The sequence below is a fragment of the Halomicrobium urmianum genome, assembly GCF_020217425.1.
Lineage (GTDB): Archaea > Halobacteriota > Halobacteria > Halobacteriales > Haloarculaceae > Halomicrobium > Halomicrobium urmianum.
Map to the genome: position 1 here is coordinate 888,789 of NZ_CP084090.1, position 230,686 is coordinate 1,119,474.

The window sequence follows — 230,686 nt, forward strand, 5'->3', positions numbered from 1 at the left end:
GGCCTGATCGAGGATGTCCATGAATTCCATGATGAGCCCGTCGCGCTTCTTCTCCAGCGTGTCGTGGCCCTGCTCGGAGAGCTCGATGCGGTCCTCGATCCGCATCAGTTCCTTGCGAGTGGGCTTGACGTCCTTGGCCATTACCGGGGGCTAGCGGAGCGAGACAGTTAATCGTTGTTAGTTTCCGTCGAACCGCGCCGGACGCACTGCTCCGAATTCGATCGACGGCGAGAAAAACGGGCGCGTCGGGCGAGTGAGTCGTCAGTCGGCGGCGACTTCCTCGGCCTCGGCGTCCTCGCGGTAGTGCTCCTCGATCGCTTCCTCGTCGATGCGGTTGAGCTCCTCCTTCGGGAGCATCGAGAGGAGGTCCCAGCCGATCTCCAGCGTCTCGTCGATCGACCGGTTCGTGTCGAAGCCCTGGTCGACGAACTCGTCCTCGAAGCGGTCCGCGAAGTCGAGGTACTTGTTGTCGAGGTCGGACAGCGCCTCGCGACCGACGATGTTCACGAGGTCGCGCAGGTCCTCACCTTCCGCGTACGCGGCGAAGATCTGGTCTTTCACGTCGGCGTGGTCGGCGCGGGTCAGCCCCTCGCCGATACCGTCGTCCATCAGGCGCGACAGGCTCGGCAGGACGTCGATCGGCGGCTGGACGCCCTGGCTGTTGAGGTCCCGATCGACGTAGATCTGGCCCTCGGTGATGTACCCGGTCAGGTCCGGGATCGGGTGCGTGTCGTCGTCGCCCGGCATCGTGAGGATCGGAATCTGGGTGACCGACCCGTCACGTCCCTTGATCCGACCGGCGCGCTCGTAGAGCTGGGCCAGGTCGGTGTACATGTACCCGGGGTAGCCACGGCGACCGGGGACCTCCTCGCGGGCGGCCCCGATCTCGCGCAGCGCCTCGCAGTAGTTGGTCATGTCCGTCAGGATGACCAGGACGTGGTAGTCTTTCTCGAAGGCGAGGTACTCCGCCGTGGTCAGCGCCAGCCGCGGCGTGAGCGTCCGCTCGACGGCCGGGTCGTCGGCGAGGTTCATGAAGACGACGGAGCGCTCCAGCGCGCCGGTGCGCTCGAAGTCGTCCATGAACTCGTTGGCCTCCTCCTGGGTGATCCCCATCGCACCGAAGATCACCGCGAACTCCGATCCCTCGTCGTCGTCGCCCTCTTCTTCCTCCGGGACGGAGGCCTGTCGGGCGATCTGCAGGGCGAGGTCGTTGTGGGGCAGCCCCGACGCCGAGAAGATCGGCAGCTTCTGGCCGCGGACCAGCGTGTTCATGCCGTCGATGGCGGAGACGCCGGTCTGGATGAACTCCTCGGGGTACTCCCGGGAGTAGGGGTTGATCGCGGCGCCGACGATGTCCTGGCGCTCGTCCGGGACGATGTCCGGGCCGCCGTCGATGGGGCGGCCGGTCCCGTCAAGCACGCGACCGAGGAGGTCCTCGGTCACGGGCATCTTCATGGTCTCGCCGAGGAAGCGCACCGAGGACTGGCGGTCGATGCCCTCGGTCCCCTCGAACACCTGAATGGCGACGTGGTCGCTGGCCGATTCCAGCACCTGGCCGCGCCGCGTCTGGCCGTCGCCGGTCTCGATCTCGACGATCTCGTCGTAACCGACGGGCTCGTCCGTCTCGACGAAGACCAGCGGTCCGCTGATTTCCGTGATCGTCTGGTACTCTTTCATTGTCAGTAGAGCTCCCGCAGCTGGGATTCGATGTCGTCCTCGAGGTCGTCGACGTACTCGTTGTAGTCCTCCTGCACGCCGATGCGGTTGAGCCGGGGCGCGGCGTCGACGTCCGTGATCTCCTCAACCGGGACGCCGGCCTCGAGCGCCTCGAAGGCCGCGTCGTTGTACGTCTTGATGGCCCCGAGGATCCGGTAGGTCTTCTCCGGTTCGCAGAAGGTGTCGACGTCGTGGAACGCGTTCTGCTGGAGCCACGCCTCGCGGAGGTAGCGGGCGATCTCCAGGGTCAGCTGCTGGTCCTCCGGCAGTGCGTCCTTGCCGACGAGCTGGACGATCTCCTGCAGTTCGGCCTCCTCGTCGAGCACGTCGATGGCCCACTGTCGCTGCTCGGGCCAGTCCTCGCGGACGTTCTCCCGGAACCACGGGTCGAGCTGGTCCCGATAGAGCGAGTAGGACTCGTTCCAGTTGATCGACGGGAAGTGCCGACGCTCCGCGAGGTCGGCGTCCAGCGCCCAGAACGTCTTCACGATGCGCAGCGTGTTCTGGGTGACCGGCTCGGAGAAGTCACCGCCCGGCGGCGAGACGGCCCCGATGACGCTCACGGAGCCCTCCGACCCGTTGATGTTCTCGAAGTAGCCGGCCCGCTCGTAGAACTGCGAGAGGCGGGCGGCCAGGTACGCGGGGTACCCCTCCTCGCCGGGCATCTCCTCGAGGCGCGAGGAGATCTCGCGCATGGCCTCGGCCCACCGCGAGGTGGAGTCGGCCATCAGCGCGACGTCGTAGCCCATGTCGCGGAAGTACTCCGCGATGGTGATCCCGGTGTAGACGCAGGATTCACGGGCCGCGACGGGCATGTTCGAGGTGTTCGCGATGAGGCACGTCCGGTCCATCAGCGCGTTGCCGGTGGTCGGGTCCTCCAGTTCGGGGAAGTCCTCGATCACCTCGGTCATCTCGTTGCCGCGCTCGCCGCAGCCGACGTAGACGACGATGTCCGCGTCGGCCCACTTGGCGAGCTGGTGCTGGGTGACGGTCTTCCCGGAGCCGAAGGGTCCCGGGATGGCGGCCGTCCCGCCCTTCGCGATGGGGAACAGGCCGTCCAGCACGCGCTGGCCCGACACGAGCGGCGTGGTCGGGGTCTGCTTCTCGACGGAGGGCCGCTGCTCGCGCACCGGCCACTCCTGGCGCATCTGGATCTCCTCGCCGTTGTCGAGTTCGACGACCGTCTCCTCGACGGTGTACTCGCCGGACTCGACGGCGACGACCTCGCCGCCCTCGTAGTCGGGCGGGACCATCACCTTGTGGTCGATACTGGGCGTCTCGGGGACGATCCCGACGACGTCGCCGGGTTCGACCTCGTCACCGGCGGAGACCTCGGGGTTGAACTCCCAGGTCTCCTCCAGGTCGATGCCCGGCGCGTCGACCCCGCGGTCGAGGTACGCCGAGCCCATCTTCTCCTCCAGGACGTCGAGCGGGCGCTGGACGCCGTCGTAGATGGCGTCCAGCATGCCGGGCCCGAGGTCCACGGAGAGCGGCGCGCCCGTACTCTCGACGGGTTCGCCGGGGGAGACGCCGGACGTCTCCTCGTACACCTGGATCGTGGTGATGTTGCCTTCGATCTCGATCACTTCGCCCATCAGCCCTTCGTGACCGACGTACACCACGTCGTTCATCCGGGCGTCGAGGTCGGTCGCGGTGACGACCGGCCCCGAGACGCTCTCGATGACGCCGTCCTCTCTGACGTCAGATTCTGTTGCTTGACTCATGGTTTAGTCTTCTTCCATCAGGTCGATGCCGATCGCTCGCTTGATCTGGTCGCGCAGTCCGCCGCTGCCGGTCCCGCCACCGAGCGTCACCAGCACCGGTTCGACGCTCGTCTCGACGTCCTCGCGGACGCCGCGGGAGAGGTGGTCGAGGTCGTCGTCGTGCATCACGACGATGCCGACGTCGTCGTCCTCGAGCATCTCCGAGACGGCCTCGTCCAGGCGTTCGTCCTTCTCGGCGTCGGGAACGTCTGCGAACTTCCGGACGCCTGCCAGCCGAAAGCCCGTCGTGAAGTCCGGACTGCCGATGACGCCGATTTCCTGGCTCATAGTATCACCAGCTCCTGTTCTATCTCGTCCGGGTCCAGCCCGGCCTCGCGGCCGCGGGCGATTGCCCTGACGTTGTCGACCTCGCGCTCCTTGGCGAGGACGTACGAGAACACCGGACAGACCGACAGCGGGTAGCGGTTCGACAGCTGGTCCGCGTATTCCACCAGCGCGGCGTCCAGCGCGCTCTCGAACTCGATGAGGCTGTCGGCCGCCTCGAGGACGTCCAGCGCCGCGTCGAGGTCGTCGGCGTAGCGGCTCTCGCGGACGCGCGCCGCGAGTTGATCGGTGTCGGCAGCCAGACCGGTCAGGTCGCTCTCACTGAAAAGGCGACCGCCCTCGATGTAGTAGTCGGCCGGATCGAGGCTGTCGGCGCCGCTCCGGGCGATCCGGACGGCGTTCCGGAGGTTCCGGAAGTCGACCTCGGCCTCGAGGAACGAGACGTACAGCCCGACCGGGCTGTCGATCTCGGGGTTGTCCGGCAGGCCCGCGAGCAGGTTCTCGTAGTAGGCGCGGTCGACCGCGTTCTCCAGGGGAATCAGGACGCCGGTCTCCTCGTAGTCGTCGTAGGCGTCGTCGAGCACGCCGTCGAAGACGGTCCCGTCGAGGACCTCGACGACCTCCTCGATGGAGTCGGCCGCCAGCAGGCGGTCGAGGACGTTCTCGTCGAACTCGCCGGCGCGGACGAGGTCGTCCTCGATCTCCTGGCTGTCGGCCCCCGAGTAGATCCCCCGGACGACGGTCTTGACGTTCCAGACGTCGAACTTCCGGAGGTACCGGGCGACGTAATCGTACAGCTGACCCTCCGACCAGTCCAGCAGGTCCTCGAAGTTCCGCGCGAGGTTCCGGTTGAGCGCGTACTCGACGAGGTCGACCCCGCTGTAGCGCGATCCCAGCGCGTTCATCTCCCGGCCGTAGGTCGACTCCTCCATGAAGCGGGCGATCTCGCCCGGCCCCATGCGGACCAGCTTCCGGTAGTCGTCGTCGTCGAACAGCGCCGCCCGCCGGGAGCGAACGCGGGCGTTCACGTACTCGTAGTTGCTGGCGCCCGCGGCCTTGCGGTCGGCTCGCGCGGTCATTGGTCCTCGAAGAGCCTGTCGCTGATGTCTCGCAGGTTGTCCTCCCAGACGTCCTCGAGGATCGAGTCGAAGGTGTTGTTTACCCGGACGCGCGAGGCGTCGCTCTCGGCGACGACGCCGCCGAGACAGTCGACCTCGCCGGCGTACTCGTAGCCGTCGTACTCGGCGAGGATCGACGTCAGCAGCTCCTGGTCGTCGGGGCGACCGTACACTTCGATCGCCGCGCCGTCGTCGAACTCCGCGGCGGCGGCGTCCAGCAGGGCGCGCGTCAGCTCCTCGCGCTGATCACCTTCGAGTCCGGCGATCTCGGCCTCGACCTGCTCGCGGACGTCCTCGAGGACGTCGCGGCGGGCCGCGAGGCGCTCCTGCTTGGCCTCCAGCTTGGCGCTGGAGAGCCGCTGCTCGCGCTCCTGCTCGATCTCGCGCTCGACCTCGGCCTCGCGGTCCTCGCGGATCTCCTCGGCGTCGGCCTCGGCCTCCGCGACGATCTCCTCTGCGCGCTCGTCTGCGTCGGAGCGAATCTCCTCCGCACGCGCGCGGGCCTCTTCTCGCACGTCCTCTACGACTGTATCAAGACTCATAAATGATGTACGGGAAGGGGCCGCGTCTATCCGAGCGTGAGGAACACGACGACCAGCGCCAGGATGACGATGGTCTCCGGCAGGACCGTGAGGATCAGCCCACGGCCGAACATGGATTCGTCCTCGGCGATAGCTCCGACCGCGGCTGCCCCGATGCCACGCTCGGCGTACCCGGCGCCGATCGCTGCCAGCCCGACGGCCAGCGCAGCGAACGCCAGCGGCGCATTCGGGATCGCAGGCGCAGCGGCTCCTCCTTCTTGCAGTACAGTGCCCGCCACAGTTGTAATTGCACTCATGGTTTAGTAGTCCTCGGGTTGCTCGTGTCCGAACAGGCGTATGTGATCCGACCGTGATCATAAAGGTTCTCAAAACAGTTCGTCACGGCCCGATCCGGCGGTTTAGGGCCGCACGACTGGGTGGGTGTCACAGCGTATCGCGGCAGGTGTCGTCACGCCGTGGGCGCCGTGCCGACGAGAGGCGGGCAGTGAACGGCTACTCCTCGGCGGTGTGAGTCCGCTCGTGGCCGAACGGCTCGTAGCGTTCGCCGCCGCCCTCGTAGAACTTGCCGAAGAACTCGACGTACTCCAGGCGGACGGCCTGCAGGCCGGCCGAAGTGATGCCGAGGACGAGCACCAGCAGGTGCCCGATCACCAGCACCAGGAGCCCGACCAGGCCGCCGAGCACGAGCCCGACCGCACCGTCGGCGTTCAGGAGGCCGCTGAAGATGACAGCGGCCTCTTCGGTGTGGGGCATTCCGTTGAAGAAGATGAGGTGGAACTCACCACCCTCCGAGTACGCGCCGAACACCAGCAGGTTCACCGCCAGCGCCATCCCGGCCTTCGCCAGCGTGACGGCCGCGATCCGGGTGTAGGAGACGACGTGGCCGAAGCCCTGGGTGATCGACTCGATGAGCCCGATCCCGCCCTCGGCGTAGACGACGAGCGCGAGACCGACCAGCGTCACCAGCAGCTGGAGCGAGATCGGCCCGACCGCGATGGGGTCGAAGCCGTTGAAGCCCAGCGGGATTGCGACGTGCTCGATGGCCTCGTTGGTCGCGGGATTGGTCATCCCCTCGCGAGCGAAGCTCGAGAACAGGAACGGCGGCTTCGCCGACATGGCGGTGGTCGTCAGGACCCACCACCAGATGCCGAGCGTCAGGATGATCCACGAGCCGCTCTCGAGGAACGCCTCGCCAGCCCCGTGTTCGAGGTTGTTCACGAAGTCGATGACCCGACCGATCACGAGGTGCGCGACGCCGGCGAAGACGCTCAGCAGCAGCCACGCCTTCGCGTAGTAGATGTAGTGCGGCTGCAGGCCCTTGTGGATCGGCGGCCCGTGCATGCCGAACAGCTGGCCGACGACGCCGGCGCTCTCCTCGGTGCCCCAGACGACGTATCCGAGCTGGTGGAGACCGAAGAGCTCGCCGTAGAGGACGCCGAACAGCGCCGTGAAGCCGCCGGCCCACAGGCCGACGCCGCCGAGGCTCTTGACGACGTCGCTGTCGAAGGACTTCATCAGCCAGTAGCCGATCCCCATGTACAGCAGCCCGTAACCGAGATCGCCGATCATGAACCCGAAGAACAGCGGGAAGGTCAGGAAGACCAGGAACGTCGGATCGATCTCGGTGTACTGCGGGCGGTTGATGACCTCGACCAGCGCCTCGAAGGGCCTGACGCCGCCGGGGTTGTCCTGAACCGTGGGCGGCTCGTCGTCGCCCATCGTGATCAGGCCGCCGGCGCTGGTGACCCGGCCGCCGTCGGGGGCCGCCTCGCGGGGCTCGGCCTCCTCGTCCTCGTCGGCGGTCGGGCCGGCCGCCTCGGCCGCCTCGGGCTCGCCGTAGTCGGTCGTGACCTCGGAACCGGCCTCGGGGATCGGCTCGGTCTCCTCGTGGTGGCCCTCGTCGTAGTCGGCCCGCTCGAGCTCCTCGACCTCGACGCTGTCGCCGGCCGCTGCGGCCAGTTCGGACTGGAACCGGTCGTAGCGCTCAGTGGGGATCCATCCCTCGGCGACGAAGGCGTTGTCGGTGGTCGCGAAGGTCAGCGGCGCCTCGCGCTTCTGGACCTCGATGGTCAGCGTCTCCTCGGCGGCCAGCAGGAACCCGGACACGTCCGTCCGGAGGTCCTCCAGTTCGCCCTCGACGTCGTCGAGGTCGGACTGGAGCTGTTGACGCCGGTGTTCGAGCTCCTCGCGGTACTCCTCGGGATCGACGTCGCCCTCGGGGACCTCGAGTTCGGTGAAGGTCGTGCCGACGAGCGCGTCCTGGAGGTCGTCCTCGTCGGCCCGCGCGAAGGCGGCGAGGACGCCGTCCTCGGCGAAGACCTCGTAGTCGTCGACGTCGCTGGCGGCGAGTTGCTCGCGGACCCCGTCGGCGTCGCCCTCGCCGACGGCCACGGACAGGGTGTCGTAGCCCTTCAGGAGGTCCAGATCGATGCCCAGCCGGACGTACGGGTCGAGCGTGTCGATCTCGTCCTCGACCTCGCGCAGTTCGTCTCGCAGCTCCTCGCGGCGGTCGTCGAGGTCGTTCACTTCACGGCGGATCTGGTCGAGTTCCTCGTCGAGGGCCTCCTCGGTGACCAGCTGCGTCGGGCCGGCGTCCTCCTCGTCGACGTCGAGGATCGACTGGAGCGACCGGACGGTCACCAGTTTCTCGGAAGCGGACTCGGCGCCCTCTATCGGGTCGCCGGGCTCGAACCCCTCCCAGGAGCCGTCGTACTCGGTGACGTGCAACAGTCGGAGGTCGTGGACGGCCTCGATGACCTCGTCTATGACCCGCTTGGATCCCGTCACCGAGACCCGGCTCATCTGCTCAGGTCTGAGCATGTACCGCCTCCTCGAACAGGTCCGTGACGTGGTCGATCACGTCGTCGATGCTCTCCTGGGCCTGGGCCTCGAGCTCCTCGCGGGCCTGCTGGCCCTCGGCGAGGATCTCCTCGCGCTCGGCCTCGATCTCCTCGCGTGCCTGATCGAGACGCTGTTCGGCCTCCTGCGCTGCCTCTTCGCGTGCCTGCTCGCGGATCTCGTCGGCCTCCTCGCGGGCCTCCTCGATGCGCCCGTCGGCCTCCTGCTCGGCCTCGGCGACGATCTCGTCGGCCTCCTGTTCGGCCTCCTTGATCCGGTCGAGAACTTCTGGCCGTGGCATTCTCTAATCGTGGGAACGTTGCTAGAGTGGCTATTTGGTAGTTGCGAAGTTGGGGCGTCGCGACCGACGGGAGCGACGCCGAAATGCGAGCGGGAGCGAACGGAGTGAGACGTGAGTCGGGGCCGCGCAGGACGCGGTCGGGACGAGACCGGGGCCATTATGTCCGCATGGCCGCAACGTCGGGCCAATGGGAGTCCTCGAGGACAAGGACCGCGCGCGGACGTTCTACAAGTACCTCTCGAAGGTGTACGACAGGATCAACCCGTTCATCTGGAACGAGGAGATGCGCGACGAGGCGATCGGCATGCTGGACCTCGGGCCCGACGACCACGTGCTGGACGTGGGCTGTGGCACCGGGTTCGCCACGGAGGGACTCCTCGAGGAGACGGAACACGTCCACGGGCTCGACCAGAGCGCCCACCAGCTGGACCGGGCGGTCCGGAAGTTCGGTCGGCGCGGGCCGGTCCGGTTCTACCGGGGCGACGCCGAGCGGCTCCCGTTCCAGGACGATTCCTTCGACGTGGTGTGGTCGTCGGGCTCGATCGAGTACTGGCCGAACCCGGTCGACGCCCTCGAGGAGTGTCGCCGGGTCGTGCGCCCGGGCGGGCAGGTGCTGATCGTCGGCCCGGACTACCCCAAGCAGACGATCTTCCAGAAGCTCGCGGACGCGATCATGCTCTTTTACGACGAGGAGGAGGCCGACCGGATGTTTCGCGAGGCCGGCTTCCGGGAGTTCGAACACAGGATCCTCCAGCGACGCCCGGGCAGTCCGCGCGCCATCACCACCGTCGCTCGCGTGCCCGAGGAGTAGAGCCTACCGGGCTCGGGCGGTCGCGACGGCGACCGTGGTTCCGTCGCGAGCGAGCCGCACGGTCACCTCGTCACCGGAATCGATCAGGGGCTCGTTCGTGGACGCCAGCCGCAGCGTCGCCCGCTCGCCGGCCGCCCACCGATCCGGCGCGGCGCGGTTGAACGGACCGGTGGGACCGCTCCGGAAGCCGCGCGCCGCGAAGAAGGGTACCGGCGGCTGGCGAGCGAGCGGATCGCCGCCGACCATGACGGTCACGGAGAGTCGAGAGGCGTTCAGAACGGCGCCGCCGCGATGGACGAGCGCGATACGATCGGGACCCTCGTCCGCCGACAGCGACACGGACGCCGACGCCGGCTCGGCCGGGGGCTGGAACGCCAGCGCGGCCGTCGCAATCCCGACCGCGAGGAGAGTGGTCACGGCCACGAGCGTGCAGGCGGCGACGACCGGTGCGACGGCGCGGCTCCGGGCCATGGCGGGCCTGGCGCGCCATCACTGAAAACCCTAGGGCGGCAGGCGATCAGTCACCCGGCGGCCGTCGTCGGTGACGACGATCACGGGGACGCCCGCCCGGGGATCGACCGTCCAGAGCTCGCCGTCGGGACCGGTGTGACCGACCGGGTCGCCGTTGAGCGCGACGGTGCTCCCGACGGGCTCGCCCGTCGCCGCGTCGGTCACGTTGACGCGCATCGGCCCGGTCTGGTAGGTGCGCTCGACCTCGACGCTGACCGACTGGTTCTCGAACCGGAGCGTGTCCGAGACCGGCACGTCGTCGACGCGCTGGCGCTGGTGCTCGCGGAACACGTCCGTCGTCCCGCCGTCGAGGTACGCCCGGAGCTGGCCGCCGTCGTAGTCCCCGCGGAACAGGTAGATGCTCGTCCCGCCCAGGCCCCGTCCGAAGGGGTTGGTCTCGTTCCGCACCCACGGATACAGTTCGCGGCCGCGCTCGTTGGCGGCGTCGACGACGTACTGGTCGCTCTCGCGGAACTGGTCCGGGGCGCTGGTGTTGCGCTCGCTCCCGAGGTACGTCTCCCGGTGGTACGTGGTGCCGTCGACGACGGCCATCGTGTAGCCGGTCAGTGAGGACTCGACGTACACCGACGGAATCCCCGACGTGCCCGTCGCGGCGTGGGTGAGCCGCTGGCCGACCGGGCCGCTCATCACTACGAGCTCCTCGCTGAGCGTCCGCATTCGGTCGTTCAGTCCGTCGGGCAGCGAGAGTCCGGACCGGGCGACCCGGTCGTCGACGGCCGAGACAGTCGTGCGGAGTTCGCGCGAGCTCGTGTCGATACGCGCCATCGTCCGGACGAACTGATCGGTCGTGATCGTGCCGTTGGAGTGGGCGCCCATCGCCTCGGTGCGCCGCTGCTGGAGGGCGTCGTGACGGCGCTCGGCCGCCCCGATCACCTCGCGGACGGCTCGAACGCGTTCCTCCTCGGACTCGGCCTCGCTGAACGCCCGCCGGAACGCCAGGCGGTCGTAGCGAGCGTCGAAGAGCGCGCCGTCGGCCGCAGCAGCGGTGCTCAGGTCGATTCCGGTCTCGGCCGTCGTCGACGCCCGAACCTCGCCGCTGGGGATCGTCAGGTAGTTCGAGAAGCCCTCCACGGCGGCCACTGCGTGCGGGTGGCCGGGACCGAGTCGCTGATCGCTGGTCGTCGCAGCGCCGACGGGAGCGGTGACGGCGACCGCGACCAGAAGGAGGGCAGTCGCGTAGACCAGGGAGGGGCGCATCACGCGGGCATTTATCGCCGACCTACAAAAGCTTCTCTCTTCCCAAACAGACGATCCGCTGATCGAGACGCGCCGAGACGTTTCAAAACGTGTTGTGACGTTTTATTCGCGGATGGAAAGTGTTTTCCTCTCGGGCGGTTCACGGTGGACTGGAAGATGTCCCTCCGGGCTCGTGCCGCCCTCCCCGCCTTGCTCGCCCTCGCGGTGATCCTGACGTTCGCAGCCAGCGGTGCCCTGGCCGAAGCTGCCGTGGACGAGTCCCCCGCTGTACAGGGCGCCCCGAGCGTCGACCGGACGGTTTTCTTCGTCCAGCTGGAGCCCGACGGCGACGCGACCTGGGAGATCACTCATTACAGCGCCGTGTACGGGACCGACGACCGTGAGGCCTTCGCGGACCTCGCCGAGCGGTACGAGAGCGGCGAACTCGAACTCGCGACGCTCGACGTCGTGCGTCGGGCCGCCGAGGGAGCCGACGAGGCGACCGCCCGGAACATGACGATAACGGACGTCGAGCGGACCAGCGACGCGGACAACGGGACGTTAACGCTCTCGCTGACCTGGCAGAACTTCGCGCGCCAGGACGGCGACGCCTATCAGGTCGGCGACGCGTTCAACACCAGCAACGGGCTGTGGCTGTCCGGTCTCACGGAGGACCAGACGCTGATCATGGCGGTCCCCGACGGGTACGGGATCAGGAGCGCGCCCAAGCGACACCAGGACGGCCGCGTCCGCTGGGAGGGACCGCAGGAGTTCACTGCCGCCGACCTCTCGCTGACCTACATCGGCAACGGCCCGGGCGTGACCACCCCCGGGTCGCCCGGTACGACCAGCCCCCCGGGCGGCACCGACGACCGCAACGCGATCGTGTGGGGCGGGTTCTTCGTGCTCGGCGTCGTCGTCGTCGGCGCGTACGTCCTCTCCCGGCGCGACGGCGGCGTCCCGACGACCGGGCCGCTCGGCGACGCGCCGGAAGGGGAGGCGACGCCGGCCGACGAGGAGGCCGTCGCCGCCGACCCGGACCCGATCGACGACGTCGACGAGGAACTGCTCAGCGACGAGGAGCGCGTCGAGCGCCTGCTGGAGCGCAACGGCGGTCGGATGAAGCAGGCCGACATCGTCAAGGAGACAGACTGGTCCAACGCCAAGGTCTCCCAGCTGCTGTCGTCGATGGAGGAGGAGGACCGGATCGACAAGCTCCGCATCGGCCGCGAGAACCTCATCTCCTTCCCCGACGAGGACCTCACTGACCTCGAGGAGTGACGCGGACCGGATCGTGCCGGGCCCGACGTCGGAAACGTTTATTCGCTGACGGGACTGACCTAACGACATGCGAATTCTCGTCACGGTCGCGGAGGTGGCCGTCGTCGGCGGCGCGTTCGAGATCGACGGGCTGGCCATCCCCGACCGCTTTCTCACCCACGAGTGCAACGAGTGGGACGAGTACGCCCTCGCGGAGGCGGTACGGATCGCCGACGAGGTCGGAGACGTCGAGGTCGTGACGGTGACGATCGGACCGGAGCGGACCGAGGCGGCGATCGATCGGGCGCTGGCCACGGGAGCCGATCGATCGATCCGGATCTGGGACGACGACGTCGCCGCCAAGGATCTGCTCGATCCAGCCACGAAGGCCGACCTGATAGCGCGCGTCGTGCGCGCGGAGGAGCCGGATCTGGTGCTGGCCGGCGCCCAGTCGGCCGACGACGGGTTCGGGGCCACGGGCGTGACGCTGGCCGAGCGCCTCGGCTTCGAGTGGGCCGCCGGCGTCGACGACCTGGAGCTGGACCCGGACGCGGGCGTCGCCCACGTCCGCCGAGAACTGGAGAACGGCGTTCGGGAGCTGACGGACGTGCGACTCCCGGCGGTCCTGACCGTCCAGACCGGGATCACGGAACGTCCCGACGGACGCGACGGTCGAGGGCACCGAGACGGCGACCTGACAGTGCTCGACCTGGACGACCTGGGGCTGGGGCTGGCGGTCGACGGAAACTTCGAGCAGCGGACGCTGAGCGTTCCGGACGAGGAGCGCGAGACGACGCTGTTCGAGGGCGATCCCGGCGAGACGGCGGGCCGGCTCGCCGCCGCGCTCCGCGGGGAAGGGGTCGAGCGATGACAGTGCTGGCGGTGGCGGAGCACCGCCGCGGTGAGCTGCGCGACGTGAGCTTCGAGCTGATCGCGGCCGGGCGAGAACTCGCGATTGAGACCGGGGGCAAGCTTCACGTCGCCGTGATCAACGGGCCGGTCCAGAACTACGCCCGGACGCTGAGCCGCGAGGGCGTCGACGTCGTCCACACCGTCGACCACGGCGCGGAGTTCAACCACGACGTGTACGTCCAGGCGGTCGCCGGGCTGACCGAGGCCGTGGATCCGACCGTGCTCCTGCTGCCGCACACGGCCAACGGCATGGACTACGCGCCGGCCGTCGCCAGCCGTCTGGAGCGGCCGCTGATGACCGACGTCGTCGGCCTCGCCTTCGACGACCTCCTCACGGTCACGCGGGAACTGTACGGCGCCAAAGCGGAGGCGACGGTCCGGATACACGCAGCACGGGCGGCCGTCACGCTCCGCCCAACCGAGTGGCCCCCCGCCGAGTACCGCGGCGACGCGCGGATCGAGCCCTTCGATATCGACGTCGACGAGACCGACGTCCGGTCGAACGTCAACGGCTACGAGGAGATCGGGGGCGACGCGGGCCTCGACGACGCCGACGTCGTCGTCGGGGTCGGTCGCGGCGTCGGGGCCGAGGAGAACCTGGACGAGATCTTCGAGCTGGCCGACGCGATGGACGCCGCGGTCGGCGCCTCCCGCCCCGTGATCGACGCGGGGTGGCTCGGACCGGAGCACCTGATCGGCACCGCCGGCGAGACCATCAGCCCGGAGGTGTACCTGGCCGTCGGCGTCTCCGGGGCCCCGCGGCACGTCGCCGGCGTAAAGGGGGCGGAGACGATCGCCGCCGTCAACGAGGACCCCGCCGCGCCCATCTTCGACGTCGCGGACTACGGCGTCGTCGACGACCTGTTCGAGGTCGTTCCCGCGCTGCTCGCGCAGTTCCGGTAGGGTCCGCCGCCGGGATGGACCGACGGGTGAACGCGCTCGCCGAGCCAGTCCGTCACCTACTTGCCGGCAAACTCCTAACACGCGGCCGATGGAGTACCTGGAACGGCGTCGGAACCTCGTCGAGGACCGCCTCGAGGAGGTGCTCGACGGCGTCGAGCCCGAGACGCTGGCCGAGGAGGTGGGACACGTCGCGCTGGCGGGCGGCAAGCGTGTGCGCCCGACGGTGACGGTCCTGATCTGCGAGGCGCTCGGCGGCGACCCGGAGGACGCCGTCGACTTCGCCGTCGGGATCGAGCTGGTCCACAACGCCTCGCTGGTGATCGACGACATCATCGACGAGTCCGACGTGCGCCGCGGGACGCCCTCGGCGTGGGCGGCCTTCGGCCACGGGCCGGCGATCATCGCCTCGGACGGCCTGCTCGGGGAGGCCTTCGCCCTCTTCTCGACCGACGAGCGGGCGATGCAGGCGGTGGCCGAGTCGATGGTCGAACTGGGCGAGGGCGAGGCGACGGAGCTGGTCGCCGAGCCGACCGACGAGGACGAGTACATGGAGCTGGCTCGCCGGAAGACGGGTGCGCTCTTTCGCGCCGCGGCGGAGCTGGGCGCCATCGCCGCCGACGCCGACCCCCACACGGTCGAGACAGTCGGCGAGTACGCCGAGCGGGTCGGCGTCGCCTTCCAGATGCGCGACGACGTGCTCGACGCGACCGCCGACGCCGAGAAACTGGGCAAGCCCGCCGGCCAGGACGCCGAGATGGACCGGCCCTCGTTCGTCGAGGTGACCGACCTCACCCCGGACGAGGCCAACGACCGGGCCCGCGCCGAGTCCGACGCCGCCCTCGAAGCGCTGGCGACGGTCGACGCCGCCGACTCCCAGGCCACGGAGTACCTCCGGGACCTCGCGGAGTTCGTCGTCGTCCGCGAGCGGTAGCGATTAGCCGTGGAACCGGTAGAGCGACGTCACGTACGGCAACCTGTTGAACATCCAGACGGCGATCGGAAGGGCGACGATCGTGACCGCGAGGCCGACCGCAGGGAGGGCTCGAACTGCGCGCGCGGGAGCCGAACGGAGTGAGGCGACACGCGAGCCGCGAGGCCGGCGGCGACGTTGGCCCACAGCCACGAGAGCCACCAGCCCACGAGCACGAACCACAGCGCGCGGACGAGCAGCGGTCGTCGCGACATGGGCGCGCTCGGCGACGGGGGCGTATACGCTCGCCGTCCCGCGGCGGGCGCGTTCGGCCACCAGCCCGGGCCAAACGCAGTTCTTATGCGGCGGTGTGGACAACCGCGAGGTAATGAGAGTCATCGCGACGGTCGGCCTGCCGGGCAGCGGCAAGGGCGAGGCGGCCAGCGTCGCCGAGGAGCTCGACGTCCCCGTCGTGACGATGGGCGACGTGATCCGCGCGGAGTGTCGCGACCGGGGGCTGGACCCGTCGACCCACCACGGCCAGGTGGCCCAGGCCCTCCGCGAGGAGAACGGTCCCGGGGCCGTCGCCGAGCGCTCGCTGCCGATGATCGAGGAGGCGCTCGACGGAGCGGGCGACGCCGTCCTCGTCGACGGCGTCCGCTCCGACGTCGAGGTCGATCGGTTCGAGGCGGCCTTCGACGACGAGTTCTCGCTGGTGAGCATCGAGGCCCCCTTCGAGGTCCGCCGGGAGCGCCTGAAAGAACGGGGCCGCGACGCCCTCGACGGCGACGGCGAGAGCCTGGAAGAGCGCGACGAGCGGGAACTCGGCTTCGGCATGGGCGAGGCCATGGAGCGGGCGGACGTGACCATCGACAACACCGACTCCCTCGACGCGTTCCGGGCGAAGGTCCGGACGCTGCTGACCGAGGGGATCGAGGCCTTCGGGGAGCAACACCGATGATCTACAGCGTCGACGTCCAGATCACGGCACCGGTCAACGACACGGAGGTCACCGACCGCGTGGCGGACGCGATCCGGAACCTCTTCCCGAACGCCGACCCGGAGTTCGAGCACGGCGAACTCCGTGCGGAGGTCCACGACGTCGAGCACTTCTCGGAGCTGCTCCACCGCTTCGAGATCCTCGACACCGCCCGCGGCGTCTTCTTCGACAACCGACGGGGCGACACCTTCTCGTTCGACCTGAAGAAGCAGGCGGCCTTCCAGGAGCGGGTGAACTTCGCCGTCGGCGACCCCTCCGAGCTCGGCGACATCCACGTCCGCGTGCGCGTGGATGAACCCGACGTGGAGTCCTTCGTCGACTACGTGGCCCCGCCCACCGAAGAGGGCGAGCCGATCGATCGCGCGTAGCGAGTGTCGTCAGGCATGTACCGGCCAACGGCGACGGAACTGGCATGACGACCGCGGTCTGTTTCGACCTCGACGGGACGCTCGTTCAGTACGAGCGACCGTTCCCGGAGTTCGCGCGCGCTGCCCTCTCGGAGCACCTGGAGACGGTGTCCGACGACGCTGCCGACGCGTACAGCGAGGCCTTCTTCGACGCGTTCGAGGCGCTGGAGTCCGATCCCTTCGAGGCCGGGATGCGGGCCGTCCTCGAAGCCGGCGGAACGGGCGGGGACGACGCAGACGTCGCGGCCATGGTCGAGGCGCTCCGCGAACGGGAGTTCGAGAGCGCGAGCGTCTCCGCGGCGGCGCGCGACTGCCTCGACGAGCTGGCGGCCGACGACGACATCCGGCTGGCCCTGGTCACCGACGGCGTCGGCGACTGGCAGCGGGCGAAACTGGAGCGGGTCGGCCTCGCGGACGCGTTCGACGAGGTAATCGTCTCCTACGACGTCGGCGGCCACAAGGCCGACGGGGCGCCCTACGACGCCGTCCGCGAGCGGATCGACGCCGACGAGTACGTCATGGTCGGCGACGACTACGAGGGGGACGTCGAGGCCGCCCGCGAGGCTGGGTTCGTCCCGATCCACTACGAGGACGACGAGAACGACCTGTTCGCGGTCCTGCGGGCGATGCTCTGAGAGGACGGCGAGGGCGGTTCCCTACTCCTCGAAGCCGCTCACGAAGATGGCGACCCACTCGCCGACCTCGCGGCGCCTCGTCACCCGGACCTCGGTGACCCACTTGACCCACTGGAAGCCGCGCCTGTCGGGGGCCACCAGTCGCAGCGGGTAGCCGTGCGCGTGCGAGAGGCGCTCGCCGTCGACGTGCGTCGCGAGCAGGGCGTCGCGGACCTCCTCGACCGGGAGCGACCAGCGATAGCCCGTGACGGAGCGGAACTGCACCCACTGCGCGGCGTCGTCGGGCCCGGCACGGTCGAGCAGGTCGCCCACCCGGAGGCCGCGCCAGTCGTGCTCGGAGTACCAGCCGCTCGTGCAGTCGAGGACGGCGCGCTCGGTGGCAGTCGCGGGGTCGTCGTCCGAGTCGTCGGTCTCCAGATCGTCGACGCCGAACGTCCCCGGGTCGGCCACGCGGCCGCGCACCCGGAGCGCCCACGCGTCGCCGTCAATCGGGTCGGGGTCGTCGGCGACCCAGCTGGTGACCGGGAAGTCGTTGCCCGCGTCGCTGCCGCGCTCGCGCGAGCCGGTGAACCGCCGCGCTGCGCCGGGCGTCGCGAAGAGGTCGTCGACGGCTTCCTGCCCACGCCACGCCAGCCCGGCCGCTCCCACGATGACCGCGTAGGACAGCGCCGAGCGGCGGTCTGGGTCCACTGCCCCCGGCGAGTGGAAGCGATGGCGCAGGTGCCAGACCAGAACCAGCGGCACGAGCGACCCCAGGATCATGTGGACCATCAGCAGTCCCCAGGGACCCCACGGACCGACGGCGAGCGACCCGCCCAGCGCCCACCAGATCCCCGTGCCGAGTGCGCCCAGCGCGAGGGCGGCGAGCAGGACCGAGAGGACTCGCGGCCCCGTCAGGCGGTCCGGCCGGACGCGTCCCGCGACGCGCCGGAGTTTGAGCGCGACGAGGACGAGGAGAGCGAGCCCGCCGACCGCGTGCAAATCGAACACCCACGCGCCGGCGGGGTCGCCGACTGCCAGGCTGTAGAGCCCCGTTCCTGCCACGAGCGCCACGGCCGCCGCCAGGCTCCAGTCGACGAGTCGCGGCGGCGGAATTAGCCTGGCGAGGTGGCTCACGGGCGGTCGTTGGGGCTCGACGCGCTTTGCTCCTCGGGGTTGATTTTCGATCTGTCGTAACTGCGGCTACAGCCACTACGAACAGCCAGAAAGCCCCCGAGCGTTCAATGGTCCGCGGCTCGCTGTGCTCCTCGTCGCTCACTGCGTTCGCTCCTGCGGTGCTTACTTCGCCGGGGACCAGTCGAGCGCTCGGCCCCTTTCAGTCCCGCCTGACGCTGACTGTCCAACCGGCTACGGGCGGGACTGAAAGGGGCGGCGGGCTACGCGAAGGCGGCTGACGCAAGCACCGCAGGGAACGAAGTGACCGAGGAGCGCAGGGAAGCCCCCGAGCGTAGCCCGCCGGGGCTTTCTGGCTGTTCACGTCCACGGTAGCAGAAACGCGACAGCGAGGAGCTAGTACGAGTGCTCCAGAACGAGATCCCCGTCCGCGTCACGGACGAAGGCGGTGTCGCCGTCGTTGTTCCAGACGGCGCCCTCGTCCCAGTAGAACTCGGTTGACGTGTCCTCGCCCGAACCGGAGTAGAGCCGTACGCTGCCGTTCGCGGGCACGGTGGTTCCCTCGGGGAACGTGAACTCGCGGCCGGCCTCGTCGGAGACGGTCCAGCCGCCGACGTCGACGGCGTCGTCGCCCGCGACGAGTGCGACGTACTCGCCGTTAGGGTTCTCGCGGTCGTCGCCGGGCGCGTCGACGCGGACGCGGAGCTGCAGGCCAGCGTGGCCGGTCGGCTCGTCGGCGCAACTCCAGAGTCCGCGCCGCTCGTCCTGGGCGGCGCGTTCGCTCTCGTAGAAGCGATCGGCGAGGGCGAACTCGGTGTCGTAGACGCGGGCGCGGCCGGTCTCGACGAGGCGGTGGTTGGCGTTGCTCCCGTCGACGACGACGTGGGCCAGCAGGCGGTCGTAGCGGTCGCGGCGGTCGGTCAGGGGGTCGACGGCGAGGGTCACGTCGCGGTCGGCGACCAGGTCGGCGAGCGCGGCGGTTGCGTTGTCGGCCGCACGAGCGAGGCACGCGCGGCCGGCGGCCGTGTCGGGGACGCCCTCGAACTCCGCAGAGTACGTCTCGCCCCGCGTCTCCGGCGCGTCGACGCCGACCAGACGGACGGTGTCGGTCTCGCCGCCGGCGCGGACCTCGACCGTGTCGCCGTCGACGACGCGGGTGACCGTGGCTGGCAGGGTGTCCGCGCCGTCGGGGATCGCTCCGTCGGCCGAGTCGCCGCCGTCGACGGCGGGCGTCGGCGTGACCGGTCCGACGGCGCTGCACCCGGCGAGGATCAGGGCGGCGGAGACGAGGGCGACCGCGGACGCCGACTGATGCATGGCCGGCGGTTAGGACCGGGGGGACACAAGCGTGGGGGCCGCGGCGGTCGACCCGGTCCGACCGCAGGCCGGCGGTCGACTCGGCGGGGACAGGTCTAACGTGCCCGCCTCCGTCGTGGCTGACATGATAGTCACCGTTACGGTCGACGACGTCATGCAGAGCCCGGTCGAGTCCGTCGCACCGGAGGCGACGCTTGGGGAGGCCGCGGCGCACATGGACGACCGTCCGATCGGTTCCGTCGTGGTGGTCGAGGACGGCGAGCCCGTGGGGATCCTCACCGAGGCGGACGTCGTCGACGCCTTCGTGTTGGACGCCGACCGCGGCGGCGCGGTCACCGGCCCGATGAGTTCGCCCGTGACCACCATTGAACTGGACACGACCGTCGACGACGCCGCGGCCCTGATGCGGGAGACGGGCGTGTCGAAGCTCCCGGTCGTCGACGACGGTGAACTGGTCGGCATCGTCACCGCAGTCGACCTGTCGTACTACATTCCAGCGCTGATCCACGCGACCGGTGCCGTCGAGCGGTCCGAGCGTCGGCGCGACGTCCGGCCCGACACCGCCTACGAGGACGACGACTGGGCGTTCGAGAGCTACGGGCCCGACGACGAGGTCGTCGAGGTCGGCGACAGCGTCGAGTTCTCGAAGACCATCGACGCCGCCGACGTGGAGGCGTTCGCCGAGGCCAGCGGCGACACGAACCGCCTGCACCTCGACGCCGACTACGCCGCAGAGACGCGGTTCGGCGAGCGCATCGCCCACGGGACGCTCGTGGCGGGGACCATCAGCGCCGCGCTGGCGCGCCTGCCCGGGCTGACCATCTACCTCTCGCAGGAGACGGCCTACCAGGGCCCGGTACCCATCGACGACCGGGTGACCGCCGACTGCGAGGTCGTCGAGGACCTCGGGAAGGACCGCTACCGGCTGACCACGCGGGTCGAGGACGGCGACGGCGAGACGGTCATCGACGGCGACGCGGTCGTGCTGAGCGACCCGGTCCCGGACGTGTAGCGGCCGCCGGTGCGCGGCGTATTTATCCGGTCGGGCCCGTAGCGTGAGACATGACACCGACGGACGAGACCGAGCGGGCGGCCGGGCGGGTGGTGCTGTCCCACCCCTCGAATCTGGGCGAGCACGGCCGGGAGCGCGTCCGACAGGACTACTACCGGCAGTGGCTCCGGACGTCGCGCGAGACGGCCGCGCCGGGCGACGAGTGGGACGAGTTCACCGACGTCGGCTGCTGTGGGAGCCAGATGCGCATCCCGTTCCGGGTGGAGGAAGTCGAGGGCGGCGACCGGATCACCGAGGCGACCGAGATCGAGTTCACCCAGCGGGAGGCCTGCGACCTCGGCCACGGCTGGGCGGTCCAGTACGACGAGTAGCGGGCGGTCTCGCTGGGTGGTAGCAGCGGCGCCCTCACGGCACCAGCAGGATCGCCACGGCCAGCGCGATGAAGACGACCTTCAGCGCCGTGTTGACGGCGATCACCTTCGAGCCGAACTCGGCGCCCCAGATCCCGTACTGGAAGGGGATCGACCGCTTGAACGTGGAGAAGGCGAAGGAGACGATGCCGCCGAGCAGCATCGTGGCGACGGCCTGACGTGGGGTGAACACGCCGTCCTCGATCAGCGGCGCGACGAAGAGCGCGCCGCTGGTGGTGTCGACGGCGAAGACGGCGACGACGGACGGGGCCGCGCCGGGCAGCCCCAGCGGGGCCGTCAGGGGGTCGGCGACGGCCGTCAGCTGCTGGACGTCGTACCGGGCGACGACCAGGGCGACCGCGGTGTAGACGACCGCCAGGCGCGGCAGGATCGAGCGGAGCTTCTCGGCCGTCGACTCGGCGGCCTCGCGGACCTTCTCCCGGGCCGTCGTCTCGCCCCCGTCGGGCGCGTGCGCGTCCACCTCGGCCGCGCGCCCGCGGTCGACGTTCCGGTCCGAGAGGAAGACGGCCCCGGCGAGGAGGCCCACCAGTGTGATCGAAAGCGAGATCGCGGCCCTGGCCCCGACGTACAGCAGCCCCACGCGCAGGCCGAGGATCGGGATCAGGACGGGCGCGTAGAAAGTGAAGATGTGCTGGGCGAAGCCGAAGAACGTGTTGATGGTCACCGCCACGAGCGTGGCGCGGTCGTCCAGCACGCCCGACTTCCGGAACTCGGCGAGCATCCCGTAGCCCGCAGTCGGCGAGGCCGTCGTCGCGAGGATTGCGGTGCCGACCTCCCGTGGCAGGTTGGCGGGGTCGGTCAGGTACCGCGAGAGGGCGGCGATCCGCTCGACGAGGCCGAACGCGACGGCCAGGTTCGCCAGGAACACCCCGGCCGCGACGAAGGCGGCGATGGAGGCGACGCGGGGGACGACGCTGTCGACGAGTACGTCGGTGATCGGTGCCGCGGCGGCCAGCGACTGCACGCGCCTCTCTCGGTCCGAACGGAACTTGGACCCGTCGGTTCGAGCGACGCTACACGAGCAGGCGGAAGGCGGCGAACAGGACGAGCACGCCGAGGACGTCGCAGACGTTGGTGACCACGGGAATGACGACGTCGTCCGGGTCGAGGCGGAACCGGTAGGCGGCGTACGTCGTCGCCACGGTCACCAGCACCGCCAGCACGGCCAGCACGAGGCCGCTGACCGAGGCGACGACGACGATGGTACCGAGGTCCAGCGTCGCCCCGCCGACGACGGACTGCAGCGCCCACGCGGCTGCTCCGACGAGCGGGAACACCGTCAGCGACAGGCCGACGGTGGCCACGGCGTTGCCGGCCATGCGGTCGTCGGTCGGTTCGAAGGAGAGCAGCCCCAGGTGGACCGCGGTGGACAGGCGGGCGGCGAGGACGCTCCCGAGGTTGCCGGCCATGCCGATGGTGACCGGCACGAGCACCAGCAGCGTGGGATAGGTCAGCAGCGTCTCCTCGAAGGTCTCCAGCACGAGGCCGCTGACCAGTTCGATGGCGGTCAGGACGACCAGGATCGGCAGCATGGTCCGCATGATCCCGCGGACCGACCAGGTCGAGAGGTCGCCGGCCACGCTAGCCACCTCCCAGGGCGAGCACGACGCGCGTGGCGGCCAGCAGCGTCGCGATGCCCACGACGTCCCCGGTAGTCGTGACCACCGGTCCGGCGAGCGTGTCCGGGTTCAGGCCGCGGCGGTAACCGACGAAGACGACGGAGACGACGGCGACGGTCAACAGGAGGCCGGAGACGAAGCCCGCCAGCAGCGCGATGCCGAGCAGCGTCCAGAAGCCCGCTGCCGGCCGGCCCAGCAGCCAGAGGACCGGAATCGCCAGCACGGCGGCGAAGCCGCTGATCAGGACGCCGTTGGCCAGCGCGGCCGCGACGGCGGCGTTCAGCCGGTCGTTTCCGGCGGTGAACGTCGGTTCGACCAGCCCCTGGTGGAGCGCCGATCCCAGCCGTGCGCCCAGCGATCCGTACACGTTGCCGCGGGTGGCCAAAAGCGCCGGGACGATCACCAGCAGGCCGGCGACGCGCTCCAGTTCCGCCTCCATCCCGCCCAGCATCAGGCCCGCGAAGAGGCCGCCGACCGCGCTGACCGCCAGCACGGGCAGCGTCTCGCGGTAGGCCTCGGCGGCGACCTCGCGGACCGTCATTGACGGGCGAAGGGTCGGCCGCCTCAAAAAAGGACCGTGCCGCGCTCCGACCGCGGCGCGCCGCTCGCAGTCCGGGCGCTCGCCCCTAGAGGACGTCGCCAGCGCTGCAGACGAACACCGGCCGGTCCGTCCCGAGGATTACGCTCTGGGTCACGCTGCCGAACAGGACCTTGCCCGCGGGCGTGCGCTTGCGCCCGGCCACGACGATCATGTCCGCGTCGACGTCGTCGGCTCGCTCCATGATCGCGTCGGCCGGGTCACCGGTCGCGCCCGCGCAGGTCGCCTCGATGCCCGCCTCGTCGAGGGCGTTCCGGGCCCGCTGCACGGAGGGCACTTCCTCGACGGGCACCTCCTCGCCGTCGTCGTCGAAAGCGTGGAGCAGCGTGACGCGGACCGAGTCGTCTTCCAGCGGCAGGTCGGTGATCGCGTCCGCGGCCGCCGCGGCCCGCTCTTCGCTCGTGTCTATCCCCGCGACGATCTGGTACATGTCCCCGGGTACGGCGACCGGGGCCTTAACTGTGGTTCGGCCGGGGCCGGCACTCGGCGTAGTCCAGCCGAACGCGCTGCCCTTCGCGGCAATTCCGGCCGCTTCCGGCAGCTTTCGCGGCTGTCGAAGTGTGAACATGCCCCGAACAAGCATCTTTCTACTACGTTATTGTGAAAACAAGAGGTAGTGTTTTGCCATTTCATGCCAAACCAAGCCGCCGTAGCATCATGAACGATAGTGATAGAGTCGAGGCAGAGAGCGAACCGCGTGAGTACCGCACTGACGGCGGGACAGCGACGGCCCGGGAACGATCGGTCAACTATCTCGACGCCGAGGTGAACATCTTCAAGCCGTCGACCCCGTTCATGCGGGACCACCTGCGGATCATCTGGACCGGATTCGTGGCGTGGGCGTTGATCGTCTTCGGTCCGGTGACGCTGACGGCCGTCGCGCCGGACGCGATGTCGACCCAGCTGCCCGTACTCGGGTTCCCGCTGCACTACTTCCTGATCGCGATCGGAGCGCCGGGGGGGTCGCTCGTACTCGCGTTCTGGTACGCCCGCCAGCGCGACCAGCTCGACGAGGAGTACGGTATCGATCACACCGTGACCGGGAGCACCGCCGACGAGGAGGCCGTAGCGGCCGACGGAGGGGCTGACGCATGATCGACACGCTACTCCAGGGAGGGCTCCTCCCCGAGGGGCTTGACGTCTCGTTCAAGCTCCTGCCGGCGATCCTGGTGCTGTCGATGCTGGCGCTGTTCCTGGTGATCGGGTACGTGTTCCGCGTGGCCGACACCGAGGGCATGTGGGTCGCCGGTCGCTCGATCGGCAACGTCGAGAACGGCATGGCGATCGGCGCCAACTGGATGTCGGCCGCCTCCTATCTGGGAATGGCAGCGCTGATCGCCCTCTCGGGGATCTACGGGCTGGCGTTTGTCGTCGGCTGGTCGACGGGCTACTTCATCCTGCTGATCTTCATGGCCGCGCAGATGCGGCGGTTCGGCAAGTACACGGCGCCCGACTTCGTCGGCGACCGGTTCAACTCGGACACCGCCCGCGCCATCGCCGCGGTCACCACGTTCCTGATCGGCTTCGTGTACGCCATCGGGCAGGCCCGCGGCATGGGCCTGGTGGGGCTGTACATCTTCGGCGACATCGGCATCCCCGGCCTGAGCGGCTACCAGTCGATGGTCGTCTTCATGATGGCGATCACCGTCGGCTACCTGACGCTCTCCGGGATGATGGGGGCGACGAAGAACATGGCCGTCCAGTACGTGATCCTCATCGTCGCGTTCCTCGTCGGCCTGTACGCGGTCGGCTGGACGCAGGGGTACTCGACGGTGCTCCCGCAGATCGAGTACGGACAACTGATCAGCGAACTCAGCCGCGAGTTCAGCGCGCCGTTCGTCAACCAGAGCTACTACCTGTGGATCGCGACGGCGTTCTCGCTCGTCGTCGGTACCTGCGGCCTCCCGCACGTGCTGGTCCGGTTCTACACGGTCGAGAACGAGCGGACCGCCCGCTGGTCGACCGTCTGGGGGCTCGGGTTCATCCTCCTGCTGTACCTCAGCGCTCCGGCGTTCGCCGCGTTCGGGACCGACCTCTTCGCCAACAACGTCGGTCCCGTCTACGGCGAGGGCGGGATGTCGAGCGCGGCCGGTGACGTGATCGTCGTGCTGGCGGCCCAGCTGTCCAATCTGCCCCAGTGGTTCGTCGGGTTCGTGGCCGCCGGCGGCATCGCCGCTGCGATCGCCACCACGGCGGGCCTGTTCATCACCGGTTCGTCGGCCATCGCCCACGACATCTACACGAACATCATCAACCCCGAGGCGACCCAGCGCGAGCAGGTGCTCGTCGGTCGCCTGAGCATCATCGCGCTCGGTGTCATCACGACGCTGGCAGCGCTGGACCCGGCGGCACCCATCGCCGCGCTGGTGTCCTACGCGTTCTCGCTCGCCGGCGCCGTCCTGTTCCCCATGTTCTTCCTCGGCCTGTGGTGGGAGAACACGAACCGCCAGGGCGCGCTGGCCGGCATGACCACCGGCCTCGTCATCTGGTTCATCCCGATGCTCAACGAGGTGGCCCCGAACTACGGGCTGTTCACCGGGATGGCCGGCGAAGCCGGCGTCATCTCGCCCGCGCTCGCCCAGTGGCTCCCGGCAGTCGGCTCGGCGCTGGTGGCCACTCCCATCGTCTTCCTCGTCACCATCGCCGTCTCGCTGATGACTGCCGAACCGGACCTGAAGACCAAGCGGATGGTCCGCCAGTGTCACAGCCCGGAGCCGATGGGTCAACAGCAGACCGCCGAAGACGTCGTGACCACCGACGGGGGCGAGACCCCCGCGGACGACTGAACCATGTACGACAACATTCTCGTTCCGACGGACGGCAGCGACACGGCCCGCGCGGCGGTCGACCACGCGGTCGACCTCGCGGGCAAGTACGACGCGACGGTCCACGCACTGTACGTCGTGGACGTCAACGCGACCAACTACTCGCTGGGCACGGAACAGGTCGACCGGATCCGGCAGGGCCGGCTCAACGAGATGACGGAGGTCCGCGAGGACGCCGACGAGGCGACCGGCTACGTCGCCGACGCCGCCGCCGACCACGGCGTCGACGTCGTCGAGCACGTCACCGCCGGCGAACCCGCCCGGGCGATCCGGAACTTCGTCAGGGACAACGACATCGACCTCGTCGTGATGGGGAGCCACGGCCGCTCGGGCCTCTCGCGGGTCGTCCTCGGCAGCGTCGCCGAGACGGTCCTCCGGCGGACCCACGTGCCCGTCCTCGTGGTCGACGTCCACGGCGAGACCGAATCGCCCGTCGTCGAGGACGAGGAGGGCGCGCAGTCGTGATCCCCGGCCGACGCTCCGCGGCGTCGGGGAGGGACCGACCGTGAGCGTCGCCGATACCGTCCTCGACCACGTCGAGGAACACCGCGGCGGCATCGTCGCCGACATGGTGTTCGCGGTCGCCTGGGTCGGCGCGGTGTCGCTCGTGTTCGGCCTGCTGGGCGCCCCGCAGTGGGCCCACTACCTGGCCATGGCGCTGGGCGTCGCGGCCTACTACGGGTTCTTCTGGTCACTGGCGATCGCCAGGGAACAGCAGTCCGCCGCCGAGTGACGGCGGCCAGCCCGTAGCCGTTCGAAGCCGATTCTCGCCGACGCCGCCGTCGCTGTTTCTGTCGCTCGCAGCTCTGTCGACTTCGTCGTCGCAGGAATCGAGAGCGGTCTCCGAGAGAACGCGCGATACCCGAACGCGTCGACGGTCAGTCGATCAGTCCCCGAAGGGACCGCCGCCACCGCCGCCGAGCCCGCCCATGCCGCCGCCACCGGGGCCGCCGCCACCGCCCTGCATCTGCTGCATCATCCGCTCCATGTCGCCGTCGCCCATGCCCTGGAACTGCTTGAGCATCTGCTCCATCTGGCGGTGCTGCTGGAGCAGTTCGCGGACGCGCTCCTCGGGCTTGCCCGACCCCTTCGCGATGCGCTCGGTGCGGCTCTGGCCGACGACGCGGGGGTTCTCCAGCTCCTCCTCGGTCATCGAGTCCATGACGACCTCGAAGTCGCGCATCCGCTCCTGGGTGACGTCCATGGCGTCGTCGGGCAGCTGGTCCATCAGCCCGCCGCCGAGTCCGGGGATCATGTCCAGCACCTGATCGAGCGGGCCCATGTTGTTCATCGCCTCCATCTGCTTGCGCATGTCGTTGAGGGTGAACTGCCCCTCCAGCATGTCCTCGGGGTCCCAGTCCTCCTCGACGTCCTCCTGGGTCTCCTGCATCGCCCGCTCGACCCGCTCGGTGAGCTGCTTGAGGTCGCCCATGCCGAGCAGGCGGGAGATGAACCCCGAGGGCTCGAAGCGCTCGATGTCCTTGACCGTCTCCCCGGTGCCCAGGAAGGCGATGGTAGAGTCGGTCTGGTCGACCGCCGCCAGCGCGCCGCCACCCTTCGCCGTCCCGTCGAGCTTGGTGATGGCGACGCCGTCGATGCCGATGGCCTCCTCGAACTCCTGGGCCTGGTCCTTCGCGGACTGGCCCATCGCCGCGTCGATCACTAGCAGGTTCCGGTCCGGGTTCACTGCCGCGCCGATGCGTTCGATCTGCTCGATCAGCTCCTCGTTGAGACCGTCCCGGCCCGCCGTGTCGACGATGCGGACGTCGGCGTCGCTCGTCTCCTCCAGGCCGCGCTCGGCGATGGCCACCGGGTCGTCCTCGTCGGGGTCGCCGTAGAAGTCCACCTCGGCGTTCTCGGCCATCTGCTTGGACTGGTCGTAGGCGCCCGGCCGGTCCGTGTCGGTCTGGATGATCGCCGGCCGCAGGCCTTTCGTGGAGAACCACCAGGCCATCTTCGCGGCCGTCGTCGTCTTCCCCGACCCGTACAGGCCGGCCAGCATGATCGTCTGGTCCTGGAGGGGGATCTCGGTGGACTCGCCCACCAGATCCACCAGCTCCTCGTAGACGATGCGCAGCACCCAGTCGCGGGGCGTCGTCCCCGCGGGCGGCTCCTCCTCGAGGGCGCGCGTCTCGATGTTGTCCGACAGCTCCTGGACGAGGCCGACGTCGACGTCGGCCTGGAGCAGCGACCGCTGGATCTCCCGGACGACGTCCTCGACGTCCTCCTCGGAGATGCGGGACTTCCCCCTGAGGTCGTCGAGCGTCCCCCGGAGAGAGCTCCCGAGATCGTCGAGTACCATTGTTACTGCCGGCTACGCGACCGGATCGGTAAAGCCTTGTCGTCGGTGGGCGCGCCTCGTACGCTCGTCTGGCTCCAATTAGCCGACTAATTTAATTGCGATCACCTCGTAGACACAGTCATGTCCAACAGCGTCGAAGACGAGACGACCGTCAACGACAGCTACTCGGTGACAGTCCCCGCGAGCGTGCGAAGCGAGGCTGACCTGGAGGCCGGCGACAGGCTCCGGTGGCGCGTCGACGAGGGCGGTGACCTCCACGTCGAGGTCGTGAAGCGGCGCCGCGGTGCGTTCTCGGAGCTCGATCCGGTCGAACTGGACGAGGAGACGAACGCGGCCGAGGACCACGACACCGTCGCCGGCGAGTACTGATGGCGACGGCACTGATCGACTCGAACGTCCTGATCGGCGCGCGGATCGCTACGGATCAGCACCACGAGACCGGCCACGCGATAGCGACCGGTATCGACGGGGGATCGCTCCCGACCGGCCGGATACCCGACGACGTCCTGTCGGAGGTTCTCAACTACCTCCACACGAGAGCCGGTAACGAGGTCGCCGTCGAAACGTTGGACGCGATCCAGGCGAGCGTGGACTTCGAGGTCGACGGGACGACCAAGACCGACTTCGACGCCGGACGATCGCTGTTCCGCCAGTACGACGGGCTATCGTTCACCGACGCCGTCATCGCGGCCTACATGCGCCGGACCGGAATCGACTACCTCTACAGCTTCGACGACGATTTCGACGCCGTGGACGGCATCACCCGGCTCGATACGGTGACGAATCCCTTCGTCTGAGTCACGACTGTGCTATCCCGTTCTGGGTGTGTTACCGCACCGCTACCACCCAGTACCGACAAGTGGGGCGTAGAACACGGACCTGACATGGGTTCGTTCGATTCGATCGACGCCGAAACGATGCTCGCGGGCCGGAGCGACTGAATCGACGCCGACCTCGCGGCGCGGCTCGCCGAACACCCGCCGGAGGGCGTCGAGACGGAGTTCCCACACTGGGTCGGCGGCGTCGAGTCGCCCGAGGCGTTCGACCGGCCGAGCGAGCAGCATCCTGTGTTCTACGGGTGTTACGACTGGCACTCCGCCGTGCACAGTCACTGGTGTCTGGTCAGGCTGTTCCGGCTATTTGACGACCACCCCGACGAGGCACGGATCCGAGACAGTATCGGCGAACGGCTGACGGCCGCCAACGTCGAGCGGGAACGCGAGCGCTTCGAGGAGAACTCGACCTTCGAGAAGCCGTACGGCTGGGCCTGGCTCCTGCGGCTGGCGGCGGAGCTACGCCTCTGGGACGACCCCGTGGCCGACGAGTGGCGGACGACGCTCCGACCGCTCGAGTCCCGGATCGTCGACCTCGTCGAGTCGGAGTTCCTCACCGACGAGCGGCCCTTCCGGGTCGGCACCCACGAGAACACCGCGTTCGCGCTCGCGGGCGTCCTCGACTACGCGCGGGTGGTGGGAGACGGCGACCTCACGGCCGCCGTCGGCGAGCGGGCGCGGGCGTTCTACCTGGACGACAGCGACTACCCCGTCGAGTACGAGCCGCTGGGCTGGGACTTCCTGTCGTCGGCGCTGTCGGAGGCCGACCTGCTGCGCCGGGTCCTCGACCGCGGAGAGTTCGCGGACTGACTCGACGGCTTCCTGCCCGACGTCCGCACCGCGCCGCATGACGCCGTCCTCGAGCCGGTGGCCGTCGAGCCCGATTCCGACGAGGGGGTCGCCCACCACCTGGTCGGACTGAACCTCTCGCGGGCGTGATGCCTGGCCGGCGTCGCGGACGCGCTGGGCGACCACCGGTACGCCGAAGCGCTGGAGCGCGGCGCCGAGCGCCACGCCCGCCGCGTCGTCCAACAGGCCTTCACCGACGACTACGCGGGCGCGCACTGGCTGTCCTCGTTCGCCGTCTACCTGCTGACCAGAAACGAGGGCGGCGTCGCGCCCGCAGAGAGTCGCGCGTAGCGGCGGTCGCGGCCCCGCCGCTCAGATCGCCTCGAACAGCGTCACGAGGTCGTCGTAGTCGATCTCGCCGTTGCCGTTGTAATCGTAGTACTGGGCGTTGCGCCCCATTCCGTCGCTGGCTAGCTCGTTGAAGTACCGGACGACGTCCTGGTAGTCGGCCTCGCCGTTGCCGTTGAGGTCCTCGTACAGGCCGTCGCCGTCGGGGTCCGTCGCGCCCTCCGGCCAGTCGGGCCCGGGCGAGACGACCGTCAGGGTCGCGCTCTGCGTCGAGACGGGGACCTCGTCGCCGGCGTTGCCGTCCAGGTTCGAGACGTCGACGCCGACGTCCGTCTCGCCGTCGGACTGTCCCGCCAGCGTCACCGTCGCCAGTTCGACCTCGGTCGCGCCCTCGGAGACGCTCTCGCCGAGGTCGGCACCGCTGATGACGGCCGTCGAACCGTCGTCGCTGGGCGCGGGCTCGCTGCCGATGGAACTCATGTCACCGCCCACGGCCGCGCTCTCGATGGTCGCCACCGACGTGTCCGACACGCCGACCGTCAGGTCGAACCCGGAGACGCCCCCGGGGGCCTCCGACAACAGCACCGACGCGGTCCTCTCGTGGCCCGGGACGAGATTCGCCGGCGGCATCACGACCGAGACGGTCGCCCCGGGTGCCGTCGTCCGTCGTCGCCGCGACGGTGGCCGGGCCGGACTCGTTGCCCGCGCCGTCGACCGCTACCACCGACACCTCGTACTCCGTGCCCGAATCGAGCCCGTCGACCGTCGCCTCGGTCGTGCCGGCGGCGACGGTCGTCTCGCTGCCGCCGGCGGAGGCGACGTACTCGGCCAGCCCCGAGCCACCGGCGTCGCTGGCGGCGTCCCACGAGACCGTCACCGACGACTCCGAGGTGGTCACCGACAGGTTCGACGGCGGAGAGGGCGCCGTCGCGTCCCCGGTGCTCCCGCCGCCGAGCTTCTCGTAGACGACGTCGAAGTAGTCGCTCTCGGTGTAGGACGAAGCACCGCAGTCGTCGCCCCAGTACGGGTCGGCCATGTTCATGGGGTCGTCGGAGCCGTCGCCGTTCCACGCCCAGCCGATCACCGGCCAGCCCAGTTCCTTAGCGTGGTCGACGATGGCCGACCAGTCGGCCTGCCCGTCCATGTTGCTGCCGAACTCCCCGACGATGCAGGGGTAGTCGGTCTCGTCCATGACGTCGAGGTGCTCGGGCTGGAGCCACTCGTTGGCCGCCTGGTTCCAGCCGCCGGAGTAGACGTGCGCCGAGAGGATCAGGTCGTCGTCGATCACGCCGGCGGCCTCGGCGAGCCGGTGGGTCTCCTGCCCCCAGCCCGGCGCGTCGCAGACGATCGGTCCGTCGTAGCTCGTGCCCTCACGGACCGCGCTGATCGCCTCGTCGTACGCCGAGGCGTACTCGTCGGCCGTGACGTCGTGGTTGCCCCACTCGTTCATCATGTTGACGACGATGTCGGTGTCCCGCGAGAGGGTCTCGTAGTGCTCGACCCAGAACTCCGCGGCGTTCTGCAGCGCCGACGCATCGGCCGAGCCGTTGTCCGGGTAGTGGTGGTACGTCGCGACGACGTTCTTGCCGTTCGCGCCGGCCTCGTCGATCCAGTGCTTGGCGTCCTTGACGGTCGTCGCCACCTCGCCGAAGGAGAACGGCTCGATCTCGATCCGGACCGTGTCGATGGCCGGGTACTGGTTCATCAGCTCCCAGCCAAGTTCCTGGTCGCCGCTGCAGAAGTACGACGGCTGCAGGTTCACGCCGTCGCCGAACGATGCGCCCGCCGCCGCCGCGGTCGCGCTGCTCGCGGCCACGCCGGCGCCGACGGTCGCCCCCACTGCGGTCGTCCGTAACAGGTCGCGTCGCGTGTACGTGTGTTCCATAGTACTCCCCCGGCGATAACATTACGATGTCTGTGTAATAAAATCTACTGTTTATTGTCGGCATCATTCGAAGGTGATCGGGTCTGCTCGAATCGTTCCGAACCCGGCGATCAGGCCCGTTCAGAACGGTTTTCGGCGGGGCGAGCGATGTCCGACCATGGGCTACCACCGCGTCGATCCGGACTCGCTCGCCCGCACCGACGACTACCCGTGCGACCGCCGCAGCGTCTCGGACGCCACCGACTGCTCGGTCCTGCACCTGGCGCGCTACGAGATGGCCCCCGGCGAGCAACTGCCGCGGACCTACCACTACCACGCCCAGCGGGAGGAGGCCTTCTACGTCCTGCGCGGGCGACTCCACGTCGAGACGCCGGACGGCGAGTACGAGGTGCCCGCGGGCGAGGTCTTCGTCGCCGAGCCGGAGAGCCCCCATCGCGCGTACAATCCCGAAGACGCCGACGAACCGGTCGCCGTGGTCGGCACCGGCGCCCCGCGGACGGACCCGGCCCTCGAGTACGACCTCGACGGGGACGAACAGGGCCAGCGCGGGGACTGAACCGCCGACGCGATCACAATCAGATACGGCCGACGCGGCGTGTTTCCGAACGGATCCGACGCAACGACGACGGAGCCTCGCCCATACATCACTCGTCGGTCGCCCGTTCGGCGTCGATGTCCGGAAGGCCCGCGTCCCAGTCGTCGTTCCGATCGTAGTGATCGCCCTCGAACTGTTCCGCGACAGTCTGTAGACCGATCTCGCTTGCGGTGTGGACGTCGTACGCTTCGATATTGATGGCCCAGTACTCGCCCTTGTAGCGGACGAATCCCCGCTGTTCGAGTCGACGGAGCGTTGTTCCGACACTCCCGCGAGGAACCTCCAGTTCCGTTGCGAGCTCACTCGGTCGGAACCCCAGTTCGGGGTTCTCGGCGAGGAATCGAGGATCCGACGGCCGTTCGTGTCCTCCTCCGGGAGATCAGTTGGATGGTAACTCCCGAAATCGACGGGCATCGTAACTCTATGTAATTCTACGTCACCAGACGTATTGACATCCCCCTCCGCCTGAAGGCGGAGGAATCCCGAGCGGTGGGAGTGTCAGGTCTGCAACCACGGACGCCACCACTTCACGGGAGTCCGCCGCTAACCCAGCCATCGTGATCGGTGGCTGTCTAGCCGTGCCAAGCGGCTGTTACTCCTATCCTCGGTGTCGTTGACTCTCACCTGTTGTGTTTTTGCCAGCAGAGAGCCTCCGACACGTCGCCAGACTCGGAGTTATCGTCGGACTTGCTCAGGCCGACGGGCACAAGGACGAACCCTTCGAGGATTCGCGTTCACCGCGTCGGCGTTTCGGATACTGCCTCGTTATGTGGGCGGGCTGGCCGCCTCCGAGGGTCGTTCGGAATCCGCTCCGTTCCGACCTGACCTTACTGCTGTATAGCAGTTCTTGACACTTGACAGTATAGAATGGAAACTCAGCAATGCAATTGGCGGTGGAATGTATCACTAGGTCACCGCGCGTATCCACGGCGTGAACGCCGTGGTATTGCGCCTGTTCAGCGTATAATGTATCTCTGTTCAAATATTTAGACAGCTGTGACGGCGGTGAGACGGAGCTAGACGAGTCGCCACCTGATGTTTCGGGCAACGTGTACTCCGCGTGGAGTTTCCTCCATAGTTCAAACGTTCGTATTCGTCGTTGTCCTGGTTCAGCGAGAGAACCGCGCCGTTCACGGCGCGGAAGATATCACAGGACATACGCAACGGAGGGATGGGATCAAGGGGTGTTCCCCGGTTGCCACAACAAGTGAAGCGGTGGTGTCTCTGATTGGAGCATTCAGGTCTGGCGGAATTCTTTTGTGACGATACGCCATCTATCCACACATGGACGAGGATGACGGGCATTCGCAGGAGCTCGCCGCTCTCGCGGATTCGATCTGTCATGACCCGGACGTCGAGTTCGTGGTGGCGTTTGGATCACGGATTAGTGGTGAGTCGACTCGTTCGTCCGACCTCGATTTCGCCGTCAAATTCGCGGACGATCTTTCTGCTCGCGGCCGCTTTCAGAAGCGGTGCTTCTTCTCGGGGAACCTCCAACAGGATAATGTTCAGTTTATTGACGCCTCCGGCATCGAATCCCTCCCGCTAGACGTTGCGCACGACGCCGTCAACGGCGAATTTGTGTGTGGTAATGAACGAGCGTTCGAGCAGTTCAAAGCTGATATTGAAGAACAGTTTGCCGAGCAACGCGACGTACTCCGCCGCCAGCAACGCGAGGTAATCGATCGAATCGCGGAGGAGGGATTGCGTGGCTGACGAACGAGTCGTCTCGGTCAAGCTTGAACAGATCGAGCAGTATCATGGCGAGTTAAAAGAGAAACAGGAAGCGCTGGCGCGAGACGAGTTTCTCGCGAACACGACCGAAACGCGCAGTCGAGCGGATGTTCGAGAACGTGATCCAGGCGTGTTCTGACCTCGCTCAGCACATCGCCACGGACGATTTCGGCTTTGACGGCAGTCCCTCGAAAGAAGCGATCCGAGTCCTGCATCGGGAGGGCGTCATCGACGATGACACGGCTGACACACTCGTTGCTGCGGTTGGGTTCAGAAACGTTCTCGCCCACGAATACGGCCATGTCGACTACGACGAAGTGTACGAAACGCTCCAGACTGGGTTAGCCGTCTACGACACGTACAGTCGACAGGTTGCCCAGTGGGTCAGAGAAAACGACTGATGGTATCCTTCGATCGGGGAACCAATGGGGGAAACCGCAGACCGAGAACGGCGATACTGATCCTTAGCTCCCGACGGCCGTCCCGTTCCTGATAGCGCCGGCGGGAACTTCGATTTGCTCGGTCCCGTTGCCCGTCGCGACGGTGTACGTGCCGGGGTTGGCGACGCGGACGGCGTAGGATCCCGAGGCGTCGGCGGTCGCCTGTCGCTCGTAGGTGAACTCGGCTCCAGGGGTCGCGACGTTCGTCCGCAACGTGACCGTGGCATTGGGTGCCGCCGAGCCCGTCACGTTCGCGCCGGGGACCACCGCGAACACGCGGCGCTCGCCGTCGGGCGAGGCCCACAGCGCTCGATAGTGCGCCGTCCCCGGTTGCTCGGCCGTCCGACTGCCGTAGTCTCGGGCGAGGAGGTCGTAGGCCGGCGTCTCGGCGTCGACGCCCAGCGAGTCCGGGACGACGACGTATCCGACCCGCCCCGAGAAGCGATCATAGAGATCGTCGGGGTGGTCGGCCGTCAGGAGCCTCGGGTAGTTGTTGCGAGCGTAGCCGTAGCTCCGTGACTCGCCGCTGACGAAGTAGTTGTACATCCGGTTCTCACCCCACCCGCTGAGGACGTAGTTCTCGGGGTACTGCTGGTCGAGCCGGTCGGCGCGCTCGTCGGCGGCCATCGCGGCGCCGTACTCGGCGTCGGTGACCAGCAGCTGGCTCGTCTTGACGGGCACCTGGATCGCGCCGAGGCTGGCCACCAGCAGGAAGAGGACGCCGACCGTGACCAGCGTCCTGCGGTCCGGGAATTCGAGCGCGGGTCCGGGCGCGTCGGGGTCGAACGGCCGGACGGCGTCGATCCAGTCAGCCGTCCAGACGAAGACGACGCCGGCGAAGACCGCGACGAAGGGCGCGAACTCGCCGACGAAGCGGACCGACAGGGCCGCCAGCCCCAGGAAGTACCAGGCGTAGGCCGTGGCAACCGTCCAGCGCCGGTCCGCGAGGCTCCGGCGGATCCCCCAGATTATCGCCGGCGCGGCGACGACGAGCGTGAGGCCCAGCAGGAGGAGGATGCCCAGCGAGTCGGGATCGAACAGGCCCGTCGTCTCGGCGATGTTGCGCTGGCTGGTGAGGCGCTCGACGCCCTGAGCGAGGTGCGCCCAGTCGTCTGGTCGGCCGAAGCGGAGGGCCGCGAGGCCGGCCGGTGTGAGGACGGCGTAGATCGCGGCGAGGTGTCTGGCGTCGCCGGTGGTGTGCCTGACAGCCTCTGCGGCCAGAAGGACGGCGACGACGCCGATGAGGACGAGGGCCGGCGAGAACGCGACCTGTGCAGTGTGCCAGCCGACGACGAGGTGGCCGACGGCCGTGAGTGCAGCTGCGAGTGCGAGTCCGGTGACGATGGGAAGTCCGGGGCCGGCAGCGAACGGCTCGTCTCGCGCCACGGCGGCCAGCGCGAGGCCGGCGACTGCGAGGCCGATAGCCGTGATCAGGAGCGGGCTCGCGTTCCAGGCCAGGACCTGGCCCGCGACGGCGATGCCGAGACCCAGACTGGCGAGCCAGGTCGTCGGTGCTCGTAAGGACTCGCGGTCGACGCCGGCGAGGTAGGTCAGCGCTAGCGCCGTCGCCGCGAGCCACGGGTAGTCGAAGGCGTGGTGGTCGGCGAAGCCCAGGCTCGTCCGCAGCGCGTGGCCGGGGACCAGCGCGAACAGGAGGACCGCCGCGAGGCCGACCCGGCGGTCGCGGGTGAGGGTCGTCGCGAGCAGGTAGACGACGGCCCCCATGAGGACCGCCGAGACGACGGGGTACCACGCGAGCACGTGGCCGACGACCTCCGGCCCCTCGCCAAGTAGTTCACTTGTCCACCATAATGCTGTGACCATCAGGGGCTCTCCGTGGACGATGTTCCCCGGTAGCTCCGAGAGCGCTCCGAGGTTGAACGGGGACGCGCTGCTCGAGAGGACCTGCTCGACCCAATACCGGTAGAAATACGGGTCGTTGCCCGACAGGACCACGTTCCCGTCGCGGTAGATCGAATTGATCGGATGGATGCGGACGAGAGCGACGAACGCCAGCGCTGCGGCGACGAAGCCCGTCACGGTCCAGTCGACGGTGCGGAGACGCTCGCTGATCGACGGGGCGGAGAAGTCCGCGCTGGGTCGGCTGGTCCCCGTACCGGCCCCGTTCGTGGCCGCCGCGGCGTCGCCCTCGAGGGCCGCCCTGACGGCGTCAGGGTCGGCCAGTCGGTACTCGTCGCTGGCGCTCTCGACGATGTTTCGGGAGACGAGTTCGCCGAACGCGCCCGAGTCAATCGGGACGTCGTCGAACGTCCAGGACTCGTCGGCCTCGTCGACGTCGAGGACGTCAGCGAGCGGGTCCGCGAGGTCGGGCCGGTCGTCGAGCAGGTCCCGGACCTCGCTTGCCTCAGTCATGAGCGGGTACTTGCCGCTCGTCGGAATAAAGTCACCGTCTGCGGTCGGTGTCCTCGTCTGGTGGTTCCGGCGGCTCCAGTGCTGCACGGACTAACTGTCCGACGCGGCTCTCAGCAAGTTCGGTCAACGTCCAGTCGACCGTGAGGCCGAGCAGTGCGAGGACCGCCAGGCCGGCGTAGACGCCCAGGACGATTCGGCTCTCGATCGGCCAGGCCAGTGCGAGTCGTGCGGCGAGGAGACCGAGAACGAGTGCGCTCGCGACGCGGACCGGTGCGTCGGCAATGGTTCGCGTCGTCTTCTTCGTCGCGCGACCGGTCGCGGAGTTACGCCACGCCCGTTCGACGTGGGGAACAGTCCAGTCTATGGCGCGGATGATCGGTCCGACCGTGTAGGTTTCACGGAGATCGATAACGATTACCTCCGGGTCGGGCTCGGCGGTCAGCCACTGGAACAGCCAGGAGTTTCTGATGGCCGTCTCGGTCGTGCCTCCGGCACTTCGGAGTCGCGAGGTCTGCATTGCGGTCTTGACCCGCTGGATCCCGCGCCGAAGGATCGACTCCCGGTAGGCGCTGCCCATCGTACGCCGAATGTCCCTGACGTTTTCCGCCAACCGCGAGCCGTCTGCAAGCCCGCTACTCATCTGGGTCGTATCGGAGCGATCCAGCACTACAACCGTTGCGGTGTCGGTCGATTCCTGTCGTCTCAGTCATCTCTCTCCCCGCCGTCGGCGCGCTGCGCCGTTCGGTCGTCTGCATTGGACGCTTCGGCCTCGGGATCGACATGCTCTACGCCGAGGAGCATGCCCGCGGCATCGATTACGACCTGGTAGACCTGCCGGGTGACGATCTTCAGGTCGTACCAGAACGACTGCTTGCGGATGTACTCGATGTCGTACCGGAGCTTCTGCCGGGGTTCGTGACCGGTTACGTCGTTGATCTGGGCCAGTCCGGTCAGGCCGGGCTTGACGAACCAGCGGCTGCGCCACTGGTCGACGGAACTCTCGATGTCGACGTCCAGCTCCGGCCGCTCCGGGCGCGGGCCGACGACGCTCATATCGCCGATGAGGACCGCCCACAGCTGGGGAATTTCGTCGAGGTGGGTCTTCCGGAGGACCTTACCAACGCGCGTGACGCGGGGGTCGACGCCGCCTGTATCTTCTTCACTGAGTTTCGCGCCCGTCTCTGCCTCTGCCTCAGGGATCATGCTGCGGAACTTGTAGACGGTGAACGTGTCGCCGAACTCCGCGGTGCGTTGCTGGGCGTAGAGGATCGGTCCCGGCGAGTCAAGTTTGATTCCGACGGCGATGACGCCGATGAGCGGCGACAGCGCGAGCAGGCCGGTCGCAGCAAACGCAACGTCGAAGACACGCTTGAGTACGTAGTCCTGGAAGTCCCACGGCTCGAGGTCAGTGTCGACGAGATCCCCACCTGCGCTCCGGGAGACAAGGACGCTGTCGGCCTGTTTTCGGTGGACCATCGCGCGCACACCGTGTTCGTAGCAGGTCGCCAAAGCGCCGAAGAACTCTTCACGATCGGGTTCACCGAAGCCCAGAAGGACCGTGTCGGCATCGTATCGGATCAGAGTTTCACCGAGTGTCGAGAGACCACCGAGGCGCGGGAGGTCGGCCAGCCGCTTCTCATTGCCGTCGGGTTCTGTAATCGGCTGCCCACCGTCAGGCTGTCTTACCGTTTGTCTGATGCCGGTGGTGCTGGCTCTGATTCCCGGTGTCTCCGATGGGATAACGTTCGACGGCGCAACGTACCCGAGTACGTCGACGTCGGCTGCGTCTTGGAGACGCTCCATCACGCCCAAGTCATCTCCGACGATGACTGCGCGTGTGGGTGACTGCGGCCGGCTGCGGATATACAGGAACCACGCGGGCACGAACATCGCCAGGAAGACAGTCACGGCAACGAGCGTGGTCCGGGGAAGTCGGGTGGACCAGTCGAAGTAGCCGATCGTGGCCAGCGTCGCCGACGCCGTGAAAACGCGCCTGTGCGACAGCGAGACGATATCGAGGATCCGCCTCGGACGGGGCTTGTACAGTGGCCAGAATGCGGCCAGGACGATGACCATTGTCGTCAGCGTCTCGTCGACGAGGTCACCGTTTGTGGCGGTGTGTGACTCGAGTCCGGTCAGGGGTGGTACTGCGGTCACGAGGGACTGCATAAGCGGATGGTTGGCGACGACGACCGCCAGCACAATTATGGCGGCCGTACCGCCGATGGCCAGTAGGCGGTACCGCCAGTTAGTCGCCATTGCCACCTAGGAGAGCGAAGGTAGGTAATAAGGACTGTGGAACGTGAACATCTGTACTGTCTGATTGTGAGTTATCCTTCAATGTATTGGAAACATTAGCATTGTTTGAGTATCTCTCTTCAAGTTCTTAAACAGTTTATCATGTTCGTCTTGATTAAATTTTGAATGAAAAACTAAAAACACCTGGGAGGATGCTTGGCTTCTATCGCTACCACTACAAGAACATCGATGACATTCGTCCAGCTGAAGATGCTATCAGAACAGGGTGGTCTGGTTTGACTGTAGGATTTAATGAACTATCGTCGAGAGAAGCGGTTGATTGCTTTCTCACTAACCTGCCTTGTTGAATCCGATATAGCGGTCACTGTGTGAGTGAGCGGTCGAGGTTGTAGACGGCGGCGGCGGTGAGCACCAGCTCACGGAATTCTCGGTACCAGACGCGTGGCCTGACAGCGGATCCGTATCGACGTTTGATGGCGAGAAGGCGGTCTCGGCCCTCCAGCGCTGCCTGTAGAGCCCGCTGTCCAACCGTGGTTGTGTGTGATCGTAGTGGGCGAACAACCGGTGTCTGATGACCGGCCGGACGCCTGCGGCATGGAGTACGTCCCGCAGCGATTGGTCATCGTAGCCTTTGTCGCCGACGAGACTCTCGATATCCGTCGTATTTTGCAGCGCACCCCGACGGCCCACCTGGGTATCGTGGGGCCAGTGTGCCGAGCAGTGGATGTTGAGGACGGCACACGACTCCGCATCGATCAGGGCCGTCGCTTTCAGCATCCGTATGTGGCGATCCGATCGCGCGATGTAGTGGCTGGATGCCGCCTGACGGTCGAAAAACGTGGCATCCAGCACGCCATGACCGCCGTGATCGCAGCGGGCTGTACTTCGTCGGGGCAGTTGGTGCCAGACTCGCATCGGCGGCCGCTCGAACGACCGCCACAGCGTCGAGAGCGCCGGAAACACGGATCGCGCTAGTTGCAACAAGCCACGGACGCGATCCATTTCACCTGCCAGTCGACGATCTCGCGGTAGATCCCATCCATGTGAATCCACAAGAAGTGCAGCATCACGTGCTTCCAAGCGGGAAATCCGTTACCAGTCGGGTTACTCACTGCCGACGTGGGGCTGGCGGTACAGTGCTTTTGAGTCAGCGACATTGCCTGTTTAACGAAGCGGAAAACGGGTGTGTCTGAACCCTTTTCCGCTTCGCTTCTCCCTTCACAGCGACGCTATCCGCTCGCTGTCTCTGGATCTAACAGAGCAGTATGGGGAGGATTCCTACCGGGGCTGGATCGACTGCAAGCCTGCTGGAGACGTGCATGTGGACGCTACACTCATCAACCCTGGCCGGAAGGCTTCAGGGAACATTGACGCCGGATTCGCTATCAGTGCCAGCTCAACGGGGAACTACTACGGAGAAGTTGAGGTATGACACCCCAACCATCACGCCGCCAATATCTCCGCCGGAGACAACGACCTTGACATTCAGGTGGTTGAGGAGATCGGAGCTCAGTCAGAATCGATGTCTGTTCAGATTGATGGAAGCACAACCGGCGAATATCATGTCGTGTCTGAGGGGGGTGGTCTGCCTAGGCACTGTCTAGTTCTGGACCGCCTCGATCGGTGGCTTTCCATCGAGGGCTTGGTGGGGTCTGTGGCGGTTGTAGTAATGCATAAATCGTTAAAGCCACTCGCGGACGCTCGCCCGTCTGACCACCCACGAGGTGTGAAAGCGGTCGATCCGCATTTTGAGGGTGTGAAACCATCTTTCGACGAGGTTTCGCTTGGTATAGTTGACTTGGCCGCTTAATCCTAATCGAGCAAGGGCAGTCCGGTAGCCGAATTGATCGACGAGAAACTCAGCCACTGAGAGATCGTGTTTCTCACGGAGTCCAGCGAGGAACGCCGCCGCCGGATATCAGTGCCGTGTCGACCAAATAACGCGACGTCGAGGAGCAGCTTTGTCTCAGTATCTATTGCAGCGTATAACCAAGGCCACTCGCCGTTTATCTTGACAGCGGTTTCGTCGACGACGACCCGCGACAACTGCGCCGTCGACAGGTCGCAATCGCTGTCAGCCAGCCGATGCACCCAGTTCCACACCGCTCCATGCAACCGTTCAATGCCTAATTCCGCGAGAATCGTTGTTGTATCTCTAAGTGAACAACCGGTTTCGTGGAGGCGGACAGCGTACGCCCTGACGGGCGTCGCCGTCCACTCGTTCTCCCAAGATTCTTCTAAATCCGCCTCACAGCTCTCGCTGAGCAGGTCTGCGAGCATCTAACCAATTCACTCAACGACCTGCTCGTTCCTCAAACTGACTCAACTAGACAGTGCCTCCAAGACATTTTCTCCAAACAACCAAAATACAAAACCCTCTTCTTATACATGTGTCTGTCAGTACTCTCAAGCATGGAATCAATCCCGACAATTAGCCATCTACTCCAGCAGGCTCGTAATCAACTATATAGAGGCTGGGTTCAGCGGGCGGTTCGATGGCTAGGACTCAATGAGTATTTATCTGACTCATACTGGTGGCTGGTATTCTTTCTTGCAGACGATGCCCAAACACACTCCATAGCAGAGGAGACTGTGACATTTCGCACGGAGACGTTTCCCGAGTTCATGAGGTTTCGAGATCTGGCAGGTGAGGAGACGGTTCTTGAAGACCTATTAAATAAGCTGGAACCTATGGATGTGTTTTACGATATCGGTGCTAATGTTGGAACGTACATGTGCTTCGTATCGTCTAAATTGAAGACGGGCAACGTGGTCGGTTTTGAGCCTGAACCCGAAAACGCAGTACGGCTTCGGGAAAATCTCGCTCAAAATGAGCTTGAGGCCCAGGTCTTCGAAGTCGCACTCTCGGATACAGACGGCACAATTGAGTTAGCGCTGACTGGCGAGAATGCAGGTGAAGGTGAACACGCCATAGCAACAGAGGAGCACCAAGAAACGAGAGAAGTGCAAACGGCAAAAGGAGATACATTTGTCCAAAGCCACGAGATACCAGTACCGAGTGTTGTCAAGATTGACGTTGAAGGTGCTGAACTTTCGGTTCTTGAAGGAATGCAGCAGACACTGCAGAATCACTGTCGCCTCGTGTATCTAGAAATACACCCAGACAAGATTGAGGATTACGGTGGGACACCGGCGGATGCATGTACACTACTTGAAGACATCGGATTCGAGATAGAAAAGTTAGAACAACGGGGTAGACAGTATTTTATACTGGCAGAGAATAACATAGATAGGCAGCATCCTATATAGAGAATGAAATCTCTAGTGAACCAAAGGAATTACAGTACTCATGTCTAGTATACTCCGGGGATTTCTATCTATTCTTGGCGCCAAAATCACCTCTCTTCTACTAAGTTTGTTAATAACTCCGATACTCGTTAGAATACTTGGTAGTAGTCGCTATGGAGACTATGCCTTCATCCTTTCAGTTCTCGGGATAACAATGATTCTTGTCAATACGGGTATCTTTGATGGGGTGCGGAAGTACATGGCAGAAGATCGGGGTGAAAAAGACTGGAAAGAACGCGTATTCGGCTTTTACTCCCGGATAGCAGTCATTTTAGCAGCCATAGCTTCAATTGGATACGGTCTACTTTCTCAGTCACCTTTGATCTCAACTATCTTCGGAGATGAGTTCAGAGTCTACCTGTACCTGCTTGCGGGATTAATTATCGCACGTCAGATGTACTCATTGGCGCGCGGAGGGTTGATGGGAATAGGACTAGAAAGCCGAAGCGAACCACTTGCAATTTTGAAAAAAGTATTATTTGGAGTATTTGGAATATCTTTAGCGTATCTCGGTTACGGCGTTACTGCCGTTCTTCTGGGACATATCATTGCGAGTTCCATAGTTGCATTTGTAGCTCTATTAATTCTATCAAAAAGATTAGATCTTAGTAAAGCATTCACCCACATTCCCTCAACATTTCCTCGAAGAGAGCTATTCGAATACAACGGGATGAGCGTCGTTTTGATTCTTCTAACTGCATCATTGTACCATACAGATATTCTCTTACTCCGGTCATTATCCGGCAGTCAACAGACCGGATACTACAAAGCGGCGCTTGTTGTTGCTGAATTTCTATGGTTCGCACCGAACGCACTTCAAACTGTGCTTCTCCACTCCTCTTCTGAACTGTGGTCTGCTGGCAGGACCGATCGGATATCAAAACTCGTATCCAGAACGGTGAGGTACAACTTTTCACTCTCACTGTTGCTCGGACTCGGACTTGCAGCACTTGCCCACGATTTTATTCCGATCTATTTCGGTTCAGAGTTTGAATCTGCAATCAAACCACTTCTAATCCTATTACCTGGGGCTTTTGGATTCGCCCTCTCTCGACCTATCTTTGCTGTTGGCCAAGGAAAAGGTGACCTTGGCCGCTTGATTGCCGCAACTGGGACAGCGGCGGTACTGAATTTGATATTGAATCTATTTTTGATCCCCCGCTATGGGATGATTGGAGCCGCAGCTGCTACCAGTACGAGTTATGGTTCGATGTTATTTTTACACATATTTGTAGCACGAAGAATAGGATTCAATCCAGTAAAAGATATTAGAATAATAAAGAGTATTGCTGTTGGCATTCTTGCTATGCCAGTCATCTTTGGAGCGGCCACAGTAATCGATTCAGCATTACTTTCGCTGTTGATCGTTCCGCCAATGGGATTTGCAATCTACGCTATGTTTACAGTTAAACTCGGCGTGGTTCCACCAGACGAGCTAATTCCTATAGTTAATCAATTACCGGATCCTATTTCATCGCGCGTGCATAAGATAATAGTGTATCTAGAATGATTTTGCGACCTACTCTGCTGTATTCCGTATAAATGAAGAATAATATGACTAAAATATTGCTAATGAATTTGGAAATCCATTCAATATTGGTTTTGGGTCAATTATCGGAGCTTGAGCGGCTACAAGAGATTATGATATAATTCATCAAACTGTCTAAGTATACTATCTGATGAGTAAACCTGTACTTGGTCACCGGTATTCTTACTAAGCTTGGGGAGTATATTTTTAGAAACAGCCGAATGCACCGCACTTGCGATCTCATTAGAATCTGGTTCTACTATAATGCCAGCTCCACCTACAATTTCTTTCGTTGCACCTACGTCTGTTGTAACTATGGGCGTCCCCGTCCCGAGTGCTTCCAGAAAAACCCTACCGAAAGGCTCGTCCCAAATGCCTGGGTAAATGAATAGATCATGGTTTGCATAGATTTCAGGAAGACATTCATTTAACACATCGCCCTCAAATGTTACATATGAGCTTAAGTTCTGTTTATTTAGATTCTTCTTAAGTGTTCCTTTGTAATCTCCGCTACCAATGATTGTGAGTTCAAAATCATACTCTCCCCATTCCTGAAGGCGTGAAATAATCCCTGGGAATTGATGAACGCCCTTATGTCTATCCAAATTCCCAACATAAATAAATTTATATGGTTCTGAGAAGTCACTTTCGTGGTCTATGCAAAATCTTTCATCAAGTATATTAGGTATTACTTGGACTCTTTCTTGAGGGAATCCAAAATCTGTATATTTCTCTTTGACGTGACTAGTTAGGGCATGGTATTTACCGATTTTATCAATGTAATCCTGCCCATTATTGATAATATTTAGTGAGAATAGCTGGCTGATTGTCTTATAAAGATATCTATGTTTGCTATTTGAGGTACCAGTGCGTGAGATGCAGTGTAAACATTTTGGATTAGATCTCTTCTTGCATTCGTTTTCCCCCATATAGAGTAAATCATTCTTTGGACATATACCACCGTATGCGTTTAGAGTTACAACTGTATTGACACCTAGTTTCTCACCAATCCGGCCAATCGATGGAATAAATGACATCGGATAGCTATGGACAATATCATATTCACGGAAATCATCAATTCGTGCGATCAATTCCCTATTTAGTTGCGTTTCTGTATGAGGATGGGAACTATATCCAGATAAATACTCTAATTTGACACCTTCTTGACTATAGCTTTCCTGTGGTTTCTCTTGACAATAGACATCAATATCGTACCCCATGCTGGCGAGACCCTGAACAATCTGTGTCGCAGAATACGCTGCCCCAGTTCCTTCACCTGACGGATACTGTGGGTGAATGAAAGCAAGTCGCATTGAGTACCCTCAATTGGGTACCTTTCTGTATGAGGCTTTCTGTCTGCTGTGCCCCTCTATAGTTGAGAATGTTATGCCCTAACCAACCCACGTCTTAGGTTTTGATATAACTCTCTACTAATCATAGATAATTCGCTTCTGTCCTTATCACGATATTCATATTACTGAAGCCTCGAATACCAATCCATGACCGATACGAATGTATTGCTTATAGTACTGGATGCTGTCCGCGCGGACCACCTATCTTGTTACGGCTATGAACATGAGACAACCCCGGCGATAGACCGCCTCGCGGCTAATGGCGTACGATTTGAGCATGCATTTTCAACGTCCAACTGGACTGGAGCTGCACATGGTTCATTATTCACTGGTTATCTACCATCCAAATCTGGAATCTATGGAGATTCTCAAAAATTACCAGAGGATATACCAACGCTCGCTGAATTACTTTCCGAGGCAGGATATCGTACCTTCGCAACGAGTGCAGGCGCCCACATTCGGAGCGACCGCGGCTATGACAGAGGATTCGATAAATTCCATGAAACATTCCGAATTCGCCCAAATCACCACTATCTCCGGCAGTTCATCAAGAATTCAGCGCTTCGTAAACAGACCTGGCAGACTCTCGTTCATGGACATGACAACTACACAACATTTAAGTTTGAAAATCTGAAAGAATGGATAAAGAGTAGTGAAGATCCATTTTTTGCTTTCATCAACTGCAAAACAGCACACCATCGGTATAATCCGCCCCGGCCATACAAATCAATGTTCGGCCCTGATGTTAATCGTCCCCGCTGGGAGTTTGCAGAGTTACTTCAAAGGCGGTTAGGGAAGGAACCGCAGTCGGTTGACGGATTCGACATGGATCGGCTTACAGCAATGTCACGCCAGTATCCAGTTATAGCTGATGAATTCAATCCAAGTGACAATGAATGGGAAATCATCAAGACTTGGTATGACGGTGCGATTCGGTACATGGACGATCAACTTGCCGACCTATTGTCGTTCTTACGTTCGGCAGGTAAAATGGACGATACACTCGTCATTGTCACGGCGGACCATGGCGACTTATTCGGTGAACACGATTTAGAAAAACACCAGTATTCCTTACTTGATAAACTCCTCCACATTCCCCTAGTCATGAGCCCCCCTAGTGATAGAAGGGAAACTATCTCAAATATGGTTTCATTCGTCGATCTCTTTCCGACAATTCTTGACATAACAAATGCGGAAGTACCCGACCGTCCCAATGCAACGACACTCACGCCGCTTACTGATCGGGTCTTTCATGACTATCTCTTCGCTGAAGTTGGTCGGAAGTCGCCAGAGCCGGTTCAGCGAGCTTATCCAAGCTTTACTGAGTCTGAGTATAACGGGCCAGTTCAATCTATTCGGGATAAACGGTATAAACTCGTTCGTAGCCCTAATAGTATTAGACGTCTCTGTGACTGGAGGCAGGATCCAAAAGAGACGTCTGATCTTTCTGACGAACTATCAACAGTCCGCGAGCGGCTCGAGCAAGAACTTGAAGAGTCGGTTAAATCTATGGATGATTCTATCCTTAATGATGACATAGATGATGATAGGCTCAAACAACATCTGAAAGATCTTGGGTACCGTTAAGAAACTGAATCATTTTTGTGGGTCCATAATACTCCCTGTCCTTAAAGTGACATTACAGCATAACTTCTTATTCGGTGACAAGTATGGAGATTATAACGCTGCTGAAGGGGAAACCATTGGATTCTACAAGGCTATAGTTATTTGCTCTTGTTTACACCTTATGTCATGATAGTAGAAATAAATCGCCCTATTTCTCATCTGGATAGAGCTGAGCGTACCCGAGTATTATCGCAGGAACAACGGAAGTAATGGCCAAACCAAAAATGCTAATGCCACTAAATGTGTGGATAACCATCCCTGCTATAACTAGGGCGTATTCAGTTGCATCTGAATTGTCTTTTATATTCGGAACTATACACGATATGGACCTAAGATGAATGTATAAATAAAGGACACCTCCAATGATTCCAGTAGCAGCGAACATTCGGATATAGCTGGTATGTGGCCCCATTCCTTTCAAAAATGAGGGGGCAAGATAAGGTCTCATGGCATCGGGTACGTTTCCGATTCCCCATCCGATAAGGGGTCGATCCAGAAACGCGTGATATGCTGCAGTCCAAAGTTCAACACGATTGTTGAAGTCAATACTCTGGATCAATTCTGGGCCAGGGATAATGCCGAATTTGATAAGGACAATAGTTGGCGCAGACACTAGGCCAAGGTAGGTTGTGATGTGCAAGGTCTCTTGACCCGCTATACAATAAATCCCTACGACTGTAACACCGGCTATTAGAGCAAGTATGGCTGCGCGACTCTGAGAAAAATAGACTCCTGAAGAATTTATAATAAAAAGCAACAAGGATAAGATGGATCTGTCGAAAAAGTACTCCCACATTGCTGCTAGTGCACCGAAGACAGCTATAGCTCCCATGGCATTCGGGTTGTCAAAAATTGACATGAGTCCGTAAAGCGGGATGGGAAAACCTGGGGGTTTTGAGTGGTGATATGCGTGAATTGGGCCAAACGGTCCGAGGACTATTGCTGGAAGTCCAATGAGAGTGGAAACTGCAGTTAGACGTGACAGAACCCCATAATAATTATACTTAGGTACTACTACAGGTATTAAAAATAAATTAATTACTGATATTGGTATAAAGACAAGAAGTCGAAGGATAGATGCAGTTGATGGTAACAAGAGAACTCCAAGTATAAAAATAAAACACAACGTAATTAGTGTAATCACGGCCAACCGATCGCCCTTGATTTCCGGTCTATTAAACAGAATGAAAGAAAGAGTGAGTACGACATATCCGATTATTGCCAGAATATAACTTGTCCATCGTCCAATACCTGATTCTGTGAGTAGTAGAAGTAAGACAAATGTCCAGAGCGCGAATTGATCAAAAGACCAGTGACCTAAAATATTGATCCGATTGAGATTGGGTTGACTATTTGTACTCAAGTCAGTCTGAATCGGGTATTATAGGGGCATAGTCTTTTCGGGTTCTGTACCTGTGGCAGATTCCCTTTAAGATGGTTTTATATACCCGGTAGCAAGCGCTACCGAAGTCGTTATATCATGTGTTTTGGTTATGACCAGTCGTGACTCGTGCAGCGATATTAGTGAATGAAATCACGTCTACTTCAATTCCAGTTGAGATAGCAACTAAAGTCCACTTAGACACCAGTATAGATGTTGTGCTAGTTTCATACTATGATAATTCAATTGATGACTTAGATCCCGATGTTAGGCAATTGGATGTGCCTATGGTGAAACTGGGCGCCAAATCACGTCTTGATTTTAAATCCTATTGGGATCTTCGCCAGCTCTGTTCAAAGAATGTGGATATATTACATACTCACCACAACTCAACTGGATCTCTTGGAAGGATGGCAATACTTGGCACTGGTACCAAAATAATCAACACCGAGCATAATGATCATAGATTCTTCTCCCATTTACAAAAGGCAACTAATTCAATTAGCTATCCCATTGTAGACACTATGGTTTATAACTCGCAAAATACAAAGACATCAACAGGACTATACGAAAAGATATTATCGGTGCAATCAAAGAGTGAAGTCATATACAACGGCATTGATATTGGTCGAATAGATGATGCTAGAAAATCGCCAGTTGAGGTCCCCGATGGTCCAGTAATAACTACCGTTGGAAGACTAGTTGAGCAAAAAAATCACAAAACGCTACTACAGGCTTTTAAACTGATTGTAAATCAATATCCTGAAACTACACTCCTCATTGTTGGAGATGGTCCCTTATATGACGAACTCCGATCGTTGTCAAACGAACTTGGAATACAGGACTCAGTAGTTTTCACGGGTTATCTCCCACGCCGTGAAGATGTCTATAATGTATTAAAGAATTCTACTATCGGAGTTTTTCCGTCTTGGTATGAAGGATTTTGTGTTGCAGCAGTTGAAGCGATGGCAACTGGTCTTCCCGTGGTAGTCAGCGATCTCGATGTACTCCATGAAGTCGTCGGAGATCCAGCTATATTTGCCGATCCAAGCGATCCAGTCTCTTTTGAAATAGCGATCAAAGATCTACTACAGAGTCCCGAAAGAAGAGAAAGATTAGGTAGAAAAGCTAAGGACAGAGCTCGCTCTACTTTCTCACTCGAGGACACCGTCCGTGAATATTATAGTGTCTATAGAGAGATGGCTGAAACGTCGAACCAATGACTAGCACTATTATCCTCGGACTCGACGGTGCTACATGGTCTATTCTTACTCCTCTTCTAAATAGTGGGGATTTACCAGAACTCCAATCACTCATCGATGACGGACAGGCGGATAGTCTCAAAAGTACGTTCCCACCGATAACAGCCCCAGCCTGGCTGTCAATGGCGACCGGACAGAATCCCGGGAAGACGGGGGTCTTCTATTTCCTCAACCGTGACGATCCGGATTCATTCGACTTCGAGTCGCTCGGTTCGGACTCGTTTCACGGACAGAGCTTCTGGGATGTCCTCACCGCCCGCAATCATAGCGTTGGTGTGTTCAACTTTCCGATGCTGTATCCGCCATACGACCTCGGTGAGGAAGGATTCATGGTGAGCGGGCTCGGATCACCCGGCGATGACACGATTTCCGATCCGGACGGTCTCAAACGCGAACTCGATGAGGTGACCGGCGGATACGAAGTAAAGGTGCCGTACGCCGACCCGAAGTACCAGAATAGGCCCGGCCAGCTGGCGTCCGACCTCCACGAGATGCTCGAAAAGCGAGAAGCAGCCATGACGTACCTTCTGGAAGAGAAACGTCCCGATGTGTTCTTCGGCGTCGTGAGCGTCACCGACTGGGCCCAGCACTACTTCTGGCGATACCATGACTCCGACCACGAGCTGCACGACCCCAGCGCCGACGAGGAACACAAAAAAGCACTCACACGCCTGTGGGAGCGCGTTGACGATACCGTTGGAGCAATCGCAGACTTCGCCGAACGAGAGGACGCTAACTTGCTGATCGTCTCCGATCACGGATTCGGTCCGGTCAATCAGACATTCTACTCCAATAGCTGGCTTGAACAGAAGGGCTTCCGGACACCCGCTGAAACGTCGTCCGTCCAAGCGCTTCGAACACGCTACTTCCCGTACCTCCGTCGGATCGCAGAGCCGATCGTCTCCGCAGTACCGCAACTCAACAACCTAGCAAAGTCAGTCGGGAAGTCTATTAGGGGGTCTCCGGGCGACGACATCGACTGGGATCGCAGTACCGTCTTCGCTCCGCGCCAGAATCTCACCTGCGGGATGCTCTACATGCTCTCGGAGGATCCGGACGATAGGGAAGCCGTAATCGACGCCCTCGAAGGCCTTACTGACGACGATGGACAGCCCCTCGAAGTAGATGTCTTCCGGCCTGAAGATCGCTATCACGGGCCGAAGACTGATCTAGCACCGGATATCCTGTTCACAGTCGAGGACTTCGAGTGTGCCGTCGATCCGCGTCACACCACCGACGACGGACATCTCGTTAGTGGCCCCCCATCGGCGGCCCGGAGCGGTGGCCACCGAATGGAAGGAATCTACGTCGCTGCCGGTCCCGATATCGAGTCAGGTGACGGTATACCGGCCAGCATATTCGACATCGCCCCGACGCTGCTATACGCTGCCGACGAGCCGATTCCCAATGTGATGGACGGTGAACCGCTGACCGACCTGTTCACCTCGAACTTCCGGGACGAGCGGTCGATCAGAAGGCAATCCCTCTCTCGCTTAGTGGGAAGCGGAGAGACGAGCGCTGAACGGGATACCGATGCAGTACAGGATCGGTTGGAAGACCTCGGATACATATGAACGTCGTCCTCGTCGTCATGGACACCGCACGAGCGGACGTCCTGGAATCCGTACTGTCGTCTCCTGCTACCTTCACCGGGACACAGACGAAGGGTGGCACTTACTTCAACCAGTCCTTCGCGTCTGCGCCGTGGACGCTCCCATCTCACGCTTCTCTGTTCACCGGAACGACACCTTCGAAACACGGTGCCCACGCAGGCCACAAACACCTCAGTAACCACCACGCAACGCTGGCGGAAATCCTCGCAAACGAGGGGTACGAGACCGTCGCCGTCTCGAACAACACCTGGATCAGCGAGGAGTTCGGCTTCGACCAGGGATTCAAGACGTTCTACAAGACGTGGCAGTACGTCCAGTCCGAGACTGACCTCGGGCGGGTCGCCCGCCAAGAAGAGGGGATCGACAAACTCAGGAAAGGGCTCAGAGCGCTGTTCGACGGCAATCCGGTTACGAACTTCGCGAACGCGGTTTACGGACAGTTCTTCAGGAAAACAGAAGACGACGGTGCCGCCCGTACGAACGAGTGGATCGAAGACTGGCTGGCGAGCAGGGACGATATGCGTCCGTTCTTCCTGTTCGTCAACTATCTCGAACCACACCTCGAGTACCGGCCCCCGAGGGACCGCGCGATCGAACACCTCCCCGACGATGTCACTTACGAGGAAGCGATGGACGTTCCACAGGACGCATGGGACTACATCGCCGGGACAGTCGAGATGACGGGGAAAGATTTCGAGATCCTCCGTTCACTCTACCGGGCAGAGATTTCGTACGTCCATGAGCGGGTTGAGGGCGTCGTCGAGATGCTCAAAGGCGCTGACGAATGGGAGGACACCCTGCTCGTCGTCACTGGAGATCATGGAGAGAACATCGGCGAGCACGGTCTAATGGATCACCAGTACGCTCTCTATGACACCCTCCTTCACGTTCCGTTGTTCGTCCACGGCGGCCCCTTCGGAGGCGGGGAAATCGACGACATCGTGCAACTCATCGACATCCCACCGACGATCCTCGACGTCCTCGACGTCGACGCGCCGGACGCTCGCGAGCAGTTTCAGGGGATTTCTTTCCACCCCGATGCCGGAGAGACACGTGAACACGCAATATCGGAGTATCTGGCCCCACAGCCGTCGATGGACGCGATCGAAGAACGGGTCGGGGAACTCCCAAACGACGTTCGCGAGTACGACCGTTCGCTCAGAGCGATCCGCACGGGGGAGTACAAGTACATCCGCGGGTCCGACGGTTCGGAGGAACTCTACGACGTCCGGAACGATCCGGACGAAACGGACGACGTCGCGGATACGCATGACGACATCGTCGACGAACTAGCCGCTCAACTAGATGAGTGGCTCACCTCATTCAATCACGCGGATACTGCCGACAATGTATCGATGAACGAGGATACGAAGGCTCGGCTCGAGGACCTCGGCTATCTACAGTAATTCCCGTAGGATTTCCGTCGTCTCTTCCGCTGTCTCTCGCCATTGGAATCGCTCCACGACCGTCCTACATCCGTTCTCCCCGAGGGTATCGGCCTCGTCGAGGACTCGCCGCAGTGCAGCCGCATATCTGTTGATGTCGCCGACCGGTACCGTCTCCCCGCCTTTCTGCACAATCGGCGCCGTATGTTTTAAGTAACTCGACACCACTGGAACCCCGGACGCGAACGCCTCCAGCACGGTCCGCGGTAACCCTTCAGCCCGACTGGGCAACACCAACGCATTGCCGGAACGATACACTGCGGGCATTTCGTCGTAGGGGACCTGTCCCAGAAACGTCACAGTGCTCTCGTCGGCCATCGATTCAAGTTCGCCTCGCAATGGACCGTCCCCGACGACGTAGAGGTGGACATCCATCTCCTCGGACAACTGCGACACTGCCTGTATCGCGTCCTGTGGTCGCTTTCCGTCCACCAACCGTCCTACGAACAGCACCACCGGCCCATCGTGCTTAATCAAGTCACTTTCCTCACCGTCGGGTGTGAACCGCTCCGTATCGACCCCATTCGGGACGACTTCGATGCGCGAGTTCACACCGAACTCCTGGACGCGTTCCCGGTCCTCGTCGGTATAACAGAACATTACGTCTGCTTGATTAAACGTCCACCGCCCTAGACTCCGAAGGTACAGATCAAACAACCATTCGGGGGCGTTTTGCGAGTACAACCCGTGGTTCGTAATTGCCAGTGGAACGTCGCCTAGCCGCCGCTTCAGTGCAGCCAGGTTCGTCGAGAAGTATAGGTGCGAGTGGGCGTGGATCATGTCGAACCCGGAGGCATCCCGGAGATGCCGCGCCACGCCGGCCGATATCTCGTTCCCAAGCAACTTGACTGTCGGCGACCGACGCACCACGGTGTATCCGTCCCGCTCCTCACGTCGGGGTAAGCTCTCGTCATCGGATACGGTCAGTACGGTCACGTCGTGGCCCATCGCAGCCTGGTCCCGGCTCATCGCGTGGACGTGATAGGTCCCGCCGCCGGGAACTTCGGGATAGAGGTTCTGTGCGACACGGAGAATGCGCATTCTTAGCGCTCCAGAGTCGAGGATATCGTCCGACTACGCTCGTGTCTCGACAATGCCCGGCCCTCGTTGGCGAGTACTCGCATCACGGAGTCCGAGTTTAGCGTCCGTAAAAAGTCTCCCGCGTTCGATCGGCTTTCAGACTTCCAGTTCGGCCAAACAACTTCTTCCTGGCGGACTGGAAAGGCGAGGTCAGTTTCAGTCCTGCGGCTCGCTGTGCACTTCCCCCGCTCTGCTCGGTCCAGTGCTTGTATCACTGGGGTTCCCGGAACTGGCTGATGCCTTTCATCACCTAAGTTCCCGTCAGTACCCCCTCTTAGACGGAGTCTTGATGTCGGAACATCTCACCCACACCACCGCCGCGTATGTAATAGAGTAAGAGAAAGCCGGTTGGTTGTAATCTTACCACCCCCGATTACATACGCGATGTAGGATTATCTATCGATAGAGGGAGTAACGGCGGTATCTGCATTCTAACTCTTGATACTGACCTATTTACATACGGGGCAATGGCCCGGATATTTTATTGCGTAGTAGAATGAGTTCGATATAATGCCAAGTGACGACAATCGCGATCCTCTCTTTCGGTACGACGATCCGATCTTCGTCGACGAGGACATGCTGAAGATATCACATATCCCGCAACCGGATCGCATCGTCGGTCGTGACGAGCAGATGCAAAAAGTAGTGCGTGCCCTCAACCCGGCGATTATGGGCAGCGAGCCGACGAATCTACTCATCTTCGGAAAGACTGGAACGGGGAAGTCACTCATCTCCAGAGCCGTCACCGAACGGATGCAAGCGGAGGCCGAGCGCAACGATACCACGGTCGAATCAGTCTTCATCGACTGCGGAGAGCACACAACCGAGGTGTCCGTCGTCAAGCAAATCGCAAGCGCCCTCAACAAACCTATCTCGGGCGTCTCCGTTCCCAAATCCGGCATCTCCCAATCGGACTACTACGAGCGGCTCTGGCGCATCCTCAACACGTGCTGTGACGTCGCGGTGATCATCCTCGACGAGATCGACATGCTGGCCGACGACGAGGTCCTCAGAAAGCTCTCGCGGGCCGGCGAAAACAAGCACGTCTCGACGCCGATCGGCATCATCGGCGTCTCAAACAAGATCGACTACCCCGACGAGCTCTCTGAGCGGGTGCAGTCGAGTTTCAACCGCGACGAACTCGTCTTTCCAGCCTACGACGCCGACCAGCTCATCGAGATTCTCGAACACCGCCGCGACGCCTTCAAGGAGGGCGTCCTCGACGACGGTGCGATACCACTCACCGCTGCGCTCGCCGCGCAAGATCACGGCGACGCCAGGAAGGCGATCGACATTCTCCGGAACGCCGGTCGAATCGCTCGCGACGAGGAGTCCACAACAGTCACGGAGGAACACGTCCGTGCGGCCCAGTCGAAGACGGAGGCGGATCGCTTCGACGAACTGGTGAATGGCGCCCCGCTCCAGGCGAAGTTGATCATCCTCACGCTCGCCCGGTTGCACCGCGAGAGCGAACAGAACGAGTTCGTTACGGAAACAATCTACAAGACGTATCGACAACTGGCCGAACAGATCGACGTGGAACCCCGATCCGAACGCCGGGTTCAGGAGATTCTTCAGGAACAGGACTTCCTGAACGTGATTCAATCCGATCGTCGCGGTAGAGGACGCGGCAAGGGCGTCGCCTCCTATCACCGCCTCCTCGAGGACGTGAATATCGTCGAGCACGTGCTAAATCGCGATGGTCGGCTTCGGGAGCTCGTCGATACGGAGTGACCGCCTTTTTGAAGAGGTGAGGAAAAAGCTCTATGCTGTACTGTAGCCTAAAAGAGAATCTATGGCAGTCACTTTGTGACCCCGCTTTAGCCCCCCGTTACATCCGCGACGGTGGTGTGTGGTCCGGATTTTCCAGTAACGAATACACGCTAGTGATCGCGGGTACACCTCTACTACAGAGTACATACGGGTTCACCAGTTTCTCTGTGTTCTCACAACGATGAAACTGATCTCGTTCAATTACATTCGCGACGGCAGTGTGTCTATCCCGAACCGTCCTAGAAGCATGCTGACAATACCATACCGCCGTCGCGAATGAAACTGACCGTTCCGAAGTTCGTCTGTGACTGCGGCGTTCCACGGTCATAGATTTCAGATCCCGAAGCTACTGACACGGGATTTCGCCTCGCTAGTTAGATACGCGACAGTGGTATGTACCTGCGCAACTCTTGATTCTAGTTTCTGGACAATCAATGGAGAGGCGCGCCAGAGCCAGGTAAATCGTGAACCGTTGCTCACAGACCGATTTCAGCTGCTGCGGGGACGTGGGGGTATTTCCCATTTAGTTGTACCGTCACTCTCTGGTCAATCTAGCCAAGTTAGGTAACGGGCCGATGGTTTTTTCGTCGGAGTTCGACAGCTACTAGGCAGCCATCGACGCGACTGGTGGTGGCACGGTCATTATCGACCACACCAAAGTGGAGAGTCTGATAACAATCGGCCAGAATGCCGATAATGCCGGCCTGACGGTCTGGCAGCCTGATTCAAGCAACTACATCGACCAGGACGGCGACAACGACATGTTCCGCGTGGTCAAGGACGGGAGCGAACCAGCAGAAATCCCCGGCGTGGCTTTCATCAACATCCACATCACGAACACCGACTACGCCGAGGCCGACATTCTCGACAACTCGGCCATCGGATTCGGGCCGGGACGAACGTCGCCAGCGAACGCCTGGCGCCTAAATCGCGACGGAGGCACGGCTTGGCTTCGAGGTTGGCGGTTCATCAACTGTGAAGCGTGGAACCTCCAGGGTGGCGGCATCCAGTTCCGAGGCCGTGAGAGCGGTACCATCGTCCGAGGCTTCTCCTCGATGAAGGGTCGACTGGCGTTCGACGGCATCAATATCAGCGACGGCCTCGGGGCTGCAGACGAGGATAACGCTGGCAAGGAATCACTGGTTGCCGACTGCACGCTCGGATGGAACGGACGACACAACTACTGTGTTGCTGGAGATGGGTACCAGGATGTTCGTTTCCAGAACGTCTACGGCGAGGGCGCATACCGCGGTGGCATCGACATCGAACCTGGCGGAGATGTGTATGTCGATGCGACCCTCGTGAACCCTGGCCGAGCAGCGAGCGGGAACATCGACGCGGGCCTCTCGGTCAGTTCCCGCTCGCAGGGCAACGTCAGCGGGCGGGTCGAGGTACGCAATCCCTGCTCTATTGAATCCGGAGACGGCGAGCGGATAGCGTCGCTGTGAAGGTCGAAGCGAAGCGGAGAGAGGAAATGTGCCTAAACTCCTCTTCCGCTTCGTTAAGCAAGCGGCGTCGCTAGCTCAAAAGCGCTGTGCTGCCAGCCCCACGGCGGTGGTGAGCGACCCGGCTGGCAACGGATTTGCTGGCTGGAAGCATCTCACGCTGCATTTTCTGCGGGTTCATATGAGCGCGAGCTACGCGGAAATCGTCGATTGGGCCAGTGAGATGGATCGGGTGCGCGCAGTCTTGCAGTTGGCCCGCTTCGAGTTCCCGGCACCCTCGACGCTGTGGCGGTCATTCGAGCGGGTGCCGACACGCATTTGGCGCCAACTGCTCGGCCGGTCGGCAACCCGCTGCGATCCAGGCGATCACGGCGCGCTGGATGCCACGTTTATCGACCGCCAGGCGGCATCCAGCCACTACGTTGCACGGTCGGATCGCGACATACAGACGCTGAAAACGACGGCGCTGGTCGATACAGAATCGTGTGCCGTCCTCGACGTCCACTGCTCGGCACACTGGCCCCACGATACCCAGGTGGGCCGTCAGGTAGCGCTACGCAACACTGAGAAAATCGAGAGTCTCGCCGGTGACAAAGGCTACGACGATCAGTCGCTGCGGGACGCACTCCGTTCAGATGGCGTCCGGCCAGTGATCAAACACCGGTTGTTCGCCCACTACGACCACGCACATAACGCACGGTTGGACAGCGACCTCTACGGGCAGCGTTGGATGGCCGAGAGTGCATTCTCGGCCATCAAGCGTCGATACGGCTCCGCTGTCAGGCCGGGCATCTGGTACAGAGAGTTTCGTGAACTCGTGCTCACCGCCGCAGTCTATAATCTCGAACAAGCAATCAAGGAGTGATCCCTACGCCGTCTGTGGATTCAATAGAGCACAATCCCAGTTACCACGCCGTGAATATCTCTACCGGGCACAACGATCTGACAGTGGTTTACTCTGCGCCCGTAGGAACTCAATCGGCCGCACACCCTGTGAACCTCAACGGGTCCGCATCCAATCATATCACATAGTGTCGGACGGTGGCGGTGCTACCAGCGGCGTTATCGATCTGGACTCTGTGGACGGGGTACAACTCACTGGAACCATCAAGGAGCCGGGACCCGGTGTGCGGGTGTTCTGCGGCGGGAACCACACTGTCGACGTGACAGTGGTTGACCCCGTCCAAGGTGGCACAGGCCTCTCGGACGAATTCCGTTCTTACATCTATATGAACGCTCAGACTGGTCCTGATTCGCTTGATGATATGCACATTAAGTTAACGGGAGCGACAGTCTGGGAACATCTACGACGGCGTGCAGTCCGTCTCCGGCGGGTACAGCAACATCCGAGTTGAGGGTAATTACTACTGGTCGAATAGCGCCTATTACGTTGCTCAAAGTGGCGAGCCGGTCGTGGCCGATGTGGCTGGGACCAGTCGAGTCATGAATGGATACACATAAGTAACCAACTTAGAAAACGCTCTCTGCCAGATGAAATTCAAACGGATCGTGACTATTCTCGGGCCTTCTTTTGCACTATTACCTTTGTTGGCTGCGCCAATGCCGACGATGAACAGCCATCCCGCCGTAGAGATTGCCGGATACTACCAATCACTCAGCTTGGTTCGTGACGGATTTGTTTCGTACACTTACCTGACGCCACTTGAAAGCTATAGTGCGCTCCACCTCCACAGCATTTTGAGTTCTCCACTTCTTGCCCTGGGATATACAGCAGCGGGCCGAGTGGTTAGCTTGGTTGCAGCTGTCATTGCTGCATTTCTGGTCTACCAGCTGGCTACTCGATTCATTGGAGAACAAATGGCTCTCCTCGCACCCGCATTCCTCTGGCTCAACCCGGTATATGTCCGGCTTTCAGGGCGTTGGTGGCCCGAAACTCTAGGAATTGCACTCACAGTGGGCGTTCTCTATACTGGATTACGATACCTCGAAACAAATGATAAGCAATGGTATGTGTGTTCTCTCATCCTACTTGTACTCGGTGTCACAAACCACATGTGGGAAGCATCGATTGCTCTCCCACTGTTTATCGCATTCCTCTGGAGCAACGAGTATATGGAAGCAACTGGAGTAGGGATAACGACACTTGTTGCTGTGGGTTTGACCTGGTGGATCACCCACTTACAACCCTCCGGGGCCAGTACACTGACGCATTTTGGTGTTCATAACGATCCCAGCATACTCCTGTCACTGGACTGGTGGAACTATATTACTAAATTCCCGATCCACCCGCTACCCATCGCCCGCACTTTCTTACTTCCGATAGCAATTTTACTACTGATCTACTGTGTCTGGCGTCTCACAACGGACCGTAATCTAGAGATGGCAATTCTTGTGGCATGGCTTTTCAGTGGTATTCTAATTCCAATTGGCCTTCCTCTTGGGGCTGATAACCATCTATACTATCTTTGGGCTATTCTCGCACCGTTCTCTATTGGGATCAGTCTCATCATCTCAGAGATCATGCCTGCGGACCACCCTGATCTCATCCCTACCTTTTCAATAACATTGGCCTCTATTTGTACTATCGCTGCCATGTATATCCTCGTTTTTGAGGCTGCAATGCTCGGCGGCACATCAGTTCCAATCGCTGGTTCCGTAGACAGTCCCCTAACTGGTTCAATCGACGGCATTGAGCAGGGAGAAGCAAAAACTGCTGGCATCGAACTGCGAGAATACGATATCGAACATGCTCAAGATATCGTCTTCGTGGGTGATTGGGGGCAGGAACAGGCTACGCAGTATCACCATACTCCTGCGGTGAGCCGGGTCTTGATATATAGTAACGTCCTCATCAGAGACCGAGGGTTGACAGAGAATCAAGGGCCACAGTTTGCAGAAAACGAGAATGGTCTTGTTGGATGTGAAGTGATGGTAATTCGGGACGGTACCAGAATTACTACCAAAGCCTGCTGAAATCTTCTGAACAGATAGCGTTCGCCCTACACGCCGTGTTCGTGGAAGCGGTGCAGGTCGAGTTCGACAGGCAGGTCGTCGAAGTCGTCGTCAGCTCCGGCGACGAGCGTCGCATCGCGTTCGCTGGCGAGCGCAACGGCGTACGCGTCCGCGAGCGAGATGGTCCCATCAGCCTTCACTTCGGCTGCCAGTCGCCAGTCGGCCGGCTCGATGCGCAGTCCTCGCCGTTCGAGCGCGCGGGTGTCCCGGTCAGCGACCCGCAGAGAGGATTCGGTCGGAGTGTCGTCGACGCCTTCGAACCGGGCGACGAGGTAGAACACTTCGCTGGCGTTCGTCTCAGCGAGGAATCCAGCAGACTCGCCCGCAAAGACCTCGTCGAGAAGCGTCGCGACGGTCTCGTGACCGGGTTCGTTGTAGAGGAAGGCGATGATGGCCTCAGTGTCGAAGACGTACCCGCTGCTCATTCGTCTTCTGACGGACGGAACCGTTCAGCTCGCTCCGCTTCCCGACGCCTCTCTTCGTCTTTCAGCTCACGAACCCGCTCCAACACCTCGCCGCGTTCGTGTTCTCCGGCGTGGATCCCGTGAAGGTCGTCCGGCGACGGAACCGGCTCGATGACGATGCGGCCCTGCTCTTCGTAGACGAACACCTCGCCCGGCGTCTCGATCCCGAACTTCTCCCGGAGCCCCTTCGGAATCGTGGCCTGCCCCCTCTGGGACACGCGTACCACTTTTGGTTCGTCTGTACTACTTGTCACTACTAGTAGTACCTGTTGATCTCTGTATTACTAAAGCTATTGCAGTCAACCGATTTGCGACATATACTGATCCACGATGGCACCATGTATTGGTGAATCGAAATCAAGTACACATCGAGGAGTACCCCGGCGTTCCTCGAACGCCGTTTCATTCGCGACGGCGGTGTGTCTCTGGGCGGCTCGAGACTCCGACCAGTGTATCGTGACGACACCGGCTCGACAAGTCTTATTGCATATCGCATACAACTCGCTACTAGAGATGGCGACGAAAGAAGCGAACTGGGCGACCCCGCTCGACACCGGCGGCGAGGCGTTCGAGCTGCTGGGGAACGCCCGCAAAGCGTGGATCTATACCTATCTTCGGCATCATCCGGGGGCGACGATTCAGGAGATCGTCGAGACGCTCGATCAGCCCGAACGAACGGTCTACGACTACGTCGAGGACCTCGAAGACGCGAGGTTCGTCGAGCAGTCGAACGACGGACGACCTGCGGAGTACGTCGCTCACGAGATCGAACTGCAACTAGTCGAAGGCGACGCCGAGCGACGGATCACGCCGGAGTTGATCGAGGCGATTGCGCGTCGGATCCGGGACGACGACGTGGACGCGTACATCGACCGTCACGGGCTTGACGGGCTCGCCGTCGCACTCGACTACGCTCGCGAATACGTCGACGGATCGGTGACGCATCAGATCATGGCGCGTGAGCGAGATATCTCGTCCGTGGAAGCGGGCGTCATTCTCGATGCGCTTCGGCCCGTCGTCGAGGGCTGATCCGGTATGGGGGGTGACAGAGACGTCATCTTCGTCGATTCTTCGGTACTCATCAGTTGTGGACGACGTGAGAGCACGCGATTTCAGGCGTTAGCCCGGGAAGCCCGACAGCGCGATGTCGTCTTCCGCCTCTCACCACAGGTGTACGCCGAGGTGAGTGGCGATCCTCTACCCGCGGAGTATTCGTCCGGCAGTTCCGCCGTCGACGAGGCTCTCCAGGAGGGCTGGATGAAGGTCACTGAAAGTCCATCGTATTCGCAGTCGGAGGTCTCGAGGGTGATGGACCAGGCACGCAGTTTCATTGCGACGACCAGCGATCGGTCGGAGGACGTCGTCGAGAAAACGGACACGGAGATCGTTGGTCTGGCTCTCGAAACGCTCGCCAATGGCACCGCTGACCGAGTCACAGTTGTGACAAACGACATCCCCCTCGGGAAAGCAGCGGCGTCATTAATTCCGCAGTACGGATTCGACGACGAGCAAATCACCTGGCTTACCGGTGGTGAACTCGCCGACGAACTCGCTTCGGATTTCGTTCCCGAATTCGATTGATACGGGAACACACCGGTAGAATATAGCTCCAGACCGGGACTATAGTAGACATTGAAACTATTTACACATCGAGAGGCACCCCGGGTGCCCCTCGAGTGTGTCAGTGCCTTCAATGTCTACTATAGGACGAATCGTTCCGGTCCACTCGAAATAGGATCTGCTCCTTCAGTCGGATTCATCCAGCGTTCACGGGCCACTGAAACGCCCGTCGACTCTCTGGAGAGAGCGCTCTCTGATCAACGATACGTTTCCAGGGAGAGACTGTCAGTGTTCTCGAAGTGTCGGACGCTACTTGCCCGTTTAGCCGCCAAGATTCAGACGGCTACCCAGCCGACCCCTGGCGGATGAAAGGGCGAGTGCAGTTGCGGGAACCCGGACCCCGCAAGCACCCACTGGAGCGCAGCGCGGGTCCCGGGACCGCAACTGCACGAGGGCTTTCAGTGCAACCGATCCTGATCGTGCAGTCGCTTTGCTGACCACTACCAGCCGATCCCCACGACAAGATATTTACCGCAGCCCGTTTACTCAGAAAGTGAGTAACCAATGACGATCCTCATCACGGGAGCAGACGGCTACATCGGCTGGCCGACCACGCTCCGCATCGCGAACCGCACGGACGACCGAGTGATCGCAGTCGACAACTTCGCCCGACGGGACTGGGTCGAGGAGGTCGGCTCCACGAGTGCCACGCCCATAGCAGACCCACAAGAACGCCTCGAAGCCGCCAAAGAGGTCCACGACGTCCACAACGTCTCCTTCGTCGAGGGCGACCTCGTCGAGAAGGACGTCGTCGAGGAGCTCCTCGACGTCCACGAACCGGACGCCGTCGTCCACGCCGCCGCCCAACCCTCCGCACCGTACTCCCAGATCAACGGCGAGCGCGCTAACTACACCCAGCACAACAACCTTCAGGCCACGCGGAACCTCCTGTGGGGCCTCGAAGAGAACGACCTCACGGACACGCACTTCATAGAAACCACGACGACGGGCGTCTACGGCGCGCCGGAGTTCCCCATTCCGGAAGGTGGCGCGACGATGGAGAACCAGGGTGAACAGGATAGTGTGCCATTCCCTGCCATGGCAGGGTCATGGTATCATCTGACGAAATCGCACGACGCGGCCAACATGCGCCTGGCCCATCAGCAGTTCGACGTCCCGGTCTCGGACGTCCGAACGGCGATCACCTACGGGACTGAAACCGAAGAAACCAGAGCGGACGACCGCCTCAAGACCCGCTTCGACTTCGACTACTACTTCGGTACGGTCGCGCACCGCTTCTGCGCGCAGGCCGTCGCGGGCTACCCGGTCACGGTCTACGGCAAGGGCGAACAGCGCAAGCCCTTCATCTCCCTCGAGGACGCCGTCGAGGGTCTCGCACAGCTCGCACTCACTGACCCCGACGAGCGCCCGGACGACCTGACCGTCTACAACCAGGTCACGCGGGCCATCTCCATCGTCGAGGCCGCGGAGACCATCGCCGACGTGGGCTCGGAGTTCGACCTCGACGTCGCGGTCGAGCACTTCGAGAACCCCCGCGACGAGGACGAGACCCACAAGATGGAGATCGAGAACGACCGCTACGACGACCTCATCGGCGGCCAGGACCAGTCCTTCGAGGCGGGCGTCCGGGACGTCTTCGAGACGCTGACGCGCTACGACGACACCATCGCGGCCCACGAGGACCGCTTCCTGCCGGGCGTGCTCGACGACTGGGAGGCCGAGGAGTAGCACCCGATGACCAAGGACGTCCTGGTCACGGGCGCCTGCGGGTACATCGGGAGCGCGCTGCTCCCCCGGCTGCGCGACGACGACCGCGTCGACCGCGTGGTCGTCCTCGACAGCCTCGACTCCGGGTCCCCGCGAGCCCTCCTCGGGACGCTCGGCGACGCCCTGGCGTTCCGGAACGGCGACGTCCGCGAGTACGGCGACGTCGAGAGCGCCGCGCGGGACGTCGACGCGGTGATCCACCTCGCGGCTATCACGGGCGCGGCCAGCACGCACGACCGCCGCGAGGAGACCTTCGCGGTCAACCTGGACGGCACGGAGAATGTCCTGAAGGCCGCGGGCAAGTTCGGCGTCGACGACGTCGTGCTGGCCTCCTCGTGCAACGTCTACGGCCGCGCCACGAGCCGGGACATCGACGAGACCGTCGAGCCGGACCCGATCAACCCCTACGCGGAGACCAAGCTACGGGCCGAGTCCCTGCTGGCGGAGTACTGCGAGGACCACGACATGCGCGGGACGGCCCTGCGGATGAGCACCAACTACGGCTTCTCGCCGGGCGTCCGGTTCAACCTCGTGGTGAACTACTTCGTCTTCCGCGCACTCACCGGCCGCGCGCTGACCGTCTATGGCGACGGCTCGAACTGGCGGCCGTTCGTCCACGTCGAGGACGCCGCCCGCGCCTACCAGCAGGCCGCCCTCGCGCCCGAGGACTGGCCGCAGCTGGTCTACAACGTCGGCAGCAACGACGCCAACTACCGCATCGAGGAGATCGCAAATATCGTCCGCGAGGAGGTCGGCCCCGTCGACCTCACCTACCTGGAGGACGAACACCCCGGCCCCTCCTACCACGTCAACTTCGACCGCCTGGACGACACCGGCTTCGAGACCGAGTGGACGCTCGAGGAGGGCGTCCGCGACCTCGCGGAGCAGTTCACCGACCCGCAGCGACACCGGAGACAGCGGGAGGTTCACGAATGACAGCAACGACAGACACCACGAACGCGCGCGTCGCCGTCACCGGCGCAGCAGGCTACATCGGGAGTCGCGTCGTGCGCGAACTGCAGGAGGCCCATCCCGACTGGGAGATCACGGCTCTGGACAACTTCTACCGGGGCAAGGTCCGGTCGATCGGGGACCTCGACATCGACCACGTCGACATCCGCAACCGCGACCGGCTCGAAGAGGCCCTCGACGGCGCGGATGTCGTCATGCACCTGGCCGCGATCAGCGGCGTCGACGACTGCGAGGAGAACTCGGACCTCGCCTACGAGGTCAACGTCGAGGGGACGAACAACGTCGCCTGGTTCTGTCGGAAGACCGGTGCCGCCCTCGTCTTCCCCTTCTCGATGGCCGTCCTCGGCGACCCGCAGGAGTTCCCCATCACGGTCGACCAGCCGCGCGACCCCATGAACTGGTACGGCCGGACGAAGCTCCTCTCCGAGCGAGCCATCGAGGACTTCGCCGACGGGGCCTTCCCCGCGCACCTCTACATGATCTCCAACCTCTACGGCTCCCACGCGGTCGACGGCACCGCGGTCTCGAAGGGGACGGTCATCAACTTCTTCGTCGACCGGGCCCGCGCCGGCGAGGACCTGACCGTCTACGAGCCCGGCACGCAGTCGCGCAACTTCGTCCACGTGATCGACGTGGCCCGGGCCTACGTCCGTAGCGCCGAACGGCTCGTCGAGCAACTCGAGGCCGGCGAGACCGGCGTCGAGAAGTACGAGGTCGCCAGCGACGAAGACCCGAGCGTCCACACGGTCGCCGAACTCGTGCGCGACGTCGCGGCCGAACAGACTGGCGTCGACGTGGACGTCACCCTGGTCGAGAACCCCCGCGGCGACGACGAGACGCTCGTCGAGTCCTTCACGGTGGACACGACCGAGGCGCGGGAGAAACTGGGCTGGCAACCGGAGCGGAGCGTCGAGGAAACCGTGCGACGGCTACTGTCAGAGTGACATCCTCCGCGCCGTAAACGGCGCGGCTTCCCTTCACAGAGGGAACCCGGCCTGCAACCGGTCGGTTTCAGGACTGACTCTCCTGAGGTCGGCGGGGCGGGTTTCGACCCTCGCTCGGGAGCGTCCTGTGGCCCTGTCACGGGGGCACCCATCCGCCACCGAGTCATTGCCCCGCGGTTTCTCGACAGGGCTCTCTCCGTGGCGGTCGTGCCTTGCGGCACATCCACCGGCCCTGGTCACACCTTCTCGGGGGCAACCCATCACCCGGGCTTGCAGGGCACCGCAGACATGGGTGGAATGCGACCCGGTTCCCGCCGCGTGCCGACGGCGGGAACCGGCGGAACCCGTGTGTGAACTGACGTCGGGGGAAATACTAAACGGTGGGGTTCCAGCCGGCCATAGTCCGGTGGTTTGCGGCATCGAGTGTACGCGATGCACGCCCGCCGTGAACGGCGGGATTCTCTCGCTGTGTCAAGATAGACCGACTGCGCCGGGACGCCTTTCCAATCCGGAACCGTTAAAACTCACCCTCCCATTCGACTATTTGCTACCGCCGCGGGCCGGTGGGGTAGCTTGGTATCCTTCGGCCTTCGGGTGGCCGTAACCGCAGTTCGAATCTGCGCCGGCCCACTTTTCCACACCTTCTGACGACGAGCCGTTGCTGTGCGTCGTAGCACAGCGACGGTCTGAACCGATCTACATAAAAAGCAGGCCGAGGCGGTTCACAGCCGGGGTCAGCGGTTGCAGGGATCGTAATTACAGAATCGAGCAGGAGCACTCCCTGAAGAACTGACCACCGGCCACGATTTCCCCAGTCAATCTAGCGGCGGATCAGCAGTAGAAACCCTAATTCAGTTTCGTACTCTACTCGCAAGCACGGCCACTGCCGTCAAGATGGACGAGGAGACGAAGTCCCACCTCGAAGAGCTACAAGCGGAAATCCGGCTTCGGACCGGTACGAACGTCACTCAGCAGGAGATACTCGAACGACTGGTCGAGGACGCCTACGAGTCCAAATCGGGGTTCGTCGATTCGTTCCGTTCGTCGACCGTTCCGCTGACCGAGGAGGAGAAGGCGGCCATGCGGGACGGCCAGTTCAAGTCAGGCGTCGAGACGGAAGAAGACGACGTGGACGGCGTCCTGTACGGATGACCGTTCTCGTGGACACCGGCGTGCTGTACGCGTATCACGACGAAGATGCGAACCGCCACGAGACGGCCGACGCGGCGCTCGACATCGTATTTGATCGCGAACTCGGACAGCCGTTTATCAGCGACTACGTCTACGACGAGACGGTGACACGAACGCTCAAGCGGACGGGATCGACGACGAACGCTCTCGACGTCGGTCGACGGTTACGGGGTGCCGGATCGTTGCCGGACGTGTACGAGACGCTGTTCGTGACTCCGTCCGTCTTCGATGACACAGTGGATGCCTTCGAGACGTACGACGACCAGCAAATTAGCTTCACTGACGCGACGACAGTCGTCCTCGCTGAGCGTCACGACGTCGATACCGTCCTGAGCTTCGACGACGATTTCGATGGCGTCGTCGATAGGACGGACCCGAAATCGCTCTAGACTGTCGTCCGTACGTCACGGTTTCCTCTCCGATCACGGCTGCTCGACGAACGCCTCGACGACGTCGCCGGGCACGTGGGTCGCGTAGCTCGCGTCGGCGAAGGAGGTCCGGATGTCGGCGGGGCCGACCGACGGGGCCTCGCCGCGGTCGTGGGACTGCTCGCGCGGGGCCTCGCCCGTCGTCAGGCCGACGGCGGTCCCGTCCAGCGTCACCAGCGGGGAGCCGCTGTTCCCCGAGAGGGTCGGGACGGTCGAACGCAGGCCGTAGAAGTCGTGGGTGTCGACGAAGCGCCCGAGCGAGGGGATCCAGTTGCCGACGAAGTTGGGGTGTCCGACCTGCAACAGCGGCTGGTCGCGGGACAGCGACGAGGCGGATCCGGTCGGGAGCGGCCGGCCGTCGGCGTCGGCCGCGAGGACGCTCAGGTCGACGTGCGGGTGTCCGTGGAACTCGCCGTGGATCGAGTCGACGGGGCGGGCCTCGAAGGAGGTGCCGTCGGGACGCCAGCAGGTGAGCCGGTCGGCCTCGCTTGCGCCGTGACCGGTGCTCACTAGCGTCCGGTCGTCGACGAACCACGCCGTCCCGGTCGAGCGGCCGCGGTCGCGGTCGACGACGCTCACCACGACGCTCTTCCTGACCCGGTCGACCAGTCCCTCGGCCCGCTCCAGCGTCGACGCGTCGAATCCAGCGGCGCCGGCGTCGCCTCCCCCTCCGTCCGCTTCTTCCCCCTCCCCGTCCTCCAGTCGCGACTCCAGTTCGTCGATCCTGGTCGCGCGCTCGTCGAGGCGCGCCTCGAGGGCCGCGATGCGCTCGCGCTGCTGCTGAATCTTCTCTCGGAGTTCCTCCCGCGACGCCTCGGCGTCCGGCGTCGCGTCAGTCTCGGCGTCCGACATCGCCTCTCCAGCGTCGTCCAGCGCGGTACACCCGGCGACGCTGACGAGGAGCCCCCGACGAACCGACCGAGAGCACGTCCCGTCTGGTGGGTCTGTCCATGGGAGCGGCAAAACGCGTCCCCCGATAAATAGCTGCGGGCGCGACTATCAGGAACTGAAGCGGGAGAACGGATCGCCACCGCGGGAACGGGAGAGCGACGGTGTGCGTCGATCGGGACGGCAGCGTCGTCCCCGGGTGGCCTACGTCCGGTCGTCGGTGTGGGCCTCGTCGAGTTCCTCGTGGCCCTTCAGCCGGATCCGGTCGTCGTCGACGTCCTCGACCTGGCTGGCGTAGATGGCGTAGTCCTCGTCGTCCTGGCTGCCCCAGTTGAGCGCGGACTTGATGCGGTCGCCGATGCCGTGGTGGGCGTCGACGAACATCTCGTTGCCGTCGGCGGTGACCCGCGTCACCTCGCCGACGGTCGCGCCGGTGGCGTCCACGACTTCCTTTCCGACGTCGCCCTCCGAGAGGGTCATGGCGCCGGCCGTCCGGCCGGTCGACTCCGTGCCCATCGACTCGACGTCGCTGTCGGCCGTGTCGTCCATCTCGACGTCGTCCGGGTCGGAGCCGACCTCGTCGACGGATTCCGTCTCCGTCTCCGTCTCGGTCGTCATGGCAGTGTCCTCCGTGGTGTCGGTCACGCGCTCCTCCTCGAAGGCGACGTCCATGGCCTGAAGGTCGGCGGCCGTCGCGTCGGCGTAGACGCGCATCTCGTCGGCGACCTCGTCCTCGACGAGCCGCGTGCGCTCGAACTGCGTGTGGACCGTGTCGCCCTCGCGGTACTCCGACCGGATCTGGCACTGCGAGAGGATCTCGTCGGGGTCGCGCTCCTCGGCCTGGCCGATGAGGCCCTGCTCGACGATGGAGCGCTGGAGCCCCTCGATGTCGATGTCGTGGTCCTCGATGGTGTCGGCCTCGGAGACGTGCGTGTCCGCGATGCGGCTCTCGACGGTGTAGCGCTCGGTGATCTCCCGCTGGACCGCCCAGGACTCCTGCACGTCCAGCTCGACGTCGTAGGGGAACTCGCGCTCGACCCGGGACTCCTCCAGGTCGGTCGCGGTGGTCCCGGTCGTGGTGGTCTCGTCGGTCTCCACCACGTCGTCGTCCGTCGTTTCGTCGGTCGCCATCGCCTCGTCGTCCATTGTATCGGACGTCCGCATCGTGTCGTCGTCCATCGTACCGGACGTCCCCATCGCCTCGTCGTCCGTCGTACCGGACGTCCGCATCGTGTCGTCGTCCACGAGAGTCCGGGACTCGTAGTCGCGCGAGTCGCGGAGCGACGTGAGGAACCGGTCTCGATCGAACCAGTCCTCGTTCTCCATCCGGCCGGATTCGACCACGTCACAGCCGGTGCAGGTACGTTCGAGCAGTTCGACGTCGGCGATCTGGTCGTCGACGATCTCCGTGTCGATCAGTTCGCTCTCGAGGCTGGCCTCCTCGACGACGACCGTCTCGACGACGGTGGTCTCCTCGATCTGCGTCGTCACGACCTCGCCCTCGAGAAGCCGATTCTGGAGCTCCTCGCGCTCGATCCCGACCTGGTCGGCCGCCGTGGTGTGGTCCGTCACTTCGAGCGGCTCGTCGGCCGCCTCGTCGTGGGTGACGACGCGCTCCTCCTCGTCGAGGTGACTGTGGAAGTCGTCCCAGTCGAGGCGCTCGTGGTCCTCCTCCATCCTGTCTTCGGAGACGAGTGTGACGTCGTCCCGGTCTCGGTGTCGCACCGGTACGTAACCGTGTTGGTCGGACCAGTCCCTGATCGTGTTCCTGTCCCGCGAGATACGCCGCTCTTCCGCGTAATCGTCGTCAGCCATAGGCGTTGACATTTACGGCCGTCTATCGCATAAACACGGCCATCGTTTTGCCGGTAATCTGGCGTTTCGAGGCCTGAGACTTCGTTAGCCGGGGGCTGTGTTCGCGTAAGGTCACCGAACTGCGCCGGAGGACCTCGCTCGGGGACGCTCCAGCGCGTTCCCGGCGTCCGGGGGGATGTCCCTCGGCGGGAAGGTGTGACACCGGGGCCGGCGTCGGGAGCGACGAAGCGCCGGCAGAGGGCGCGCGTCACGCGGGACGAGTCGCTCGGTGGAGACGACATTCGCTTAAGTGCCCCCGCCCGTAGTCGGTGGCATGCGACAGTTCGTCGTCGTCGGGCACGACGTCCCGACGACCCCGGAGTTCTCGCTGGGCGACCTGACCGGTGCCGGTCGACTGGACCTGCTCGCCCGCTGCGTCACCGCGGGGTTCGTCCTCTCGCACGGCATCCGGGAGGACGTCCGCGTCCACCTCGTGCTCGACGGCGAGTACGCGGTCCACTTCGAGGGGAGCGAGCTCCAGGGGCTGAACCCGGACGAGCGCTCGACGGCGGCGCTGGTCCGGACCGCCCTGGAGGACCGCGAGGAGGCCATCGGACACGTCGCGGCGGAGACGACGCCGGGCGTGTCTATCTCCCGGCGCGACCTCGCGGCCGTCCTCGACGACGCCGGCGGGACCGTCTTGCGTCTCCACGAGAACGGCGACGGCGTCGCCGGGATCGACCCGCCCGACGACCCCGTCTTCGTGCTCTCTGACGAACGCGACCTGACCGACGAGGAGGCCGCCCTCGTCGACGAGCGCGCCGATCGGTGCGTCTCGCTGGGGCCGCGGGCCATCCACGCCGACCACGCGATCACGGTCGCGCACAACTACCTCGACACGGACGGGTTCTCCGAGTACTGACAGCACAGCCGCTCGCCCCGCTCGGCTCGCGCTCCGCACCGGGACACCACCTAATTCAGCGAGGGAGTCCCGCGGTTCACGGCGGGCGGGAATCGCGTAAGACTGTCTCCGCAAGCAATCAATTTCATTCGACTAACCTCTGAATATTTATATAGATAGCTCCACACGTGGCATATAGATGGAGTTGCGACGTACCGCCGTCGTGAAACTTGCCGTTCCCGAAGACCGTAGTGACGACCTAAAACGGACCATGAACACGTTTCGGGACGCCGCACAGCGGTTCGTGGACCGAGGGTGGGACGGTGACGACGACGACTACGTGATTACGTCGCGCTCCCATCTTCAACCCCTCGTCTACGACGAGATACGCGCTGACACCGACTTACATTCGGACCTGTGCGTGGGTGCGGTCAACCACGCCGCAGATGCCCTCTCGACGTGCGTCGAGAAGATGAAAGACGGCGAGCGAACGTCCAAACCCGTCTTCACATCGAACACCACCGTTTACAACACCAACGCCATCAGTTACTTCGACGGGTACTGTTCGCTGGCCGCCTATGGGGGGCGCGTCCACGCTGAGTACGTCTACCCTGAGGACTCGATTCAGGCGGAGTACATGGACGGCGACGAGTGGGAGAAGAAAGGCGCGAAACTCCGCTACGACCACCCCGAGGATACCTACTACCTCCACGTCACCGTCGTTCAAGAGCGTGATGACCCGCAGGGAGAGGCCGAGAACCGAACAGTTCTCGGCGTCGATACGAACGTGGATGGGTATCTTGCAGTCACGAGTACCGGTGCATTCATCGGCAACACCGACTGGCTCAACCACGAGCGCCGTGAGTACGAGCGCCGCCGCGCCCACCTCCAACAGCGGGGCACGCGAAGCGCCCATCTCACCATCCAGTCCATTGGAGATAGGTTCGCCCGGTGGTCTGAAGACTTCTTACACCGGGCGTCAAAGCGACTGGTTCGAGAGGCCGTCGCACACGGTTGTACGACCATCGTGTTTGAGGACTTAGCTGGCATCCGCGACCGGATTTCGGACGCTTCAAAGTTCCAGCAATGGGCGTTCCGCGAGTTGCGACGCCAGACTAACTACAAAGCCCGAGCCGAGGGAATCACCGTCGAAACGGTGAATCCAGCGTACACGAGTCAGCGGTGTAGTCACTCGGCGTGCGGGTTCACTCACGGGGACAACCGCAACGGCGATGCGTTTTGCTGTCAGAAGTGCGGCAAAGAACTCCACGCAGACTACAACGCGGCACGCAACATCGCATACAAGTATCTCCAGAACCGGCGTAAGTCTGGTTCTGGAGGGGCGACCCATCACCTCGCCCTGAAGTCGGGAACGCTGAGCGGGAACGGCGACTACTCGCCTTCCACGGTATAGTGGATAGACCGGGAGTTCACTGACAAACCCCGGCGTGAACGCCGGGGTAGGTGATTGAAGTGCCGCCGGGGCGTGCGGCCCGCATGGACCAGACGCGACGCGGGTTTCTGGGGGCCATGGGCGTGGCCGCGACACCCTCGCTGACCGGCTGCGTCGGCGACCTCCGGACGCTCGGTGGAGCGCCGGACGACCCGCCGGCGGAGACGGCCGACTGGCAGTTCCGGGGGAGCCCGAAGCGGCGGGGCGTGTACGTCGACCGGAGCGCGCCGGACGCCGTGGCGGTCGACTGGCGGCTCGCGGACGTCAACACGGGCGAGCACACGGCGGCGAAGGCCAGTCCCGTCCCGACGCCCGACGGTGACGTGATCGTTCCCGGCGACGACGGCGCAGTGACTCGCGTGACGCCTGCGGGCGAGGAGGTCTGGACGGCGTCGACGGAGGCCAGGGACGGCCGCGGGATCCACGGCACGCCAGCGATCGCCAACGGCGCGGTGTACGTCGGCGCCTACGACGGCGCGACGTACGCCTTCGACCTGGCGAGCGGCGACCGCTACTGGCGCACGCAGGTCGGCGACGCCATCGGCTCCAGCCCGGGCTACCTCGACGGGACGGTGTACGTCGCGGTCGAGTACTACGACCCCAGCGGCGCGATGTTCGCGCTGGACGCGGTCACCGGCGAGGTCGAGTGGGACGACCAGCGGGTCACCGACCATCCCCACTCGACGGCCGCTATCGATCCCGAGGCCGACCGGATCGTCGTGGGGGCCAACGACGGCGACCTCTACGCGTGGTCGCGCTCCGACCGCGCGTTCCAGTGGCGCTTCGAGACCGCTGACCCGATCAAGGGGCCCGTGGCGACGTACGACGGCGGCGCCTTCTTCGGCTCGTGGGACGACCGGATCTACCGGGTCGCCCTCGACGACGGCAGCGAGGAGTGGTCGTTCGAGGCCGACCGCTCGGTGATGTCCGGTCCGAGCGTCGACCCGGACTCGGGGACCGTCTACGTCGGCGCCCACGACTCGCGCCTGTACGCGCTGGACGCCGACAGCGGCGAGGAGCAGTGGTCGTTCGGCACCGGCGGGTCGATCATCGGGTGTCCCACGGTCACTGCGGACCACGTCCTCGTCGGGTCCTACGACGAGCACCTCTACGCGATCGACCGCGAGAGGGGCGCAGAGGCGTGGTCCGTCGCGGCCGACGGCATCGTCACGAGCACGCCCCTCGTCACCGACGACGCCGTCTACTTCGCCACGCGGGCGACGGAGGACTACCTCGAGGACGGTTCCGGCCCCAGCGGCGGGCTCTACCGCGTCGTCGCCGACGAGTGAGCCGCGCCGCGGCGGCCCGGCTCCGGTGCCGGGGCGTCGGCGCGTGCCAGAAGAGATATCCCCCGTGATCGGTTGGAGCGGGACGTGACCGACGACGGACCCGACCGACGGTCGACCCCAGCAGACGCGCCGGTACGCCGGCGGCCGCGCAGAGGTGTCTGCGCGTGAGCGGATCGGATCCCGCTACGCTCGGACGGCGCGCGCTCCTGAGCGCTGTCGCCGGCGCGGGCGCCGGGCTGGCCGGCTGTTCGGTCCCCGGCGGCGACGCCGCGGCCGGCGACGCGACGACCGGCGACCTCGACGACGAGTGGGCGCGGGACCTGGCGGAGCGATTCGCGCCCGTGCTGTACTTCGACGCGGACGAGCGGTGGTTTCCGACTGATCCCCGCCCCTTCGAGCACGACCGGGACGGGGAGACGGTCGTCGACGGGTTCGCTGCCCTGAACGACTACGCCGCGGCGTTCGACCCCGAGTCGCCGCCGGAGCCCACGGCGTTCTACAACGCCGTCCGCTACGAGGACTCGCCGCTCGCCGTCGTCCAGTACTGGTTCTACTCCGCGTTCGACCAGTTCACGGCCAACTTCCACTGGCACGACTGGGAGGTGCTGCACGTCTTCGTCGACCTCGAGAGCGACGCGCCCCGGCTGTTCGTCGCCAGCTCGCACTCGCGGTCGGTACCGAACAACGAGTACCTCGACCCGGAGCGGTCGGTCCCGCGGGTCCTCCCGGAACTGGGCTCGCACTCCAGTGCGCTGTCGCTGAACGAGCAGCCGGACCGCTTCCGGCGACTTCCCGGCGAGGACGTGCTGGCGGACATCACCAACAGCGCCCTCGAGGGCGTCCCCTCCGTCGAGGACTTCCCGGCCGCCTACGGGCTCCCCCGAGACGAAGGGGCGCACCTCCCCTACGTCGTGCCCGAGCTCGACGGCGCGCCGCTGTACGAGCACGACCGGCTCCCCGACGTCGACCGCAGCGACCTGGTCCCCTCGGCGCTGACCGTCCGGTCGTTCGACGCGCTCTCTCGACCGCCGACCGACCTCCCCCGGCGTTCCACGGGGCTGGTCTTCGGCCGCGCCGACCGCGACGACGGCGCCGACGTCGCCTACGACCTCGTCCCGACGGCCGAACTGGAGCACCTCTCGGCCTTCACCGGGCCGCAGCTGAGCTTCGAGTTCGCCGTGCCGGAGTTCGTCGAGGACGCGGTCGCCGGCCACATCACGACCGCCGGGGAGCCCTGGAACCAGGCCCGCTACGAGAACCCCGCCGCCGATATCACCGACCCGCTCCACCGCCGGGAGCTCGCCGACCGCTACGACGCGATCGCGGACGTCGGCGGCGGCAGCGCCGTCGTCGCGTCGATCAGGCAGGCCGTCGAGAGCGACGACGCCCCGGACGGCGAGGGGCTGACGACGCAGTCGACGCCCGTCGAGACCGTCGCGCTCCTGGAGAGCGACCCGGAGGCGATCCCGACGTTCCGCGGCGTGGCCCTCGCGCAGGGCGTCTCCGAGGGCGAGCACCGACTGACGATCAACGGTGCGGGCCTGGCACCCCACAGCGAGTCGGTGACCGTCGCCGACGGCGCCACCGCGGCCGGCGTCGACGGCGAAGTCCCGCTGGTCGCCCGCGAGGCGGCCATGAAACTGGAGGTCGACGCCGACGGCGCCGAGGCCGACCTCGACCGCCTGGCCGTCGAGGACGACTTCGCCGGGCGGCTGTACGACGCGCCGATCGACGGCCCCGACGCGGTGTACGTCCACCGCGGCGGCGCCTACACCGCCGAGGTGCGCGACGCCGACGACGAGGTGGGCGCGTTCCGGGTCACACCCGACGCGTCCGGCCCCGGCGACGGCGGCGACGGCGAGGACGACGACGCGGGAGAGAGCGACGGCGGCGACCAGCGCGGGGTCGAGCGAGCGGAGACCGTTCGGATCGACCGCCCCGAGACGGGGACGGCCTCGCTGTCCTCGTACGTCGCGGCCGTCAGCGCAGAGACCCGCGACGAAATCGAGGCGCTGCTGGACGACGCCGACGTCGAGGGCCGCGGGAACGCGGTGCGTGGACTGGTCCGCGCGCTCGACGCCGTCGGGCAGCGGGCCGACCGGGCCACACAGCGCGCACGGGACGGCGACCGCGCCGGTGCCGAAGCGTCCCTGGAGCGGGCCCGCGAAGGGCTCGACCGGGTCGCGGAGAACCTGGAGCGGGCCGCCACGGCCCTCCCGGACCCCATTGCGGCTGCGGTCGACCGGCGGTTGCAGCAGGTCGACCGGCGGACCGAGCAGGCGACCGCCGCCGAGAAGCTGTCGTAATCGCTCGCTTTTTTCCGCTACCGCGACTCCTCTCGCGCATGACCGACGACTTGGCCTGGGAGACGCTGGCGGCGCGGACGGCCTACACCTGCGAGGGATTCGACATCGTCAACCAGGACGTCCGGCTGCCCGACGGCACCGAGGCGGCGTTCGACTACCTCGCCGAGGGCGAGAGCGTCGTAATCTTGCCGCTGACGCCCGACGACGACGTGGTGGTCATCGAGGAGTGGCGGCAAGCCGTCGAGCGGGTCAACCGCGCCCTGCCCGCCGGGAGCATCGAGGGCGAGGAGGACCCCGAGGCGGCGGCTCACCGCGAGCTCGCCGAGGAGACGGGCTACGAGGCCGACGCGGTCGAGCACCTCACCACGATCGAGCCGGCCAACGGGTTCGCCGACGCCGTCTTCCACTACTACGTCGCCCGCGGCTGCGCGCCCACGGCCGAGCAGGACCTCGACGACGACGAGTCGATCCGGACCGACGAGACGACGCTGGACGAGCTACTGGCCGCCGCCCGCGACGGCGACCTCCGCGACGGCCGGACGATGATCGGGGTGCTGTACTACGAGCTGTTCGGACGCCGGGAGTAGCGGGAACCGGCCGCCAGTCCGCCGGAAAGCACTTGCCGTGCGGCCCGGGTGCGCTTCGGAGCTGCCTGACCGGCACGGAGCGGAACGGGAGACCTCGGTCCGCTGACCCGAAACCAGCTTAACGGATCGCTTCGTCGTGAGGGGCGTGACCTACGATCTGTTCGACACGGAGTCCGGTAACGCCGTCGTCGTGGCGCTGGACCACGGCCTCGGGATGGGCGCGGTCGAGGGGTTCGAGGACCCCGACGAGACGCTCGACGCGGTGCTCGCGGGCGAGCCCGACGGGGTGCTCGTGGGACCCCACTTCGCGCGCCACTACGAGGAGCGCCTGAGCGACGTGGACGTGCTGGTGACGGGCGACGTCGTGTCCTTCTCGACGCGGCCGGGCCACGACGAGGGGATGGACGTCTGGACCCAGTCGTTCGATGTCGACGAACTGCTGGCGGTGGACCCGGTCGGCGTGAAGGTCGTGCTCGTGTTCGGCCGGGAGGACGAGCGCCTGTTCGAGCGCAACCTCGAGGCGGTCGCCCGGCTGTCACGCGAACTGCGCGGCACGGGCGTCCCGCTGATCGTCGAGCCCGTCCAGTGGGGCAGTCGGGTCCCGGACGAGCTGGCGACCGACCACGACTACGCCGCGAACGCGTGCCGGATCGCCTGGGAGTCCGGCGCCGACGTGCTGAAAGCGCCCTACACGGGCGAGCCGGACGCGTTCGCCGACCTCGTCGACAATTCGCCGGTGCCGGTGACCGTCCTCGGCGGCCCGGCCTCGGGATCGACGCGGGCGATGCTCGAGGACGTGAGCGAGGCCGTCGCCGCCGGCGCCCGCGGACCGATCATCGGCCGCTCCGTCTGGCAGTCCGACGACCCCGCTGCGACGACCGCCGCGCTCCGGGAGGTCGTCCACGAGGGCGCCAACGTCGACGCGGCCTGGGACTGACGGCGCTTTCGTCCCGGCGGAAATCCCTGGTTATAACGAAAAATGATAAGGTAATCGGCGTGGGAGCATCTCACGTGGAGGGCTGCCGCTCACCGTGGGCCTCGGCGAACTGGCCGCCCTCCGCCCGCCGTTTTCCGGTGCGACGCGACCCGGGGAGCGACAGCGCCGTCAGTCGCCGGACTCCGGCTCCTCGGCGGCGCGGCCGTCCACGCCGAGGACCGACTCGACGAGGTCGAGGCCGGGGCGACCGTCCCGCAGCCACAGGGCGGCCGCGAGGGCGACCAGCACCAGCTCGAGCGCGAAGTGCCAGTTGAACTCCAGCAGCACGACGTGGGCGAGGAAGCTCTTTTCGACCTCGGAGACGGGCGCCGGCAGGACCGGCCACGCGAGGTAGGAGAGGTCGGCGTACTGGCCGGTGACGGTAGCGTAGAGCCCGTCCGCAAAGGTGTGCGAGACGGCGCCGACGCCGAAGGCGACGCCGAGTTCGGGCCGCCCGTACCGGCGAGCGAGCCCGACGGCGACGGCGCTGACTGCGAGGAGGGCGAACAGCGAGTGCGCGAGCGATCGGCCCGCGGGGAGGAGGCCGAACGTCCAGCCCAGCGGTTTGTCGATCAGGTCCGGGAACTGCGTGCCCAGCGCGAGCGCGACGACCGACGCAGACGACGGAACGCGCCCGCTAGACCGGGCCAGCAGCGAGTACAGCAGGTACCCGACGGCGGCGTGTCCCCACGGCCACATACCCGTTGCGGGGCGGGGCACGGCCTTGACCCTTTCGCGTCGGTGATACTACCTCGACGGTCGGCTCGGCGTCACTCGGCGAGGTGCAGCCCGTCGACGGCCGGGAGTTCGGGGTGGCCGCGGTAGACGGCGGTTCCCTCGTCCGGGTCGTAGTCGATCAGGCCGGCGTCGTCGAGCTTCGGGAGGTGGACGTGGTGGAGCTGCAGGGCCAGGTCGTCCTGGTCGCGCGCGGCGAGCACCTCGGCGAGGCGGTCGCGGGAGAGCTCCTCCTCGGACGCCAGGACGACGAGGGCGTCGCGGCGGCGCTGGTCCGCGAGGCCGGCGACGACGTCGTCCCAGCCGTCGACGTCCGTCTCGACGATGCTGCGGAACTGCGGATCCGACAGCAGCGGGTGATCGGTGGCCGCGACGGTGCCGTCGTCCGCGTCCCAGTCGACCAGCCCGGCGTCGTCGAGCTTCGGGAGGTGGACGTGGCGCAGGCTCGTGCGGACGGTCGTGATGGCATCGTCGTCGACGGACTGGGGCGTCGTGTCCCGCTCGGCGGCGGCCAGGCGGCGCGCCAGCGCCCGCTCGCTGGTGACGCCGACCTCGTCGAGGAGGACGGTGAGCGCTCCACGGCGGCGACCGTCGGTAAGGCAGTCGAAATATCCGGTATCGAACTCTTTCTCGCGGCTGGGTCGGAGTGTGCTCATCTAATTCTTCCTTAGATACCCCGGGGGAAGTGCCCATCTCCAAAAATGTTAGATCGGCTCTGAAACGTAGACAAACTGTCCGAGCCTGGTAAACAGGTGGCCACCACGACGCAACTATTCGCCGGGGGCCGCGCCGACCGGGCGCCCGTGATCACCCGGGCTAACGCGGTCCGCGGCGCGCGTAACGTTCTGCTACGCGGGGCGTGCGGCGGCGACGAGCCGATCGAGCGACGCCGCGCGCGCCCGGGGCACGACGCGGTCGCCGCGGGGGAGCGCGTCGCCGTGAGGGCCGTAGTGTCGGATTTCACGGGCGCTATAGTCGGCCTACGGACCGTATCCGAGGGTTAGACCGGGTTCGGTTCGTCGTCCTCGCTGTCCTCGAAGACGGCGTCGAAGAACTTCTGTTCGGCCGCCCGGAGGTGCTGGGTGAACGTCGGCGCCGTGACCCCGAGGCGGTCGGCGACCTCCTGACCGGTGGACTTGCGCGGCCAGTCGAACAGGCCGGCGAAGTAGGCGGCCTCCAGAGCGGTGCGCTGCTTCTCGGTGAGCCGCTCCTCGAGGACGGCGTTGGACCCGACCACGTCGCGGTCGGGCTGTTCGACGGTCTGCTGGGCGGTGTTCGTCGCCGCGGGGCAGTGCTCCTCGACGAGCTCGATCAGCTGGCGCTTGTCCCGGCCCGGCGGGAACTGGACGATGAAGCTGAGCTCGCCGTCGTCGATGGACGCGGTCGTGAGCCGGCCGCCGTGCGTACTGACCGCCTGTACCAGCGACCCGGCGACGTCAGTGAGTATCTCGATCTCGTAGGCCTCCCCTTCGGGGGTGAGGATCCGGAGGTCGTCGACCATGTCGGCCCGCTCGGCGGCGTCCTGTAGCGCCTCTCTGTCGACGTCCTCGACCCGGCCGTAGGCGATGAGCGCGTCGTCGCTGCGGATCAGGTTGTCGAACGCGATCGACCCGGTGCCGTCCGCGGTGAGCGAGACCAGTTCCCGGCCCAGCCCCTCGGCCTGGAACGTCAGTTCGAGGACGGTGTCGCTCACCAGGGCGTCCTTGCGCTCGATGGCGGTGATGGCGTGGCCGATGACGTCGCCGAGCCGCGAGAGGGTCTCCGTCTCCGGTTCGGTGAACGCGGCGGGCGACTCCGCGTAGATGTTCAACACGCCGTAGCGGATGTCCTCGTAGACGATCGGGACCGCAGCGGACGACCGGTAGCCCCGCTCGATCGCCTGCTCGCGCCAGGGCTCGTACTCGGGGTCGGCCTGGACGTTCTGCATGACCTGCACCTCGTCGGTCTGGATCGCCCTGGCCGTCGGCCCCGTGGCGATCCCGCCGTCGAGAGAGATCGTGACGTCCTCGAGGTACCCTGCGTCGACGCCGGCGGCGACGCGGGGCTCGACGCGGTCGCTCGTCCGGTCGACCTCGCCGATCCAGGCGAAGCGGTAGGCGTCGGACTCGACGAGGCGATCGCAGACGGCCTGCTCTAACTCCTCCCGGGTGGAGGTCGTGATGACTGCGTGGGCGACGTCCTGCGCGATCCGGTTGAGGCGGTTCAGCGCCTCGAGCTGCTCGCGGCGGCGGGCCCGCTCGCGCTCCTGTCGGTTCCGGACGATGGCGTGGTACACCGACCGGACCAGCAGGTCGCTGGTGACCTCGTCCTTCACGAGATAGTCCTGCGCGCCGCGCTGGACCGCCTCGACGCCGACCTGCTCGTCGCGCAGGCCCGTCAGCACGACGGTCGGCATCCACTCTGTCGCCTCGACCACGGACGCCAGCGTCTCGAGACCGGCGCTGTCTGGCAGGTTCAGGTCGAGCAGGATCACGTCGATGCCGGTCTCGTCCAGCCGATCCAGGCCGTCCGAGAGTCGGTCCTCGTGGTGGATCCGCGCGCCGTCGGCGGTCGAGGCCCCGACGTCGACCCCCTCGAGGAACGCCTCGGCCTCACGGAACATCTCTTCGATCAACCGCGCGTCGCCGGGGTTGTCCTCGATCAGGAGGACGTCGAGTTCCTCACTCGTCATCGCGATCCTCGCAGGGCGGCAGTCGGACGACCGAGAGCCAGAACGCCTGGAACGACTGGACGACGTCGATGAACTCGTCGGGGTCGACCGGCTTCGTGAGGAAGGCGTTGGCCTGCAGTTCGTAGGACTGGACCACGTCCTCCTCGGCCCGCGAACTCGTCAGGACGATCACGGGGATACAGGCCAGGTCCGGGTCGTCGTTGATCTCCTCGAGGACCTCCTCGCCGTTCTTCCGGGGGAGGTTCAGGTCCAGCAGGATGATGTCGGGTCGCGGGGCGTCCGCGTGGTCGCCCCGCCGGTAGAGGAAGTCGAGCGCCTCGACCCCGTCGGTGGCGACGTGCAGGGTGTTGGAGATGCCTCCCTCCTCGAAGGCCTCCTGTGTCAGTCGGACGTCGCCGGGGTTGTCCTCGACCAGGAGGATGTCGGCCGTGGCCGTATCGTCGTTACGCACGGACATCACCTGCGGTGGGCAGCGTCAAAGTTATCGTGGTCCCTCCGCCGAGTTCGGAGCCGATACTGCTCTCGCCGCCGCGGCGCTCGCCCCGCGTCTCGACGCGGGCACGCTCGGGCGGGCCCTCGATCCCCTCGCGCATCCGGCCGGAGCCGTCGACCGCGAATTCGATGCACTCCCTGCCGCTCTCTTCCAGTTCGTCGGTGTATCGCTGTTCGATGAGGCGTAGATAGCTCGATACCATTCGTAACGGTTCCTGCAGGTCGTGGGAGCCGGCGTACGCGAACTGCGCCAGTCGCTCGTCGGACCACTCGAGTCGCCGCCAGTGCTCCGTGCGTTCGGTGACGTCCTGAATCATTATCATGCCTGCGAATATGTTCCCCTCGTCGTCCTCGACCGGGAGCACGTACGCGAGCGGCGGCCGTGAAGGTAGACGTCGGAGCGATGCTCCCTGCCGTCGAGGGCCGCACGAAACGTCTCGGCCGTCGTCTCCGCGAGGGTCCCGGTGCGGCCGCGGGGCCGCGACGCCGTCGACGTCCCCCGCCGAGCGCCCGGTTCCGAAGCGATCTGTCACCGGCGGAGCGCCGACCGGCGTCCGCTCGCGAGGACGAACCCGTCCTCTGTCCGGAAGACGCCGAGTGGGGTAAGCGTTCTGAATGGTGTTGGTGAGTGACGAGTCCGCCCGGCGCTCGCCGCACCCGAGAGCGACAGTCGACACGAACGTCGCGTCGCTCGCCCACCGAACGGCCCGCTTCACTCGCCGTTCGAGCCCGCGCTCGCTGACGCTCCCGAGGACGCCGGAAGACTCGCCTCACTCGTCTTCCGAGCCTCTGCTCACTGCGTTCGCAGAGACGCCGGTGAACTCGAAGCGCGCGCCGCCCGCGTCGCTCTCGGTGACGGTCACGTCCCACCCGTGGGCCTCGGCGACGTCGCACACGATGGCCAGCCCTAAGCCCGTCCCGCCCTCGTTGGTGGTGTATCCGGGTTCGAAGATCCGTTCGCGCTCGTCCGGGTCGATTCCGGGCCCGTCGTCCGCGACGAAGAAGCCGTCCTCGAGGGCGCCGACGCGGATGGACGCGGACTCGCCGGCGTGTTCAGATGCGTTCCGGAAGAGGTTCTCGAGCAACTGGCGCAGCCGACTCTCGTTGGCCTCGATCTCCCCGTCGTCGGTGACGTCGACGGTCGCGTCGGGAGCCTCGACGGAGTCCTGGGCGTCCGCGACGGCGTCGGATAGCCGCACCGACCGCGTCTGGTCGATGCTCTGGCCCTGCCGCGCGAGGGCGAGCAGGTCCTCGATCAGTGTCTCCATCCGCTCGAGCGCCTCGCCGGTCCTGTCCAGGCGCTCGTCGTCGTGCTCGGCGCGGTAGTGGTCGAGCTGGCCGAGCGCGACCGTCAGCGGGTTCCGGAGGTCGTGGCTGATGACGCTCGCGAACTCCTCGAGTCGCTCGTTCTTCCGCTTGAGCTCTCGCTCGTACTCCTTCTTTTCCGTGATGAGCCGGGAGACGCCGATCAGCCCCTTGATCTCGCCGTCCTCGCCGTAGTAGGGGACCTTCGAGGTGAGCGTCCACTCGCCGTTCTCCGGGTTGTACTCCTCCCTGTTGTGGATCCGCTCGCCCTCCTCGATGACCCGCATGTCGTCGGCGTAGGCCTCCTGCGCGAACTCGGTGTCGCCGTAGATCTCGGGGTCGGTCTTGCCGATCGCGTCCGTCGGATCGGTGTCGTAATCGCTCATCCGGACGTGCCGGCCCTCGGTGTCCTTGACGTACAGCGCCGTCGGGATCTGGCCGAAGATGTGATCCAGCAGGTTCGCCCGCTCCCGGAGCGCCGCCTCCAGTTCCCTGCGCTCGGTGACGTCCGTGTACCAGACGTAGGCGCCGTCCCCGTCCCCGTTCGAGACCGGACAGGCCGTCAGCAGGAAGTCCCGCACGTCGTCGGCCGTCCGGCGCCTGACTTCCCGGACCACGCTCTCGCCGTCGGTCAGCGCCGCGACGACCGCCTCGTGTCCCTCGCGCTCCCCCTCCGGGACCACGTGGTCGACGACCGCGTCCGCCTCGATGTCGTCCGCGCCGAACCCGAACGTCTCCACGAAGGCGGCGTTGACGTCCGTGATGGCGACGCCGTCCTCGCGGTAGTGCGCCTCCGCGACGGGGACCGGCGCGTTCTCGAAGAGCGCGGCCCGCCGGTCCCGCTCCGCGCGGAGCGCCTGCCGCGTCTCGACGGCGCCGAGCGCGTGGGTCACGTCGTCGGCCAGTTCGGCGAGGAGGTCCCGCTCGGCGGCGGTGACGGTCTGCTGACCCGAGTAGACCGTCAGCAGGCCACGGCACTCGTCGCCGGTCGAGAGCGGTACCGTCGCGACGGAGCGCACGTCGCCGTCGGAGCGGCGCTCCGACGTGGATCGGCTCGCTTCGCTCGCCGCACCACCGTCAGAACTCCGTTCTGACGAGGCTCGGCTCACTTCGTTCGCCTCACCGCCCTCGAACGGGGCCTCGCGGACCGCGACGCGCCCGTCGCCCAGCGCGGCCCCGGCCGTCCCGTCGCCGGTGCGGTCCGCGATCCACTCTCCGGCCGCGACGAACCGATCGGGGCCGGCGTCGACCCCCGCGGAGCACCGGGGCTCGACCGCGCCCGACTCCGGATCGACCGTCCCGATCCAGGCGCCCAGATAGACGGTCGAGTCGGCGAGGACGTCGCAGACCGCCCGCTCGATCTCCGGCCCGGTCGAGGCGCGCAGGAGCGCCCGGTTGACCTCACGCGCGACGGCGCGGGCCCGCTCGAGCGTTCGCGCCCGGCGGCGAGCCCGGTAGCTCTCGACGGCGTTCTCGATGCGGTTGGCCAGCAGTTCGTACTGCTTCGTCTCCGGCCGCTTCCGGAGGTAGTCGGTGGCCCCGGCCGCGATGGCGTCGCTGGCTACCGCCTCGCTTCCCTCGCCGGTGTAGAGGATACAGGGGAGGTCCGGGTACTCCTCGCGGACGGCCTCGATGAACTCGATGCCGTCCATTCGGGGCATCTGGTAGTCGGTGACGACGCAGTCGACGTCGGTCGACTCCAGCCGCGAGAGCGCGTCCGGCGCGGTCGACTCGCTGATCGTCGTGATCCGGCCGTTGATACGCTCGAGGAACTCCGCGACCGTCGACGCCAGCGCCTCGTCGTCGTCCACCTGCAGTACCCGTATTGTCGTCGGTCGCGCCGAGCGATCGCACTCCGCCTCGGCCGTGTCTGCCATGTCGTTGTCGGTAGGATGGGGTGTCAGACTGAAATGGCTGTCTGTCAGACCGCCGCCACGAAGGGACGCCGGGTGGTCAGCGTCGGCCCGCAGCGGTTATCGAGGGACTGTCGGCGGACGTCGTTGTCGATCCGATCGGTCGAGGCGACGGGCCGCCGTCGACGGGCCGATCCACCCGCGTCCGGGCGGACACGCAGCCGATAGTGTCACACCTAGCGAAAGTACTAATCCATTGGCGAACCGACAGGGTGATGAACGCAGATGTCACAGGCCGTCCGCTCCTATGAGCTCCCGTCGCCGCTGCTGGAGGCCCCCCACGTCCTCGTCGAGTCGCCTCCCATCGGTCCCTACCGATACGACGTCTGTGCGGATCTGTGTCGGGCACACGGCCCGCCCTCCGACGCCCTGATCGTCACCTACCGGGGACTGCGGCCGGAGCGACTCGTCCCCGCGCGCGACGCGTGCGGCGGGGCCCCGTCCGTAGACGTGATCGCCGTCCGGCCCGACGACCCCTCGGACGCCGTCCGCGAACGGCTCGCTGACCTCCCTGTCGACGTCTCGGTCGACGCCGTCGATCCGTCGGCGTCGCTCACGAAACTCGGCGTGGTCGTCGACGAGCACCTCCAGCGGTACGGCGACGACGCCGACCCGGTGGTCTGTTTCGACTCGATCACGCCGCTGATCCTCTACAGCGACGTCGACCGTGCCCATCGCTTCCTGGACTCGCTGCGGGACCTCGTCGACGAGGCCGGCGGTCACGCCCACTACCACTTCGACCCCGGCGCTCACGACGAGACCGTCCGGCAGCGGCTCCGGACGCTCTTCGACGCCGCCGTCACCGTCGACGGCGACGGCGACATCACGTCGGTCGACCGGCGGCCGGACTGGCCTGTCTGATCCGGCGCGTCGCTCGACGACCGGCGCGGACTCGTCTACTCGGCGACCAGCAGCAGCTTCCCGAGGACGCCGCCCTCCTCGCCCCGGCGGTGGGCCGCGGCCGCCTCGTCGAACCCAAACCGTTCGTCGATTCGCGGTTCGACGGCTCCCTCGTCGACGAGCCGCGCGATCTCGGTGAGTTCCTCGCCGATCCGCTCCTCGCCCTCGCCGAGCAGCACCGGCAGGATGACCAGGACCACGCCCAGCGACAGCGAGCTGGCGTGCATCGGCGAGAGGTCCTGGGTCGAACTGGACTCCGTGGTCACCACGGACCCGTACGGCCGGACCGCCTCGAACGCCGTCTCGAGGTGGTCGTCGCCGACCGGGTCGAAGACGACGTCGAACCCGTCGCCGCCGGCGTGCTCGTCGATGTACGTCGCCACGTCCGTCTCGGTGTAGTCGACGGTCGCGTTGGCCCCCAGTTCGGCCGCGAGTGACCGCTTTGCCTCGGTCGACCCCGTCGCGGTCACGTCCGCGCCGAAGTGGTCCGCCATCTGCACGCCGACGTGACCGACGCCACCGGCGGCCCCGTAGACGATCACGTCGTCGCCCTCGTCGACGGTGGTCTTGTCCGCGAGCATCTCCCAGGCGGTCAGCGCGACGACCGGCAGCGCCGCGGCCTCCTCGAGGGACAGCGACTCCGGCGCCTGCGCGAAGGTCCCGGCGTTGCCCACGACGTACTCCGCCAGCGCGCCCTGTCGCCCCGCGCCGCCGGGCATCCCGTACACCTCGTCGCCCTCATCGAATCGGTCGACCTCCTCGCCGACGGCGTCGACGACCCCCGACACGTCGCAGTGGAGAACGGCGGGGAACTCCGGCGCGAAGTCCGGTATGTCGCCCCGGCGAATCTTGTAGTCGACGGGGTTGAGGCTCGTCGCCGCGACGTCGACCCGGACCTCCTCGGGCCCCGGATCCGGTACCTCGACGGTCTGGCGCTGGAAAACGTCGGGGTCGCCGTACTCCTCGATGACGTAGGCAGCCATCTCTTCGGCCATAATCGTGTCCGGCTACGGTCGCGCGCCGGGAATACCCGGCGGTGGTCGACGGCGTTGCCGTCAGGGACCGTATCGGCCGGTTAGCCGGCACCTTCTGTAGAGAAAAGACCGCGTGCTCGGCCACGAGCCTCGCTGGCCTAATCGTCCGCCTCTGCGAGACGGACGATCACGGCTCGGACGCGCGCTGCGCGCAGTCCTGGCTGTTAATCGTCCGCCTCTGTGAACCGGCTGACTACGTGTGCGGCCATGAGCGGCCGCACTGGTCTAGTCATCCGCTTCAGCCTCCGGCTCGCTCTCCTGCTCCGCCACGAAGTCCCCGAGCCCGTCGATGGGGCGGTCGGGATTGATATCGTCGAGTTCCCCGGGCGCGCCGAGCTGGACCTCGCTCTCGTCGACGTCGCGCAGTTCCGTCCGGCCGCGGTGGACGGCGACGTTGTCGTTGAGGTGGAGGTCGATGGCCTCCAGCAGGGCCTCGGCTTCGAGCGGCTGGCCGATCTGCTGGAGCTCCTCCTCGGTGGCGTCGTCGGGGACGTTGAACGCCCGCTGGGTGATGATCGGACCCTGGTCGAGGTCCGTCGTCACGTAGTGAGCGGTGACGCCGGCGATGCGGACGCCCTCCTCGATGGCCTGCATGTACGCGGAGGCGCCGGGGAAGGAGGGCAACAGCGATGGGTGGACGTTGATGATCCTGTTCTCGTAGCGGAAGACGACGTCCGGCGAGAGGATCCGCATGTACCGCGCGAGGACGACCAGGTCGGTGTCGTACTCGGCCAGCACGTCCAGTAGCTCGTCCTCGTCGGGGGTGCCCTTCTCGTCGCCGATGTCGTGGAAGGGGACGTCGTAGGCCTCCGCCAGCGGCTGGAGGTCCGAGTGGTTGCCGATGACCACCTCGACGTCCGCGCCCAGGTCGCCGCTGGCCCAGGCCTCGAAGATGGCCTCCAGGCAGTGGCTCTCCTTGGTCACGAGGACCGCGATGGACTGGGTCTCCCGGTCGGCCGGGAAGCGCACCTGCACGTCGACGCCCAGTTCCTCGCCCAGTTCCTTGAGGTCCTCCCGGAGCTTCGCCTGCGTGCAGACCATGTCGTCGGTGTCGACGTGCATGGTCATCCGGAAGACCCCTTCCCGGACGGCCTGATCGAGGTCCTCGATGTTGATACTACGCTCGAACAGCAGCGAGGTGACCTCGGCGATGAGGCCGGTGTCGTCCTCGCCGACGACTGTTATCTCGGTCAGGTGTCTGGTCACGGACACCACCACCGTTCGATCGACGTCGTCATTGTAAGGTAGGAGCTACGCCGGTAGCAAAAGCCTTCGTGTCTCCGACCGGGTCGCCGCCGGGTCGGCCCGTCGTCGGGTGACTGGGTCCGCAGTCCGGCGTCGCCTCCGCCCGGCGACGGCCGCTTCCTGGCAGGCAGAACACAAGCGTTTTCTCCGGCCGTGACCGTCGCTTCACCAATGACCGCGTACACCGCGACCGTGACGGTCCGGCTGAAGCGGGGCGTGCTGGACCCCGAGGCCGAGACGACCAAGCGCGCGCTCGAACGGCTCGGCTTCGAGCTGGAGGCGCTGCGTTCGGCGGACCGCTTCGAGATCGACCTCGAAGCGGCGGACGCCGACGAGGCCGCCGAGCGGGCCGACGAGATGGCCGAGCGGCTCCTTGCCAACCCCACCATCCACGACTACGACGTGGAGGTCGCCGAAGCCGAGCGATGACCGTCGCCGTAATCCGCTTCGGCGGTTCCAACTGCGACCGCGACGCCGTCCGCGCCCTGGAGCACCTGGGATTCGACGCCGAACTCGTCTGGCACGAGGACGGCCTGTCGGACGACGTCGACGGCATCGTGCTCCCCGGCGGGTTCTCCTACGGCGACTACCTCCGGGCCGGCGCGATGGCCGCTCGGTCGCCCATCATGGCCGAAGTCCGTGAGGCCGCCGAGGACGGGACGCCCGTGCTGGGCGTCTGCAACGGGGCACAGATCGGCTGCGAGGCGTCGCTCACGCCCGGCGCGTTCACCACCAACGAGAGCGCCCGCTTCCAGTGCGAGCACGTCCACCTTCGCGTCGAGAACGCGGACACCCCCTGGACCAGCGCCTACGACGAGGGCGACGTGATCGAGGTGCCCATCGCCCACGGCGAGGGCCGCTTCGAGGTCGACGAGGACCGCCTGGCCGAACTCGAAGACGAGGACCGGATCCTCTTCAGGTACTGCGACGAGGACGGCGAGGTCACCCCGGAGGCCAACCCCAACGGGTCGAAGCACGCCGTCGCCGGCGTCACCGGCGAGCGCGACACCGTGGCCGTCATGATGCCCCACCCCGAGCGCGCGACGCTCCCCGACGTCGGCCCGACCGACGGGCAGGGCGTGCTCGAGGGCTTCGCCGAGTAGGGCACTCAGGTTTTCGTCACTGGAGTCGGATCCGCGAGCGAATCGACGGACGGCGAGCCGGCGGCTCGCGATGTACGGGTACGAGGATGGGAACGAGGGGCCATGGAGCGTGTGACGGAACCCTGACCCCTATCGTCGCCAACGTACCCGATGAACAAAAACCCACTGCTACCGTGGTGAAAGTGAAATCAGCGCCGAAATTCGGGAATAATATCAAGTTAGTATTCGGTTAATTTACTGTAGACATGTTGTGTAACAGTCCGCGGCTCGGCGGCTGGCCGCCGGTGCAGCGGGCCCCGGCCGCCGTGTTACCGTGCCAGCGGCAGGGAGTAGCTCTGCTCGCGCTCCATCACGGCCTCCCACGTGGCCTCGCACTCGCAGGAGACCTGGTCGAAGACGGCGGGATCCTGCCGGAGGTCGAAGTCCTTGATCGCCCGCTGGGCGCGGTCGTCGCAGTCGCCGCAGTTGTGCGGCCCGCGGTCGCTCCCGTGGCCCACGGGGTCAGAGACGACGATGACGTCCTCGTCTGCTGTGTCCTCCAGCACCTCGCAGACCGACCAGAGCCACGGCGGCCGGTAGCCGCCGCCGTGGTACAGCTCCTCGACCATGGTGTAGTTCTGGACGTTCGTCGGGTTCATCGAGACGGTGTGACAGCCCTCGACGGCGGCGCACTTCCGGACGGACCGCTTCATGTCTTCGACGGCCTCGGACTCGCTGAGGAAGGGCGGCTTCATCAGGAGGTAGGCCTTGACGCCGGCCTCGGCGTCGTCGGTCGCGGCGGCCATCGCTTCTCTGCAGGCGTCCTCGAAGTCGGCGAAGTCGAAGTACTTGTTCACGCAGTCGTGGCGCACGCGGTCCGTCGCCGTCTCCAGTCCCACGGCGACGTCCGTCGCCAGCCCCTGCTCGGTGAAGTCCGCCACCTTCTCGCGGTCGACGAAGTCCGGCAGCGACTCGACGACGATGCGGTCGCGGTCCGCGAACGTCTCGGCGATGGCCTCGCGGGTCTCGGCCCCCACTTCGCGCTCGTCGAGGAAGCTCCCGGACGTGTAGATCTTGATCAGCCCCGATTTCTCGTCCGCGTTCTCCGCCTCGTGGTCCAGGCAGTGCTGGATCTGGGCCATCAGGTCCTCGTGGGCGACGCTGCCGCCCTCGACGGACTCGGCGACGTAACCGCACATCGTGCACCCGCCGGCGCGGGCCCACCGACACCCGCCGGTGTTGAGGATGATCGTCAGCGACTGGTAGACGCCGTCCGGCGTGTTGTCCTCGTCCAGCCACACCCGCGTGGGTTCGCGCGGGTCGTGGGAGGCGTCGTTGCGCGACCGCACCTCCCGCATCACCTTGTTGTGGGCGTCCATGCCCTTGCCCTGCTCGTAGACCTCGGGACTGGGCTTGCTCATTACCGTCTGCTGGGCACCGCACGCGTAAAACCGGCGCGGTCGCCGGGCCGTTTCAGGCGGTGAGTCACTCCGTGACGGCGGTGCTGACGGGTCCGAACGCCGGACGGCGAACCGGCCGCCTCAGCGGCCGTAACGGCCGGGTCATTTATCATCGGATACCGGATGGTATCGGGGTAGCTATGGACCGGTGCCCGACTCCCGACGTGGACGAGTACGCTGGCGTGCTGGATCGGCGGCTGGAAGCGCTGTTTCTCGACGGCTTCGTCGTCGGCCTCGCGGTGCTGGCGCTGGGGTACGTCGCGGGGATGCTGTTCGCGGACAGCGGTCTCGGCGGAGCGATCCTGGCCTCGTGGTTCGGCGTGCCCCTCGGCCTGTTCGCCTACCAGGTCGGCATGGAGGGCTACTACGGACAGACGCTCGGGAAGTACCTCCGCGGCATCGTCGTCGTCTCCAGTGACGGCTCGGACCTGACGTGGGGGAAGGCTCTCATCAGGAACCTACTCCGCGTCGTCGACGCCTTCCCGGCCTTCTACCTCGTGGGCATCGTCTCGGCGTACCTGACCGACGACCACCAGCGCGTCGGCGACCTCGCCGGCCAGACCGTGGTCGTCTACACCGCCGATTGACGGGACGACGCGTTCTCGCTCCCGGTTACCAGGTGAGACCTTCGTAGGTGATCCCGTCGCGGCGCTCGATCACGTTCCGGCCGTCGACGACGACGGGATCGGCCATCTCGTCGAACGCCTCGTCAAGCGCGGCGAACTCGTCCCAGCCGGTGACTGCGACGGCCGCGTGGGCGTCTTTGAGCGCCGCGGCCGCCGAGCCGGCCGCCTCGAAGTCCAGTTCCGGGGCGTACTCGCGGAACGCCTCGACCGCGACGGGGTCGTAGGCGACGACGTCGGCACCCCGGTCGATCAGCCCCTCGACGACCGGCTTCGCGCGCGTGTTGCGGCAGTCGTCGGTCCCGGGCTTGAACGCCAGCCCCAGCACCGCGACGCGCTTCCCGTCGACGTCGACGCGGTCGTCCAGCAGCGAGAGCAGGCGCTCGGGCTGACGGTCGTTGATATCCAGGGCCGCCTGGAGGACCGCCGGCTCGTAGCCCTCCTCGCGGGCGGCGGCGACGATGGCCGAGACGTCTTTCGGTAGACAACTACCCCCGAAACCCACCCCGGAGCGGAGGAAGCGCTCGGAGATGCGGTGGTCGAGCCCGACGGCGTCGGCCACCTCGTAGGCGTCGACGCCGAACTCCTTGCAGACGTTGCCGAGGTCGTTGATCGCCGATATCTTCGACGCGAGGAAGGCGTTGTTGGCGTACTTGATCATCTCCGCCTCGGCGATCCCGGTCTCGACGACGGGGACGTCGCCGTCGGCGGCCTCACGGAGCGGTTCGTAGAGCGCGTGGAGCAACTCCAGTGCCCGCTCGTCGTCGGTCCCGAACACGAGCTTGTCCGGGTTCAGGAAGTCCTCGACGGCCGTCCCCTCGCGCTGGAACTCGGGGTTCGAGGCGACCAGAAAGTCCTCGCCGCGCTCCGGGCCCGCCTCGGCGATGCGCTCGGCCAGGACGTCCTCGGTGGTGGTCGGGACGACCGTCGACTTGGTCACGACGAGGTGGGGCTCGTCGGCGTCTGCGCCGGCCAGCGCCTCGCCGACGGAACTCGCGCCGGCCTCCATGTACTGGAGGTCGATGCTCCCGTCGTCCCGGGAGGGCGTCGGCAGGGCCAGCATCGTCAGGTCCGTCTCGCGGACGGCGTCGTAGTCGGTCGTCGCCCGCAGGCGGTCCCCGCCGTGCTCGGCGACCAGTTCGTCCAGTCCCGGCTCGTGGATCGGTGCCTCGCCGGCGTTGACCGCGTCGACGACGTCCTGATCGACGTCGATGGTCGTCACCTCGTGCCCCAGGTCCGCGAGACAGGCCGCTACCGTCGTGCCCACGTACCCGCTCCCCACGATGCTGACGTTCATGAGGAGCCGTAGCCCCGCATGGAATTTCAGCGTTCTGGTAGGACGCCGGCGAGACGGTCGGAACCGCCGCTCCCGCCCGCGGTCCCGAAAGGTTTTGTCGGGGGACGCAAAACGTGTCGCTTATGCAAGCTGTCGTCCTCGCCGCCGGCGAAGGCACGCGGCTCCGCCCCCTGACGGAGGACAAGCCCAAGGGGATGGTGGAAGTCGACGGGAAGCCGATCCTGACGCACTGCTTCGAGCAACTGGTCGAGCTCGGCGCCGACGAACTGCTCGTCGTCGTGGGCTACAAGAAGCAGGTGATCATCAACCACTACGAGGACGAGTTCGAGGGCGTCCCGATCACCTACGCCCATCAGCGCGAGCAGAAGGGCCTGGCCGACGCCCTGCTGACCGTCGAGGAACACATCGACGACGACTTCATGCTGATGCTGGGGGACAACGTCTTCGACGCCAACCTGCAGGACGTCGTCAACCGCCAGCGGGAGCAGCGCGCCGACGCCGCCTTCCTCGTCGAGGAGGTCCCCTGGGAGGAGGCCTCCCGCTACGGCGTCTGTGACACCAACAAGTACGGCGAGATCGTCGACGTCGTCGAGAAGCCCGACGATCCGCCGTCGAACCTCGTGATGACCGGCTTCTACACGTTCACGCCGGCGATCCTCCACGCCTGTCACCTCACCCAGCCCTCCGATCGCGGCGAGTACGAGATCTCCGACGCCGTCGACCTGCTGATCAAGAGCGGCCGCACCATCGACGCCATCCGGATGGACGGCTGGCGCGTCGACGTCGGCTACCCCGAGGACCGGGACAAGGCCGAGCGCCTGCTCTCGGAGGGCGTCGAGGTCGAGGTCGAGGACGAGGAGAACGGCGACGCCGAGGCAGAGACCGCCGAGACGTCCGAGTGACGTCGTCGCCGGCGTGCGGTCCACGACTCACCGCCTCCGGTGCGCTTTTATTCCGTGCCGACGCCGTGCCGATAATGACGGTACTTGTCACCGGCGGTGCCGGGTTCATCGGCGGCCACCTCGCCGAGCGGTTCGTCGCCGACGGCCACGACGTGATCGTCCTGGACAACCTCGATCCCTTCTACCACCTCGACATCAAGCGCCACACGATCGATGTCCACCGCGAGACGGCCGCGGACGGCGGCGGCTCCTACGAGTTCGTCGAGGGCGACGTCCGCGACGCCGACCTCGTCGACGACCTCGTCGGGCGAGCGGACTACATCTACCACCAGGCCGCGCAGGCGGGCGTCCGCCCCAGCGTCGAGGACCCGCGCAAGTACGACGAGGTCAACGTCGACGGCACGCTGAACCTGCTGGACGCCGCCCGCGACACCGGCGTCGAACGGTTCGTGATGGCCTCCTCCTCGTCGGTCTACGGCAAGCCCCGGTACCTCCCCTACGACGAGGAGCATCCGACGACCCCCGTCTCGCCCTACGGCGCTTCCAAGCTGGCCGCCGAGCGCTACGCCTGCGCCTACAGCGAGGTGTACGACCTCCCCGCCGTCGCGCTGCGGTACTTTACCGTCTACGGCCCGCGGATGCGCCCGAACATGGCCATCTCCAACTTCGTCTCGCGGTGCATGAACGACGAGCCCCCGGTCATCTACGGCGACGGCACCCAGACCCGGGACTTCACCTTCATCGACGACGTCGTCGAGGCCAACGTGGAGCTGCTGACCAACGACGCGGCCGACGGCGAGGCCATGAACGTCGGCTCCACGGACAACATCGAGATCAAGACCCTCGCCGAGGAGATCCGCGACCAGCTGGCCCCCGACCTCGAGCTGGTCTACGAGGAGCGCCACGACGCCGACGCCGAGCACACCCACGCCGGCACGGACAAGGCCGAGGAGCTGATCGGCTACGAACCCACCCACACCATCCGGGAGGGCGTCTCCGAGTTCATCGACTGGTATCGCGACAACCGCGAGTGGTACGAGCCGCTCGTCCGCGAGTCGTAGGACGCACCGTCTTTTCTACCGCGGCCTGAACGACTGTCGCAGGTGTGAACAGCCAGAAAGCCCCGGTCGTCTGAACTCCCGCGGCTCGCTGCGCGCGCTCGCTTCGCTCGCGTGCTTACGTCGCCGGGGTTCGTTCAGACGACCGCCCCTTTCAGTCCCGCCCAGCGCTGATTGGTCAACCGGCATTGGGCGGGACTGAAAGGAGCGGCGAGCTACGGGAACCCCGGCGTTCGCGGCGCTTCGCGCCGCGTGCTCGGGAGACCTTCGGTCTCCCGGTGAAGGAAGCACCGCAGTCGAACGCAGTGAGACGCGGAGCGCAACGAGCCGCGGGAGTCTCGTGAGCGGAGCGAACGAGACCTCGGAAGACGAGCGAAGCGAATCTTCCGGTGGCGTAGCTAGCCGGGGCTTTCTGGCTGTTCTCAACTGAGGCAGCACACGTCGTACCTATTCAGTCGTCGTCTGCTAGGACCCATTCTTAAGCGCCCACGCAGTCACGTCACAACGACATGAGAGCCGTACGACTCCAGGAACACGGCGGAACGGAGGTACTGCAGGTCGAGGAGGTCGACCGGCCCGAACCCGGCGCGGACGAACTGCTCGTCGAGGTCGCCGCGGCGGGCGTGAACCCGGTGGACACGTACTTCCGGGACGGATCCTACGAGCCCGTCGACGTGCCGTTCACGCCGGGCGTGGACGTCGCGGGCACCGTCGCCGCCGTCGGTGACGCGGTCGAGGGCTTCGACGAGGGCGACCGCGTGTTCGGCACCGGCATCGGCAACGGCGGCCACCAGGGCGCCTACGCCGAGTACGCGACGATCCCGGACGACCGCGTGGTCCACCTGTCCGACGAGGCCGACCTGACCGAGGCGGGCGCGGCGGGCGTCGTCGCGGGCACGGCCTGGCGGTCGCTGATCGACCACGCCGACCTCGACCCGGCGGAGTACTGCCTCGTCCACGGCGGCTCCGGCGGCGTCGGCCACGCGGCCGTCCAGATCGCGGACGCCGTCAGCGCGCGGACGGTCACGACGGCGAGCGAGCAGTACCGGGACGAGGTGGCCGATCTCGGCGCCAAGACGGTGCTAGACTACGCTCGCGACGACCTCGCCGACGCCGTCGTCGAGGCCTCCGAAGGCGGCGTCGACGCGATCCTGGACCACCGGCTGGACGACTACCTCCAGTTCGACGCCGACGTCGCCGCGCAGGGGGCGACCGTCGTGGGGATCGGCGAGAACAGCCCCGACCCCGGGTTCACGAACGACGGCGCGGCGCGCTCGAAGGACGTGGAGTACCAGTTCATGAGCATGTTCAACACGCCCGACCTGCGCGTCCCGCTGCGGGGCGTGGCCTACCTCATGGAGCGCGGCGACCTCTCGATCGAGATCGCCCGGAGCTACGACCTCGCGGAGGCCGGCGAAGCCCAGCGCGCGGTGATGGAGGACAGCTTCCTCGGGAAGCTCGTCGTCGAGCCCTGAGGGACGGGATCGGATCGGGCCGATCCGGAGTGGTCTGATGGCTTGCGGGCTTCACGGCGGGGTCAAGGGACCCGATCGCCCACCTGGAAGGTTCGATGTTCGGCCAGCGAGTCGTAGCCCCCGCCGAGGACGAAGCCGTACACGAGGTACGCGACCATCGTCGCGATCAGCAGCGGGAGGCGATCGGCGAAGGCGCCGCCCTCGAGGCCGGCGCTCCCGAGCGCGACGACGAGGTGGCCGGACCACAGCACGAGCGCGAACACCATCCCGTGGACCGTGCCCGAGTCGCCCGGCAGTGCCCAGGTGACCGCGCCGAACACGAGCGGCCACGCCACGGCGAACAGGAGGCCGAACCAGACGTACGTCAGCAGCGTCGCCGTGGTCGACTCCAGTTCGCAGTACGGCGGTCCACCGACTGCACAGAGGCTCCTGAAGGTCGCGAACAGGAGGAGGTCGGTCCCGGCCAGCAAGACGTCGGCGACGAGCAGGAAGAGCAACAGGACGACCGTGGCCGCGATACCCCCGCCGAGACTGCTCCTGACTGGATCCATGAGGCCCCGTGCGCACGGATCGAGAAAAATGTCATGATCCATACAATGGCGAACTAGCACCGGAATCCTGCCGGATGATCGGTGACTACTTGCCACTCGGCGCGACGCCGGAGCGCCCCGACAACGTGGGCCGCGCCTACCTCTCCGCGACGTGGCGCACCTTGCAGGCGACGCCCCGCGTCGACTCGGCCATCTCCGGGCCGGACATCTGCGCGCGGCCGACGCCGAACGCGGCGGGGCCCTCGATCACGACCTCGTCGCCGACCCGAATGTCGTCGCTGGCGTCGACGACGCCGGGGGCGAGGACGGAGCCGTGGGGAACGAAGGGGTCGATTTCCACGGTCCGCGTGGGCACGTCCGCGTCGACCCAGCGGCGAGCACCGTCCAGGGTGAGGCCGAGCAGGCCGTACTCCTGGGTGAGCGCGGCCAGTTGCTCGCCGTCCGCATCGTGGGCCCGCAGCTGGGGGTAGAGGCCCTCCGCGGTCAGGTCGCCCTCGGGGAACAGCGCGTCGCCGGCGCCGTCGCCGAACTGGTAATCCGCGACCGCCCGGAGCGTGTTGTGCTGGCGCTCGCGCTTGCGGTACTTCGGATAGCCCTCAAGCGCGCCGGCGAGGTTCGCCAGCGAGTCGCCCGTCGTCGGGTGGTCCTCGACGGTGAACGTGAACTCGAGGTCGAGGGCCTCGGCGGCGCGCTCGCAGATGTCGCGGTAGCCCTCGTCCGGGACGTGGGCGATCACCTCGGGGTAGTCGGTCCGTTCGAGGTACCGCCGGAGGACGTCGCTGACGAACTCGACCTCGTTGGCCGTCCAGCGGCCGGTCACGACCGAGTCGTAGTGCTGGGCGGGGTACGTGAGTTCGAGTTCCTGCGGGACGACGCCGATGGGCGAGGTCATCGACAGCATGTGCCCGCGGAACTGGACGGCGCTGTGGTACTGCTCGTGGCTCTGGGAGTCGCTGTAGGGCTTGCGGGCGGAGCAGGGGACGATCACCAGCGGCTGGTCGTCGAAGCGCTTGCGATACCGTTCCGTCACGCGCTGGGCGAACCGCTGGATCTCGACGCGGCGCATGGTGTCCTCCGTCGCGGCGGTGATCTCCGCGCGGCGGTGGACCGGCGTGCGCTGTTCCAGATACGCGTACTGCTGGTCCAGGCGGCGCATCGTCGCCGTGAGCCACTGGTCCTGGCGGGCCTGACCCTCGACGTAGTCCCGGAGGCGGCCGTCGCGGATGCGCCGGCGGACGCGACGGAGTTCCGCTTCCAGCGCGTTGACGTTGTGTTCGACGCAGTCCTCGCGGTCGAACTCCTCGCGCGGGACCTGGCAGGCCGGACACGAGCAGGGCAGTTCGTCGAGGTCCTCGAGGAAGTACGCCTCGTCGGTGGTGAGATAGCGGCCCTCGGTCCCGCGGACGACGGCCTTGTCCGCGTCCACGAGGTCGACGCCGGCGTAGACCAGCGTGGCGACGTTGCGCGGCGTGGCGACGCCCGGGAGATAGAGGGCGGCGTCGGCCGGGATCGCCTCGCGCGTCCGGAGCACGGCGTCGACGAACGCCTCGGCGTGGCCGGCGATGCCGGGGCCGCCTGCGAGGACGTAGGCGTCGGCGCCGTGGTCCTCGGCGGTGTCGGGCGAGACGACCGCCGCGCTGGGGTAGTCGACGTCGGGGTAGTCGACGGCGAAGGCCTCCTCGACCTCGTCGGGCGTCCCGCCGGGGAACCCGCGGTGGGGGAGGACGGTGAGCGCGCTCTCGTCGCCCTCGGGGACCTCGCGGTCCTCGGGCCAGAGGCTGCCGGCGTCCTCCAGAACGTCGTCCACGAGCGCGGGCGTGGTGACGGGGTCGGCCAGCCGGAGCTCGGCCAGCCTGGCCGCGCCGTCGCGCTCGTGGACCTCGAAGTAGTCGGTCATGACGACGATTCGGCGGCGGGCGACCAACTATCTTACTAAAGCAAGAGAATCCCGCCGTTGACGGCAGGCGTGAATCGTGTCACCTCTCTACACAACAGATGTGGTGGGTGCTACTTGGATATTCGATATCGAATCGCGGCCATTAAGTCATCGCACTGTCATAGGCTATGTATAGTGAACCTGGTCACAACACGCACCATCACGGCATCACTCACCAACGACCGTGAGGGTGTCGTGCGTGACCTCAATTCACTCGCTCGTTCTGGTAGCAAAATCTGGAACGTTGCTCGGTGGACCATCAGCCGCATCTGGGACCACACTGGTGAAATTCCCGACGAAGGGCCGCTCAAGTCCTACATGAAAACCCAAGAATGCTGGAAAGATTTGAACTCGCAGTCAAGTCAGGCAATCGTCGAAGAATTGTCTGGCGCTTTCCAGTCGTGGTTCGAACAAGACAACCCAGACGCAAACCCACCGGGCTACCGCAAAGATGGAGATGAACGGCCACGCAGTACAATCACGTTCAAAGAAGACGGCTTCAAACTGGATACGAAACACCAGCAGGTCCGTCTGTCCAAAGGTGCAAACCTGAAAGACAGGTGGGCCGACTTCATCCTCTGTGAATACGAAACCGGGCCGGACGTGGACCTCACCGACGTAGAAGATGTGCAACAGGTCCGTACCGTCTGGACCGGTGAGCAGTGGGAACTGCACTTCGTCTGTAAGGTTGCCGTTGATGCGGACGACTCATCCGGTGAGAAGACGGCAGGTGTTGACCTTGGTATCTGCAATACGGCGGCTGTCTCTGTCGGTGACGAGACGCTGCTGTATCCGGGTAATGCCCTGAAAGAAGACGCCCACTACTTCCGGCAGGTAGAATACGACACGGAGGGTGAAGATGGCCCCAGCAATCACGCTGCGTGGGCACGACAGAAGAAATCACGCCGACAAACGCACTTCCTGCACGCCGTGTCGAAAGATATTGTCGAGCAGTGTGCCGAACGAGGTGTTGGCACGATAGCGGTCGGCTACCCGAATACCATTCGTGACGAGACAGACTGGGGTCGGCATGGCAACAAACGCCTCCACAACTGGGCGTTTGAAACACTCATTCAGCATATCGAGTACAAGGCTGAAGAACGTGGGATTGACGTCGAGCGGGTCGACGAGTATTCGCTGGCGACATCGATCACCTGCTGTGAGTGCGGGATGCAAGCCGACTCGAACCGTATCGAACGTGGCCTGTACGTCTGCGAACACTGTGAGTTGGTCGCGAACAGCGACCTGAACGCGGCTGAGAACATGCGTGCGACGGTAACTCCGAATCCTGCACAGGATAGGAGTAACGGCTGTCTGGCCCAGCCTTCGGTCCGCCTGTTCGACAAGCAAACGGGGCGAGTAGCCCCACAAGGACAGGTCCGGCCGTAAACCAGTAAATATCCCAACGCTGTGGTGCGGTTTGGGACGCCCCGTCATTTACGACGGGGAGGTGGTCACCTTGCGTGTTCAGGCCGGCTCGGCGGCTGCCGACAGTTCTTGCGGCGGTCACAGCGAGACGTCCATCTCGACGGGCGACATGTCCAGGAACGCCGTCTCGTAGCCCTCGTGGCGGGAGACGCCCGGCGGCGAGTCGGCGGTGATCGTCAGCCGGTCGCCGTCCTCGACGCCGTCGACGGCGGCCCCGTAGTGGTACTTCAGGTCCGGATCGAGTGTCGACGTGAGGTTGCCCTCGAAGGCAGTACCGCCGTCGTGCTCCAGCGTCGCCGACAGCGCCATCATGGGAATCGGGAAGCGGTTGTACGGCGTCCGCGGCGAGACGGCGAGGTACGGGCCGTCGCCGTCGATCCCTTCGGGGCGCTCGTCGAGCAGCGTCGCGACGAACTTCGCGTCGCCGCTCGTGCCCTCGCCCAGGACGGTCCCGGGCAGCTCCGCTGCGGGCGGCAGCTGCGGCGTCGGCACCCGATCCATCGACATCGGCTCGACGGCGTCGCGCTCGCCCTGGCGATCCGGGAGGCGCTCGAAGGAGACCTGTCCCTCCAGGGTGTCCTGACGGAACTCGAAGCGGAACATGGGGGACAGCTGCTCCTGGAACGCGCCGGCGAACTCGCCCGTCGTTCGCACGCTGACCGGCCCGAAGTTGACGGTGGTCTCGTAGACGCCGTCGCCGGAGAGGGGCACGTTGTCCCCGTAGTGAAAGCCCATGTTCTGCGAGAGCATCGGCCACATGCGACGGTCGGCGACCACGTCGCCGCTGTCGTTGTCCGCGACGACCATCCGGGCGTTGGAACTGGGGATCGTCGTCTCCGTCTCCGCGTCCCAGACGCTGGCCATCAGGTGCAGCGAGTCGTCGGACTGGATCTCGACCTTGTTCGTCCGGTCGCCGTCCATCGTCCAGAAGCGGTGGGGGAAGCTGTAGAACAGCGCCAGGCTGTACCGCCCGCTCGACTCGACGCCGACCATCTCCATCCCCTCGACGTGGGTGGGAACGTACACCGCGCCGGGGCGGTCCTCGACCAGCGGCGGCGCCCGCGTCGACTGCCGCTGGAGGAGGTCCGTGCACCCAGCGAGCGTCCCGAGCGTCCCCGCGGCTGTACCGGCGAGAAACTGCCGTCTCTTCATCGGCCGAGGGTCGGTGCCTCACCGGAAAAGGGGTTCTGGTGCGATTCTCGAACGAGGTACGGTCGGATGTCGGACGGCGGCCGATCTATAGTAGACCGAACCCCTCCCGCCAGTCAGCCGTCGATTCGTCGACCAGCCGATCGAGGAGTTCGGCAAAGCTCTCGTCGTCCCGTTTGCGGGCCTTGAGCTTCTCGTACACCTCTTCGGTGATGCCGATCGTCTTCGTTCCCATCTACTTTGTGTTTATGGACACAAGCACAAGAAATGTCGAGTGCAGGTCTCAGGAGACCCTTATCGAGGGCGCGACGCCTATGAAATCTCACGCGGGCAGTTCGACCGTGAACGTCGACCCCTCGCCGGGCTCGGAGTCGACCAGAATCTCGCCGCCATGTCCGTCGACGATGCGCTCGCACAGCGCCAGCCCGATCCCCGACCCGTCCGGGTTCTCGGTCCCGTCCAGCCGCTCGAAGACGCCGAAGACGCGCTCGGCGTCGTCGGGGCCGATGCCGACGCCTTCGTCGCTGACCGAGATCGACCATCGGTCCGCGTCGCGGTCCACTGACACGTGGATCCGCGGCGGGGCGTCGCCGCTGTACTCGACGGCGTTGGCCAGGAGGTTCTGGAACACCTGCCGGAGCTGGCGCTCGTCGCCCTCGACGGCCGGCAGCGGCTCCCGCGTGATCTCGGCGTCGCTCTCCTCGATCCGCATCTGGAGGTCCGTGAGCACGTCGTCGAGGACGCCGTCGAGGTCCACTCGGTCGGACTGATCGCTCTCCGCGTCGACGCGCGCGTACTCCAGCAGGCCGCCCATCGTCTCGTCCATCCGCTCGGCGCCGTCGAGGGCGAATGCGAGGAACTCCCGGCCGTCCTCGTCCAAGTCGTCGGCGTACCGCCCCTCGACGAGTTCGAGGTACTTCCGCACCATCCGAAGGGGCTCCTGGAGGTCGTGGGAGGCCGCGTAGGCGAACTGCTCTAGCTGTTCGTTCGACGCCTCTAGCTCCGTCACCGCCTCCTCGAGCTTCCGCTCGGTCCGCTTGAGCTCGTCGTTCTGCTCCTCGAGGCGTCTCGCCTGGTCGAGCGCCCGGGCCTCGTGGACGCCGATGCCGAGACCGGAGAGCGAGCCGATGGCCAGGAACACCGCCTGCGTCCCGAACGCGAACTGGACAGTGACTCCCGGATGGAGGACCCGCAGCGCGAGGACGACCGCCATCACGGTGACGCCGCCGGCGACCCACAGCACGATCCGCGGGTAGTACGCTGGTCGGACCTCGGTGGTCGGGAGCCGGAGGCCGATGTACAGCATCACGGCCCCCAGCGTCCCGACCAGCAGCAGGTCGAGCACCGCCTCGAGCAGGATCCCGCTGTCGGCCAGCGTGACCGCCGACCTGGCGACCGCCGTGATCAGGACCAGCACCCCGAGCGCGGGAACGACCTGGCGCCAGTGGCTCGCAAGCTGCGTATCGCCGCCGGGGGGACCGTCGGTTCCGAGAAGACGACTGCTCATACCCGACCCTATCGCCGGTCCCCCGGTTCAGGTCGGCTTTTGGCTATCCAACTCGTTTAAGTACCCTCCTCTGCCGCCACCGGTAGCTCGGAGACAGTGCTCCCCAGGACCCGATCGATGCCGCGCCGGAGCCGCGACGCGACGGCCTGCTGGGAGATGCCGAGCTCCTCGCCCAGCTCCGTCATCGTCACGTCCCGCGGCGAGTTGAAGTACCCCTGGTCGTAGGCGAGCACCAGCGCCTCTCGCTGGGCGTCGGTCAGCGCCGTCTCGGCCGCCGTCTCGATGGGCGTGAGCGCGTGGAGCTTCGTGAGCGTGACCGGGATGTCCAGTTCACGGCAGCGCTGCTGGAAGGCCGCGATGTCGCTCCGGTCGTCCCCGCGGACGTCGAAGGTCCACTGCTTGCTCGTCCCGACGGCCTTGACCAGCGGGACCTGTGTCTCGGTCAGCGCGCTCAGCACGCCGGCGTACTCGAGCGTCCACTCTACGCGCAGCAGGTACTCGTCCGAGACGGAGTCGACGAGGCGGATGTCCACCACGCCAGGGTGGTCGGCGAAGGCCCCCTCGATGTCGTCGACGACCGCTCCGCGGACCCAGAAGTACGGCACCACCACGTCCTGCGCCGGGATGATGCGCTCCAGTTCGACCGTCACGTCCGGCAGTCGGTCGAAGACGGTCCCTAGCGGGAACTCGTCCGACGGAATCGTGAACGTCGCCTCGGTAGCCATTGGACAAGCCTGGGTCTCGAGCCGTAAAGGCTCGTCACACGAGGCGGTGACGACGGCGCCTCACGCCGGCCGCGCCGGCGGCAGCGCCCGCAGCGAGCGCGGCGGCAGGAGGTAGTTGCCGCGGCGCTCGACCGTCATGTACTGGAGGATGCCGTTGTTCGTCCGCTGGCCGACGCCGCTCTCGCCGGCGACGTCGGTGCCGTTCATCGCCTCGCGCGTCTCGGCGAAGTCGCCGATGGTCTCCTGCAGCGAGACGAAGTGCAGCGACGCGCGGCCGTCGTCGGTGGCGTCGAAGTCCCGGCGGATCATCAGGGGGGACCCGTCCTCGCGTGCGCGGGCGGACTTCTGGGAGTGGCCGACCTTGCCGTACTCTCGGGCGTGCTCCTCCGTGTGGGCGGGGCAACTGTGCTCCTCCATCCCCGTCGAGTCGCCCATGTTCTCGCCGGTGCCCTCCACGAGGCCCTCCTCGGCGTGGACGGGGCAGAACATCGTCGCCTCGCGGTGGTAGCGGCTGTCCTGCTCGTACCACTGGTCGAGGTGCAGGCGGATCTTCGAGACGTGCTGGGTGGTGCCGCCGGCGAAGGGGCCCTCGCCGATAGTGACGAAGTCCTCGCTGGCCTGGCTCTTCGAGAAGTCCGACTTGAAGCCCATGTACAGCGGTGCGTCCTCGGACACCTCGCCCTCGGGGACGCCGGCCGCGTCGTCGTTCTCGGCGGGGAGGCCCTCGCCGACGAAGCCGGTCCGCCGGTCGGCCACGGAGAAGACGCCGGAAAGCGAGGCCGGCATCTCGACGCCGTTGAGCGTCGACACCTCGCCTTTCAGCGCCTCCTCGGCGGCCACGACGACCTGCCCGTGGTCGCTGGCCAGGTGGACGGCGGCGTCGGGCGTGTCGAACTCGGGCTCCTCGAAGGGAGCCATCGCTTCGGGTTCGGGCAGGTCGACGCTCCCGGGCAGGTCGGCCTCGAATCGGTCGAAGTAGGACGGCGTGTACCCGACGGTGAAGAGGAGGCCGTCGTTCGAGCGGCGGTAGGCCCGTTCCAGTCCGCGGAAGGACTGCTCGACCTGCTCGCGGTCGGCCTCGGTCGGCGCGCCGTCGCCCTCGTAGTCGAGCAGCAGGAGGGCGTGGTGGCGGGCCGCGGTCACGTTGCCGTGGTCGTCGGTCGAGAGAGACCCGTCCCAGGCGTGCTGGCGGTCCGGCAGCGTCGAGAGGTCTTCGGGCCCCTGCTCGACGTCCGGCTCGCCGAACCGGTCCACGCACGCCGAGAGGGCGGCGGTCCCCCCGATGGCGACCGCGGACTTCAGGAAGCTACGGCGCGGAATGCCACGCTGATCGCTCATCGGGCGTGGTTAGGACCTGACTCGAAAAGCCGTTCTGGTACGGGCGTCGAAAGGGAGGCGCGCCCGGAGGGCGGGCCTCCGAGCGAGCGGGAGTGAGTGGAGCGAACGACACGCGAGCCGCGTGGATTGAGCGGAGCGAGCCGGTTCGAACCCGGTCGGTGCCACCGGTCACCGACGCGTTCAGGTGGCCCGAACCCGTTCGGTCGATGTATGCACGGTGGACAGGCGCCCGCGGTGTACGAGCCGGGGTCGCTCGCGATGGTGGGCGTGATCACGCTCGCGGGACTCGGGGCGGCGGTTCTCCTGGGGCTGGCGCTGGCCGCGTTCGTCCGTCGGCGTTCCCAGCCGTACGTGCTGATCGTCGGCGCCATCGCCGCGCTCCTCGGGCGGTCGGCCGTCGCCGGCCTGTCGCTGGCCGGCCTCCTGCGGCCGGGCCCGCACCACTTCCTCGAACACGGGCTGGACGTCGTCATGGTCGCGCTCATCGTGGCGGCGGTGTACTACGCGCGGACGGTCGACGGCCACAGGGGGGCGAAGACGTGAGCGAGCAGCGCGACCGCATCCGCGAACACCTCGCCGAGTACCCCGGAGAGCACTTCAGCGGGCTGGCGCGGGCACTCGACCTCGCCCCCGGGCAGGTCCAGTACCACCTCAAGCGACTGACCCGAGCCGATCGCGTGGTCGCAGAGCAGCGCTACGGCCGGACCCACTACTACCCGCCCGAGTACGACGAGTGGGAGCGGGCGGCGCTGGCGCTCGTCCGGCGGGAGACGACCCGAGACGTCCTCATCTACCTCCTCGAACGCGGTCCCTCCGCGCCCGCGACGGTGGCCGACGATCTGGAGATCGCCCGGAGCACGCTGGAGTGGCACCTCGACCGCCTCGTCGCCGAGGATGTCGTCGAGAAGGCGCGGGACGATCGGAACCGCGTGACGCTGGTGCTCTCGCGCCCGACGGAGACGGCCCGGCTCCTGCGAGAGGTCGAGCCCGCGCTGCCGGAGCGGCTGGTCGACCGGTTCGCCAGGCTCGTCGACAACCTGCTCTCGGAGTGACCGCGGCGACGCGCGGGACCGGGGCAGTCACTCGTCGGCGCCGACGTCACGCAGCGTCACGGAGTCCGGCACGATCGCGAGCGCGCTCGCCGGCCACTCGTAGTGCGCGAGCGTGAACCCCGCGTCGGGGTTGGCCTCGACCAGGCGCGCGACGCCGCGGGCCGCTGCCTCGTAGGCCTGGGGTGCCAGCCGCTCCGGCGTCTCGGCGTTGAGCGGGTAGGTCTCGGCGAGTGCCCGCGGATAGGGGCCGAAGGGCGCTGCGACCGACCAGCACTCGTCGTAGTCGTCGTCGCGATCGCCCTCGGTGAGCAACACGTCGCCCGACAGGTCGAACCGGTCGAGGCGCTGTCGATGGCGCAGGACCTCCGGTCGGCGGGCGCTCTCGGCCGAGAGGTGGAAGAACGTGTCCTTCGAGACGTGGTCGGTCTCCTCCAGTTGCGCGGCGTGGTCCAGCAGGGCGCGGTAGCCGTCCAGCATGGCCGGGTGAGCGCGTGCGCGCCGATCCACGAGTTCCAGCAGGTCGCCGTCCCGTATGGCCTGCCGGATCGTCCGGATCTCGCCGTAGGTGACGTGGAGGTTATGCCGGGCCAGCAGCTCCTCGCGGCGTTCCTCGGGCGCCTCGCGGAGGTCGTCTGGCGTGTGCTCGACGCAGACGGGACAGTTGCAGGGGAACTGGTGGAGGTCCTCGAAGTGCTCGGTCCCGCCGACGGTGAGGTAGCGGCCGTCGCGGGCGTACAGCGCGTACGCGGCCGAGTCGAACAGGTCACACCCCAGCGCGACCGCCAGCGCGAACATCATGGGATGGCCCGCGCCGAACAGGTGAACTGGCGCGTCCTCGCCCAGTCCGCGTTTACTCGCTGCCACGACGTCTACGAGGTCGTCGTAGCGGTACTCGTTCATCAGCGGGACGACCGCGCCGATCGGGAACACGTCGAGGCCGGTGTCGTGGGCGTGCGCGGCGGCCTCCTCGCGCAGGTCGGGGTAGGTCGATCCCTGGATCGGCGCCGTGACGAGCATGTCGCCCGCGTCGGCGTCTTCGGCGAGCGCGAGGCGCTCCTGCGTGGTGGCGAGCTCCGCCGCTGCCTGCTCGCGGTCGACGTCCGGCGGCGTCGGCACGTCCACCGGCGTCCCGATGTCGCTCCCAATCGCCCGCTGGAACTGGAGGATCTCCTCCGTCGTCACGTCTATCTCGCCGTACTCGGCCAGCTGGAACGAGCCGGAGTCGGTCATGATCGCGCCGTCGAAGTCGAGCAGGTCGTGCAGCCCCCGCTCCAGGGCCGGTTCCCGGAGCTCGTCGCTCCCGTGGAGGATGTAGCTGTTCGTGATCAGGATCTCCGCGCCGAACTCCGCCTCGAGGGTCGCCGGGGAGATCGTCTGGACGTGCGGGTTGACGACCGGCATCAGCGCGGGCGTTCGCACCGTGACGTCCGCCCGCGGGACCTCGAGTTCGCCCAGCCGCCCCGCCGCGTCGTACCGGCGGACCTCGAACGTGTCTCGCATTGGCGGTACTCGGCCCAGCGCCCGCCTAAGGGTTGCGCTTGACCGTTCGCGGGCGGCCGGCTCGCTCTCGCCGCCGATCAGGCGCTTGACTCTCGGTCCGCCGCCCCGTCTGAGGACTGCGCCCCGGCGAACAGTCCAGTCGGATCGTACTCGTCCCGCAGCGCCGCGAGTCGCTCGTAGGACGGCCCGAACGCCCCAGACGCGCCCTCCTCGAAGAAGCCGGGGAAGTTCAGGTACACCGTCCCGTCGGAGAACCGGCACATGTCGGCGACGCAGTCGCGGACCCACTGCACGTTGGCGTCGTCGGTCGCGGGGGCCTCCCAGTTGGCCTCGACGCCCAGGAGGAACGGGGCGCCCCGGCCGGCGAAGGCGCCGGCAGCGGGGTCGGTGCGGTCGATCGCTCCGCCGAGGTGCCAGACGTCGACCGTCGACAGCGGCGAGGGCGCGGCTTCGGCCCAGTCGACGATTCGATCGATCGCTCCGTCGCTCAGGTCCGCCAGGAACAGTGACTTCCAGTAGTAGCGCAGGCCGTCCGGGTAGTCACCGTCGAGGACCTGCTGGAACTCGACGTAGGGCACCGTCCCGCTGACGTCGGCCATGGGCTCAGCGAGCTCTCGGAGGGGCGCCAACGCCCGCTTGCCCTCGTCGACGGGACCGGCGTAACAGGCCATGACGGCAAACTTCTGTCGGTGGAGATCAGTCCCCCGGAACAGGTCTTCCTCCGGCAGTTCGCCGGCGAAGACCAGCGTGCTGACCTCGTCGGGCGCGTCGACGGCGAACGACCGGAGCTTCCGGAGCGCCGACCGGAGCTCGGTCGCCGAGTAGAAGACCAGGCAGGTGGCGACGTCGGGGCCGACGGGGTGGCACTCGAACTCGAAGGCGGTCGCCACGCCGAGGCCCCCACCGCCGCCGCGCAGGCCCCAGAACAGGTCCGGGTGCTCGTCGGCGCTCGCCGTGACGACGTCGCCGCCGGCTGTCACGAGGTCGACCGACAGGAGGTTGTCACAGCTGAGGCCGTGCGTCCGGCGCAGGTGGCCGATGCCCCCGCCGAGCGTGAGGCCGCCGACGCCGGTGTCGGAGACGACGCCGCCGGGAACCGCGAGGCCGAACGCCTGTGTCTCGCGGTCCACGTCGGCCCAGGTGGCGCCGCCCTCGACCCGCGCCGTCGGCCCGCCGGGGTCCACGGTCACGGCGTCCATCCGCGACAGGTCGACCACCAGGCCGCCGTCGCAGACCGCTGTGCCGGCGACGTTGTGCCCGCCGCCGCGGACCGTAGCGGTGAGGTCGTGCGCCCATGCGAACGCCAGCGCCGCGCGGACGTCGGCGACGCCACGACACCGGGCGATCACCGCGGGCCGCCTGTCGATCAGGCCGTTCCAGACGGCGCGCGCGTCGTCGTAGGCCGCGTCGTCCGGTCCGATCACGTCGCCGCGCAGGTCGGTCGCGAACTGTGCGAGTCGCTCGTCGTCGATCGTTCGGGTCGTCATATCCTACCAGACGTCGGCGCGGGTGATGGCCTCACTCACGGCTCGATCATCCGGCGTGTGAACGAGCGTTCGCGGCGCGAGACGGTGGTCACGGTCCGGACGCTAGAGTTACGACCACCGGCCACTTCTACTATGATAGTGATAACCATGCAAGGTCCGGACGACAGATGGCGGAGCGACGATGGCCGTGAGCCGGGAGAACCGGAGCCGGACGGGCGCGAGGCGGACGCAGAGCGAGCGCGAGACGACGACCGCCCGCCGCCGAGTTCGCCGGTCCTCGAGGCGCTCCTCGAGAACGCGCGGAGCCGCCGGCACCTCGGGCGGCGCCTAGAAGCGGCGGGCGCGCGCGTCGACGCGGACCTGCTGGGCGACGTGGTCCGCCACGGGCCAGCACTGGAGGCCCTCCGTGCGGGCCCGCTGGACCGCAGGGAGATCGAGGACCGCCTCGACGTCTCTCGGGCGACGAGCCACCGCCTCACCCGCTGGCTCTGCGAACGCGGGTACGCGGAGAAGGCCGACGGCCGGTTCCGGCTGACCGGGACCGGGGAAGCAGTGGCCGACGAGGTGCTCCGCTTCGAGGCGAACGTCGGGACGGTCGAGCGCCTCGGCCCCCTCCTCGACGCGGTCTGCGAGGACCACCAGGAGTTCGTCGTGGAACCGTTCGTCGACGCGACGGTCACGCTGGCCGGGCCCGACGACCCCTACCGTCCGGTCGACCGGTTCCTCGCGCTCGCCGCGGAGTCCGAGACGGTCCGCGGGTTCAACACCGCCCCCATGGCACCCACGGGCGCGGGCGAGTTCCACGAGCGGGTGTTCGACGGGGGCGACGTCGAGGTGATCTACCACCCGGCAGCGGCCGAGCGCCTCGTCGAGGCCTACCCGGAGCGAGCGGCGGCGGCCGCCGAGCGGGGCGTCCTCGCCTTGCGGGCCCGAGCGGACCTACCCTACGGGCTTGCGATCTTCGACGACCGCGTCGGGATCGGGGGATACGACGAGGCGACGGGACTGCCTCACGTGTTCGTCGATACGGACTCGCCCATCGCCCGCGAGTGGGCCGAGCGGGTCTACGCCTCGGTCAGGGACGACTCGGTGCTTCTGGGTGTAGACCGCCCGGTCGACCGGGAGTGACCGGACCCCCGACAGGGGACGAGTCGAACCTCGCGGCGGGACTCTCGCGTGCGGCGTCCCGACACCTTATTGCGCCCGTGCCTCCCTCTGTCACGCGTGATCCACGACGAGTTCCCGTCCGTCGCGCTGCACAACGTCGCCGAGACGGAGGCGCCGGAGTGGACGAGCGGCGGTCGCGCGCTCCGACGCGTCCCGAGGTCGGTCGGCGAGGAGCTAAACGTCGCGGCGCGGGACCGGATGCGACACCCCGCGGGCAGCGAGATCAGGTTCGTCCCGCGGGAGCCGATCGAAGTGACGCTCTCGGCGGCGGACCCCGTCGACGTCTGGCCCTTCTGGGGCCCGTTCCAGGGTCAGGAGGTCGTCGAGATCGGACCGGAGCCGCGGACGATCGAACTGCCGGTTCCGGAGCGCGTGGCGAACCTGCGCGACGACGTCGACGCCGGCAGACTCGCTTCGCTCGACTCCCGGGCCCGGCCTCATTCAATTCGGCCGGACGCCGGCCCGTTCGATCCGCGGGTCTGTCGCCTGCGGTTCGAGATGGGGACGCCGGTGGCGATCCACGGCGTCAGCGGCGACTGCCGACCGCCGCGGGACGAGGAGCTACCGGACCGGCGCTACCTCGCGCACGGCACGTCGATCACGGAGGGCGCGGACGCGTCGGGCCCGCACCTGACCTACGTCTCGCAGGCGGCGCGGGCGGCGAGCGTCGACCCGATCAACCTCGGGGCGTCGGGGTCGGCCTTCTGCGAACCGGCGATGGCCGAACACGTCGCGGAACGGGACGACTGGGACGTCGCGACGCTGTCGCTGTCGGTGAACATGGCCAACCGCGGGTTCACGCTGGCACAGTTCGAAGAGCACGTCGAGCGGTTCGTCGCGACGGTCGCCGAAGCGAACCCGGAGAAGCCGGTCGTTTGCGTGACGCTGTTCCCCTACCACGCGGACGCCGTCGCGGGGGACGACGCCGACCGGGCGCGGGCGTTCCGGCGGGCGCTGCGCGAGGCGGCCGACGGGCACGCGAACGCGAGCGTCGTCGAGGGGCCGGACCTGACGGACGCGACTGGGCTGACGACGGACCTCCTGCACCCCGGCGACGCGGGCATGACGGCCATCGCTGACGGCCTCGCCAGCGAGATCGAGGCGGCGCTGGCGTGATCGACCGCTCGGCGGCGGCGCGCTCGTCTGGTAACCGTTATAGTCCGGGCGGTGTGGGCTTGACGTACCGAAACACGTCGCCATGAACGACAATGACAGGTCAATCGTCGCCTTCGCGAGCCTCTCGCACGCCATCGTCCACACCTACGAGCTCTCGATTCCCATCTTCGTGGTCGTCTGGCTCACGGAGTTCCCGGTGACCAGGGCGGTGCTGGGGACGGTCGTGGCCGTCGGCTACGCGCTGTTCGGCATCGGCGCGCTCCCCGGCGGAGTCCTGGCCGACCGCTACGGCTCCCGACGGGTGGTGACCGCGTGTCTGGTCGGGATGGGCGGCTCCTTCCTCCTGTTGAGCCTCACCCAAGGCGTCGCGTCCGTCGCGCTCGCGCTGAGCGCGTGGGGGCTGGCGGCCAGCGTCTACCACCCGGCCGGCCTCGCGCTGCTGTCGACCGGCGTCGAGGAGCGCGGCACCGGCTTCGCCTATCACGGGATGGCCGGCAACGCCGGCATCGCGCTGGGCCCGCTCCTCACGGCGCTGCTCCTGCTCGCTTTCGACTGGCGCCTCGTCGCCGGCCTGCTGGCCGCGCCGGCGCTGCTGGCCGTCGGTTACGCGGCGGTCGCCGAGTTCGACGAGACGGCGGCCGTCGAGGCCACTGCGGAGGCCGACGGCGGATCGCCCGACGGCGACTCCGGAGACGGGACGGGCGAGAGCGGCGCGCCGGCCTCGATCGGGGGGTTCGTCGCGGACACCCGGGCGCTGTTCACCGTCGGGTTCACGCTCGCCCTGGCGGTCGTGCTGTTCAACGGGCTGTTCTACCGCGGGACGCTGACCTTCCTCCCGGACGTGCTGGGGGACTACCTCCCGAACGTGGCCGACTCGCTCGGCCTCTTCGAGCCCGGTAGCCCGATGGCCGAGGAGTTCGACCTCGCGTCGTACGTGTACGCCGGGCTGCTGACGGTCGGCATCGGCGGCCAGTACGTCGGCGGACGGCTGACAGACCGGATCCCCGTGACGACGGGCATCGCCGTGGTCTTCGGGACCCTCGCCGTCCTCGCCGTCCTGTTCGTCCCCGCCGCGGAGGCCGGCCTGCTCCCGCTGCTGGTCGTCAGCGCGCTGCTGGGGTTCGTCCTGTTCGCGATCCAGCCGCTCTACCAGGCCGCCATCGCCGAGTACAGCCCGCCGGGCGACCGCGGGCTCTCCTACGGGTTCACGTACCTGGCCAACTTCGGCGTCGGGGCCGCGGGCGCGGCCCTCGCCGGCGTCCTGCTGTCGGCGCTCGACGTCGGCGGCACCTTCCTCGCGCTCGCGGCCATCCCCGCGCTCGGCGTGGTCGCCGCGCTGGCGCTGTCGCGGGCGGGCGGGCGGCGATAGTGGCGGCCCGAGACGTTTTGTCCCCGTGACGTGCCCATAGGGGCATGGACGAGCAGCCGAACCTCGACCGGTTCACGTCGCGACGCGCCACCGCGTACGGCAGCCGCGGGACGGTGGCGACGAGCCAGCCCCTCGCCGCCGAAGCCGGGCTGGAGACGCTCAGAGACGGCGGCAACGCCTTCGACGCGGCCGTGGCGACCGCGGCCGTGCTGAACGTCGTCGAGCCGATGAGCACCGGGCTCGGCGGGGACGCCTTCGCGCTCTACCGGACCGCCGACGGCGACGTCGGGGCGATGCGGGCATGCGGCGGCGCGCCGGCGGACGCGACCCTGGAACGGACCCGCGAGGCCGTCGCCGAACAGACGGGCGTCGACCCGGCCGACGCGACGATGCCGGATCGCGGTCCGCTGGCGGTCACCGTCCCGGGGGCCCCGAGGGGGTGGGAGGCGACCGTGGCGGAGTTCGGTCGCCGCTCGCTCGCCGACGTCCTCGCGCCCGCCGTCCGCTACGCGCGCGAGGGGTTCCCCGTGACCGAGGTCATCGCGTCTCACTGGGCCGACCTGGAGCCGGAACTGCGCAACGACGCCGCGCGCGAGACGTACCTCGTCGACGGCGAGCGAGCCCCGCAGGTCGGCGAGGTGGTGACGAACGAGCCGATGGCGCGCACCCTGGAGACGCTGGCGGCGGAGGGCGCCGACCCCTTCTACGAGGGGGCCATCGCCGAGGCGATCGCGGACGCGGTGCGGTCCCGCGGCGGGCTCCTGCGGCAGTCCGACCTCGCGGGATTCAGCCCCGAGTTCCCCGAGCCCGTCTCGACCACGTACCGGGGCGCGGAGGTGTTCGAGCTCCCGCCGAACAACCAGGGGCTGATCGCGCTGGAGGCGCTCAACGTCGCCGAGGAGTTGGGCGTCCCCGACGCGACGGACCCGGTCGAGCGGACGCACCTGCTGGTCGAGGCGACGAAGCTGGCGTTCCACGACGGCCACCACTACGTCACGGACCCGGAGTACGAGGAGGTCCCGCCGCTGGGATCGGAGTCGTGGGCCGCCGAGCGCGCGACGGCGGTCGGCGACGAGGCCCTGTCGCCGGACGAGGTCGGCGTGATGAACTCGCCGGCCGAGGACGCCGACACGGTCCTCCTGACCGTCGCCGACGACGATGGGAACGTCGTCTCGTTCATCAACTCCGTCTTCCAGGGGTTCGGGAGCGGCATCGTGGCCGGCGACACGGGGATCACGCTCCAGAACCGCGGGGCGTCGTTCTCGCTGGACCCGGACCACCCCAACGTCGTCGAACCGGGCAAGCGGCCGTTCCACACGCTGCTGCCCGCGCTGGCCCGCTTCGACGACGAGGACTGGGCTGCCTTCGGCGTCATGGGCGGGTACATGCAGCCACAGGGCCACGTCCAGGTGCTCTCGAACCTGCTCGACCGCGACATGCCGCTGCAGGCCGCGCTCGACGAACCGCGGTGGCGCTACGGGGCGGACGGCTCGCTGGCGGTCGAGGCGCGGTTCGACGACGATCTGGCGTCGAAACTGGCCCGGCGCGGCCACGACGTCACGGTCGAACTGCCGATCCAGTTCGGCGGAGCGCAGGTCGCGCGGAACCGCGACGGCGTCCTCTCGGGCGCGACCGAACCCCGGAAGGACGGAACCGTGAGTACGTTCTGACGACCGGCCGCGCCGGGTTCCGGACGCCGTGGACCACGCTGCCCTCCACCGGTTCCTCCTGACTACCAGTTAGCCACGTGAGGTTTATCCATGACTGTGACTGCCTTTCACACGGTATGTCAGAACAGGTAGAACGCGAACTTGAGGTCGACCAGTACACGCTCGGTCTCGTCGGGCCGGACCAGGAGTGGGCGGGCACGGTCGCGGACGGCGGGACGGTCAGGACGCACACGCCGGCGGGCTGCTGGGGGCCGATGATCACGCCGGAGTTCCGCGGCGGCCACGAGGTCACGCGGCCCATCGCCGTCGAGGGCGCGGAGGTCGGCGACGCCGTCGCCATCAAGATCAGAGATATCCAGGTGACGAGCATCGCGACCAGCACGGGGTCGATGAAGGAGCGCGACCGGGCCTTCGGCGACGACCCGTTCGTCGACCACAGGTGCCCCGACTGTGGCACGGAGTGGCCGGAGACGGTCGTCGAGGGCACCGGCGAGGACGCGGTCAAGTGCGCCGACTGCGGCGCGAACGCCTCCTCGTTCGGCTTCGAGTACGGCATCACGGCGGTGTTCGACGACGACTACGAGGTCGGCCTGACGGTCGACGCGGCGGCGGCCGACGACCTCGCCGAGCGGGCCGACGAGGCGATGGCGCTGCCGGAGAACTCCCGCCAGCACGCACCCCTGCTGTACGCGCCCTCGGAGATGCCCGGCACGATGGGCCACCTCCGGCCGTTCCTCGGGAACGTCGGGACGACGCCGCCGACGGAGCTACCCGACTCGCACAACGCGGGCGACTTCGGCCAGTTCCTGATCGGCGCCGAGCACGACCAGGGCATGGAAGACGAGGACGAGCTCGAGGTCCGCACCGACGTCACATGGACGTCAACGAGGTCCGCGCGGGTGCGACGCTGCTCTGCCCCGTCAACCGCCTCGGGGTCAAGCCCGAGGCTTGTCAGTGGACTCCCGTTCTAACCGAGTAACTCGGCAGGCGTGTACTCGCCGTTTACGTTCAACGCCCCTGACTTGAGGGCCAGTTGACTAGTGGCCCATCCACCGCGAGACTTCTGCCCGCGATGGATATACCCACAGTATCGGTTGGCGACGTTCTTTGCCGCGTTGTAATCCGCGTTCACCTCATACCCACACGACTGGCACGCGAACTGCTTGTCGTCCCGGTTATCCTCGTGGGTAAACCCACAGTGTGAACACCGCTGGCTCGTGTATGCAGGATTCACGGAGTCCACGAACAACTCCGTTGATTCGACCTTGTACTCGACGAGTTCCACGAACTTGGCGTAGGCCCACTGTTGGAACTTCGACCCATTAGCGATGTTCTCACGGATGTGGTCAAGGTTCTCAAAAATGATGCCGTCCACATCTGCATCGTGCGCTTCGGCGATAAGGTCGTTGGCGTGGTTGTGCAACCAGTCCAGCGACCAATCACTGAACGTACTACCGATGGACTGAATCGTGAGGTGAGCCGACCGTGTACCTGTCTGTTGCAGACGGGCACGGCGTTGCTCGTACTGGTTACGCTTGTGAGTGAGATAGTCCGCACTGCCGATGAATGCGCCAGTGGAGGTGACGGCGAACGCGCCAGTCACGTTCAAGTCCACGCCGAGAACCACTCCGTTCTCGCGGGCGTCATCACGTGACTCGGCTTCTTGTCGTCCACTTGCGTCACCTTCGTAATCGGGGTTCTTCAAGGTGACGTGCAGGTAGAACGTGTCATCCTGCTCGTCGTATTGGAGCGTGGCGCTCGACGCGTCCCAGTCATCGCTCTCGTAGTATCTACCGAACGGCGTCTCCTCTCGCTCACATTTAGGCGGGAAGACGTATTCGGCGGTGACTCTGCCGTTCGGCGTGGAGAGCGTGGCGTGATCGTCGTTGAACGTTGCGGAGCGTTTGTCGTACACGACGCTCCACGAGTCAAACTCAGGTTGACTCGTCTTCTTGCCCTGCTTCAACTTCTCGACGCCTGCATCGACGGCGTCGATGGCGCGGTGGATGCCTTTCTGGACGAGGTTGGCGGTGAGGTCGGTTTCCTCCCGCAACCCGCTGTAGAGGGCGTCTTCGGCCTTGCTCTTGCTGGTGATGCAGAGGTCGTCGTAGCGCCACGCCCACTCGCTCGTGTGGTTGGCGCAGTGCAGAAATTGTTGTTTGGTTTGATGGAGGTCGCTACGACGCTCCTCGGGTACGTCGAGTTTGATGGGTACGGTGCGCCGCGGCGCGTCGTCCATCTGATATTCACATTTATCGCCAGTGCCTAATAAAGATTTAGGTGTGTGGGGAGTCGGCCTTGCTATCGAGCCTGGTTTGTCGATGGAGTGTCGGCTTCCTTCACGGGGGCAAGTCCCGTGGCATCCGCCTCGTACCACCTGTGAAGGTCGAGGGCGGCGGCATCTACGTCGGCGACATGCACGCCAACCAGGGCGACGGCGAACTCGCGCTGCACACGACCGACGTCAGCGGCCACACCGAGTTCGACGTGGAGGTCGTGAAGGACCTCGACCTGGACGGGCCGCTGCTCCTGCCCAACGAGGCGGACCTGCCCGACATCAGCGCGCCGTTCGACGACGAGGACGTCGAGAAAGCGGAGGCGCTCGGCGAGGAGTACGGCGTCGACGTCGAGACCGACGTGGGTCCGATCCAGGTGATCGGCTCCGGCGCGACGATCAACGACGCGACGCAGAACGCCTTCGACCGCGCCGGCGAGTTGCTGGACATGAGCGAGGGCGAGGTCCGGACGCGCAGCACCTTCACCGGCGGCGTCGAGGTCGGCCGCCTGCCGGGGGTCGTCCAGCTCAACATGCTCGTGCCGATGGACAAACTGGAGGAGCTAGGGATGGCCCACCTCGTTCGCGAGCAGTACGACCTCTGAGGCGAGGCCGGGATCTGGCCTTCTGAGAGGCGAGTCCCGGCTCAGACCCGGACGGAGACGAACAGGCCCTCGCCGACGGGGACGGTCGTCGTCTCGAAGTCGGGGTCGTCGTGGACGCGGCGGTAGTAGTCGATGATCGACGCCAGCGAGGACTCGTCGTCCTCCGGCGGCCCGTCCTCCAGCGCCCGCTCGAGGTCCTCGGGCTCGAAGCCCGGGTCCCCCGAGGAGTGGAGGACGTTGTCCGCGACGACGACGCCGCCCGGCGCGACCTTCTCGCGGACCGCCTCGAACCCCTCGACGTAGCGCTCGTTCTGGTGGTCCACGAGCACCAGGTCGAAGGGACCGTCGTACTCGGCCACGACGTCCAGCGCGTCGCCGTGCTCGAAGACGGCGCGGTCGGCGTAGCCGCCGCGCTCGAAGTACGCCCGCGCCTGGTCGAGTTCGTCCTCGTCGACCTCCGTGAGGACGATCTCACCGTCCGGGCCGACCGCGGGCGCCATCCAGTACGCGGAGTAGCCGAAGCCCGATCCGAGCTCGAACACCGAATCCGCGTCGGTGAGGCGGGCGCACAGCCGGAGGGCGGCTCCGACCTCGTGACCGATCGTCGGGAACCCCTCGCGGTCCGCCTGTGCTTCCATCTCGTCGAGGACCTCGTCCGTCTCGGGACTGGTCGTCGAGAGCAGGCGATCGACGGCGTCGGTGTGCAGGAGAGACACGCGTGATCACTGTGGCCGAATCACAATGACGGTAGCGGAAGCGGCGGCGTTGTCCCCTGTCAGACAGCGGACGGCGTCCTCCCGGTCCGGACGGCCGCTCACCCGCGCGCGTCGTGGCTGATCTGGTCCGTCTGCGGGTTGACGGTGCCGGTCTTGGCGTAGACGCCGCCCAGCAGGAGGACGCCGGCCAGCAGCGGGATCAGCGCGCAGGCGGCGTACACCGGCTCGAACCCGACTGTCTCGATCAGCGGGAGCGAGACCATCGGCCCGAGGCCGCCGCCGACGTCGCCGAGGACGTTGTTGGTCGCCGTCGCCCGACCCATCCGGTCCTCGGGCGTCAGGTCGGCCAGCAGGGCCATGAGCGGGCCGCTGGTGCCGCCCTGTCCGGCGCCGATGAGGACGCAGGCACCGATCAGGACCGGGAGCGAGTCGGCCAGGGCGAGCCCGACGAAGCCGCCGAAGGAGACCACTAGGAACGTCAGCAGGATCGGCACGCGGCCGCCCCGGAGGTCGCTGATCTTCCCGCCGCCGAGCATGAACACCGACGCCGAGAGGACGGTGACCGCCATCAGCAGGCCGGAGGTGCCCTGCGGTCCGTAGCCGAACGCGGTGAGCGATCGGGCCTCCAGGAAGAGCACGAGCGTCGAGAACAGGGCACCCAGGTAGGCGAAGAAGAGGCCGAAGTTGACCAGCCCGACGGTCACCGCGGGGAGGCTCCGGTCGACGTGCCAGGGCTTGATCGACGACTGGACCTCGCTGACGTGGGTCTCCGGGATGGTGGCGTACGCGACGACGCCCGCCAGCATCGCGAAGCCGGCGGCGACGACGAACGCCGCGGTCACGCCGTAGACGTCGCTGACGACGCCGCCGAGCACGAGCCCGGCCGGGAAGCCCAGCGTGATGCCGCCGCGGACGACGCCCATGTTCGTGCCGCGGGAGCCGCCGTCGCTGACGTCGGCGGCGATGGTGTAGGCCGTCGCGAAGACGAACGCGCTGCCGAGGCCCCAGAGGACCCGGGCGGCGAGGAACCACGCCTCCGGGGCGGGCGCGCGGACGGCGACGACGTACCCCAGCGTCGCGAACCCCTCGACGAACAGGCCGGCGACGAACGGCGTCCGCGTCCCGAAGCGGTCGACCAGCGCGCCGGCCGGCGCGTTCGCCACGATGCGGGTGAAGCGGTTGGCGCTGAGGATCAGGCCGACCACGAACGGGGTGATCCCCAGGATGGCCCCGAGGTTCGGGAGGATGGGGAAGATCACCCCGCCGCCGAATCCGACGAAGAACGTGCTGGCGATGACGGCCAGCACGACCGTCCGCGGGCGGTGCATCCGGTCGATCACCTCCGGGGAGACGCCAGTGTCTGCATATCCGATAGAGGACAGTCAACCGGAAAAAAAGTGTACGAAGCGGCAGAAGTGACAGTATAAGTTAATATACTCGGCGTCGTAGCAGCGGGCAAAAGAGCGGGGGACCGCTGCCGATCGGGTGGCCGTCCTGTAGTAGAACTGAAACTATTCACACGCCGAACGGCATCCGAGTTCCCCTCGAGTGTGTCGGTGCGTTCAATTCCCACTAGAGACGTATTCAGCTCCAGCGTTGTACGCGAGGGGGTATGCGACGTCCATCGAGAGCCGGCGGAACTCCTCGGACAGGATCTCGAGTCCCCACGGCCCCTCGAACCCGGCCTCGCGGACGGCGTTGACCCAGTCCGAGATGGGGAACTCGCCCTCGCCGGGGACCTTCCGGAGGTTGATCGTCTCCTCGAGGAAGGACATCTCCGTCTCGATGTACCCGTCCTGGAACTCGACGGCGGTGATGTCGTCGGCTGACAGGGCCCGGATGTTGTCGAAGTCGACCCCGAGCTTCACGAGGTGCCAGAGGTCCAGATAGAGGCCGCCGGTGCCCTCCTCGCGGGCGATCCGGGTGGCCTCCATCGCCTGCGAGATGTCCCGTACGTTGGGGTCGACGGGGAAGAACTCCATCCCGACCTGCGTGTCGACCTCCGAGAACTGCCGGCTGATGTCGGCGAAGCGCTGCTGGAGCTGCTCCATCGATACCGGGTAGCCGTTGATGTTCCCGACCTTGACGTGGTTCGCGCCGAGGACGTCGGCGGCTTCTAGCAGGAGCTGTCGGTTCTCCTCGTTGTTCTGATACCGGTAGTCGTCCTCCCCCAGGGGCCACTCCGTGAGGAACTCGACCTCGACGAAGTCGATCCCGTTCTGCTGGAGAACGTTGTTCATCTGCTGGAGGCGCGCCCGCAGGTTGCCGTCCGTGAACTCGTGTTCGACCCGGTACCGGATGTCTTCGTGGTAGAGGCCGATGGCGTTGAACCCGACCTCGCCGAGGCCCTCGGCCCGCCGCTCGAGGCTCCAGGGACTCCACTCGCGGTGACCGTGCGCGCCCTTGAACGGCGTGGTGCCGCCCGAGTGCATCCAGCAGTTGGCCAGCAAGTCCGCCGACTGGTCGCCGCCGCCCTCCGTTTCAGTTCCCTGCTGGGAGTCGCTGCCGTCTTCCTGAGCCGCCGCCTGTCCGATAGCGCCGGTCCCAATCGCGAATGCGCCGCCCGCCTTGAGTACGTCGCGTCGGTTGTGTTCCATAGGATGTGTTTCGGTGTCGATGTCGTTGGAACCGCTCTGTACACAGTCGTGTGCCGGCCCGATCTCGCCCGGCGCGTCCCGTCCCGTCGTCGCTGGGCACGTAGGAACCGACTAACCCCATGATTTAATATGTACTTTTTAGTTGCTATCCAGATCGGACCGATGCTAACGAGAGGAATATCGCTGAGTGCGAACGGTTATATGCGGAGCAGGCGCAATACCACGCCGTTGACGGCGTGGATACGCGCCGTCACTCCTCGAAAGAGACCACCGTTCGAACGCCTCCCCGAGTTCCCCACAGTGATGTTTAAGTGACAGACCGCCTTCCAGTGCTGTAGGAATCGGTCGGAACGGAGCGGATTCTGAACCGTCCTTCGGAGGCGGCCTGTCCGCCCACGTAACGAGGTAGTATCCGAAAGAACAGTCGGTGAACGCCACATCCTCGACGGGTGTGCCAACGTGCCGACTGCTCAAAGCGAGCAAGACGATACCCCCAACTCTGCTGACGCTTGCTGGCATCCCCGTGGCAAAAACAACACTGGAACGCCGTACACGGTCGAGGAGAGGGGTAACGGCCAGTTGGCATGGCCAGCAGTCCGCCAGTCCGACGCTGTGGGACGACCCGCGCCCGAAAGGGCTGGTAGTCCGATGATTGGACTGCACACCTGAAACTCCCACCGCTCGGGATTCCTCCGCGTGAACGCGGAGGAGGATGTCAACAGCGTAAATACTCTCGTACAGCGAGCGACGCGTCCAGAACAGTGCTCTCGCGGCACCACTCCCGTCGCCGGAACGAACCCGTTACTTGGGCGTGATCTTCGCGGCCAGCGTCTGGGCGACGATCTCCCCGTCGCGGATCACGAAGGTGTCGGTGGCGTACTCGTACTCGTTCTCGGGCGTCTCCGCGTGCCAGACGATGTACGCCACGTCGTCGACCGTCTTCTGCTCGTCCAGCGAGAACGTCACGACGTCGTCGTCGAACTCCGGGAGCAGCTGCTCGTACATCGCCCTGATCTCGTCGCGGCCCTCGAAGGTGTCCGTCTCCGTCATCAGGACGGCGTCCGCCGCGTAGTCCTCCATGATCCCGTCGAGGTCCCCCTCTCCGAACATCGCGAGGTGGTGATCCAGAACGGATTCCGTCGCGCTCATGCAATATAGTTAACTATATTACATTATAGTTCTACCGGTGGTGATCGCTGTACCCGGAACGCCCGCTGACGTTCACGACTGGAACGTAACCGGCCGGACCTGGCACTCAGGATTAATAGGCGACGATTCGGGCACTCAAAGGTGATGGGTGCTAGCACGAATCAGCTACAGGAGATGTACGACGACATGGTAACGGCCAGGTACTACGAGGAGCGGTTGCAGGAGGAGTACCTGGAGGGGAAACAGCCCGCCTTCGACATCTCGGCGGGCCCGATTCCCGGCGAGCTCCACCTCGCTGCCGGGCAGGAGGCGGCCGCCGCGGGGGTCTGTCAGCACCTGCGCGACGACGACGTCGTGACGGCGCCCCACCGCCCGCACCACATCGCCATCGCGAAGGGCGTCGACCTGAAGCGCATGACGGCGGAGATATTCGGTCGCGAGACGGGCCTCAGCGGGGGCAAGGGCGGTCACATGCACCTGTTCGATCCGGACGTCCACTTCGCCTGCAGCGGGATCATCGCGGAGGGCGTCCCGCCGGCCGTCGGCGCGGGCCTGGCCGCGAAGAAGCGAAACGAGGACAGCGTCGCGGTCGCCTTCCTCGGCGAGGGCGCCGTCGACCAGGGCGCCTTCCTCGAGTCGCTGAACCTCGCCGCCGTCCGCGACCTCCCGGTCGCGTTCGTCGTTGAGGACAACGACTGGGCGATCAGCATGCCCAAGGACCGCGTGACCGACGTCGAGGACGCCTCCCAGCGGGCCGACGGGTTCGACCTGCCCGGCAGGCGCGTCGACCACGACGACGCCCTGGCCGTCTACGACGCGGCGGACGAGGCGATCGGCCGCGCCCGCCACAGGAACGGGCCGACGCTCCTGGAGGTACAGACCCATCGCCGGATGGGCCACTTCATGGGCGACCCGGAGGGCTACCGCCCGGAGGAGGATCAGGAGGCGGCGGCCCAGCGGGACTCGATCGAGAGCCTCTCCGAGGACCTGCGGGACCGCGACATAGACCGGGAGACGCTCGGTGAGATCGAGTCCGAGGCCCAGGAGCGCGTCGACGAGGCCATCGAGTGGGCCAAGGAGCAGCCCGAACCGGAGCCCGAGGACGCATACGACGACGTGTTCGTCAACCCGCCCTCGGGCGTGACCGACAGCGAACCCGACCACACGCTCGCGGGAGGTGACGACTGATGGCACAACAGGAACGCGACCAGGCGGTCGACCGGGAACTGACAATGAGCAGGGCGATGGTCGAGGCCATCGCCCACGAGATGCGCGAGGACGAGGAGGTCTTCTACATGGGCGAGGACGTCGCCGACTACGGCGGCATCTTCGACTCCACGGAGGGCCTGCTCGACGAGTTCGGCCACGACCGGATCATGGACGTCCCGATCAGCGAGACGGCCTACGTCGGGGCCGCCGTCGGCGCCGCTCAGGAGGGGATGCGTCCGATTGCCGAGCTGATGTTCGTCGACTTCTTCGGCGTCGGCATGGACCAGATCTACAACCAGATGGCGAAGAACACGTACATGAGCGGCGGCAACGTGTCGGTTCCGATGGTGTTGACCGCCGCCGTGGGCGGCACCTACAACGACGCCGCCCAGCACTCCCAGACCCTGTACGGCACCTTCGCCCACCTGCCCGGCATGAAGGTCGTCGTCCCCTCGACGGCCTACGAAGCCAAGGGCCTGATGCACAACGCGATCCGCGACGACGACCCCGTCGTCTACCTGTTCCACAAGCGCCTGATGGGCATCGGCTGGCTGCCCGCCCCGGACGGCCCGAAGACGCCCGTCCCCGAGGAGGACTACACCATCCCCTTCGGCAGCGCCGACGTCAAGCGCGAAGGGTCGGACGTGACCATCGTCACGCTCGGCCTCCACGTCCACCGGGCGCTGGACGCCGCCGAGGACCTGGACGACGACGGCGTCGACGCGGAGGTCATCGACCTCCGGACGCTCGTGCCCCTCGACACGGAGACGGTCGTCGAGTCGGTCCGGAAGACCGGCCGCCTCGTGGTCGTCGACGAGGACTACCGCTCGTTCGGCGTCACCGGCGAGGTCGTCTCCCGCGTGGCCGACGAGGCGCTCGACGACCTCGAGGCCGTCGAGCGGGTCGCCGTCCCCGACGTGCCCATCCCGTACTCCCGGCCCATGGAGAACGAGGTCATCCCGGACGGCGAGGACATCAAAGCGGCCGTCGAAGCCACCGAATAGATGAGCGGAGACGACGACCGCGTCGCGGTGACCGCCGACGGCGCGTGGACCGACGACGTCGACAGCGAGGAGGGCGTCGTCGTCAACTGGTTCGCCGGCGAGGGCGGCGCCGTCGACGAGGGCGAGAGCCTCTGCGAGGTCCAGGTCGAGAAGGTCAGCGTCGACGTCGAGGCGCCCGTCGCCGGGACGCTGGACGAGATCGTCCTCGGCGAGGACGACGAGTTCACGATCGGCGACACGGTCGCCTGGATCGACCCGGAGTGAGACCATGAGCGACGACAACCAGGACGACGACACCAGCTCCGACGGGCCCGCGCCCCGCACCGTCGCCGAGGAGCGGACGCTGAGCCCGATGCGGCGGACCATCGCGGACCGCCTCCAGGAGAGTTCGCGCAACGCCGTCCAGTTCACGCTCAGTCGCGAGGTCGACGCCGAGGCGCTCGCCGCGGCTGCCGACGCCGCAGGCGGGGTCGTCACCGTCACGGACGTCCTCCTCTGTGCGCTCTCCGACGCGCTCGACGAGCACCCCGCGTTCAACGCGACGTTCGAGGACGGAACCCACCTGATCTACGAGGAGCACAACGTCAGCGTCGCCGTCGCCGTCGAGGCCGGCCTCGTGACGCCCGTGCTCGCCGACGCCGCCTCGCTGTCGCTCGCCGAGGTGGCCGACGAGCGTCGGCGCCTCACCGAGGCCGTCCGGTCGGGCGACTACGCCATGAGCGACCTGAAGGGCGGCACGTTCACGCTGTCGAACCTCGGCCCGCTGGGCGTGGACTCATTCTCCCCCGTGATCAACCCGCCGCAGATCGCTATCCTCGGCGTCAACCGGATCCGCGAGCGGGCCGTCCCCCGCGACGGCGAGGTCGAGGGACGCCGGCGACTGAACCTCGACCTGACGCTCGACCACCGCGTCGTCGACGGCGCCGACGGCGCCCGGTTCCTGCGGACGCTCGACGAGCGCCTGCAGGACGCCGAGTCGTACGTCGAGGGGTGAGACGAGCGGGCAACGCGCGCTCAGGAGAGCGTCACGAGCACGGTACCGAGGACCACGACCACCGCGGCGGCGACGAGCCGCGGCGTGACCCGTTCGAGACGCCGCGGCAGGAACGCGGCTGAGAGCCCGAGGACGAGCAGCGGTCCGGTCTGGAGGATCGGCATCACGATCGATACCGGCGCCGCTTCGAGCGCGGCGAAGTAGAGCCCGATACCGGCCGTATTGGCCAGTCCCGCTCCCAGGTAGTACCGGAGCCCCGGGCGTCCGAAGACGTCCGCCATCGGGTCAGCCCGGGTGGCCCACCGGTACCCGGCGAACCCGACGAGGCCCGCGACGACCTTGATCGCGATCCCGGACGCGACGGAGGTCCCCTCGGCGTAGCCCACGGCCACGACGATCGGTTCCAGTGCGATGAAGAGCGCCGCCGACAGCGGGACGACCAGTGCGAGTCCCGCCTCGCGAAACGATCGAGTCGCGGCGTCGGCGGCGGCCATCTCCCAGGAGAGCGCCGCGACGCCGGCGACGACCAGAACGATTCCGGCGAGGTGGAGCGACGAGATGGACTCGTCGAGGAACACCACCGCGAACACCGTCGCGAACAGGACGTTCGCCGCCAGGACCGGCGACGTCCGGCTCGCTCCGAGTTCCTCGACGCTCTTGAACTCCAGGACCCGCGCCAGCAGCGAGCCGACGACCCCGGCGGCGACGAACGACAGGAGCGACACGGACGTGATCCGGCCGAACCCGAGATAGACGGCCGCCGGGACGACGATCGCGACGTTACAGACCAGCGAAACGAGCATCACGTCCGAGACGCTGCCGTCGGTCGTGCCGACCCGGACGAACAGGTACTGGATCGCGAACGCCAGCGCGGCTCCCGTAGCCAGGCTGACACCCACTAGCGGCACCGTACCGATCATCACTGGGCTATCAGCCGGCGGCCGCATAAAAGGTCGCGGGCACGACCAGACCGGTCGGTACCGTGGCCGAGGTGGGGCAATCGAGCGCGAGAGCCGAGGGCGGACGTCCGAACCTGCTAGTCGTCGCTCCGCTCCCGACCGTGGTCCTCGCAGAGGATCTCGCCGGCGTCGGTGTCGAAGCAGAACCCCTCTCCGGGCGCGATGCGGTGGCCGTCGACGCCGCAGCCGTCGGCGTGCTGCAGGAAGTACTTACCCTCCTCGCGGCCGGTCTCTAACCGGCCCGCCTGCGCGGCGAAGCGGACGATGCCCTCTCCGATCTGGGTGCGCTCCGTCGAGTCGGCCGACTCGAAGTGGATGAGCGGCATGGGAATCACTCGCACGGACCTTCGGCCGTCGATCCGATAAACCCTCCTCCGGCTACCGACCGGGGTCCATCAGCACCCGGCGACCGCCGCGACGACGTCGGCGGCCGACGACACCTCGTCCGCGTCCTCGACGAACGCGAGCGTCCGGGGCGGCCGCACCGCCTTCGGCCGGACGCGGAGGCCGGCGTCCGTCGCGGCCTCGGCGACGACGTCGGGAACGGCTGTGAACTCCAGACGGACCCGGTCAGGCTGGACATAGCCCTCGGCGACGAGTGCGTCTCCGTCCTCTCCCGGTCGCACCACGGTGAGTGCGAGGGTCCCATCGGCGGTGGGGTCCGGATCCCCGTCGATCCGCTCCACGGTGAGGCCGCCGCGCTCGTCGAGCCTCGCCGCCAGGCCCCGGGCGATTTCTGGTCCCCGTCGATTCGGCGAAGTCACGTCCGCTGCTTCGACCGGCACCGACAAGGAGTCGACGGTCGCGTCCGTCGGCCGACCACCCGCCGAGGACCGTCCCTCGCCCCTCTATCGCTGACCGACAACTATTGTGGCCGCGCGCCCTACGGCGTGGCATGCGAGACGTCACCTCGCTCTACGAGGAGTTCGGCGAGGAGCGCCTGCCGCCGGGCCAGCGGAAGACCGAGCGCTTCCCCGTCCTCTCGAAGAGCGGCGTCCCCCGGCCGGACGTGGACGAGTGGGAGTTCACCGTCACCGGCGCGGTCGAGGAGGAACTGTCCCTCTCGTGGGAGGAGTTCAGAGAGCTGCCCAGCGAGACCCAGCGCCAGGACTTCCACTGCGTGACGGGTTGGAGCCGGTTCGACAACGAGTTCGCGGGCGTCACGTTCCCCGAGATCGCCGAACGCGCAGGCGTGCGAGACGACGCCGAGCACGTCATGTTCGGCGCGTTAGACGACTACACGACGAACCTGCCGCTCGACGAGTGCGACCGGCCGGAGGTCCTGTTCGCCTACGAGCTGGACGGCGAGCCGCTGCCATCGGATCACGGCGGCCCGCTGCGCGTGGTGACGCCCCACAAGTACGCATACAAGGGGGCGAAGTGGGTCGACAGCGTCGCGTTCCTCACTGAACCCGAGCGCGGGTATTGGGAGAAGCGCGGGTACTCGAACGCGGCGAACCCCTGGAACGAGGAGCGATACAGCTCGATGTGACCGCCCGGTGTCCTACCGCGCCCGCGGAGCGGTTCACGAACACCGGGCCGCGCAGGGCTCGCCCTCGGGACAGGAAAGCGGCGTTCGAACGCGGTCCTCGGCGACGAAGGCCCACTCGTCGCGGCCGACCGCGTCGTCGCCCGTGGAGTACGATAGCTGCTCGTAGAGGCCGTTGTAGTTCATGACGCTGTCGTACTCCGCGGCCGTGTAGCGCTCCTCGTCGATTCCCTTCTGGCCGGCGTCCAGTCCGAGCGCGTGGCCGAACTCGTGCATGAACAGCGAGGCGTCGGTCATCCCGCGGTGGAACGTCTCCATCGCGGCGACGCCGGGTCGCCCGGCGCCGACGTAGCGGGCCTCGCCGTCGTAGGCGACCTCCTCGGTCAGGAGCAGGTAGTAGTAGCCGTCACCGCGGTGGTCGAAGAAGCGGTCGCGGTAGTCGTAGACGTCCGCCGCGTCGCTGCGGTTGGCCGAGTAGACGGTCTCGGCGTCCGGCAGGTCGGCGTCGTCGAAGCGGAGGTGGAGGTCGATTCCCCGGTCCCCGTCGGGGTTCTCGACGGGCGCGTCGGCGTAGGTCGCCCGGATCGCGTCGACGGTGTCCTCGCTGACGTTCGTCCCGGCCGTCCCGTCGACCTCGACGTAGATGTCCTGGTGGAGCGGGTCGGCGCCGGGGAAGGTCCCGTCGCACTCGACCTCGACGCCGTCGGGGATGCCGTCGCCGTCCGTGTCGGGATCGGTCGGATCGGTCCCGTGGAGCCGCTCCTCGCGGTCCGTGAGGCCGTCGCCGTCCCGGTCCGGATCGTTCGCCGCCGCGTCGGTCAGCGTCGCCGGCGCGGGCGCTCCCGCCGACCCGTTCGCGACGGTCTCGGCCCCGACGGGCGCGCGCTGGATCGAGGTCGCGCCGGCGGCGGCCGTGACGACGGTGACGACCGCCAGTGCGGCGGCCGCGACGGCGAGCACACTGGCCACGCGGGGCGTGGTCGGGGGCCGTCCGATCGTCCGCCCGCCGGTCCGGTCTCCCGGATTGCTATCAGAATCAGTATCTAAAATGGTAGCCGAAATGACAGCGGAGGCGGACCACAGACGGGGCGGTTCGACGCGCATCAATCGCCATATCGTCTCAAATTGTGACGCATATAGCTACCCATCCAAATCTCATTCTCGAAAATAAGACTCAGGATACGATAGACCGCGATCGAACGTCGCTCCGCGCGCGGCGGCGGCGAGAATCGACGGCGGGCGCGCCCGCCGCGGAGCGCGGTAACCCCGGGCACGTCGACGTCGCGTCGCTGTCGGAGCGGCGAGCGGTGACGCCCGGACCAGTCGGTGACGACGGTCGGGGTCACTCGCAGTGGCGTCGCGACGGCCGACCTACCGGCAGCTCCCGGACGCGTTCCGTGGAATCGTCAGCGCCAGCGGGTCGCGACCGGAGGCGGCGTAGACGAGGTGTCGCTCCGCTTGCCAGCGGTCGTAGGCGTTCTGGGAGATCGTCGCCGGCGCGGCCGGGAACAGGTGGGCGCCGGTCGTCGTCCACGAGCGCTCGGAGAGGACGGGACAGTCGGGCGTGGGACCGCCGTCGCCGCGGAGCCACGTCACCGTCGACCGGTACGTGGCGTTCCCGCCGAAGTAGAACCCGCCGACGCGGTGCAGCGTGTGCGAGCTCGTCCACGGCCCGTCGACGTGGGTCGCGGCGAATCCAGAGCCGGCGAACTCTGCCGCCGTCGTCGTGCTCGGGTGCGCGCCCGTGTCGAGGTCGACGTAGGCGACGGGGAGCGTGGCGGCCACGCTGACGACCAGCGCGACGGCCAGCGCGGGGCCCGCGTAGCGGGCGAGAGCGATCCGGGGCCGCCCGGCGCCGGCGACGCGGCCGGCGACGACGCCCGCGGCCAGCACCAGCACGGGGACGTGGAGGTGCGTCTGCGCCCGCATCGCCGTCGCCCAGAACTCCGGCGTCAGCGACGCCGTCAGCGAGAACAGCACCTGCGCGATCGGCGCGGCGAGCAGCGCCAGCAGGACCGTCGCGGCCGAGCGCCGGCCGGCCAGCAGCGGACTCCCCCAGGCCCCCAGGAGGGCGGCCACCGAAAGCGGCGCCACCAGCAGGAGCAGGAGCCGCGGCGTCCGGGCCGTCCCCGGGAAGACGGTGACCCGCGCGTTCGCCGCGACGACGGCGAAGAACAGGGCCAGCGGCGCGAGGACCGCCAGCCGCTGGGCGGGCGTCGACCAGCGACGGAACCACAGCGCCAGCGCGACCACGAGGACGACCCACGCGACGAACAGCCCCGGATGACTCGCGACCCGGCCGACGTAGGGCACCGTCAGGCCGAGCCGCTCGGCCCACTCGTAATAGGCCGCGGCGTACCCCCAGAACCCGACCACCAGCGCGCCGGCCGGCAGCGTCCCGCCGCGCTCGCCCGGTTCGAGCAGGCGAACGGCCAGCAGCGCCGCCAGCGCCAGCGCGAGCACGAGCGTGCTGAACGTGTGGGTCAGCGGGACGACGAAAAGCAGCGCGGCCAGCGGGACGGCCCACCGGAGCCGCCCGGTCCGGGTGAGCCGGTGGGCGACCAGCACCGTCAGCGGAATCAGCAGTAGCGTGAGCGCGTCGTCGTCGGGCACGCCCGTCCGGCGGACGTAGAGTCCCTCGACGGCGACGGCGAGGGCGGCGAGGACGCCCGCGGTGTGGATCCGCGACGGCGTCCAGCCCCAGGCCCGGCCCAGCCGCCGGGCGAAGACGAACCTGAGCAGGACCGTCGCGCCCCCGGCCAGCGCGTACAGCGGCTGGACCAGCCGGACGGGCGCCGTGGCCGTGACCTCCGCGGCCGTCGAGACCAGCAGTGTGGATGCGATCGAGTCGGCCCGTAACTGGCCGAGCGGGAGGCGACCCAGCGCGAGCGCGCTCCCGGCCCGGCGCGCGTACTCGAACCCGTCCAGCGTCGCCGGGTACGGGCTCCACCCGAGCGGGGCCAGCCGCGTCAGTAGGCCCAGCGCCAGCGTCGCGACGACCGCGACGGGCCGACCGCCGCGAGTCACGGCTCCCCTCCCCCCGGGCGCTCGTCGCTGACGTCGGGCCCGGTCGCGAACAGCCGGTAGGGATCGACCCGGAGCAGCGCCGCGGTCGCCAGCCCGCCCCCCAGCGCGGTCACGACGAGCGCGCCGAGGACGACGCCCGCCAGCAGGGCCGGCGAGGGCGTCGTCGACAGGCGCACGCCGAAGACGGTGAGGTAGTCGGCGCGCGCGAGTCCCCGCAGCGCGAGCAGTCCGGCCGGGACGGCGAGAGCGGTCCCCAGAGCGCCGACGACGAGCGCGTCGCGGAACACGATCGCCGCCACCCGGACCGGCGAGGCCCCGGTCGCCCGGTAGACGCCGATCGTCCGCCGCCGGGCGTGGACCGCGCGGGCGAACGACGCCGTCGTCCCGCCGACAGTCATCAGCGTCGCCAGGCCGAGCACGACGGCAACCACCAGCCGGAGGTTGCCGAAGGCCGCCTCGACGGCCTGTCCGATGCCCGACTGGCCGCTCGCGCCGCCGCTGGCCAGCGCCGACGCGAGGCGGTCGTCGCCGGTCACTGTGTAAGATAGCTCCCGCGTCGTCCCCGCCGACGATCGGACGGTCACGTCGTAGCTCCCCGGCGGCTGGCGGGCCAGCGGGACCTCGACCGTCCGGTTCGTCCCGGGCGCGACGCGTACGGTCCGCTCCGACGAGTCGCCCGGTCCGGAGACCTCGTAGCGCCGTTCGACCGTCCGGTTCCAGGGGTTCGTCGCGCGCAGGCGGACGGTCGGGCGGGTCAGCGCGTCCGGGCGGTCCGGTCGGACCTCGGCCGTCAGGGGGAGCCGACGCGTCGCATCAGGCGCGACGGCAATCGGCCGCGACGCCGCCCGGTCGCCCGCCCGGACTTCGATCCGGCGCTCGCCCGGTCCGCCCGGTTCGATCCACGCGGCTCCGTCGGCACCCGTCCGGACTGACCGGTCCCCGACGGCGACCGTGGCGTTCCGGACGGGATCACCGTACGGCGTCCGGGCGCGGACCCGCAGCGTCGCGTTCGGCGGGGTGCGCTCCGGGAGCGGTCCCAGGCGAACGGCGTCGCGCGGCGCGACGGTCACAGTCCGGCTCAAATCGCCGACTCGGACCGCGTGCCGGCCCGGCGGCGGCGCTGAGAACTCGACGGTAACCGTCCGCTCGTCGCCGGCGGGCACGGTCACCGACTCCTCGGCAGACTGGTTTCCGAGCGTGACGGCGACCGGAATCGATCGCTCCGCGTCCTCGGCGTTGCGCACGGTCACCTCGACGGGGACGCTCCCGTTCGGCGGGACCGGCGACGGGGCCGAAAGTGTGACGACCGCACCCTGCCGGTCGAACGGGTCGCCCTCGGGGAGCCGGTCGGCCCGGACGAAGTGGACCTGTCCGGAAGCGCGGTTCGCGAGGTGGCGCGCGACGGGCAGGGGGACGAGCACCTAGTCGTCGTACGGCCCCGGCGCGGCGAAGACGCCGACGATCCGCACGCGGTGGAGGCCGGCGTCGGTGCTCCCGCCCATCGTGACCGAGTCGCCCGGGCCGACGTCGAGCGTCGCCGCGAGGTCACGCCCGACGACGGCCTCGCCGGTCCCGTTCGGCGGTCGGCCGGCGACCAGCTCGGCGTCGGTGACCGACGCGAACGCCGAGTAGTTGGCCCCCCGCGCGGCGTACGGCTGGCCGTCGCTGGCCTCGAACAGCAGAACCTCCGGGCTGGCGTCGATCCCGCGGTCCCGCAGTGCGGCCGCGTAGGTCGCAGGCACCGAACTGGCGATGGGGTGGACCGCCCCGGGCTCTGAGACGGTCGCGCCGCCGGCCGTCAGCGGGCCGACCACGCCGGCGACGCCCGCCACGAGCACGACGAAGGCCACGAAGACCGTCAGCGTCGCCGCCGTCGGGACCAGCGCGCGGGCGTCGAGAATCGAGAGGCGAGCGGCGAGGCGGCCGTCCCGTCGGCGCTCGGTTCCGACGTCGGCCGGGTCGCAGCGGGCGGCCGGCCACGCCGCGAGCCCGCCGCTGACCGCGCCGATCAGGGCCGCAGCGCCCCCGCCGGCCGCGACGACGGCGGCCACGGTCGGCGTGACCCGCGGCGCGAGGCTCGTCGGCAGGCCCGCGAACACCGCGACGTTCACCGCGGCGTTGACGGCGACGACGCCGACGGCGTAGCCCAGCGCGACCCCGGCGACTACCAGCAGGCCGGCCCGGGCGGCGAACAGCCCTAACACTACCTGCGGCGGCGCGCCCGTCGACCGGACGATCCGGATCGCCGCCCGCCGGTCCCGCACGGTCATCCGTGTGACGCTGTAGACCACGACCGCGACCAGCAGCGCGCTCCCCCCGGCGACGACGGCCAGCGCCCCGAGCGCCTCCTCGGTCCCGAACGCGAAGAAGGCCAGCGCCGCCCGCAGCGGGACGCCGTCCCGCGGGACCGTCCCCTCGGGCGCGTCTCTGACGACGAACGCCCCCGTCGTCCCCAGTTGCTCGACGGTGTCGGACGGCGCGACGTACCACTCCGGCGGCACCGGACCGCGGCCGCCCCTGGGGGCCACCGTCGCCTCGACGGCCCCGTCCGACCCGCGAAGTTCGACCGTCGCGCGCTCGTCCGCCGCTCCGAGCGTGACGACCGCCTCGCTGCCCCCGTCGCCGCCGTCGCTGCCGCCGCCGTCAGCGGGCAGCAGTCCGGCCGCGCGGGCGTCCCCTCCGTCGAGGGCGTACCGTCGCTCCCCGTCGGCTCCGTCGACGACGGCGAAGGGCACGACGGCCGCGCCGTCGCCGGTCGCCGCCGCCGCGGCGACAGAGCCGTGAGTCGCGACCGTCGACCCGGCGTCGTAGCCGGCGGCGACGGCGGTGGTCCGGTCGCCGGCCGTGACCACCAGCAGGACCGTCCCGGTGAGGAAGGCGATGGCCAGGGCGACGACGACCACCGCGCCAGGAGCGCGCGTCGGTAGCTCATCGATCGAAGTGGTCGGTCGGGTTCATCGAGGCCACGCGGTAGCCGGCCACGGTCGCGCCGAGCAGGCCGATGACGAGTCCGACGGCCACGCCGGCCGCGTACACGTCGGGCGGTAGCTTCACCAGGTCCGGGAACCCGACGAGGTCCTCGACGACGCCGTTGATGGCGTCCGCGGCGACGGGCGTGAGCGCGATCCCGACGGCGACGCCGCCGAGCGCCAGCGAGAGCCCCTGGAGGCCGACCAGCGACAGCAGCGTCCGCGCCCGGAGGCCGATGGCGCGCAGGGCCGCAAGCTCCCGGCGCTGCTGGTAGACGACGAGCCCGAGCGTGTTGGCCACCAGCCCGGTCCCGACGACGACCGCCAGCGTCACGAGCGTCACCGCGCTGGCCAAGACGGCGCCCTGGTTCTCGAAGACCGACCGGAACTGCTGGCGCTGGGTCCTGATCGAGAGGTCGGGATGCTCGGCCGACAGCGACTCGGCCGTCGCGTCGTGGTCGGCGTCCCGCTCGACCCGGATGCCGATCATCGACGCCCGGTCGGAGCCCGCCGTCCCCGTCACCGTCTGGAGCTCGGAGAGGTGGACGACCGCCGTGGGCGCGCCGAGGAACGTCGAGAACCGCCCGGTCGTGCCGACCACGGTGAACTCGTTCGCCCGGGCGTCCGCGAGCGTCCCGCCCACGTACACCGAATCCCCGCGCGAGACGTTCAGCTGCTCCGCGAGGTCCCGGTCGAGGACCACCTCGTGGGTCATCGGCCCGCCGTAGCTGCCGCTGTCGTAGTGGACGTCCGATCTGTTGAAGCGCTCGCCCTCCCCGAGGCCGACGCCGCTGCCGTTGCCGGTGACGCCGACGCCGACGACGGTGTCGAACTCCGTGGTGGTGGGGCTGAGGTAGACAGACTGGAAGGTGAGCGCGTCGGCCCCCTGCACGTCCGGGTGGGTGGCGATGTCGTCGGAGCGCTCGTGGGCGTCGAGCAGCGAGTTCTCGATGCCGCCGACCCGGCCGGGCGCCAGCTGGAGCGGGCCGGCCGTCGCCCACAGGTCCTGGTCGATGTAGGTCAGCGCCTCCGTCCCGGCCTCGGTCATGCCGTGGCCGAGGCCGGCCATCAGCGTGATCAGCAGGACGGCCGTCGCGACGCCGGCGACCGCGAGAACGATCCGCCCGCGCGCGGCGGCCAGCTGGCGCACCGCGACGCCGACCGCGCCCGCGGACCGCGCCAGTACGCGTCTCGGTTTGCTCGCTCCCGTCATCTCGGTAGTGCCTCCACGAGCGACGATCTCCGGGCGAACAGCAGCAGGAACGGCAGCGACAGCAGTCCCACGAGGACGGCCAGGACGAGCCCGTAGGCCGCCAGTTCCGGCCGTGCGACCGCAGTCGGGACGGCGGCGCCGCTTTCACCGGCCGCGGCGACGACGCCGACGACCGCCAGCCACCCGGCGATGCCGACGAGGCCGCCCAGCGCGGCCGTCGCGACCGTCTCCGTGACGATCAGTCCGAGCCTCGTCGATCGGGAGACGCCCATCGCCGCCAGCACGGCCCGGGACTCGCCGTCGTCGGCCACCTCGAACCCGGTCGTCGTGACGATGGTGAGCACGCCGGCGACGACGGCGATCAGCCCGGCGGCGACGCTCATCGCCAGCGGGAGGTCCGACGTCTGGAGGTTGTGTGCCATCAGCCCGCGCTGGGAGACGACCTCGGACTCGGGGTAGAGCCCGGTCAGCGCCTCGCGGACCGCGGGGTCCGTCGAGTCGACGAGGAACCGGTCGGCGTTGTCGCTGCCGGCGGCCCCGGTCAGCCGCTGGGCCTCCGAGAGGTGGACGACGGCGACGGGGAACTGCGCGAGCCCCGGCGCCTGCGCGGGGTGGCTCTCCTCGACCCGCAGCTGGTAGGTCCGCTCGTCGCTCCCCACGGCCCGCAGGCGGTCGCCGTCGCTGACGTTCAGCGTCGTCGCCGCGCTCTTCGAGAGGACCGCCTGCCCCGTCCAGCGGCCGTCGTAGCTCCCGTTCGCGTAGTAGGGGTCGCCCGGCGAGAGGGCGTCGGTCGGCAGGCCGACGACGCTGCCGCCCTCCGCCGCCGGGACGACCCCGACGACGAACACCTGCGTCGGCTCGCCGCCGTCGCCGGCCCGGACGCGCGCGATGTCCGAGAGCACCGGCGTCGCGTGGGCCACGTCGTCGCGGGCGTTCAGCCGCTCGGCGACCGGGTGGACCCGCCCGAAGCGCGTCCCCTCGACGCCGACGATGGCGCTGCCCTGGTTCTCCGCGGGGACGACCCAGAAGTCGGCCGCCTCGGTCCGCACCTCGCCCTGCGAGGCCAGCCCGAGGCTCACGCTGGTCACGGACAGCACCAGCGTGACGGCCAGCGCGACGCCGAGTACGGACAGCAGCGTCTGCCGGGTCCCGCCGGCCAGCAGGCGGTAGCGGACGCGCGCGACTCCGAGCCGGACGAGGCCCGCGGTCCGGGCGCGTCGCGTCCCGTCGGCGCTCATCCGGAATCACTGACGACGGAGCCGTCCCGTAGTTCGATCACCCTGTCGGCCGCCGCGATGACCCGCTCGTCGTGGCTGGCGACGACTACCGAGCGGTACTCGGCGACCTCGCCCAGCAGTTCGATGATGCGGGCCCCGGTGGTCGTGTCGAGTTCGCCCGTGGGCTCGTCGGCGATCAGCACGTCCGGGTCGGTGACCAGCGCGCGGGCCACGGCGACCCGCTGCTGCTCGCCGCCGCTCAGTTCCCCGGGCCGGTGGGAGACGCGGTCGCCCATCCCGACCGCTTCAAGCCGCCCCTCGGCGCGGGAGCGGCGCTCGCTCCGCGGCACGCCCTGCTCCAGTAGCGGCAGGGCGACGTTTGACCGCGCCGTCAGCGCGGGCAGCAGGTGGAACCGCTGGAAGACGATGCCGACCCGACGGAGCCGCAGCGCCGCCCGCTCGCTCTCCGAGAGGTCGGCCGTGTCGACACGCCGTCGACGAGCACGCGTCCCTCGCTGGGGACGTCCAGCGCCCCGAGCAGGTGCAACAGCGTGGACTTGCCGCTGCCGCTGGCGCCGGCGACGACCGTCAGCTCGCCCGGATAGACGCCGAGGCTCACGTCGTCCAGCGCCCGGACGTCCAGCCGGTCGGCGTCGCCGCCGAAGAGCCCGCCGCCGCGGCGATAGACGCGGCTGACGCCCTCACAGACGACCGTCCGGTCGGCGGCGGCAGCCGCCGCGTCCCCCTCGACAGTAGTCACGTTGCCGGAGTCGACGACGGCATCGGTATAATATCTTGCCACTTGTCGCGCAAACAACCAGTCGTCGCGGTGTGGCGTCCGAGAGCGGCTCGCACCGCCGCCGTCAGGCCCGGTCGATCCGCCCGTCGGCCAGTTCGTAGACGTCCGCGAACCGCCCGGTCAGGCCCCGGTCGTGGCTGATGACGGCCAGAGCCGCGTCCGCCTCGGCCTGCACGGACAGCAGCAGGTCGAGCACCTGCTCGGCCGTGTCCGGGTCCAGTTGCCCAGTCGGCTCGTCGGCCAGGACGACCGACGGCCGGTTGGCCAGCGCGCGGGCGATGGCGACCCGCTGGCGCTCGCCGCCGGAGAGCGCGCCCGGGTACTGCTCCCGCCGGTCGTCGATGTCGAGCGCCGCGAAGAGGTCGGCCAGCCAGTCCTCGTCGACGTCGCCGGCGTGCTCCTGTGGCAGGCGGGCGTTCTCCCACGCGGTCAGGTCCTCGACGAGCTGGAAGTCCTGGAAGACGAGGCCGACGCGGTTCCGTCGCAGCGCGGCCCGACGCCGCTCGGAGAGGTCGCCCGCGGCCCGCCCGTCGACGTACAGGTCGCCGCCGTCGGGCGTCGCCAGCAGGCCCAGCACCTGAAACAGCGTCGTCTTTCCCGCGCCGCTCGGGCCGCGAACGAGGGTGCGGTCCCCCGCGCTGATCGACAGCGAGAGGCCGTCGAGGATGCGCTCGCCGCCGCGCTCGACGACCAGATCGGCCGCGCGGAGGACCGGCTCGTCGGTCATCGCCGGGTGCCGGGAGTCGCGTTCATCCGCGCCGGCGGAGGCGCAGCGCGGCCAGCGCGGTGGCCAGCGCGCTCAGCATCCCCGGGAGGCCGACCGGACCGTCGCCGGACGTTGTCTCCGTGTCTGCGGGCTCGTCCGGCTCGGTCGTGTCCGCGGGCGTAACGACGCCGCCGTCGTCGGTCTCCGTGTCGTCGGGCTCGGCCCCGCCGCCCTCGCCCCCGGTGGTCGTCTCGGTGGCCGTGGCGTCGCCGTCGGCCGCTTCGGTGGCGGTGGCGTTGCCGTCCACCGCCTCGGTGGCCGTGGCGGTGGCGTTGTCGTCGCTCTCGTCGCCGTCGCCGGCGGAGGCACCGGAGTCTCCGCCGCCGGAGTCCCCGTCGTCGGAGTCGTCCTCGGCGGCGTCGACGCTCACCCCGTGGCGCTCGCTGAGCGCGAGCAGTTCGTTCTCGCCGTCGATGGTCTGCTCGCCGCGGACGGCCGCGTGCGCGGCGAAGTCACCGGGTTCGTCGACGGTCACCGTGGCGTTGTACCGGCCCTCGCCGTCCCCGTCGAGCGTGACGGTCTGGTTGTAGCCGTCGTCCCACAGCACGACCTCGACGGACTCGACGTCTTTCTCGGTGTCCTCGCGGCGTTCGACGTCGACCGTCGCGTTCACGGGCTCGCCCTCGGTCGCGTTCTCCGGCATCGACAGGGAGACGTCGTATCCCTCGACGACGACGGGCTGGAGGCGCTCGCGCTCGCCGTCGACGTTCAGCACGAGGTAGTACGTTCCCGGCGCGTAGCTCACGTCGTAGTCGACGGTCGCGTCGCCGGAGATGGACGTCGAATTGACGATCTGCTCGTCGCTGTTGTAGAGGTAGAGGTCGTACCCGTCGCTCGGGCCGGAGCTGTGCGCCTGCAGGGTTCCGCCGGGATCGACCACGCCGTCGGTCGAGATCTCGAAGGTGCCGTTCCCGAGTTCGACGGTCTGGGTCGGGACCTCGACCGCGTCCGCGACCGTCAGGGAGTAGTCCGCTTGCGCCACCACCGGGCTCGCGGTCGCGGCCGCGCCGACCGCGAGCAGACAGAGCGTCACACCCACCAGAAGGCGTTTAATACGGACCGGCACCCCTCGAATCCTAATAAATGACTGGGATCCAGCATGTATCGTGTGAGTATCCGAGGGCCCTGCCGGCGTGCGATTCGGTGGGGCAAGCACAACGCTTGTGTACCCGGCGGGAGCAGCGTAAATTACCATGGCGACGCGACGCCGACAGCAGTTCATCGCGGGGCAGGTAGCGTGGATGCTCGCCGCAGTCGTGGGCCTCGCGGCCCTGGGCGCGCTCTCGCTGGAGCTGTTTTTCGTCGTGTCGCTGATCGGCTTCCTGATTGTGGTCGAACTGACCGCGCCGTTCGCGGTGACGCCGCGGTGGCGCCGTCGACTGGTCTGGCTCGTCGCGCTCGGGCTAGTGGGCTTCGGGTACGTCGTGATCCGGCGCATCCTCGAGATCCTCCCGCCGGGGGTGATCTGAGTGGCGCTGTCCGACCGGGCCAGCCCGCGGCTGGCGCTGTACGCCTTCGCCGCGGTGGTGGCCGTCGCGCTGTTCGTCGCCGGCACCACGTCGGGCGCCGCCTTCGGCACGTTCAACCCGGGCTGGGACGGCGCCTCGTCGCTCCAGTCGCTGGCCGAGGATACGGCGGCCGACGGCGAGGTCCTCCGGAACGCCTCGCGCTACGACGGGTTCGACGCCGAGGGGACGGTCGCGTTCGCCCTCTCGCCCGACGAGCCCTACGGCGATCGAGAGGCGGCGTCGGTCCGCCGGTTCGTCGAGGGCGGCGGGACGCTGCTGGTCGCGGCCGACTTCGGGGCCGGGGGTAACCGCCTGCTCGACGCGGTGGGCGCCGACGCGCGCGTCGACGGCCGGCTCGTCCGCGACGAGCGCCACTACGCGGACGGTCCGGCGCTGCCGGTCGCGACTAACGTCAGCGACCACCGCTACACCGACGGAGTCGACCGGCTGACGCTGAACCACGGGAGCGTCGTCCGGGCCGGGGGCAACGCGACGCCGCTGGTCACTACCTCCTCGTTCGCCTACCTCGACGAGGACCGGGACGGCGAACTCGACGACGACGAGGTGCTCGCGAGCCGGCCGGTGGCGACCGTCGAACCGGTCGGCGAGGGCCGCGTGGTCGTCGTCAGCGACCCCAGCCTCTTCATCAACGCGATGCTGGAGAAACCGGACAACGAGCGGTTCGCCCGGGCGCTGCTTTCGGACCACGAGCGCGCCGTCTTCGACGTCTCGCACGCCGGCGGCGTCCCGCCGCTGACCGGCGCGGTGCTCGCGATCCGGGGCTCGGCGGCCGTACAGGCCCTGGTCGGGCTCTCCGGCCTGCTGCTGATCGCCGGCTGGCCGCGGCTCCGGGCGGGCGTCGCCGCGGTCCGGTCGCGCCGCCGGTCCGCTCCGGCCGCCGACCCGGAGGTCCGTCCCGACGCCGTCGTCGACCGGCTTCGCGAGCGCCACCCCGAGTGGGACGAGGGACGACTCGAACGCGTAACGCAAGGCATTATGACAACGGAGGAGAAAACGAATGGCGATGACTGATCCAGCCGGCCTCCACGAGGCGATCGACGAGGAGGTCTCGACCGTCCTCGTCGGTACCGATGACCTGGTCGAGCACCTCTCGATCGCCCTGCTGACCCACGGACACGTCCTCCTCGAGGGCGTCCCGGGCGTCGCCAAGACGACTCTGGCCAACGTCTTCGCCCGCGCGACGGGCCTGGAGTACACCCGCATCCAGATGACGCCGGACATCCTCCCGGCGGACATCACCGGCAGCGCCGTCTACCGCGAGGGGACCGGCGAGTTCGAGCTGCGGAAGGGCCCGGTGTTCGCGAACGTCGTCGTCGCCGACGAGATCAACCGCGCGACGCCGAAGGCCCAGTCGGCCCTGCTGGAGGCCATGGCCGAGTCCCAGGTCTCCATCGAGGGGGAGACGCTCGCCCTGCCCGTGCCGTTCATGGTCGTCGCCACGCAGAACCCCATCGAGATGGAGGGCACCTTCGAGCTCCCGGAGGCCCAGCGCGACCGCTTCCAGCAGAAGCTGACCGTCGACCTGCCCGACCGGGCGGCCGAGCGGGAGATCGTCGACCGCTTCGACGACGCACCGTCGCTGGGCGCGGACGACGTCGAGCAGGTCGTCACCCCGGCGGAGATCCGCGAGGCGCGCGAGGCCGTCGCGGACGTCCACGTCGACGACGCCGTCCGGGAGTACCTCCTCGACGTGGTGGCCGCGACGCGGGACCACCCGGACGTGGTCCACGGGGCGTCCCCGCGCGCGTCGATCGCCTTCCTCAACACGGCCAAGGCCCGGGCCGCCATCGACGGCCGCGACTACGTCATTCCGGACGACGTCAAGGCGCTGGCCGAACCGGTCCTGATCCACCGGCTGGTGCTGGGCACCGACGCCGACCTCAGCGACGTGACGCCCGCGGCGGTCGTCCGATCGGTCCTCGAGTCCGTGACGCCGCCCGGCGGCGACCCCGACCGCTCGACCACCTCGGCCGACCGGGCGGCGAGCGACGGCGGCGTGACCGACGACGGCGCGTAGAGCGGGACGGCGCGTCGGGCGGCGAGTCCTTCGTAGCTGTGATGCGTTCTACACCCGCCGTCACTCTGTTCTCCGCCTCGATTCGCGGATCCGTCGATGCTGCTCCCCGTATCTGACGCCACGTATCAAGCCTGATAATTAAATCAGTGATACCGTATGACTGTTTTCGCGTGATGAAAACGCTCGAATGACGTTTATTATCTGGGGTTGAGGTGCTAGGTATGGAAGATGGAACGAAGTCGGTCTCTATTCTTGTTATCGATGATGACTCCGACGTCGCGGAACTGACGGCACGGTCCCTCGAGCGTCGTCGGGACCGGTTCTCAGCCGATGTAACTACCGACGCACGCGACGGGCTAGATCTGCTGGACGACGGGGACTTTGACTGCGTCGTCTCCGACTACAAGATGCCGGACATGGACGGCCTCGCTCTGCTTGCGTCTGTGCGAAAGGAGTACGGTGACCTCCCGTTCGTCCTCTTTACCGGCCACGGTGGAACAGACATAGCGAGCGAGGCAATCGCACGCGGCGCCACCGACTACCTCCGGAAGGAGCCCGGGCCGGAGCGCCTTGAACTGCTCGCCGAACGCGTCGAAGACGCCGTCCGGAAACACCGAGCTACTGAGCGGATCGACGGGCTCGAGCGTGCCCTGTCCGTCAGTCAGGCAGTCCATCGGACGCTGATGGAGTCGGGGACACGAAGTGAGATCGAACGGGAGATCTGTGAGGCTCTCGTCGACGCCGGACCGTATGCCAGTGCGTGGATCGACGACCGCGATCCAGAATCCAGCGACGACGAACCACGGGCGAAGTCCGGTATCGACCGCGGAGGGCCCGGCCTGAGGGGACCATCGACCGACGGGCCTGACGTCGGTGGCACCGGCGCTCGAGCGGCAATTCAGACCCGAGATACAGACGTCGGGGAGGGCGTCCAGGACGCTGACGAACCGGCGCAGACGGTAGCCCCCGATCTGGACGGTGGTTCAGTCGTGGCCGTTCCCCTCGACCACGACGGGACGCGGTACGGTGACCTGTACGTGTACGCGGACGGGCCTGCTGCCTTCGATCTGTCTGAACGTGATCTGCTGACGGAACTCGGCAGTGACATCGCTCGCGCGCTCGACCGCGCCGAAACGAAGACGGAGCGAGCGCAGTACGAGCGGGTCGTGGAGGCCCTCCCGATCGGGGTATTTCGAACGGTGTCCGAGCCCGACGGCGAGATTGTCGATGCAGACCAGACCCTCGCTGAAACCTTCGGCCGCGATTCGGCCGAGGCTCTGCTCGGATGCGAGCTCGGGGACCTCTTTCGCCAGGACGGGGACGGGGACTCATTCGGGGAGCGATTCGACGGCGAAGGTGTCGTCGGCGAAGTAGAGCGCTGCCACGAGACGGCGGACGGCGACGAGGTCCAGTTGTCAGTCACCGCAGTGCGTACCGAGGTCGACGGCCAGGCGTACTTCGACGGGGCTGTCCGCGACGTCACCCACCACAGAGAGCGGCAGTCGAAACTCCGTCAGTTCCGGAGTGCAGTCGAGCACGCCGGGCACGTCGTCTTGATCACGGACGCCGACGGGCAGATCGAATACGTCAACGACGCGTTCGAGGACGTGACGGGATACGACGCCGCCGAAGCGGTCGGCGAGACGCCGCGGCTGCTCAACTCCGGAGAGCACGACGAGGGGTTCTACGAGGATCTGTGGTCGACGATCAGCGACGGCGACGTCTGGCAGGGTGAGATCGTCAACGAGCGCAAGGACGGCAGCCAGTACGTGATCGACCAGACCATTGCACCGATCAAGCACGGCGACGAGGTCGACGGATACGTCGCTATCAACCGCGACGTGACGACGCTCAAGGAGTACGAGCGCGAACTCGAGGCGCAAAACGAGCGGCTCAAGCGGTACGGCCACAACGTCGCGCACGATCTCAGGAACCCGCTGACGCGGTTGAACGGAGAGATCGACAGGATCCAGGCGGCGCTGGGCGGCGAAGTCGATCCCGACGCCGCGCGAGCGGGCAGTCGGCGGATCTCCGACATCGTCGGCGAGATGGAGACGCTGATCGACGACCTGCTGGCGATGGCCGAGCTGGGGCAACTGGTGATCGACCCCGAGCGGATCTCCCTCGAGGGCGTCGCGCGAGAGGCGTGGCGGCAAGTCGATACCGAGGCCGCCGAGCTGACGGTTCAGGACGCTGCCGTTCGGGCGGACCACGACCGGCTTCGGGAACTCCTCTCGAACCTGTTCCGGAACGCCGTCGAACACGCCGGTCCCGACGTCCGAGTCCGGGTGGCTCCGCTCGACCGCGACGAGGGATTCCTCGTCGAAGACGACGGGCCGGGCATCTCTCCGGACGAGCGTGACCGAGTGTTCGATCGCGGGTTCACGACCAGCGACGACGGGACCGGGTTCGGACTGGCGATCGTCGAGCAGATCGCGGAGGCCCACGGCTGGACGACGGTCGTGGTCGACGGCTCCGACGGCGGGGCGCGCTTCGAGTTCCGCGACGTCGATCAGCCCTGATCCCGCGGACCGGGACTCGCTCTACCCGCTCGGCCGCGAGGCCACCGGACTCGGCAGGCGCCTGCGGCCGGCATGGCCCGGTGCGGGCCAGTACGCCTGTCACCGTCGCTCAAAGCCGGTTTTGATCGAAGCGAGTCTTGACTATCGCTCCCGCGGAACCGGTCTCGTATGCAACGACGCGAACTGCTCGCTGCGACGGCCGGTGCCGCTGCGGCTGCGGTGTCCGGCTGCCTCGGAATGGACGGCGGAAGCGCCGCCGCACAGACGGGAACGCCGACGGTCGAACGCCATACCTCGCGATCGATCGTCGTCAGCAACACCGGCGAGGCGCGGGGCGACCCCGACCTCGCGGTCCTGAACGTGGCCGTGGAGGCCAGCGGCGACGCCGCGAGCGACGTGCGCGACGAACTGGCCACCCGGGCGGACGAGCTGCGCCAGGCGCTGCTCGACTTCGGCCTCGAGGAGGACGCCGTGACGACTGAGGACTTCTACATCCGCGAGCGGCACGACCGCCGGGCGATGGAGGAGGAGGGCGTCCGCCCGGGTTCCGAGGAGGCCGAGGAGTACGTCACCTACCAGGGAACCCACGCCTTCAGGGCCGAGGTTTCGACGATCGACGACGTCGGAGCGGTGATCGACGCGGCCGTCGACGGCGGGGCCGACCGGGTCGGCCGGGTGACGTTCACGCTCTCGGACGAGAAGCGGGCGACCCTCAGGGAGGAGGCGATCCGGGCGGCGATCCAGGGGGCGCGCGCCGAGGCCGAGACGGTCGCGGACGAGATCGGCGCGTCGATCGACGAGGCGACCGTCGTCGACACCGCCGGCGGCGGGGTCACGCCCGTCCAGCGCGAGGTGTCCTACGCCGCTGACGCGGCCGCGACGGCGACGGAGGCCGCGTCGACCGGCGTGGAACCCGGCGAGGTGACCGTCACCGCCAGCGTCGAGGTCCGGTACGCCATCGAGTGAGGCCGGGTTGTTAATTCAGGAATCTACCGCAGTTGAGTCACGCCGGATCCGGAATCTCGGCCAGATCGACGAACATGAGTCTCGGATACCCCTCCGTACTTTCACTCGCCACGAATCCATGTCGCTCGTAGAAATCGACCACGTCCTCCTGGGCGTGCAGCAGGAGAACGCGAAACGGGATGTCGGCCTGTTTGCTCCGCGCGATAGCGCGAAAGAGTAGAAATCGTCCCAGTCCCCGATCCTGATACTCTTCTGCGACGGCCAGATGTCCGAGAAGATACGCCGGCACGTCGTACGGATAGCTGGACAGTTCGTCGACGCTGTCCATCTCGCTTCCCTGATAGTCGGCATCGCGAAGTGCGTTAGCGGAGAGCGAGAAGAATGCCGCCAGCTCACCCTCAAAGTACACTAGTCTCGTTACGCCAAACTGCTCCTCGTGGTACTCGTCGACCTCATCAGTGTTGATGAACTCGTGAAACCAGTCTTTCCCACAGTCGAATTCGGGTAGCTCCCCGTCTATGTCCGGATACGGAACTATCTCCGTACGCGATGCGATGTCCTCTGTCTCGTCAGCCACAGCGCAGTATTGCCCCGCATACGAACAAAAATACTAGTCTTCTTCTTCGATTAGCTCCATGTGCCTGAGGACGCCGTTCTCAACGTCCTCGGGGAGCTCGAATTCGTCTAGCTCCTCGCGGAACCGGGCGAATTCCTCCTCGTCGAGCGAGGGGACTGGTTTCGGGAACGCCATTCGTATCGCATTCTTTCGTCTGATACCACTTAACTATTCGCGACACGAGGCCTCACGACGGCAGAGCCCGAAGCATTCGTTCTGCTGAGCGTTGCGCAGTTTTCTCGACCGGCGTCGTTCCGTCAGTTTCGGCCGTAAAACCCCCCAGGAGTGGCTCTCTCCCGGCGTATCACTCGACTCCGGCCGTCTCGAGTGCCCGGTCCAGCGACATAGACCGAGCGCTTAAGGCCCCCGCGAAACGACGCTCTCCGGACTCCCGTGCCAGCAATTCACATCGAGGGACTACAGAAGGCGTACGGCGACGTCAGGGCGGTCGACGGGCTCTCGCTGGAGATCGGCGAGGGCGAGCTGTTCGGCCTGCTCGGGCCCAACGGGGCCGGGAAGACCACGACGATGGAGGTCCTGACCGGCCAGCTCGTGCCGGACGGCGGCACCGTTTCGGTGCTGGGCGTCGACCCGGCCGAGCGGCCGACGGCGGTCCGCGAGCGGGTCGGGATCCTGCCCGAGAAGGAGTCGCCGCCGAGCTTCGTGACGCCGCGCGAGTACTTCGCCTTCGTCGGCGCGATTCGCGGGCTCGACGAGGAGCGGGTCGACGAGCGGACGGCGACGTGGGCCGATCGGCTCGGCTTCGCCGAGCAGCTGGACACGCTCTCCTCGGACCTCTCGCGTGGCCAGCAGCAGAAGGTCATGATCGTCGGCGCGTTCCTCCACGAGCCGGACCTGGTGTTCATCGACGAGCCGCTGGCCAACCTCGACCCGATCGTCCAGGAGCGGGTCAAGCGGTTCCTCCGCGAGTACCGGGCCGCCGGCAACACGCTCGTCCTCACGACGCACGACGTGGACGTGGCGGCCGAGCTGTGCTCGCGCGTGGGCGTCGTCTACGGCGGCGAGCTCGTGGCCGACGTCCGGCCGTCGGAGCTGGCCGACGGCGAGCGCCTGCTGGACGTCTTCCTCGACCGCGTGGACGCGAGCGTCGAGGCGGACGGTCCCGCGCGCCGGGTGAGCCATGACTGACGGGCGGACGCGTCGCCTCTTCGTCGAGATGCTCCGGGAGGAGTGGCGGCTCCACGACCGCCTGTTCCGCGGGCGGCGGTTCGAGCTGTTCCCGCTGGTCGTCGCCGCCCTCGTCGCCGGCGCGGGGGCGCTGCTGGTCGCCACCGGCACGACGCCCGACGCCGTCGTCGCCGGCCTCCACGCGCTGGCGTTCGTCTTCGGGCTCCACACCGGCTCCATCGGCTTCGTCGGGCGGGACGCGCTCCGGAACCTGCTGGGCGACGTGACGCTGCTGGTCTTCTCCGCCCGGACGCTGCCGCTCTCGCGGCCGCGGGTCCTGGCCGTCTTCGTCGTCAAGGACGTCGTCTACTACGCCGTGCTCTTCCTGCTCCCGATCGCAGCCGGCGCCACGCCGACGCTCGTCGGCGGCGGCGGTGCCGTCGAGGGCATCGGAGCGGCGGTCGGGACCGCCCTCCTGCTGTGGGCGACCCTGACGCTGACGTTCGTCCTCGGTCTGGGCACGACGATCGCGGCCATCGGGCTCGCCCGGCGAGGGGTTCACGGGCTGGCGCTGGCGGCCGCCGTCACCGCGGGGGTCGGCGCCGCGTGGGCCGGCGGCGTCAACCTGGCCGCCTACACCCCGTACGGCGCGTTCCGCTCGCCGACGTTGCTCCGCGCCGGGACGTCGCTGGCCGTTCTCGGAGCGGTGTTCGCCCTCGCGGCGGCGACGTTCGACGCGACCGGCCGCGAACGCGCCCGCACCGCGGGGCCCGCCTTCCGCCGCTGGCTCGACCGGGTCGGCGAGCCGCTGGCGACCCGGACGCTGCTGGACGTCCACCGCAGCTCCGGCGGCTTCGGGAAGGTGCTGTTCTCGGCGGCGGTCCTCTTCGGCGTCACCGCCGGCCTGGTCGACCTGGCCGGCCGGATCACGGGCGTCGCGCCGTCGGTCGGCGTCTCGTTCGGGGCCGTCCTCGGGCTCTCGGGGTTCACCACGTACAACTGGCTCACGCAGGCGGACGGCGTCGACGCCTCCCTGGTCCACCCGGTGACGACCGCCGACGTCCTCGACGCGAAGTTCAGGGCCTTCCTGCTGCTGGGCCCGCTCGTCGGACTGGGGTTCTACGCGGCCGCGCTCGCCTGGCGCGGCGGTCCGCTCGCCGAGGCGGTCGTCGGCGCCGCGCTGCTCGTCGGCGTCGCCTGCTACGTCTTCGGGACGACCGTCTACCTCGCCGGGCTCTCGCCGGACGAGCTCCTCTTCGACGGCGCGCTGTTCGCCGTCTTCGGCGCCGCCACGGCCGTCCCGCTGGTCCCGGTCCTCGTCGCCGGGTTCGCGCTCGCGCCGCTCTCCGCGGGGCTGCTCGCCGCGCTCGGCGCCGGCGGCGTCTGCCTCGGCCTCGCCGGCGTCGGGCTCTACCGGCGCGCGCGGCCGAAGTGGACGGCCCGCTATCGGAACGGTGCCTGATCGGGCCGGAGGGGTGCTCGTCGCGGTGCCGCCCGGGTCCGTCAGCGCCCGTCCAGCGTCAGTTCCCCGCGCGCGGACAGCGTTCCCTCCGAATCGACGTCGACGGTGAGCGCGAAGACCGCGCCCTGCCACTCGTCTAGTCGCACCCCGCCCACGTCCTCGAAGCGGTAGGATCCCTCCGGGAGACAGGGGCGTTCGGTCCCGCGCGTGTACACGTCGTACGCCACGCCCCGGCTCTCTCCGGGGGAGAGCGTCCGTTTCTGCAGTACGTTCTAGACGGGCGTCCGGCCGTCGGCCGGGAACCGCCAGCACCCGTCGCCGCTCAGGACCGGTTCGTCCCACGGGCCGACGTGCGTCACGGGGTCGAGCACCAGCGCCTCGGGCCAGGCGGGGGCCCGTGATCCTCGTGGTTCCCGCGGTCGTCGTGGTCCGAGTGGTCCGTGAACAGCAGCGTCGCCCCGTACCGGAGTTCGACGCTCTCGGAGCGGGGGTTCCGTACGGTGGCCCGCACCCGCGCGGGCTCGTCGCGCGCGGCCTGCCGGACGACGCTGGCGGCCATCGACGGCGACCGGTTCGGCGTCGGCGACGCCCCCGCGACCGGCGAGCGACCCCCCGCTCCCGGACCGGTCGTGTCGGGCGACGCCTCGTCGTCATGCGCCGGCCCGGAACACCCCGGGAGACCGACCGCGAACGCGCCTCCCGCCGTCCGGAGGAGGTCCCGGCGAGTGACCATCGCGTTGCCCTGTCCGCTCCGCGGATAAATACTTTCTCAAGAATAGTGGAAATGTCAACTCGCTCGAAGTTGAAACAGAAGCGCCACCGCTCGGTCGGTGAGAGCGGATTTTGAGCGACCAGCGCCGTTATACCCGTACCGCCGGAACGACGGGGTATGAACGGACGACACGTCGCCGCGGTCCTGGCCGCTGTCGCGCTCGTCGCGACCGCCGGCGTCGGGAGCGCGCTCGCCGGCGTCGGTCCGGCAGCGAGCGTGTTCGGCGGGGAGGAACACCCGCCGGCGCTGCTGGGCTTCGAATCGACCGGAGCGCACTGCACCGACGACGTCACGACGAACAGCTCGACCGCGGTCGCCGGGGACGGCGCGAACACGGAGATCACTCACTCGCAGAACATCTCGCTACCGGACCCCTCCTACGCCGTCGGCGGACCGACCTTCGAGCGGCTGAACGAGACGACCTACGTCCTCTCGGTGCCGACGGAGGCGACCGACACGGAGGCGCGGGACTGCCCCGCGTACGCCCGATACGAGGCGCGGATGCGGATCCCGGCCGGCGACGATCCGTGGCAGGTGATCGTCGAGCACGACGACGAAACCGCGATGACGCTGTTCGGCGATTCGGACAGCTCGGGGGCCTCGGGGTCGGCCAGCGGCGGCGCCCGGGTCTCCGAGTGAGTCGATCGGAACGGCTAACTGCCGCGTTTTCCCACCGGAGTACGTGCATCCGAGGGCCGAGGAGTTCTGCGAGCGGGCGAGCGACGAGTTCGGGTTCGAGCCGACCGTCCGGGAGTTCGGCGAGGGCACCAGAACGGCCCGGCGGCTGCCGCCGACTGCGACGTCGCCCGAATCGTCGAGAGCGTCGTGCTGCGGGTCGGCGACCGGACCGTCCTCGCGCTCACGAGCGGCGACCACCGCGTCGACGAGGAGGCGCTGGCCGCGGCGTTCGACGTCGACCCCGGCGCGGTCCGGACCGCGAACCCAGACGAGGTGACGGAAGCGACCGGGTGGAGCATCGGCGGGGTGCCGCCGTTCTGCCACGAGGAGGACCTCCCCGTCCTGGTCCATCCGGCGTTCCGCTCGTTCGACGAGCTGTGGGCCGCCGCCGGGACGCCGGAGGCGGTGTTCCCGCTGACGCCGGCGCGGCTCGAGGCGGTCGCCGACCCCGAGTATGTCGACGGCTACGAGTAGGGCGGCGAGACGCGATGGTATCTGATGGCATCTAATGGCACTCATAACCACCTTGTCACGCTTAATACCACTAAATACCATTCCCCGGCGAGGCCAAAGCGTCGCCGACGGCGAGTCGGTCCCGATCCCGGTCCGCCGTGATCAGCGTCGCGTCGCCGACCCGCTCTCGACGTGGCCGTCCGCACCCGCCCTCGCGTCCCCGCCGCCGGTCGCGCCGTCGCCGTCGAGGTCCTCCTCGTCCTCGGTGCCCTCCCCGTCCTCGGTGTCCCAGCGGAACGCGGCCACCGGATCGCCGCCGGTCCGGGGCGTCGCGACCCGTATCGGCCGGTCGAGCCCGCGCGCGAGGCCGACGGCGACGAAGGAGACGACGGGGTGGTCGAACCGGTCGAGCGGGCCGTAGGCGTTGTCCGGCGCGGCCAGTTCGAGCCGGCCGGCCTCGGCGTCGAAGTCGACCGCCAGGCGGTCGGCGACCTCGAACTGCTCGACGAGGCTCTCCCGGAGCGCCGCCACGAGCGGGCCGGCCTCGTCCGGCAGCGGCCCCTGACTGGCGTCCGCGAACGCCTCGAAGAGGGACTCGCCGCTGGGCTCCAGCGCGACGCCGCGCTCGCGCTCGTCGTCGGTGACGACGAACGTGTCTGCAAGGGCGTCCGGACCGGGGACGGCGAAGTCGGCCCGCTGGGGGACGAACAGGCGCACGCCGGTGGCGGTCCGGCCGGTCGGGACGTAGCACCGCTCTTCGCGCAGGCCGAGCTCGGCGACCAGCGCCTCGTAGTTGGCGGCCAGCGCGTCGTACACGCCCCGGCCGACCGTGGCCGCGACGAACCGCTCGGGCGTGACGAACCACGCCAGGAGCCCGGCGAACGCGCCCGTCCCGCCGAGCGCGAGCAGGACGGTCCGGACCTCGGGGAAGAGGACGGCGCCGGCGGTCGCCACGGCGCCCAGGAGGACGAACCCGCGCGCAGTCCGGCGGTACCGGGCGGTCCTGGCCCGCGCGTACGAGCGCCGCAGCCGGGCGTTCTCCGCCCGGAGGCGCTCGACCTCGACGGCGAGCTCGTCGGGGTCGCTGTCCGCGAGCGGTTCGTCCTCCGCGAGTGGTGACTGATCAGTACTCATGGGTGAGCTCGAAGCGAACGACGGTGTAGCGGTGCGCGGCGTAGCCCGCGAGCGCCAGGAGGGCGGCCACGACCAGGGTCGCGAGCCACAGGGCGTCGAGCAGGCCAGTCGCGGCGAGCGCGACGGCGGCGGCGCCCCCGACGCCCCCCAGGGCGAGTGCGACCGACGGCGCGTCGCGACGGTGATCGACCAGATCGCCGACCAGCACGGCCAGCAGGAGTCCCTCGAGGGCGAGCAGCCATCCGGGACCGGGATTCGGTCCCGCCACCGCCGCGACGACGACCTGGCCGGCTGCGACGGCGTAGACGGGCCCGGCGACGAGTCGAACCGCGAGGACGACCAGGCCGACCAGCGCGCCGGGGAGGCCGGCGACGGCCGCGCCGCCGGCCAGCAGCGCGAGGGCGGCCGCCGCGGTGGCCGGCGACGAGCGCAGCGGGGCGGCGATTCCGTTCACGCCGCATCCCTCCGTCTGGCGCGACCGGCCTCGAGGACCGCCGTCAGGCGGTCGCCCGGACCGACCTCGTAGGCCTCGACGCCGTCCATGGCGGCCAGCTCGCGGCGGAACTCCTCGAAGGAGACGTAGCGGTCGTAGGTGGCCTCGACGTCGGCCAGGTCGCCGTCGAACAGGGCCGTCGGCGTCAGGAAGACGGCGACCCGGCCCTCGCCGCGGCTCGCCACCCGGACCGCCTCGCGGAGCTCGGCCCGGTGGGCGTCGTCGGTGACGACGACCGTCCGGACGGCCGACCCGGCCGCGGCGTGCGTCCGGACCGCCCGGAACAGCGGCCGCTCGTCGAACCGCCTGACGTAGGACCGGCGGGCGCCCAGGAAGGGGGTGAGCGTCTCGGCGAAGGCCGAGTCCTCGTCCGCGAGGGCGTCGGCGCGGCGCTGCGCCGTCGCCACCTCCATGCCCCGGCCGGTGACGGTCCGGTCGGCGCTCGTCGCCGCGGCGCCGACCCCGTCGCCGCCCGCCGTGGGCGTCGCCCCGGTCACCGTCGTCCGGACCGCCCCCAGCGTGGCGTCGCTGGCCCCGGGTTCGCTGGTCGTCAGGATGCCCCCGTCGCCGACCGCACAGATCCCGAGCGGGTCGCGTAGCTCCTGGGCGCTGCGGACGAACGCGAGCGCGACCGCGCGGGCGTAGTCGAGCTTTCGCTCGCCGTCCGGCCCGTCGGCCATGCCGGCCCGCTGGTCGAGGAAGAGCATCGTCTCCCGGTCCGTTGCGGCCTCGAACTCCCGGACGTGGGGCTCGCCGAGGCGGGCCGTCGCCTTCCAGTCGATCTGCCGAACGGAGTCCCCGGGGACGTACTGCCGGACCTCGACGGGCTCGACGCCCGACCCGAACCGGCCGGCGTCGTGCTCGCCGAACCCGGGCGCCATGGGCTCGCCGCCCTCGCCGACGTGGACGTTCCGGGGCGCGCGCGGCTCGACGCGAACGGTCGGCCCGACACCCCGATCGATCGACTGCTCGAACAGCTCCGCGTCGTCGGCGACGGTCACCGTCACGTCCCCGAGGGCGTACTCGCCCGCGACGGGCCAGGAGGGCCTCGCCACGTCGGAGGCCCACGTCTCCCCCGGCGCCAGTTCGACGGTGACCGGGTCGTTGGTCGGTCGGCCGTCGACCGTCACCGCGAGCGCCACCGGCGAGGGGCGCTCCACCTCGGCGGCGACCGTCACCGAGACCGACTCGCCGTCGGCGACGCGCCGACGCACCGGCCGCAGCGTCAGCGTCAGTTCGTCGTCGACCGCTGCGGCCGCGCGCGCGAACCGGACCTGGCGGGCGACGAGCCAGCCGCCGATTCCCGCGCCCCCGACGAGGTACAGCGGCTCCGCGGCGACGACTCCCAGCAGCGCGAGGAAGCCGCCGACCGCCGTCACCGCCCGACTTCGCCGGGTCAGCTGCATGCTTCGAGTCTCCCCCCGCCGCCAATTTAAAGTACTGGTTCTGACAGTCGAGCGATAGCTCTGGGGCGTCGACGAGCGCGACTGAGACCCCCGTCGGTCGGAACGGAGTACCCCGTGGCCGCTTTCGCTCTCGTTCTCCGGGGTCGTCGAACGCAAACCGTCGATGCGGGCCTGCCGTCCTCCCACGGCTAAAGCCGTGCTTTACAGGCTGTCGAGGCGAATGCCCCGGGGCTTTACCCCGCCGTGAGACGCCTGGAGCGGCCACTGCCCCGCGGTCTTACATCATCTATAATAATGTTCATAATTCACCGGTAATTATTTGTACCGGACAACACAAAGACTCGATGGCGGAATTCCCGCCATCCCAAGTACCTGTCGGAGGGTGCCATGGTCCACATGGCGGAGGGGCTCGCTAGATGCCAACTCTCCCCCCGACGTGCCCCTCTTATCGCGCCTCTGATCCGTCCACCGTCGAGCAGCTGCGGCCGTCGCGGAACCGGCGAGTCGCTCGCGGGACGGCCACCGACGACCGAACGATCTGTAGATCGTCGCGTGACTGCGATCGCATCCGGCGGACGGCACCCGGTCCGGTCGTCTCGATCACCTCCGGTCACGGGACTTATCCCCTCTGGTGGCTATCGTGGACGTGTATGAGCGACGGACTGGCCGCCCCTGGGTTCTGGGGGGACGCCGACGGTGCCGAAGCGCTCCAGCGCTATCAGGCCCTCGTGACGGCGGTGGACGACGGGATCTATCAGCTCGACGCCGGCGGCAGATTCGTCGCTGTCAACGAGGCGATCGTCGAGGCGACCGGATACAGTCGCGACGAACTCCTGGGCGAGCACGTCTCGCGACTCCTCGCCCCGGAGGACGTCGAGCGCATCGAACGTGCGATCGGCGACCGGCTGTCCGCAGACGGGACCGACGTCGGCACGTTCGAGGTGACTATCGAGGCGGCCGACGGCGAGCGCGTCCCGTTCGAGGTCCGGGTGACCCTCCTCGTCGAGGACGGGACGTTCAGCGGGACGGTCGGCGTCGCGCGCGAACTCCCCGACGGAACGGGACGCCGGGAGGCGCCGGTGTTCAACGACACGATCACCACGCTGCTCGACGAGGCCGACGTCGGGGTCTTCGTCCTCGACGAGGCGTTCGACGTCGTCTGGGCCGACGCGACCGTCGCGCGCTACTTCGGATTCGATCGAGCGGACGCCGTCGGACGCGACAAGCGCGAACTGATCGAGGAGTCCATCGCGGACCGCGTGGCGGACGGCGAGGCGTTCGCCGACATCGTCCTGGGGACCTACGAGGACAACAGCTCCGTCGAGCGCTTCCAGTGCCGGGTCACGCACGGCGACGGGGAGCGCTGGCTCGAACACCGGAGCAGACCGATCGAGTCGGGACGCTACGCGGGCGGCCGGATCGAACTGTACTACGACGTCACCGATCGCCATCGGCACGTCTCCCAGCTCAAGCGGCTGAACGAGGCCGTCAACGACTGGCTCGAGGAGTCCTCGCACGACGCCGTCGCCCGGCAGGCGTCGGGCCACCTCCGCACCATCCTCGACATGGAGATCAACGGGATCTACCGCTACGACCCCGAGACGGACGCGCTCCGGCCGGCGAGCTGGACCGAGCGGGCCGAGGCCCTGTTCGGTGACCTCCCGGTCTTCGAGCGGGGCGAGGGCATCGCCTGGCGCGTCTTCGAGTCCGGACAGCCCGAGGTGTACGACGACGTCAGCGAGGTGCCGGGCGCGTACGACCCCGACACGCCGGCTCGGAGCGAGATCGTTCTACCGATCGGCGACCACGGCGTCGCCATCATCGGGTCCGAGCAGCCGGGCGAGTTCGACGACGGCGACCTGACGCTGGCGAAGGTCGTCGCGTCGAGCCTCGAGGCGACGTTCGATCGCCTCGACCGCGAGCGGGACCTCAGGCGCGAGCGGGACCTGATCGACGAGATCATCGAGGCGACGCCCGTCGGGACGCTGGTCCGGGACGCGGACGGCAAGCTCACCCGGATGAACGAGCGCGCCGCGGCGCTGTTCGACGTCGACGATCCGGCCGAGTACTCCCCGCCGGACAGACCGATGTACGACGAGTCCGACGAGCGGATCCCGACCGAGGAGTACCCGTTCGCGCGGGCGCTCGCGACGGGCGAACCGGTCTCCGACCGGGTGGTACAGGTGGAGCGGTCGGACGGCGACCGCCGGTGGCTGTCGATCGACGCCGTCCCGCTCACTGACGAGTCGGGCGACGTCGACCGCATCGTCACGACCGGCGAGGACGTCACGGACCTCAAGGAGCGCGAGCGGACGCTCGAGAGCGAACTGAGCGAGGTGTTCGGCCGGGTGTCCGACGCGTTCTACGCGGTCGACGAGGAGTACCGCTTCACGCACCTCAACGAGCGCGCGGCGTCGTTCCTCGGGTACGACGGGGACGAGGTTCTGGGACGACGCCTCGAGGACGTGTTCTCCGAGATGGAGGAGGTCGAACGGATCCGGGCGGCCGTCGACGAGGCGATGGACACCCAGGAGCCGGTGACCCTGGATCACTACTCGCCGCCGGTCGAGTCGTGGTTCGAGGCGCGGATCTACCCGTCCGAGAGCGGCGTGTCGGTGTACTTCCGCGACGTCACGGAGCGCAAGGAGCGCGAGCGGGAGCTCGAGCAGTACGAGCGCATCCTGGAGACCATCGACGACGGCGTCTACGTGCTCGACGCCGACAGCCGGTTCCTCACGGTGAACGGCGCCTTCGCGGACATGCTGGGCCGCGACCGGGACGACCTGCTCGGCGAACCCGCGTCGACCGCCTTTGCCGACGAGAAGGTCGACCGGGCCGAGCGGCTCCAGCGGGAGCTGATCGAGGGCGAGACCGACATCGCCGAGCTGGAGGAACACGTCGAGGCCGCGGACGGGCCAGTCCCGGTCGTCACCCGGTTCGCCCTCTTCGAGATCGACGGCGAGTTCGGCCGCGTCGGGGTGGTGCGCGACGTGACCGAGCGGCGCGAGCGGGAGCGCGAACTCGAGCAGTCCGAGCGGCGCTACCGGACGCTGGCGGAGCACTTCCCCGGCGTCGTCACGCTGTTCGACCGCGACCTCAGGTACGAACTGGCCGCCGGGCGGGGCTTCGAGGACGTCTCGGTCGACCCCGACGACGTCGAGGGGCACCACGTCCGGGACGCCTGGAACGAGGCGACTGCGGACGCGCTCGAACCGCGGCTCGAGGCCGCGCTGTCTGGCGAAGACTGCACGTTCGACCTCGAACACGAGGGGCGCGAGTGGATCCTCCGCGTAGTGCCGGTCACCGACGAACGCGGGGACGTCTTCGCCGGCATGACGGTCGCGCAGGACATCAGCGAACGTAAGGAGTACGAGCGCCAGCTCGAGGCGTCCAACGAGCGACTCGAACAGTTCGCCTACGCGGCCTCCCACGACCTCCAGGAGCCCCTTCGGATGGTATCCAGCTACCTCCGGTTGATCGAGTCGCGCTACGCCGACGAACTGGACCAGGACGGTCGGGAGTTCCTCGAATTCGCCGTCGACGGCGCTGACCGCATGCGCGACATGATCGAGGGACTGCTCGAGTACTCCCGCGTCGAGACGCGGGGCGAGCCGTTCGAGCCCGTCGACCTCGACGACGTCCTCGCCGACGCTCGCCGTGACCTCCAGATGAAGGTCGCCGAGAGCGACGCCGAGATCAGCGCCGAGTCGCTGCCGACGGTCGAGGGCGACGGGGATCAGCTCCGACAGGTGTTCCAGAACCTGCTGGACAACGCCATCGAGTACAGTGGCGACGCGCCGCCGCGCGTCCGCGTCGACGCGGAGCGGGCGGGCGATCAGTGGGTGATCTCCGTCAGCGACGAGGGGATCGGCATCGACGCCGACGACGCCGACCGCGTCTTCGAGGTGTTCCAGCGGTTGCACACTCGCGACGAACACGAGGGCACGGGCATCGGGCTGGCGCTGTGTCGACGCATCGTCGAGCGCCACGGCGGCGCCATCCGCGTCGAGTCCGACGCCAGCGACGGGACCACGTTCTCGTTCACGCTGCCGGCTACCGAGGGCCAGTAGCGGCGAATCCACCGCCACCCCGTCAGACGACGGTTCTCACCGCCGCGTCAGTCCCCGACCACGTTTCCGACGGTCGCCGACAGATCGGCCGGCCGGACGGCCTCGTACACCTCGATCGAACCGTCGCCGTGGATGTGGACGTTCCACTCGTCGATCCCGAAGGTGAGGGTCATCGGCCCGGCGATGTCGTCGTCCCGCTGGAACAGTCGCTCCACCGCGTCGAAGTCGATGACGTCGTAGAGCGGTTCGATCTCCCACGGGTCGGTCCCCTCCACCGTCGCGAGCGCCTCCGAGATAGTCACCGCGAGGGACTGCTCGGTGCCGGCCTCGTACTCCGTCTCGTACGCCGGCGCACACCCGGTTGGTTGTCGGCTTGCGGTCATCATGTACCCAAAAGATGTTGATGTACTTAAAATAATGTCAGACAAACATCTAAATGCGTATGAATTTAGGGCGGTATCGGTGGCATGGTTACTCCCCACCTGGAAGACCGCTGCTATTCCCGCTTCTCAGGGTATCAGACGCTCATTGCGGTCGGTGCGACGGCACGTAGGTTCCGGCACGTCGTCGCGATCCGCCGTCGGGTCCCCGACGGACCGGTACGCCGAACGTCGTGTTCCGGCAGCTCGGCCGGGCCGGCGGAACCATATAACAGAATACAATTATAATAAGATATATTATTCATCCGGCCGAGAAACTCGTTTCGGCCGCTGTGAGTGACGACAGTGTTCGCGCTGCCGGTCGTCGCCGTGGTCCGACGACTCCGCCCGCAAGAAGCGCCGATATCCGGCCGGAGGACCGTGTACTCCCGCTTCCAGGACGTTCTCGCCTGACGACGACGGTCGCCGCCGGGCTATTTCGGAATGATCGGTTCCGATAGTCCGGTCACCGAACGGTTCGACGCAAATCGGCCACGAGGCCGCGTATCACGACGTTACGCGGGCTTTTCCTGGCTATCGGGCCGCCGTCTCGAACGACAAGTCGTTCACCCCTTCGATCCCGGTCCCGGACTGGCCGCTCGCCGTAGCCGGAGCGCCAGATATCCACAATATTTCTTATACTTATATCGTCTAGTAAGACTTCTTACCTATACGGCCTGGGCGGATGGTCCGAGAGAGTCCGTGTCGGACCGCCGACTCGCGGCGCCCGGGCGAGGACCGCGGCGGCCGCCACCACCGCCGAGGCCGCTACCGACCGCCGGCGACGCCTCTCTCGGTCCGGCGCGACGGGCGTCGCGGACCAGCGTGTGCGTCGAGGGATTCGTCCTCCGGTCAGTCGAGCGTGACGACGCCCTTGACGACGTCCGGCTCCATCGCGCGCTGGAAGGCGTCCTCGACGTCCGCCAGCGGGGCCTCGAAGTCGACGATGCCTTCCACGTCGACGCCCTCGGCGAGGAGGTCGACGGCGGCGTCGTAGGTGTTCGCGTAGCGGAACGAGCCGTGGACGTCGAGTTCGTTGTCGATGACCTCGAGGACGTCGAACGGGACCTCGGCCTCGTCGGCGAGTCCGACGAGGACGACGGTGCCGCCCCGGCGGACGACGTCGATGGTCGATCGGATCGACGGCTCGGCGCCCGACGCCTCGATGACGACGTCGACCCCCTCGCCGTCGGTGTACTCGTCGACCGCGGCTTCGAGGTCGCGCTCGGCGGCGTCGACCGCAAGGTCGGCCCCGCGCTCCGCGGCGAACTCGATCTTCTCGTCGACCACGTCGGAGACGACGACGTCCGTCGCCCCCGCGGCCCTGGCGGCCTCCATCGCCAGCAGCCCGATCGGTCCCGCCCCGGTGATCAGCACCGAGTCGCCCGTCCCGACGTCGCCCCGGCGGCAGGCGTGGATGCCGACGGAGAGCGGTTCGCACAGAGCGCCCTCGACCGTCGAGACGTCGTCGGGGAGCTCGTAGGCGAAGTCTGCCGGCCAGGCGACGTACTCGGCGAAGGCGCCGTCGTGGGGCGGCGTCGCCATGAAGCGGACGTCCTCGCAGAGGTGGTAGTCGCCCCGCTTGCAGTGCGCGCAGCGCCGGCAGGGGACGCCCGGTTCGAGCGCGACGCGGTCGCCCGGTTCGAGCCCGGTGACCCGCTCCCCGACCTCGACGACCTCGCCCGCGCTCTCGTGGCCCAGTATCAGCGGGTCCTCGACGACGTAGTCGCCGATGCGGCCGTGCTCGTAGTAGTGGACGTCGGAGCCGCAGATCCCCACGTCGCTGATCGCCACGAGGACGTCGTCCGGACCGGGAGCCGGTCGGTCGCGCTCCTCGAGTTCGAACTGCCCGGGTTCAGCTAACACAGCGGATCGCATGGGAGAGACCACGGCAGGGGACCACAAAAGCGTACGGGACGGGCCGGCGTCGCGAGCGAGCGCCGGGCCGTCACCACTCGGCGACGCTGCCGTCCTCGTGGTGCCAGACCGGGTTGTGCCAGTTGACCTGCGCCCGGGCCTTCTCGCGGACGGTGTCCTCGTCGATCTCGACGCCGAGCCCCGGCCCGGTCGGCCGCTCGACGTACCCGTCCGCGAAGGTGAACTGGTCGGGGTCCTCCAGCAGGGCGAGGCGCGGGCTGGCGTCGGGGTCGTGTAGTTCGAGGTCCTGCTCCTGCATGACGACGTTCTGCGAGCAGAAGCCCACCTGGAGGCTGGCCGCGAACGCGACCGGGCCCAGCGGGCAGTGGGGCACGACGGCGACGTCGAACGCCTCCGCCATCGCGGCCAGCTTGTGCATCTCGCTGATGCCGCCGACGTGGGTGACGTCGGGCTGGACGACGGAGACGACGTCGTCGACGAACAGCCGCTTGAAGTCGTACCGGGAGTAGAGCCGCTCGCCCGTGGCGATCGGGATGGTCGTGTCGTCGGCGATCCGCGCGAAGCCGTCGGCCTGCTCCGGCAGCAGCGGCTGGTCGACGAACATCAGGCCGTACGGTTCGAGCCGCCGGGCGATCTCCGCGGCCATCGCCTTCGAGACGCGCCCGTGGAAGTCCACGCCGATGAAGGCGTCGTCGCCGACGGCGTCCCGGATCGCGGCGACGCGCTCGACGGCCCGGTCGACGGCGCCGGTGGTCTCGATCGGGCGGAACTCCTGGGTGAAGTTGAGCTTGAACGCCTGGTAGTCGCGGTCGGCGTACTGCTGGGCCGTATCGGCGACGTCCGCCGGGTCGTCGCCGCCGATCCACTGGTAGACGAGCATCCGGTCGCGGACGTGCCCGCCGAGCAGCTCGTGGACCGGCGCGTCGTGGTGCCGCCCCTTGATGTCCCACAGCGCGTGGTCGATGCCCGCCAGCGCGCTCATCAGGACCGGGCCGCCGCGGAAGTAGCCGCTCTGGTAGAGCTTCCGCCAGTGGTACTCCGTCCGGAGCGGGTCCGCCCCCAGCAGGTACCCCTCGATGAGCTCGGTGACGGCCGCACGGACTGTCTCCAGGCGCCCCTGGATGATCGGCTCCCCCCAGCCGACGATCCCCTCGCTGGTCTCCAGCCTGAGCAGCAGCCACCGGGGCGGAACGGCGAACAGTTCGTAGTCCGTGATTTTCATAGATACGGTATCCAGTCACGCACACTTGAATGACCGGCCTCGTGCGCGGCTGGCACGACGGGGGACGCCCGCGACGTGGGAGCCGCGTGTGCTGTCGCCGCGATTCCGGAGAGAGGGCGGATTCGGTTACTCCGCGGCGCCGTTGACCGTCTCGACCCGGTCGTCGAGGGCCACTCTGGCCTCCTCGTCGAGCTGGCGCTGGTGGACGGTCTCGCCGGTCCCGACGTCGAAGAGGTGGACGTCCCGGCCGGGGATCTCGACGTAGACGTGCTCGCCCTCGGTGATGGGGCGCTGGCCGTCCGTCTCGACCACGAACGTCCGGTCGCTCTCCTGGGACCGTGCCCGCAGGTAGACGTAGGAGACGCTCCCCATCGGCTCGACGACGTCGACGACGGCCTCGAACTCGTGGCCGGAGTTGGCCCTGTCATGGAGCCTGACGTCCTCGGGGCGGACGCCCAGCGTGAGTTCGTTGCGCCCGTCCGCGGAGACCTGCATCTCCTCGGACAGGTCGTAGTCGAACCCGTCGACGCGGAGCGTCCCGCCCTCGACGTGGCCCTCGAAGAAGTTCATCGAGGGCGAGCCGAGGAAGCCCGCGACGAACCGGTTGGCCGGACGGTAGAAACACTCCAGGGGCGTGCCGACCTGCTGGAGCTCGCCGTGGTTGAGGACGACCAGCCGGTCGCCCATCGTCATCGCCTCCGTCTGGTCGTGGGTGACGTACAGCGTCGTCACGTCCAGGTCGCTCTGGAGGCGGTTGATCTCGGTGCGCATCTCCGTCCGGAGCTTCGCGTCCAGGTTCGACAGCGGCTCGTCCATCAGGAACACGTTGGGGTCCCTGACGATGGCCCGGCCGAGCGCGACGCGCTGCTGCTGACCGCCGGACATCTCGCCGGGCGTGTTGTCCAGCAGGTCGTCGATGCCCATCATCTCCGCCGCGTCGGTGACGCGCTCGTCGATCTCGCCGTCCGAGAGGTCGGTCGACATCTTCAGGCCGAAGGACATGTTCTCTCGGACGGTCATGTTCGGGTACAGTGCGTAGTTCTGGAACACCATCGCGATGTCCCGGGCGCGGGGCCCGAGCTCGTTGACGATGGTGTCGCCGATGACGACGTCGCCCTCGGTCTGTTCCTCGAGGCCGGCGACCATCCGCAGCAGCGTCGACTTGCCGCTGCCGGACGGGCCGACGAAGACGACGAACTCGCCGTCCTCGATGTCGAGCGAGACGTCGTCGACCGCGACGATCCCGCTGTCTCCCTCTCCGAACTGCTTCGTGACGTCGTCGATGGTGATTCGTGCCATTAGCGTGCCTCCGTGGTCCGCGTGTCGACCCTCGCCGCGGGGATCCCGTCCGGGTACCCCGGCGAAGGGCCGTGGTCGGTGAACGATGCCCGTCGCGCGGTGACTGGGGCGATCATTCTTTCAGCACCACCCCGAAGCTGAGGCCGGCGGCGAGGTACTTGTTGACCGCGATGAGGAACACCAGCACCGGCACGATGACGGCCGTCGAGGCCGCCGCGAGCATGCCCCACTCGATCTGTCGGACACCGATGAACTGGTAGACCTGCACCGCCACCGTGGCCGCCTGCTGGTTCGTCAGCACGAGGCTGAACAGGAGTTCGATCCACGCGAAGATGAAGCTGATGATGGCGACCGAGATGATCCCCGGTTTGGCCGACGGGAGTATGACCTTCCGGAACGCCTGGAACCGGGTCGCGCCGTCGACGTTCGCGGCCTCCTCCAGCGTCTCCGGGATGCCGTCGAAGAAGGCCTTCATCACCCAGACGACCAGCGAGATGTTGATCGTCACGTACATGAAGATCATCGCGATCCGGGTGTCGAAGAGGTTCAGCTCCCGGAAGATGACGAAGAAGGGGATGACGACCGCGATCGGCGGCAGCATCCGCGAGGAGAGGATCCACACGAGGACGTCCCGCTGGTGGGGCACGTCGTACCGCGAGAGGACGTACGCCGCGGGCACCCCGATGAGGAGGACCAGGATCACCGACGCGGACACCATCAACACGGTGTTGAAGAACGCGTAGACGAACTCGCCGTTCTGAGCCAGTTCGATGTAGTGGATGACGGTCGGCAGGAAGATCCACTTCGGCGGCAGGGAGATGGCCTCCCGCGCCGGCTTCAGCGACATCGACACGATCCAGTAGAACGGGAACAGGACGACGACGCTCCACGCGAGCAACACGGCGTGGCGACCGATCGCGGTCAGGCGTTCCCGCGTGTCCTTCGAGAGGCGGGTGTCGGGGCGTTCGGCGTCGAGGTCCCGCTCGGCGTCGGTCGCCGCCATTACTCCCACACCCCCTCGAAGCCGACTTTGGCGATCAGGACGTTAGCCACGGCGATGACGAAGAGCAGGTAGACGACAGCGATCGCCGCGGCGGCACCGAGGTCGACGAACCGGAACCCCTGTTCGTAGACGTTGAGGCTCACGAGCTGCGTTGCCGTGCCGGGGCCACCGCCGGTGAGGGTGAACGCGAGTCCGAAGTGGCGGAACAGGTCGATCATCCGGATGAGGACGGCCACGAACAGGACCGGCTTCATGTACGGGAGGATGACGTGCACGTAGCGGCGCCACAGCGGCGCGCCGTCGACGCGCGAGGCCTCGACGAGCGTGTCGGGGATCGACGAGAGCCCGGCGTAGAAGATGATGAACATGAACGGCGTCCAGTGCCACGTGTCGACGAGCATGAGCGTGAGCAGCGGGAAGTCGCTGAGGAAGGTCGGCGCGGCGAACGGCGTGAGCTCCCGGACGAGGTACGGGATGATGCCGACCTCGGTGTTGAGCATGACGCGGGAAATCGTGGCCAGCGACACCGGGGCGACGGCCATCGGCAGGATGAACACGACGCGGTAGAAGGCCTCCGCCCGGTCGGACTTCACGCCGTGGAGCAGTGCCGCCATCGCGAATCCCAGCACCGTCTGCATCGCCAGTGCGCCGCCGACGAACGTGAGGGTGACGCCGAAGGACTTCAGTGCGCCCGCCTCGGTGAACGCCGTCCGGTAGTTACTCAGACCGGCGAACTCGCCGATCGAGCCCGGACTCGACATCTTGTACTCGACGAGACTCAGGTACAGGTCGTAAGCGCCGGGGAACAGCGTAATGACCAGCATCACCAGGACCATCGGCGTCGCGAGCCAGTACGGGAGATACTGGTCCCACAGCTCCCGGAGGCGGGCGAGCCCGGACTCGTTCGATTGTTCCGCCGTGATCGTACTCATCTCTGTCCCTCAGAAGGTGTCCTCGGCGGCCTTCGCCGCCGCCTCCATCGCTTCCTGGGGGCTCTTGTCCCCGCTGATCGCGAGCTGGACCTCCTCGGAGTACAGCTGACCCCACTCGGGGTAGTGGCGGTCGAACGAGATGGGGTCGGCGGCCTGCTGGGATTTGATCGTGGCGTCGGCGAACGTCTCGCCGACGCGCGAGCGGAAGTCGTCGTTCTCCCAGATCCCCTGGCGGACCGAGAACCCGGCGCCCTGGTCCAGGTGCATCCAGTTGTTCGTGGGCTTCGACGTCGCCCAGATCATGAACAGGAACGCCTCCGCCGAGTTGTCGGCGAACTTCGACGTGTTCATCTGCCAGGTGGACTGGTTGGGGCCCAGCGAACCGCCTTCGGGGTACGGCACCGGAGCGACTCCGACCGTATCGGCGACGTCCGACGCCTCCGGGTCGGTGAGGCCGGGCCAGAACAGGTTCGCGTCGGAGACGATGTGTCCGGCCCGCCCCGACTGCATCGTCGACAGGACGTCGTTCCAGGTCTGCGATCCGGCGCCGTCGGGACCGTACTCCTGCAGGACGTCGACGTAGAACTGGGCCGCCTCGACGGCCTCGGCCGAGTCGAGGCCGGAGTCGTCCGGCTTGCTGTCCCAGATGTCCGCGCCGAACTCCTGGACGAAGGTGTTGAGGACGTAGACGTTCATGCCGTAGCCCTTCTGTCCGCGGCCGACGGCGCCGACGACGTCCGACTCGTTCTCGTGGATGGTCCGCGCGTTCTCGACGAACTGCTCGGTGGTCTCGGCCACCTCGAGACCGTACTCGTCGTACAGGTCCGTCCGGTAGAACTGCACCTGCACCTCGGTGTTGAGCGGCAGTCCGCTCCACTTGTCCCACTGGCCGTCGGCGTGACAGCGCCACCGGACCGTCTCGAAGATGTCCTCGCGGTCGTACCAGTCCCCGTCGTAGAGGCTGTCGTCCTCGAAGAACTGGTCAAGCGGTTCGAGCCAGCCGGCCTCGCGGTACTGGTTGACGGTCCGGACGTTCCAGAAGGCGTCGTACTCGCCGGCCCCGGTGTTGAGGTCCGTGAGCCGCTTCGTCCGGAACTGCTGTTCCGGGAACGTGTTTATGTTGACCGACATCCCCGTCAGTTCCTCGAAGACGGGGATGGCGGGCTCGACCATGTCGACCCACGTGTGCTGGGGCGCCAGGACGTTGACTTCCGACCCCTCGAACTGCCGCCACTCGATGTCGGCGTCCTCGTACTCGCTCAGCGGGACGACGAGCTCGTCGCCGCTGCTCCCGTCGGTGCTGGTGCTGCCGGTCCCGTCGCTTCCGTTACCGCCGTCGCCGCTGGCGCCGTCCCCGCTGCCGCCTCGCGTACAGCCCGCGAGGCCGCCGAGGAGGCCCACGCCAGATGCTTTGAGGAACGACCGCCGGTACCGGTTGCGCGGAGTGCGCTCTTCGCTCATAGTAACTGGCCTCAACGTACATCAATTCCCCCACCAACAATAAAGGTAATGATAGGCCATGTGATACCCTTTTGACCTGGCCGCCGACTGGTACCTATCTATGGGCAAGGGTTTAATAGGGCGTCTGAATAGTCGCTCACGTACGATCGTGACGGGCGCCACCGGCGTCTCGACCATCGGTCGAGACCGGTCGAGACGCGAGAGACAGCGTCCACCACGAGCGGCCAGCGAGAGATCCATGACGTACGATACCGCCACACACGAGGCGACACGAACCGTGCCGACGACCGACTGCAGACGGGGGGCGGCCTGACGATGCGCGCGACGACCCTGACCGACGTCGGCGAAGTGACCGTCCGGGACCGCGACCGGCCGACGCCCGGCGACGACGAGGTGCTGGTCCGCGTCGGCGCCTGCGGCGTGTGCATGACCGACTACCACATGTACCACGGCACCTTCGACGTGGAGATGCCGCTGGTACTGGGCCACGAGAGCGCCGGCAAGGTCGTCGAGGTCGGCGAGTCGGTGACCGCCGTCGAGTCCGGCGATCGCGTGGCCATCAACCCGACCGTCCCCTGCAACGCCTGCTCGTACTGCAAGCGCGGGGAGACGCACCTCTGTGAGAACAACACGAGCATCGGCGGGGCCGCCGACACCGTCATCGACGGCGCGTTCGCCGAGTACGTGCGCGTCCCCGAGACCAACGTCGAGGACATCGGCGAGCTGTCCTTCGAGCAGGCCGCGCTCGCCGAGCCGCTGGCCTGCTGCGTCCACGGCGTCGACCAGGTCGACCTCCGGCAGGGCGACAGCGTCGCCATCGTCGGTGCCGGACCGATCGGTCTGCTGCTGCTGCAGGCGTTCCGCAGCGCCGGCGCGGCCCCCATCGTCGTCTCCGAGCCAGACGACGAGCGCCGCGAACTCGCCGCCGAGCTGGGCGCGGACGCCGTCGTCGACCCGGACGAGACCGACCCCGTCGAGGCCGTCCCCGCGGCCGCGGGCGGGCCGGTCGACGTCGGCGTTGAGGCCATCGGCCTCGTGCCCACCGTCGAGCAGGCCAACGCGGTGACCGCGAAGGGCGGCGCGACGCTCGTCTTCGGCGTCCCGGCGGAGGACGCGACGATGGAGATCAGCCCCTTCGACGTCTTCTTCGACGAGGTGGGGTACCGCGGCTCGTACTCGCTGACCACCGAGGACTTCGAGCGGGCGGTGACGCTGCTGCAGCACGGACGCATCGACGCCGATCGCCTGATCTCCCACCGCATCGGCCTCGACGACCTGCCGTCCGCGTTCGACCGGATGGAGCGGACCGACGGCCTGAAGAACGTCGTCGTCCCCGACTCGGAGTAGCCCTTCTCTCCGGAACCCCTCTCGGCGCCCCCAGTCTGCGTCTGGGGCCGCTTGCTCTACGCGGCCCGTCGACAGCCGCCGGTAGCGGATCCCGCCGCCCCGTTCACCTCTGCAGAACGAGATGATTGCCGAAACGGGAGCCGGAAATGATCCGGCTCGATCAAAGACCGTGACGTATGCGGTCCGGCCGCGACGCCGCCATACGCCCCCGGTCCGTTCTGCTGTAGAGAACAGCGTTTTACCGGCCGCCCCCGTAGCCGCTGGTACGAATGACCGAAAGCGGCCGATACGAGGTCGAGGCGACCGGGACGTCCATCGCGATATTCGAGGCGCTGGTGGCCGCGGAGGACGGGCTCGGCGTGACGGCCCTCGCGCGGGAGACCGACCTCTCGAAGAGCGTCGTCCACAACCACCTGTCGACGCTCCAGGCGCACGGCTACGTGGTCAAGCGAGACGGGACGTACGAACCGTCGCTTCGGCCGCTCGCACAGGGAGATCAGACTCGGGAGAACCTGGCCGTCTACGGCGCCGCCAGGGGCGAAATCGACAACCTCGCGTCGGCGACCGGAGAGACGACGGCCCTGTTCGTCAGGGAGGCGGACAGCGCCGTCCCGGTCTACGTCGCCCGGGGGGGCGAGAACTGGTCCCCGCCGTTCCGGGAGGGCGAGCGGTTCCCCCTCCACGCGACAGCGCCCGGCAAGTCGCTCATGACGTCAGTCCCGGCGGAGCGGCTCACCGAACTGATCGACGGGATGGATCTGTCGGCGGCCGACGACGCCTCCGACCCGGAGGAGTTCCGGGAGCAACTCCGGCAGGTCCGCGACGACGGCATCGCGTTCAGCAGAGCAGAACACCTCGACGGGGTCGTCGGCGTCGCGGCGCCGATCCCGTCGACGAACGGCAGCCGGCCCGCCGCCCTCGCCGTCTGCGGCCCGATCGAGCGCCTGAACGGCCGCTACCTGGAGGAGGACATCGCGGGCCAGGTCCTGAGCACGTCGACGTCGATCCAGGTCGCGCTGACCAGCGAGTGAACCGGATCGGTTCCGGATAACGCCTGTACTCACGTTACGTGGAGACGGACCCGCTGACCAGTCGACGGTTTTAGTATAACAGAGGTACTGTCGTTACAATACAACCTATTTCGGTGACCGACGTCGGAGCGACCGTCGGTCGAGTTCTGGTCCGAAGGAACACCGGCACTGTACGTTCCCGGGAAGCACGTCCGTCGATATCCCCTTCGTCAGCAGATCGAGTCCGCATCGCCGCATCGGAACCGCCGCGGATACTGCGGCCGATCCTCCTCCCGAAAGCCGGGAAAGAACAGATCGCGTATGTGAATAACGTTCTGATATTTGCTCGTCTCTTTCTCTGGATCACCAGTCCAGCGGGAGGTCGACGCTACGGTCGGGCACTGGAACCTGAACACGGCGTAGAGACGGTGATAGCCGTCAGTATAGCCGTGCGTGATGATGGAGACGAGTCGAAATCGTCCTCCCACGACGATCTGTGTCATCCGTCGCACGATGAAGTTGCAAGCCCTGACGAACGTACGTCGTGCCGACTCCGGTCTGGATCGGTCTGCGCGCTGTGATCGGCTATCGCCGCGTGGTCGTGAGGAGTTCTGTATGACAATATTCATATACTATGCCAGAAGCATAAATATTATTATATACGAGTTAGCCGACCGTGCCGACGAGACAGACCGCCGAGGCCGCAGGCACGTCGAGACGCACGCCGTCGGGGGCGGTCCCGCCACTGCCGACGTAGCGACGAGGCGTGAGTGAGGAACCGACAGCGGCGGACCCGGTTTGACCTATTCGAACGTTACTCATCGACTCCTTTTCCCGTACGTGGAAATTGGGTCCGGGCACATGCGCTGGCGCTACCAGGAGACTGTCTTGACGCTGTCCTCTCTCGCCTTTTTCGTGACGATGGTCGGGCGACTGGCGATCAGCCCGGTGATCCCGGACATCGCCGCCGACCTCGATATTTCCACCACTGCGATCGGCGCCGCGCTGACCGGCATGTGGATCACGTACGCGCTCGTCCAGTTTCCGAGCGGTGTGCTCGCCGATCGGTACGGGGAGCGGATCGTCATCCTGGTCGCGGTCGCCGGGACCGGCCTCACGGCGGTCGTCATCGCCGCGGCCCCGGCCTTCGGGCTCTTCGTCGTCGGGACGCTCCTGCTCGGCGCCGCCGCCGGCCTCCACTACAGCGTCGCGACGGCGCTGATCACGCGCACCTACGACGACATCGGGACGGCGATCGGCCTCCTCAACGCGGGCGGGCCGATGGCCGGCCTGATCACGCCCGTCGTCGTCGCCTGGGTCGCCGTCACTTACGACTGGCGACTGGCGATCGGACTCACCGCGGTCATCGCCGTCCCGGTCGCCGCCCTCTTCTGGTACGGCGTCCGCCCGACGGAGCCACAGCGGCCCAATCAGTCGCTTCGAGACAGGCTGGACCCGGACGAGATCGGGGCGCTGCTGTCCCGTCGGACGATCGTCTTCACCGGCGTCGTCGCGGTCCTCTTCGACTTCACGTGGCAGGCGCTGTCCTCGTTCCTGCCGACGTTTTTCGTCCAGCACCACGGGTACTCCCAGACGCTCGCAGGGACGCTGTTCGCGGTATACTTCGCCGGCCACGGGGTGCTGCAGATCGGCGTCGGCGCGCTCGCCGATCGATACGGCCGCGACGCCGCCGCGGTGGCCTGCGCCGTGACCGGCATCGCTGGCCTCGCGGTTCTCGTCGTCGGGTCTCGGCTGTGGGTGCTGGTCGGCGCGCTCCTGCTCCTCGGGTTCGGCATGGGATGGGCGGCCGCGGTGTTCCCCCGGTTCATGGACAACCTCGCGGCGAGCGAGCAGAACTTCGGGTTCGGCCTGATCCGGACGAGTTACATGGTGGTCGCCGCGACCGGGTCCGTCGTCGTCGGCGCGCTCGCCGACCGCCTCGACTGGACTGCCGCCTTCGGCGCACTGATCGCCCTGCTCGCAGTCGCCGGCGGGATGCTCGTCGTCAACCGCTCCCTCGATCTGGGATACTGACGCCGTCGGTCCGCGTTCGGCGTCGGTACGGCCGCTATCGAAGCGACTGGGAGAAAGCGAGGTCAGTCCCGTCCGACCGATCGGCGGTCAACCGGCGAGGCGTCTCGCCACTCGCTCAGAGCACGCGACGGCGAGTGGTCTGGGTCTCCACGCCGTCGTCCCACTCGATCGTGGCGTTGATGGCGATGCGTCCGTCGTTGCGCTGGATCCGATAGAGTCCGCGGGGACCGACGTCGATCGTCGAAGTCCGCCCGACCGTCTCGTTCGGGCGGAGGTCGCCGAGTTTGCCCGACTGGCGCCAGAGTGTCCGGCCGCTCGTCTTGACGCGCACAGTCATCGTGACGTTCTCTGCCGTCTCGTTACCGACGTTGGTCACGTTCGCCGCGACCAGGCGACAGTCCAGTCCGCACCGGCCAAGCACCTCGGCGTCGACGTCGAAGCGGTCGGTCTCGTCCGAGACCTGGGCGGCGCTACCGGCGTCGCCGGTCTGCAGGCCGGCGACTGGCGCGACGGCCGCGACCGGCGAGACGACGAGGGACAGTACCGCGAGGCCGACGAGCGCGCCCCGGGCGATTCGCTCTGCGGTCCGCGATCGTGTCTGATCGGATCGGCTCACCTCTGAAGTTACGTCCCGCCGGCCACGTCGCTTCTGCCGGCATTTGCCGGCACAACTTAGGGGCCGACGCTCCGTGAGCAACGCGCAAGAACCGACGGAACGAGAAGCGGGAACCGAGTCCGCTCGCTCGGCCCCTCGACGTCGGAAGTGCCGGTCTCGACAGCGGGGTCGCGCTGGGCGGGGGTTCGGAGCCCCGAGCGAGCCGTCGAGAGCCGGAACGTTCATTTACTCGCTCGCCGACAGGAATCAACAGTGCAACCGACACGCGCCGGATGCAGGACGTTCGTGGTCGCGCTCATGGTCGGCCTCGTCGCCGGCCCGGGAGCGGCCGCTGCGGGTGCGGTCGGGGCCAGCGACGTCGCCGCCCAGCAGGCGACGCCGACGACCAACGGGACGGACGTCGACGTCCAGCACGAGCGCCCGGAGAACGTGAGCCGGGAGGGCGACACGGAGGAACTGGCCCGGTGGCTCGAGGGACGCCTCGCCGGTCGGCTCGGAGAGAGCGCGATCAACGTCTCGGAGGGGCAGTACGAGCGCGCGGACGACATTCTGGGCGAGGAGTACCAGGCCCAGCTCGATCAGTACGTCGAGGTCGCCGGCGAGACGGACGGCGAAGGCGACGACCAGACGGCCGAGCAGCTGTCGGAGACCCGCGAGACCCAGCGGGCGTACGTCGACGCGGTGCAGACCTCGCAGTCGGAGTACGCGGCGTACGAGGAGGCGCGGGCGGCCGGGAACACGACCGCGGCGCGGCGCCACGCGCGGGAAGTGCTGCGGCAGAGCGAGCGCGCGGACCGGCTCGGCGAGTCGCTCCGGACGGACTTCGAGCAAATCGAGGACCGGACGGGGCGCTCGCTCGACGAGAGCCAGGCGGCCATCGGGAACACGACCGAGGACGTCACGGAGCTGCGCAGCGAGGTCGCCGCCACGTTCCGCGAGACCGACCTGACGGTCGCCACCAACGGCACGACCGTCGCGTTCGACGACCCGCTCCTCGTCGAGGGACGGGTCACCGACGAGAACGGCAGCGCCGTGGCGAACCAGCGCGGGCGCGTGCGGGTCCACGACCGGACCTACGCGGTCGAGACCGACGACGACGGGCGGTTCGCGGTGACCTACAGGCCCGTGACGCTGCCCGCGAACGCCAGCGCCGCCGCCGTCGAGTTCACCCCGCCGAACGCCTCGGCGTACCTCGCGGCGACGGCCAACGCCAGCGTCGCCGTCGAACCGGCCACGCCGACCCTGGACCTGCGGGTCTCGCCCGGGGAGGTCGAGTACGGCCAGCGGTTCGACGCGACGGTCCGGGCGACGGTCGACGGCCGGCCGGTCCCGGGCCTGGTCGTGGGGACCACCGTCGCCGGCGCGCTCCCAGACGACGCCCGCACCGGCGACGGCGGGTACGCCCGCATCCAGCGCGAGTTACCGGCGTCGGTCCGGCCGGGCGACGCCACCGTCCGCGCCGCCGCGGGCGATGCGGACCGCGCGCTCCAGCCAGCGAACGCCTCGTCGTCGGTGACCGTCCTCGAGACGGCGACGACCCTCACGGTCGAGGCCGACCGGAGCGGATCGACCGTGGTCGTCGCAGGTCGCCTGGTGACCGGTGAGTCCGGGCCGGCCGACGACGCGGAGGGGAGCGACACAGCAACGGAAGGCGACGCGGCGCCGGACGCGGGCGGCGGGGCCGCACCGGGGCCGAGCGGCGGACCCGCACCCGGACCGCGATCGAACGCCGCTCTCGGGGCCGGTCTCGCCGCCGTTCCGGGTGCAGATGCCGAACGGTCACCGGGGCTGGCGAGCGGCGCGGACTCCGGGTCCGGGGACGGCGTCGCCCTGCAGGCCGGGAGCGGCGACCAGTCCCAGGCGGCGGACGGCGACCCCGTGGACGGGCAGACGGTGACCGTCGTGGTCGGCGGCGAGCAGGTCGGGACGGCGGAGACCAACGGGTCCGGCGCGTACCGTCTGGCAGTCGACCGGGAGGACCTGCCGGACAACGCGTCGGGCCAGGTCGCCGTCGTCGCCCGCTTCGACGGGGGCGGGACGAACCTCGGCTCCGCGCGGGCTCGGACGACGCTGGCCGCCGGCGATGCTGACCTCGATACGGGTGCGTCGTCCCTGCTCGCCGACTTGATCGGCGTGGCCGTCTCAGACCGCTTCCTGGCGCTGGGCGGCGGCGCCGTCGCCGTCGCGCTCGTGGCGCTGGCCGCCGCGCTCCGCTGGCGCCGGTCGTCGCGGTCGAGCGACGCGGAGAGCACGTCCGTCGCCGAGGGCGGCGACGCGGTGCCGGCGGTAGCAGCAGAATCGACCGATCCGGTGGATCCCGAGCGGCCGCTCGGCCGGGCGCGGGAGGCGCTGTCCGGCGGCGACGGCGAGACGGCCGTGGTCTCGGCCTACGCGGCGAGCCGGCGGCACCTGGAGGGGCACGCGGGCCTGCCGGAGCACCTCACGCACCGGGAGTTCATGGCGGCCTGCGGCTCGCGCCTCGATTCGACGGAACGGGCCGCGCTCGCCACCGTCACGGACGCCTACGAGCTCGTTACCTTCGCGGGGGAAGGAGCGGTCGACGCCGAGGACGCCGTCGACGCCGCGGCCGTGCTCCTCGCCGTGGAGTCGGACGCGTCCGGGGACGACAGTGGAAATTGAAACTATCGCAGTTCGTTTCAGGACCTGATATCGGAGCGATAGCCGTCCGACGACGGAGCGACGCGAGAACGGATCGTCGGTCGGCGTGGTGCCGTCGCCAGTCGCTACCTGTCCTCGATGGTCCCGAACCCTCGTCACCGCGCGGGCGGGTCGCCGGCGCCGCGCGGGGCTTCCGTCGCCGGTTCGGACGGGCCGGCAACACGGCGCCTGATCCGACCGGGGACCGCGACGATCGGGCGGAGTCGGCGATAGACGGCCCGCCCGATCGTCCCGACCGTCAGCAGGACGACGTACGCCAGCCCCATCGCGAGCAGTACCCCCACGTCCCACGCGTGGCGAACGACCGCAGAGCCCTTCGTCATGCGACCCACTTGGCGCTCCGGACAGTAAAGCTACCCCCCGCAATTATCGATAGTGATATCTGAGGAGGAGGTCGGCCGCTACTATCAGCTCCCAGTCACTATCTGCGCCACGGCGGGGTCGGCGAGTCGGCGGACGCGACCACGCCTTTTTTGACGGGGTGTCGCGTTCCTTCGACTCGATGTCACGACGACGGACGTTCTGGCTGCTGGTCCCCCGGCCGGTCCGTCGGCTGCCCGCCGACCTCGCCGCCGCCGTCGCGGTGACGCTGGTCGTCAACGCGGCCGTGTTTCTGCCCGGGATCGCCGAGACGCCCCTGCGGCTCGTCGTCGGCCTCCCGTTCGTGCTGTTCGTCCCCGGCTACGTGTTCGTCGCCGCGCTGTTCCCCGAGGACGGCAGCCCCGCGGTGCGGGAGGACGTCGACCTCACCGGGGACGGCGAGGCGGACGCGACCGCGTGGGAGGACCGCAGCGGCGGCGTCGACGGCATCGAGCGCGTGGCGCTGTCCTTCGGCCTGATCATCGCCGTCGTCCCGCTGATCGGCCTCGCGCTGAACTTCACGCCGTGGGGCATCCGCCTGGTCCCGATCATGGCCTCGCTGAGTGCGTTCGCCCTCGCAGGGGCCAGGCTGGCGGCCGCGCGCCGCTGGCAGCTTCCCCCCGAGGAACGCTTCCGCGTCCCCTACGGCCGGTGGTACGCCGACGCCCGCGCCGAACTGTTCGAGCCCGCCACGCGGACCGACGCCGCCCTGAACGCCCTGCTCGTGGTCAGCGTGCTGGTCGCGACCGCCAGCGTCGGCTACGCCGTCGCCGTTCCCCAACAGGGCGAGCAGTTCTCCGAGTTCTACCTCCTGACCGAGTCGGAGAGCGGCGACCTCGTCGCCGACGGCTACCCGACGAACTTCACCGCCGGCGAGCCACGCGAGTTGATCGTCGGCATCGGCAACCACGAGCACGAGCGGACCGACTACACCGTCGTGGCCGAGATCCAGCGCGTCGAGGTGGTCGACAACGAGACCCGGGTACGCGAGGCGACCGAGGTGCGGCGCTTCGAGGCGACCGTCGCCCACAACGAGACCTGGCACCGCAGCCACGAGGTCGCACCGTCGACGACCGGCGAGCGTCTCCGCCTGCAGTACCTGCTGTACCGCGGCGATCCGCCCTCGCCGCTGAACCGGTCCGCGGCGTATCGGGACCTCCACCTCTGGGTGAACGTGTCGCGATAGGCCGTTTCAGGGTACCTCGTGTTCTCCTCCACGGACACGGTGTCCCAACAGCACGCGGACCGCGCTGTCGTACACGATATAGAATGACATTTCAGTGATTGATATCGCCCCAGCGTACTTTACAACTGGGAGAGTGGTTTCGCGTGCCGGAATCCCCCCGGATGCCGGCACCCCCATCAACCCCCACCATCGATAGCGATCCCGGTACACGGGGCTCCACCATCCCCGTGTGTCGTTTTCCTAGCTATTTAGGGGCCAATTTCTCATGGCTGGCTACCAATCGTAGCTATGCCGGGACTACGACGCTGCCCCGGCCCACCCACCCAAAGCAGGTCACCGCCGAGAGGGCGTTGCACCCCTTTTGGCCGGTGACCTGACTCTCCCACGTCCCCTGGGGAGATGACAGCTGGCGAAGTCGGTGCGAACCGGGGGGTTCGTCCTCCCCACTTCGGACAACTGAGCGGTGTGCTTCGCTTTTAGCAGTGGACGTCGGGCAAGTATACCATACAATCGAACCCTCCATTTCGCCCGCCGGAATCCCCCGGACGTACTCTCCAGTAATCGTCTATCTCTGGGCCAGGGACGATATGCGCAAGTAGTGGAAAGCCCGATCCGATCCGGTGGAGGTATCGCGTCTCCGGTCGTGATCGGTGCAGCCTCCTTGCTCAGCGATTGATCGAACGGTTCCCGAGAACATCGTCCCGCTCGTCCACTGATGTCATCGACAGAGGACCGACGACAACCGGCTTCAGAGGCGGAGCGACCTTGCCGACGGCTCACTCCCGTACGTAGACAGAAAGCTTCGTGATCGCTGATTCGTCCGCATTGAATTCGTAGACGTCACAGAACTGGACGTCGACCGGTTCGCCCTCGACAGTTCCGACCTTGCGTCCCTGGACCACAGACGCCTCCGGAACGTGAATACGGCGGCTCACCTCGTGTTCGGATTCCTGCGGCGGCTGCTCGTCGACTTTGAACGTCAGGAACTCGTCGATCCCCTCGATATCACGCTCGGGGTGCTCGTGGACGACGTCCGGTGTGAAAGCGTCGCGTAGCAGGTCTTTGTCTCCCTGGTCTATTCCATCCAGGTAGCGATCGATCAGCCGATCACGCTCGTCTTCGTTCATACGTGTCGGGGTCTGAAGGCTGGCGGTTAACCGTTGTGGGCTCGTCGGTGGCTACGGGTTTCAGAAGGGCGCGTCTCCTCTATCGTTCGCCATCGCCGGCCTCTCGCGTCTCTACCGGACGATCGTCGTCCGCTCAGGCCCGGATCAGTACGTGGATTTGTTTGTCGGGCTGCTCGTCGGCGGCGCCGCGATGGATTCTCGCGGAGCGGCGTCTTCCTCGCCTCTTGTCGGGTCGCCGGTAGAACGACGAACTGTGTAATGCGGTCGCATGCGACGACCGGTCGGCTGGCCGGAACGACTCCAGTCACGTCTCGTCGTCGGGACTGCAGACGATAACAGGTCGATCAGTGCCCAGGATGACTTCCTGGGAAACGCTTCCGAAGAGGGCCTTTCCGGCCGGTGAGCGCTTCCGGCCAGCGAGGCAGATCGCGTCGACGTCGAGGTCGTCGGCGGTCTCGATGACGGTTTCAGCGGGGTCGCCACTCGTTTCGTGGTACGCTACGTCGCTACCGGCGTCCTCGAGGACCTCGGCAGCGCGTCTCACGGAGCCGACCTGGGTTACCGATCCGCCCTCCGGGTTGTCAGTGAAATCGTGGAACAGGTGCGCCGTCAGGTTCTCGCTGTCGAACAGCTCACTGACCGTCTCCGCCTGGACGATGGCGCGCTCGTCGTCTGTACCGATGGGCAACAGGATGTGGACCATCACGTGAGAAAATGCCGTCACTGAGCAAATAAGTATGGGTGACTACATATTACCGCGCAGTAGTGTGGCCGAATTGACCGTCGACACCGACCACTCGCCCTCGATGGCGCGCTCGTAGGCGTCTTCGGCCTGGTCGGCCACGGCGTCCCAGTCGAACTGCTCGGCGCGCGTTTGCGGCTCCTCGTCGGGTCGCGCTCCGTCCAGCGCCTCCTCGAGCGTCGCCGCGAGCGCGTCCGCGGTGGGGTCGATCAGGTAGCCGGCGTCGCCGATCACCTCGTCGGCCGCCGAATCGGGGTGGTCGGCGGCGATCACCGCGCAGTCGGCCGCCATCGCCTCGGCGAAGGTCAGCCCGAAGCCCTCGCGGGTCCACGGCGACGCGAACACGTCCGTCGCGCGCATGTGTCCGAGGACGTCCTCGTACTCCTCCAGGAAGCCCAGGAACTCGACGCGGTCGGCGTGGGTCATGTCGTCGCGCTGCGCCTCGAGTCGCTCGCGCTCCGGACCGTCGCCGACGACCCCCAGCGTCGCGGTCGTCGGCCACCCGATCGAACGCTTCCAGCAGGAGGTCGACGTTCTTGTGTTCGACCAGTCGCCCGGCGAAGAGGACGTCGTAGCCCGATTCCGGGCGCGACGCCGTCCGTATCTGCTCGACGTCGATGCCGTTCGGGACGACGGCCACGCCCTCGCGATCGGGCCCGACGCCGGCCAGCCGATCGGCCGTGATCCCCGAGACGGCGACGGGGTACTGCGGGACGTTCGCCGTGAGTCGCTCGGCGACCTTCCCGCCCGACGCGAGCGCGCCCAGGTACTCCTCCCAGTAGTCCCCCCACACCTTGTGCCACGTCGTCACCAGCGGCACGCCGGTTCCGACGCACGCGACCTTCGCCGAGAGCACCGGGAAGTACGGGAACACCGAGGCGACGACGAGGTCGTGCTCGCTCCGCCGCAGGCGCTTGCGCAGCGGCCACGCCGCCCGGGCCGCGAAGTCGATCGCCTCCGTGATCGAGCGACGGTCGTCGACGTACAGCTCCGCCTCCGGCGCGACCGCCCGCAGCGTCATCCCCTCGTGTTCCGTCTCCTCGGGCCCGTCCCAGAAGTGCCGCCCGTAGATCGTGACGTCGTGGCCCGCCGCGACCAGGCGAGTCCCGATCTCGTGGATGCGCTTCTGCGCACCTCCGGTGATGAAGGGGTGGACAACGTTAGAGAGAAACGCCACACGCATGTGTCGTAGCGATCAAATCGTCACCACAATATTATTTCGGAAGCCACGAATCGGGAACAGAGGACAACGGCGTCCCCGCCAATCGCAGGTCCCGTTCCGCTGGGTCACCGCTCCGTCTTCCCCTCGTCAGCCCGGACAGTCCACGGGCGAGCCAGCGGACCGCTGGCGACGGCTCCCTCGACGTACTGCGTTCCGAGGTCGGTGATGCGGTACTTGCCGCGCTCGACCCGCTCGACGAACCCGTGGTCTTCCAGCTCGGCGAGGCGGCGGTTGACCTCCTCGCGGCTGTAGTCGATGTTGTAGGCGATGATCGCGGGCGTGAGCACCAGGTCCTTCGAGTGGAACAGCCGGAGGACGTCGTCGTCCATCGGCGTCATCCACGCCGCGCGCTGGCGGACCTGGACGGGCTCTTCGAGGAGCACGTCCGCCCACGCGTCGCGGCGCAGGTCGTTCTCCAGCGGGTCGTACAGCCCGAGGACGACCATGAGCGCGGCGAGGCCGTGGACCCAGTGGACCAGCGACGGGGCCGCGAGCTCCGTGACGGGCCCACCGATGAGGAACAGCACCAGGCCGGCGACCGTCAGCAGGAGGAATCGGTCGTAGTCGACGACGGTAGGCCTGACGAGGACGGAGGCGATGCCCAGGCCGGTCAGGAGGCCGACGGCCAGGTTGTAGGCGGCGAAGGGGAAGCCCTCGAGCATCGCTATCCCTCCGCGGCCCGGCGTTCGATCCGGCGGTGGGTCGCGATAACGAGCCAGATGACGACGGCCACGACGGTGTAGAGCGCGCTGCGGAGCGTCTCGAGCAGTACTGTGTCGGGTTCGGCGACGAACAGGACGACGTGGTAGCCGATCGTCGCCGACATCGTCACCGAGAGCAGCGCGACCACCGTCCCGAACGGCGACTCGCGGAGGACGTTCCAGAACAGGACCGCGAGGAGCACGGCTCCAGTCCCGCTCGCGATGGCGAAGAGCGCGCCCAGCGTGTGGACGGTCGTGTCCATGCACGACCCTTGGGGCCGGAGTTCCTTCAGTCCGGTTCCGAGCGGGAGTGGCTATGTAGGGCGGCCTTACGCCGCCCTCACTCGTTGTGCGTTCGGGATAACTGGAGCGTACAGACCCCTCACCGATTCCCTGTGCGCGTCGGTCGGTCGATAACAAAGGGCGTCCGGGCCCCAGCTAGCGACGCTATGGCTCTGACAGAGATCCCCCACGTCGGCGAGAACGACGAGATGGCAGAGTGCATCGACGACTGCCTCGAGGCCGCACAGGCCTGCGAGTGGTGCGCGGACGAGTGCGCCCAGCTGGGCGACGAGGACATGGCGCGCTGCATCCAGCTGTGCCGAGACGTCGCCGACCTGGCCGTGCTGCACGCCCAGTTCATGGCGCGAGACTCGGGATACCGCAAGCAGATCGCCAGGGTCTGCGCCGGCGTCTGCGAGGAGTGCGCCGAAGAGTGCGAGCGTCACGACCACGAGCACTGTCAGGTCTGCGCGGACGTGGTCAGCGACTGCGCGGAGACCTGCCGCGAGATGGCCGACTGAGGCGGTCCCCAGCCGAGAACTCGTTCCCGCGTCCGTTCACCAGCCGTCCCGGCCCTGCCCGCCTCGACTGGTGACCGACGCGCTGACGCGCGACCCCGACCGCTCACGACGACCCTCTTTCGACGTGACGACGCGAACACGCTGATGCAACCCGAGACTCCATCCACGATCGACAGTCGAGCGCTCGACCGGACGGGAGCGCCCGGTACAGCCAGCGGTGCCGGACCGAGGCCAGGTGAGCCACCGTGAAGCCCTGGAAGGCGCTCGCGGTGGGCGTCGCCGCCCTCGCGGCCGTACTCGTCGCCACCCAGCCGCTCTACGTCGTCGGGCTGACGCTGTTCGACTACGGCGAGACCCCAGAAGAGTCGTACGCGACGGTCCAGACGAAGGACGTCAGCCGGTTCCCCGCGGACGACCCGCAGCGACAGAGCGAACTGACGGCCAGGGCGGCGCGGCCGCCCGGGTCCGGCCTGAACTACTCGACTGTGGTCCGGGTTCCCGAGGGCGACTGGCAGGCGGCGCTCGCGGCCTCTCGCCTGCGCGCGAGCGCGGACGCTCTGCTGCTGTACGGGAACGCCACCCCGCCCGAGACCGGGACCGCGTCCGACGTCTCGACGGTGACCGTCTCCGGGGGCAGTCCCGCGGAGACGGCCGCCGCGCTCGCCACCCGCGGGAACGGGACCGGCGGCGCGAGCACGGATACCGTCGTCGTCGTCAACGGCGAGAAACCGCAGTGGGCGCTGCCGGCCGCCGCCTGGAGCGCCTACTCCGGCGACCCGATCCTGTACGCGACCGAGGACGAGGTGCCCGAGGCGACGCGGCGGGCGATCGACGAGCTGAACGCCAGCCACGCCTACGTCCTCGCGCCGCCCGGGCTCGTGAGCGACGACGCGCTCGGATCGCTGGACGTGGAGTGGACGCGCGTCGCGGGCGACACGCCCCAGGCCCACGCGGTCGAGATCGCGGAGTTCCGCGACGAGTCACGGGACTTCGGCTGGGGCATCCACGAGCGCGACAAGGTCGGGTATTATAACTTCATGCTGGTCAACCCCTCGGAGCCGGCCCACGCCGTCTCGGCGGCGAACCTCCAGTGGGGCAAGGCCGGGCCGATCCTCCTGGTCGACGAGGACGGCACCCTGCCGCCGGTCACGGAGGGGTACGCCTGGCAGACCCAGCCGGCGTGGTTCACGTCGCCGATGGAGGGGCCGTTCAACCACCTGTTCGCGATGGGGACCACCGACCAGGTCTCGTGGGTGACGCAGGGCCGGCTCGACTACGCGGTCGAGATCACGCCCTACCGCCACCAGGGAGCCGGGCTGAGCCCGCTCGAGGCGGTCGCCGGCGTGTGGGCGGCCGTCTGCCTCCTCGGTGCGTCGTTCGCCTTCGTCCACTCGCGCCACCGGCTGACGGCGCTGAACGACTGGACCAAGATGGTCTGGCCGCTGCTGACGCTCCTGATCGGGCCGGTCGGGCTCGCGCTCTACTGGGCGAGCTACCGGGGCCGGCAGGTCGTCGACACCGAGCAGGGACCCCGGGTGTTGCGACCGTACTGGCTCCGCGCGGCGACGGCGACCGCGATGGGGGTCGGCTTCGCCGCGAGCACGATGATCGCGACCGCCTTCCTGCTGACGTATTTCGGAATCCCGATGGTCGTCTTCGACGGGCCGCTGTTCTGGCTCGGGAACGCGATGACGCTGCTGATCGTGATCGTCTACGCCGTCGCCTTCCTCGTCTCGTGGCTCGTCTTCCACGTACCCATGCTCAGGGACTCTCAGGGAATGGACACGCGCTCCGCGGCGCGGCGAGGCGCACAGCTGGTCGCCGTGAGCATGACGAGCGTCTCCGTCGGCATGATGGGCGGGATGTGGATCCTCATGATGATGGAGCTGCCGATGATGCCCGGCGACGACAACCTGCTGTGGTTCGGCGTGATGAGCTTCGCCACGCTGGTCGGGTTCGTCATCGCCTGGCCGGTCAACGGGCTGCTCGTCCGGAAAGGGCTCAAGCCGGGTGGTGCGCTGTGACCGACCGCAGCCGCCGGAAGTTCCTGCGGGATCTGGCCGCCCTCCCGGCCGGGGCCGGGGTCGCCGGCGCGGCCGTGGCCGCGTCCGAGGGCGAGCGAGCGTCCCAGGGCGCGGACGAGGAGACCGGACCGGAGTCGGTCGAGTACGACCCGTCGACGGTCACGACGATGACGACCCGGCTGGCCGGCGAGAGCGACTACGAGACGGCGGCGGCGATCACCCAGAACGTCTACACGGCGATCAACGAGCACACGCGCCCGGGCGCGGTGATCCTCGTCAGCGACAGCGACCTCGGCGCAGCGCTGCCGGGGGTCACCTTCATCCACCACCCGATCGACGGCGCCGTCCTGCTGACGGAGCGGGACTCGCTGCCCGCGGCGACCCGCGAGGAGATCCAGCGGCTCCACCCTGAGGGCGTCCACGTCGACGGCGACACGCAGGCCTACGTCGTCGGCGGCGAGCGCTACGTCAGCGCCGACGTCGAGCGGGAACTGCAGGCGATGGGCCTGAAGACCAGCCGGATCGAGGGCCAGACGCCCGTGGAGGTCGCGGCCAATGCGGACCAGTACCTCAGCACGATCCACGCTAACCACCGGGACACCGCGTACGTCGCGAGTCTCGACGACCTCCGGACGGCGATGCCGGCCCAGTCCTGGAACGCCCACGGCGGCGACGGCTTCCTCTACGTCGGCGACGACCGCATTCCCGGGCCGACGCGCCGCCAGCTCGAGGCCCGCTTCGACGAGGCGTACATGTACCTCCTCGGCGACGAGAGCAAGATCAGCGCCACCGTCGCGCGGGACCTCGCGCAGTTCGGACACGTCCAGCGCATCCCGCAGGGCTCGGACCCCTACGGACTGAGCGTCGGCCTCGCGGGGTACAAGGACATCGGACGGAACCAGGGCTGGGTGTTCGGCGAGTGGGGACGGTCGATCGGCTGGGGCATCGCGGAGAGCGGGCACAACTTCGTCTTCGTCAATCCCGAAGACTGGCAGGTCGCCCTGCCGGCCTGCGTCGAGAGCCACCGCGGCAAGCACGGCCCGATGCTCTGCGTCGAGCAGGACGGCGTCCCGGAGACGGTCGCGAACTACCTGACGAACCTCACTCGACCCCACGAGGCCGCGCCCTACGACCGGAAGTACAACCACGGCTGGGTCGTCGGCGGCCCGGACCAGATCAGCCGGCGGGTGCAGGGACAGCTACACGCCATGCTACAGGAACCGGGTGACGCCCGATGAGACGGCTGGTAGCGGCCTTCGACGACGGCGAGGACGCCGAGGCCGCCAGGGACGCCCTCCGCGGGGCGGGTCTGGACCCGTCCGAGCCCGACGTCGACGACCCATTCTTCGACCCGACCGTCGCGATGCCGGAGGAGCGCGGGCTCGCCTGGGGCGGCCTGCTCGGCGGGCTTCTGGGCGCCGTCCTGCTGCTCGCCGTGAGCCGGCACCTCGTGCCCGCGTGGCGATTCGCGCCGATCATGGCCTCCGGGCCGTACGCGCTCACCTTCCTCGGGTTCGGGCTCGGCGCGGCCAGCGGCGGCTTCCTCGGCGGACTGCTCGGTACGTACCGGCGCGTCCCCGAGCGGGAGCGCCCGCGCGTCGCCGTCGTGGTCTCGGAGCGTCGCGCCCGGGAGGCGACGTCGCTGCTCCGGGACCACGGCGCGGCGGCCGTCGACGACGTAGTGTCGCATCACGAGCACCCGCAGGCGTCGGAGGTCGGTAGCGGGCGGACGGGCGGCGGTGGAAATACGGACGGCGACGGACGATAACGGGGACGAGAACGACGTGACCGATGGCGGTTCTGGTCGTGATGCTGCCCGGGGTGATCGACTTCCCCACCCCTACAGGTCCGGGATTCCCCGGTGGAGGTATCACGGCTTCGCGTCAGTCGGCCCGGTCTCGCCATCGGAAGAACCGGATTCGTCGCTCTAGTAGAGATTGAACGCGATGACACACTCGAAGGGCGCTCCGGGTGCCCCTCGATGTGGAAATATTTTCGACTTCTACAGGCGGAGCAGGCCGAGTGCCTCGGGGCTTGACCCCGAGGCGGTTCACTGTAGTGTCGAACCCCGGATCGATCTATTCGACCAACAGCGATGAGATCGGCAATACCTTGAACAATATTTATACGTAATCGATAACAACTTCCAGTTAATGGACATTCCCGATATCAACCGCCGGACAGTACTCACGTTCGCTAGTGGAGCAATCACTGGTGGAGCAATCACTGGTGGATATCTCACCTCGCTATCTGAACTCGATACCCGTTCCGCTCGACCGCAGACGGAAAACCCAACGCCGACTGAGGGGGAAGACACGGAGGAGACCTCGCCTCCGGTACAGCTCTCGAATCGACCGCGTCTCGGCTCTGACGAAGCGCCCGTGACGATGTTGTACTATTCAGACTTCCAGTGCCCGTTCTGTGCGAAGTTCGAAGCAGAGGCGCTTCCAGAGATCCAGGACAACCATATCTCGTCTGCAGAAGAGGTTCGTCTGATCGTCAAACCGCTCGGCGTGTTTGGCGATGACTCGCTCCGGGCGGCCCAGGCTGCACATTCCGTCTGGCGTCAGGTTGACGGGGATCAGGACATCTTCTGGTCGTGGTACGAGACGGTCACGGACGCGTATGACGGGGAGCAGAACTCCGGGTGGGCGTCTGTCGACAACCTCGTTTCCCTTTCGGATTCGTTTAACGGCGTTAGCGGCGATTCAATCCGCACCCATCTCGAAAACAGCAAGTACGAATCAGCCGTAGCGGCTGATTTCGAAGAAGGGCGTGAACAGGGTCTACAGGGGACGCCCTATTTCATCGTCTACGGTGACGACTTCGATGAGTCTCGAACGATATCTGGAGCCCAGCCGTACTCACGGTTCGAGACGGTCATCGACAGTTATCTCGAGTAATGACACACATCCACCAGCGTTTACACGAGACGGGTTCGGGCGCGTGGGAAGCTACCAGATTCACACTTGGTAATCCACGTCGTGCTCTAGAAACGCTACTTATTACGATTGCTTTGTTTGCAGGGTTGCTGCTCGTGACATTCCCGACGTACTCGTATCAGATGATGCTGGCTGGTCCCCAGTACTGGGTCGAATCTCTCACATCGTTGTGGTGGCTCACCCTCGAATCGGAAGGGGTGTTCGGGGGAATTACGGTGATCGGTTACGCGATAATTGGCGGTATGATGATGCGGCTCGCAGTAACTCGAACGAAGGCGACCACAAATTCTGGAGGTCGTGGGATCGCGGCGATGCTTCCCGGGGCCTTCGTGATCGGCTGTGCAGGTTGTGGAGCCGGACTCCTCGGACTGATTGCAGGCGTCAGTTCAGTGACGGCGGTTTCGGTTGCCGGTCCGGTCTTCCGAGGTCTCGGCATCGTACTGGCCGTATACTATCTCGGCCGTGCAGGCGATCCTCGCGCGTGTAGCGTTTGATCCCCCCACGGCGAAACAGTAGATGCGAACGCCGAAATCTATGTGCCACGCTGATCGTCTGTAGCGGAGTCGTCGCTCACTTCGCAGACGCCAGCCCGTTCGAGTACGGAGAGCAAGGCCTGCTCACGACTCGAGAAGCGACTCCGGCTCTCGCCGCCACCTTCGGTCTCGATATGGGCCTGCCACTCGCCGGTCGACCGCTCTCGAATCGTCCACTCGATCCTGCAGTGATCGGCGTCGATAGAGACGTCGAGTACGCCGCTGCGGTCCTGGATTACCACGACGGCCTCTTCGGACGCACTGTCGCTTGCTATCATTGCGACCACCCGACAGCGGATCCCGTAGCGATGCATCCGGTCACGACGCCGTTCGAGTCGTCGATGCCGTCCTCGCTTCTCATTGACCGGGACGGGGCACCGCCGGCGTCCGGCGTGACGTTCACGGACGCAGTCACCTCTCGTCCCTGGCCGGCCCGTCTGACCGATGCCGTCGAGCCACCCGACACGGACTCCGTCCTCTCACAGCGTACGAACTGCTCGCCACTGCAGTTTCGACCGGGATCGTCAGTGGGCTCTGTCCACGCTTCGCACGCGGTCCCGATCGACTGCCGGTCCCCAGAACGCACGTTCTGGAACATAGCTGCGACCTCACTTCCAGTTACTAAATATTTATTGGGTATACTAGATGTGTGTCGCGAGTACCGGACCCAGCGACCACGACTTCTAGCAGCTCGTCAGAAGGTCGCCCCCTGCAGGCGATACCGTACTGCCGCCTGCCGCAAGCGGTGTGGGTCTGCCTCTAGCAGTCGCTACGGAGCCACGCTTCGACTGGCCGGCTGACGGCGGAGTCTCCGACGGAACAGGGCGAGTTCCCCGGCGTCGTCCGAAACACGAGTCTTCGGGCTGGCGAGTGAACTTCGCTCTCACGAACGACTCGCTCTCGCGGACGTCAGGTCGGTTCGACGACGTCGGTACGCGAGGGGCACTCCGCAGAGACCCCCGTCGCACCGTCGTTCTCCTCCGATTCGATCAGTTGATGCACTGACTGTCGCTCTGTTTCGCAGTTCGGGCAACTGCCGAGTGAGGGTCGATCACGACTCAGAGACGGGCAGTGGACGTCCCGGCGTCTCGCACGACGCTCTTCAGTGTACAGGATACGACGCCAACGTGTTTGTTATTATAACCTTGTGCTAGATTACAGTTTTCTCCTCGGTCACTCTTACTATGCATTTCAGCCGGGAACGTGATGCTGCTCGGACTCGCCTCTGACAGCTACTCCGAGCACGTGCCCGTTCGTCGTCCTGCCCGGCGGCGAGCGGGTGAACGCGATTCTGGAACCGTCTGTCGGCTAGCCGCTGCTGTCGCAGTGAGCCGCCGTTACCCGCGCTGCACGACGTCCAGCGCGTCGATCCGCTTCGGTCGGGGATACTGTTCGAAGGACTCCTATGCTGGCTCTTCGGCTACGAGACCGCTGTCGTACACTCGGTACAGCTGGGCAGCTCTTGGAGGATTGCCGTTGTAGTAGAAATTGAAACTAGTTACACATCGAGGGGCATCCCGGGTGCCCCTCGAGTGTGTCAGCGCGTTCAATTTCTCCGCTAGCTAACTGTGCTCTCGGCTGACTGCGTCGAATCAGACGTAGCTTGGACGTCGTAGATCTGAACGACGCCGTCGCTCCGGATCGCCACGTCCCAGCCATCGACCGTGGCCTCGAGTCGCAACGGCCGTGGAGCCGAGTCCGGATACTCCTCGACCAGCGTCTCCATGCTGTCACCGTCGACGATCGTCCCGAGGGGTGTGATCTCGTCGGGCTCGGCGTCCTGGACTGCCGCTAACGCGTGTATCAGTGCGAGGACTGCTGACTGGCCACATTCCGGGTCGAAGTCTGTTTCGTGGACGGGGGTGCGATCCGCGGCACCTTTCAACTCAGTATCAGGCATTGGCAACTCATAGCATGTACCATCACTTAAGATATTGGTTGATGTACACTTATCCACAGCTACTCTAGCAACGCCTAGCAGTTGCCTCGATCGGCGCCAACCCTGAAGGGGAGCCCCCGACGAGAAGTTTACGTGGACGTCATAGCCCCGGAGTGGCGTTGCCGTCTCTAGCGCTGATCACCACCGTCCGGGAGGTGCTGGTCGAAGTACCCCTGGCGGTAGAGGAGCACGCCTCCGACGACGAGAACGGTGACCAGGATCAGCGCGACGACGAGGAGCCCGGAGCTCCCCTCTCTGTCGCCGGCGGGCGATTCGGCCGTCCCCGTCGGCGTCCCGGTTTCCGTCTCCGTGCCGCGGTCGCCGGTCGTCACCTCGATCGTTCCCGCGGCCGTCCCGCTGACGCCGATCTCGTAGGTACCCTCGGCGTCGAAGGACGCCGTGAACGTCACCGTCTCGGACGCCCCGGCACCGACGGTCACGCGTTCCTGCTGCACCGTCTCTCCGTCGACGGTCAGGTTCGCCGTGAAGGTGTCCTCCGTCGTGCCGACGTTCTCGACGGTCGCCGTGACAGTGGTCTCCTCGTTCACGGCGAGTTCGCTGTCCTCGGCGGCCGCCTCGGTGACCCTGACGACGGGATCGGCGTCGTCCCCGGTCTGGACGCCGATCGCGTACGGGCTGAAGCCGGGCGAGCTCGCCTCGTACGTGTCGTCGCCGAGGGACTCGGTGTCGAGAGCGGTCCACTCGCCGTCGGCGTACCGGTACAGGCTCACGTTCTCCGGTACCGTCCCGGACGGCAGCGCGCCGGAGCGGACCCGGAACCGGTAGTCGACCGACGAGACGGCCTCGTCGTCGAGCAACTGGACGCCGAAGCCGGTGACGCCGATGCCGTCCTCGACGGCGGTGGTGCCGAGGTCGGCAGTGCGAGTCACCCCGGCACCGGTCACGGGGATCTCGGCCCGGGCGCCGTCGGAGGTCGCGGTGACGTCGACGCCGTCGACACCGTCGCCGGGCACGGCACCGCCGCCGCTACCGGGATTATCACCGGGACCGTCGCCGTCCTCTCCGTCGTCGCCGTCCTCTCCGTCGTCGCCGTCGTCAGGGACGTCCCCGGTTCCGGAGAGCGGAACGGCGATCGGCGATTCGGTGTCGTCGGTGGCGATCTTCAGGTGAGCCGTCTGCCGACCGTCGGCCGCCGGCGCGAACGTGACGGTGACGCCCTCGCTGTCGCCCGGACTGACGCGTTCTCCGTCAGGTGCGTCGACGACCCGGAAGTCGGCGTGTTCGTCCGTGACGGAGACATCCCGCACGTCGAGCGGGGCGTCGCCCGCGTTGCTGAGCGTGACCGTCCGCGTCTCCGACTCGCCGACCGCGACGTCGCCGAACGCGAGCGACTCCGGCAACTGCCGTCCGCGTTGGCCGCGATCGAATGGGACGCGGAACGCCCCTCGCTTTCCAGTTGGCCGCCGTAGGCCGCCGACTGTCGGTCGTCGCCGCTGGACAGTCCGTCTGGCTTGCGCAGCGGTGTCCCACATAGACAGAGACGACTACGGCCGGGAGTAGTCTCGTTGTCTACGCTGCCGGTTCAGACACACACCACCGTTTCAATTGTTCTTGCAATCGGAGACCCCACCCGCTGTTCACGTACCACCGTTGCGAATGGTCTTGGAACGAGGGGGGAGACACACCACCGTTTCAGTTGTTCTGGGGAGGCGAGTACAGGGTCTCTTCGTCTACCACCGTTTCAAATGTTCTCAGGAGCCATCATAGACACACCACTATTTCAATTGTTCTACGCAGCGGTACAGTTTGACACATCACCCGTCGACCGAAGCGTCAGTCTGCCAGACGTGAATCCGCTCCTGCAGTTGCGTGGAGCCGATCGTCCCGCTGCCGGTCCCGGGCACCGCGACATCGGCCTGCCACTGGTATCCCTGTATCGTCAGCTCGCGTCGAGCGTCATCGGTTCATCGGACTGGAGTATCACCTCCTCTCGACCGGAGCCACCGGGAGACCGCTGTTTCCAGGGATAGGCACGAAGCGCCCGACGACAGCCGGGACGTTCTATCGCACCGGGTCTTCGCCAGCGAGAACACGGAACGCAGAGGGGGGATCGTCTCGGTGGTTCCGGTCGGGTGCCGTCGCTGTGGCAGCGATAGCATATGAATAATACCACACGATACTAATAGTCTTTAAGTAGTACTGCAAAGTAATCCTTGCCAATGAAAACGGAATCGAACGGTATTTCTACTGATAGAACGCAGATAGCGGTCGACGTTCCCGTTCGAGACGGCCGGTTGCTAAAGGGCGATGCCACAGAAGACGTCCTGCTGTTTTTGACGCGGCATCACGACGAGTCGTTCTCGATGACGGACGTCGCCGAGGCGGTCGGCTACACGCGGCCGACGATCACCAAGACGGTCGACGTCCTCGCCAACAACGACCTCGTCGTCGAGGAACGCGACGGGACGCGTCGGCTCGTGCAGATCAACCGCGACCGGCTGACCCGTCCGGACGACCCTTACCTCGAGGTTCCGCAGTCGGAGTTCCACGCCCCCGTGAAGGCGGCGACAGAGGCGTTGCTGGACGAACTCGCCGGCGTCCTCGCCGTCGTCCTCTACGGGAGCGTCGCCCGCGGCGAGGCCGACCGCCGCAGCGACGTCGACCTCTGGGTGCTGGTGCGCGAGGACAGGCTGGGCAATCAACGACGGGCGAACCGCGTCAGGCAGTCCCTCGAAGGGGAAGCGTTCGACGGCGACCGTTACGCCTTCGAGATCGACGTCGAGGGCCTGCAGGCCGTTCCGAACTACGCGGACGATCTGCGCGATATCCTCCGCGACGGTATCGCCCTCCACCGGACGGACGAGTTCGACACGGTCCGCCAGATGGTCATGCACGGTGATGCCGATGAGTGATCCGAACGCCGTCAGGGAGGCGCTCGACGCGGCCGTCGACGCCTTCAACGAGGCGGGCCACGGTATCCCGACGCGAGAACCGGCGATCGACGCGGACGCCGACTGGAAGACGCAGCTCACCAAAGGGTGTCGGCTCCTCGCCGTCGTCGAGGAGATCGGGGGCGGCGGCTACTACACCGCCGTCGTCGAGCTGTGCTTCGGTATCGTCGAACGGTCGCTGGAGGCGTTCCTCATCGCGGAGGGCGGCGATGAACTGCGCGACTTCCAGACGGACTCGCACGACCGTTGCTACGACCGGGCGGCGCGATTTGGCCTCTTTACGCGGAGGCTGGCCCGCGAACTCAAAGACCTGTACGGCGACAACCGGACGGACAGCTACTACGGTGGCCGGCATCCGACGAGCCAGCAGGCCGATGCGATGTACCGGTTGGCCCGCGAAATCCACCGACACGTCACTGACCAGATCCGTGAAGGCGGAGTGTGTAACTGCGATCGGTGACCGAGCGAGAGAGCGTTGACCGCCGGAGTTGTAGAGGCCGTTGCCTGCGACTTCTTCACGGTGAATGCTGACGGTGCCCGGTGTTCTGGACCGGTACGATCACACTCGGGGCCGTGCCGGCGGCGTCTACTATGCGTACGAACTCGCGGTCGATCTGGAGACGGTGCTGTCCGCACTGGACGACGTCCGTGCCCTGGACCCGATCGACGTCTCGAATCTCAGTGGCTAGCACCCCTTCGAGAACAATTGAAACGATGGTGTGTGTGTCCAGTCCAGTGTTACTACGAGGGTCAACTATCGTAGAAATTGAATGAACTGACACACTCGAGGGACACTCCGGGTGCCCCTCGATGTGTAACTAGTTTCAATTTCTACTATAGCTCCGATCGCTATTCGGTTCCATTCCGTACTAGCGGACGGTCGATCCGAATACAACGATCGGAAGAACACTGGTCTCTGGTCATGTGAACCGGTTTCACAGAGATGTACAGACTGTGAATGTCGACATCGTGTCGGTGCCGTGCTCTGGCTCGGAGAATTCCTCGACCGTAATCTACCGCGTGTGAGTCCAGCCAGCTGCTCGTCCCCGGTATCGTTCAGAGCAACTGATTCCAGGCGAGTGCTTGAAGCCGCGGTTCGGTGGATTCTGTTGAGACCTTGTAGAAATGTTTACAAATTGGTCTGTTCGTCGTTTTATCCCTTCGAATACTCGTTCGACAGCGTTCCGATTTCCATGAGTAACGTGCTGAAACCGGAGGCTGTAGCGGCGGATCACGGCCTGAAGCCACGACGCTCCGTCGACGAGAAACAGGGCGTCGGCGACGTCGCGTTTCTCGCGGGGTTCGCGGAGAAACCGTTCGGTGAGTGCGATCGTATACGCCGGATGAAGCCTGACGTGCTGAATTCGTCTGTCGCGGACCCGGCCGCCGCCAAAGCCAGTGGCGTTCATCGTCCAGTCGAATCACCGTCTCCTCCAGCGCTACGCGATTCGGTGGTTTACCGTCCTCGGACTGTATATCGGCCTTCCGCATCCAGTTGTGGACGATCGTCTGACAGCGATCGACGCCAAAGATATAGAGAGTTGATACTGTACTAATAAGTTATAATTCGGCCGCAGACGGATGGATGCTGAGTTTCATCAGCGGTTGCAGTGTCGCTTCTCGCTCCACGAGCTCTCACTCGTGGCCTCCGCTATAGTAGAAATTGAATGCACTGACACACTCGAGTGACACTCCGGGTGCCCCTCGATGTGTAACTAGTTTCAATTTCTACTATCGGTCTCGTGGGGCGGTCGATCTCGGGCATGGACACCGAGAAATCGGTCCGACTCGTTCTTCGGTCCGTCTCTGAACAGTACCTTGGATCGGTCCGAATCGATATAAGGACAGATGATAATAACTGGTCTATGACTAGAACGGAGTGCAGACCAGCTGCCTCTTATTGGCAGACCAACGCTAGCGGATCGTCCCTGTTGAAGCGCCGTGTGAGAAACCGTCACTACCTAGCTGTAGACTATTCGCACAACCACTCATGACGTCAGAGCGCATCTGTCTAATCGATGCCGTCGGACTCACGCCGGAACTGATCGGTGAACACACGCCTGTACTACAGTCGCTGGCGGAGGCTGGCGGGTCGACCGGCGCGCAACCGTTGACGGGTGTCACACCGGCAGTCACGCTCACCCCCCAGGCGTCGGTACTGACCGGTACCCCTCCTTCCCAGCACGGAGCCGTCGCCAACGGCTGGCTGTACGACACCCAGGAGATCCGCCTCTGGCAACAGTCGCGTCAATTGATACAGGGGGAGACGGTCTACGAGGCCGCCAGGGAGGAATTCGGCGACTCGTTTACCACCGCGTTGATCTTCGCCTGGTTCAGTCAGGGAGCGCTCGCTGCCGACTACCGGGTAATTCCGAAGCCGTGGTACGGATCGGACGGCAACAAGGTCTTCGACATTCACGGCGCACCGGCGTCGTACGTCGAGGACCTGAAGGATACTCTCAGCGAGTTCCCCTTCCACACCTTCTGGGGGCCTCAGTCGGGTTCGGCGGCGACCGAGTGGATCGCCGACGCGACGGCGAAGACGCTCCGGGAGCGTCAGCCGAATCTCACGATCACGTACCTGCCGGTACTCGACTACCCGTTCCAGAAGCACGGACCGGATCACCCGAAGTCCCGTGAGGCGCTGACGAAACTCGACGAGTACGTCGGACGGATCCGCGAAGCGGCCGAGGAGACTGACACGAAACTCGTGCTGTTCTCGGAGTACGGCATCACGTCGGTCTCCCGACCGATACACCTGAACCGGCTGTTTCGCGAGCAGGGCTGGCTGAGCGTCCGGGACGGCCCGTTCGGTGAGCAACTCGACGTCCACCAGTCCGAAGTGTTTGCCGTCGCGGACCACCAGGTGGCGCACGTGTACGTCCGAGATCCTGATCGGGTGTCGACGGTGAAGGCGCTGCTCGAGGATGTCGACGGGGTCGGAGAGGTCTGGGGCGACGCTGAGAAGGCCAAAAACGGGCTCGATCACCCCCGATCGGGCGAGCTAGTCGCGCTGGCTGAACCGGACAGCTGGTTCACCTACTACTTCTGGTTCAACGACGACCGCGCGCCAGACTACGCGCGAAGCGTCGCGATCCACGACAAACCCGGGTACGACCCGGTGGAGATGTTCTTCGATCCCGAGCTCGCGTATCCGAAGCTCACGGCCGGGCTGACGCTGGCGAAGAAGAAACTGGGCTTCCGATACCGCATGAGTCTGATACCGCTCGACGCTTCCCTCGTCCAGGGCAGTCACGGACTACCGCCGGCCTCTCCGGAGGAAGGGCCCGTCCTTGTCAGCCCGGATCTCACCCCGCCGGACGATCCCACGATGCTCGATATCAAACCATGGCTACTCGAACAGTACCGGTCGTAAATCGCCTCGGGGTCAAGCCCCGAGGCTTTCGCGTGGACTCCCGTTCTATGCCTCAACCGAGGCAGGGGGCACGTACTCCCCGCTCACGTTCAGCGTCCCGCGATTCAAGCGCACATCTACGGGTGCGCCTCCATCGTCTGCGTTTTGCCGACGACAGAGATACTGCAAACCGATGTTTTTTGAGGCGTTGTAGTCGGCGTGGTTCTCATATCCGCACTGCTGACACTCGAACGACTCTCCGTTACGGTTATCGTCGTGGGTAAACCCACACGTCGAACAACGTTTCGACGTATTGCGCGGGTCAACTTGTACGGCTTCGATACCGTGTTCTTTGGCTTTGTATTCGACGTACTCGTAGAGGCGTCGGAACGCCCAGACGTGTTGCCACGTCGCCTCGGGGATATTCTCCCGAATGTGGGTCAAGTCCTCAAACACGATGTGCGAACAGTCGTTCTCGACGGCCTCCTCGATAAGTTCGTTCGCCACCGTGTGCAGGTGTATCTCGAAGCGTCCGTACTCTTTCTGCCCGACTGACTCGATGTTTTCGTGGGCGTGGCGAGAGCCACACTGCTGAAGCGAGCCACGGCGTTTCTCGTACTCTCGTCGCCAATGGTTGAACTCGTCTGCCGACCAGAATCGTCCCGTCGAAGCAACGGCGAGGTTGTTCACGCCCAAATCCACACCAAGGACTGTTCTGTGCTTGGACTCGGATTCAGGCGGGTCCTCGTCTGCTTCGACTTTCCGCATTGAGGCGTGGAGATACCAGTCACCGTCTCGGTATTGTAAGTGCGCCATCCGAAACTCGAAATCCTCGTCGGAGACGTACTTGGTTGGCGGTGTCTCCGAGTCGTCGGGGAGAATGTAGTCGCACTCGACGCGCCCATCCACGGTCGAGAGGGAAACGTGGTCGCGGTGGAACGTCGCACTCCGCTTGTCGTAGACCGCGCTATCGGCAGAAAAGTGCGGTTGTGACGTGTTCTCACCGCGTTCGAGACGCGAGACTCCGCTTTTGACGGCTTCGACCGCCCTGCGAATCCCTTTCTGGACGAGATTCGCGGTAAGGTCGGTTTCGTCGCGGAGTCGGTCGTAGAGGGCGCGTTCGGCTTTGGCTTTCGAGGTGACGTGGTAGCCATCGTCGCCGTGCCAGCACCATTCGCTCGCGGTGTTGGCGCAGTGTTTGAACTGCTCGACAGTCTCTCGAAGCGAATCGTCGGCTCCTTCGGGAGTGTCGAGTTTGATGACGGCGGTACGACGGTATTCCACCGTGTTTTCACATATACGGACGGCGTTACTTATACGTTTGGGAGTCGGCCTGCCGTAGTGACATGGTTTGTGTCATCTGGTGTCGGCTTCCTCCCCGACCTCAAGGGTCGGGGCATCCGCCTCGTACTGCCTGTGAATTGACAGTCAACGCGCTAGGACTCGTCTGGATGTTCCACTGCCTCCGATCCTGCTTCGATACTCTCGTCTCGCCGTTCAGTGTAGTCTTTACCGCGCCCATTTAGTGTGTTAGATGCCAATATTCTGTTTAATATATATGATAATTATATAGTATAAAAGTAAATATAAATTTTATTCGTCCCCGTGAAGACGGGGACCGAGGCGTTGCTGGACAAGCTCGACGGCGACTTCGCCTTCGTTGAGGAGGTTGAAGACGGCCGAAACTACGCTGTCGTCGTCGACGCCGCGTAATATAAATAGGCCCGATATTATCGTCTGATCGTTAGTTGTGAAAATACCGTGAATTTATTTTGTTAACACCTGCGGAAACTCTTTGTTATATATATACGTTGGGCAAGCAAAAGCTAGATTAGTAAAGTATGCCTAAACAAACGGAATCAGTGTCAAGTGGGGTGCCACGTGCTGTTATCCACAAGCGAATTCTGGATATTGCTGAGGCGAATCCAGAGGCGTCGATGACAGCTATCGCCAACCAGGTCAGCGGTGCCTCGACGGAACTCGTCGAGGAAGTCCTGGCCGAATACGGTGATCCTGACAGCGAACCAATGGGTGCTGAAAATGGTTCGAAGGCAAATGATCAATCGGGCGGGGGATCATCGACTGCCGAATTAGCCGACAATGACGGAGGAACGACACCGTATGCAACTCCCGGTGAGAGAACGACAACCGCCGACTCCGAGAGCATAGAGACGTCGGCGAGCAGTAGCCGTGCCAGGTCCACGGTCAGTGGCGAGACAGAATCAGACAGTTCGTCGGACACCGCTCATCTACGATCGCAACTGTCCCAAGAGCAGCTCGAAACGTTACGGGTCATCCAGAGGCGGCCCGAGGCGACACAGGTCGAGATCGCAGCCGAACTCGGTGTCTCCCGAGCGACCGTGAGCAACCGGGTCAACGACGTCGAGGGTTTTGACTGGCAGAACCGGAACGAACTCGTCGACGTCGTCATCGAAGACAGCACGAGCGACAACGCAGGTGGTTGCACCCCGATCGAAGACGACGATATCGTGGACGAAGATCAGCCAAGTCCTACCTACGTAGCGGATGAGAGCGACGATATCGCGGCACAGATCGACAGAATCGGCGCCCGGCTTGATGAGATCGAGAATGTCATCGAGAATGATTCCTCAGGTGCGACGGAGGAACCGACGCTCGTGATCGAAGACCCGGATCTGATATACAGCGTCGTGCGGGCGATTATCGGAGACGGTGAACTCACCGAAGCAGAGGAACGCCAGTTCCTCTTGGCAGTACTATAGAGCCTTCTACTACTCGGTCGTAGCGAAGCTCGAAACGGCTACTGCAGAACTTGACACGTGGGTCGTGATTGCTACGGGAACCGGAGCTGGCATCCTGAACAGTCTGCTCTGTTGAATCCGCAGGCAGCGCGGGGATCGAGGGTGAGTACACGGTCATCAGGCGCCAGCGGCGATAGATTCTCACACGCGAACTTCGAACGATGGAGGTAGTTTCGGAGAGCGAGAGTCAATTCCGAACAGCCAGCTGTTGCTGACTCCTGCTCGAACGCTTGAGGCTAGTCCGCCGATCCCGCTGCCGTCATCGGATTCAACAGAGCAGAACAGTCCATTCGCGGTCGTGATGGCGTCACTGTCGAGGAGTTTCATCTCCAGATGAACTCCGGGGCGGTCACTATGAGTGCTGTAGCAGTTTGTCCTGCTACAGTCTCCGGTCCCACTAGTCTCGTAGTCGCGTGACCAGAGCCACCATGATCGGTGTGAACCTCCTCGGAATTAAGCCACGAAGCATTCGACATGCCCCGTTCATAAACCGGCCAGGACACGTATTTATCAGTCGACCGTCCTCGTGAAGTCGCACTTGGGACAGCTAATCTTCATCTGGGCGTTGATTCCGCCAGGTGGCTTCTTTCTGTGGTTCAGTAATGATCCACAGTCCGGACAAGTCGAGGGAGTGTCAGACAACTGTTCTATTAGATTGTATTTAACTGTTTCACTGAACAATACTGTCGTTAAATGGCGTTATGAACTAACGTACATCGTTAACATAGTTGACGGAAATCGAATGACTAACGAGATCGGTTTCGGACCTGCGGCAGGTACGTCTCCCCGCCAGTGGTAAGCGATTCTATAGAGTATACGTCCTTCCTTCGTCAGTGAGGGCTCTTGGTAGCTGAGTCACCTGCACCTACTGTAAGAATGCTATAAAATCGCAGCTCTCGTGGATGGCAAACTGCATCATATATGGTGTCAACCTTACGTAAATCTATTAAATCGATAGCTACCTCTAATCTTCTCTTATTGGGCACTCGAATACCAGTAGCCATGAAGTGCCGGAAACAGCCACGGAGCGCACTCGCTCCGTGGACTATGGACTGTGGGTAGGCGCAAACCGGAATCCGGGCAGATCCGGCGCCCAATAGTAGATATTCAAGTATAAAGTATCTTTCCCAAATGTATCATGCAGAGGTACTTACTTGAGAAGCGACCAGCACATTCGGGGCGGATTGATATCTCAAGTCATAATGTCGTCAGTTCAGGGTCCTGTCGGTGACGTAATGGGAGTGGGGCGGATCTCCGTCCCCGACTTCCATATACGTCCACTGGTGAACGAGCCGAGCTCGCACCTGCACTGCCAAGGCCAGTCAATCTCGGCACATAGCATACTCCCACACTGAAACATATAGGTAACAAATGGTGCGCACAGCTGGTGTTTGTGGAATAAATAGCAGCCAGATGACGACCAGAAACCATTATTCCCGGATCAACAACTGTCTGGGGACACGGTTAACCGTCTCACTATCGTCGTTGAGCCGTGACAGGAGAACCGATAGATCAGTCTGGACAGGGTGAGGATTCTATACGGAGAGTCCCGTGATCGGTCACTGGCGTCTGGAACGGTTCTCTGTTCCGAGGTTCGGAGGGCAAAGGTGCCCTCACAGGTGATCCGAGTTGATAGCCCCCTCATTGAGAGCCGAGAGCTAGATACTCCCGGCAATGACCAGTCATCTACCATCGTACAAATAATTGACGTAACAATATCACATATGATAGCACCTGTTACACTTCAGCTGAGACGCCGATCAGTGACACGCTTGTCGCACCGTGGATCCGACCCAGTTGGTTTTCTGGGTGCCCCGTTTCGCGCGAGTAGCGGCGGTAGTACTTGCGAGCAGGGGAGATACGCTTCTATCGATGACCGTCGTTCTGTGGGTGAGTGTCTCGCATCGGTTGAGATGAGGGCGGTAGAAGGAGCGTAGAGTTCTGCCCACGGTGTAGCTACCGCATCTCGTGAGGGGGTCTTCCGGGACCACACCCGGCGTGGAAGATATTTACTCGGTTGTTAAAAAAACTACACCATCTGTTTTGATCAGTTAGATAGAAACCACGGCAGGCGGTAGTTGGCCGGTCAGTCGGTGTGGGTGAGGCGAGCTCGGTGCCTGCTACTAGACCGGTACCGCTCACGGTTAGCGATTCAGTCTAGTGCCGAAGTAGCTCCGCCGCTATAGTAGCAATTGAAACTAGTTACACATCGAAGGGCACCCCGGGTGCCCCCCGAGTGTGTCCCTGCGTTCAATTGCTACTATAGACCGGTTCGTCGGACGCTCGTAGGTCGTTCGGGAGCTGCACCCACCTCCAGACTCTCGTCAGGTCCGTATTCGGTTCGGGAAGAGGGGAGGATGAGTAACCGAGGGCCCTACTGCCCCGAGTGCCACCCCTGACAGAAGGACGGGACAGGTCCTCTATCTGTCGCCGGGGATGCGAATCCGGCAGTACACCAATTATGTATCCTCATATAAATAAGTAATTGCGAAGTGTAAAGCAGGCGTTGGAGTCCGAACTGCAGAGTCGCCGTGCTAGCACCTCGACGAAGAGCGTATCGGTACGTCGTGTACTGGCAGTACCGCTCCAGCCGAAACGGCTCGATCGTCTGTGACGGGAGCGCGTATCGATCCCTGAGATCGGACGGGCGAATCGGACTGACCTCGTCGATAGTAGAGATTGAAACTAGTTACACATCGAGGGGTACCCCGAGTGCTCCTCGAGTGTGTCAGTGCGTTCAATCTCTACTATAGTCCATAGTCCGACTTGGAACGGGAGGTCGGCTCGTCGATCCACGTGCGTTCCGCCTTTCGATGCCATCGCTGTGGACCGGCTGCGATCGGTGGGGCAGTGGACGTGGGCGCCCACCCCCACCATTGCTGTCAGATTAGCGGCCAGACGGGTCCATGTCCGCTGTCCCACACCGGGCGCTTGCCCGGCGTCGATTGGTTGATAGCCGTCTCACAAATAGGTCATCTCCAGCGACAGCTCTCGAGATACGACGTATTCCCGAACGGCCGACCTCGTGCCGCTGCTTCGGAGTTGAGCGTCGCGGCGGTGCGGCCAGTACTGACCGGGCCGCCTTTCGAAGGGGGGTAGTGGGGGGATGCCGGGGTGACAGGCAGACAGGTGACTCCCGTTCGAGGCCTGCAGTGTTGTCACCCGCGTGTCGTGCACACGATCGCACAGACCACCTGGGTTGCCATCACAAGGCAGATCGTCCGGGCTGGGACGACCCCGGCGACAGTCAGTTGTGTTTAGGCAACTAAATAATTAACGACGTAGCATAAATTAGCTGTAGGTGGTGGTAATGCTAGACAGGTCTGGGACAGGTCGCTGGTCACGGCCGACAGAGGCGGACGCTGTTACAGGGCTGGCGCGCCGCCGGAGATGCCACACCGAAGTGGCCGACGAGAGATGAACGTCGTTCGGGACACCCGTGGATATCGGCATCGAAGCGTTCCTCGTCACCGGGCCCTGAACTGCCACTCGCCACCGTCGCGCTCGAGGACGCCGTCTACGAGCTGGCGGAACATCGCGATTGTTTGCTCGTCGTGGACCGTCGGGTCCATGTGGAAGTGCGCGATCGCTCCAGCCTGCGTGAATCGCTCGGTAACGAGATGGACGAACTTGAAGAGGTCTTCCTGGGAGACGTACTGGAGCAGGGGTGTCAGCGAGTGGAAACAGACGGCGAGTTGCTGCTCGGCGTCCGTGTCGGTTAATTCGTCGACCGCCTCCGTGATTTCGATGCCGAGTCTGGTGAGGTTAGACGGCGACGACACGGTCCTGATCGAGGGTTTTTCACACGCACCTGGGGGATCCTCCGTCGTCGGGCCGGACGAGGCCGACCGCGTAGACGTACCGATGTTGATCACCGTCGCTGCCGCGGGCGGCACGTCGGCGTGCTCTTCCCACTGTCGAACTCGATCTCCGGGCAACTGCGTGACCGTTACCTCGAGGACCGCCTCTTCGCTCGGCGGTGCGAGCGTCAGCAGGTCCATACAGATCGACGACTCCGTGGCACCGAACTCGGGTGCGAGTACGAGCACGTTCTCACCAGAGGAGACCGACTCTCTGATCGCGGATGCACTCTGACTCATTCAACTATTGTCCAGTCATGGTGGTACTATGTATTAAAATTATGGAACGTTTACGATCCAGACCGACAGATGTAGCTGTCCGATACGGATTGAAAGGCGATACCTTCCGCTTCGCATAGGCGTAACTAAACGCCGAAGCCAGACGCTATCAACCAGTATATCGCGTCTTCCGACTCTGAATCCGGGGTGCCGGCCGACGCCACTCGATCGGAGACCGTCGATAATTGCCCGTGTTCAGTGTTGGATAGTAGCAATATTTTTTTATGTAGGTGGTGAGTGTCTCTCCCCTGTACCAGGGGACCCATGAGTAATTCAACAGATCATCCGGCAGTACCGGACTCGATCGGACAGCGACAGGTCGTGGACGGGGCAGAGGAGACGCTACAGGCTGGGGCTAACGCGGAAGACTGCTATCCAGATCCGGAGGAGTTGACGCCGAAGCAACGGGAAACGATGCGCGCGATCAGGGAACACCCGAATGCGACCCAGCGGGAACTGGCTGACCGCCTCGACGTCACCAGTCCGACGATAAGCGTCCGAGTGAACAACATCGACGGTTTCGACTGGGAGAATCGCCAGGCGTTCGCCGAGGCTGTCCTGGGTGGTCCTCAATCAACCAGTGATGGGGAACGCGGCGTCGGAGCGGCCACTGACGCGGCTGACGACGTCGACGACATCGTTCAGCAACTGGAGTCGATCAGCGAGACGTGTGATCGACTGGTCTCTGACACGTCGGAATCCGTCGACATCGATCCCGAGCTCAGACACAAAGTCACGCACGCCTGCATGGAAGCCAACTACATCACCGAAGACGAGGAGCGACGGCTGCTAGAGATGATGATCAATGCCTGAACGGTGCTATAGTAGAAATTGAAACTAGTTGGCCGTGGTGAATCGCCAGACGTAGCTTGATTTCACGGTGTCACGGCTCGCTTGATGTTGTGAACGACACATTTCAGGACGATTTCGCGGAACTCCCGAAACCACGCTCGCGCACGCACGGCGTCGCCGAGCGTGCGCTTGATCGTCGAGAAGACGGTTTCACACGTCGATCGTTGGCGGTAGCGAGGCCCATCGATCCGCGCGTTGTGCGCGTGATCGATGGGCCGGAACTCGCGGTGTTTGATCAGTGGTCTCACGCCCTCATCGCGGAGTTTCTCGCGTAATTCCATCCAGTCGTAGCCTTTGTCTGCAGCGAGGCTGGCCAGGTCGCCCGCGTTGCGGCGGGCGACCTGCCAGCCGAGCTGTGTGTCGTGGCGTTTCTCGGTCGTACAGTGAACGTCCAGAATCGCGTGGCTTTCTGTGTCGACGAGCGCAGTCGTTTTGAGCGTCTGGACGCGGTAATTCGTCCGGCGGCAGTAGTGTTTGCTGGCGGTTTCGCGGTCGAAGAACGTCGCGTCGATGGCGGCGTGACCGCTTGGCTCGTGCAGCTGCGCCGAGAGGCGCAGCAGTACTCGCCAGAGCGCTGTCTTGATTCTGTCAAACCACTTGACTAGCGTGGAGTGGTCGGGAAGATCGGCCGCGTTGAGGCCGATCTCCCCGAGTATTTGTGGCATCTCACTCAGCAAATCGAGTGCTTCTCGGTAGGATTTTTCCAGGTAAACCCGCAGACAGTGCAGCGACACTACCGCATACTCGGCGAAGCCGCCACCCCCTTCGGGGGCGGCGACTTCGCCTCGCCCACCAACAGCATTTTTAGCTAACTGAACGACTTTGCTCGTGAAGCGGGAAATTTTCGACATAGGCATCGACGGTTTCCCGCTTCACTTTCCTCGTTCTGACGGTCGAAGCCGACGCCGTCTAGCGATTCACCAGAGCCAAACTAGTTACACATCGAGGGACACCCAGGGTGCCCCTCGAGTGTGTCAGTGCGTTCAATTTCTACTATAGGTCGAACGGTCGCAAGGCGCGCGGTCGAACCGGAGTCCGGTACCGATTCGGGGTGGTGTAGTGCAAGTTGGTCCGGTCAGCGCGGAATCGCGCTGCACGTCGGACCCTGGGTGAGCCGTTCACGTTTCTGCTGGAACTGCGATGGGCGTTTGGTGGCTCGTCTTGCTGGAACTGCGATAGGCGTTCGGTGGTTCGTCTCGGAGGCTATCTGCCGGACATCGAACCCCGGCGGACCGGTCGGCCCCGCGATCGCAGCATCTTCTAGCGGGCGCTAGAGCCGCGCGCGGAACAGGATCGGCCACAGCTCGTCGAAGTCACACCTCCACGATACGGACCAATCGGGCAACGAGCGCCGGTAGAACAGTTGAAACGGAGGTTGACAGCGGTTACGAACGATGTACGCTCGTCGTAAGTGACGAACAGTCCGACTAGACTGGCGGTAGACAGTGCGTGCGTTCTCCCGATCCGACCGCCGGGACCGTGTTATCGGCCGAGAGGGCGGTTCTGTCCTCCCATCGAGGCGTAAGTTCGCAATGCTTTATAGTCCTTGAATGACACCGGCAAGATGGCTATGAGCTCCGATTCAGACCAGACTACCAAATCTGGCCGAGAGTACGCTCGCAAGCTGACGGCGAGCGACATCGACAGGCGTACCGTGCTTCGATCAGGTGCTGGCGTCGCTCTGGGCGGACTATTCGCCGGCTGTTCGGGGGACGGGGGTTCCGGAGACACTCCCACTGAAACGGACGAGACAGAGGGCGGCGGCGACGGTGAGACGACCGACGAGTCGACCACGGAAACCACGACGTCGGGCGGGGACTCGGGAGAGGCGACGAACATCGCGATCATCTCCAGTCCGGCGGGCTTCGGTGACCAGGCGTTCAACGACCTCGCGTGGCAGGGACTCCAGTCCGCCGCAGAGGAACACAACATCGAACTCCAGCAGGTCGAGGAGACGAACCAGGCCAACTACGGGACCGTTCAGTCGCGGCTGGCCGAGAGCTCCAATCCCGATTACGACCTGATCGTGATGGTCGGTTACCAGCACACGCAGGCTCTGCAGGAGAACGCCCAGCAGTACTCGGACCAGCGATGGATGCTGATCAACGACCACATCGATCAGGACAACGTGGCGGGCTACATCTGGGCCAACCACGAGATGTCGTTCCAGGCGGGCGTGCTCGCCGGCACGATGACGACCCGCGAGTTCTCTCACGAGGGTAACTCGCTCAATCCCGACAACGCCACGGTCGGCTTCGTCGGTGGCGTCGACGGTGCACTCATCAACGCCTTCGAGCGCGCGTACGTCGCGGGCGCTGAGTGGGTCAACGAGGATGTCAACGTCCAGGTCGGCTACATCGGGAACTACAACGACACGCAAACGGCGTCGAACATCGCCTCCTCGCAGTACGACGCCGGCGCGGACATCGTCTATCACGCGGCCGCGGCCGCGGGACGTGGCGTCTTCCAGGCTGCCCAGGACGCCAGCCGGTTCGCAATCGGCGTCGACGCCGATCAGTCCGTGACGCTGCCGGACTACCAGGACGTCATCATGGGCTCGGCGATCAAGCGGATCAACGAGGGCACCCGGATGGTGGCGTCCGCGGTCGCTCAGGACAACTGGAGCGAGGTCAACGGCCGGAACGTCCTCGGGCTCGAAGAGGACGCCGTCGCTATGGTGCTCGGCGATACCGTCGGCGATCAGCTGCCCGACGTGGTTCAGGAGAACCTGGACGAGGCGAAGCAGGGAATCGTCGACGGCGACATCTCGGTCCCCTGTAGCGCGAGTGGCTGCAACAACTGACTGACCGGTCACCGAACCGGTTTTCCGAAACGACGACACTCACCACCAATGAGCGACACAACGGCACCCGCGGTCGAACTCGACGGCATCACCAAGCGGTTCGGTGACGTCGTCGCCAACGACGGCGTGGACCTCACGGTCGACAGCGGGACGGTCCACGCGCTCGTCGGCGAGAACGGCGCGGGCAAGACGACGTTGATGAGTATCCTCTACGGCCTCTACGATTCCGACGGCGGGACGATCCGGATCGACGGCGAGCCCCAGCAGTTCGACTCTCCTCGGGACGCCATCGACGCCGGTGTCGGGATGATACATCAGCACTTCCAGCTGATCGACACGATGACCGTCGTCCAGAACGTCATCCTGGGCCACGAACCGACCGACGCCGGGCTCGTCGACGAGGACGACGCCCGCGATCGCATCCGCGAGGTCTGTGACACCTACGGGTTCGACGTCGATCAGTACCTCGACGCGCCCGTCGAGGAACTCGGCGTCGGCGTCCAGCAACACGTCGAGATCGTCAAGAGCCTCTACCGCGGGGCCGACGTGCTGATCCTCGACGAGCCGACCGCCGTGCTCACTCCCCAGGAGGTCGAGGAGCTATACGATGTGATGGAGGAACTGACCGAAGACGGTCGATCACTTATCTTCATCACCCACAAGCTCGAGGAGGCGATGACGGCCGCCGACAGAATCACAGTCCTGCGCGACGGGAAGTCCGTCGGTACCGTCGACGCCGACGAGACCACCGAGCAGGAACTCGCCCGCATGATGGTCGGACGTGACGTCCTGTTCGACACCGAGGAGCGCACGACCGAGCCCGGCGACGTGATCCTCGAGACGCAGGACCTGCGCGTCCGCGACGACCGCGACATCGAACAGGTCAGCGGCGTCGATCTCACCGTCCGATCGGGTGAAGTGCTCGGTATCGCCGGCGTCGACGGGAACGGTCAGGCCGAACTCGTCGAGGCGATCACCGGTCTCAGGTCTGCCGAGTCCGGGACGGTCACGTTCCAGGGCGAGGACTTCCAGGATATGAGTCGGCGCGAGCGCATCGAGTCGGGTATCGCCTACATCCCGGAGGACCGCCAGGAAGAAGGCCTCGTTCAGGACTACAACCTCGTCCGTAACGCCCTCCTCGGGAACCAGACTATCGAGCCGTACGTCGAGGGCGGGTTCATCGACTGGAGCACCGTGCGCGAGCACGCCGCGGACGTCATCGAGGCGTACGACGTTCAACCGCCAAATCCGGACGCCGACGCGGCGTCACTGTCCGGTGGTAACCAGCAGAAGTTCGTCGTCGGGCGCGAACTGGAACGCGATCCAGACCTCGTCGTCGCCTCGCACCCGACCCGTGGAGTCGACATCGGTTCGATCGAGTTCATCCACAACCGCCTGGTCGACATGCGCGACGCCGGCTTGGGCGTCCTGCTGGTCTCCTCGAAGCTCGACGAGATCCAGAAGCTCTCGGACCGCCTGGCCGTGATGTACGAGGGCGAGTTCGTCGACGTCGTCGATCCCGACGACGTGACGGAGTCCGAGATCGGCCTCATGATGGCCGGCCGCGGAGCGTCCGAGTCCGACGCAGAGGAAGAGGAGGTCCAGCCGTGAGCGCCGCGCTAGACCGCACGCGGGCGGCCGTCGACCAGATGGCGGATCGGATGCTCGAGGCGAGCGTCCTGGAGCGGTTCGCTATCGCCATCGCGTCGACGCTGCTCGCCTTGCTGATCGGCTCGGTGATCGTCACCGCGACCGGCTACGACGCCGTCACGTTCGTCTCGGCGCTGGTGTACGGCGCGGTGGGCAGTAGCTCGAACGTCGCGTTTACGCTCCGACAGTCGACGATGCTCATCCTCACGGGCGTGGCCGTCGCTGTCGCCTTCCGCGCCGGCGTGTTCAACATCGGGGTCCAGGGCCAGTTCGTCGTCGGCGGCTTCGCGACTGCGGTGACGATCCTCTTTCTGGCGCCGGTCCTCCCGGGCGGCGCCGTCGGCGGCGTCGTCCTCATGGTCCTCGGAACCATCGCGGCGATCGTCGCCGGCGGCGCGTACGCCGCGCTGCCGGGACTCATGAAGGCGTACGCGGGCGCGAACGAGGTGATCACGACCATCATGCTGAACTTCATCGCCTCCGGCGTCGTCTACTTCCTCATCGACGCCTACCTCAGCCCGGAGGGGACCTCCGCGCCGAACACCGAGTCCTTCCCCGAATCCGTGGCTCTCCCGGGAATCGTCTTCAACAGTGGTTCGTTCTCGGTCATCGGCCTCGGTGTCGCACTCCTGGCGGCGGTCGTCGTCTTCGTCTTCTTGAACCGGACGAGCTTCGGGTACGACCTCGTGACCAGCGGTCACCAGGAATCCGCGGCCGCATACTCCGGCGTCGACGCCGATCGGATGATCGTCTCGACGATGACGATCTCCGGGATGGTCGCCGGCCTGGCCGGCGCCGTCTTCGCTATCATGATCCTCGGGTACTACAGCGATCCCGCGACGTTCCCGACGTTCGGTTTCGACGCAATCGCCGTGAGTCTGCTCGCGGCGAACAACCCGCTCGCCGTCGTTCCCGCGGCGCTGCTGTTCGGCGGTCTCGACGCCGGCGGCCAGTACATCGGCTTCACGCTCAACGTCCCGGCCGAACTCGTCGACGGCGTCGTCGGGCTCATCGTCCTGTTCGTCGCGGCACCGGAGCTGTTCCGGATGAGCGCCAAGCGACTCGGTCTGGGAGGTGACGCCGAATGAGCGTCGCCGACTACGCCGCCGAGAACCGACTCACCGTCAGCGGCGCGCTGGTCGTCCTGCTGGTCGTGGCCGTCGGCGTCGCCCTGGACCTTCCCGGGTCCCGACTGCTGACCGTCGGCATGATCCAGCGGTCATTCCAGGCGGCGATGCCGATCGCGCTCGCAGCCATCGGCGGGTTGTACGCCGAGAAGAGCGGGGTCTTCAACATCGGCCTCGAGGGGTTCATGATCTTCGGCGCGCTGACCGCGGCCGCAGCGGCGTGGCTGATCTCGGGCGACGCGCCGATCTCGCAGATGGACCTGTGGCTCGCCATCCTCGTCGCCGTGCTGTTCACCGCCGTGCTGACGGTGGCGTTCGCGGTCCTGACGATTCGGTACAAGGCCGACCAGATCGTCGCGGGCCTCGCCGTGTGGTTCATCGGCCTCGGCTTCGGTCCGTTCGGCGCCACAGTCCTCTGGGGCGGGGTCTCCAGCCCCACGCTCAAGAACGTGAACAACGTCGTCATTCCGGGACTCGTCGAGCTGCCGGTCGTCGGCCGGTTGCTGTTCGACGCCTCGCCGCTCGTCATGCTCACCGTCGTCCTGACGGTGCTGGCCTGGATCGTCCTCTACCGGACCCGGTACGGGTACTGGATCCAGGCGGCCGGCGAGAACCCGGAGGCGCTGGACACGGCGGGCGTCAACGTCAACCGCGTCCGCTACGCCACGGTGATCTTCTCCGGTGCGATGGCCGGACTGGCGGGTGCCGTGCTCTCGGTTGGCCTCAGCAGTGGGTTCACCGGGACCGGCGTGACGATGGTCAACGGCCGCGGGTGGATCGCCATCGTCGCCTACCTGTTCGGCAACTACAACCCGATCGGGACCTTCTTCGCCTCGCTGCTGTTCGGCGCGATGGACATGCTCCAGATCCAGTTACAGACGATCGGTATCGCCTTACCGGGGAGCATTACCGGCCTGTTCCCCTACCTCGCCGTGCTCGTCGTCCTGACGCTGTTCGGGTACACGCGGGTGCCCGCAGCGGTCGGCGAGCCCTACGAAACCGAGGAGGAGTGACCACCGTCATGGCCCACGTGGTCCCGAGCGGAGAACGCTCCGGTGTACGACGGGCCGCCGGGAACCATCTGTTTTCACTGCGAGCGGAGGACGCGAATGCGAACGTACGCCTGTCACGAAAGGCGGTCAGAGCGGGAGTCCACCGACACCCCCGCCCTTTCGAGAAGGCCCCAGTCCGGGCTGAACTGGGATGGTTTTCTGGACAGAAGGGTACACCTAAACCCCGGACGGCGTCTGTTCGTAATCGGATATGCTACACGTCTGATCACCCGACGTCTCCGTCGGCTCCGGCGACGGCGTGGCCGTCTCCGTCTCCGTCGTCTCGGTATCGGTCGGCGGTTCGGTAGCCGTTGCCGTTTCGGTCACTGTCGGTGTGTCCGTGTCAGTCGACGGCGGTGTGTCCGTCGGCGTGTCGGTACCGGCTGGTGGTTCAGTGGCCGTCGGCGTGTCGGTACCGGCTGGTGGTTCAGTGGCCGTCGGCGTGTCGGTGTCTCTCGGCGTCGACGTCGGGGTGGCCCCCTCGTCCGACGTGTCCGTTTCGTCACCTCCGCCTCCACCGCCTGCATCAGCGTTGTCGTCGTCTTCGGGAGCCGACGATCCGTGGTCGCCGTCGTCGGCAGGCGGCGTGTCGGTTTCCGTCCGAGACGGCGTCTCCGCGTCAGTATCGCTCTCCGTCGGGGGCGGCTCTGTGACCGTCTCTGTCGCTTCCTCGGGAGCGATCTCGGTCACGGTTGCCGCCGAGCCGCCGGCTGTCGTCTCCGTCGGCGGGGCCTTCGCCCCGCCATCACTACCCGTGTCGTTCGCGTCCTCGGGATCGCTCGCGTCATCGCCGACGAAGACGAAGCTAACACCTCCACCAGCGAACGCGATCCCCGCCCCGAGGATCTGTCGTCGCGATAGGTCCATTCGTTAACACCTCTATGACTAGATCGAATATTACTACCATTTAATTTTTGGTTACTTACGCTCTCAGACCATTGGAAAATCCATCGGCAAGTATCGTCTATTCTGCCGAGCCCAGACCATGCGGACGATAGAGACGGAGTTTCCCCCACTCTGGTATCGTCCGCTCTGCCGGGACGAACGGAGCGCGATCCGCTCTCGAGGTGGCGATACGCTCCTGGTATATAAATGACTTCATAGTTCATTGGACTACTCATGACTACACTGACTGGAATAGGGCAACTAACTAACGCCAGATCGGCCAAACAATGGCGACAGCACTCGTCCAAGAGTGTTGCAGATTACGTGTACCCATGAAGGAACTAGATCAGATGCATTCGGACGAGAAGAGCAGCAGGAGTCGCTCGATGAACCGACGAAACGTGCTCAAAGGGCTCGGAGCCGTCGGACTCGGTAGTTCGATTTCGGGACTCGCACAGGCACAAGGACGGGGCAACAGTAAAGACCGCTCTCAAGGGGGTCAAGCCGAGATCCCGATTTCCACGCAGTTCTGGACGTACAACAACTCCGACCTGTCGGTCGCAGAGCTCATCTACGAATCTGCCAACGCCGGCTACGACGCCGTCGAACCGTTTTACATCGACGACGAGGAAGCGGTCGCCACGGCGCTCGAGGAGACTGGGCTGGAACTCTCTAGCGCACACGTGGGCATCGAGCAACTCGAAGACGACTTCGAGGAAACGATCGAGACGTACTCCCAGTTCGGTGCCGACGCGCTCATTCACGCCTACAAAGGCGGTGGCACCTGGGAGAGCAAGGAGTCGATTATCGAGTGGGCAGAACGGGTCAACGAGGTCGCTGACAGAGTCGCCGAAGCGGGGATGGAGTTCGGCTACCACAACCACGATCAGGAGTTCCAGACGATCGACGGGCGCTACGGGTTCGACATCTTCGCCGAACACGTCAACGACAACGTCCACCTGCAGCTGGACGTCGGCTGGGCGCTCGTCGGCGGTGCCGATCCGGTCGCCGTCCTCAATAGACACAGCGACGAGATCCGGTCGCTGCACATGAAGGATATGACCGAGGATGGGGGCTTCACCGAGATCGGCGAGGGAGACGTCGACATGAAAGCCCTCGCGAACGTCGCCCGAGGCGCTGCAGACGTCGACTACCTCATCTACGAATACGACGGCGCACCCGAACCGGTCGAGTCCCTCTACACCGGCGCCGAATTCCTCGAACGCTGGAACGGTCCTCGCCATCGGGCCGGCGTGCCCTCTGAGGAGTGGCCGTCACGTGTCGTACCTGGTGATGGGGGACTTAGCGGAGACCCACCGTCCGATGCGACGATCCTCTGGGACGGCGACAGTGCCACTCTCGACGACTGGCAACACCTCGATGGTCGAGACGCCGAGTGGACTGAACACGGCGCCGAAGACGACGATGACGGCTACGATTACTTCAGGACCAATCTCGGAACCGGGGGCATCCAGCCCAAGGAGGCGCTGGGCGACGTGCACCTCCATCTCGAGTGGCAGATCCCCGAGGAATTCGACGGGCTCCAGAACGGTCAGGGACCAGGAAACAGCGGCCTGTTCATGATGGAGTCCTACGAGTTCCAGATCCTCCAGAGCCACGACAACCCGACCTACCCGAGCGGGTACGCCGGGTCGTTTTACCTAGCGACCGACGAGGACGACGACGGCGACGGGGGCAGTGCACCGCTCGTTCTCCCGATTCGACCGCCCGGCGAATGGCAAGAGTTCGACATAATCTGGCGAGGTCCACGCTCTGAAGACGGCGAACTGGTTCGGTATCCACAGGTGACGCTGTTCTTTAACGGCGTGGCAGTTCAGGTCCACAACGATATTCCCGGTCCCAACTGGTGGAAGGACATTCGGGACTTCTTCGCGGACAACGGACATCCTCAGGGCGACGACGGCGAGCTCCTCGAGGAACTCCCCTTCTACCTGCAGGACCACGGTCGTGACCAAGACGTGGTTCGCTTCCGGAACATCTGGTATCGCGATCTCCCCGAGGATCCCGTCGAGATCGAGGATCCCGATGCAATGCCGGAATACGATACCGCCGGTGGCGACTGGGAGGACCCTGAGCTGATTTCCCCTGGCGGGACAGGCACGACTGGTGAAGCGCCGGGCGATGCCGAGATGCTGATTGACGGTGGTGATCTTAGCGCATGGGAGAGCACTGATGGTGGCGAGCCAGGATGGAACGAGAAGGGTGACTACGTCGAAGTCGAACCGGGAACCGGTGATATCCAGACCACGAGGTCGTTCGGCGACGCACAGTTCCACATTGAATACCGTGTTCCGACGGACGTCGAAGGAGACGGCCTCGATCGAGGGGCCAGCGGTGCCCTAGTGCTGGGCGAGTACGAAATACAGATCCTCGACACCTTCATGAACGGCGTCGACGCCGACGCGTGGGCCGGTGCGTACGTCGATCAGGCCGCACCACATCACGACGCAGTCCGGAGACCTGGTGAATGGCAGCAGCTCGATATCGTCTGGCAGGGGCCACGGTTCGAAGACGGCGAGCTCGTCCAGGAAGCACAGGCCACTGTCCTGCTTAACGGCGTTACTGTGCAGACGCGACTCTTCGTCGAAGGGCCGAACGCTGACGGCTCGCTCGGTGAGTACGAGGACCACGCGTCGGAACTACCGCTCCGGCTCCAGGAAGACGGTAGTCGAGTCCAGTTCCGAAACACCTGGTCGCGATCGCTTGACTGATCTCCACTAGATACTAGCTATAGTAGAGATTGAACGCACTGACACACTCGAGGGGCGCCCGGGGTGCCCCTCGATGGGTGAATAGTTTCGATTTCTACTATAGTCTCCTCGGAGCAAGAAAACGCGAACCCCCCTCTAAACCGACCCCGTATTTCAGAAATTTCGAGAGATAGCTACGCTGCTGTGCTGGAGCAGCCAGTCGTATTCATCGCGCACGTGTGACGGAATGCTATCGAAGTGGAGTCGGTCGTGTACTCTTTTCCCGACGTTGTTGCTTACCGAGCGACTCTACGACGGATCCGCCAGGTAGCGACGGACCCGCTCTCGGTCGGCTACTGAGTGCACTACCGCTCTCCGGCGACCCGAACCGCGGCGCAGCAGCTTGCGTTCGTCTAGAGACGAACCTGATCGAGACGTACCGTTTACAGATACCAGCGATGGGGTACCGAAACTGGGTCGGACAGTGCTTCCCGGTAGCCGACTGTAACGTGTCCCCCCAGGGGAAGGGGACACGGACTGTCCGGCACAACGCCGGATCACGTGCCGGTACCGAAGGATTGCAGGTCCGGCATTTCGATAGACGCCGTCGCCCTTGATGGGTTTTCTGGCGCACTAGGACCCGAGGACGACAGCGCCACCCGGTGTTGCAATCGATCTAGCACGCACCGCCGCTCCGCTACGCACGACGAGGTACCGGTCTTACCCCGTGTTCAGACGAACGCGTCCCCGGACGAGGTCACTTATCGAACCGGATTCTCCGGTCCGCGTCCGAGGTATTCGGCGGTGAACGCACGGACTGTCGCGGGATCGTACTCGTCCATCGTGAGCCGTTTCTCCCACGCAGTCAGCACGTACGCTGCGTCCGGGTCCGCCTGCGGGTTCGGGACGGCGATGAAACTCTGCCAGGGGTCTTGATACGCGTTCGCGTAGCTCTCCAGGTTCTCTCTCTCGTCGGCCGAGAGCTGACTCGGATCGTAATAGACCACGACGGCGCCGTGTTCTAGCGAGTGGACGAGCGCGCCGTAGGATTGCGGGTCGGAGTACACGCCCGCACTGACGGTCGACGAGTAGTGTCGGCCGCCGGTCGGCGGGACGGTGGAGTAATTGACGTCCGCGTCTTCCGGGACGTGCTCTATACTCGTGGCCTGTTCGGTCTGTACCTGCGATACGATCGTGTCGTTCCCGTGCTCGGGGAGTGCTACCTGGTTCGCACCTCCCTGCCCCATGAACATGGTCACGTAGATCGTGACCGCGACTGACAGCAAGAAGACGACCCCGAAGGCGAGTGACCGCGTGCTACCAGGGACGCGGCTCCCGAGCCGGTTCTCTCGGGGCGGTCCCTCGATCGGTCCGACGTCCTCTCCGTGGGCCTCCCGGCGGTGGAGGCGGTAGTCGTCCTCCGACTCGAACGATGCATCACACTTGTCACACGATGGCATACCCACCGTTTCCGTACAGAGCGTTTCAAATGTTTCGCCTAGGGTTACTAGACTCGCCCGTTCGACATCGGCTGACGTATCCACCTGACTGGGCGGAAAATCGGCGTCTGATACTAACTCGCAAAAAGATTATATGATCCACTCACAAATTCGCGAGTATGCCGCAAGTTCCAGTTGCCCAGATAGGCATGCCAGGGACGCAGGAGATGATGATCATTCTGGCGCTGGCGATCATGCTGTTCGGGGCGCAGAAAATCCCGAAGCTCGCCAGGTCGACCGGAGAAGCGATGGGCGAATTCAAGAAGGGGCGCAGGCAGGTCGAACAGGAACTCAACGAACTCAAGGAGGAGTCCGGCGAGTCGGCCTCCAGCGAAAACGCGAAGACGGCCTCGTCGGAACCGGTGCGGGAGTAACCTCGGTTCCGGGCCCACCTCGATTCTTGGGCGGTTTTCTCGAACGAAGGGAACGAATCGATCCTCGGAGCCGGCGGTGGCTCAGTCCGGATCGAACCCGGGCCGGCGACCGGGCGTCCCCTCGATGAATCACGGCAGTGCCGTCACCCGAGTCCCTTCGAGGTTCGGTTACGGGATCTAGCAGCGAGCTGTTTCCGTGGCGAGTGCACGGGAACCGCGCTAGAACCTACCGGACAGACTCTGCGCCGGACTACGGGCTCACCACTCTAGCAGAACGTCCCTCTTCCGGGATGCCGTCTAGACCGCGCTAGATCGGACGGTGATCCCGCGGCTCCCTCCCGATTGTTCCGCCATCCGGGACTGCATAACGAAAGTACCCTTGTTATTCTTCCTGGCTGTTCCCGATTGCCTGACAATCTATTACGGTGTTTCTCGGTACTATCTGGTTACTACGGACGGACGAGTTCCGGTGCCGAGTCCCTGTACTGGCCTCGACCCGCGCTGCCGTCGTAGAGGGGAGGCCGGATCGGACGCGACGGCGGTCGTCATTTCTCGTCCTCATCAACCGAGTAACTCGACGGAGTCTCCGAACCAGATGTGACCGCCAAAATTAAATACAATCTGTCTGATGACTATGTCGCACGGTCGCGTTGCGGTAGCCACGCGGAGACGTGCGACGATCGCCCCTTGCGGGACGGAGACAGTCACATGTGCGATTTCACGCCCGACGGGTTGCCCGATACGGACAGGCGCGGTGTACCACGCGTCTGGGCCCGACCGGAGAGGGATACGGCACGGCCGTCACCAGCGAGAGTGCCGCCGACGTCGACGAAGCGGTCGGGCCCGTACCGGCAACGGGACGGGCGGGCGAGACGGGAGCCAGCGGCCTCGGCGGTGACGTATCGGACGCCAACCGGATACGAGATCGAAGAACTGCGACAATGACAGATGACAGTTCCACGAACGACGCGGAGGACGTATCGACGTTGACCACTGACCGCCGGCGGTTCCTGCAGGCAGCCACCGTCGCTGGCACCGGCCTCACCGGCATCGGCGGTTTCGCCAGCGCGCAGCAGAGTAGCGACACCCACATCGAACTGGAGGCCGTGACGGTCGAGACCAGCGGCGGTCGCGGCCGCTCGGAGTTCGCCTGGGAGGACGGCGAGGGCGGCGTCGTACGCGGCCCGCCCGAGGAGGTCTGTTCGATAGCCGGCGGCACCCACCTCTGGGTAGGCGTCTCGCCCGACTCCATCGCCGAACTGACCAACCCCACGCTGGAACTCACGGCCGGCGAGACCTACACGGTCGAGTGGACCAACACCGACGGCGAGGAGCACAACTTCGTCATCGCCGACGCCGACGGTACCGAACTCGTCGCGTCCGAGACCGTCTCTGAGGAAGGCGCCACCCAGTCCGTCGAGTTCGAGGCCACGGAAGAGATGGCCACCTACTACTGCGACCCACATTCGACCTCCCAGCGGGGAGACGTCCGGATCGCCGACGGCACGCCCTTCGAACTGAGCGGGCTGGACCCCTCGGAGGCGACCGTCACGATGGGTGACGTGGCGAGCTTCGACGTCACCGTCACGCACACCGGCGACGGCAGCGAGACGGGGACGGTGACGCTGTCGGTGGACTCCCAGCAGATGGACTCGCGGGAGGTGACGCTGGACGCCGGCGCGTCCACGACGGTCTCCCTGGACGTGGACACGACGGGCCTGACCGCGGGCGATCGCACGGTCGTCGTCGCGAGCGGCGGCTCGCGGGTCAGCGGAACGCTCACCGTCGAAGCGGACGACGAGTGGATCCAGCTGTTCAACGGCGAGGACCTGGACGACTGGACGCCGAAGTTCTCCGGTCGCGAGCCCGGCGTGAACTACAACGACGTCTTCACCGTCGAAGACGGCGTCCTCAGGGTCGGTTACGGCGACTACGGCGACGAGTGGGACAGCGTGTTCGGCCACCTGTTCTACGACGGCGAGTTCTCCCACTACGCGCTCCGGGCGGAGTACCGGTTCGTCGGGGAGCAGGTCTCCGGCGCCCCGGACTGGGCCTTCCGGAACAACGGGCTGATGCTCCACGGCCAGACCCCGGAGGAGATGGACGTCGATCAGGACTACCCCGACTCCATCGAGGTCCAGCTCCTGGGGCAGTCGGCCGACAGCGACGGGACCCGGACGACCGCCAACGTCTGTACGCCGGGAACCAACATCGTCATGGACGGGTCGCTACACGAGCAGCACTGCACCAGTTCCAGTTCCGACACCTATCGAGGCGACCAGTGGGTGACCGTCACGGTCATCGTTCGTGGAAACGAGCTGATACGTCACGTCGTCGAGGACGACGGCGTCGTCATGCAGTACACGGAGCCCCAGCTGGACGACGGTACGCCGCTCGACTCGGGGACGATCTCCATCCAGTCGGAGAGCCACCCGACGGAGTTCCGCACGATCGAACTGAAGCCGATCGATCCCGAGGCGCCGATCGAAGCGGTCGAGCCGTCGAGCCCGCTCTGGAGCAGCTACACCAAGGACGAGCTGGCCTCGGGCCTCGAACAGCCGATGGCGATCGAGGTCACGCCGGACCACCGGGTCTTCTTCACCACGCGCGGGCCGCCGGTCGACGGGGACGGAAACACCGCGACGACGGAGGTCGGCGTGGTCGATCCGGAAACCGAGGAGGTCACGACGGCGCTCGAACTCGACGTCCACACCTCCGGCGAGGACGGGTTGCAGGGGCTCACCCTGGACCCGGACTTCGAGGAGAACGGCTGGATCTACCTGTACTACTCCGCGCCCCACGAGATCATCGACGAGGAACCGCACAAGCGGCTGTCGCGCTTCACGGTCAACGGCGACACGATCGATCCGGAGTCCGAAGTCGAGATCCTCAGGGTCCCGGCGGCGGACAACCCCTGCTGTCACGTCGGCGGTGACCTCGAGTTCGGGCCGGAGGGGAACCTCTTCCTCTCGACCGGCGACGACACGAGCCCGTTCCAGTCCAGCGGCTACACTCCGATCGACGAACGCGACGGTCGCGAGCTGTTCGACGCGCAGCGGTCGTCCGCGAACACGAACGACCTCCGCGGGAGCATCCTCCGGATCAGTCCGAACGACGACGGCACCTACGACATCCCGGACGGCAACATGTTCACCGGTCCGGAGTACGCCGACGCGCGCGAGAACGACCTCGTACGGGAGGAAATCTACGTGATGGGGTGTCGCAACCCCTTCCGCATGGACGTCGACGAGGACGGCGTCCTGTACTGGGCCAATTACGGTGCCGACGCGGGCGCCTGGGACGCCGAACGCGGACCGCCGGGCATCGTCGAGTTCAACCGCGCAGAGGAACCCGGCTTCTACGGGTGGCCGTACGTCGTCGGGCCCGACATCCCCTTCGTCGACGGCGAGTTCGCCACAGAGGACGGCGAGCGGGTGTTCAACTCCTCCGGCGAGCCGTTCGATCCGGAGAACCTGCGGAACACCTCGCCGAACAACACCGGACTCACTGAGTTACCGGAGCCCGAGCAGCCGGTGATCTGGTACCCCTACAGCTGGGACGGCCTGCTGAACTCGCCGCCCGACTACGCTACGGAGTACCTGCCCGACGAGCCGCCGTTCCCGGACTTCGAGGGCGGCGCTCCGATGGGCGGGCCGGTCTACGATTTCCGGGACTCCTACGACCAGAACGCCCTGCCGGAGCGCTTTTTCGACGGGAAGCAACTCATCGGCGAATGGGGTCAGCAGTGGCTCAGGTACGTGTCCTACGACGACGACGGGGCGGTCGAGGAGATCGACGAGTTCATGCCGGACGAGTCGTTCCTCTCGCCGATGGACCTGACCGTCGGTCCGGACGGGACGCTGTACCTCCTGGAGTGGGGCGACGGGTACGCCGGCAGTCCCATGTCCTCGCAGTCGGGCATCTACCGGATCGAGCGGGCGGTGAACGTCGACTTCCCCGACGTCGAGAACGGCGAAGTCGCCAGCGGGCCGGGGACGACGACAACGGTGAACGGGACGGTCACGAACCCGTTCGACTCCGCTATCCAGAACGGCGAGGTCTCGCTCGGCGCGCCTGACGACGCCCCGATCGAGGTGACGCCGGTCGAGGGCCAGACCTTCGACTCGCTCGGGCCGTACCAGTCCCAGTCGATGTTCTGGGAGGTGACGATTCCCGATGGGAGCAGCGGCAGCCACGACCTGACGGCGACCGTCAGCTACACCGGCACCGAGGGCGAGCACAGTCGCAGCGAGCCGGCGTTCACGGTCACGGTCGGACAGCGTCTGAACCTCGCCGGCGACTGGCAGTTCCAGACCGGCGACGACGCCGGCTGGAGCGACCCGTCGTTCGACGACAGCGGCTGGGAGACCGTCGAGCTTCCGGATCACTGGGAGGACCATTCGGACTACACGGACGCCGAGGCGTTCGGGTGGTATCGGAAGACCGTGACCGTCCCCGAGAGCTGGGAGGACCGGGACGTCACGCTACAGGCAGGCATGATCGACGACGTGGACGAGACGTTCGTCAACGGCACCAGAGTCGGTCAGACGGGCACGTTCCCCGAGAACGGCTACGATACCGCCTGGGACGCGCCACGCGAGTACACGGTCAGCGGCGAGACCATCGACTACGGCGGCGAGAACGTCGTCGCTATCCGCGTCTACGACGGCGACGGCCCCGGCGGACTCTACGAGGGACCGCTCCTGATGAGCCCGTCGTCCGACAGCGGCGGCGGCGACCAGACGCTCCAGGACGGCCTGGAGGCGCACCTCCCGCTGGACGGCGACACGCCGACGAACGAGGTCACCGGCGCTGACGCCACTCTCCAGGGCGGCGTAGCGACCGGCCAGTCGGGCGTCGTCGGGAACGCCTACGAGGTCCACACCAACCAGGAGACCGGCGTCGAGATCCCGCCCGCTGAGGCCGAGCCCGGTGACGCGGTCGTGACCGAGTCCCTCCCGCTCAACGGCGAGGCCGCGACCGCCGCCGCGTGGATCAACGTCACCGACCACGAGCAGTGGGCCCGCGCGCCGTTCCAGGTCGGCGGCTCGCCCGCCGCCCTCACGAACGGCTGGGACCTCGAGTTCTCCTCGAACGACGACGCGATCATCCCGCAGGTCTGGCAGGACGGGTCCCCGAGTCGGGGTAGCGGTCCCGATCCGATCCCGATCGATCGTGAGACGTGGTACTTCGTCGTGATGGTCGTCGACGGCGGGGACTCTCGGCTCCACGTGTTCGACCAGAACGGCGAAATCGACGCCTCGCCCCGGTCCTGGTCCGGTTCGCGCACCCAGACCGACGAGGCGCCCCTCGTGCTCGGGACGGGCCAGGGCTACGACATGGCCGGCCGGATCGACGACGTCTGGGCGTACTCCCGTGCGCTCTCCCCGGACGAGGTCAGCGATCTCCATTCGCTGTCTCTCGAGGGCGACAGCGACGGAGGAAACGCGCTCGACGACACGCCCGCCGACTGGTCGACCACGACGTACGGCGGATCGGCCGAACACGCCTACGTCGCCGGCGAGGCCGCCGGCGGTGACCGGAGCGTCAACATCGCCTCGTCGAGCGGTGCCGACGCGTCCTGGGTCCAGACCGTCAGTCTCGAGCCGAACACCGAGTACACCGTCCGCGCGCAGGTCAAGACCGAGGACGTCCAGCCCGTCGACGGCACCGGACAAGCGGACGTCTCGGGGGCCCCGTTCGGCGCGACGATCAGCGTCGGGACCATCGCGAACGCGAACTACCCGGACGTCTCCGGTCCGATCCCGGAGCCGCTGACGGGGACCAACGACTGGACCACGCTCGAGACCACGTTCGACAGCGGCGACTACGACGGCGTCGACTACGGGGCGGTCGAGGTACTCGCGCTGTTCGGCGGCTACGGCCAGGCGACCGGCACCGCGTGGTACGACGACTTCGAGCTCGTCGGCCCCGACGGGAACGACCTGCTCTCGAACGCCGGCTTCGAGACCGGTAGCACAGCCGCCATCGATCCGTCGACGACGATCCAGCTCGGCGGACAGGTCAGCGGCTGGACGGGGCAGGGCCCCGCGAGCATCGAAGGGACCTCGAATCCCACGCTCACGCTACAGGCCGGCGAGACCTACACGGTCGAGTGGGTGAACCTCGACGGGATCGGTCACAACTTCGAGGTCCTCGATCACGACCAGCCGGACTACTCCGGCCACGTCGTCGACGGCGTCTCAACGGGCACCATGTCCACCGAGGGCGAAACGCAGACCGTCGAGTTCACGGCCACCGAGGAAATGGTTCGATACCAGTGCCGCCCACACCGCACAGGCATGCACGGCGATATCGAGGTGGTCGACAGCGGACAGTAATCGGGGCGTCGAACCGCCCGCGCCGACTCGCTCGGCGCCCACGAGCGGGTGACCAGGGGCCGTCACAACCGTTCACCGCGACGGTCCCTCTGCGACCCTCGACGTCAGCGACCGAGTGACCGGCGTAACGCCGAACCACGAAGAGGATCGCTCCGACTCCGCGGACGATATCGCAGGACGGTCGCGATCCGCGTTTATAGTAGAAATTGAACGCAGTGACACACTCGAAGGGCACCCGGGGTGCCCCTCGACGTGTGAATAGTTTCAATTTCTACTATAGGACGGCGAAGGACACCTGAACTCCGACGAGGGCCGATCCCGATGCTTCGGAGGTAGTGGACGGCAGCGGCCCTCGCCCTCGCCGCACGTTTGCTGTTAGTTACTTGCCGTTCTGTCCTAGGTAGTGTTCAGTTCTCCATCAAATATAAGTAGGATCGTTGATTATCTAAGACCGGTCACACGTTCGCGACGGGGAGTGATCGCCGCGCGGAGGTGTAACACCACCCATCAACGGGGTACACAGAGCAATGTCCAAGGACACATCTGACGGTCTGTACGACGCAGACAGACGTAGCGTACTCAAATACCTGGGAACGTCGGGGGTAGTCGCCGCCGGCTCTGGGCTCGGGCTGACGATGTTCAGCGGCTCGGGCGCGGCCGCGTCGGCGGACATCTCGGCGTCGAACCCGGAAGCGCTGTCGAGCGACGACGGCACGGTCGACGAGGTGTTCATCAAGCCGTCGCTGTCGGTTTCGTGGGACGGCTTCGACGACGTCGTCGGCAAAGTCCGCATCCTGGTCGAGGCCGCCACCGGCGCGTCCGACCTGGACCCGCCCGAAATCGCCGACCTCGACTTCATGCCGGTGTTCCGCGCCACGGGTTACGCCAACGGGACGGACAACGACAGCGAAGAGGAGACGGGCCCGGGCACCAGCGGCCAGTACCAGATCAACTGGTTCGACGGCGACCGCCGTATCACCCTGTTCGACGAGGACGGCGCGCCCGACTACGAGAACGCCGGGTACAACTGCGGCGCGACGATGGAGTCGTACCTCAGCGGCACGCTCATGGGCGACCCCATCGACGGCGCCCAGAACGGCTTCTACGGCGCCGCCGGCAGCACCGACGCCTTCGAGGAGACCACCGACGCCGGCACCAACGACACGACGGTATATCTTCGGTACACGATCAGTCTCCACCGGCCGGACATCTCGTTCGTCACCGAAGACAACTACGCGCTGGACGCCGAGGACGTCCGCCCGTTCTCGCCGCTAGCGATGGTGGACGGTGACGGCGGCCAGTATCCCGACCTCACCGCCGAGGAGTACGGTACTACGGTCACCAGCGACGACGCCGACGACTACGACGCGCTGTCGGCCGGCGACCTCGTCCATGCCACGGCCGTCCCCTACGGCGTCATGCAGGACAGCACCGACCACCCGGCGCTGATGACCAGTTACGCCAACTTCACCGTCACCGTCGACAACGAACAGGCCAGCGCCAACGCCTCCGGCGACACCGGCGCCGGCGCCGAAGTCGACGAGGACGTCGGGACCCTCACCGACGGCGACGCAGGCGGCAACGAGACGAGCGGCAACGAAAGCTCGAACGAGTAACAGAGGAACGAGAGATGAACGACCTACGGCGGACGGACACTGACGTACCGGACGAGCGCAACCGACTGATCAGTTCCCGGAACTGGACGACAGCATGACAACCGAAGATATGGACCAACAGGCTGATGCGGACGGTGAATCGGAATCGAACGACGACTGGCGTCGCGTCCTGCAAGCGGGCATCGGCGCGGCCGGGCTGACCGGCCTGGCCGGCCTCACCAGCGCCCAGCAAGGCAGTCAGAATCTCATCGAACTAGAGGCGGTGACGGTCGAGACCAGCGGCGGTCGCGGCCGCTCGGAGTTCGCCTGGGAGGACGGCGAGGGCGGCGTCGTACGCGGCCCGCCCGAGGAGGTCTGTTCGATAGCCGGCGGCACCCACCTCTGGGTAGGCGTCTCGCCCGACTCCATCGCCGAACTGACCAACCCCACGCTGGAACTCACGGCCGGCGAGACCTACACGGTCGAGTGGACCAACACCGACGGCGAGGAGCACAACTTCGTCATCGCCGACGCCGACGGTACCGAACTCGTCGCTTCGGACACGATCGCCGAAGAGGGCGCCACCCAGTCCGTCGAGTTCGAGGCCACCGAGGAGATGGCCACCTACTACTGCGGGCCTCACTCGGAGTCCCAGAGCGGCTCCATCGAGGTCAGCGTCTCGGCCGGTGAGGTCGAGGTCAGTAACCTCGATCCGAGCAGCGTGACGGTCTCGCAGGGCGACGCGGTCGACTTCTCGGCGACGGTGTCCAACACCGGCGACAGCAGCCTCACGCAGGTCGTCTCCCTCTCGATCGACGGGAGTCAGGTCGCCTCCAAGGAAGTGTCACTCGACGCGGGCGCGGAGACGTCCGTTTCGTTCACGGGCGTCGACACGTCTGACCTCTCGGACGGGGACCACACCGTCACTATCGCCAGCGGCGGCTCGCAGGTCTCCGGGACGCTCACCGTCGAGGTGGACGACGCCGACGGCGACTGGCACCGCGACCTCGACGTGCCGACGAATCCCGAGGAGGCGACGAACTGGGACAACTACGAGGTCACCAACGTCTTCTCGACCGGGACGATCTCAAGCGAGTACGACCTCAAGGACGGCGAAGAGGGCGAGTGGATGCAGATGGACGTCGACGCCCAGGGCCGCATCTGGGTGGTCACCCGCGGGGCGTCCTTCGTCACCGAAGGCGACGGCTACGCCGAGGTCGCCTGGGTCGACCCCGACTCCGGCGAGCATCAGCTCGCTCTCGAGATCCCGGTCGCGTTCCACGGGGGCCACGTCGCCGATTCCGGCGAGGTGTCCGCCGCCCGCGAACTCGGCGGGCAGGGAATCGCCATCGACCCCGACTTCGAGGACAACGGGTACGTGTACGTCATGTACCACCCCTCGAGCGACGACCTGGAACTCGTGGACAACCCCTACGACGACAACATCGTCTTCGCGAACATGCGCGTGTCGCGGTTCACGATGCAGGACGACGGAACGCTCGACCCCGACTCCGAGAAGGTCGTCTTTACGGTCCCCGAACAGTGGCACACCTGCTGTCACCACGGCGCCTACATCACCTTCGGGGAAGACCGCGAGTTCTACATCTCCACCGGCGACAACTCCAACAACGTCGGCAATCCCGACAACCTGGTCAACTGGTTCATGGGCGACGAGCGCCAGGGTATGATCCACGGTCGTCCTGGCCCGGTCGCCGACGCCCAGCGCACCTCCGGGAACACGGCCGACAAGCGCGGCAAGGTTCACCGGATCGTCCTCAACGAGGACGGCACCTACGACATCCCCGACGGCAACCTCAAGGAACACTGGGAAGAGGAGACCGGCGAGTCGTACTCCGACGACGAGTTCCTGCCGTCGATCTACGTGATGGGCCTGCGCAACCCCTTCACCATCACCTACGACGATCACAGCGGCTACCTCTGGACCGGTCACTACGGCAACGACGGCGGGAGCATCAGCGACCTCGGAATGAGCGGCTTCGGGGACTACCACCTGTGGTGTGAACCGGGTAACGCCGGCTACCCCTACTACCGGGCGTACTACCCCTACCGGGACTACGACTTCGAGAACGACGAGGTCGGTCAGCCGTTCTGGCCGGACAACCTGCGCAACGAGTCGGTGAACAACACGGGCATCGAGAACATCCCGAACGTGACGCCGGCGCTGATCTGGCATCCCCAGAGCTTCGACGACTACGAGAACGCCCTCGACATCCACCCGTGGCTCGACCAGCCCCGACCCGGCGAAGTCACCTACCCCGAGCTAGATGCCGGTGGATCGGCAGACGTCGGCGTCGTCTACCGCTACGACGAGGGGTACAGCGAGCACGCGCTCCCGCCGTACTTCGACGGGAAGCCGTTCTTCATGAACCCGAGCAACGCCGACGTCGTCCGCTACCTGACGTTCAACGACGACGGCAGCCTCGACATCAACGAGTTCGGAGCGCGCGACGGCGTCGCCGCGGCCTACGACATGAAGGTCCTGCCGGACGGTCGGCTGGCCATCATGGGGATGTACTCGGGGATCCACATCGTCGAGTACAACGGCCCGGCGCCCGGTTACCAGCCCCCGCCCGAAGAAGAACAGCCCGACCGCGTCGAGCCCGCCGCCGACGGTCTCAGCGGCGACCCGCCGGGCGACGCGACCGTCCTCTGGGACGGCGACGACGCCACGCTGGACGGCTGGGAACAGCTGGACGGATCCGAAGCGCAGTGGAACGAGACCGCCGACTACTTCGAGGTAGATCCGTCTGACCCGGACGTTGAGGGCAATGTCCGGCCGAAGGAGGATCTGGGTGACGTCCACCTCCACCTCGAGTGGCGCGTTCCGGAAGAGGTCGCCGGCGAAGCCGAGGGCCAGGGGCCGGGCAACAGTGGCCTGTTCATGATGGAGACCTACGAGTTCCAGATCCTCCAGAGCCACGACAACCCAACCTACCCGAGCGGCTACGCTGGATCCTTCTACAAGTACCAGGAGGGCGGCGGCAGCGCGCCGCTCGCGATGCCGATCCGCCCGCCGGGCGAGTGGAACTCCTACGATCTGATCTGGCGCCGCCCCCGGTTCGACGACGACGGCAACGTCGTCCGTCTGCCGCAGGCGACGCTGCTGTTCAACGGCGTCGTCGTCCAGCAGCACCTCAACATCCCGGGTCCCGTCTGGTACGACACGCTGTACCCGTTCGACCACGAGGACTTCGGCCACCCGCGCGACGAGAACGGCAACTTCCTGACGGAAGCGCCGTTCCACCTGCAGAACCACGGCAACGACTACGACGTCGTGCAGTACCGCAACGTCTGGTACCGCGACCTGCCCGAGCGCCCGGTCACCGAGAGCGAGCACCCGGACAACGTTCCGGAGTACTCGACCTCCGGCGGTCCCTACTACCTGCCGAACGGCGACCAGTACCAGCCGCAGCAGATTAGCCCCGGTGGATCCGGTACCACCGGCACGCCGCCGGGCGACGCCGACGTGTTGCTCGACGACTCGATCACCATCCAGCCCGGCGACGGCGACTGGGTGAGCGACAGCAAGTACGGCGACGCTCAGGTGCACGTCGAGTACCGCATCCCCGAGGACGTCGAGGGCGAGGGGCCGCTGCGCGGCAACAGCGGCGTCCTGATGATGGGCAACTACGAGATCCAGATCCTCGACACCTGGGAGAACCCGGTCGAAGCCGACGAGTGGGCCGGCGCCTACACCCACCAGAACGGGCCGCATCACGACGCGGTCCGCGAACCCGGCGAGTGGCAGCAGCTGGACCTCGTCTGGCAGGCGCCACGGTTCTCGGGCGGCGAGCTCGAGAAGCCGGCGCAGGTCACGGCGTTCCTCAACGGCGTGGCCGTCCAGACGCGCCTCGTCGTCGACGGACCTAACAAAGGCTTCACCGTCAACCCGTACAGCGAACACGGGAAGATGCCGCTGCGCCTCCGGGAGGAAGGCAGCGAGATCGACTTCCGCAACGCCTGGATCCGGGAGGAGCAAGCCGAACTCGTCAGCGACGAACCGTCCGAGCCGGAGCAGCTGTCGGCGCCCATCGGGCTCGACCTCGGCGGCCTCCACACCGACGAGACCGTCACGGTCGACGGCCTCGAGTTCCTGCCGACGCCGTCTCAGTCCGAGCAGGTCGGCATCGAGGAGAACCGGACGCTCGACGCGGACGAGAAGTACTGGCCCGAGCAGGTTACAGTCGAACCCGAACCGCGTGAGTCGCCGGGCGCGACTGACTCGGGTCGGCCGCTGAACGAGGAGCAGAATCTCGGAACCAATCCGGACATCGAGGGCACCGAGCACGACTCGATGTACTGGACCGAGCAGTGGTCGAACGACGAACTCAACTACACGTTCGACATCGAGAACGGCGTCTACGAGGTGACGCTACACTTCGCGGAGGTCTGGTTCGCCGGCGAGGACACGCGCGTGTTCAGCGGCTCCGTCAACGGCGAGACTGTCTTCGAGGAGCTCGACCTCTACGCCGACCACGGTCCGGACACCGCCGTGACGTTCTCGCACGTCACCGAGGTGACGGACAACGAACTGGTCGTCTCGCTCGAGTCGTCCGTCGAGAACCCGAAGATCAGCGGCATCGAGATCCGGGAAGTGGACAAGGTCGCCCACTACGACGCCACGACGCTGGAGCTCTCGGACGGCGACGCGGTGTCGTCCTGGTCCGACGCCGGCGGCGTCGGCCCCGATCTGACTCAGAGCGACTCCGCCGCTCAGCCGACCTTCCAGACGGACGTCGCTAACGGCAACCCGACGGTCCGCTTCGAGGGCGACGGCGACTACATCAACGCCGACGAGGTCGTCACCGAGGACACCGCGGGCGTCACGATGGCCGCGGCGTTCCGGACGAGCGACCCCACCGTTCCCCGCCAGACGATCATGTACAACGGGAGCGACGGTGAGCTGAACGGCTACGGCGCCTACGTCAACAACGAGGCAGGGTCTGGACCTGCGTCCGAAGGCTACGTCAACGGCCTCTACGGCGGCGTGAACTGGTGGTGGTCGGACACGACCGTCGGTGCTGACAACTTCCACGTCGTGACCTGGACCGTCCCCGAGGACGAGCCCGATCACCCGGTGCTCCGACTGGACGGCCAGGAGCTTGACACGGAACTGCAGATCGACCCGGCCGAACCCGAGACGCCGACCACCCAGTTCGGCATCGGCTACGACGACGGCGCCGTCGACGAGCGACCGCCGTTCTTCGCCGGCGACATCGGCGAGGTGCGGGTCTACAACCGCGAGCTGTCGGGCGCCGAGCTGTCACAGCTCGAGAGCGACCTCGGCGAGAAGTGGGGCGCGGACGTCCAGGCACCGGACCTGTCGGCTGGACTGGCCGGCCACTGGACGTTCGAGTCCGGTAACGTCGACGGCGACACCGTCCTCGACAAGTCCGGCAACGGTCACGACGGGACCGTTCAGGGCGGCGTGACGACCGACCTCTCGGCCCCGACCGTGGGTGGCGCCGCGGAGTTCAACGGCAGCGACGGGACCGTCGTCGTCCCCAACGCCGATGGGCTCGACCCGGCCGCGTACACGGTCTCGGCCTGGCTCAAGACGGACGCCACCGGTCCGTGGGCAGCGGTCCTCGGAAAGGAGAACTCGATGTGGTGTGGCTTCAACAACGACACGGGTCAGCCGCGCTTCGACCCGTACAACGGTGCAGAACAGGGTGACTACTTCAGTTCGGACACCGCTGTGGACGACGGCAGCTGGCACCACGTCGTCTATCGTCACGCACCGTCCGAGGACACCTCGCGTATCTACGTCGACGGCCAGCAGGTGGGCTCCATGGACGGGGCCACTGAATCGCCTGCCGCCGACACCTCGCTCGGAATCGGCTCGAAGTCGGGCTTCAAGGACTGGTTCAGCGGCACGCTCGCAGACGTGCGCCTCTACGACCGTCCCCTCTCCGAGTCGAAGATCTCCCTGCTCAGCCAGCAGGGTTGATCTAGCTGCGGACTGAGACTTTCCCCCCCGGGGCACTTCGCCCCGCGGGAATCCCGCGTCCACGGACGCTCCGTCGAATCTGTGTCCGCGACCTCGGGGCCGGCGGAGCGCAGGCCGCCGTGACCGCGCTCCGCTGTCGACGACTGGCTGGTGAGTTCTGGTCGACTGTCCGCCCGCCTCGGCCGCCCCGAGTCGCTTTCCCCGTCGCGAGCACGCACGGCAGTGTACCCGTCTGGTCATCGTCCCCGTCGCGTGTTCTTCGGGTCGTTGTATCGACGCCAGTACGTCGATCGGCCGAGCGACCGCTGGCTCGCGAAGACGCGCGGAACGGGTTGGCGAGGCCGCGAAGCATCACTTACTGATTCGGCTCTTGATCGCGCCAGTACCACAGCCAGTGTGATTATAGACTTCACATCCGGATTCTGTACGATCACGGGGCATTCGTTTCGTCCCCAAAAACCTTTTAGTCAGTCGGCATGTTTGTACCGTCACGCACTTCCGGGTTCGAGGCAGCCGCGCGGAAGTGCGCCAAATACTCACACCCCAGTCGGGTGGTGAGAGAGATATATGCCACGGCTCATATTAGACAACATACACGACACGGATCGACGCAGCGTGCTGAAAATGCTCGGTGCAGGCGGTGCCGCAGCCGCCGGTGGCGGGTTCGGGCTCACCGCCCTGACTGGTTTAGGTGCGGCCGCCTCTGCCGACATCTCGGCCTCGAATCCCGAGGCACTCACGAGCGACGACGGCTCGGTCGACGAGGTGTTCGTCAAGCCGTCGCTGTCAGTCTCCTGGGACGGCTTCGACGACGTCGTCGGGAAAGTACGGATCCTGATCGAGGCCGCCACCGGCGCGTCCGACCTGGATCCGCCCGAAATTCAGGAACTCGATTACACGCCCGTCTTCAGGGCGACGGGTTACGCCAACGGGACGGACAACGACAGCGAAGAGGAGACGGGCCCGGGCACCAGCGGCCAGTACCAGATCAACTGGTTCGACGGCGACCGCCGTATCACCCTGTTCGACGAGGACGGCGCGCCCGACTACGAGAACGCCGGGTACAACTGCGGCGCGACGATGGAGTCGTACCTCAGCGGCACGCTCATGGGCGATCCGATCGACGACGCCCAGAACGGCTTCTACGGCGCCGCCGGCAGCACCGACGCCTTCGAGGAGACCACCGACGCCGGCACCAACGACACGACGGTATATCTTCGGTACACGATCAGTCTCCACTGGCCGGACATCTCGTTCGTCACCGAAGACAACTACGCGCTGGACGCCGAGGACGTCCGCCCGTTCTCGCCGCTAGCGATGGTGGACGGTGACGGTGGTCAATATCCCGACCTCACCGCCGAGGAGTACGGTACTACGGTCACCAGCGACGTCGCCGACGACTACGATGCGCTGTCGGCCGGCGACCTCGTCCATGCCACGGCCGTCCCCTACGGCGTCATGCAGGACAGCACCGACCACCCGGCGCTGATGACCAGCTACGCCAACTTCACCGTCACCGTCGACAACGAACAGGCCAGCGCCAACGCCTCCGGCGACACCGGCGCCGGCGCCGAAGTCGACGAGGACGTCGAAACCATCGCCGACGACGACGCAAGCGGCAACAGCACTGACGACGCCGATACACTGCCCGACGCTGACAACGGCACCGTCGGTAACCAGACCGGTGGTAACGGAACCTCGAACGAGTAGATTAGAGCCGCACGATGAGACACCGACGACTGACAGACGCTGACGTATCGAACGACGCAACCGACCGATCGATTCCCCGAAGGAGGCGACAGCATGACGACTGAAGATACAGATCAAATGTCAAACGCGGACGGCGAATCGGAATCGAACAGCAACCTGCAGCAGTTCCTGAAAGCGGGCATCGGCGCGGCCGGGCTGACCGGCCTGGCCGGCCTCACCAGCGCCCAGCAAGGCAGTCAGAACCTCATCGAACTAGAGGCGGTAACGGTCGAGACCAGCGGCGGTCGCGGCCGCTCGGAGTTCGCCTGGGAGGACGGCGAGGGCGGCGTCGTGCGCGGCCCGCCCGAGGAGGTCTGTAACATCGTCGGCGGGACCCACGTCTGGGTGGGCGTTTCGCCCGACTCCATCGCTGAGGTCACGAATCCGACGCTGGAGCTGACCGCCGGCGAGACCTACACGGTCGAGTGGACCAACACCGACGGCGAGGAGCACAACTTCGTCATCGCCGACGCCGACGGCACCGAACTCGTCACCTCTGATACCGTCTCCGAGGAAGGCGCCACCCAGTCCGTCGAGTTCGAGGCCACGGAAGAGATGGCCACCTACTACTGCGGGCCTCACTCGGAGTCCCAGAGCGGCTCCATCGAGGTCAGCGTCTCGGCCGGCGAGGTTGAGGTCAGTAACCTCGATCCGAGCAGCGTGACGGTCTCGCAGGGCGACGCGGTCGACTTCTCGGCGACGGTGTCCAACACCGGCGACAGCAGCCTCACGCAGGTCGTCTCCCTCTCGATCGACGGGAGTCAGGTCGCCTCCAAGGAAGTGTCACTCGACGCGGGCGCGGAGACGTCCGTTTCGTTCACGGGCGTCGACACGTCTGACCTCTCGGACGGGGACCACACCGTCACTATCGCCAGCGGCGGCTCGCAGGTCTCCGGGACGCTCACCGTCGAGGTAGACGCGGTAGACAGCGACTGGCATCGCGACCTCGACGTGCCGATCAACGCCGAGGAGGCGACGAACTGGGACAACTACGAGGTCACCAACGTCTTCTCGACCGGGACGATCTCAAGCGAGTACGACCTCAAGGACGGCGAAGAGGGCGAGTGGATGCAGATGGACGTCGACGCCCAGGGCCGCATCTGGGTGGTCACCCGCGGGGCGTCCTTCGTCACCGAAGGCGACGGCTACGCCGAGGTCGCCTGGGTCGACCCCGACTCCGGCGAGCATCAGCTCGCTCTCGAGATCCCGGTCGCGTTCCACGGGGGCCACGTCGCCGATTCCGGCGAGGTGTCCGCCGCCCGCGAACTCGGCGGGCAGGGAATCGCCATCGACCCCGACTTCGAGGACAACGGGTACGTGTACGTCATGTACCACCCCTCGAGCGACGACCTGGAACTCGTGGACAACCCCTACGACGACAACATCGTCTTCGCGAACATGCGCGTGTCGCGGTTCACGATGCAGGACGACGGAACGCTCGACCCCGACTCCGAGAAGGTCGTCTTTACGGTCCCCGAACAGTGGCACACCTGCTGTCACCACGGCGCCTACATCACCTTCGGGGAAGACCGCGAGTTCTACATCTCCACCGGCGACAACTCCAACAACGTCGGCAATCCGGATAACGAAGTTAATTGGTTCATGGGCGACGAGCGCCAGGGTATGATCCACGGTCGTCCTGGCCCGGTCGCCGACGCCCAGCGCACCTCCGGGAACACGGCCGACAAGCGCGGCAAGGTTCACCGGATCGTCCTCAACGAGGACGGCACCTACGACATCCCCGACGGTAACCTCAAAGAGCACTGGGAAGAGGAGACCGGCGAGTCGTACTCCGACGACGAGTTCCTGCCGTCGATCTACGTGATGGGCCTGCGCAACCCCTTCACCATCACCTACGACGATCACAGCGGCTACCTCTGGACCGGTCACTACGGCAACGACGGCGGGAGCATCAGCGACCTCGGAATGAGCGGCTTCGGGGACTACCACCTGTGGTGTGAACCGGGTAACGCCGGCTACCCCTACTACCGGGCGTACTACCCCTACCGGGACTACGACTACTCCACCAAGGACGGGACCGAGAACTGGACCGGCGAGGTCGGTCAGCCGTTCTGGCCGGACAACCTGCGCAACGAGTCGGTGAACAACACGGGCATCGAGAACATCCCGAACGTGACGCCGGCGCTGATCTGGCATCCCCAGAGCTTCGACGACTACGAGAACGCCCTCGACATCCACCCGTGGCTCGACCAGCCCCGACCCGGCGAAGTCACCTACCCCGAGCTAGATGCCGGTGGATCGGCAGACGTCGGCGTCGTCTACCGCTACGACGAGGGGTACAGCGAGCACGCGCTCCCGCCGTACTTCGACGGGAAGCCGTTCTTCATGAACCCGAGCAACGCCGACGTCGTCCGCTACCTGACGTTCAACGACGACGGCAGCCTCGACATCAACGAGTTCGGAGCGCGCGACGGCGTCGCCGCGGCCTACGACATGAAGGTCCTGCCGGACGGTCGGCTGGCCATCATGGGGATGTACTCGGGGATCCACATCGTCGAGTACAACGGCCCGGCGCCCGGTTACCAGCCCCCGCCCGAAGAAGAACAGCCCGACCGCGTCGAGCCCGCCGCCGACGGTCTCAGCGGCGACCCGCCGGGCGACGCGACCGTCCTCTGGGACGGCGACGACGCCACGCTAGATGGCTGGCAGAAACCGGACGGGTCCGAACCGGAGTGGGTCGAGACCGCCGACTACTTCGAGGTGAACCCGGACGTCAGCGGCAACGTCCAGCCCCAGGAGGAACTGGGCGACGTCCACCTCCACCTCGAGTGGCGCGTGCCCGAGGAACTCGACGGCATCGCCAACGGCCAGGGACCGGGCAACAGTGGCCTGTTCATGATGAACACCTACGAGTTCCAGATCCTCCAGAGCCACGACAACCCGACCTACCCGTCCGGCCACGCCGGTTCGTACTACAAGGCGAGCGAGGGCGGCGGCAGCGCGCCGCTCGCGATGCCGATCCGCCCGCCCGGGGAGTGGAACTCGTACGACCTGCTCTGGCGCGGACCGCGTTTCGACGACGAGGGCAACGTGATCCGCCTGCCGCAGGCGACGCTGCTGT

At 66.2% G+C, this 230,686-nt stretch carries 196 protein-coding genes, 1 tRNA gene and 10 pseudogenes (2 of these 207 only partly in view); 104 read left to right on the plus strand and 103 right to left on the minus strand.

The window, feature by feature from the left end; all coding sequences use genetic code 11:
* The 9 genes from LCY71_RS04445 to ahaH form a co-directional block, all read right to left on the minus strand.
* Window positions 1-141, minus strand: the beginning of a protein-coding gene (locus tag LCY71_RS04445; RefSeq protein ID WP_225335167.1) for a V-type ATP synthase subunit D. It extends 552 nt beyond the left edge of the window; the window shows 141 of its 693 coding nt (coding positions 1-141); the start codon lies at window positions 139-141; the stop codon falls past the left edge of the window.
* A gap of 120 nt (window positions 142-261) precedes the next feature.
* Complete coding sequence (locus LCY71_RS04450) at window positions 262-1,677, minus strand: ATP synthase subunit B (protein ID WP_225335168.1); 1,416 nt, start codon at window positions 1,675-1,677, stop codon at window positions 262-264.
* A gap of 2 nt (window positions 1,678-1,679) precedes the next feature.
* Window positions 1,680-3,440, minus strand: a complete 1,761-nt coding sequence (locus LCY71_RS04455; protein ID WP_225335169.1) for an ATP synthase subunit A — start codon at window positions 3,438-3,440, stop codon at window positions 1,680-1,682.
* 3 nt (window positions 3,441-3,443) lie between these two features.
* The gene (locus LCY71_RS04460; protein ID WP_225335170.1) at window positions 3,444-3,767 is read right to left on the minus strand and encodes a V-type ATP synthase subunit F; all 324 of its coding nucleotides are present in this window, start codon (window positions 3,765-3,767) and stop codon (window positions 3,444-3,446) included.
* A complete protein-coding gene (locus LCY71_RS04465; RefSeq protein WP_225335171.1) occupies window positions 3,764-4,843 on the minus strand; it encodes a V-type ATP synthase subunit C in 1,080 nt (359 codons plus the stop codon). The genes LCY71_RS04460 and LCY71_RS04465 overlap by 4 nt, the downstream gene beginning before the upstream one ends.
* Complete coding sequence (locus LCY71_RS04470) at window positions 4,840-5,424, minus strand: V-type ATP synthase subunit E (RefSeq protein WP_225335172.1); 585 nt, start codon at window positions 5,422-5,424, stop codon at window positions 4,840-4,842. The genes LCY71_RS04465 and LCY71_RS04470 overlap by 4 nt, the downstream gene beginning before the upstream one ends.
* A gap of 26 nt (window positions 5,425-5,450) precedes the next feature.
* Window positions 5,451-5,720, minus strand: coding sequence for an ATP synthase subunit C-like protein (locus LCY71_RS04475; RefSeq protein WP_225335173.1), 270 nt, complete (start codon window positions 5,718-5,720; stop codon window positions 5,451-5,453).
* A 196-nt stretch (window positions 5,721-5,916) separates the two neighbouring features.
* Window positions 5,917-8,244: a V-type ATPase 116kDa subunit family protein gene (locus LCY71_RS04480; RefSeq protein WP_225335174.1), complete on the minus strand. Its 2,328-nt coding sequence runs from the start codon at window positions 8,242-8,244 to the stop codon at window positions 5,917-5,919.
* Window positions 8,231-8,563: an ATP synthase archaeal subunit H gene (gene ahaH, locus LCY71_RS04485; RefSeq protein WP_225335175.1), complete on the minus strand. Its 333-nt coding sequence runs from the start codon at window positions 8,561-8,563 to the stop codon at window positions 8,231-8,233. Before ahaH ends, LCY71_RS04480 begins: the two co-directional genes overlap by 14 nt.
* A 187-nt stretch (window positions 8,564-8,750) precedes the next feature.
* Here ahaH and LCY71_RS04490 point away from each other — a divergent pair, with 187 nt between their 5' ends.
* Window positions 8,751-9,374 carry a methyltransferase domain-containing protein gene (locus LCY71_RS04490; RefSeq protein WP_225335176.1) on the plus strand — a complete coding sequence of 208 codons (624 nt, stop codon included), beginning with the start codon at window positions 8,751-8,753 and terminating at the stop codon, window positions 9,372-9,374.
* A 3-nt stretch (window positions 9,375-9,377) separates the two neighbouring features.
* On the opposite strand, the gene LCY71_RS04495 is transcribed toward LCY71_RS04490, so the two are convergent.
* Window positions 9,378-9,845, minus strand: coding sequence for a type IV pilin domain-containing protein (locus tag LCY71_RS04495; RefSeq protein WP_225335177.1), 468 nt, complete (start codon window positions 9,843-9,845; stop codon window positions 9,378-9,380).
* A 30-nt stretch (window positions 9,846-9,875) separates the two neighbouring features.
* The gene (locus LCY71_RS04500) at window positions 9,876-11,102 is read right to left on the minus strand and encodes a DUF7096 domain-containing protein (protein ID WP_225335178.1); all 1,227 of its coding nucleotides are present in this window, start codon (window positions 11,100-11,102) and stop codon (window positions 9,876-9,878) included.
* A gap of 156 nt (window positions 11,103-11,258) precedes the next feature.
* Between LCY71_RS04500 and LCY71_RS04505 the strand changes: the two genes are divergently transcribed.
* From LCY71_RS04505 to LCY71_RS04520, 4 genes are all read left to right on the plus strand, one after another.
* The gene (locus tag LCY71_RS04505) at window positions 11,259-12,362 is read left to right on the plus strand and encodes a helix-turn-helix transcriptional regulator (RefSeq protein WP_225335179.1); all 1,104 of its coding nucleotides are present in this window, start codon (window positions 11,259-11,261) and stop codon (window positions 12,360-12,362) included.
* A gap of 67 nt (window positions 12,363-12,429) precedes the next feature.
* A complete protein-coding gene (locus LCY71_RS04510) occupies window positions 12,430-13,212 on the plus strand; it encodes an electron transfer flavoprotein subunit beta/FixA family protein (protein ID WP_225335180.1) in 783 nt (260 codons plus the stop codon).
* Window positions 13,209-14,156, plus strand: coding sequence for an electron transfer flavoprotein subunit alpha/FixB family protein (locus LCY71_RS04515; protein WP_225335181.1), 948 nt, complete (start codon window positions 13,209-13,211; stop codon window positions 14,154-14,156). The genes LCY71_RS04510 and LCY71_RS04515 overlap by 4 nt, the downstream gene beginning before the upstream one ends.
* Before the next feature lie 88 nt (window positions 14,157-14,244).
* Window positions 14,245-15,087: a polyprenyl synthetase family protein gene (locus LCY71_RS04520; RefSeq protein ID WP_225335182.1), complete on the plus strand. Its 843-nt coding sequence runs from the start codon at window positions 14,245-14,247 to the stop codon at window positions 15,085-15,087.
* Between the two features lie 3 nt (window positions 15,088-15,090).
* Here the strand turns inward: LCY71_RS04520 and LCY71_RS21640 are convergent.
* Window positions 15,091-15,353: pseudogene (locus tag LCY71_RS21640) on the minus strand (hypothetical protein); the annotation flags it as partial.
* Between the two features lie 101 nt (window positions 15,354-15,454).
* On the opposite strand from LCY71_RS21640, the gene LCY71_RS04525 reads away from it, so the two are divergent.
* From LCY71_RS04525 to LCY71_RS04535, 3 genes are read left to right on the plus strand one after another with little or no spacing between them, the layout of a single operon-like run.
* Entirely contained in the window at window positions 15,455-16,027 is a 573-nt protein-coding gene (locus LCY71_RS04525) for an AAA family ATPase (protein WP_225335183.1), read from the plus strand.
* Window positions 16,024-16,434 carry an RNA-binding domain-containing protein gene (locus LCY71_RS04530; protein ID WP_225335184.1) on the plus strand — a complete coding sequence of 137 codons (411 nt, stop codon included), beginning with the start codon at window positions 16,024-16,026 and terminating at the stop codon, window positions 16,432-16,434. The genes LCY71_RS04525 and LCY71_RS04530 overlap by 4 nt, the downstream gene beginning before the upstream one ends.
* A 44-nt stretch (window positions 16,435-16,478) precedes the next feature.
* Window positions 16,479-17,108 carry an HAD family hydrolase gene (locus LCY71_RS04535; protein ID WP_225335185.1) on the plus strand — a complete coding sequence of 210 codons (630 nt, stop codon included), beginning with the start codon at window positions 16,479-16,481 and terminating at the stop codon, window positions 17,106-17,108.
* Between the two features lie 21 nt (window positions 17,109-17,129).
* Here the strand turns inward: LCY71_RS04535 and LCY71_RS04540 are convergent, their stop codons facing one another.
* Together LCY71_RS04540 and LCY71_RS04545 are read right to left on the minus strand one after the other, a co-directional pair.
* The gene (locus LCY71_RS04540; protein ID WP_225335186.1) at window positions 17,130-18,224 is read right to left on the minus strand and encodes a molybdopterin-dependent oxidoreductase; all 1,095 of its coding nucleotides are present in this window, start codon (window positions 18,222-18,224) and stop codon (window positions 17,130-17,132) included.
* A 393-nt stretch (window positions 18,225-18,617) separates the two neighbouring features.
* Window positions 18,618-19,538 carry a thermonuclease family protein gene (locus LCY71_RS04545; protein WP_225335187.1) on the minus strand — a complete coding sequence of 307 codons (921 nt, stop codon included), beginning with the start codon at window positions 19,536-19,538 and terminating at the stop codon, window positions 18,618-18,620.
* Between the two features lie 124 nt (window positions 19,539-19,662).
* Here LCY71_RS04545 and LCY71_RS04550 point away from each other — a divergent pair, with 124 nt between their 5' ends.
* Window positions 19,663-20,550, plus strand: a complete 888-nt coding sequence (locus tag LCY71_RS04550) for a CBS domain-containing protein (RefSeq protein WP_225335188.1) — start codon at window positions 19,663-19,665, stop codon at window positions 20,548-20,550.
* 50 nt (window positions 20,551-20,600) lie between these two features.
* The gene (locus LCY71_RS04555) at window positions 20,601-20,921 is read left to right on the plus strand and encodes a DUF7968 family protein (protein ID WP_225335189.1); all 321 of its coding nucleotides are present in this window, start codon (window positions 20,601-20,603) and stop codon (window positions 20,919-20,921) included.
* Between the two features lie 34 nt (window positions 20,922-20,955).
* Here LCY71_RS04555 and LCY71_RS04560 read toward each other — a convergent pair whose 3' ends face one another.
* The 4 genes from LCY71_RS04560 to LCY71_RS04575 form a co-directional block, all read right to left on the minus strand.
* Window positions 20,956-21,936, minus strand: coding sequence for a nucleoside recognition protein (locus LCY71_RS04560; RefSeq protein ID WP_373325149.1), 981 nt, complete (start codon window positions 21,934-21,936; stop codon window positions 20,956-20,958).
* 58 nt (window positions 21,937-21,994) lie between these two features.
* Complete coding sequence (locus LCY71_RS04565) at window positions 21,995-22,522, minus strand: magnesium transporter (protein WP_225335876.1); 528 nt, start codon at window positions 22,520-22,522, stop codon at window positions 21,995-21,997.
* 40 nt (window positions 22,523-22,562) lie between these two features.
* Entirely contained in the window at window positions 22,563-23,141 is a 579-nt protein-coding gene (locus tag LCY71_RS04570; protein ID WP_225335190.1) for a magnesium transporter, read from the minus strand.
* A gap of 85 nt (window positions 23,142-23,226) precedes the next feature.
* Window positions 23,227-23,628 carry a universal stress protein gene (locus tag LCY71_RS04575; protein WP_225335191.1) on the minus strand — a complete coding sequence of 134 codons (402 nt, stop codon included), beginning with the start codon at window positions 23,626-23,628 and terminating at the stop codon, window positions 23,227-23,229.
* Window positions 23,629-23,855: 227 nt separating this feature from the next.
* Here LCY71_RS04575 and LCY71_RS04580 point away from each other — a divergent pair, with 227 nt between their 5' ends.
* Genes LCY71_RS04580 through LCY71_RS04595 form a run of 4 tightly spaced genes read left to right on the plus strand, consistent with a single transcriptional unit; the run spans window position 23,856 to window position 26,756 of the window.
* Window positions 23,856-24,293, plus strand: coding sequence for a DUF4212 domain-containing protein (locus LCY71_RS04580; protein WP_225335192.1), 438 nt, complete (start codon window positions 23,856-23,858; stop codon window positions 24,291-24,293).
* A complete protein-coding gene (locus tag LCY71_RS04585; RefSeq protein ID WP_225335193.1) occupies window positions 24,290-25,984 on the plus strand; it encodes a sodium:solute symporter family transporter in 1,695 nt (564 codons plus the stop codon). The genes LCY71_RS04580 and LCY71_RS04585 overlap by 4 nt, the downstream gene beginning before the upstream one ends.
* A gap of 3 nt (window positions 25,985-25,987) precedes the next feature.
* A complete protein-coding gene (locus tag LCY71_RS04590) occupies window positions 25,988-26,488 on the plus strand; it encodes a universal stress protein (RefSeq protein ID WP_225335194.1) in 501 nt (166 codons plus the stop codon).
* A gap of 40 nt (window positions 26,489-26,528) precedes the next feature.
* Entirely contained in the window at window positions 26,529-26,756 is a 228-nt protein-coding gene (locus tag LCY71_RS04595) for a DUF8119 family protein (RefSeq protein WP_225335195.1), read from the plus strand.
* Between the two features lie 153 nt (window positions 26,757-26,909).
* Here the strand turns inward: LCY71_RS04595 and LCY71_RS04600 are convergent, their stop codons facing one another.
* The gene (locus LCY71_RS04600) at window positions 26,910-28,325 is read right to left on the minus strand and encodes a signal recognition particle protein Srp54 (RefSeq protein ID WP_225335196.1); all 1,416 of its coding nucleotides are present in this window, start codon (window positions 28,323-28,325) and stop codon (window positions 26,910-26,912) included.
* A gap of 120 nt (window positions 28,326-28,445) precedes the next feature.
* Here LCY71_RS04600 and LCY71_RS04605 point away from each other — a divergent pair, with 120 nt between their 5' ends.
* The 3 genes and pseudogenes from LCY71_RS04605 to LCY71_RS04615 all read left to right on the plus strand — a co-directional run bounded on the left by LCY71_RS04605 (window position 28,446) and on the right by LCY71_RS04615 (window position 30,298).
* Window positions 28,446-28,694: an AbrB/MazE/SpoVT family DNA-binding domain-containing protein gene (locus LCY71_RS04605; protein WP_225335197.1), complete on the plus strand. Its 249-nt coding sequence runs from the start codon at window positions 28,446-28,448 to the stop codon at window positions 28,692-28,694.
* Window positions 28,694-29,122: a type II toxin-antitoxin system VapC family toxin gene (locus LCY71_RS04610; protein WP_225335198.1), complete on the plus strand. Its 429-nt coding sequence runs from the start codon at window positions 28,694-28,696 to the stop codon at window positions 29,120-29,122. The genes LCY71_RS04605 and LCY71_RS04610 overlap by 1 nt, the downstream gene beginning before the upstream one ends.
* A gap of 144 nt (window positions 29,123-29,266) precedes the next feature.
* Window positions 29,267-30,298, plus strand: a pseudogene (locus tag LCY71_RS04615) (DUF2891 domain-containing protein).
* 21 nt (window positions 30,299-30,319) lie between these two features.
* Here the strand turns inward: LCY71_RS04615 and LCY71_RS04620 are convergent.
* Together LCY71_RS04620 and LCY71_RS04625 are read right to left on the minus strand one after the other, a co-directional pair.
* Window positions 30,320-30,880, minus strand: coding sequence for a hypothetical protein (locus LCY71_RS04620; RefSeq protein WP_225335936.1), 561 nt, complete (start codon window positions 30,878-30,880; stop codon window positions 30,320-30,322).
* Window positions 30,777-32,180: a cellulase family glycosylhydrolase gene (locus tag LCY71_RS04625; RefSeq protein ID WP_225335199.1), complete on the minus strand. Its 1,404-nt coding sequence runs from the start codon at window positions 32,178-32,180 to the stop codon at window positions 30,777-30,779. Before LCY71_RS04625 ends, LCY71_RS04620 begins: the two co-directional genes overlap by 104 nt.
* A 157-nt stretch (window positions 32,181-32,337) precedes the next feature.
* Here LCY71_RS04625 and LCY71_RS04630 point away from each other — a divergent pair, with 157 nt between their 5' ends.
* Entirely contained in the window at window positions 32,338-32,736 is a 399-nt protein-coding gene (locus LCY71_RS04630) for a cupin domain-containing protein (RefSeq protein ID WP_225335200.1), read from the plus strand.
* Window positions 32,737-32,824: 88 nt separating this feature from the next.
* Here the strand turns inward: LCY71_RS04630 and LCY71_RS21645 are convergent, their stop codons facing one another.
* A complete protein-coding gene (locus LCY71_RS21645; RefSeq protein ID WP_373325150.1) occupies window positions 32,825-33,094 on the minus strand; it encodes a MarR family transcriptional regulator in 270 nt (89 codons plus the stop codon).
* A gap of 965 nt (window positions 33,095-34,059) precedes the next feature.
* Between LCY71_RS21645 and LCY71_RS04635 the strand changes: the two genes are divergently transcribed.
* The 3 genes from LCY71_RS04635 to hepT are packed head-to-tail and all read left to right on the plus strand — an operon-like array spanning window position 34,060 to window position 34,910.
* Window positions 34,060-34,491 (plus strand): nucleotidyltransferase domain-containing protein, encoded by a 432-nt coding sequence (locus LCY71_RS04635; protein ID WP_225335201.1) that lies wholly within the window; start codon window positions 34,060-34,062, stop codon window positions 34,489-34,491.
* Window positions 34,484-34,648 carry a hypothetical protein gene (locus tag LCY71_RS04640; RefSeq protein WP_225335202.1) on the plus strand — a complete coding sequence of 55 codons (165 nt, stop codon included), beginning with the start codon at window positions 34,484-34,486 and terminating at the stop codon, window positions 34,646-34,648. The genes LCY71_RS04635 and LCY71_RS04640 overlap by 8 nt, the downstream gene beginning before the upstream one ends.
* Entirely contained in the window at window positions 34,617-34,910 is a 294-nt protein-coding gene (gene hepT, locus LCY71_RS04645; protein WP_225335203.1) for a type VII toxin-antitoxin system HepT family RNase toxin, read from the plus strand. The genes LCY71_RS04640 and hepT overlap by 32 nt, the downstream gene beginning before the upstream one ends.
* Before the next feature lie 63 nt (window positions 34,911-34,973).
* Here hepT and LCY71_RS04650 read toward each other — a convergent pair whose 3' ends face one another.
* The 5 genes and pseudogenes from LCY71_RS04650 to LCY71_RS04670 form a co-directional block, all read right to left on the minus strand.
* Window positions 34,974-37,322: an STT3 domain-containing protein gene (locus tag LCY71_RS04650; protein WP_225335204.1), complete on the minus strand. Its 2,349-nt coding sequence runs from the start codon at window positions 37,320-37,322 to the stop codon at window positions 34,974-34,976.
* A gap of 31 nt (window positions 37,323-37,353) precedes the next feature.
* The gene (locus LCY71_RS04655; protein ID WP_225335205.1) at window positions 37,354-37,962 is read right to left on the minus strand and encodes a hypothetical protein; all 609 of its coding nucleotides are present in this window, start codon (window positions 37,960-37,962) and stop codon (window positions 37,354-37,356) included.
* Between the two features lie 62 nt (window positions 37,963-38,024).
* Window positions 38,025-39,581 carry a sugar transferase gene (locus LCY71_RS04660; protein ID WP_225335206.1) on the minus strand — a complete coding sequence of 519 codons (1,557 nt, stop codon included), beginning with the start codon at window positions 39,579-39,581 and terminating at the stop codon, window positions 38,025-38,027.
* Between the two features lie 361 nt (window positions 39,582-39,942).
* Window positions 39,943-40,738: pseudogene (locus tag LCY71_RS04665) on the minus strand (IS5 family transposase).
* Window positions 40,739-41,181: 443 nt separating this feature from the next.
* Window positions 41,182-41,861: pseudogene (locus LCY71_RS04670) on the minus strand (IS6 family transposase).
* A gap of 132 nt (window positions 41,862-41,993) precedes the next feature.
* Between LCY71_RS04670 and LCY71_RS04675 the strand changes: the two are divergent.
* Together LCY71_RS04675 and LCY71_RS04680 are read left to right on the plus strand one after the other, a co-directional pair.
* Window positions 41,994-42,851: an FkbM family methyltransferase gene (locus LCY71_RS04675; protein WP_225335207.1), complete on the plus strand. Its 858-nt coding sequence runs from the start codon at window positions 41,994-41,996 to the stop codon at window positions 42,849-42,851.
* Between the two features lie 40 nt (window positions 42,852-42,891).
* Complete coding sequence (locus LCY71_RS04680) at window positions 42,892-44,400, plus strand: oligosaccharide flippase family protein (protein WP_225335208.1); 1,509 nt, start codon at window positions 42,892-42,894, stop codon at window positions 44,398-44,400.
* A 119-nt stretch (window positions 44,401-44,519) separates the two neighbouring features.
* Here LCY71_RS04680 and LCY71_RS04685 read toward each other — a convergent pair whose 3' ends face one another.
* Entirely contained in the window at window positions 44,520-45,731 is a 1,212-nt protein-coding gene (locus LCY71_RS04685) for a glycosyltransferase family 4 protein (RefSeq protein WP_225335209.1), read from the minus strand.
* A gap of 186 nt (window positions 45,732-45,917) precedes the next feature.
* On the opposite strand from LCY71_RS04685, the gene LCY71_RS04690 reads away from it, so the two are divergent.
* Window positions 45,918-47,357, plus strand: a complete 1,440-nt coding sequence (locus tag LCY71_RS04690) for a sulfatase (protein WP_225335210.1) — start codon at window positions 45,918-45,920, stop codon at window positions 47,355-47,357.
* Between the two features lie 187 nt (window positions 47,358-47,544).
* On the opposite strand, the gene LCY71_RS04695 is transcribed toward LCY71_RS04690, so the two are convergent.
* Window positions 47,545-48,540 (minus strand): O-antigen ligase family protein, encoded by a 996-nt coding sequence (locus LCY71_RS04695; RefSeq protein ID WP_225335877.1) that lies wholly within the window; start codon window positions 48,538-48,540, stop codon window positions 47,545-47,547.
* Window positions 48,541-48,920: 380 nt separating this feature from the next.
* Here LCY71_RS04695 and LCY71_RS04700 point away from each other — a divergent pair, with 380 nt between their 5' ends.
* Genes LCY71_RS04700 through LCY71_RS04710 form a run of 3 tightly spaced genes read left to right on the plus strand, consistent with a single transcriptional unit; the run spans window position 48,921 to window position 53,058 of the window.
* Window positions 48,921-50,000, plus strand: a complete 1,080-nt coding sequence (locus tag LCY71_RS04700) for a glycosyltransferase family 4 protein (RefSeq protein WP_225335211.1) — start codon at window positions 48,921-48,923, stop codon at window positions 49,998-50,000.
* A complete protein-coding gene (locus LCY71_RS04705) occupies window positions 49,997-51,613 on the plus strand; it encodes an alkaline phosphatase family protein (protein WP_225335212.1) in 1,617 nt (538 codons plus the stop codon). Before LCY71_RS04700 ends, LCY71_RS04705 begins: the two co-directional genes overlap by 4 nt.
* Window positions 51,610-53,058, plus strand: a complete 1,449-nt coding sequence (locus LCY71_RS04710; RefSeq protein ID WP_225335213.1) for a sulfatase family protein — start codon at window positions 51,610-51,612, stop codon at window positions 53,056-53,058. The genes LCY71_RS04705 and LCY71_RS04710 overlap by 4 nt, the downstream gene beginning before the upstream one ends.
* On the opposite strand, the gene LCY71_RS04715 is transcribed toward LCY71_RS04710, so the two are convergent.
* Window positions 53,050-54,138, minus strand: a complete 1,089-nt coding sequence (locus LCY71_RS04715) for a glycosyltransferase family 4 protein (protein ID WP_225335214.1) — start codon at window positions 54,136-54,138, stop codon at window positions 53,050-53,052. The genes LCY71_RS04710 and LCY71_RS04715 overlap by 9 nt on opposite strands.
* 549 nt (window positions 54,139-54,687) lie before the next feature.
* Here LCY71_RS04715 and LCY71_RS04720 point away from each other — a divergent pair.
* The 4 genes from LCY71_RS04720 (at window position 54,688) to LCY71_RS04735 (ending at window position 60,329) form a co-directional block, all read left to right on the plus strand.
* On the plus strand, window positions 54,688-55,911 hold the full coding sequence (locus LCY71_RS04720; protein ID WP_225335215.1) for a Cdc6/Cdc18 family protein: 1,224 nt from the start codon (window positions 54,688-54,690) through the stop codon (window positions 55,909-55,911).
* A gap of 698 nt (window positions 55,912-56,609) precedes the next feature.
* On the plus strand, window positions 56,610-57,398 hold the full coding sequence (locus tag LCY71_RS04725; RefSeq protein ID WP_225335216.1) for a hypothetical protein: 789 nt from the start codon (window positions 56,610-56,612) through the stop codon (window positions 57,396-57,398).
* 28 nt (window positions 57,399-57,426) lie between these two features.
* Entirely contained in the window at window positions 57,427-58,260 is an 834-nt protein-coding gene (locus LCY71_RS04730; RefSeq protein WP_225335217.1) for an IS5 family transposase, read from the plus strand.
* Between the two features lie 626 nt (window positions 58,261-58,886).
* A complete protein-coding gene (locus LCY71_RS04735) occupies window positions 58,887-60,329 on the plus strand; it encodes an ArnT family glycosyltransferase (RefSeq protein ID WP_225335218.1) in 1,443 nt (480 codons plus the stop codon).
* Between the two features lie 26 nt (window positions 60,330-60,355).
* Here LCY71_RS04735 and LCY71_RS04740 read toward each other — a convergent pair whose 3' ends face one another.
* Together LCY71_RS04740 and LCY71_RS04745 are read right to left on the minus strand one after the other, a co-directional pair.
* The gene (locus LCY71_RS04740; RefSeq protein WP_225335219.1) at window positions 60,356-60,793 is read right to left on the minus strand and encodes a PIN domain-containing protein; all 438 of its coding nucleotides are present in this window, start codon (window positions 60,791-60,793) and stop codon (window positions 60,356-60,358) included.
* Entirely contained in the window at window positions 60,790-61,086 is a 297-nt protein-coding gene (locus LCY71_RS04745; RefSeq protein ID WP_225335220.1) for an AbrB/MazE/SpoVT family DNA-binding domain-containing protein, read from the minus strand. Before LCY71_RS04745 ends, LCY71_RS04740 begins: the two co-directional genes overlap by 4 nt.
* A gap of 259 nt (window positions 61,087-61,345) precedes the next feature.
* On the opposite strand from LCY71_RS04745, the gene LCY71_RS04750 reads away from it, so the two are divergent.
* The 8 genes from LCY71_RS04750 (at window position 61,346) to LCY71_RS04785 (ending at window position 67,676) form a co-directional block, all read left to right on the plus strand.
* Window positions 61,346-61,861 (plus strand): DUF7437 domain-containing protein, encoded by a 516-nt coding sequence (locus tag LCY71_RS04750; protein WP_225335221.1) that lies wholly within the window; start codon window positions 61,346-61,348, stop codon window positions 61,859-61,861.
* Between the two features lie 6 nt (window positions 61,862-61,867).
* A complete protein-coding gene (locus LCY71_RS04755; protein ID WP_225335222.1) occupies window positions 61,868-62,413 on the plus strand; it encodes a PIN domain-containing protein in 546 nt (181 codons plus the stop codon).
* 543 nt (window positions 62,414-62,956) lie between these two features.
* Entirely contained in the window at window positions 62,957-64,141 is a 1,185-nt protein-coding gene (locus tag LCY71_RS04760; protein WP_225335223.1) for an NAD-dependent epimerase/dehydratase family protein, read from the plus strand.
* A 6-nt stretch (window positions 64,142-64,147) separates the two neighbouring features.
* Window positions 64,148-65,116, plus strand: coding sequence for an NAD-dependent epimerase/dehydratase family protein (locus tag LCY71_RS04765; protein WP_225335224.1), 969 nt, complete (start codon window positions 64,148-64,150; stop codon window positions 65,114-65,116).
* Entirely contained in the window at window positions 65,113-66,096 is a 984-nt protein-coding gene (locus LCY71_RS04770; RefSeq protein WP_225335225.1) for an NAD-dependent epimerase/dehydratase family protein, read from the plus strand. Before LCY71_RS04765 ends, LCY71_RS04770 begins: the two co-directional genes overlap by 4 nt.
* Before the next feature lie 557 nt (window positions 66,097-66,653).
* Window positions 66,654-66,726 (plus strand) — tRNA-Pro (locus LCY71_RS04775).
* Window positions 66,727-66,990: 264 nt separating this feature from the next.
* The gene (locus LCY71_RS04780) at window positions 66,991-67,248 is read left to right on the plus strand and encodes a hypothetical protein (protein WP_225335226.1); all 258 of its coding nucleotides are present in this window, start codon (window positions 66,991-66,993) and stop codon (window positions 67,246-67,248) included.
* Window positions 67,245-67,676 carry a type II toxin-antitoxin system VapC family toxin gene (locus tag LCY71_RS04785; protein ID WP_225335227.1) on the plus strand — a complete coding sequence of 144 codons (432 nt, stop codon included), beginning with the start codon at window positions 67,245-67,247 and terminating at the stop codon, window positions 67,674-67,676. The genes LCY71_RS04780 and LCY71_RS04785 overlap by 4 nt, the downstream gene beginning before the upstream one ends.
* 33 nt (window positions 67,677-67,709) lie before the next feature.
* Here LCY71_RS04785 and LCY71_RS04790 read toward each other — a convergent pair whose 3' ends face one another.
* Both LCY71_RS04790 and LCY71_RS04795 read right to left on the minus strand, forming a co-directional pair.
* Window positions 67,710-68,567 (minus strand): S1 family peptidase, encoded by an 858-nt coding sequence (locus LCY71_RS04790; RefSeq protein ID WP_225335228.1) that lies wholly within the window; start codon window positions 68,565-68,567, stop codon window positions 67,710-67,712.
* A gap of 240 nt (window positions 68,568-68,807) precedes the next feature.
* Entirely contained in the window at window positions 68,808-70,418 is a 1,611-nt protein-coding gene (locus LCY71_RS04795; protein WP_225335229.1) for a DUF8593 domain-containing protein, read from the minus strand.
* 313 nt (window positions 70,419-70,731) lie between these two features.
* On the opposite strand from LCY71_RS04795, the gene trmY reads away from it, so the two are divergent.
* The 6 genes from trmY to LCY71_RS04825 all read left to right on the plus strand — a co-directional run bounded on the left by trmY (window position 70,732) and on the right by LCY71_RS04825 (window position 77,870).
* Entirely contained in the window at window positions 70,732-71,319 is a 588-nt protein-coding gene (gene trmY, locus LCY71_RS04800; RefSeq protein WP_225335230.1) for a tRNA (pseudouridine(54)-N(1))-methyltransferase TrmY, read from the plus strand.
* A 178-nt stretch (window positions 71,320-71,497) separates the two neighbouring features.
* The gene (locus tag LCY71_RS04805) at window positions 71,498-72,712 is read left to right on the plus strand and encodes an RNA-guided endonuclease InsQ/TnpB family protein (RefSeq protein ID WP_225335231.1); all 1,215 of its coding nucleotides are present in this window, start codon (window positions 71,498-71,500) and stop codon (window positions 72,710-72,712) included.
* An 83-nt stretch (window positions 72,713-72,795) separates the two neighbouring features.
* Window positions 72,796-74,040: an outer membrane protein assembly factor BamB family protein gene (locus LCY71_RS04810; protein ID WP_225335232.1), complete on the plus strand. Its 1,245-nt coding sequence runs from the start codon at window positions 72,796-72,798 to the stop codon at window positions 74,038-74,040.
* Window positions 74,041-74,204: 164 nt separating this feature from the next.
* Window positions 74,205-76,346: a hypothetical protein gene (locus tag LCY71_RS04815; protein WP_225335233.1), complete on the plus strand. Its 2,142-nt coding sequence runs from the start codon at window positions 74,205-74,207 to the stop codon at window positions 76,344-76,346.
* Window positions 76,347-76,384: 38 nt separating this feature from the next.
* Window positions 76,385-76,933, plus strand: a complete 549-nt coding sequence (locus tag LCY71_RS04820; protein WP_225335234.1) for an NUDIX hydrolase — start codon at window positions 76,385-76,387, stop codon at window positions 76,931-76,933.
* 145 nt (window positions 76,934-77,078) lie between these two features.
* On the plus strand, window positions 77,079-77,870 hold the full coding sequence (locus tag LCY71_RS04825) for a class I fructose-bisphosphate aldolase (protein WP_225335235.1): 792 nt from the start codon (window positions 77,079-77,081) through the stop codon (window positions 77,868-77,870).
* Window positions 77,871-78,038: 168 nt separating this feature from the next.
* Here LCY71_RS04825 and LCY71_RS04830 read toward each other — a convergent pair whose 3' ends face one another.
* The 6 genes from LCY71_RS04830 to LCY71_RS04855 form a co-directional block, all read right to left on the minus strand.
* Window positions 78,039-78,608 carry a metal-dependent hydrolase gene (locus tag LCY71_RS04830; RefSeq protein WP_225335236.1) on the minus strand — a complete coding sequence of 190 codons (570 nt, stop codon included), beginning with the start codon at window positions 78,606-78,608 and terminating at the stop codon, window positions 78,039-78,041.
* Window positions 78,609-78,679: 71 nt separating this feature from the next.
* Complete coding sequence (locus LCY71_RS04835) at window positions 78,680-79,300, minus strand: DUF7344 domain-containing protein (RefSeq protein ID WP_225335237.1); 621 nt, start codon at window positions 79,298-79,300, stop codon at window positions 78,680-78,682.
* 344 nt (window positions 79,301-79,644) lie between these two features.
* Complete coding sequence (locus tag LCY71_RS04840) at window positions 79,645-81,315, minus strand: bacterio-opsin activator domain-containing protein (RefSeq protein WP_225335238.1); 1,671 nt, start codon at window positions 81,313-81,315, stop codon at window positions 79,645-79,647.
* Window positions 81,305-81,766, minus strand: a complete 462-nt coding sequence (locus LCY71_RS04845; protein WP_225335239.1) for a response regulator — start codon at window positions 81,764-81,766, stop codon at window positions 81,305-81,307. The genes LCY71_RS04840 and LCY71_RS04845 overlap by 11 nt, the downstream gene beginning before the upstream one ends.
* On the minus strand, window positions 81,759-82,340 hold the full coding sequence (locus LCY71_RS04850; RefSeq protein WP_225335240.1) for a hypothetical protein: 582 nt from the start codon (window positions 82,338-82,340) through the stop codon (window positions 81,759-81,761). Before LCY71_RS04850 ends, LCY71_RS04845 begins: the two co-directional genes overlap by 8 nt.
* A 237-nt stretch (window positions 82,341-82,577) precedes the next feature.
* On the minus strand, window positions 82,578-84,989 hold the full coding sequence (locus LCY71_RS04855) for a response regulator (RefSeq protein ID WP_225335241.1): 2,412 nt from the start codon (window positions 84,987-84,989) through the stop codon (window positions 82,578-82,580).
* Between the two features lie 261 nt (window positions 84,990-85,250).
* Between LCY71_RS04855 and LCY71_RS04860 the strand changes: the two genes are divergently transcribed.
* Window positions 85,251-85,886 carry a DUF7504 family protein gene (locus tag LCY71_RS04860; protein ID WP_225335242.1) on the plus strand — a complete coding sequence of 212 codons (636 nt, stop codon included), beginning with the start codon at window positions 85,251-85,253 and terminating at the stop codon, window positions 85,884-85,886.
* A gap of 35 nt (window positions 85,887-85,921) precedes the next feature.
* On the opposite strand, the gene LCY71_RS04865 is transcribed toward LCY71_RS04860, so the two are convergent.
* Window positions 85,922-86,920: a zinc-binding dehydrogenase gene (locus LCY71_RS04865; RefSeq protein WP_225335243.1), complete on the minus strand. Its 999-nt coding sequence runs from the start codon at window positions 86,918-86,920 to the stop codon at window positions 85,922-85,924.
* A 264-nt stretch (window positions 86,921-87,184) separates the two neighbouring features.
* On the minus strand, window positions 87,185-88,165 hold the full coding sequence (locus LCY71_RS04870) for a formyltetrahydrofolate deformylase (RefSeq protein ID WP_373325143.1): 981 nt from the start codon (window positions 88,163-88,165) through the stop codon (window positions 87,185-87,187).
* Window positions 88,166-88,375: 210 nt separating this feature from the next.
* Between LCY71_RS04870 and purS the strand changes: the two genes are divergently transcribed.
* Both purS and purQ read left to right on the plus strand, forming a co-directional pair.
* Window positions 88,376-88,633 (plus strand): phosphoribosylformylglycinamidine synthase subunit PurS, encoded by a 258-nt coding sequence (gene purS, locus LCY71_RS04875; protein WP_225335244.1) that lies wholly within the window; start codon window positions 88,376-88,378, stop codon window positions 88,631-88,633.
* On the plus strand, window positions 88,630-89,307 hold the full coding sequence (purQ, locus tag LCY71_RS04880; protein WP_225335245.1) for a phosphoribosylformylglycinamidine synthase I: 678 nt from the start codon (window positions 88,630-88,632) through the stop codon (window positions 89,305-89,307). The genes purS and purQ overlap by 4 nt, the downstream gene beginning before the upstream one ends.
* A 308-nt stretch (window positions 89,308-89,615) precedes the next feature.
* Here purQ and LCY71_RS04885 read toward each other — a convergent pair whose 3' ends face one another.
* Window positions 89,616-90,707, minus strand: coding sequence for an archaeosine biosynthesis radical SAM protein RaSEA (locus LCY71_RS04885; protein WP_225335246.1), 1,092 nt, complete (start codon window positions 90,705-90,707; stop codon window positions 89,616-89,618).
* A gap of 179 nt (window positions 90,708-90,886) precedes the next feature.
* Here LCY71_RS04885 and LCY71_RS04890 point away from each other — a divergent pair, with 179 nt between their 5' ends.
* Window positions 90,887-91,333 carry an RDD family protein gene (locus LCY71_RS04890; protein ID WP_225335247.1) on the plus strand — a complete coding sequence of 149 codons (447 nt, stop codon included), beginning with the start codon at window positions 90,887-90,889 and terminating at the stop codon, window positions 91,331-91,333.
* A gap of 25 nt (window positions 91,334-91,358) precedes the next feature.
* Here LCY71_RS04890 and aglM read toward each other — a convergent pair whose 3' ends face one another.
* Window positions 91,359-92,666, minus strand: a complete 1,308-nt coding sequence (aglM, locus tag LCY71_RS04895) for a UDP-glucose 6-dehydrogenase AglM (protein ID WP_225335248.1) — start codon at window positions 92,664-92,666, stop codon at window positions 91,359-91,361.
* Between the two features lie 122 nt (window positions 92,667-92,788).
* Between aglM and aglF the strand changes: the two genes are divergently transcribed.
* The 3 genes from aglF (at window position 92,789) to LCY71_RS04910 (ending at window position 96,101) form a co-directional block, all read left to right on the plus strand.
* Window positions 92,789-93,568 carry a UTP--glucose-1-phosphate uridylyltransferase AglF gene (aglF, locus tag LCY71_RS04900; protein ID WP_225335249.1) on the plus strand — a complete coding sequence of 260 codons (780 nt, stop codon included), beginning with the start codon at window positions 92,789-92,791 and terminating at the stop codon, window positions 93,566-93,568.
* Between the two features lie 74 nt (window positions 93,569-93,642).
* Window positions 93,643-94,629 (plus strand): SDR family oxidoreductase, encoded by a 987-nt coding sequence (locus LCY71_RS04905; RefSeq protein ID WP_225335250.1) that lies wholly within the window; start codon window positions 93,643-93,645, stop codon window positions 94,627-94,629.
* 506 nt (window positions 94,630-95,135) lie between these two features.
* Window positions 95,136-96,101, plus strand: a complete 966-nt coding sequence (locus LCY71_RS04910) for an NADPH:quinone reductase (protein ID WP_225335251.1) — start codon at window positions 95,136-95,138, stop codon at window positions 96,099-96,101.
* 62 nt (window positions 96,102-96,163) lie between these two features.
* On the opposite strand, the gene LCY71_RS04915 is transcribed toward LCY71_RS04910, so the two are convergent.
* The gene (locus LCY71_RS04915; protein WP_225335252.1) at window positions 96,164-96,652 is read right to left on the minus strand and encodes a DUF6789 family protein; all 489 of its coding nucleotides are present in this window, start codon (window positions 96,650-96,652) and stop codon (window positions 96,164-96,166) included.
* Between the two features lie 136 nt (window positions 96,653-96,788).
* Window positions 96,789-98,549, minus strand: coding sequence for an archaeosine synthase subunit alpha (gene arcS, locus LCY71_RS04920; RefSeq protein WP_225335253.1), 1,761 nt, complete (start codon window positions 98,547-98,549; stop codon window positions 96,789-96,791).
* A gap of 171 nt (window positions 98,550-98,720) precedes the next feature.
* Here arcS and LCY71_RS04925 point away from each other — a divergent pair, with 171 nt between their 5' ends.
* On the plus strand, window positions 98,721-99,977 hold the full coding sequence (locus LCY71_RS04925; protein ID WP_225335879.1) for an RNA-guided endonuclease InsQ/TnpB family protein: 1,257 nt from the start codon (window positions 98,721-98,723) through the stop codon (window positions 99,975-99,977).
* A gap of 117 nt (window positions 99,978-100,094) precedes the next feature.
* Here LCY71_RS04925 and LCY71_RS04930 read toward each other — a convergent pair whose 3' ends face one another.
* The 5 genes and pseudogenes from LCY71_RS04930 to LCY71_RS04950 all read right to left on the minus strand — a co-directional run bounded on the left by LCY71_RS04930 (window position 100,095) and on the right by LCY71_RS04950 (window position 104,735).
* Window positions 100,095-101,168 carry a DUF7350 domain-containing protein gene (locus LCY71_RS04930; protein ID WP_225335254.1) on the minus strand — a complete coding sequence of 358 codons (1,074 nt, stop codon included), beginning with the start codon at window positions 101,166-101,168 and terminating at the stop codon, window positions 100,095-100,097.
* An 88-nt stretch (window positions 101,169-101,256) separates the two neighbouring features.
* Window positions 101,257-101,400, minus strand: a pseudogene (locus tag LCY71_RS04935) (antitoxin VapB family protein); the annotation flags it as partial.
* An 87-nt stretch (window positions 101,401-101,487) separates the two neighbouring features.
* The gene (locus LCY71_RS04940; RefSeq protein ID WP_225335256.1) at window positions 101,488-102,672 is read right to left on the minus strand and encodes a sensor histidine kinase; all 1,185 of its coding nucleotides are present in this window, start codon (window positions 102,670-102,672) and stop codon (window positions 101,488-101,490) included.
* Window positions 102,673-102,728: 56 nt separating this feature from the next.
* Complete coding sequence (locus LCY71_RS04945) at window positions 102,729-103,397, minus strand: helix-turn-helix domain-containing protein (RefSeq protein WP_225335257.1); 669 nt, start codon at window positions 103,395-103,397, stop codon at window positions 102,729-102,731.
* A gap of 60 nt (window positions 103,398-103,457) precedes the next feature.
* Entirely contained in the window at window positions 103,458-104,735 is a 1,278-nt protein-coding gene (locus LCY71_RS04950) for a DUF7405 family protein (RefSeq protein ID WP_225335258.1), read from the minus strand.
* A gap of 210 nt (window positions 104,736-104,945) precedes the next feature.
* On the opposite strand from LCY71_RS04950, the gene LCY71_RS04955 reads away from it, so the two are divergent.
* Together LCY71_RS04955 and LCY71_RS04960 are read left to right on the plus strand one after the other, a co-directional pair.
* Window positions 104,946-105,278: a DUF7471 family protein gene (locus LCY71_RS04955; RefSeq protein ID WP_225335259.1), complete on the plus strand. Its 333-nt coding sequence runs from the start codon at window positions 104,946-104,948 to the stop codon at window positions 105,276-105,278.
* Window positions 105,275-105,787, plus strand: a complete 513-nt coding sequence (locus LCY71_RS04960; protein WP_225335260.1) for a winged helix-turn-helix transcriptional regulator — start codon at window positions 105,275-105,277, stop codon at window positions 105,785-105,787. The genes LCY71_RS04955 and LCY71_RS04960 overlap by 4 nt, the downstream gene beginning before the upstream one ends.
* Window positions 105,788-105,814: 27 nt before the next feature.
* Here the strand turns inward: LCY71_RS04960 and tgtA are convergent, their stop codons facing one another.
* On the minus strand, window positions 105,815-107,287 hold the full coding sequence (gene tgtA / locus LCY71_RS04965) for a tRNA guanosine(15) transglycosylase TgtA (protein WP_225335261.1): 1,473 nt from the start codon (window positions 107,285-107,287) through the stop codon (window positions 105,815-105,817).
* Window positions 107,288-107,364: 77 nt separating this feature from the next.
* Window positions 107,365-108,774, minus strand: a complete 1,410-nt coding sequence (locus tag LCY71_RS04970; RefSeq protein ID WP_225335262.1) for an FAD-binding oxidoreductase — start codon at window positions 108,772-108,774, stop codon at window positions 107,365-107,367.
* Between the two features lie 138 nt (window positions 108,775-108,912).
* Here LCY71_RS04970 and LCY71_RS04975 point away from each other — a divergent pair, with 138 nt between their 5' ends.
* The 5 genes and pseudogenes from LCY71_RS04975 to LCY71_RS04995 all read left to right on the plus strand — a co-directional run.
* Window positions 108,913-109,902 (plus strand): helix-turn-helix transcriptional regulator, encoded by a 990-nt coding sequence (locus LCY71_RS04975; RefSeq protein ID WP_225335263.1) that lies wholly within the window; start codon window positions 108,913-108,915, stop codon window positions 109,900-109,902.
* Between the two features lie 96 nt (window positions 109,903-109,998).
* Window positions 109,999-111,057, plus strand: a complete 1,059-nt coding sequence (locus LCY71_RS04980; protein ID WP_225335264.1) for a GDSL-type esterase/lipase family protein — start codon at window positions 109,999-110,001, stop codon at window positions 111,055-111,057.
* 82 nt (window positions 111,058-111,139) lie between these two features.
* Window positions 111,140-112,426: an MFS transporter gene (locus LCY71_RS04985; protein ID WP_225335265.1), complete on the plus strand. Its 1,287-nt coding sequence runs from the start codon at window positions 111,140-111,142 to the stop codon at window positions 112,424-112,426.
* 44 nt (window positions 112,427-112,470) lie between these two features.
* Window positions 112,471-114,096, plus strand: a complete 1,626-nt coding sequence (locus tag LCY71_RS04990; protein WP_225335266.1) for a gamma-glutamyltransferase family protein — start codon at window positions 112,471-112,473, stop codon at window positions 114,094-114,096.
* 116 nt (window positions 114,097-114,212) lie between these two features.
* Window positions 114,213-115,018, plus strand: a pseudogene (locus LCY71_RS04995) (acetamidase/formamidase family protein); the annotation flags it as partial.
* A 45-nt stretch (window positions 115,019-115,063) separates the two neighbouring features.
* Here LCY71_RS04995 and LCY71_RS05000 read toward each other — a convergent pair.
* Entirely contained in the window at window positions 115,064-116,335 is a 1,272-nt protein-coding gene (locus tag LCY71_RS05000) for an RNA-guided endonuclease InsQ/TnpB family protein (protein WP_225335267.1), read from the minus strand.
* Window positions 116,336-116,454: 119 nt separating this feature from the next.
* Between LCY71_RS05000 and LCY71_RS05005 the strand changes: the two are divergent.
* Window positions 116,455-116,976: pseudogene (locus LCY71_RS05005) on the plus strand (acetamidase/formamidase family protein); the annotation flags it as partial.
* 41 nt (window positions 116,977-117,017) lie between these two features.
* Here LCY71_RS05005 and LCY71_RS05010 read toward each other — a convergent pair.
* The 4 genes from LCY71_RS05010 to LCY71_RS05025 form a co-directional block, all read right to left on the minus strand.
* Window positions 117,018-117,683, minus strand: a complete 666-nt coding sequence (locus LCY71_RS05010; RefSeq protein WP_373325151.1) for an O-methyltransferase — start codon at window positions 117,681-117,683, stop codon at window positions 117,018-117,020.
* A gap of 107 nt (window positions 117,684-117,790) precedes the next feature.
* On the minus strand, window positions 117,791-119,020 hold the full coding sequence (locus LCY71_RS05015; protein WP_225335269.1) for an MFS transporter: 1,230 nt from the start codon (window positions 119,018-119,020) through the stop codon (window positions 117,791-117,793).
* 234 nt (window positions 119,021-119,254) lie between these two features.
* Entirely contained in the window at window positions 119,255-120,289 is a 1,035-nt protein-coding gene (locus tag LCY71_RS05020) for a sugar phosphate isomerase/epimerase family protein (RefSeq protein ID WP_225335270.1), read from the minus strand.
* A gap of 801 nt (window positions 120,290-121,090) precedes the next feature.
* Complete coding sequence (locus LCY71_RS05025) at window positions 121,091-121,438, minus strand: nuclear transport factor 2 family protein (RefSeq protein ID WP_225335271.1); 348 nt, start codon at window positions 121,436-121,438, stop codon at window positions 121,091-121,093.
* A 174-nt stretch (window positions 121,439-121,612) separates the two neighbouring features.
* On the opposite strand from LCY71_RS05025, the gene LCY71_RS05030 reads away from it, so the two are divergent.
* The 4 genes from LCY71_RS05030 to LCY71_RS05045 are packed head-to-tail and all read left to right on the plus strand — an operon-like array spanning window position 121,613 to window position 124,645.
* Window positions 121,613-122,626, plus strand: a complete 1,014-nt coding sequence (locus tag LCY71_RS05030) for a thiamine pyrophosphate-dependent dehydrogenase E1 component subunit alpha (RefSeq protein ID WP_373325152.1) — start codon at window positions 121,613-121,615, stop codon at window positions 122,624-122,626.
* Window positions 122,626-123,651, plus strand: coding sequence for an alpha-ketoacid dehydrogenase subunit beta (locus LCY71_RS05035; protein WP_225335273.1), 1,026 nt, complete (start codon window positions 122,626-122,628; stop codon window positions 123,649-123,651). The genes LCY71_RS05030 and LCY71_RS05035 overlap by 1 nt, the downstream gene beginning before the upstream one ends.
* Window positions 123,652-123,915, plus strand: a complete 264-nt coding sequence (locus tag LCY71_RS05040) for a lipoyl domain-containing protein (RefSeq protein ID WP_225335274.1) — start codon at window positions 123,652-123,654, stop codon at window positions 123,913-123,915.
* Window positions 123,916-123,919: 4 nt separating this feature from the next.
* Window positions 123,920-124,645 (plus strand): 2-oxo acid dehydrogenase subunit E2, encoded by a 726-nt coding sequence (locus tag LCY71_RS05045; RefSeq protein WP_225335275.1) that lies wholly within the window; start codon window positions 123,920-123,922, stop codon window positions 124,643-124,645.
* A 20-nt stretch (window positions 124,646-124,665) separates the two neighbouring features.
* On the opposite strand, the gene LCY71_RS05050 is transcribed toward LCY71_RS05045, so the two are convergent.
* From LCY71_RS05050 to LCY71_RS05060, 3 genes are all read right to left on the minus strand, one after another.
* Complete coding sequence (locus LCY71_RS05050; protein ID WP_225335276.1) at window positions 124,666-125,565, minus strand: DMT family transporter; 900 nt, start codon at window positions 125,563-125,565, stop codon at window positions 124,666-124,668.
* A gap of 116 nt (window positions 125,566-125,681) precedes the next feature.
* The gene (locus tag LCY71_RS05055; protein ID WP_225335880.1) at window positions 125,682-125,930 is read right to left on the minus strand and encodes a DUF8075 family protein; all 249 of its coding nucleotides are present in this window, start codon (window positions 125,928-125,930) and stop codon (window positions 125,682-125,684) included.
* Between the two features lie 69 nt (window positions 125,931-125,999).
* Window positions 126,000-126,368, minus strand: a complete 369-nt coding sequence (locus LCY71_RS05060) for a DUF7993 family protein (protein WP_225335277.1) — start codon at window positions 126,366-126,368, stop codon at window positions 126,000-126,002.
* 131 nt (window positions 126,369-126,499) lie between these two features.
* On the opposite strand from LCY71_RS05060, the gene LCY71_RS05065 reads away from it, so the two are divergent.
* Window positions 126,500-127,096, plus strand: a complete 597-nt coding sequence (locus tag LCY71_RS05065) for a molybdopterin-dependent oxidoreductase (protein ID WP_225335278.1) — start codon at window positions 126,500-126,502, stop codon at window positions 127,094-127,096.
* 33 nt (window positions 127,097-127,129) lie between these two features.
* Here LCY71_RS05065 and LCY71_RS05070 read toward each other — a convergent pair whose 3' ends face one another.
* The 10 genes from LCY71_RS05070 to LCY71_RS05110 form a co-directional block, all read right to left on the minus strand.
* Window positions 127,130-128,062 carry a zinc metalloprotease gene (locus tag LCY71_RS05070; RefSeq protein ID WP_225335279.1) on the minus strand — a complete coding sequence of 311 codons (933 nt, stop codon included), beginning with the start codon at window positions 128,060-128,062 and terminating at the stop codon, window positions 127,130-127,132.
* Between the two features lie 402 nt (window positions 128,063-128,464).
* Window positions 128,465-130,120, minus strand: a complete 1,656-nt coding sequence (locus tag LCY71_RS05075; RefSeq protein WP_225335280.1) for a sodium/phosphate symporter — start codon at window positions 130,118-130,120, stop codon at window positions 128,465-128,467.
* A complete protein-coding gene (locus LCY71_RS05080; protein WP_225335281.1) occupies window positions 130,117-131,541 on the minus strand; it encodes an ABC transporter permease in 1,425 nt (474 codons plus the stop codon). Before LCY71_RS05080 ends, LCY71_RS05075 begins: the two co-directional genes overlap by 4 nt.
* Window positions 131,542-133,023, minus strand: coding sequence for an FtsX-like permease family protein (locus LCY71_RS05085; protein WP_225335282.1), 1,482 nt, complete (start codon window positions 133,021-133,023; stop codon window positions 131,542-131,544). It lies immediately after the preceding gene.
* A 25-nt stretch (window positions 133,024-133,048) separates the two neighbouring features.
* Window positions 133,049-134,302, minus strand: coding sequence for an ABC transporter permease (locus tag LCY71_RS05090; RefSeq protein ID WP_225335283.1), 1,254 nt, complete (start codon window positions 134,300-134,302; stop codon window positions 133,049-133,051).
* The gene (locus tag LCY71_RS05095) at window positions 134,299-135,540 is read right to left on the minus strand and encodes an FtsX-like permease family protein (protein ID WP_225335284.1); all 1,242 of its coding nucleotides are present in this window, start codon (window positions 135,538-135,540) and stop codon (window positions 134,299-134,301) included. Before LCY71_RS05095 ends, LCY71_RS05090 begins: the two co-directional genes overlap by 4 nt.
* Window positions 135,537-135,968 (minus strand): ABC transporter ATP-binding protein, encoded by a 432-nt coding sequence (locus LCY71_RS21380; protein ID WP_308444698.1) that lies wholly within the window; start codon window positions 135,966-135,968, stop codon window positions 135,537-135,539. The genes LCY71_RS05095 and LCY71_RS21380 overlap by 4 nt, the downstream gene beginning before the upstream one ends.
* Window positions 135,911-136,279: an ATP-binding cassette domain-containing protein gene (locus LCY71_RS21385; RefSeq protein ID WP_263654230.1), complete on the minus strand. Its 369-nt coding sequence runs from the start codon at window positions 136,277-136,279 to the stop codon at window positions 135,911-135,913. The genes LCY71_RS21380 and LCY71_RS21385 overlap by 58 nt, the downstream gene beginning before the upstream one ends.
* Window positions 136,280-136,382: 103 nt before the next feature.
* Entirely contained in the window at window positions 136,383-137,045 is a 663-nt protein-coding gene (locus LCY71_RS05105; RefSeq protein WP_225335285.1) for an ABC transporter ATP-binding protein, read from the minus strand.
* Window positions 137,046-137,067: 22 nt separating this feature from the next.
* On the minus strand, window positions 137,068-138,117 hold the full coding sequence (locus tag LCY71_RS05110; protein WP_225335286.1) for a hypothetical protein: 1,050 nt from the start codon (window positions 138,115-138,117) through the stop codon (window positions 137,068-137,070).
* Window positions 138,118-138,277: 160 nt separating this feature from the next.
* On the opposite strand from LCY71_RS05110, the gene LCY71_RS05115 reads away from it, so the two are divergent.
* From LCY71_RS05115 to LCY71_RS05135, 5 genes are all read left to right on the plus strand, one after another.
* The gene (locus LCY71_RS05115) at window positions 138,278-138,553 is read left to right on the plus strand and encodes a DUF8044 family membrane protein (protein WP_225335287.1); all 276 of its coding nucleotides are present in this window, start codon (window positions 138,278-138,280) and stop codon (window positions 138,551-138,553) included.
* Entirely contained in the window at window positions 138,554-139,624 is a 1,071-nt protein-coding gene (locus LCY71_RS05120; protein ID WP_225335288.1) for a DUF4350 domain-containing protein, read from the plus strand.
* Window positions 139,617-140,630, plus strand: coding sequence for an AAA family ATPase (locus tag LCY71_RS05125; RefSeq protein WP_225335289.1), 1,014 nt, complete (start codon window positions 139,617-139,619; stop codon window positions 140,628-140,630). The genes LCY71_RS05120 and LCY71_RS05125 overlap by 8 nt, the downstream gene beginning before the upstream one ends.
* A 221-nt stretch (window positions 140,631-140,851) precedes the next feature.
* A complete protein-coding gene (locus LCY71_RS05130) occupies window positions 140,852-143,152 on the plus strand; it encodes a PAS domain S-box protein (RefSeq protein ID WP_225335290.1) in 2,301 nt (766 codons plus the stop codon).
* 168 nt (window positions 143,153-143,320) lie between these two features.
* Window positions 143,321-144,118 (plus strand): SIMPL domain-containing protein, encoded by a 798-nt coding sequence (locus tag LCY71_RS05135; RefSeq protein WP_225335291.1) that lies wholly within the window; start codon window positions 143,321-143,323, stop codon window positions 144,116-144,118.
* A gap of 37 nt (window positions 144,119-144,155) precedes the next feature.
* Here LCY71_RS05135 and LCY71_RS05140 read toward each other — a convergent pair whose 3' ends face one another.
* Both LCY71_RS05140 and LCY71_RS05145 read right to left on the minus strand, forming a co-directional pair.
* Window positions 144,156-144,695 carry a GNAT family N-acetyltransferase gene (locus tag LCY71_RS05140; protein ID WP_225335292.1) on the minus strand — a complete coding sequence of 180 codons (540 nt, stop codon included), beginning with the start codon at window positions 144,693-144,695 and terminating at the stop codon, window positions 144,156-144,158.
* Window positions 144,696-144,728: 33 nt separating this feature from the next.
* Window positions 144,729-144,869: a hypothetical protein gene (locus LCY71_RS05145; protein WP_225335293.1), complete on the minus strand. Its 141-nt coding sequence runs from the start codon at window positions 144,867-144,869 to the stop codon at window positions 144,729-144,731.
* Window positions 144,870-145,127: 258 nt separating this feature from the next.
* Here LCY71_RS05145 and LCY71_RS05150 point away from each other — a divergent pair, with 258 nt between their 5' ends.
* On the plus strand, window positions 145,128-145,883 hold the full coding sequence (locus LCY71_RS05150) for an ABC transporter ATP-binding protein (RefSeq protein WP_225335294.1): 756 nt from the start codon (window positions 145,128-145,130) through the stop codon (window positions 145,881-145,883).
* Window positions 145,876-147,324, plus strand: a complete 1,449-nt coding sequence (locus LCY71_RS05155) for a hypothetical protein (RefSeq protein ID WP_225335295.1) — start codon at window positions 145,876-145,878, stop codon at window positions 147,322-147,324. The genes LCY71_RS05150 and LCY71_RS05155 overlap by 8 nt, the downstream gene beginning before the upstream one ends.
* A 41-nt stretch (window positions 147,325-147,365) precedes the next feature.
* Here LCY71_RS05155 and LCY71_RS05160 read toward each other — a convergent pair whose 3' ends face one another.
* A complete protein-coding gene (locus LCY71_RS05160; RefSeq protein WP_225335296.1) occupies window positions 147,366-147,551 on the minus strand; it encodes a hypothetical protein in 186 nt (61 codons plus the stop codon).
* Window positions 147,552-147,679: 128 nt separating this feature from the next.
* Window positions 147,680-148,057, minus strand: coding sequence for a hypothetical protein (locus LCY71_RS05165; protein ID WP_225335297.1), 378 nt, complete (start codon window positions 148,055-148,057; stop codon window positions 147,680-147,682).
* Between the two features lie 156 nt (window positions 148,058-148,213).
* Here LCY71_RS05165 and LCY71_RS05170 point away from each other — a divergent pair, with 156 nt between their 5' ends.
* Window positions 148,214-148,735 (plus strand): hypothetical protein, encoded by a 522-nt coding sequence (locus tag LCY71_RS05170; protein WP_225335298.1) that lies wholly within the window; start codon window positions 148,214-148,216, stop codon window positions 148,733-148,735.
* A gap of 43 nt (window positions 148,736-148,778) precedes the next feature.
* Window positions 148,779-149,248 (plus strand): annotated as a pseudogene (locus LCY71_RS05175) (YbaK/EbsC family protein).
* A gap of 141 nt (window positions 149,249-149,389) precedes the next feature.
* Here the strand turns inward: LCY71_RS05175 and LCY71_RS05180 are convergent.
* The 3 genes from LCY71_RS05180 to LCY71_RS05190 are packed head-to-tail and all read right to left on the minus strand — an operon-like array spanning window position 149,390 to window position 152,260.
* A complete protein-coding gene (locus LCY71_RS05180) occupies window positions 149,390-150,361 on the minus strand; it encodes a DUF7982 domain-containing protein (RefSeq protein ID WP_225335299.1) in 972 nt (323 codons plus the stop codon).
* On the minus strand, window positions 150,351-150,815 hold the full coding sequence (locus LCY71_RS05185; protein WP_225335300.1) for a DUF8163 family membrane protein: 465 nt from the start codon (window positions 150,813-150,815) through the stop codon (window positions 150,351-150,353). Before LCY71_RS05185 ends, LCY71_RS05180 begins: the two co-directional genes overlap by 11 nt.
* Window positions 150,812-152,260 carry a DUF58 domain-containing protein gene (locus LCY71_RS05190; protein ID WP_225335301.1) on the minus strand — a complete coding sequence of 483 codons (1,449 nt, stop codon included), beginning with the start codon at window positions 152,258-152,260 and terminating at the stop codon, window positions 150,812-150,814. Before LCY71_RS05190 ends, LCY71_RS05185 begins: the two co-directional genes overlap by 4 nt.
* Before the next feature lie 650 nt (window positions 152,261-152,910).
* Here LCY71_RS05190 and LCY71_RS05195 point away from each other — a divergent pair.
* Window positions 152,911-156,330, plus strand: a complete 3,420-nt coding sequence (locus LCY71_RS05195; RefSeq protein WP_225335302.1) for a PAS domain-containing protein — start codon at window positions 152,911-152,913, stop codon at window positions 156,328-156,330.
* Window positions 156,331-156,377: 47 nt separating this feature from the next.
* Here the strand turns inward: LCY71_RS05195 and LCY71_RS05200 are convergent, their stop codons facing one another.
* The 7 genes from LCY71_RS05200 to LCY71_RS05230 all read right to left on the minus strand — a co-directional run bounded on the left by LCY71_RS05200 (window position 156,378) and on the right by LCY71_RS05230 (window position 164,544).
* Window positions 156,378-156,716 carry a HalOD1 output domain-containing protein gene (locus LCY71_RS05200; RefSeq protein ID WP_225335303.1) on the minus strand — a complete coding sequence of 113 codons (339 nt, stop codon included), beginning with the start codon at window positions 156,714-156,716 and terminating at the stop codon, window positions 156,378-156,380.
* 885 nt (window positions 156,717-157,601) lie between these two features.
* Window positions 157,602-158,627 carry an NAD(P)-dependent alcohol dehydrogenase gene (locus tag LCY71_RS05205; protein WP_225335304.1) on the minus strand — a complete coding sequence of 342 codons (1,026 nt, stop codon included), beginning with the start codon at window positions 158,625-158,627 and terminating at the stop codon, window positions 157,602-157,604.
* A gap of 70 nt (window positions 158,628-158,697) precedes the next feature.
* Window positions 158,698-159,849, minus strand: a complete 1,152-nt coding sequence (gene dgoD / locus LCY71_RS05210; protein ID WP_225335305.1) for a galactonate dehydratase — start codon at window positions 159,847-159,849, stop codon at window positions 158,698-158,700.
* Window positions 159,850-159,975: 126 nt separating this feature from the next.
* A complete protein-coding gene (locus LCY71_RS05215; RefSeq protein ID WP_225335306.1) occupies window positions 159,976-161,148 on the minus strand; it encodes an ABC transporter ATP-binding protein in 1,173 nt (390 codons plus the stop codon).
* A 112-nt stretch (window positions 161,149-161,260) separates the two neighbouring features.
* A complete protein-coding gene (locus tag LCY71_RS05220; protein ID WP_225335307.1) occupies window positions 161,261-162,151 on the minus strand; it encodes a carbohydrate ABC transporter permease in 891 nt (296 codons plus the stop codon).
* Window positions 162,151-163,083: a carbohydrate ABC transporter permease gene (locus tag LCY71_RS05225; RefSeq protein WP_225335308.1), complete on the minus strand. Its 933-nt coding sequence runs from the start codon at window positions 163,081-163,083 to the stop codon at window positions 162,151-162,153. Before LCY71_RS05225 ends, LCY71_RS05220 begins: the two co-directional genes overlap by 1 nt.
* 9 nt (window positions 163,084-163,092) lie before the next feature.
* Entirely contained in the window at window positions 163,093-164,544 is a 1,452-nt protein-coding gene (locus tag LCY71_RS05230; protein ID WP_225335309.1) for an extracellular solute-binding protein, read from the minus strand.
* A gap of 315 nt (window positions 164,545-164,859) precedes the next feature.
* Between LCY71_RS05230 and LCY71_RS05235 the strand changes: the two genes are divergently transcribed.
* Both LCY71_RS05235 and LCY71_RS05240 read left to right on the plus strand, forming a co-directional pair.
* Complete coding sequence (locus tag LCY71_RS05235; RefSeq protein ID WP_225335310.1) at window positions 164,860-165,891, plus strand: zinc-dependent alcohol dehydrogenase family protein; 1,032 nt, start codon at window positions 164,860-164,862, stop codon at window positions 165,889-165,891.
* 269 nt (window positions 165,892-166,160) lie between these two features.
* Window positions 166,161-166,922, plus strand: a complete 762-nt coding sequence (locus tag LCY71_RS05240) for an IclR family transcriptional regulator (RefSeq protein WP_225335311.1) — start codon at window positions 166,161-166,163, stop codon at window positions 166,920-166,922.
* 209 nt (window positions 166,923-167,131) lie between these two features.
* Here LCY71_RS05240 and LCY71_RS05245 read toward each other — a convergent pair whose 3' ends face one another.
* Window positions 167,132-167,404, minus strand: a complete 273-nt coding sequence (locus LCY71_RS05245; RefSeq protein WP_225335312.1) for a hypothetical protein — start codon at window positions 167,402-167,404, stop codon at window positions 167,132-167,134.
* A 358-nt stretch (window positions 167,405-167,762) separates the two neighbouring features.
* Here LCY71_RS05245 and LCY71_RS05250 point away from each other — a divergent pair, with 358 nt between their 5' ends.
* Entirely contained in the window at window positions 167,763-168,935 is a 1,173-nt protein-coding gene (locus LCY71_RS05250) for an MFS transporter (RefSeq protein WP_225335313.1), read from the plus strand.
* A gap of 115 nt (window positions 168,936-169,050) precedes the next feature.
* Here the strand turns inward: LCY71_RS05250 and LCY71_RS05255 are convergent, their stop codons facing one another.
* Window positions 169,051-169,551, minus strand: a complete 501-nt coding sequence (locus LCY71_RS05255; protein ID WP_225335314.1) for a COG1361 family protein — start codon at window positions 169,549-169,551, stop codon at window positions 169,051-169,053.
* 252 nt (window positions 169,552-169,803) lie between these two features.
* Between LCY71_RS05255 and LCY71_RS05260 the strand changes: the two genes are divergently transcribed.
* On the plus strand, window positions 169,804-172,191 hold the full coding sequence (locus tag LCY71_RS05260) for a hypothetical protein (protein WP_225335315.1): 2,388 nt from the start codon (window positions 169,804-169,806) through the stop codon (window positions 172,189-172,191).
* 134 nt (window positions 172,192-172,325) lie between these two features.
* Here the strand turns inward: LCY71_RS05260 and LCY71_RS05265 are convergent, their stop codons facing one another.
* On the minus strand, window positions 172,326-172,553 hold the full coding sequence (locus LCY71_RS05265; RefSeq protein WP_225335316.1) for a hypothetical protein: 228 nt from the start codon (window positions 172,551-172,553) through the stop codon (window positions 172,326-172,328).
* A gap of 179 nt (window positions 172,554-172,732) precedes the next feature.
* Here LCY71_RS05265 and LCY71_RS05270 point away from each other — a divergent pair, with 179 nt between their 5' ends.
* A complete protein-coding gene (locus LCY71_RS05270) occupies window positions 172,733-173,776 on the plus strand; it encodes a DUF1616 domain-containing protein (RefSeq protein WP_225335317.1) in 1,044 nt (347 codons plus the stop codon).
* 776 nt (window positions 173,777-174,552) lie between these two features.
* Here the strand turns inward: LCY71_RS05270 and LCY71_RS05275 are convergent.
* From LCY71_RS05275 to LCY71_RS05295, 5 genes and pseudogenes are all read right to left on the minus strand, one after another.
* A complete protein-coding gene (locus tag LCY71_RS05275) occupies window positions 174,553-174,903 on the minus strand; it encodes a nuclear transport factor 2 family protein (protein WP_225335318.1) in 351 nt (116 codons plus the stop codon).
* A 304-nt stretch (window positions 174,904-175,207) separates the two neighbouring features.
* Window positions 175,208-175,606 carry a universal stress protein gene (locus LCY71_RS05280; protein WP_225335882.1) on the minus strand — a complete coding sequence of 133 codons (399 nt, stop codon included), beginning with the start codon at window positions 175,604-175,606 and terminating at the stop codon, window positions 175,208-175,210.
* 42 nt (window positions 175,607-175,648) lie between these two features.
* Window positions 175,649-176,828 (minus strand): annotated as a pseudogene (locus LCY71_RS21650) (glycosyltransferase family 4 protein).
* 104 nt (window positions 176,829-176,932) lie between these two features.
* The gene (locus tag LCY71_RS05290) at window positions 176,933-177,529 is read right to left on the minus strand and encodes a winged helix-turn-helix domain-containing protein (protein ID WP_225335319.1); all 597 of its coding nucleotides are present in this window, start codon (window positions 177,527-177,529) and stop codon (window positions 176,933-176,935) included.
* Between the two features lie 2 nt (window positions 177,530-177,531).
* Window positions 177,532-177,831 (minus strand): hypothetical protein, encoded by a 300-nt coding sequence (locus LCY71_RS05295; protein ID WP_225335320.1) that lies wholly within the window; start codon window positions 177,829-177,831, stop codon window positions 177,532-177,534.
* 186 nt (window positions 177,832-178,017) lie between these two features.
* On the opposite strand from LCY71_RS05295, the gene LCY71_RS05300 reads away from it, so the two are divergent.
* The 6 genes from LCY71_RS05300 (at window position 178,018) to LCY71_RS05325 (ending at window position 183,831) form a co-directional block, all read left to right on the plus strand.
* Window positions 178,018-178,371: a four-helix bundle copper-binding protein gene (locus tag LCY71_RS05300; protein WP_225335321.1), complete on the plus strand. Its 354-nt coding sequence runs from the start codon at window positions 178,018-178,020 to the stop codon at window positions 178,369-178,371.
* 245 nt (window positions 178,372-178,616) lie between these two features.
* Window positions 178,617-180,395: a DUF4396 domain-containing protein gene (locus LCY71_RS05305; protein WP_225335322.1), complete on the plus strand. Its 1,779-nt coding sequence runs from the start codon at window positions 178,617-178,619 to the stop codon at window positions 180,393-180,395.
* Window positions 180,392-181,633 (plus strand): cell wall-binding repeat-containing protein, encoded by a 1,242-nt coding sequence (locus tag LCY71_RS05310; protein ID WP_225335323.1) that lies wholly within the window; start codon window positions 180,392-180,394, stop codon window positions 181,631-181,633. Before LCY71_RS05305 ends, LCY71_RS05310 begins: the two co-directional genes overlap by 4 nt.
* Window positions 181,630-182,163, plus strand: a complete 534-nt coding sequence (locus tag LCY71_RS05315; RefSeq protein WP_225335324.1) for a hypothetical protein — start codon at window positions 181,630-181,632, stop codon at window positions 182,161-182,163. The genes LCY71_RS05310 and LCY71_RS05315 overlap by 4 nt, the downstream gene beginning before the upstream one ends.
* Window positions 182,164-182,548: 385 nt before the next feature.
* The gene (locus tag LCY71_RS05320) at window positions 182,549-183,298 is read left to right on the plus strand and encodes a DsbA family protein (RefSeq protein WP_225335325.1); all 750 of its coding nucleotides are present in this window, start codon (window positions 182,549-182,551) and stop codon (window positions 183,296-183,298) included.
* Window positions 183,298-183,831 (plus strand): hypothetical protein, encoded by a 534-nt coding sequence (locus LCY71_RS05325; protein ID WP_225335326.1) that lies wholly within the window; start codon window positions 183,298-183,300, stop codon window positions 183,829-183,831. The genes LCY71_RS05320 and LCY71_RS05325 overlap by 1 nt, the downstream gene beginning before the upstream one ends.
* A gap of 38 nt (window positions 183,832-183,869) precedes the next feature.
* Here the strand turns inward: LCY71_RS05325 and LCY71_RS05330 are convergent, their stop codons facing one another.
* The 4 genes from LCY71_RS05330 to LCY71_RS05340 form a co-directional block, all read right to left on the minus strand.
* A complete protein-coding gene (locus LCY71_RS05330) occupies window positions 183,870-184,148 on the minus strand; it encodes a hypothetical protein (RefSeq protein WP_225335327.1) in 279 nt (92 codons plus the stop codon).
* A gap of 631 nt (window positions 184,149-184,779) precedes the next feature.
* The gene (locus LCY71_RS21800) at window positions 184,780-184,986 is read right to left on the minus strand and encodes a DUF7837 family putative zinc-binding protein (protein ID WP_444542725.1); all 207 of its coding nucleotides are present in this window, start codon (window positions 184,984-184,986) and stop codon (window positions 184,780-184,782) included.
* A 442-nt stretch (window positions 184,987-185,428) separates the two neighbouring features.
* Entirely contained in the window at window positions 185,429-185,770 is a 342-nt protein-coding gene (locus LCY71_RS05335; RefSeq protein WP_225335328.1) for a HalOD1 output domain-containing protein, read from the minus strand.
* Window positions 185,771-185,937: 167 nt separating this feature from the next.
* Window positions 185,938-187,170 carry a choice-of-anchor D domain-containing protein gene (locus tag LCY71_RS05340; RefSeq protein ID WP_225335329.1) on the minus strand — a complete coding sequence of 411 codons (1,233 nt, stop codon included), beginning with the start codon at window positions 187,168-187,170 and terminating at the stop codon, window positions 185,938-185,940.
* 819 nt (window positions 187,171-187,989) lie between these two features.
* Here LCY71_RS05340 and LCY71_RS05345 point away from each other — a divergent pair.
* The 3 genes from LCY71_RS05345 to LCY71_RS05355 all read left to right on the plus strand — a co-directional run bounded on the left by LCY71_RS05345 (window position 187,990) and on the right by LCY71_RS05355 (window position 189,410).
* Window positions 187,990-188,682 (plus strand): nucleotidyltransferase domain-containing protein, encoded by a 693-nt coding sequence (locus LCY71_RS05345; protein WP_225335330.1) that lies wholly within the window; start codon window positions 187,990-187,992, stop codon window positions 188,680-188,682.
* Complete coding sequence (locus LCY71_RS05350; protein ID WP_225335331.1) at window positions 188,675-189,181, plus strand: DUF8154 family protein; 507 nt, start codon at window positions 188,675-188,677, stop codon at window positions 189,179-189,181. Before LCY71_RS05345 ends, LCY71_RS05350 begins: the two co-directional genes overlap by 8 nt.
* Before the next feature lie 64 nt (window positions 189,182-189,245).
* A complete protein-coding gene (locus tag LCY71_RS05355; RefSeq protein WP_225335332.1) occupies window positions 189,246-189,410 on the plus strand; it encodes a hypothetical protein in 165 nt (54 codons plus the stop codon).
* A 367-nt stretch (window positions 189,411-189,777) separates the two neighbouring features.
* On the opposite strand, the pseudogene LCY71_RS05360 reads toward LCY71_RS05355, so the two are convergent.
* Window positions 189,778-190,350 (minus strand): annotated as a pseudogene (locus LCY71_RS05360) (transposase domain-containing protein).
* Window positions 190,351-190,711: 361 nt separating this feature from the next.
* Between LCY71_RS05360 and LCY71_RS05365 the strand changes: the two are divergent.
* Entirely contained in the window at window positions 190,712-192,097 is a 1,386-nt protein-coding gene (locus tag LCY71_RS05365) for an alkaline phosphatase family protein (RefSeq protein ID WP_225335333.1), read from the plus strand.
* 45 nt (window positions 192,098-192,142) lie between these two features.
* On the opposite strand, the gene LCY71_RS05370 is transcribed toward LCY71_RS05365, so the two are convergent.
* Window positions 192,143-193,360 carry an RNA-guided endonuclease InsQ/TnpB family protein gene (locus LCY71_RS05370; protein ID WP_225335084.1) on the minus strand — a complete coding sequence of 406 codons (1,218 nt, stop codon included), beginning with the start codon at window positions 193,358-193,360 and terminating at the stop codon, window positions 192,143-192,145.
* A 653-nt stretch (window positions 193,361-194,013) separates the two neighbouring features.
* On the opposite strand from LCY71_RS05370, the gene LCY71_RS05375 reads away from it, so the two are divergent.
* Entirely contained in the window at window positions 194,014-194,817 is an 804-nt protein-coding gene (locus LCY71_RS05375; protein WP_225335334.1) for a MarR family transcriptional regulator, read from the plus strand.
* Window positions 194,818-198,323: 3,506 nt separating this feature from the next.
* Here LCY71_RS05375 and LCY71_RS05380 read toward each other — a convergent pair.
* A complete protein-coding gene (locus LCY71_RS05380) occupies window positions 198,324-198,956 on the minus strand; it encodes a DUF7504 family protein (RefSeq protein ID WP_225335335.1) in 633 nt (210 codons plus the stop codon).
* 303 nt (window positions 198,957-199,259) lie between these two features.
* On the opposite strand from LCY71_RS05380, the gene LCY71_RS05385 reads away from it, so the two are divergent.
* On the plus strand, window positions 199,260-199,808 hold the full coding sequence (locus LCY71_RS05385; protein WP_225335336.1) for a MarR family transcriptional regulator: 549 nt from the start codon (window positions 199,260-199,262) through the stop codon (window positions 199,806-199,808).
* Window positions 199,809-199,870: 62 nt separating this feature from the next.
* Here the strand turns inward: LCY71_RS05385 and LCY71_RS05390 are convergent, their stop codons facing one another.
* A complete protein-coding gene (locus LCY71_RS05390) occupies window positions 199,871-200,698 on the minus strand; it encodes an IS5 family transposase (RefSeq protein WP_225333347.1) in 828 nt (275 codons plus the stop codon).
* A 719-nt stretch (window positions 200,699-201,417) separates the two neighbouring features.
* Between LCY71_RS05390 and LCY71_RS05395 the strand changes: the two genes are divergently transcribed.
* Genes LCY71_RS05395 through LCY71_RS05410 form a run of 4 tightly spaced genes read left to right on the plus strand, consistent with a single transcriptional unit; the run spans window position 201,418 to window position 206,440 of the window.
* Window positions 201,418-202,650 (plus strand): BMP family lipoprotein, encoded by a 1,233-nt coding sequence (locus LCY71_RS05395; protein WP_225335337.1) that lies wholly within the window; start codon window positions 201,418-201,420, stop codon window positions 202,648-202,650.
* Between the two features lie 48 nt (window positions 202,651-202,698).
* Window positions 202,699-204,261: an ABC transporter ATP-binding protein gene (locus LCY71_RS05400; RefSeq protein WP_225335338.1), complete on the plus strand. Its 1,563-nt coding sequence runs from the start codon at window positions 202,699-202,701 to the stop codon at window positions 204,259-204,261.
* A 50-nt stretch (window positions 204,262-204,311) separates the two neighbouring features.
* The gene (locus LCY71_RS05405; protein ID WP_373325153.1) at window positions 204,312-205,388 is read left to right on the plus strand and encodes an ABC transporter permease; all 1,077 of its coding nucleotides are present in this window, start codon (window positions 204,312-204,314) and stop codon (window positions 205,386-205,388) included.
* Window positions 205,385-206,440: an ABC transporter permease gene (locus LCY71_RS05410; RefSeq protein ID WP_225335340.1), complete on the plus strand. Its 1,056-nt coding sequence runs from the start codon at window positions 205,385-205,387 to the stop codon at window positions 206,438-206,440. The genes LCY71_RS05405 and LCY71_RS05410 overlap by 4 nt, the downstream gene beginning before the upstream one ends.
* Before the next feature lie 216 nt (window positions 206,441-206,656).
* Here LCY71_RS05410 and LCY71_RS05415 read toward each other — a convergent pair whose 3' ends face one another.
* The gene (locus LCY71_RS05415) at window positions 206,657-207,346 is read right to left on the minus strand and encodes an MSCRAMM family adhesin SdrC (RefSeq protein WP_225335341.1); all 690 of its coding nucleotides are present in this window, start codon (window positions 207,344-207,346) and stop codon (window positions 206,657-206,659) included.
* 350 nt (window positions 207,347-207,696) lie between these two features.
* Here LCY71_RS05415 and LCY71_RS05420 point away from each other — a divergent pair, with 350 nt between their 5' ends.
* Window positions 207,697-210,096, plus strand: a complete 2,400-nt coding sequence (locus LCY71_RS05420) for a 3-keto-alpha-glucoside-1,2-lyase-like domain-containing protein (protein ID WP_225335342.1) — start codon at window positions 207,697-207,699, stop codon at window positions 210,094-210,096.
* A gap of 740 nt (window positions 210,097-210,836) precedes the next feature.
* Here the strand turns inward: LCY71_RS05420 and LCY71_RS05425 are convergent.
* Complete coding sequence (locus LCY71_RS05425; RefSeq protein WP_225335343.1) at window positions 210,837-211,535, minus strand: thioredoxin-like domain-containing protein; 699 nt, start codon at window positions 211,533-211,535, stop codon at window positions 210,837-210,839.
* A gap of 188 nt (window positions 211,536-211,723) precedes the next feature.
* Between LCY71_RS05425 and LCY71_RS05430 the strand changes: the two genes are divergently transcribed.
* The 6 genes from LCY71_RS05430 to LCY71_RS05455 form a co-directional block, all read left to right on the plus strand.
* On the plus strand, window positions 211,724-211,948 hold the full coding sequence (locus LCY71_RS05430; RefSeq protein ID WP_308444700.1) for a Sec-independent protein translocase subunit TatA/TatB: 225 nt from the start codon (window positions 211,724-211,726) through the stop codon (window positions 211,946-211,948).
* A 941-nt stretch (window positions 211,949-212,889) separates the two neighbouring features.
* The gene (locus LCY71_RS05435; RefSeq protein ID WP_225335345.1) at window positions 212,890-218,289 is read left to right on the plus strand and encodes a 3-keto-alpha-glucoside-1,2-lyase-like domain-containing protein; all 5,400 of its coding nucleotides are present in this window, start codon (window positions 212,890-212,892) and stop codon (window positions 218,287-218,289) included.
* Window positions 218,290-218,816: 527 nt separating this feature from the next.
* A complete protein-coding gene (locus LCY71_RS05440; RefSeq protein ID WP_225335346.1) occupies window positions 218,817-219,905 on the plus strand; it encodes a hypothetical protein in 1,089 nt (362 codons plus the stop codon).
* A 94-nt stretch (window positions 219,906-219,999) separates the two neighbouring features.
* A complete protein-coding gene (locus tag LCY71_RS05445) occupies window positions 220,000-225,855 on the plus strand; it encodes a 3-keto-alpha-glucoside-1,2-lyase-like domain-containing protein (RefSeq protein ID WP_225335347.1) in 5,856 nt (1,951 codons plus the stop codon).
* A 624-nt stretch (window positions 225,856-226,479) separates the two neighbouring features.
* Window positions 226,480-227,565 carry a hypothetical protein gene (locus LCY71_RS05450; RefSeq protein ID WP_225335348.1) on the plus strand — a complete coding sequence of 362 codons (1,086 nt, stop codon included), beginning with the start codon at window positions 226,480-226,482 and terminating at the stop codon, window positions 227,563-227,565.
* A gap of 117 nt (window positions 227,566-227,682) precedes the next feature.
* Window positions 227,683-230,686, plus strand: partial view of a 3-keto-alpha-glucoside-1,2-lyase-like domain-containing protein gene (locus tag LCY71_RS05455; RefSeq protein ID WP_225335349.1) — the 5' portion only. The gene runs 2,027 nt beyond the window's last position; the window shows 3,004 of its 5,031 coding nt (coding positions 1-3,004); the start codon lies at window positions 227,683-227,685; the stop codon falls past the right edge of the window.

Bases quoted from the DNA above. Each gene is read 5' to 3' on its own strand.
- LCY71_RS04450 (WP_225335168.1), bottom strand. From the start codon at position 1,677: ATGAAAGAGTACCAGACGATCACGGAAATCAGCGGACCGCTGGTCTTC.
- LCY71_RS04455 (WP_225335169.1), bottom strand. From the start codon at position 3,440: ATGAGTCAAGCAACAGAATCTGACGTCAGAGAGGACGGCGTCATCGAG.
- LCY71_RS04460 (WP_225335170.1), bottom strand. From the start codon at position 3,767: ATGAGCCAGGAAATCGGCGTCATCGGCAGTCCGGACTTCACGACGGGC.
- LCY71_RS04465 (WP_225335171.1), bottom strand. From the start codon at position 4,843: ATGACCGCGCGAGCCGACCGCAAGGCCGCGGGCGCCAGCAACTACGAG.
- LCY71_RS04470 (WP_225335172.1), bottom strand. From the start codon at position 5,424: ATGAGTCTTGATACAGTCGTAGAGGACGTGCGAGAAGAGGCCCGCGCG.
- LCY71_RS04475 (WP_225335173.1), bottom strand. From the start codon at position 5,720: ATGAGTGCAATTACAACTGTGGCGGGCACTGTACTGCAAGAAGGAGGA.
- LCY71_RS04480 (WP_225335174.1), bottom strand. From the start codon at position 8,244: ATGCTCAGACCTGAGCAGATGAGCCGGGTCTCGGTGACGGGATCCAAG.
- ahaH (WP_225335175.1), bottom strand. From the start codon at position 8,563: ATGCCACGGCCAGAAGTTCTCGACCGGATCAAGGAGGCCGAACAGGAG.
- LCY71_RS04490 (WP_225335176.1), top strand. From the start codon at position 8,751: ATGGGAGTCCTCGAGGACAAGGACCGCGCGCGGACGTTCTACAAGTAC.
- LCY71_RS04495 (WP_225335177.1), bottom strand. From the start codon at position 9,845: ATGGCCCGGAGCCGCGCCGTCGCACCGGTCGTCGCCGCCTGCACGCTC.
- LCY71_RS04500 (WP_225335178.1), bottom strand. From the start codon at position 11,102: ATGCGCCCCTCCCTGGTCTACGCGACTGCCCTCCTTCTGGTCGCGGTC.
- LCY71_RS04505 (WP_225335179.1), top strand. From the start codon at position 11,259: ATGTCCCTCCGGGCTCGTGCCGCCCTCCCCGCCTTGCTCGCCCTCGCG.
- LCY71_RS04510 (WP_225335180.1), top strand. From the start codon at position 12,430: ATGCGAATTCTCGTCACGGTCGCGGAGGTGGCCGTCGTCGGCGGCGCG.
- LCY71_RS04515 (WP_225335181.1), top strand. From the start codon at position 13,209: ATGACAGTGCTGGCGGTGGCGGAGCACCGCCGCGGTGAGCTGCGCGAC.
- LCY71_RS04520 (WP_225335182.1), top strand. From the start codon at position 14,245: ATGGAGTACCTGGAACGGCGTCGGAACCTCGTCGAGGACCGCCTCGAG.
- LCY71_RS04525 (WP_225335183.1), top strand. From the start codon at position 15,455: ATGAGAGTCATCGCGACGGTCGGCCTGCCGGGCAGCGGCAAGGGCGAG.
- LCY71_RS04530 (WP_225335184.1), top strand. From the start codon at position 16,024: ATGATCTACAGCGTCGACGTCCAGATCACGGCACCGGTCAACGACACG.
- LCY71_RS04535 (WP_225335185.1), top strand. From the start codon at position 16,479: ATGACGACCGCGGTCTGTTTCGACCTCGACGGGACGCTCGTTCAGTAC.
- LCY71_RS04545 (WP_225335187.1), bottom strand. From the start codon at position 19,538: ATGCATCAGTCGGCGTCCGCGGTCGCCCTCGTCTCCGCCGCCCTGATC.
- LCY71_RS04550 (WP_225335188.1), top strand. From the start codon at position 19,663: ATGATAGTCACCGTTACGGTCGACGACGTCATGCAGAGCCCGGTCGAG.
- LCY71_RS04555 (WP_225335189.1), top strand. From the start codon at position 20,601: ATGACACCGACGGACGAGACCGAGCGGGCGGCCGGGCGGGTGGTGCTG.
- LCY71_RS04565 (WP_225335876.1), bottom strand. From the start codon at position 22,522: ATGCGGACCATGCTGCCGATCCTGGTCGTCCTGACCGCCATCGAACTG.
- LCY71_RS04570 (WP_225335190.1), bottom strand. From the start codon at position 23,141: ATGACGGTCCGCGAGGTCGCCGCCGAGGCCTACCGCGAGACGCTGCCC.
- LCY71_RS04575 (WP_225335191.1), bottom strand. From the start codon at position 23,628: ATGTACCAGATCGTCGCGGGGATAGACACGAGCGAAGAGCGGGCCGCG.
- LCY71_RS04580 (WP_225335192.1), top strand. From the start codon at position 23,856: ATGAACGATAGTGATAGAGTCGAGGCAGAGAGCGAACCGCGTGAGTAC.
- LCY71_RS04585 (WP_225335193.1), top strand. From the start codon at position 24,290: ATGATCGACACGCTACTCCAGGGAGGGCTCCTCCCCGAGGGGCTTGAC.
- LCY71_RS04590 (WP_225335194.1), top strand. From the start codon at position 25,988: ATGTACGACAACATTCTCGTTCCGACGGACGGCAGCGACACGGCCCGC.
- LCY71_RS04600 (WP_225335196.1), bottom strand. From the start codon at position 28,325: ATGGTACTCGACGATCTCGGGAGCTCTCTCCGGGGGACGCTCGACGAC.
- LCY71_RS04605 (WP_225335197.1), top strand. From the start codon at position 28,446: ATGTCCAACAGCGTCGAAGACGAGACGACCGTCAACGACAGCTACTCG.
- LCY71_RS04610 (WP_225335198.1), top strand. From the start codon at position 28,694: ATGGCGACGGCACTGATCGACTCGAACGTCCTGATCGGCGCGCGGATC.
- LCY71_RS04625 (WP_225335199.1), bottom strand. From the start codon at position 32,180: ATGGAACACACGTACACGCGACGCGACCTGTTACGGACGACCGCAGTG.
- LCY71_RS04630 (WP_225335200.1), top strand. From the start codon at position 32,338: ATGGGCTACCACCGCGTCGATCCGGACTCGCTCGCCCGCACCGACGAC.
- LCY71_RS04635 (WP_225335201.1), top strand. From the start codon at position 34,060: ATGGACGAGGATGACGGGCATTCGCAGGAGCTCGCCGCTCTCGCGGAT.
- hepT (WP_225335203.1), top strand. From the start codon at position 34,617: ATGTTCGAGAACGTGATCCAGGCGTGTTCTGACCTCGCTCAGCACATC.
- LCY71_RS04650 (WP_225335204.1), bottom strand. From the start codon at position 37,322: ATGACTGAGGCAAGCGAGGTCCGGGACCTGCTCGACGACCGGCCCGAC.
- LCY71_RS04655 (WP_225335205.1), bottom strand. From the start codon at position 37,962: ATGAGTAGCGGGCTTGCAGACGGCTCGCGGTTGGCGGAAAACGTCAGG.
- LCY71_RS04660 (WP_225335206.1), bottom strand. From the start codon at position 39,581: ATGGCGACTAACTGGCGGTACCGCCTACTGGCCATCGGCGGTACGGCC.
- LCY71_RS04675 (WP_225335207.1), top strand. From the start codon at position 41,994: ATGGAATCAATCCCGACAATTAGCCATCTACTCCAGCAGGCTCGTAAT.
- LCY71_RS04680 (WP_225335208.1), top strand. From the start codon at position 42,892: ATGTCTAGTATACTCCGGGGATTTCTATCTATTCTTGGCGCCAAAATC.
- LCY71_RS04685 (WP_225335209.1), bottom strand. From the start codon at position 45,731: ATGCGACTTGCTTTCATTCACCCACAGTATCCGTCAGGTGAAGGAACT.
- LCY71_RS04690 (WP_225335210.1), top strand. From the start codon at position 45,918: ATGACCGATACGAATGTATTGCTTATAGTACTGGATGCTGTCCGCGCG.
- LCY71_RS04705 (WP_225335212.1), top strand. From the start codon at position 49,997: ATGACTAGCACTATTATCCTCGGACTCGACGGTGCTACATGGTCTATT.
- LCY71_RS04710 (WP_225335213.1), top strand. From the start codon at position 51,610: ATGAACGTCGTCCTCGTCGTCATGGACACCGCACGAGCGGACGTCCTG.
- LCY71_RS04715 (WP_225335214.1), bottom strand. From the start codon at position 54,138: ATGCGCATTCTCCGTGTCGCACAGAACCTCTATCCCGAAGTTCCCGGC.
- LCY71_RS04720 (WP_225335215.1), top strand. From the start codon at position 54,688: ATGCCAAGTGACGACAATCGCGATCCTCTCTTTCGGTACGACGATCCG.
- LCY71_RS04735 (WP_225335218.1), top strand. From the start codon at position 58,887: ATGAAATTCAAACGGATCGTGACTATTCTCGGGCCTTCTTTTGCACTA.
- LCY71_RS04740 (WP_225335219.1), bottom strand. From the start codon at position 60,793: ATGAGCAGCGGGTACGTCTTCGACACTGAGGCCATCATCGCCTTCCTC.
- LCY71_RS04750 (WP_225335221.1), top strand. From the start codon at position 61,346: ATGGCGACGAAAGAAGCGAACTGGGCGACCCCGCTCGACACCGGCGGC.
- LCY71_RS04755 (WP_225335222.1), top strand. From the start codon at position 61,868: ATGGGGGGTGACAGAGACGTCATCTTCGTCGATTCTTCGGTACTCATC.
- LCY71_RS04760 (WP_225335223.1), top strand. From the start codon at position 62,957: ATGACGATCCTCATCACGGGAGCAGACGGCTACATCGGCTGGCCGACC.
- LCY71_RS04765 (WP_225335224.1), top strand. From the start codon at position 64,148: ATGACCAAGGACGTCCTGGTCACGGGCGCCTGCGGGTACATCGGGAGC.
- LCY71_RS04770 (WP_225335225.1), top strand. From the start codon at position 65,113: ATGACAGCAACGACAGACACCACGAACGCGCGCGTCGCCGTCACCGGC.
- LCY71_RS04780 (WP_225335226.1), top strand. From the start codon at position 66,991: ATGGACGAGGAGACGAAGTCCCACCTCGAAGAGCTACAAGCGGAAATC.
- LCY71_RS04785 (WP_225335227.1), top strand. From the start codon at position 67,245: ATGACCGTTCTCGTGGACACCGGCGTGCTGTACGCGTATCACGACGAA.
- LCY71_RS04790 (WP_225335228.1), bottom strand. From the start codon at position 68,567: ATGTCGGACGCCGAGACTGACGCGACGCCGGACGCCGAGGCGTCGCGG.
- LCY71_RS04795 (WP_225335229.1), bottom strand. From the start codon at position 70,418: ATGGCTGACGACGATTACGCGGAAGAGCGGCGTATCTCGCGGGACAGG.
- trmY (WP_225335230.1), top strand. From the start codon at position 70,732: ATGCGACAGTTCGTCGTCGTCGGGCACGACGTCCCGACGACCCCGGAG.
- LCY71_RS04805 (WP_225335231.1), top strand. From the start codon at position 71,498: ATGGAGTTGCGACGTACCGCCGTCGTGAAACTTGCCGTTCCCGAAGAC.
- LCY71_RS04810 (WP_225335232.1), top strand. From the start codon at position 72,796: ATGGACCAGACGCGACGCGGGTTTCTGGGGGCCATGGGCGTGGCCGCG.
- LCY71_RS04820 (WP_225335234.1), top strand. From the start codon at position 76,385: ATGACCGACGACTTGGCCTGGGAGACGCTGGCGGCGCGGACGGCCTAC.
- LCY71_RS04830 (WP_225335236.1), bottom strand. From the start codon at position 78,608: ATGTGGCCGTGGGGACACGCCGCCGTCGGGTACCTGCTGTACTCGCTG.
- LCY71_RS04835 (WP_225335237.1), bottom strand. From the start codon at position 79,300: ATGAGCACACTCCGACCCAGCCGCGAGAAAGAGTTCGATACCGGATAT.
- LCY71_RS04840 (WP_225335238.1), bottom strand. From the start codon at position 81,315: ATGACGAGTGAGGAACTCGACGTCCTCCTGATCGAGGACAACCCCGGC.
- LCY71_RS04855 (WP_225335241.1), bottom strand. From the start codon at position 84,989: ATGGCAGACACGGCCGAGGCGGAGTGCGATCGCTCGGCGCGACCGACG.
- LCY71_RS04860 (WP_225335242.1), top strand. From the start codon at position 85,251: ATGTCACAGGCCGTCCGCTCCTATGAGCTCCCGTCGCCGCTGCTGGAG.
- LCY71_RS04865 (WP_225335243.1), bottom strand. From the start codon at position 86,920: ATGGCCGAAGAGATGGCTGCCTACGTCATCGAGGAGTACGGCGACCCC.
- purS (WP_225335244.1), top strand. From the start codon at position 88,376: ATGACCGCGTACACCGCGACCGTGACGGTCCGGCTGAAGCGGGGCGTG.
- purQ (WP_225335245.1), top strand. From the start codon at position 88,630: ATGACCGTCGCCGTAATCCGCTTCGGCGGTTCCAACTGCGACCGCGAC.
- LCY71_RS04885 (WP_225335246.1), bottom strand. From the start codon at position 90,707: ATGAGCAAGCCCAGTCCCGAGGTCTACGAGCAGGGCAAGGGCATGGAC.
- LCY71_RS04890 (WP_225335247.1), top strand. From the start codon at position 90,887: ATGGACCGGTGCCCGACTCCCGACGTGGACGAGTACGCTGGCGTGCTG.
- aglM (WP_225335248.1), bottom strand. From the start codon at position 92,666: ATGAACGTCAGCATCGTGGGGAGCGGGTACGTGGGCACGACGGTAGCG.
- aglF (WP_225335249.1), top strand. From the start codon at position 92,789: ATGCAAGCTGTCGTCCTCGCCGCCGGCGAAGGCACGCGGCTCCGCCCC.
- LCY71_RS04905 (WP_225335250.1), top strand. From the start codon at position 93,643: ATGACGGTACTTGTCACCGGCGGTGCCGGGTTCATCGGCGGCCACCTC.
- LCY71_RS04910 (WP_225335251.1), top strand. From the start codon at position 95,136: ATGAGAGCCGTACGACTCCAGGAACACGGCGGAACGGAGGTACTGCAG.
- LCY71_RS04915 (WP_225335252.1), bottom strand. From the start codon at position 96,652: ATGGATCCAGTCAGGAGCAGTCTCGGCGGGGGTATCGCGGCCACGGTC.
- arcS (WP_225335253.1), bottom strand. From the start codon at position 98,549: ATGACCGACTACTTCGAGGTCCACGAGCGCGACGGCGCGGCCAGGCTG.
- LCY71_RS04930 (WP_225335254.1), bottom strand. From the start codon at position 101,168: ATGAAGAGACGGCAGTTTCTCGCCGGTACAGCCGCGGGGACGCTCGGG.
- LCY71_RS04940 (WP_225335256.1), bottom strand. From the start codon at position 102,672: ATGAGCAGTCGTCTTCTCGGAACCGACGGTCCCCCCGGCGGCGATACG.
- LCY71_RS04945 (WP_225335257.1), bottom strand. From the start codon at position 103,397: ATGGCTACCGAGGCGACGTTCACGATTCCGTCGGACGAGTTCCCGCTA.
- LCY71_RS04950 (WP_225335258.1), bottom strand. From the start codon at position 104,735: ATGAGCGATCAGCGTGGCATTCCGCGCCGTAGCTTCCTGAAGTCCGCG.
- LCY71_RS04955 (WP_225335259.1), top strand. From the start codon at position 104,946: ATGCACGGTGGACAGGCGCCCGCGGTGTACGAGCCGGGGTCGCTCGCG.
- tgtA (WP_225335261.1), bottom strand. From the start codon at position 107,287: ATGCGAGACACGTTCGAGGTCCGCCGGTACGACGCGGCGGGGCGGCTG.
- LCY71_RS04970 (WP_225335262.1), bottom strand. From the start codon at position 108,774: ATGACGACCCGAACGATCGACGACGAGCGACTCGCACAGTTCGCGACC.
- LCY71_RS04985 (WP_225335265.1), top strand. From the start codon at position 111,140: ATGAACGACAATGACAGGTCAATCGTCGCCTTCGCGAGCCTCTCGCAC.
- LCY71_RS04990 (WP_225335266.1), top strand. From the start codon at position 112,471: ATGGACGAGCAGCCGAACCTCGACCGGTTCACGTCGCGACGCGCCACC.
- LCY71_RS05000 (WP_225335267.1), bottom strand. From the start codon at position 116,335: ATGGACGACGCGCCGCGGCGCACCGTACCCATCAAACTCGACGTACCC.
- LCY71_RS05015 (WP_225335269.1), bottom strand. From the start codon at position 119,020: ATGCACCGCCCGCGGACGGTCGTGCTGGCCGTCATCGCCAGCACGTTC.
- LCY71_RS05020 (WP_225335270.1), bottom strand. From the start codon at position 120,289: ATGGAACACAACCGACGCGACGTACTCAAGGCGGGCGGCGCATTCGCG.
- LCY71_RS05025 (WP_225335271.1), bottom strand. From the start codon at position 121,438: ATGAGCGCGACGGAATCCGTTCTGGATCACCACCTCGCGATGTTCGGA.
- LCY71_RS05030 (WP_373325152.1), top strand. From the start codon at position 121,613: ATGTACGACGACATGGTAACGGCCAGGTACTACGAGGAGCGGTTGCAG.
- LCY71_RS05035 (WP_225335273.1), top strand. From the start codon at position 122,626: ATGGCACAACAGGAACGCGACCAGGCGGTCGACCGGGAACTGACAATG.
- LCY71_RS05040 (WP_225335274.1), top strand. From the start codon at position 123,652: ATGAGCGGAGACGACGACCGCGTCGCGGTGACCGCCGACGGCGCGTGG.
- LCY71_RS05045 (WP_225335275.1), top strand. From the start codon at position 123,920: ATGAGCGACGACAACCAGGACGACGACACCAGCTCCGACGGGCCCGCG.
- LCY71_RS05050 (WP_225335276.1), bottom strand. From the start codon at position 125,565: ATGATCGGTACGGTGCCGCTAGTGGGTGTCAGCCTGGCTACGGGAGCC.
- LCY71_RS05055 (WP_225335880.1), bottom strand. From the start codon at position 125,930: ATGCCGCTCATCCACTTCGAGTCGGCCGACTCGACGGAGCGCACCCAG.
- LCY71_RS05065 (WP_225335278.1), top strand. From the start codon at position 126,500: ATGCGAGACGTCACCTCGCTCTACGAGGAGTTCGGCGAGGAGCGCCTG.
- LCY71_RS05090 (WP_225335283.1), bottom strand. From the start codon at position 134,302: ATGACGGGAGCGAGCAAACCGAGACGCGTACTGGCGCGGTCCGCGGGC.
- LCY71_RS05095 (WP_225335284.1), bottom strand. From the start codon at position 135,540: ATGAGCGCCGACGGGACGCGACGCGCCCGGACCGCGGGCCTCGTCCGG.
- LCY71_RS05105 (WP_225335285.1), bottom strand. From the start codon at position 137,045: ATGACCGACGAGCCGGTCCTCCGCGCGGCCGATCTGGTCGTCGAGCGC.
- LCY71_RS05115 (WP_225335287.1), top strand. From the start codon at position 138,278: ATGGCGACGCGACGCCGACAGCAGTTCATCGCGGGGCAGGTAGCGTGG.
- LCY71_RS05125 (WP_225335289.1), top strand. From the start codon at position 139,617: ATGACTGATCCAGCCGGCCTCCACGAGGCGATCGACGAGGAGGTCTCG.
- LCY71_RS05130 (WP_225335290.1), top strand. From the start codon at position 140,852: ATGGAAGATGGAACGAAGTCGGTCTCTATTCTTGTTATCGATGATGAC.
- LCY71_RS05135 (WP_225335291.1), top strand. From the start codon at position 143,321: ATGCAACGACGCGAACTGCTCGCTGCGACGGCCGGTGCCGCTGCGGCT.
- LCY71_RS05145 (WP_225335293.1), bottom strand. From the start codon at position 144,869: ATGGCGTTCCCGAAACCAGTCCCCTCGCTCGACGAGGAGGAATTCGCC.
- LCY71_RS05155 (WP_225335295.1), top strand. From the start codon at position 145,876: ATGACTGACGGGCGGACGCGTCGCCTCTTCGTCGAGATGCTCCGGGAG.
- LCY71_RS05165 (WP_225335297.1), bottom strand. From the start codon at position 148,057: ATGGTCACTCGCCGGGACCTCCTCCGGACGGCGGGAGGCGCGTTCGCG.
- LCY71_RS05170 (WP_225335298.1), top strand. From the start codon at position 148,214: ATGAACGGACGACACGTCGCCGCGGTCCTGGCCGCTGTCGCGCTCGTC.
- LCY71_RS05180 (WP_225335299.1), bottom strand. From the start codon at position 150,361: ATGAGTACTGATCAGTCACCACTCGCGGAGGACGAACCGCTCGCGGAC.
- LCY71_RS05190 (WP_225335301.1), bottom strand. From the start codon at position 152,260: ATGCAGCTGACCCGGCGAAGTCGGGCGGTGACGGCGGTCGGCGGCTTC.
- LCY71_RS05195 (WP_225335302.1), top strand. From the start codon at position 152,911: ATGAGCGACGGACTGGCCGCCCCTGGGTTCTGGGGGGACGCCGACGGT.
- LCY71_RS05200 (WP_225335303.1), bottom strand. From the start codon at position 156,716: ATGATGACCGCAAGCCGACAACCAACCGGGTGTGCGCCGGCGTACGAG.
- LCY71_RS05205 (WP_225335304.1), bottom strand. From the start codon at position 158,627: ATGCGATCCGCTGTGTTAGCTGAACCCGGGCAGTTCGAACTCGAGGAG.
- dgoD (WP_225335305.1), bottom strand. From the start codon at position 159,849: ATGAAAATCACGGACTACGAACTGTTCGCCGTTCCGCCCCGGTGGCTG.
- LCY71_RS05215 (WP_225335306.1), bottom strand. From the start codon at position 161,148: ATGGCACGAATCACCATCGACGACGTCACGAAGCAGTTCGGAGAGGGA.
- LCY71_RS05220 (WP_225335307.1), bottom strand. From the start codon at position 162,151: ATGGCGGCGACCGACGCCGAGCGGGACCTCGACGCCGAACGCCCCGAC.
- LCY71_RS05225 (WP_225335308.1), bottom strand. From the start codon at position 163,083: ATGAGTACGATCACGGCGGAACAATCGAACGAGTCCGGGCTCGCCCGC.
- LCY71_RS05230 (WP_225335309.1), bottom strand. From the start codon at position 164,544: ATGAGCGAAGAGCGCACTCCGCGCAACCGGTACCGGCGGTCGTTCCTC.
- LCY71_RS05235 (WP_225335310.1), top strand. From the start codon at position 164,860: ATGCGCGCGACGACCCTGACCGACGTCGGCGAAGTGACCGTCCGGGAC.
- LCY71_RS05240 (WP_225335311.1), top strand. From the start codon at position 166,161: ATGACCGAAAGCGGCCGATACGAGGTCGAGGCGACCGGGACGTCCATC.
- LCY71_RS05245 (WP_225335312.1), bottom strand. From the start codon at position 167,404: ATGACACAGATCGTCGTGGGAGGACGATTTCGACTCGTCTCCATCATC.
- LCY71_RS05250 (WP_225335313.1), top strand. From the start codon at position 167,763: ATGCGCTGGCGCTACCAGGAGACTGTCTTGACGCTGTCCTCTCTCGCC.
- LCY71_RS05265 (WP_225335316.1), bottom strand. From the start codon at position 172,553: ATGACGAAGGGCTCTGCGGTCGTTCGCCACGCGTGGGACGTGGGGGTA.
- LCY71_RS05270 (WP_225335317.1), top strand. From the start codon at position 172,733: ATGTCACGACGACGGACGTTCTGGCTGCTGGTCCCCCGGCCGGTCCGT.
- LCY71_RS05275 (WP_225335318.1), bottom strand. From the start codon at position 174,903: ATGAACGAAGACGAGCGTGATCGGCTGATCGATCGCTACCTGGATGGA.
- LCY71_RS05280 (WP_225335882.1), bottom strand. From the start codon at position 175,606: ATGGTCCACATCCTGTTGCCCATCGGTACAGACGACGAGCGCGCCATC.
- LCY71_RS05290 (WP_225335319.1), bottom strand. From the start codon at position 177,529: ATGCTCGAGGGCTTCCCCTTCGCCGCCTACAACCTGGCCGTCGGCCTC.
- LCY71_RS05295 (WP_225335320.1), bottom strand. From the start codon at position 177,831: ATGGACACGACCGTCCACACGCTGGGCGCGCTCTTCGCCATCGCGAGC.
- LCY71_RS05300 (WP_225335321.1), top strand. From the start codon at position 178,018: ATGGCTCTGACAGAGATCCCCCACGTCGGCGAGAACGACGAGATGGCA.
- LCY71_RS05315 (WP_225335324.1), top strand. From the start codon at position 181,630: ATGAGACGGCTGGTAGCGGCCTTCGACGACGGCGAGGACGCCGAGGCC.
- LCY71_RS05320 (WP_225335325.1), top strand. From the start codon at position 182,549: ATGGACATTCCCGATATCAACCGCCGGACAGTACTCACGTTCGCTAGT.
- LCY71_RS05325 (WP_225335326.1), top strand. From the start codon at position 183,298: ATGACACACATCCACCAGCGTTTACACGAGACGGGTTCGGGCGCGTGG.
- LCY71_RS05330 (WP_225335327.1), bottom strand. From the start codon at position 184,148: ATGATAGCAAGCGACAGTGCGTCCGAAGAGGCCGTCGTGGTAATCCAG.
- LCY71_RS05335 (WP_225335328.1), bottom strand. From the start codon at position 185,770: ATGCCTGATACTGAGTTGAAAGGTGCCGCGGATCGCACCCCCGTCCAC.
- LCY71_RS05345 (WP_225335330.1), top strand. From the start codon at position 187,990: ATGAAAACGGAATCGAACGGTATTTCTACTGATAGAACGCAGATAGCG.
- LCY71_RS05350 (WP_225335331.1), top strand. From the start codon at position 188,675: ATGAGTGATCCGAACGCCGTCAGGGAGGCGCTCGACGCGGCCGTCGAC.
- LCY71_RS05355 (WP_225335332.1), top strand. From the start codon at position 189,246: ATGCTGACGGTGCCCGGTGTTCTGGACCGGTACGATCACACTCGGGGC.
- LCY71_RS05365 (WP_225335333.1), top strand. From the start codon at position 190,712: ATGACGTCAGAGCGCATCTGTCTAATCGATGCCGTCGGACTCACGCCG.
- LCY71_RS05375 (WP_225335334.1), top strand. From the start codon at position 194,014: ATGACAGCTATCGCCAACCAGGTCAGCGGTGCCTCGACGGAACTCGTC.
- LCY71_RS05380 (WP_225335335.1), bottom strand. From the start codon at position 198,956: ATGAGTCAGAGTGCATCCGCGATCAGAGAGTCGGTCTCCTCTGGTGAG.
- LCY71_RS05385 (WP_225335336.1), top strand. From the start codon at position 199,260: ATGAGTAATTCAACAGATCATCCGGCAGTACCGGACTCGATCGGACAG.
- LCY71_RS05390 (WP_225333347.1), bottom strand. From the start codon at position 200,698: ATGTCGAAAATTTCCCGCTTCACGAGCAAAGTCGTTCAGTTAGCTAAA.
- LCY71_RS05395 (WP_225335337.1), top strand. From the start codon at position 201,418: ATGAGCTCCGATTCAGACCAGACTACCAAATCTGGCCGAGAGTACGCT.
- LCY71_RS05400 (WP_225335338.1), top strand. From the start codon at position 202,699: ATGAGCGACACAACGGCACCCGCGGTCGAACTCGACGGCATCACCAAG.
- LCY71_RS05405 (WP_373325153.1), top strand. From the start codon at position 204,312: ATGCTCGAGGCGAGCGTCCTGGAGCGGTTCGCTATCGCCATCGCGTCG.
- LCY71_RS05410 (WP_225335340.1), top strand. From the start codon at position 205,385: ATGAGCGTCGCCGACTACGCCGCCGAGAACCGACTCACCGTCAGCGGC.
- LCY71_RS05415 (WP_225335341.1), bottom strand. From the start codon at position 207,346: ATGGACCTATCGCGACGACAGATCCTCGGGGCGGGGATCGCGTTCGCT.
- LCY71_RS05420 (WP_225335342.1), top strand. From the start codon at position 207,697: ATGAAGGAACTAGATCAGATGCATTCGGACGAGAAGAGCAGCAGGAGT.
- LCY71_RS05425 (WP_225335343.1), bottom strand. From the start codon at position 211,535: ATGCCATCGTGTGACAAGTGTGATGCATCGTTCGAGTCGGAGGACGAC.
- LCY71_RS05430 (WP_308444700.1), top strand. From the start codon at position 211,724: ATGCCAGGGACGCAGGAGATGATGATCATTCTGGCGCTGGCGATCATG.
- LCY71_RS05435 (WP_225335345.1), top strand. From the start codon at position 212,890: ATGACAGATGACAGTTCCACGAACGACGCGGAGGACGTATCGACGTTG.
- LCY71_RS05440 (WP_225335346.1), top strand. From the start codon at position 218,817: ATGTCCAAGGACACATCTGACGGTCTGTACGACGCAGACAGACGTAGC.
- LCY71_RS05445 (WP_225335347.1), top strand. From the start codon at position 220,000: ATGACAACCGAAGATATGGACCAACAGGCTGATGCGGACGGTGAATCG.
- LCY71_RS05450 (WP_225335348.1), top strand. From the start codon at position 226,480: ATGCTCGGTGCAGGCGGTGCCGCAGCCGCCGGTGGCGGGTTCGGGCTC.